Annotated in this window: 229 protein-coding genes, 3 tRNA genes, 4 rRNA genes and 1 riboswitch (2 of these 237 only partly in view); of the genes, 83 read left to right on the forward strand and 153 right to left on the reverse strand. The window is 55.0% G+C overall.

Going from position 1 to position 226,529, the window contains the following annotated elements:
• On the reverse strand, window positions 1-1,671 hold the 5' portion of the coding sequence (gene csrD / locus WH298_RS07525; RefSeq protein ID WP_180822585.1) for an RNase E specificity factor CsrD. Its footprint begins 276 nt before the window's first position; 1,671 of the gene's 1,947 nt are visible here — the first part of the coding sequence; the start codon lies at window positions 1,669-1,671; its stop codon lies beyond the left edge, outside the window.
• Between the two features lie 324 nt (window positions 1,672-1,995).
• On the opposite strand from csrD, the gene msrP reads away from it, so the two are divergent.
• The 14 genes from msrP (at window position 1,996) to WH298_RS07595 (ending at window position 15,169) form a co-directional block, all read left to right on the forward strand.
• The gene (msrP, locus tag WH298_RS07530) at window positions 1,996-3,000 is read left to right on the forward strand and encodes a protein-methionine-sulfoxide reductase catalytic subunit MsrP (RefSeq protein ID WP_007891974.1); all 1,005 of its coding nucleotides are present in this window, start codon (window positions 1,996-1,998) and stop codon (window positions 2,998-3,000) included.
• Window positions 3,001-3,603 carry a protein-methionine-sulfoxide reductase heme-binding subunit MsrQ gene (gene msrQ / locus WH298_RS07535; RefSeq protein WP_180822586.1) on the forward strand — a complete coding sequence of 201 codons (603 nt, stop codon included), beginning with the start codon at window positions 3,001-3,003 and terminating at the stop codon, window positions 3,601-3,603.
• Window positions 3,604-3,835: 232 nt separating this feature from the next.
• Window positions 3,836-4,288: a type II 3-dehydroquinate dehydratase gene (aroQ, locus tag WH298_RS07540; RefSeq protein WP_180822587.1), complete on the forward strand. Its 453-nt coding sequence runs from the start codon at window positions 3,836-3,838 to the stop codon at window positions 4,286-4,288.
• Between the two features lie 21 nt (window positions 4,289-4,309).
• Complete coding sequence (gene accB, locus WH298_RS07545) at window positions 4,310-4,777, forward strand: acetyl-CoA carboxylase biotin carboxyl carrier protein (RefSeq protein ID WP_007891968.1); 468 nt, start codon at window positions 4,310-4,312, stop codon at window positions 4,775-4,777.
• Between the two features lie 11 nt (window positions 4,778-4,788).
• Entirely contained in the window at window positions 4,789-6,138 is a 1,350-nt protein-coding gene (gene accC, locus WH298_RS07550) for an acetyl-CoA carboxylase biotin carboxylase subunit (protein ID WP_007891966.1), read from the forward strand.
• Window positions 6,139-6,210: 72 nt separating this feature from the next.
• Window positions 6,211-6,453 (forward strand): YhdT family protein, encoded by a 243-nt coding sequence (locus WH298_RS07555; RefSeq protein ID WP_007891964.1) that lies wholly within the window; start codon window positions 6,211-6,213, stop codon window positions 6,451-6,453.
• Window positions 6,443-7,888, forward strand: coding sequence for a sodium/pantothenate symporter (gene panF, locus WH298_RS07560; protein ID WP_180822588.1), 1,446 nt, complete (start codon window positions 6,443-6,445; stop codon window positions 7,886-7,888). Before WH298_RS07555 ends, panF begins: the two co-directional genes overlap by 11 nt.
• 11 nt (window positions 7,889-7,899) lie before the next feature.
• On the forward strand, window positions 7,900-8,781 hold the full coding sequence (prmA, locus tag WH298_RS07565; RefSeq protein WP_180822589.1) for a 50S ribosomal protein L11 methyltransferase: 882 nt from the start codon (window positions 7,900-7,902) through the stop codon (window positions 8,779-8,781).
• A 404-nt stretch (window positions 8,782-9,185) separates the two neighbouring features.
• Complete coding sequence (gene dusB / locus WH298_RS07570) at window positions 9,186-10,151, forward strand: tRNA dihydrouridine synthase DusB (RefSeq protein ID WP_007891958.1); 966 nt, start codon at window positions 9,186-9,188, stop codon at window positions 10,149-10,151.
• A gap of 24 nt (window positions 10,152-10,175) precedes the next feature.
• Entirely contained in the window at window positions 10,176-10,472 is a 297-nt protein-coding gene (gene fis, locus WH298_RS07575) for a DNA-binding transcriptional regulator Fis (protein WP_007891954.1), read from the forward strand.
• A 540-nt stretch (window positions 10,473-11,012) separates the two neighbouring features.
• Entirely contained in the window at window positions 11,013-12,038 is a 1,026-nt protein-coding gene (locus WH298_RS07580; RefSeq protein ID WP_007891952.1) for an amino acid ABC transporter substrate-binding protein, read from the forward strand.
• Window positions 12,039-12,104: 66 nt separating this feature from the next.
• Window positions 12,105-13,283: an amino acid ABC transporter permease gene (locus WH298_RS07585; RefSeq protein WP_180822590.1), complete on the forward strand. Its 1,179-nt coding sequence runs from the start codon at window positions 12,105-12,107 to the stop codon at window positions 13,281-13,283.
• 15 nt (window positions 13,284-13,298) lie between these two features.
• Window positions 13,299-14,399, forward strand: coding sequence for an amino acid ABC transporter permease (locus WH298_RS07590; RefSeq protein WP_180822591.1), 1,101 nt, complete (start codon window positions 13,299-13,301; stop codon window positions 14,397-14,399).
• Window positions 14,400-14,407: 8 nt separating this feature from the next.
• Entirely contained in the window at window positions 14,408-15,169 is a 762-nt protein-coding gene (locus WH298_RS07595) for an amino acid ABC transporter ATP-binding protein (protein WP_007891947.1), read from the forward strand.
• 158 nt (window positions 15,170-15,327) lie between these two features.
• Here WH298_RS07595 and rrf (WH298_RS07600) read toward each other — a convergent pair.
• The 7 genes from rrf (WH298_RS07600) to WH298_RS07630 all read right to left on the reverse strand — a co-directional run bounded on the left by rrf (WH298_RS07600) (window position 15,328) and on the right by WH298_RS07630 (window position 20,806).
• Window positions 15,328-15,443, reverse strand: a 5S ribosomal RNA gene (gene rrf, locus WH298_RS07600).
• Window positions 15,444-15,476: 33 nt separating this feature from the next.
• Window positions 15,477-15,552, reverse strand: a tRNA-Thr gene (locus WH298_RS07605).
• Between the two features lie 14 nt (window positions 15,553-15,566).
• A 5S ribosomal RNA gene (rrf, locus tag WH298_RS07610) occupies window positions 15,567-15,682 on the reverse strand.
• 100 nt (window positions 15,683-15,782) lie between these two features.
• Window positions 15,783-18,689: ribosomal RNA gene (locus WH298_RS07615) — 23S ribosomal RNA — on the reverse strand.
• Window positions 18,690-18,890: 201 nt separating this feature from the next.
• Window positions 18,891-18,966: transfer RNA gene (locus tag WH298_RS07620), tRNA-Ala, on the reverse strand.
• 148 nt (window positions 18,967-19,114) lie between these two features.
• Window positions 19,115-19,191 (reverse strand) — tRNA-Ile (locus tag WH298_RS07625).
• A gap of 73 nt (window positions 19,192-19,264) precedes the next feature.
• Window positions 19,265-20,806 (reverse strand): 16S ribosomal RNA (locus WH298_RS07630).
• The 16S, 23S and 5S rRNA genes sit together here with 3 tRNA genes alongside, the layout of an rRNA operon.
• A 492-nt stretch (window positions 20,807-21,298) precedes the next feature.
• On the opposite strand from WH298_RS07630, the gene WH298_RS07635 reads away from it, so the two are divergent.
• Window positions 21,299-21,853 (forward strand): gamma carbonic anhydrase family protein, encoded by a 555-nt coding sequence (locus tag WH298_RS07635; RefSeq protein ID WP_007891703.1) that lies wholly within the window; start codon window positions 21,299-21,301, stop codon window positions 21,851-21,853.
• A gap of 9 nt (window positions 21,854-21,862) precedes the next feature.
• Here WH298_RS07635 and aroE read toward each other — a convergent pair whose 3' ends face one another.
• From aroE to dprA, 5 genes are read right to left on the reverse strand one after another with little or no spacing between them, the layout of a single operon-like run.
• Entirely contained in the window at window positions 21,863-22,684 is an 822-nt protein-coding gene (gene aroE, locus WH298_RS07640) for a shikimate dehydrogenase (protein WP_049850728.1), read from the reverse strand.
• A 3-nt stretch (window positions 22,685-22,687) separates the two neighbouring features.
• Window positions 22,688-23,263, reverse strand: coding sequence for an L-threonylcarbamoyladenylate synthase type 1 TsaC (gene tsaC, locus WH298_RS07645; RefSeq protein WP_007891701.1), 576 nt, complete (start codon window positions 23,261-23,263; stop codon window positions 22,688-22,690).
• Window positions 23,260-23,814 carry a DNA topoisomerase family protein gene (locus WH298_RS07650; protein WP_072093385.1) on the reverse strand — a complete coding sequence of 185 codons (555 nt, stop codon included), beginning with the start codon at window positions 23,812-23,814 and terminating at the stop codon, window positions 23,260-23,262. Before WH298_RS07650 ends, tsaC begins: the two co-directional genes overlap by 4 nt.
• 27 nt (window positions 23,815-23,841) lie before the next feature.
• A complete protein-coding gene (gene smg / locus WH298_RS07655; RefSeq protein ID WP_007891699.1) occupies window positions 23,842-24,315 on the reverse strand; it encodes a DUF494 family protein Smg in 474 nt (157 codons plus the stop codon).
• Entirely contained in the window at window positions 24,287-25,411 is a 1,125-nt protein-coding gene (gene dprA, locus WH298_RS07660) for a DNA-protecting protein DprA (protein WP_180822592.1), read from the reverse strand. The genes smg and dprA overlap by 29 nt, the downstream gene beginning before the upstream one ends.
• A 115-nt stretch (window positions 25,412-25,526) precedes the next feature.
• Here dprA and def point away from each other — a divergent pair, with 115 nt between their 5' ends.
• The 5 genes from def to mscL all read left to right on the forward strand — a co-directional run bounded on the left by def (window position 25,527) and on the right by mscL (window position 30,269).
• Window positions 25,527-26,039, forward strand: coding sequence for a peptide deformylase (gene def, locus WH298_RS07665; protein ID WP_049850732.1), 513 nt, complete (start codon window positions 25,527-25,529; stop codon window positions 26,037-26,039).
• Between the two features lie 21 nt (window positions 26,040-26,060).
• On the forward strand, window positions 26,061-27,005 hold the full coding sequence (gene fmt, locus WH298_RS07670; protein ID WP_180822593.1) for a methionyl-tRNA formyltransferase: 945 nt from the start codon (window positions 26,061-26,063) through the stop codon (window positions 27,003-27,005).
• A 45-nt stretch (window positions 27,006-27,050) separates the two neighbouring features.
• Window positions 27,051-28,337, forward strand: a complete 1,287-nt coding sequence (gene rsmB / locus WH298_RS07675) for a 16S rRNA (cytosine(967)-C(5))-methyltransferase RsmB (RefSeq protein WP_180822594.1) — start codon at window positions 27,051-27,053, stop codon at window positions 28,335-28,337.
• Window positions 28,338-28,368: 31 nt separating this feature from the next.
• The gene (gene trkA / locus WH298_RS07680) at window positions 28,369-29,745 is read left to right on the forward strand and encodes a Trk system potassium transporter TrkA (RefSeq protein WP_007891694.1); all 1,377 of its coding nucleotides are present in this window, start codon (window positions 28,369-28,371) and stop codon (window positions 29,743-29,745) included.
• A 110-nt stretch (window positions 29,746-29,855) separates the two neighbouring features.
• Window positions 29,856-30,269: a large-conductance mechanosensitive channel protein MscL gene (gene mscL / locus WH298_RS07685; protein ID WP_007891693.1), complete on the forward strand. Its 414-nt coding sequence runs from the start codon at window positions 29,856-29,858 to the stop codon at window positions 30,267-30,269.
• Here the strand turns inward: mscL and WH298_RS07690 are convergent.
• The 42 genes from WH298_RS07690 to fkpA all read right to left on the reverse strand — a co-directional run bounded on the left by WH298_RS07690 (window position 30,254) and on the right by fkpA (window position 53,710).
• Window positions 30,254-30,505: an alternative ribosome-rescue factor A gene (locus tag WH298_RS07690; protein WP_180822595.1), complete on the reverse strand. Its 252-nt coding sequence runs from the start codon at window positions 30,503-30,505 to the stop codon at window positions 30,254-30,256. The genes mscL and WH298_RS07690 overlap by 16 nt on opposite strands.
• 50 nt (window positions 30,506-30,555) lie before the next feature.
• Window positions 30,556-30,993, reverse strand: a complete 438-nt coding sequence (gene zntR / locus WH298_RS07695; protein WP_007891691.1) for a Zn(2+)-responsive transcriptional regulator — start codon at window positions 30,991-30,993, stop codon at window positions 30,556-30,558.
• A 1-nt stretch (window position 30,994) separates the two neighbouring features.
• A complete protein-coding gene (locus tag WH298_RS07700) occupies window positions 30,995-31,366 on the reverse strand; it encodes a DnaJ family domain-containing protein (protein WP_180822596.1) in 372 nt (123 codons plus the stop codon).
• A gap of 113 nt (window positions 31,367-31,479) precedes the next feature.
• Entirely contained in the window at window positions 31,480-31,866 is a 387-nt protein-coding gene (gene rplQ / locus WH298_RS07705) for a 50S ribosomal protein L17 (protein WP_007891689.1), read from the reverse strand.
• A gap of 40 nt (window positions 31,867-31,906) precedes the next feature.
• Window positions 31,907-32,896, reverse strand: coding sequence for a DNA-directed RNA polymerase subunit alpha (locus tag WH298_RS07710; protein ID WP_007891688.1), 990 nt, complete (start codon window positions 32,894-32,896; stop codon window positions 31,907-31,909).
• Window positions 32,897-32,921: 25 nt separating this feature from the next.
• The gene (gene rpsD, locus WH298_RS07715; protein WP_007891687.1) at window positions 32,922-33,542 is read right to left on the reverse strand and encodes a 30S ribosomal protein S4; all 621 of its coding nucleotides are present in this window, start codon (window positions 33,540-33,542) and stop codon (window positions 32,922-32,924) included.
• Window positions 33,543-33,573: 31 nt separating this feature from the next.
• Window positions 33,574-33,963 (reverse strand): 30S ribosomal protein S11, encoded by a 390-nt coding sequence (gene rpsK / locus WH298_RS07720; RefSeq protein ID WP_004160563.1) that lies wholly within the window; start codon window positions 33,961-33,963, stop codon window positions 33,574-33,576.
• A gap of 16 nt (window positions 33,964-33,979) precedes the next feature.
• Window positions 33,980-34,336, reverse strand: coding sequence for a 30S ribosomal protein S13 (gene rpsM, locus WH298_RS07725; protein WP_034830736.1), 357 nt, complete (start codon window positions 34,334-34,336; stop codon window positions 33,980-33,982).
• Between the two features lie 146 nt (window positions 34,337-34,482).
• A complete protein-coding gene (gene rpmJ / locus WH298_RS07730; RefSeq protein WP_004160566.1) occupies window positions 34,483-34,599 on the reverse strand; it encodes a 50S ribosomal protein L36 in 117 nt (38 codons plus the stop codon).
• A 32-nt stretch (window positions 34,600-34,631) separates the two neighbouring features.
• Window positions 34,632-35,963, reverse strand: a complete 1,332-nt coding sequence (gene secY / locus WH298_RS07735; RefSeq protein ID WP_007891686.1) for a preprotein translocase subunit SecY — start codon at window positions 35,961-35,963, stop codon at window positions 34,632-34,634.
• A 7-nt stretch (window positions 35,964-35,970) separates the two neighbouring features.
• Window positions 35,971-36,405, reverse strand: coding sequence for a 50S ribosomal protein L15 (gene rplO, locus WH298_RS07740; protein ID WP_007891684.1), 435 nt, complete (start codon window positions 36,403-36,405; stop codon window positions 35,971-35,973).
• Window positions 36,406-36,408: 3 nt separating this feature from the next.
• Entirely contained in the window at window positions 36,409-36,588 is a 180-nt protein-coding gene (gene rpmD, locus WH298_RS07745) for a 50S ribosomal protein L30 (protein ID WP_007891681.1), read from the reverse strand.
• A gap of 5 nt (window positions 36,589-36,593) precedes the next feature.
• Entirely contained in the window at window positions 36,594-37,094 is a 501-nt protein-coding gene (rpsE, locus tag WH298_RS07750) for a 30S ribosomal protein S5 (RefSeq protein ID WP_007891679.1), read from the reverse strand.
• A 14-nt stretch (window positions 37,095-37,108) separates the two neighbouring features.
• Window positions 37,109-37,462 carry a 50S ribosomal protein L18 gene (gene rplR, locus WH298_RS07755; RefSeq protein ID WP_007891678.1) on the reverse strand — a complete coding sequence of 118 codons (354 nt, stop codon included), beginning with the start codon at window positions 37,460-37,462 and terminating at the stop codon, window positions 37,109-37,111.
• A 9-nt stretch (window positions 37,463-37,471) separates the two neighbouring features.
• A complete protein-coding gene (rplF, locus tag WH298_RS07760; protein WP_007891676.1) occupies window positions 37,472-38,005 on the reverse strand; it encodes a 50S ribosomal protein L6 in 534 nt (177 codons plus the stop codon).
• Window positions 38,006-38,017: 12 nt separating this feature from the next.
• Entirely contained in the window at window positions 38,018-38,410 is a 393-nt protein-coding gene (rpsH, locus tag WH298_RS07765) for a 30S ribosomal protein S8 (RefSeq protein ID WP_007891668.1), read from the reverse strand.
• 32 nt (window positions 38,411-38,442) lie between these two features.
• Entirely contained in the window at window positions 38,443-38,748 is a 306-nt protein-coding gene (gene rpsN, locus WH298_RS07770; protein ID WP_007891666.1) for a 30S ribosomal protein S14, read from the reverse strand.
• A gap of 14 nt (window positions 38,749-38,762) precedes the next feature.
• Window positions 38,763-39,302, reverse strand: coding sequence for a 50S ribosomal protein L5 (gene rplE, locus WH298_RS07775; RefSeq protein ID WP_007891665.1), 540 nt, complete (start codon window positions 39,300-39,302; stop codon window positions 38,763-38,765).
• Window positions 39,303-39,316: 14 nt separating this feature from the next.
• Window positions 39,317-39,631, reverse strand: a complete 315-nt coding sequence (gene rplX / locus WH298_RS07780) for a 50S ribosomal protein L24 (protein ID WP_007891664.1) — start codon at window positions 39,629-39,631, stop codon at window positions 39,317-39,319.
• A gap of 10 nt (window positions 39,632-39,641) precedes the next feature.
• Window positions 39,642-40,013: a 50S ribosomal protein L14 gene (rplN, locus tag WH298_RS07785; protein ID WP_006120590.1), complete on the reverse strand. Its 372-nt coding sequence runs from the start codon at window positions 40,011-40,013 to the stop codon at window positions 39,642-39,644.
• Window positions 40,014-40,182: 169 nt separating this feature from the next.
• Entirely contained in the window at window positions 40,183-40,437 is a 255-nt protein-coding gene (gene rpsQ / locus WH298_RS07790) for a 30S ribosomal protein S17 (protein WP_007891663.1), read from the reverse strand.
• On the reverse strand, window positions 40,437-40,625 hold the full coding sequence (rpmC, locus tag WH298_RS07795) for a 50S ribosomal protein L29 (protein WP_007891662.1): 189 nt from the start codon (window positions 40,623-40,625) through the stop codon (window positions 40,437-40,439). The genes rpsQ and rpmC overlap by 1 nt, the downstream gene beginning before the upstream one ends.
• The gene (rplP, locus tag WH298_RS07800; protein ID WP_002438716.1) at window positions 40,625-41,035 is read right to left on the reverse strand and encodes a 50S ribosomal protein L16; all 411 of its coding nucleotides are present in this window, start codon (window positions 41,033-41,035) and stop codon (window positions 40,625-40,627) included. Before rplP ends, rpmC begins: the two co-directional genes overlap by 1 nt.
• Window positions 41,036-41,047: 12 nt before the next feature.
• Window positions 41,048-41,746, reverse strand: coding sequence for a 30S ribosomal protein S3 (gene rpsC / locus WH298_RS07805; protein WP_007891660.1), 699 nt, complete (start codon window positions 41,744-41,746; stop codon window positions 41,048-41,050).
• 17 nt (window positions 41,747-41,763) lie between these two features.
• Window positions 41,764-42,096, reverse strand: coding sequence for a 50S ribosomal protein L22 (gene rplV, locus WH298_RS07810; protein ID WP_007891659.1), 333 nt, complete (start codon window positions 42,094-42,096; stop codon window positions 41,764-41,766).
• Window positions 42,097-42,109: 13 nt separating this feature from the next.
• Window positions 42,110-42,388 carry a 30S ribosomal protein S19 gene (gene rpsS / locus WH298_RS07815; protein ID WP_001138115.1) on the reverse strand — a complete coding sequence of 93 codons (279 nt, stop codon included), beginning with the start codon at window positions 42,386-42,388 and terminating at the stop codon, window positions 42,110-42,112.
• 16 nt (window positions 42,389-42,404) lie between these two features.
• A complete protein-coding gene (gene rplB, locus WH298_RS07820; RefSeq protein WP_007891654.1) occupies window positions 42,405-43,226 on the reverse strand; it encodes a 50S ribosomal protein L2 in 822 nt (273 codons plus the stop codon).
• 17 nt (window positions 43,227-43,243) lie between these two features.
• On the reverse strand, window positions 43,244-43,546 hold the full coding sequence (rplW, locus tag WH298_RS07825) for a 50S ribosomal protein L23 (RefSeq protein ID WP_007891652.1): 303 nt from the start codon (window positions 43,544-43,546) through the stop codon (window positions 43,244-43,246).
• Window positions 43,543-44,148, reverse strand: coding sequence for a 50S ribosomal protein L4 (rplD, locus tag WH298_RS07830; RefSeq protein WP_007891650.1), 606 nt, complete (start codon window positions 44,146-44,148; stop codon window positions 43,543-43,545). Before rplD ends, rplW begins: the two co-directional genes overlap by 4 nt.
• Before the next feature lie 10 nt (window positions 44,149-44,158).
• A complete protein-coding gene (rplC, locus tag WH298_RS07835; protein ID WP_008104741.1) occupies window positions 44,159-44,785 on the reverse strand; it encodes a 50S ribosomal protein L3 in 627 nt (208 codons plus the stop codon).
• Between the two features lie 32 nt (window positions 44,786-44,817).
• On the reverse strand, window positions 44,818-45,129 hold the full coding sequence (gene rpsJ, locus WH298_RS07840; protein ID WP_006120582.1) for a 30S ribosomal protein S10: 312 nt from the start codon (window positions 45,127-45,129) through the stop codon (window positions 44,818-44,820).
• 322 nt (window positions 45,130-45,451) lie between these two features.
• Complete coding sequence (gene bfr / locus WH298_RS07845) at window positions 45,452-45,934, reverse strand: bacterioferritin (protein WP_007891646.1); 483 nt, start codon at window positions 45,932-45,934, stop codon at window positions 45,452-45,454.
• Window positions 45,935-46,037: 103 nt separating this feature from the next.
• Complete coding sequence (gene bfd, locus WH298_RS07850; RefSeq protein ID WP_007891645.1) at window positions 46,038-46,232, reverse strand: bacterioferritin-associated ferredoxin; 195 nt, start codon at window positions 46,230-46,232, stop codon at window positions 46,038-46,040.
• Window positions 46,233-46,410: 178 nt separating this feature from the next.
• Window positions 46,411-47,595 carry an elongation factor Tu gene (gene tuf / locus WH298_RS07855; RefSeq protein ID WP_180822597.1) on the reverse strand — a complete coding sequence of 395 codons (1,185 nt, stop codon included), beginning with the start codon at window positions 47,593-47,595 and terminating at the stop codon, window positions 46,411-46,413.
• Between the two features lie 69 nt (window positions 47,596-47,664).
• Window positions 47,665-49,779 (reverse strand): elongation factor G, encoded by a 2,115-nt coding sequence (gene fusA, locus WH298_RS07860; protein ID WP_064739692.1) that lies wholly within the window; start codon window positions 49,777-49,779, stop codon window positions 47,665-47,667.
• Window positions 49,780-49,872: 93 nt separating this feature from the next.
• The gene (gene rpsG / locus WH298_RS07865) at window positions 49,873-50,343 is read right to left on the reverse strand and encodes a 30S ribosomal protein S7 (protein ID WP_007886246.1); all 471 of its coding nucleotides are present in this window, start codon (window positions 50,341-50,343) and stop codon (window positions 49,873-49,875) included.
• A gap of 96 nt (window positions 50,344-50,439) precedes the next feature.
• The gene (gene rpsL, locus WH298_RS07870; RefSeq protein ID WP_006120575.1) at window positions 50,440-50,814 is read right to left on the reverse strand and encodes a 30S ribosomal protein S12; all 375 of its coding nucleotides are present in this window, start codon (window positions 50,812-50,814) and stop codon (window positions 50,440-50,442) included.
• Between the two features lie 126 nt (window positions 50,815-50,940).
• On the reverse strand, window positions 50,941-51,228 hold the full coding sequence (gene tusB, locus WH298_RS07875; RefSeq protein WP_180822598.1) for a sulfurtransferase complex subunit TusB: 288 nt from the start codon (window positions 51,226-51,228) through the stop codon (window positions 50,941-50,943).
• A 9-nt stretch (window positions 51,229-51,237) separates the two neighbouring features.
• Window positions 51,238-51,597, reverse strand: a complete 360-nt coding sequence (gene tusC / locus WH298_RS07880; RefSeq protein WP_007886242.1) for a sulfurtransferase complex subunit TusC — start codon at window positions 51,595-51,597, stop codon at window positions 51,238-51,240.
• Window positions 51,597-51,983: a sulfurtransferase complex subunit TusD gene (tusD, locus tag WH298_RS07885; protein ID WP_180822599.1), complete on the reverse strand. Its 387-nt coding sequence runs from the start codon at window positions 51,981-51,983 to the stop codon at window positions 51,597-51,599. The genes tusC and tusD overlap by 1 nt, the downstream gene beginning before the upstream one ends.
• The gene (locus WH298_RS07890) at window positions 51,983-52,705 is read right to left on the reverse strand and encodes a helix-turn-helix transcriptional regulator (protein ID WP_007886240.1); all 723 of its coding nucleotides are present in this window, start codon (window positions 52,703-52,705) and stop codon (window positions 51,983-51,985) included. The genes tusD and WH298_RS07890 overlap by 1 nt, the downstream gene beginning before the upstream one ends.
• 174 nt (window positions 52,706-52,879) lie before the next feature.
• Window positions 52,880-53,710 (reverse strand): FKBP-type peptidyl-prolyl cis-trans isomerase, encoded by an 831-nt coding sequence (fkpA, locus tag WH298_RS07895; protein ID WP_007886239.1) that lies wholly within the window; start codon window positions 53,708-53,710, stop codon window positions 52,880-52,882.
• Between the two features lie 280 nt (window positions 53,711-53,990).
• On the opposite strand from fkpA, the gene WH298_RS07900 reads away from it, so the two are divergent.
• On the forward strand, window positions 53,991-54,209 hold the full coding sequence (locus WH298_RS07900) for a protein SlyX (RefSeq protein ID WP_180822600.1): 219 nt from the start codon (window positions 53,991-53,993) through the stop codon (window positions 54,207-54,209).
• Window positions 54,210-54,253: 44 nt separating this feature from the next.
• Here the strand turns inward: WH298_RS07900 and slyD are convergent, their stop codons facing one another.
• From slyD to kefG, 4 genes are all read right to left on the reverse strand, one after another.
• A complete protein-coding gene (gene slyD / locus WH298_RS07905; protein ID WP_049851962.1) occupies window positions 54,254-54,808 on the reverse strand; it encodes a peptidylprolyl isomerase in 555 nt (184 codons plus the stop codon).
• A gap of 193 nt (window positions 54,809-55,001) precedes the next feature.
• Window positions 55,002-55,196, reverse strand: a complete 195-nt coding sequence (locus WH298_RS07910; RefSeq protein ID WP_007892203.1) for a YheV family putative zinc ribbon protein — start codon at window positions 55,194-55,196, stop codon at window positions 55,002-55,004.
• Window positions 55,197-55,241: 45 nt separating this feature from the next.
• Window positions 55,242-57,044, reverse strand: coding sequence for a glutathione-regulated potassium-efflux system protein KefB (gene kefB, locus WH298_RS07915; protein WP_007892204.1), 1,803 nt, complete (start codon window positions 57,042-57,044; stop codon window positions 55,242-55,244).
• Window positions 57,044-57,595: a glutathione-regulated potassium-efflux system ancillary protein KefG gene (kefG, locus tag WH298_RS07920; RefSeq protein ID WP_007892205.1), complete on the reverse strand. Its 552-nt coding sequence runs from the start codon at window positions 57,593-57,595 to the stop codon at window positions 57,044-57,046. Before kefG ends, kefB begins: the two co-directional genes overlap by 1 nt.
• A gap of 115 nt (window positions 57,596-57,710) precedes the next feature.
• Here kefG and WH298_RS07925 point away from each other — a divergent pair, with 115 nt between their 5' ends.
• Window positions 57,711-59,615: an ABC transporter ATP-binding protein gene (locus WH298_RS07925; RefSeq protein ID WP_180822601.1), complete on the forward strand. Its 1,905-nt coding sequence runs from the start codon at window positions 57,711-57,713 to the stop codon at window positions 59,613-59,615.
• Window positions 59,616-59,765: 150 nt separating this feature from the next.
• Here the strand turns inward: WH298_RS07925 and tauD are convergent, their stop codons facing one another.
• Genes tauD through tauA form a run of 4 tightly spaced genes read right to left on the reverse strand, consistent with a single transcriptional unit; the run spans window position 59,766 to window position 63,185 of the window.
• Window positions 59,766-60,605: a taurine dioxygenase gene (gene tauD / locus WH298_RS07930; RefSeq protein WP_049851960.1), complete on the reverse strand. Its 840-nt coding sequence runs from the start codon at window positions 60,603-60,605 to the stop codon at window positions 59,766-59,768.
• Window positions 60,602-61,429: a taurine ABC transporter permease TauC gene (gene tauC / locus WH298_RS07935; protein WP_180822602.1), complete on the reverse strand. Its 828-nt coding sequence runs from the start codon at window positions 61,427-61,429 to the stop codon at window positions 60,602-60,604. Before tauC ends, tauD begins: the two co-directional genes overlap by 4 nt.
• The gene (gene tauB / locus WH298_RS07940) at window positions 61,426-62,193 is read right to left on the reverse strand and encodes a taurine ABC transporter ATP-binding subunit (RefSeq protein WP_180822603.1); all 768 of its coding nucleotides are present in this window, start codon (window positions 62,191-62,193) and stop codon (window positions 61,426-61,428) included. Before tauB ends, tauC begins: the two co-directional genes overlap by 4 nt.
• A gap of 11 nt (window positions 62,194-62,204) precedes the next feature.
• Window positions 62,205-63,185 (reverse strand): taurine ABC transporter substrate-binding protein, encoded by a 981-nt coding sequence (gene tauA, locus WH298_RS07945; RefSeq protein ID WP_422616026.1) that lies wholly within the window; start codon window positions 63,183-63,185, stop codon window positions 62,205-62,207.
• A gap of 234 nt (window positions 63,186-63,419) precedes the next feature.
• Between tauA and WH298_RS07950 the strand changes: the two genes are divergently transcribed.
• On the forward strand, window positions 63,420-64,400 hold the full coding sequence (locus WH298_RS07950) for a LacI family DNA-binding transcriptional regulator (protein ID WP_180822605.1): 981 nt from the start codon (window positions 63,420-63,422) through the stop codon (window positions 64,398-64,400).
• A 1-nt stretch (window position 64,401) separates the two neighbouring features.
• Here the strand turns inward: WH298_RS07950 and WH298_RS07955 are convergent, their stop codons facing one another.
• The gene (locus WH298_RS07955) at window positions 64,402-65,004 is read right to left on the reverse strand and encodes a LysE family translocator (RefSeq protein WP_049851956.1); all 603 of its coding nucleotides are present in this window, start codon (window positions 65,002-65,004) and stop codon (window positions 64,402-64,404) included.
• Window positions 65,005-65,064: 60 nt separating this feature from the next.
• Between WH298_RS07955 and WH298_RS07960 the strand changes: the two genes are divergently transcribed.
• The 3 genes from WH298_RS07960 to WH298_RS07970 all read left to right on the forward strand — a co-directional run bounded on the left by WH298_RS07960 (window position 65,065) and on the right by WH298_RS07970 (window position 67,233).
• A complete protein-coding gene (locus WH298_RS07960; protein ID WP_180822606.1) occupies window positions 65,065-66,081 on the forward strand; it encodes a hydrolase in 1,017 nt (338 codons plus the stop codon).
• Window positions 66,082-66,083: 2 nt separating this feature from the next.
• Window positions 66,084-66,302 carry a YheU family protein gene (locus tag WH298_RS07965; RefSeq protein WP_007892223.1) on the forward strand — a complete coding sequence of 73 codons (219 nt, stop codon included), beginning with the start codon at window positions 66,084-66,086 and terminating at the stop codon, window positions 66,300-66,302.
• Between the two features lie 61 nt (window positions 66,303-66,363).
• Window positions 66,364-67,233: a phosphoribulokinase gene (locus WH298_RS07970; protein ID WP_008101816.1), complete on the forward strand. Its 870-nt coding sequence runs from the start codon at window positions 66,364-66,366 to the stop codon at window positions 67,231-67,233.
• 97 nt (window positions 67,234-67,330) lie between these two features.
• On the opposite strand, the gene WH298_RS07975 is transcribed toward WH298_RS07970, so the two are convergent.
• Window positions 67,331-67,735 carry an OsmC family protein gene (locus WH298_RS07975; protein ID WP_049851954.1) on the reverse strand — a complete coding sequence of 135 codons (405 nt, stop codon included), beginning with the start codon at window positions 67,733-67,735 and terminating at the stop codon, window positions 67,331-67,333.
• Between the two features lie 304 nt (window positions 67,736-68,039).
• Between WH298_RS07975 and crp the strand changes: the two genes are divergently transcribed.
• Together crp and WH298_RS07985 are read left to right on the forward strand one after the other, a co-directional pair.
• On the forward strand, window positions 68,040-68,672 hold the full coding sequence (crp, locus tag WH298_RS07980; RefSeq protein WP_003852956.1) for a cAMP-activated global transcriptional regulator CRP: 633 nt from the start codon (window positions 68,040-68,042) through the stop codon (window positions 68,670-68,672).
• Between the two features lie 58 nt (window positions 68,673-68,730).
• Window positions 68,731-70,809 (forward strand): YccS/YhfK family putative transporter, encoded by a 2,079-nt coding sequence (locus tag WH298_RS07985; RefSeq protein WP_180822607.1) that lies wholly within the window; start codon window positions 68,731-68,733, stop codon window positions 70,807-70,809.
• Here the strand turns inward: WH298_RS07985 and argD are convergent.
• From argD to ppiA, 5 genes are all read right to left on the reverse strand, one after another.
• The gene (argD, locus tag WH298_RS07990; RefSeq protein ID WP_180822608.1) at window positions 70,806-72,026 is read right to left on the reverse strand and encodes a bifunctional acetylornithine/succinyldiaminopimelate transaminase; all 1,221 of its coding nucleotides are present in this window, start codon (window positions 72,024-72,026) and stop codon (window positions 70,806-70,808) included. The two genes, WH298_RS07985 and argD, sit on opposite strands and share 4 nt — an antisense overlap.
• Before the next feature lie 87 nt (window positions 72,027-72,113).
• Window positions 72,114-72,689 (reverse strand): aminodeoxychorismate synthase component II, encoded by a 576-nt coding sequence (locus tag WH298_RS07995; RefSeq protein ID WP_049851951.1) that lies wholly within the window; start codon window positions 72,687-72,689, stop codon window positions 72,114-72,116.
• 41 nt (window positions 72,690-72,730) lie between these two features.
• The gene (locus WH298_RS08000) at window positions 72,731-73,324 is read right to left on the reverse strand and encodes a putative adenosine monophosphate-protein transferase Fic (protein ID WP_180822609.1); all 594 of its coding nucleotides are present in this window, start codon (window positions 73,322-73,324) and stop codon (window positions 72,731-72,733) included.
• Complete coding sequence (locus tag WH298_RS08005; RefSeq protein ID WP_007892241.1) at window positions 73,314-73,484, reverse strand: YhfG family protein; 171 nt, start codon at window positions 73,482-73,484, stop codon at window positions 73,314-73,316. The genes WH298_RS08000 and WH298_RS08005 overlap by 11 nt, the downstream gene beginning before the upstream one ends.
• A 98-nt stretch (window positions 73,485-73,582) precedes the next feature.
• Window positions 73,583-74,155, reverse strand: coding sequence for a peptidylprolyl isomerase A (ppiA, locus tag WH298_RS08010; protein WP_007892242.1), 573 nt, complete (start codon window positions 74,153-74,155; stop codon window positions 73,583-73,585).
• A 263-nt stretch (window positions 74,156-74,418) separates the two neighbouring features.
• Between ppiA and tsgA the strand changes: the two genes are divergently transcribed.
• Entirely contained in the window at window positions 74,419-75,597 is a 1,179-nt protein-coding gene (tsgA, locus tag WH298_RS08015) for an MFS transporter TsgA (protein ID WP_007892246.1), read from the forward strand.
• Window positions 75,598-75,630: 33 nt separating this feature from the next.
• Here tsgA and WH298_RS08020 read toward each other — a convergent pair whose 3' ends face one another.
• Window positions 75,631-76,914 carry a cytosine deaminase gene (locus tag WH298_RS08020; protein ID WP_180822610.1) on the reverse strand — a complete coding sequence of 428 codons (1,284 nt, stop codon included), beginning with the start codon at window positions 76,912-76,914 and terminating at the stop codon, window positions 75,631-75,633.
• Between the two features lie 287 nt (window positions 76,915-77,201).
• Between WH298_RS08020 and nirB the strand changes: the two genes are divergently transcribed.
• The 5 genes from nirB (at window position 77,202) to WH298_RS08045 (ending at window position 82,830) form a co-directional block, all read left to right on the forward strand.
• Window positions 77,202-79,742 carry a nitrite reductase large subunit NirB gene (nirB, locus tag WH298_RS08025; protein ID WP_180822611.1) on the forward strand — a complete coding sequence of 847 codons (2,541 nt, stop codon included), beginning with the start codon at window positions 77,202-77,204 and terminating at the stop codon, window positions 79,740-79,742.
• Window positions 79,739-80,065: a nitrite reductase small subunit NirD gene (gene nirD / locus WH298_RS08030; RefSeq protein WP_007892253.1), complete on the forward strand. Its 327-nt coding sequence runs from the start codon at window positions 79,739-79,741 to the stop codon at window positions 80,063-80,065. Before nirB ends, nirD begins: the two co-directional genes overlap by 4 nt.
• Before the next feature lie 30 nt (window positions 80,066-80,095).
• Complete coding sequence (nirC, locus tag WH298_RS08035) at window positions 80,096-80,899, forward strand: nitrite transporter NirC (protein WP_007892254.1); 804 nt, start codon at window positions 80,096-80,098, stop codon at window positions 80,897-80,899.
• A 44-nt stretch (window positions 80,900-80,943) separates the two neighbouring features.
• Entirely contained in the window at window positions 80,944-82,308 is a 1,365-nt protein-coding gene (cysG, locus tag WH298_RS08040; protein ID WP_049851945.1) for a siroheme synthase CysG, read from the forward strand.
• 75 nt (window positions 82,309-82,383) lie between these two features.
• Window positions 82,384-82,830, forward strand: coding sequence for a hypothetical protein (locus WH298_RS08045; protein WP_007892259.1), 447 nt, complete (start codon window positions 82,384-82,386; stop codon window positions 82,828-82,830).
• Window positions 82,831-82,879: 49 nt separating this feature from the next.
• Here the strand turns inward: WH298_RS08045 and trpS are convergent, their stop codons facing one another.
• From trpS to pilM, 12 genes are all read right to left on the reverse strand, one after another.
• Window positions 82,880-83,884 carry a tryptophan--tRNA ligase gene (trpS, locus tag WH298_RS08050; RefSeq protein ID WP_007892261.1) on the reverse strand — a complete coding sequence of 335 codons (1,005 nt, stop codon included), beginning with the start codon at window positions 83,882-83,884 and terminating at the stop codon, window positions 82,880-82,882.
• 15 nt (window positions 83,885-83,899) lie between these two features.
• A complete protein-coding gene (locus tag WH298_RS08055; protein WP_007892264.1) occupies window positions 83,900-84,577 on the reverse strand; it encodes a phosphoglycolate phosphatase in 678 nt (225 codons plus the stop codon).
• The gene (gene rpe, locus WH298_RS08060; RefSeq protein WP_007892266.1) at window positions 84,561-85,244 is read right to left on the reverse strand and encodes a ribulose-phosphate 3-epimerase; all 684 of its coding nucleotides are present in this window, start codon (window positions 85,242-85,244) and stop codon (window positions 84,561-84,563) included. Before rpe ends, WH298_RS08055 begins: the two co-directional genes overlap by 17 nt.
• 65 nt (window positions 85,245-85,309) lie before the next feature.
• Window positions 85,310-86,122 (reverse strand): adenine-specific DNA-methyltransferase, encoded by an 813-nt coding sequence (gene dam, locus WH298_RS08065; protein WP_007892268.1) that lies wholly within the window; start codon window positions 86,120-86,122, stop codon window positions 85,310-85,312.
• 96 nt (window positions 86,123-86,218) lie between these two features.
• Window positions 86,219-87,259 carry an SPOR domain-containing protein gene (locus tag WH298_RS08070; RefSeq protein WP_049851941.1) on the reverse strand — a complete coding sequence of 347 codons (1,041 nt, stop codon included), beginning with the start codon at window positions 87,257-87,259 and terminating at the stop codon, window positions 86,219-86,221.
• 64 nt (window positions 87,260-87,323) lie between these two features.
• Window positions 87,324-88,412 carry a 3-dehydroquinate synthase gene (gene aroB / locus WH298_RS08075; protein WP_049851940.1) on the reverse strand — a complete coding sequence of 363 codons (1,089 nt, stop codon included), beginning with the start codon at window positions 88,410-88,412 and terminating at the stop codon, window positions 87,324-87,326.
• A gap of 39 nt (window positions 88,413-88,451) precedes the next feature.
• Window positions 88,452-88,973 carry a shikimate kinase AroK gene (gene aroK / locus WH298_RS08080; protein ID WP_008107887.1) on the reverse strand — a complete coding sequence of 174 codons (522 nt, stop codon included), beginning with the start codon at window positions 88,971-88,973 and terminating at the stop codon, window positions 88,452-88,454.
• A gap of 481 nt (window positions 88,974-89,454) precedes the next feature.
• Window positions 89,455-90,714, reverse strand: coding sequence for a DNA uptake porin HofQ (gene hofQ / locus WH298_RS08085; RefSeq protein ID WP_072093422.1), 1,260 nt, complete (start codon window positions 90,712-90,714; stop codon window positions 89,455-89,457).
• Window positions 90,656-91,036 (reverse strand): HofP DNA utilization family protein, encoded by a 381-nt coding sequence (locus WH298_RS08090; RefSeq protein ID WP_180822612.1) that lies wholly within the window; start codon window positions 91,034-91,036, stop codon window positions 90,656-90,658. The genes hofQ and WH298_RS08090 overlap by 59 nt, the downstream gene beginning before the upstream one ends.
• Window positions 91,026-91,520, reverse strand: coding sequence for a HofO family protein (locus WH298_RS08095; RefSeq protein ID WP_180822613.1), 495 nt, complete (start codon window positions 91,518-91,520; stop codon window positions 91,026-91,028). The genes WH298_RS08090 and WH298_RS08095 overlap by 11 nt, the downstream gene beginning before the upstream one ends.
• Window positions 91,513-92,055 carry a PilN domain-containing protein gene (locus WH298_RS08100; protein ID WP_180822614.1) on the reverse strand — a complete coding sequence of 181 codons (543 nt, stop codon included), beginning with the start codon at window positions 92,053-92,055 and terminating at the stop codon, window positions 91,513-91,515. Before WH298_RS08100 ends, WH298_RS08095 begins: the two co-directional genes overlap by 8 nt.
• Window positions 92,055-92,864, reverse strand: coding sequence for a pilus assembly protein PilM (gene pilM, locus WH298_RS08105; RefSeq protein WP_007892287.1), 810 nt, complete (start codon window positions 92,862-92,864; stop codon window positions 92,055-92,057). Before pilM ends, WH298_RS08100 begins: the two co-directional genes overlap by 1 nt.
• Before the next feature lie 248 nt (window positions 92,865-93,112).
• Here pilM and mrcA point away from each other — a divergent pair, with 248 nt between their 5' ends.
• Window positions 93,113-95,659: a peptidoglycan glycosyltransferase/peptidoglycan DD-transpeptidase MrcA gene (mrcA, locus tag WH298_RS08110; RefSeq protein WP_180822615.1), complete on the forward strand. Its 2,547-nt coding sequence runs from the start codon at window positions 93,113-93,115 to the stop codon at window positions 95,657-95,659.
• A 53-nt stretch (window positions 95,660-95,712) separates the two neighbouring features.
• On the opposite strand, the gene nudE is transcribed toward mrcA, so the two are convergent.
• Window positions 95,713-96,279 carry an ADP compounds hydrolase NudE gene (gene nudE / locus WH298_RS08115; protein ID WP_007892292.1) on the reverse strand — a complete coding sequence of 189 codons (567 nt, stop codon included), beginning with the start codon at window positions 96,277-96,279 and terminating at the stop codon, window positions 95,713-95,715.
• 397 nt (window positions 96,280-96,676) lie between these two features.
• Between nudE and WH298_RS08120 the strand changes: the two genes are divergently transcribed.
• The 5 genes from WH298_RS08120 to pckA all read left to right on the forward strand — a co-directional run bounded on the left by WH298_RS08120 (window position 96,677) and on the right by pckA (window position 102,748).
• Window positions 96,677-98,818, forward strand: a complete 2,142-nt coding sequence (locus WH298_RS08120; protein WP_007892294.1) for an intracellular growth attenuator family protein — start codon at window positions 96,677-96,679, stop codon at window positions 98,816-98,818.
• A gap of 53 nt (window positions 98,819-98,871) precedes the next feature.
• Window positions 98,872-99,540 carry a GMP/IMP nucleotidase gene (yrfG, locus tag WH298_RS08125; protein ID WP_180822616.1) on the forward strand — a complete coding sequence of 223 codons (669 nt, stop codon included), beginning with the start codon at window positions 98,872-98,874 and terminating at the stop codon, window positions 99,538-99,540.
• Between the two features lie 13 nt (window positions 99,541-99,553).
• Window positions 99,554-99,955 (forward strand): ribosome-associated heat shock protein Hsp15, encoded by a 402-nt coding sequence (hslR, locus tag WH298_RS08130; RefSeq protein ID WP_007892299.1) that lies wholly within the window; start codon window positions 99,554-99,556, stop codon window positions 99,953-99,955.
• Window positions 99,956-99,979: 24 nt separating this feature from the next.
• A complete protein-coding gene (hslO, locus tag WH298_RS08135) occupies window positions 99,980-100,852 on the forward strand; it encodes an Hsp33 family molecular chaperone HslO (RefSeq protein ID WP_007892300.1) in 873 nt (290 codons plus the stop codon).
• 276 nt (window positions 100,853-101,128) lie between these two features.
• Window positions 101,129-102,748, forward strand: coding sequence for a phosphoenolpyruvate carboxykinase (ATP) (gene pckA / locus WH298_RS08140; protein ID WP_180822617.1), 1,620 nt, complete (start codon window positions 101,129-101,131; stop codon window positions 102,746-102,748).
• Between the two features lie 106 nt (window positions 102,749-102,854).
• Here pckA and envZ read toward each other — a convergent pair whose 3' ends face one another.
• On the reverse strand, window positions 102,855-104,219 hold the full coding sequence (gene envZ, locus WH298_RS08145) for a two-component system sensor histidine kinase EnvZ (protein WP_007892307.1): 1,365 nt from the start codon (window positions 104,217-104,219) through the stop codon (window positions 102,855-102,857).
• The gene (gene ompR / locus WH298_RS08150; RefSeq protein WP_001157751.1) at window positions 104,216-104,935 is read right to left on the reverse strand and encodes an osmolarity response regulator transcription factor OmpR; all 720 of its coding nucleotides are present in this window, start codon (window positions 104,933-104,935) and stop codon (window positions 104,216-104,218) included. The genes envZ and ompR overlap by 4 nt, the downstream gene beginning before the upstream one ends.
• Before the next feature lie 512 nt (window positions 104,936-105,447).
• Between ompR and yjbE the strand changes: the two genes are divergently transcribed.
• Complete coding sequence (yjbE, locus tag WH298_RS08155) at window positions 105,448-105,690, forward strand: exopolysaccharide production protein YjbE (RefSeq protein ID WP_007892310.1); 243 nt, start codon at window positions 105,448-105,450, stop codon at window positions 105,688-105,690.
• Window positions 105,691-105,814: 124 nt separating this feature from the next.
• Here the strand turns inward: yjbE and greB are convergent, their stop codons facing one another.
• Window positions 105,815-106,303: a transcription elongation factor GreB gene (gene greB, locus WH298_RS08160; protein ID WP_007892311.1), complete on the reverse strand. Its 489-nt coding sequence runs from the start codon at window positions 106,301-106,303 to the stop codon at window positions 105,815-105,817.
• Window positions 106,304-106,506: 203 nt separating this feature from the next.
• Here greB and WH298_RS08165 point away from each other — a divergent pair, with 203 nt between their 5' ends.
• Together WH298_RS08165 and WH298_RS08170 are read left to right on the forward strand one after the other, a co-directional pair.
• The gene (locus WH298_RS08165) at window positions 106,507-108,834 is read left to right on the forward strand and encodes a Tex family protein (protein WP_422616038.1); all 2,328 of its coding nucleotides are present in this window, start codon (window positions 106,507-106,509) and stop codon (window positions 108,832-108,834) included.
• 128 nt (window positions 108,835-108,962) lie between these two features.
• Window positions 108,963-110,690, forward strand: coding sequence for an alpha-amylase family glycosyl hydrolase (locus WH298_RS08170; protein ID WP_180822618.1), 1,728 nt, complete (start codon window positions 108,963-108,965; stop codon window positions 110,688-110,690).
• Here WH298_RS08170 and bioH read toward each other — a convergent pair.
• The gene (gene bioH / locus WH298_RS08175) at window positions 110,629-111,402 is read right to left on the reverse strand and encodes a pimeloyl-ACP methyl ester esterase BioH (RefSeq protein WP_180822619.1); all 774 of its coding nucleotides are present in this window, start codon (window positions 111,400-111,402) and stop codon (window positions 110,629-110,631) included. The two genes, WH298_RS08170 and bioH, sit on opposite strands and share 62 nt — an antisense overlap.
• A gap of 35 nt (window positions 111,403-111,437) precedes the next feature.
• Between bioH and gntX the strand changes: the two genes are divergently transcribed.
• Both gntX and nfuA read left to right on the forward strand, forming a co-directional pair.
• Window positions 111,438-112,115: a DNA utilization protein GntX gene (gene gntX, locus WH298_RS08180; protein WP_180822620.1), complete on the forward strand. Its 678-nt coding sequence runs from the start codon at window positions 111,438-111,440 to the stop codon at window positions 112,113-112,115.
• Window positions 112,116-112,173: 58 nt separating this feature from the next.
• Window positions 112,174-112,749 (forward strand): Fe-S biogenesis protein NfuA, encoded by a 576-nt coding sequence (gene nfuA / locus WH298_RS08185; RefSeq protein ID WP_007892316.1) that lies wholly within the window; start codon window positions 112,174-112,176, stop codon window positions 112,747-112,749.
• Window positions 112,750-112,790: 41 nt separating this feature from the next.
• Here nfuA and malQ read toward each other — a convergent pair whose 3' ends face one another.
• Window positions 112,791-114,845: a 4-alpha-glucanotransferase gene (gene malQ / locus WH298_RS08190; RefSeq protein WP_180822621.1), complete on the reverse strand. Its 2,055-nt coding sequence runs from the start codon at window positions 114,843-114,845 to the stop codon at window positions 112,791-112,793.
• A gap of 133 nt (window positions 114,846-114,978) precedes the next feature.
• On the reverse strand, window positions 114,979-117,384 hold the full coding sequence (malP, locus tag WH298_RS08195; RefSeq protein WP_180822622.1) for a maltodextrin phosphorylase: 2,406 nt from the start codon (window positions 117,382-117,384) through the stop codon (window positions 114,979-114,981).
• 378 nt (window positions 117,385-117,762) lie between these two features.
• On the opposite strand from malP, the gene WH298_RS08200 reads away from it, so the two are divergent.
• Window positions 117,763-118,746, forward strand: coding sequence for an IS110 family RNA-guided transposase (locus WH298_RS08200; protein WP_180822623.1), 984 nt, complete (start codon window positions 117,763-117,765; stop codon window positions 118,744-118,746).
• A gap of 23 nt (window positions 118,747-118,769) precedes the next feature.
• Here WH298_RS08200 and WH298_RS08205 read toward each other — a convergent pair whose 3' ends face one another.
• Genes WH298_RS08205 through glpE form a run of 3 tightly spaced genes read right to left on the reverse strand, consistent with a single transcriptional unit; the run spans window position 118,770 to window position 120,753 of the window.
• Window positions 118,770-119,528: a DeoR/GlpR family transcriptional regulator gene (locus WH298_RS08205; protein WP_007892319.1), complete on the reverse strand. Its 759-nt coding sequence runs from the start codon at window positions 119,526-119,528 to the stop codon at window positions 118,770-118,772.
• Window positions 119,529-119,569: 41 nt separating this feature from the next.
• Window positions 119,570-120,394 carry a rhomboid family intramembrane serine protease GlpG gene (gene glpG, locus WH298_RS08210; RefSeq protein WP_180823707.1) on the reverse strand — a complete coding sequence of 275 codons (825 nt, stop codon included), beginning with the start codon at window positions 120,392-120,394 and terminating at the stop codon, window positions 119,570-119,572.
• A 32-nt stretch (window positions 120,395-120,426) separates the two neighbouring features.
• Window positions 120,427-120,753, reverse strand: coding sequence for a thiosulfate sulfurtransferase GlpE (gene glpE, locus WH298_RS08215; protein ID WP_007892321.1), 327 nt, complete (start codon window positions 120,751-120,753; stop codon window positions 120,427-120,429).
• Between the two features lie 228 nt (window positions 120,754-120,981).
• Here glpE and glpD point away from each other — a divergent pair, with 228 nt between their 5' ends.
• Complete coding sequence (glpD, locus tag WH298_RS08220) at window positions 120,982-122,490, forward strand: glycerol-3-phosphate dehydrogenase (protein ID WP_180822624.1); 1,509 nt, start codon at window positions 120,982-120,984, stop codon at window positions 122,488-122,490.
• Between the two features lie 129 nt (window positions 122,491-122,619).
• Here glpD and iolE read toward each other — a convergent pair whose 3' ends face one another.
• From iolE to iolD, 3 genes are all read right to left on the reverse strand, one after another.
• Window positions 122,620-123,516, reverse strand: coding sequence for a myo-inosose-2 dehydratase (iolE, locus tag WH298_RS08225; RefSeq protein WP_180822625.1), 897 nt, complete (start codon window positions 123,514-123,516; stop codon window positions 122,620-122,622).
• Window positions 123,517-123,578: 62 nt separating this feature from the next.
• Window positions 123,579-124,592, reverse strand: a complete 1,014-nt coding sequence (gene iolG, locus WH298_RS08230) for a bifunctional inositol 2-dehydrogenase/D-chiro-inositol 1-dehydrogenase (RefSeq protein ID WP_007892325.1) — start codon at window positions 124,590-124,592, stop codon at window positions 123,579-123,581.
• Window positions 124,593-124,724: 132 nt separating this feature from the next.
• Window positions 124,725-126,659: a 3D-(3,5/4)-trihydroxycyclohexane-1,2-dione acylhydrolase (decyclizing) gene (iolD, locus tag WH298_RS08235; RefSeq protein WP_049851925.1), complete on the reverse strand. Its 1,935-nt coding sequence runs from the start codon at window positions 126,657-126,659 to the stop codon at window positions 124,725-124,727.
• A gap of 549 nt (window positions 126,660-127,208) precedes the next feature.
• Here iolD and WH298_RS08240 point away from each other — a divergent pair.
• Window positions 127,209-129,122: a bifunctional 5-dehydro-2-deoxygluconokinase/5-dehydro-2-deoxyphosphogluconate aldolase gene (locus WH298_RS08240; protein ID WP_180822626.1), complete on the forward strand. Its 1,914-nt coding sequence runs from the start codon at window positions 127,209-127,211 to the stop codon at window positions 129,120-129,122.
• A gap of 380 nt (window positions 129,123-129,502) precedes the next feature.
• Window positions 129,503-130,348 (forward strand): MurR/RpiR family transcriptional regulator, encoded by an 846-nt coding sequence (locus WH298_RS08245; RefSeq protein ID WP_007892332.1) that lies wholly within the window; start codon window positions 129,503-129,505, stop codon window positions 130,346-130,348.
• A gap of 80 nt (window positions 130,349-130,428) precedes the next feature.
• Here WH298_RS08245 and iolB read toward each other — a convergent pair whose 3' ends face one another.
• Together iolB and WH298_RS08255 are read right to left on the reverse strand one after the other, a co-directional pair.
• Window positions 130,429-131,247: a 5-deoxy-glucuronate isomerase gene (gene iolB, locus WH298_RS08250; protein ID WP_007892333.1), complete on the reverse strand. Its 819-nt coding sequence runs from the start codon at window positions 131,245-131,247 to the stop codon at window positions 130,429-130,431.
• Between the two features lie 24 nt (window positions 131,248-131,271).
• Window positions 131,272-132,777, reverse strand: coding sequence for a CoA-acylating methylmalonate-semialdehyde dehydrogenase (locus WH298_RS08255; RefSeq protein ID WP_049851924.1), 1,506 nt, complete (start codon window positions 132,775-132,777; stop codon window positions 131,272-131,274).
• A gap of 423 nt (window positions 132,778-133,200) precedes the next feature.
• Between WH298_RS08255 and WH298_RS08260 the strand changes: the two genes are divergently transcribed.
• Complete coding sequence (locus WH298_RS08260) at window positions 133,201-134,016, forward strand: TIM barrel protein (protein ID WP_180822627.1); 816 nt, start codon at window positions 133,201-133,203, stop codon at window positions 134,014-134,016.
• A 214-nt stretch (window positions 134,017-134,230) separates the two neighbouring features.
• Here WH298_RS08260 and WH298_RS08265 read toward each other — a convergent pair whose 3' ends face one another.
• Window positions 134,231-135,454: an MFS transporter gene (locus tag WH298_RS08265; RefSeq protein WP_180822628.1), complete on the reverse strand. Its 1,224-nt coding sequence runs from the start codon at window positions 135,452-135,454 to the stop codon at window positions 134,231-134,233.
• Window positions 135,455-135,683: 229 nt separating this feature from the next.
• Here WH298_RS08265 and WH298_RS08270 point away from each other — a divergent pair, with 229 nt between their 5' ends.
• The 4 genes from WH298_RS08270 (at window position 135,684) to WH298_RS08285 (ending at window position 140,252) form a co-directional block, all read left to right on the forward strand.
• A complete protein-coding gene (locus WH298_RS08270) occupies window positions 135,684-136,397 on the forward strand; it encodes an ABC transporter ATP-binding protein (protein WP_180822629.1) in 714 nt (237 codons plus the stop codon).
• Window positions 136,375-137,361 (forward strand): ABC transporter substrate-binding protein, encoded by a 987-nt coding sequence (locus WH298_RS08275; protein ID WP_180822630.1) that lies wholly within the window; start codon window positions 136,375-136,377, stop codon window positions 137,359-137,361. Before WH298_RS08270 ends, WH298_RS08275 begins: the two co-directional genes overlap by 23 nt.
• A gap of 2 nt (window positions 137,362-137,363) precedes the next feature.
• The gene (locus tag WH298_RS08280; RefSeq protein ID WP_180822631.1) at window positions 137,364-139,013 is read left to right on the forward strand and encodes an ABC transporter permease; all 1,650 of its coding nucleotides are present in this window, start codon (window positions 137,364-137,366) and stop codon (window positions 139,011-139,013) included.
• Window positions 139,014-139,205: 192 nt separating this feature from the next.
• Window positions 139,206-140,252 carry an AI-2E family transporter gene (locus WH298_RS08285; RefSeq protein WP_049851918.1) on the forward strand — a complete coding sequence of 349 codons (1,047 nt, stop codon included), beginning with the start codon at window positions 139,206-139,208 and terminating at the stop codon, window positions 140,250-140,252.
• A gap of 91 nt (window positions 140,253-140,343) precedes the next feature.
• Here the strand turns inward: WH298_RS08285 and WH298_RS08290 are convergent, their stop codons facing one another.
• Together WH298_RS08290 and WH298_RS08295 are read right to left on the reverse strand one after the other, a co-directional pair.
• Complete coding sequence (locus tag WH298_RS08290) at window positions 140,344-141,294, reverse strand: ABC transporter substrate-binding protein (protein WP_180822632.1); 951 nt, start codon at window positions 141,292-141,294, stop codon at window positions 140,344-140,346.
• Window positions 141,295-141,305: 11 nt separating this feature from the next.
• A complete protein-coding gene (locus WH298_RS08295; protein ID WP_180822633.1) occupies window positions 141,306-142,070 on the reverse strand; it encodes a class II aldolase/adducin family protein in 765 nt (254 codons plus the stop codon).
• A 239-nt stretch (window positions 142,071-142,309) separates the two neighbouring features.
• On the opposite strand from WH298_RS08295, the gene WH298_RS08300 reads away from it, so the two are divergent.
• Both WH298_RS08300 and WH298_RS08305 read left to right on the forward strand, forming a co-directional pair.
• Entirely contained in the window at window positions 142,310-143,914 is a 1,605-nt protein-coding gene (locus tag WH298_RS08300) for an EAL domain-containing protein (RefSeq protein ID WP_180822634.1), read from the forward strand.
• Window positions 143,889-144,848, forward strand: coding sequence for a D-2-hydroxyacid dehydrogenase family protein (locus WH298_RS08305; protein WP_049851914.1), 960 nt, complete (start codon window positions 143,889-143,891; stop codon window positions 144,846-144,848). The genes WH298_RS08300 and WH298_RS08305 overlap by 26 nt, the downstream gene beginning before the upstream one ends.
• Here WH298_RS08305 and WH298_RS08310 read toward each other — a convergent pair.
• The 3 genes from WH298_RS08310 to WH298_RS08320 form a co-directional block, all read right to left on the reverse strand.
• A complete protein-coding gene (locus WH298_RS08310) occupies window positions 144,837-145,319 on the reverse strand; it encodes a hypothetical protein (protein WP_007889861.1) in 483 nt (160 codons plus the stop codon). The two genes, WH298_RS08305 and WH298_RS08310, sit on opposite strands and share 12 nt — an antisense overlap.
• Before the next feature lie 111 nt (window positions 145,320-145,430).
• Entirely contained in the window at window positions 145,431-145,901 is a 471-nt protein-coding gene (locus WH298_RS08315; protein WP_049851912.1) for a hypothetical protein, read from the reverse strand.
• Complete coding sequence (locus tag WH298_RS08320; protein WP_180822635.1) at window positions 145,894-146,694, reverse strand: hypothetical protein; 801 nt, start codon at window positions 146,692-146,694, stop codon at window positions 145,894-145,896. The genes WH298_RS08315 and WH298_RS08320 overlap by 8 nt, the downstream gene beginning before the upstream one ends.
• A gap of 357 nt (window positions 146,695-147,051) precedes the next feature.
• Between WH298_RS08320 and proP the strand changes: the two genes are divergently transcribed.
• From proP to WH298_RS08335, 3 genes are all read left to right on the forward strand, one after another.
• Window positions 147,052-148,557, forward strand: coding sequence for a glycine betaine/L-proline transporter ProP (proP, locus tag WH298_RS08325; protein ID WP_049851910.1), 1,506 nt, complete (start codon window positions 147,052-147,054; stop codon window positions 148,555-148,557).
• 116 nt (window positions 148,558-148,673) lie between these two features.
• Window positions 148,674-149,651, forward strand: a complete 978-nt coding sequence (gene hemB / locus WH298_RS08330) for a porphobilinogen synthase (protein WP_180822636.1) — start codon at window positions 148,674-148,676, stop codon at window positions 149,649-149,651.
• Window positions 149,652-149,759: 108 nt separating this feature from the next.
• On the forward strand, window positions 149,760-150,734 hold the full coding sequence (locus tag WH298_RS08335; RefSeq protein ID WP_007889869.1) for a sensor domain-containing diguanylate cyclase: 975 nt from the start codon (window positions 149,760-149,762) through the stop codon (window positions 150,732-150,734).
• A gap of 48 nt (window positions 150,735-150,782) precedes the next feature.
• Here WH298_RS08335 and WH298_RS08340 read toward each other — a convergent pair whose 3' ends face one another.
• Window positions 150,783-151,805 carry an alpha/beta fold hydrolase gene (locus WH298_RS08340; protein ID WP_180822637.1) on the reverse strand — a complete coding sequence of 341 codons (1,023 nt, stop codon included), beginning with the start codon at window positions 151,803-151,805 and terminating at the stop codon, window positions 150,783-150,785.
• 316 nt (window positions 151,806-152,121) lie between these two features.
• On the opposite strand from WH298_RS08340, the gene WH298_RS08345 reads away from it, so the two are divergent.
• The gene (locus WH298_RS08345) at window positions 152,122-152,613 is read left to right on the forward strand and encodes a helix-turn-helix domain-containing protein (RefSeq protein WP_049851908.1); all 492 of its coding nucleotides are present in this window, start codon (window positions 152,122-152,124) and stop codon (window positions 152,611-152,613) included.
• A gap of 123 nt (window positions 152,614-152,736) precedes the next feature.
• Here WH298_RS08345 and yfaU read toward each other — a convergent pair whose 3' ends face one another.
• The 6 genes from yfaU to WH298_RS08375 all read right to left on the reverse strand — a co-directional run bounded on the left by yfaU (window position 152,737) and on the right by WH298_RS08375 (window position 158,732).
• Window positions 152,737-153,537, reverse strand: coding sequence for a 2-keto-3-deoxy-L-rhamnonate aldolase (gene yfaU / locus WH298_RS08350; RefSeq protein ID WP_180822638.1), 801 nt, complete (start codon window positions 153,535-153,537; stop codon window positions 152,737-152,739).
• A 13-nt stretch (window positions 153,538-153,550) separates the two neighbouring features.
• Window positions 153,551-154,837, reverse strand: coding sequence for an MFS transporter (locus WH298_RS08355; protein ID WP_007889876.1), 1,287 nt, complete (start codon window positions 154,835-154,837; stop codon window positions 153,551-153,553).
• A gap of 49 nt (window positions 154,838-154,886) precedes the next feature.
• Entirely contained in the window at window positions 154,887-156,089 is a 1,203-nt protein-coding gene (gene rhmD, locus WH298_RS08360; protein ID WP_180822639.1) for an L-rhamnonate dehydratase, read from the reverse strand.
• 13 nt (window positions 156,090-156,102) lie between these two features.
• Window positions 156,103-156,885, reverse strand: a complete 783-nt coding sequence (locus WH298_RS08365; protein WP_007889878.1) for an IclR family transcriptional regulator — start codon at window positions 156,883-156,885, stop codon at window positions 156,103-156,105.
• Window positions 156,886-157,063: 178 nt separating this feature from the next.
• Entirely contained in the window at window positions 157,064-157,567 is a 504-nt protein-coding gene (locus tag WH298_RS08370; RefSeq protein WP_180822640.1) for a DUF1640 domain-containing protein, read from the reverse strand.
• Window positions 157,568-157,730: 163 nt separating this feature from the next.
• Window positions 157,731-158,732 (reverse strand): GlxA family transcriptional regulator, encoded by a 1,002-nt coding sequence (locus tag WH298_RS08375; RefSeq protein ID WP_007889880.1) that lies wholly within the window; start codon window positions 158,730-158,732, stop codon window positions 157,731-157,733.
• Between the two features lie 100 nt (window positions 158,733-158,832).
• Between WH298_RS08375 and WH298_RS08380 the strand changes: the two genes are divergently transcribed.
• Entirely contained in the window at window positions 158,833-159,528 is a 696-nt protein-coding gene (locus tag WH298_RS08380) for a cysteine hydrolase family protein (RefSeq protein WP_007889883.1), read from the forward strand.
• Here the strand turns inward: WH298_RS08380 and WH298_RS08385 are convergent, their stop codons facing one another.
• On the reverse strand, window positions 159,529-159,876 hold the full coding sequence (locus WH298_RS08385; RefSeq protein WP_007889885.1) for a hypothetical protein: 348 nt from the start codon (window positions 159,874-159,876) through the stop codon (window positions 159,529-159,531). It abuts the gene before it with no gap.
• A 74-nt stretch (window positions 159,877-159,950) separates the two neighbouring features.
• On the reverse strand, window positions 159,951-161,135 hold the full coding sequence (locus tag WH298_RS08390) for an aminoacetone oxidase family FAD-binding enzyme (RefSeq protein WP_180822641.1): 1,185 nt from the start codon (window positions 161,133-161,135) through the stop codon (window positions 159,951-159,953).
• 241 nt (window positions 161,136-161,376) lie between these two features.
• Here WH298_RS08390 and pitA point away from each other — a divergent pair, with 241 nt between their 5' ends.
• Window positions 161,377-162,876, forward strand: coding sequence for an inorganic phosphate transporter PitA (gene pitA, locus WH298_RS08395; RefSeq protein WP_152929126.1), 1,500 nt, complete (start codon window positions 161,377-161,379; stop codon window positions 162,874-162,876).
• A 167-nt stretch (window positions 162,877-163,043) separates the two neighbouring features.
• Here the strand turns inward: pitA and uspB are convergent, their stop codons facing one another.
• Window positions 163,044-163,379 carry a universal stress protein UspB gene (gene uspB / locus WH298_RS08400; RefSeq protein ID WP_007889890.1) on the reverse strand — a complete coding sequence of 112 codons (336 nt, stop codon included), beginning with the start codon at window positions 163,377-163,379 and terminating at the stop codon, window positions 163,044-163,046.
• A 417-nt stretch (window positions 163,380-163,796) separates the two neighbouring features.
• Here uspB and uspA point away from each other — a divergent pair, with 417 nt between their 5' ends.
• On the forward strand, window positions 163,797-164,234 hold the full coding sequence (gene uspA, locus WH298_RS08405; protein WP_007889892.1) for a universal stress protein UspA: 438 nt from the start codon (window positions 163,797-163,799) through the stop codon (window positions 164,232-164,234).
• Window positions 164,235-164,313: 79 nt separating this feature from the next.
• Here the strand turns inward: uspA and rsmJ are convergent, their stop codons facing one another.
• The 4 genes from rsmJ to WH298_RS08425 all read right to left on the reverse strand — a co-directional run bounded on the left by rsmJ (window position 164,314) and on the right by WH298_RS08425 (window position 168,722).
• Entirely contained in the window at window positions 164,314-165,063 is a 750-nt protein-coding gene (gene rsmJ, locus WH298_RS08410; RefSeq protein WP_180822642.1) for a 16S rRNA (guanine(1516)-N(2))-methyltransferase RsmJ, read from the reverse strand.
• An 8-nt stretch (window positions 165,064-165,071) separates the two neighbouring features.
• On the reverse strand, window positions 165,072-167,114 hold the full coding sequence (gene prlC, locus WH298_RS08415; protein WP_180822643.1) for an oligopeptidase A: 2,043 nt from the start codon (window positions 167,112-167,114) through the stop codon (window positions 165,072-165,074).
• Between the two features lie 140 nt (window positions 167,115-167,254).
• Window positions 167,255-168,145: a hypothetical protein gene (locus WH298_RS08420; RefSeq protein WP_180822644.1), complete on the reverse strand. Its 891-nt coding sequence runs from the start codon at window positions 168,143-168,145 to the stop codon at window positions 167,255-167,257.
• A gap of 127 nt (window positions 168,146-168,272) precedes the next feature.
• Window positions 168,273-168,722, reverse strand: coding sequence for a hypothetical protein (locus tag WH298_RS08425; protein ID WP_007889901.1), 450 nt, complete (start codon window positions 168,720-168,722; stop codon window positions 168,273-168,275).
• 330 nt (window positions 168,723-169,052) lie between these two features.
• Between WH298_RS08425 and WH298_RS08430 the strand changes: the two genes are divergently transcribed.
• Together WH298_RS08430 and WH298_RS08435 are read left to right on the forward strand one after the other, a co-directional pair.
• Window positions 169,053-169,895 carry a 23S rRNA (adenine(2030)-N(6))-methyltransferase RlmJ gene (locus WH298_RS08430; RefSeq protein WP_007889903.1) on the forward strand — a complete coding sequence of 281 codons (843 nt, stop codon included), beginning with the start codon at window positions 169,053-169,055 and terminating at the stop codon, window positions 169,893-169,895.
• A gap of 39 nt (window positions 169,896-169,934) precedes the next feature.
• Window positions 169,935-170,747, forward strand: a complete 813-nt coding sequence (locus WH298_RS08435; RefSeq protein ID WP_180822645.1) for a CPBP family intramembrane glutamic endopeptidase — start codon at window positions 169,935-169,937, stop codon at window positions 170,745-170,747.
• On the opposite strand, the gene rnz is transcribed toward WH298_RS08435, so the two are convergent.
• A complete protein-coding gene (rnz, locus tag WH298_RS08440; protein ID WP_049851896.1) occupies window positions 170,744-171,655 on the reverse strand; it encodes a ribonuclease Z in 912 nt (303 codons plus the stop codon). The two genes, WH298_RS08435 and rnz, sit on opposite strands and share 4 nt — an antisense overlap.
• 248 nt (window positions 171,656-171,903) lie before the next feature.
• Here rnz and gorA point away from each other — a divergent pair, with 248 nt between their 5' ends.
• The gene (gene gorA / locus WH298_RS08445; RefSeq protein WP_180822646.1) at window positions 171,904-173,256 is read left to right on the forward strand and encodes a glutathione-disulfide reductase; all 1,353 of its coding nucleotides are present in this window, start codon (window positions 171,904-171,906) and stop codon (window positions 173,254-173,256) included.
• A 72-nt stretch (window positions 173,257-173,328) separates the two neighbouring features.
• Here the strand turns inward: gorA and dinD are convergent, their stop codons facing one another.
• Window positions 173,329-174,186 carry a DNA damage-inducible protein D gene (gene dinD / locus WH298_RS08450; RefSeq protein ID WP_180822647.1) on the reverse strand — a complete coding sequence of 286 codons (858 nt, stop codon included), beginning with the start codon at window positions 174,184-174,186 and terminating at the stop codon, window positions 173,329-173,331.
• A gap of 375 nt (window positions 174,187-174,561) precedes the next feature.
• On the opposite strand from dinD, the gene WH298_RS08455 reads away from it, so the two are divergent.
• On the forward strand, window positions 174,562-175,494 hold the full coding sequence (locus WH298_RS08455; RefSeq protein WP_007889919.1) for a nucleoside recognition domain-containing protein: 933 nt from the start codon (window positions 174,562-174,564) through the stop codon (window positions 175,492-175,494).
• A 260-nt stretch (window positions 175,495-175,754) separates the two neighbouring features.
• On the forward strand, window positions 175,755-176,534 hold the full coding sequence (locus WH298_RS08460; RefSeq protein WP_007889920.1) for an L-threonylcarbamoyladenylate synthase: 780 nt from the start codon (window positions 175,755-175,757) through the stop codon (window positions 176,532-176,534).
• A gap of 42 nt (window positions 176,535-176,576) precedes the next feature.
• Here the strand turns inward: WH298_RS08460 and WH298_RS08465 are convergent, their stop codons facing one another.
• Both WH298_RS08465 and WH298_RS08470 read right to left on the reverse strand, forming a co-directional pair.
• Complete coding sequence (locus WH298_RS08465; protein WP_007889921.1) at window positions 176,577-177,593, reverse strand: zinc-dependent alcohol dehydrogenase family protein; 1,017 nt, start codon at window positions 177,591-177,593, stop codon at window positions 176,577-176,579.
• Between the two features lie 162 nt (window positions 177,594-177,755).
• Window positions 177,756-178,577, reverse strand: coding sequence for an SDR family oxidoreductase (locus tag WH298_RS08470; protein ID WP_180822648.1), 822 nt, complete (start codon window positions 178,575-178,577; stop codon window positions 177,756-177,758).
• 95 nt (window positions 178,578-178,672) lie between these two features.
• Here WH298_RS08470 and WH298_RS08475 point away from each other — a divergent pair, with 95 nt between their 5' ends.
• Window positions 178,673-179,575, forward strand: coding sequence for a LysR family transcriptional regulator (locus WH298_RS08475; protein WP_049851891.1), 903 nt, complete (start codon window positions 178,673-178,675; stop codon window positions 179,573-179,575).
• A 1-nt stretch (window position 179,576) separates the two neighbouring features.
• On the opposite strand, the gene WH298_RS08480 is transcribed toward WH298_RS08475, so the two are convergent.
• Entirely contained in the window at window positions 179,577-180,218 is a 642-nt protein-coding gene (locus tag WH298_RS08480) for a hydrolase (protein WP_007889925.1), read from the reverse strand.
• A gap of 253 nt (window positions 180,219-180,471) precedes the next feature.
• Here WH298_RS08480 and WH298_RS08485 point away from each other — a divergent pair, with 253 nt between their 5' ends.
• On the forward strand, window positions 180,472-181,389 hold the full coding sequence (locus WH298_RS08485) for a bestrophin family protein (RefSeq protein ID WP_180822649.1): 918 nt from the start codon (window positions 180,472-180,474) through the stop codon (window positions 181,387-181,389).
• On the opposite strand, the gene WH298_RS08490 is transcribed toward WH298_RS08485, so the two are convergent.
• From WH298_RS08490 to WH298_RS08505, 4 genes are all read right to left on the reverse strand, one after another.
• Window positions 181,390-182,286: an alpha/beta hydrolase gene (locus WH298_RS08490; RefSeq protein WP_180822650.1), complete on the reverse strand. Its 897-nt coding sequence runs from the start codon at window positions 182,284-182,286 to the stop codon at window positions 181,390-181,392.
• 191 nt (window positions 182,287-182,477) lie between these two features.
• Window positions 182,478-182,825: a hypothetical protein gene (locus WH298_RS08495; protein WP_049851888.1), complete on the reverse strand. Its 348-nt coding sequence runs from the start codon at window positions 182,823-182,825 to the stop codon at window positions 182,478-182,480.
• A gap of 26 nt (window positions 182,826-182,851) precedes the next feature.
• The gene (locus tag WH298_RS08500; protein ID WP_007889933.1) at window positions 182,852-184,201 is read right to left on the reverse strand and encodes a cation:proton antiporter; all 1,350 of its coding nucleotides are present in this window, start codon (window positions 184,199-184,201) and stop codon (window positions 182,852-182,854) included.
• A gap of 54 nt (window positions 184,202-184,255) precedes the next feature.
• Window positions 184,256-185,461: an MFS transporter gene (locus tag WH298_RS08505; RefSeq protein ID WP_180822651.1), complete on the reverse strand. Its 1,206-nt coding sequence runs from the start codon at window positions 185,459-185,461 to the stop codon at window positions 184,256-184,258.
• 92 nt (window positions 185,462-185,553) lie between these two features.
• Between WH298_RS08505 and WH298_RS08510 the strand changes: the two genes are divergently transcribed.
• Window positions 185,554-186,486 (forward strand): LysR family transcriptional regulator, encoded by a 933-nt coding sequence (locus WH298_RS08510; protein WP_007889936.1) that lies wholly within the window; start codon window positions 185,554-185,556, stop codon window positions 186,484-186,486.
• 113 nt (window positions 186,487-186,599) lie between these two features.
• Here WH298_RS08510 and WH298_RS08515 read toward each other — a convergent pair whose 3' ends face one another.
• From WH298_RS08515 to WH298_RS08560, 10 genes are all read right to left on the reverse strand, one after another.
• Window positions 186,600-187,109, reverse strand: a complete 510-nt coding sequence (locus WH298_RS08515; protein WP_007889937.1) for a TIGR00645 family protein — start codon at window positions 187,107-187,109, stop codon at window positions 186,600-186,602.
• A gap of 54 nt (window positions 187,110-187,163) precedes the next feature.
• Window positions 187,164-189,836: a two-component system sensor histidine kinase KdpD gene (kdpD, locus tag WH298_RS08520; protein ID WP_007889938.1), complete on the reverse strand. Its 2,673-nt coding sequence runs from the start codon at window positions 189,834-189,836 to the stop codon at window positions 187,164-187,166.
• A gap of 89 nt (window positions 189,837-189,925) precedes the next feature.
• Window positions 189,926-190,498, reverse strand: a complete 573-nt coding sequence (kdpC, locus tag WH298_RS08525) for a potassium-transporting ATPase subunit KdpC (RefSeq protein ID WP_180822652.1) — start codon at window positions 190,496-190,498, stop codon at window positions 189,926-189,928.
• Between the two features lie 11 nt (window positions 190,499-190,509).
• Window positions 190,510-192,558 carry a potassium-transporting ATPase subunit KdpB gene (gene kdpB, locus WH298_RS08530; RefSeq protein WP_049851884.1) on the reverse strand — a complete coding sequence of 683 codons (2,049 nt, stop codon included), beginning with the start codon at window positions 192,556-192,558 and terminating at the stop codon, window positions 190,510-190,512.
• Window positions 192,559-192,565: 7 nt separating this feature from the next.
• Window positions 192,566-194,245 carry a potassium-transporting ATPase subunit KdpA gene (gene kdpA / locus WH298_RS08535; protein WP_180822653.1) on the reverse strand — a complete coding sequence of 560 codons (1,680 nt, stop codon included), beginning with the start codon at window positions 194,243-194,245 and terminating at the stop codon, window positions 192,566-192,568.
• On the reverse strand, window positions 194,245-194,334 hold the full coding sequence (kdpF, locus tag WH298_RS08540) for a K(+)-transporting ATPase subunit F (RefSeq protein ID WP_180822654.1): 90 nt from the start codon (window positions 194,332-194,334) through the stop codon (window positions 194,245-194,247). Before kdpF ends, kdpA begins: the two co-directional genes overlap by 1 nt.
• 108 nt (window positions 194,335-194,442) lie before the next feature.
• On the reverse strand, window positions 194,443-195,606 hold the full coding sequence (locus tag WH298_RS08545) for an HD-GYP domain-containing protein (RefSeq protein ID WP_049851882.1): 1,164 nt from the start codon (window positions 195,604-195,606) through the stop codon (window positions 194,443-194,445).
• Between the two features lie 134 nt (window positions 195,607-195,740).
• Window positions 195,741-196,073 carry a HigA family addiction module antitoxin gene (locus tag WH298_RS08550; RefSeq protein WP_007889952.1) on the reverse strand — a complete coding sequence of 111 codons (333 nt, stop codon included), beginning with the start codon at window positions 196,071-196,073 and terminating at the stop codon, window positions 195,741-195,743.
• Between the two features lie 43 nt (window positions 196,074-196,116).
• Window positions 196,117-196,425 carry a type II toxin-antitoxin system RelE/ParE family toxin gene (locus tag WH298_RS08555; RefSeq protein WP_071531057.1) on the reverse strand — a complete coding sequence of 103 codons (309 nt, stop codon included), beginning with the start codon at window positions 196,423-196,425 and terminating at the stop codon, window positions 196,117-196,119.
• A 123-nt stretch (window positions 196,426-196,548) separates the two neighbouring features.
• Complete coding sequence (locus WH298_RS08560) at window positions 196,549-197,940, reverse strand: MFS transporter (protein ID WP_180822655.1); 1,392 nt, start codon at window positions 197,938-197,940, stop codon at window positions 196,549-196,551.
• Between the two features lie 423 nt (window positions 197,941-198,363).
• Here WH298_RS08560 and WH298_RS08565 point away from each other — a divergent pair, with 423 nt between their 5' ends.
• Entirely contained in the window at window positions 198,364-199,278 is a 915-nt protein-coding gene (locus WH298_RS08565) for a sugar ABC transporter substrate-binding protein (RefSeq protein ID WP_007889954.1), read from the forward strand.
• Between the two features lie 77 nt (window positions 199,279-199,355).
• On the opposite strand, the gene WH298_RS08570 is transcribed toward WH298_RS08565, so the two are convergent.
• Window positions 199,356-199,853: a GNAT family N-acetyltransferase gene (locus WH298_RS08570; RefSeq protein ID WP_180822656.1), complete on the reverse strand. Its 498-nt coding sequence runs from the start codon at window positions 199,851-199,853 to the stop codon at window positions 199,356-199,358.
• 64 nt (window positions 199,854-199,917) lie between these two features.
• Here WH298_RS08570 and WH298_RS08575 point away from each other — a divergent pair, with 64 nt between their 5' ends.
• Complete coding sequence (locus WH298_RS08575) at window positions 199,918-201,750, forward strand: ABC transporter ATP-binding protein (protein ID WP_007889957.1); 1,833 nt, start codon at window positions 199,918-199,920, stop codon at window positions 201,748-201,750.
• Here the strand turns inward: WH298_RS08575 and WH298_RS08580 are convergent.
• A complete protein-coding gene (locus WH298_RS08580; protein ID WP_180822657.1) occupies window positions 201,747-202,871 on the reverse strand; it encodes a GNAT family N-acetyltransferase in 1,125 nt (374 codons plus the stop codon). The genes WH298_RS08575 and WH298_RS08580 overlap by 4 nt on opposite strands.
• A gap of 226 nt (window positions 202,872-203,097) precedes the next feature.
• On the opposite strand from WH298_RS08580, the gene WH298_RS08585 reads away from it, so the two are divergent.
• The gene (locus WH298_RS08585; protein WP_180822658.1) at window positions 203,098-204,039 is read left to right on the forward strand and encodes a glutathione S-transferase family protein; all 942 of its coding nucleotides are present in this window, start codon (window positions 203,098-203,100) and stop codon (window positions 204,037-204,039) included.
• A gap of 11 nt (window positions 204,040-204,050) precedes the next feature.
• On the forward strand, window positions 204,051-204,656 hold the full coding sequence (locus tag WH298_RS08590; RefSeq protein WP_180822659.1) for an alpha/beta hydrolase: 606 nt from the start codon (window positions 204,051-204,053) through the stop codon (window positions 204,654-204,656).
• Here WH298_RS08590 and WH298_RS08595 read toward each other — a convergent pair.
• The 5 genes from WH298_RS08595 to WH298_RS08615 form a co-directional block, all read right to left on the reverse strand.
• Window positions 204,653-205,450 (reverse strand): sugar phosphate isomerase/epimerase family protein, encoded by a 798-nt coding sequence (locus tag WH298_RS08595; protein WP_180822660.1) that lies wholly within the window; start codon window positions 205,448-205,450, stop codon window positions 204,653-204,655. The genes WH298_RS08590 and WH298_RS08595 overlap by 4 nt on opposite strands.
• Window positions 205,451-205,556: 106 nt before the next feature.
• Complete coding sequence (gene crcB, locus WH298_RS08600; RefSeq protein ID WP_007889962.1) at window positions 205,557-205,934, reverse strand: fluoride efflux transporter CrcB; 378 nt, start codon at window positions 205,932-205,934, stop codon at window positions 205,557-205,559.
• 90 nt (window positions 205,935-206,024) lie between these two features.
• A riboswitch (Fluoride riboswitch) is annotated at window positions 206,025-206,100 on the reverse strand.
• A gap of 42 nt (window positions 206,101-206,142) precedes the next feature.
• Window positions 206,143-206,484, reverse strand: coding sequence for a hypothetical protein (locus WH298_RS08605; RefSeq protein WP_007889963.1), 342 nt, complete (start codon window positions 206,482-206,484; stop codon window positions 206,143-206,145).
• 9 nt (window positions 206,485-206,493) lie between these two features.
• Entirely contained in the window at window positions 206,494-206,721 is a 228-nt protein-coding gene (locus WH298_RS08610; protein WP_007889964.1) for a type II toxin-antitoxin system Phd/YefM family antitoxin, read from the reverse strand.
• 168 nt (window positions 206,722-206,889) lie between these two features.
• Complete coding sequence (locus tag WH298_RS08615; RefSeq protein ID WP_180822661.1) at window positions 206,890-207,918, reverse strand: zinc-binding alcohol dehydrogenase family protein; 1,029 nt, start codon at window positions 207,916-207,918, stop codon at window positions 206,890-206,892.
• A 135-nt stretch (window positions 207,919-208,053) separates the two neighbouring features.
• On the opposite strand from WH298_RS08615, the gene WH298_RS08620 reads away from it, so the two are divergent.
• Together WH298_RS08620 and WH298_RS08625 are read left to right on the forward strand one after the other, a co-directional pair.
• Entirely contained in the window at window positions 208,054-208,956 is a 903-nt protein-coding gene (locus WH298_RS08620; RefSeq protein ID WP_049851989.1) for a GntR family transcriptional regulator, read from the forward strand.
• Between the two features lie 174 nt (window positions 208,957-209,130).
• Window positions 209,131-210,483, forward strand: a complete 1,353-nt coding sequence (locus tag WH298_RS08625) for an MFS transporter (protein WP_049851988.1) — start codon at window positions 209,131-209,133, stop codon at window positions 210,481-210,483.
• Between the two features lie 105 nt (window positions 210,484-210,588).
• Here the strand turns inward: WH298_RS08625 and WH298_RS08630 are convergent, their stop codons facing one another.
• Window positions 210,589-211,497, reverse strand: a complete 909-nt coding sequence (locus WH298_RS08630; protein WP_007893746.1) for a LysR family transcriptional regulator — start codon at window positions 211,495-211,497, stop codon at window positions 210,589-210,591.
• A 2-nt stretch (window positions 211,498-211,499) separates the two neighbouring features.
• Window positions 211,500-212,555, reverse strand: a complete 1,056-nt coding sequence (locus WH298_RS08635; protein WP_180822662.1) for a dipeptidase — start codon at window positions 212,553-212,555, stop codon at window positions 211,500-211,502.
• Between the two features lie 198 nt (window positions 212,556-212,753).
• Here WH298_RS08635 and WH298_RS08640 point away from each other — a divergent pair, with 198 nt between their 5' ends.
• From WH298_RS08640 to WH298_RS08665, 6 genes are all read left to right on the forward strand, one after another.
• Window positions 212,754-214,349, forward strand: a complete 1,596-nt coding sequence (locus tag WH298_RS08640; RefSeq protein WP_180822663.1) for an ABC transporter substrate-binding protein — start codon at window positions 212,754-212,756, stop codon at window positions 214,347-214,349.
• Window positions 214,349-215,359 (forward strand): ABC transporter permease, encoded by a 1,011-nt coding sequence (locus WH298_RS08645; protein WP_180822664.1) that lies wholly within the window; start codon window positions 214,349-214,351, stop codon window positions 215,357-215,359. The genes WH298_RS08640 and WH298_RS08645 overlap by 1 nt, the downstream gene beginning before the upstream one ends.
• Window positions 215,356-216,255 (forward strand): ABC transporter permease, encoded by a 900-nt coding sequence (locus WH298_RS08650; RefSeq protein WP_007893731.1) that lies wholly within the window; start codon window positions 215,356-215,358, stop codon window positions 216,253-216,255. Before WH298_RS08645 ends, WH298_RS08650 begins: the two co-directional genes overlap by 4 nt.
• A complete protein-coding gene (locus WH298_RS08655) occupies window positions 216,256-217,083 on the forward strand; it encodes an ABC transporter ATP-binding protein (protein ID WP_180822665.1) in 828 nt (275 codons plus the stop codon).
• Window positions 217,084-217,219: 136 nt separating this feature from the next.
• The gene (locus tag WH298_RS08660) at window positions 217,220-217,960 is read left to right on the forward strand and encodes an ABC transporter ATP-binding protein (RefSeq protein WP_049851984.1); all 741 of its coding nucleotides are present in this window, start codon (window positions 217,220-217,222) and stop codon (window positions 217,958-217,960) included.
• A complete protein-coding gene (locus tag WH298_RS08665; protein ID WP_180822666.1) occupies window positions 217,957-219,468 on the forward strand; it encodes a serine hydrolase domain-containing protein in 1,512 nt (503 codons plus the stop codon). The genes WH298_RS08660 and WH298_RS08665 overlap by 4 nt, the downstream gene beginning before the upstream one ends.
• 68 nt (window positions 219,469-219,536) lie before the next feature.
• Here the strand turns inward: WH298_RS08665 and WH298_RS08670 are convergent, their stop codons facing one another.
• From WH298_RS08670 to WH298_RS08700, 7 genes are all read right to left on the reverse strand, one after another.
• Complete coding sequence (locus WH298_RS08670) at window positions 219,537-220,373, reverse strand: fumarylacetoacetate hydrolase family protein (protein WP_180822667.1); 837 nt, start codon at window positions 220,371-220,373, stop codon at window positions 219,537-219,539.
• A 163-nt stretch (window positions 220,374-220,536) separates the two neighbouring features.
• Window positions 220,537-221,358 carry a M55 family metallopeptidase gene (locus WH298_RS08675; protein WP_180822668.1) on the reverse strand — a complete coding sequence of 274 codons (822 nt, stop codon included), beginning with the start codon at window positions 221,356-221,358 and terminating at the stop codon, window positions 220,537-220,539.
• 103 nt (window positions 221,359-221,461) lie between these two features.
• Window positions 221,462-222,520: a DmpA family aminopeptidase gene (locus tag WH298_RS08680; RefSeq protein ID WP_180822669.1), complete on the reverse strand. Its 1,059-nt coding sequence runs from the start codon at window positions 222,518-222,520 to the stop codon at window positions 221,462-221,464.
• Between the two features lie 2 nt (window positions 222,521-222,522).
• On the reverse strand, window positions 222,523-223,407 hold the full coding sequence (locus tag WH298_RS08685) for an ABC transporter permease subunit (protein ID WP_007891891.1): 885 nt from the start codon (window positions 223,405-223,407) through the stop codon (window positions 222,523-222,525).
• Window positions 223,407-224,336, reverse strand: a complete 930-nt coding sequence (locus tag WH298_RS08690; RefSeq protein ID WP_007891892.1) for an ABC transporter permease — start codon at window positions 224,334-224,336, stop codon at window positions 223,407-223,409. The genes WH298_RS08685 and WH298_RS08690 overlap by 1 nt, the downstream gene beginning before the upstream one ends.
• A 275-nt stretch (window positions 224,337-224,611) precedes the next feature.
• Window positions 224,612-226,153, reverse strand: coding sequence for a glutathione ABC transporter substrate-binding protein (locus WH298_RS08695; RefSeq protein WP_180822670.1), 1,542 nt, complete (start codon window positions 226,151-226,153; stop codon window positions 224,612-224,614).
• A 21-nt stretch (window positions 226,154-226,174) separates the two neighbouring features.
• Window positions 226,175-226,529: the 3' portion of an ABC transporter ATP-binding protein gene (locus tag WH298_RS08700; protein ID WP_180822671.1), read on the reverse strand. 1,508 nt of this gene lie beyond the right edge of the window; the window shows 355 of its 1,863 coding nt (coding positions 1,509-1,863); the start codon falls outside the window, past its right edge; the stop codon is at window positions 226,175-226,177.

A 226,529-nucleotide genomic window follows, 5' to 3' on the forward strand; every position in this document is an offset into this window, starting at 1 on the left:
GCTGCTCACCACTGTCAAACCCGCCTGATCCACCGCAATGCGGCAGCCAAATGTGGTTAATATATGGAAAACCGGCTCTAAACGGTTGAGGTGTTGACAAACGTCAGCCTCAGCAAGTTCAAATAAAAAACGTTTTCTTTGCGATTTGCTGCACTGCAGCAGCAGTTTCTGCAGCCAACGCTGGAAGGGCCGCTGCAGCAGGGAATCAATATTCACCGGTAGTGCCAGCGTTTCATCTGGCCACACTTCAGACAGCGCGGCGATACGTGTAACAAGCTGGCGATCCCAGCTATCCGTCATGCCAAGCTGTAACACTAAGGGCATGAATTCCGCCGAAACCACTTCTTTATCGCCATCGAACACCCGCGCCAGCACTTCACGATGATGGACTTTCCCATCCAGCAGCACCGCCGGTTTTTGGTACAAACGCGGGCCACCGCGGTTCAGGGTATTCTCGAGCAATGTACGCCAGCGCACGCTGCCACGTCCCATATCGAGCGTATTACCTTCGCCAACCGACCAGCTATTGCCGCCCTGCAAAGCTGCGCGGCGCGTTGCCATCTCGACATTTTCCATCACCTGCGACACGCTTTGTCCGCTGCGCCACGCGCTGATGCCGATGTGAATCAGGTCATCGCGATCGACCATGCGCATTGGCGGCAGCGAATCGACGGCATTAATCAACTGATCGGCTATGCTGTTGGCTTCTTTTAAGGTGCGGTGCGGTAGCAGTACAGCGAAATCACTGCGGAAATAACGCGCCAGCAAAGCACCCGGATAGCGCAGCACAAAGGTCGATAACATATTAATCAGGTCAAACAGATACTCTTCCACCAGCGTCGGACCGAGCGTTTCGTGCAGCGTGTCGAGATCGGGTAGACGCACCATCATGACTACGCCGTGCGTACCGACATCCTCCTGATCCTCCAGCAACGTCGCGAGCTGGTTATCGAAGAACAAGCGATTATTCAGACCGGTGCGTGAATCCTGTGCGGCAAAGGCACGAATTAAGGTATCGATGCGTAAACGCTGCTCACCCGCTTCGCGTAAATCTCCCAGCAGCGTATCGATTGCGCGGCTGGCTTTTGGCGGCCACTCAGCAGCATTGTCGCTGCGCGGTATGCGTTCACCCGCCAAAATACGATCGGCACGCGCTTCTAACTGTTCCATATTCTGCCAGCGGCGATTAAGCCAGCGATGGGTCATCACCAGCAGCGCAGACATGATGGCCACGACGGTGAGCAGCACGATCAGCGTATAAGCCCCCGTAAAGGAACGAAACCAGGTTTTAGCGGGATCGAGCACCACTACGCGCAGCTCAAGCCCTGGCGAGTGCGTCAGCGGCAAATCGAACTGAACAAAGCGATTGGGCTCATCTTCTAACATTGGATTTTCGTGGCGGGCTAAACTGAACACTACCGTATCGCCGTTGATCAATTGCATTTGTTCGGCGTTGACCACGGGCATCATGCGCGTCAGCCACTGCGTCATCTCCTGCGGCGATTGTGTAGCAAGCGCTTTATCCACTTCGGTTGCCAGCGTTTGCATCCGTGTTTCCACCCGCTGCTGCGACAGCCAGATAAAACTAAAAACGCAGCCAACCAGCATTAATAACATTGCCAGTAAGCTTAAAAAGGTAATAAACGCAGAAAATTTAGTTGTTAATCGCATCCCTGTGCCTGCATCACTGCGGTTATGAACGGTGTTAATCCGTCGACGCCAGTTTTAGCATTGGCGCAAACCTGAGCAAAATAGCACATATCATGGTGTGATTCAGCGCCAGACTGACATCAAAATCGCACCCTGCAAAACTTAATAAGCGCTACGGCGCGAGTATAGCGTCAAACGATGATCGCCCGACTTTGACGTGGGCTTTTTCGTCCTATTCTCAAAAGGAGGATTTGGCCAGGAAATTTCACATTTTTTCCGCCAGGTTCGCGCCCGACGCTGAAGTTGCGCATGCTAACGCTAATTTACTATTTACAGGAGCACGTCATGAACCTGAAGCACTTGCTGACAGAAGCCGACGTCACGCCAGAAAGCGTCTTTAATATGCGCCGCCGCCAGGTGTTGAAAGCGTTAGGATTAGGCGCAGCCGCAGCCAGCTTGCCGGGAACGGCGCAGGCCGATGTACTGAGCTGGTTTAAAGGCAATAACCGCCCGCCCGCGCCTGCAGGTAGAGAGTTAGATTTTACTAAACCGGCCGAATGGCAGGCGGATTTGCCGCTTACGCCCTTTGATAAGGTTTCCGGCTACAACAACTTCTATGAATTTGGTCTGGATAAAGCCGATCCTGCTGCCAACGCCGGAACGCTGAAAACCGATCCATGGCAGTTGCGCATTGAGGGTGAAGTCGCCAAACCAATGACGCTGGATATGGATGACATCTTCAAGCGTTTTGCGATGGAACAGCGCATTTATCGCATGCGCTGCGTCGAAGCCTGGTCGATGGTCATTCCATGGGTTGGTTTTGAACTGAACAAGCTACTGAAGCTGGTGGAACCCACCAGCAATGCGCGCTATGTCGCATTCGAAACGCTGTACGCGCCAGACCAAATGCCGGGTCAGAAAGATCGCTTTATCGGCGGTGGGCTGGATTATCCCTACGTTGAAGGTTTGCGCCTTGATGAAGCGATGCATCCGCTGACGCTGCTGAGTACCGGCGTGTATGGCAAAGCGCTGCCCCCCCAAAATGGCGCACCCATTCGCCTGACGGTGCCGTGGAAATACGGCTTTAAAGGCATTAAATCGATTGTGAAAATCACCCTGACGCACGATCGCCCGCCAACCACCTGGAGCCAGATCGCCGCCAATGAGTACGGCTTCTACGCCAACGTGAACCCACATGTGAATCATCCGCGTTGGTCGCAGGCCACCGAACGTTTCATCGGTGCGGGCGGCATTCTTAAGGTGGATCGCCAACCTACGCTGCTGTTTAACGGCTACGCCAAAGAAGTGGCTTCACTGTATCGTGGCCTGGATTTACGGGAGAACTATTGAGTGCGCCTCTCTTTACGCCACATCACCGGCCTAAAAGTCGTGCTGCATCTGGCGGCTTTCCTGCCGTTCGTCTATCTCTTTATGGCGGCGAGCCAGGGCTGGCTCAGCGCCGATCCGGCGAAAGATATCCAGCATTTTACCGGCAGAATGGCGCTAAAGTTGCTATTAGCCACGCTGCTGGTCACTCCGCTGACCCGCTATCTTAAACAGCCGCTGCTGATTCGTACCCGCCGCCTGCTCGGCGTATGGTGTTTCGCCTGGGCGAGCTTGCATCTCACCAGCTACTACCTGCTGGAGCTAGGTTACGATCATCTCGGTTTACTGGGCAGTGAGATCATTTCGCGTCCTTATCTGTTACTGGGAATGATCAGCTGGATCACTCTTTGCGCCCTCGCCATCACCTCATTCCAGCGTATGCAGCGCAAACTGGGCCGTGGCTGGCAAACGCTGCACAATGGCATCTATCTTGTGGCGATCCTCGCGCCAATTCACTATTTATGGTCAGTGAAAGTGCTGTCACCGCAGCCCGTGATCTACGCCGTACTGGCGATTGGGCTGTTAGCGTGCCGTTACAATAAGTTGCGTAAACTTCTGCAGAGATAATCCCCGCAAGGTTGTGTTCCTCCCGCGAGATCTGTTAAAACGTGTGGCCTTCGGGCCACATCCGATCAACTTCGCAGATAAGACCAGTATTTTGCTGCGAATGGCGACGAAACGGATATAATGCCCGGCTTTATTGCAAGCCACGTCTTCTTTTTCATCCGCAAGGGTGACAAATGCAAGACGTCGCGGTATTTTACGCGATGCCTTACTGATTGCAGGAGATAGCAGCAAGATGGCGCACAAATTTCACATACTGCTTTTGAACGGTCCCAATCTGAATTTACTGGGAACGCGCGAGCCTGATAAATATGGTCACACCACGCTGGCACAAATTGTCGGCGATCTGACGCAACAGGCCGATCAGCACCATGTGAAATTGAGTCATTTGCAATCGAACGCAGAGTTTCAGTTGATTGACCGTATTCACGAAGCCCGCGGCAATGTGGATTACATCATCATCAATCCTGCTGCGTTCACGCATACCAGCGTTGCACTGCGTGATGCCCTGTTGGCGGTTAGCATTCCTTTTATAGAGGTGCATCTCTCAAATGTGCATGCACGCGAGCCGTTCCGACATCACTCCTATCTTTCCGATGTATCTGCCGGCGTCATCTGTGGACTTGGCACTGATGGATACTCTTGGGCTTTACAAACGGCAGTAAAACGCCTGTCACATTCCAATTAAACAGAGTACGGAACCACACTCATGGATATTCGTAAAATTAAGAAACTGATCGAACTGGTTGAAGAGTCTGGCATCTCCGAGCTGGAAATCTCCGAGGGCGAAGAGTCCGTTCGTATCAGCCGTTCACCTGCAAATGCCGGCTACCCGATGATGCAGCAGGCGTACGCTGCACCAATGATGCAGCAGCCTGCGCTGGCGACCGCCGTTGCTCCTGCGGCACCGGTTGCAGCAGAAGCCGCTAAACCAGAAATCAGTGGCCACATCGTGCGTTCACCGATGGTTGGCACCTTCTATCGCACCCCAAGCCCGGACGCGAAAGCCTTCATTGAAGTCGGCCAGAAAGTGAACGCCGGCGACACGCTGTGCATCGTTGAAGCGATGAAAATGATGAACCAGATCGAAGCCGACAAATCCGGCGTTGTGAAGGCAATCCTGGTCGAAAGCGGCCAACCGGTTGAATTTGACGAGCCGCTGGTCATCATCGAATAACGAGGCGAAGCATGCTGGATAAAATTGTCATTGCTAACCGTGGTGAGATCGCGCTGCGCATTCTGCGTGCCTGTAAAGAGCTGGGTATCAAGACTGTTGCTGTGCACTCCACCGCGGACCGTGACCTGAAGCACGTGCTGCTGGCGGACGAAACTGTCTGCATCGGCCCGCCACCTTCGGTCAAAAGCTATCTGAACATCCCGGCACTGATTTCCGCCGCCGAAATTACCGGCGCGGTTGCCATCCACCCGGGTTACGGCTTCCTCTCTGAGAACGCCGATTTCGCCGAGCAGGTTGAGCGCTCAGGCTTTATCTTCATCGGCCCGAAAGCCGACACCATTCGCCTGATGGGCGACAAAGTGTCAGCTATCACCGCCATGAAGAAAGCCGGCGTGCCAACCGTACCAGGCTCTGACGGCTCGCTGACCGACGACATGGAAAAAAACCGTGCCTTCGCCAAGCGCATCGGTTATCCGGTGATCATTAAAGCCTCCGGCGGCGGCGGCGGTCGCGGTATGCGCGTCGTGCGCAGCGACAAGGATCTTGAGCAATCCATCAACATGACGAAAGCGGAAGCCAAAGCGGCTTTCAACAACGACATGGTGTACATGGAGAAATACCTCGAGAACCCACGCCACATCGAGATTCAGGTACTGGCCGATGGCCAGGGTAATGCCATCTATCTGGCCGAACGTGACTGCTCTATGCAGCGACGTCACCAGAAAGTTGTCGAAGAAGCACCAGCGCCAGGCATCACGCCGGAACTGCGTCGCTACATCGGCGAGCGCTGCTCCAAAGCCTGTATCGACATTGGCTATCGCGGTGCGGGTACCTTCGAGTTCCTGTACGAAAACGGTGAGTTCTACTTCATCGAGATGAACACCCGTATTCAGGTTGAGCATCCGGTAACCGAGATGATCACCGGCGTGGATCTGATCAAAGAGCAGTTGCGCATCGCTGCTGGTCAGCCGCTGTCAATTAAACAGGAAGACGTGATTATTCGCGGCCATGCGGTGGAATGCCGTATCAACGCCGAAGATCCTAACACCTTCCTGCCAAGCCCGGGCAAGATCACCCGTTTTCACGCGCCAGGCGGTTTTGGCGTGCGTTGGGAATCGCATATCTATGCCGGTTACAGCGTGCCACCGTACTACGATTCCATGATTGGTAAGCTGATTACCTATGGTGAAAATCGTGACGTGGCAATCTCGCGCATGAAGAATGCGCTGGCGGAACTGATCATCGATGGCATCAAGACCAACATTGAGCTGCAGATGAAAATCATGTCCGACGAAAACTTCCAGCAAGGTGGGACTAACATCCACTATCTGGAGAAGAAACTCGGCCTGCAAGAGAAGTAATTGCAGCGCAGAGCAAAACAGAGGCCGGTTAACTCCGGCCTTTTTCATTTTTGTTGCCTTTGAGGTTACATAATGGATTGGCGTTTTTTGCAAGCAAACAAAGAGGCGCGTTGGTCATTTTATCTGACGCTGGCCTACCTCGCCGTATGGGGGCTTTCTGCCTGGCTGGGCGGCAATGAGATCGGCTTGTTTGGCTTACCACGCTGGTTTGAGCTTTCTTGTGTGTTCGCGCCGCTGCTGTTTATTGTGTTGTGCTGGCTGATGGTGCGCGTGCTATTCCGCGACATGTCGCTGGAGGATAACGATGGACTCTGAAATCATTCTTCCGCTATTAGCCTACCTGGTGCTGATTGCCGCGTTGTCGGTGTTTGCCATGCGCAAACAGCGTCAGGGCAACTTCCTCAGTGAATACTTCCTTGGGAGCCGTTCGATGGGCGGCTTTGTGCTGGCCATGACCATCACCACTACCTATATCAGCGCCAGCTCGTTTATTGGCGGCCCTGGTGCGGCCTATAAATATGGCCTTGGATGGGTGCTGCTGGCGATGATTCAGGTACCGGCCGTCTGGCTCTCCCTTGGCGTGTTAGGGAAGAAATTCGCGATTCTGGCGCGCCGCTACAATGCCGTCACGCTTAACGATATGTTGTATGGACGCTATGGCAGCACGCTGCTGATCTGGCTCTCCAGCATTAGTCTGTTAGTTGCCTTTATCGGTGCTATGACCGTGCAGTTCATCGGCGGCGCGCGCCTGCTTGAGACGGCGGCGGGCATTCCTTACGATACCGGCCTGCTGATTTTCGGCGGCACCATCGCGCTCTACACCGCTTTCGGCGGCTTCCGCGCCAGCGTGTTGAACGACGCCATGCAAGGCCTGGTGATGCTGATCGGCACTTTCTTACTGCTGTTCGCGGTGATCCACCATGCCGGCGGATTGGCGTCTGCGGTGAGCAAATTGCACACTATCGATCCGCAGCTGACGTCACCGGAAGGTGTTGGTAATGTCATCAACCCCACCTTCCTGAGCTCCTTTGCGGTGCTGGTGTGTTTTGGCGTGATTGGCCTGCCGCATACCGCCGTGCGCTGTATTTCGTATAAAGACAGCAAAGCCATGCATCGCGGTATCGTGCTCGGCACTATCGTCGTGGTGATTCTGATGTTCGGCATGCATCTGGCCGGCGCGCTGGGACGGGTCATCCTGCCGGATCTGACCATTCCCGATCGTGTGATTCCCACGTTGATGATCACGGTATTACCGCCGATGGCGGCGGGCGTATTTCTTGCGGCACCCATGGCGGCCATTATGTCGACCATTAACGCGCAGCTGCTGCAATCCTCCGCTACGCTGATCAAAGATCTCTATCTGCGTATCGCGCCGCAGCACAGTGAAAATGAGGCGCGCTTGCGCATGCTGTCGGGCACCATCACCTTCGTGCTCGGCGTGTTGCTGCTGCTAGCCGCGTGGAATCCACCCGACATGATTATCTGGTTAAACCTGCTGGCCTTTGGTGGTCTGGAAGCCGTATTCCTGTGGCCGCTGGTGCTGGGTTTATACTGGGAACGTGCCAATTCTACCGGCGCAATCAGCGGCATGCTGGTCGGCGCCGGATGCTATACGCTGCTGGCCAGCCTGAATATTGAATGGTGGGGATTCCACCCGATCGTTCCGTCATTGACCTTAAGCCTGCTGGCCTTCCTGGTAGGCAATCTGTTTGGTCGCACGCCTGCAACGCAGGCTGCGATACTGGAATAAAGAGAAACGCGATGCCTTGGATTCAAATCAAAATTAATAGCACCGGCGCCAATGCCGAGACCCTAAGCGATGCGCTGATGGATGTGGGTGCCGTGTCGGTGACTTTCCAGGATACCCACGACAATCCGGTTTATGAGCCGCTGCCCGGTGAAACGCTTTTATGGGGCGATACCGATGTGATCGGCCTGTTTGACGCCGAAACCGAGATGCGCGACGTGGTAGCAGAGCTCAGCCAGCATCCTCTGCTGGGATCGGCTTTTCGCCATAAGATCGAACAGATCGAGGATAAAGATTGGGAGCGCGAATGGATGGATAACTTCCATCCGATGCGTTTCGGCGAGCGTCTATGGATCTGCCCAAGCTGGCGCGACGTGCCTGATCCAGATGCCGTCAATGTGATGCTGGATCCAGGCCTCGCGTTCGGTACGGGCACCCATCCCACCACATCGCTGTGCTTAACCTGGCTCGACGGGCTGGATCTGCAGGGTAAAACGGTGATCGACTTTGGCTGTGGATCCGGCATTCTCGCCATCGCCGCACTGAAACTGGGTGCCGCACAAGCCATCGGTATTGATATCGATCCCCAGGCGATTCAGGCTAGCCGTGATAACGCCGAACGTAATGGCGTGTCCGAGCGCTTAGCGCTGTATCTGCCGCACCAGCAGCCGGAAAACCTGCAGGCAGATGTGGTGGTCGCCAACATTCTTGCAGGCCCGCTGCGCGAACTGGCGCCACTGATTAGCGTGCTGCCTAAAGCCGGTGGCCATCTTGGGCTATCGGGCGTGTTAGCGAGCCAGGCGGAAGGTGTGTGTGAAGCCTACGTAGATCGTTTCGACTTAGATCCGGTAGTTGAGAAAGAAGAGTGGTGCCGTATCACGGGCGTGCTTCGCTAACTCACCGACCGGCCAGCGGTGGTTGGCCGGTTCGGCGCTTTCAGGTAATAACCGAAAGGCATAATTTTCGTTCGCGATTATTGCTTGATAAAGTTAATCAGGACTTTTAGTTTAAGCTCAATTAGTACATTTAATAATCATATTGCCGTCATTTCTCTGGCTAATTACCAGATGTGGCGGTTTTTATGTTGTGATTTAGCTCATGTTTTGAGAAAAATTTTTGTACACAATTTCATCATATTTTTTTAATTAACTGAATTATAAAGAATATTATCCATCACCCACACCTTTGAGCCATTTCCCGTGTTGTTTAACGGCGAGTTGTTCAAAGTTTGGCCTTTCATCTTCTTTAAAAAATGCGTAATATACGCCGCCTTGCGAACAGTTAGGGTCACTTCTTTTTCATGCGCATTGGACATCATCAGCTACGTAATCGACTCATTGCTGCGCCTATGGCCGGAGTATCCGATAAGCCATTTCGCACCCTGTGTTATGAGAACGGCGCCGGTATGACTGTCTCCGAGATGCTGTCATCTAACCCGGAAGTTTGGGCCAGTGACAAATCCCGTTTGCGTATGGTGCATAGTGACGAGCCTGGTATTCGTGCCGTGCAAATTGCCGGTTGCGATCCTGATGAGATGGCTGCTGCCGCTCGCATTAATGTGGCGTCTGGCGCGCAGGTTATCGATATCAACATGGGCTGCCCGGCCAAAAAAGTGAATCGTAAGATGGCAGGTTCTGCGCTGCTGCAACATCCGCAACTGGTGGAGTCGATTCTCACCGCGGTCGTTAACGCAGTTGATGTACCGGTTACGCTGAAGATTCGCACCGGCTGGGACAAAGAAAATCGTAATTGTGTAGAGATTGCCCAATTGGCTGAACGCTGTGGCATTCAGGCTCTCACCATTCATGGCCGCACGCGCGCCTGTTTGTTTGAGGGGTTTGCTGAATACGATAGCATTCGGACAGTTAAGCAGAGTGTTTCCATTCCGATTATCGCGAATGGCGACATTACTGACCCGCATAAAGCCAGAGCGGTGCTCGACTATACCGGAGCCGATGCTCTTATGGTTGGCCGTGCCGCTCAGGGAAGACCGTGGATCTTCCGGGAAATCCAGCATTATCTGGACACAGGGGAGCTGCTGGCACCGAAGCCGCTGGCTGAAGTGAAGCAAATGCTGATTGGACATATACGGGAGCTGCACGACTTTTACGGTCAGCGCAAAGGATACCGTATTGCCCGAAAACACGTTTCCTGGTATTTGCAGGAAAGTGCTCCTGATGACCAGTTTCGGCGCACATTCAACGCCATAGAGGATGCCAGCGAACAGCTGGAGGCGTTGGAGGCATACTTCGAAAATCTTGCGTAAACGAAATAAAGAGCTGAAAGAACTATGTTCGAACAACGCGTAAATTCTGACGTACTCACCGTTTCTACCGTTAACTCTCAGGATCAGGTGACTCAAAAGCCACTGCGTGATTCGGTTAAACAGTCACTGAAGAACTATTTTGCTCAACTGAACGGTCAGGACGTTAGTGACCTGTATGAGCTGGTATTGGCAGAAGTCGAGCAGCCTCTGTTGGACATGGTGATGCAGTACACCCGTGGCAACCAGACCCGTGCAGCTCTGATGATGGGTATCAACCGCGGTACCCTGCGTAAGAAGCTGAAAAAATACGGCATGAACTAATTCGTTCGTTGCTGCGATAACGCCAGCCCTGCGGCTGGCGTTTTTGTTTTTATGCTTTTAGTTCCGTAGCGGTAGCAACGCATGAAACAATTGTCGCGATAATGGTAACGATAGTTGCAATTGCATCAGTGATATTTAGCCCTTCTTAGCACCTTATTCTCTTTCTTCAGTTACTCAGATATTAATCCATCCACCCGACCTCAAGCCGCTATCTCTGTGATCATCAACCGCTTCAGCCGTAAGCGTGCAAAGTCATACATCCACTCATGAGCGTTAGCTCACACTGCTTCCATATAGTGAAACTTTTTGCACTATTTGTGATCGTGTCGTCTCGTCATGCTGCCTTTTGGTGCGCCATATTAGCCAGAATCTTCTGAGTGCTTCAGTTTATTAAAAGATCTTTCCAGAGAATTCAGGATTCTGCAAACCTGGCATCAGGTTTGCAGAGTTGTGGATGGCTAACCACCACAGACATAAAAAAGTGCACATTAAAGTGCGCGCAAACATAACAACACACGATATCGCCACACAGGATGCTTTATGAAAAAGATGATGCTTTCCACTCTGGTCGCTGCAGCCTCGCTGTTAGCTGTTGCTCAACAAGCGCACGCCGGCACCACATTGGATGCCATTAAGAAGAAAGGTTTTGTACAGTGCGGCATCAGCGATGGCCTGCCAGGCTTCTCTTATGCTGACTCCAACGGCAAATTCACGGGTATCGACGTGGATGTGTGCCGCGCTGCCGCTGCTGCTGTATTTGGCGACGCAACCAAAGTGAAATACACCCCGCTCACCGCTAAAGAGCGCTTCACCGCGTTGCAGTCGGGCGAAGTGGACATCTTGTCACGCAACACCACCTGGACGTCGTCGCGCGATGGCGGCATGGGCTTCCTGTTTGCTGGCGTGAACTATTACGACGGCATCGGCTTCCTGACTCACCAGAAAGCCGGTTTAAAAAGCGCTAAAGAGCTGGATGGCGCCACCGTATGTATTCAGGCCGGTACCGATACCGAGCTGAACGTGGCTGACTACTTTAAGACCCATAAAATGCAGTACACGCCAGTGACCTTTGACCGTTCTGACGAATCCGCCAAGGCACTCGACAGCGGTCGTTGTGACACCCTCGCTTCCGACCAATCACAGCTGTATGCGCTGCGCATTAAGCTTGGCAAACCAGATGAGTTCATCGTGCTGCCGGAAGTGATCTCCAAAGAGCCGCTGGGCCCGGTAGTACGCCGCGGTGATGATGATTGGTTCACCATCGTCAAATGGTCACTGTACGCCATGCTGAATGCGGAAGAGATGGGTATCAGCTCTAAAAATGTCGATGACATGGTGGCGAAACCAACTACACCGGATATGGCACATCTGCTGGGCGCGGAAGGTGACTTCGGTAAAGACCTGAAGCTCGATAACAAGTGGGCTTACAACATCATCAAACAAGTGGGTAACTATCAGGAAGTGTTCGACCGTAACGTCGGTAAAGATAGCGCGCTGAAAATCAAACGCGGCCAGAATGCGCTCTGGAACCAGGGCGGCATCCAGTACGCTCCACCAGTGCGTTAATTTCGTCCTGCCAGTCGGGCACCGCATCCTGCGGTGCCCACGCGTAATCTTCACTGAGGTTTTAACATGTCGCAACGCCCAACCGTAAAGAGGGATTTTTCGTTCGGTAATCCTACGGTTCGCGCCTGGCTTTACCAGATCGTCGCGATTGTTGCCGTGCTTGCTGTGGTGGGATATTTAATCCATAACACCGTAATCAACCTGGCCAATCGTGGCATCACGTCCGGATTCGGGTTTCTGGATCGCAGTGCCGGCTTCGGCATTGTCCAGCACCTGATCGATTACACCGAAGGCGATACTTACGCGCGCGTGTTTATGGTGGGGTTAACCAACACCCTGCTGGTTTCTGCGCTCTGTATTGTGTTTGCCTCAATTCTTGGCTTTGCTATCGGTCTGGCGCGTTTGTCAGAAAACTGGCTGCTGCGTAAGCTCTCAACCATTTATATTGAGACCTTCCGTAATATCCCGCCGCTGCTGCAAATCTTCTTTTGGTACTTTGCGGTGCTGCGTAACCTGCCCGGGCCGCGTCAGGCGCTGAACGCCTTTGATCTGGCGTTTGTCAGTAATCGTGGCTTATATATCCCTTGGCCGGAATATGCGCCGGGTACCTGGCCCTTTGTGATTGCACTGGCTATTGCGGTGCTCGGTTGCGTGGCGTTATTTCGTTATAACCGCAAGCATCAGCTAAAAACTGGCCAGCTGCGCCGCACCTGGCCCGCTGCGGTAGGGCTGGTAATTTTGCTGCCGCTGATTGCCCATACCTTGTTTGGTGCTGCTATGCACTGGGATGTGCCGGAGCTGCGTGGATTTAACTTCCGCGGTGGTTTCGTGATGATTCCTGAGCTCGCTGCCTTAACGCTAGCGCTGTCGGTCTATACCTCATCGTTTATCGCTGAAGTGATTCGCTCGGGTATTCAATCAGTACCGCATGGTCAAAGTGAGGCTGCACGTTCGCTCGGTTTACCTAATCCAGTGACGATGCGTCAGGTGATTATTCCGCAGGCGATGCGTGTGATTATTCCGCCACTCACCAGTCAGTATCTCAATATCGTGAAAAACTCCTCCCTGGCGGCAGCTATCGGTTATCCAGACATGGTCTCGCTGTTTGCCGGCACCGTGCTGAATCAAACCGGCCAGGCGATAGAAACCATCGCGATCACCATGGCGGTCTACCTGATTATCAGTCTGATCATTTCACTGCTGATGAACCTCTACAATCGCAAAATTGCGCTGGTTGAGCGTTAAGAGAACGGGATCATTATGTCTGTTACCACACACGAAACACCGCCGATCCCAACCAATCCACTCAGTAAGGCTTGGCTATGGGCACGGAAAAATCTGTTCTCCAGCTGGCTGAACACACTCCTGACGTTGTTCAGCATCTGGCTGATTTGGAACGTGATCCCACCGGCATTGAACTGGCTGGTTTTTCAAGCCAACTGGATTGGCGACACGCGCGCAGACTGCACTAAAGAAGGCGCTTGTTGGGTGTTCATCCATGCGCGCTTTGGCCAGTTTATGTATGGGCTCTATCCGCATGAGTTGCGCTGGCGCATCAATCTTTCGCTAATCATCGGTTTACTCTCCATTATCCCGATGTTTATCAAAGCAATGCCACGCCGTGGCCGTTATATCGCCTGCTGGGCTGTGGTATATCCGATCGTAGTTTGGTTCCTGATGTACGGCGGATACTTCGGTTTAGAGCGTGTTGAAACTCGCCAATGGGGCGGTCTGACGTTAACGCTGATTATCGCTTCAGTGGGGATTGCCGGCGCACTGCCGCTGGGCATTCTGCTGGCGTTAGGACGCCGTTCAGAGATGCCGGTGGTGCGTACGCTATCGGTCATCTTCATTGAGTTCTGGCGCGGCGTGCCGCTGATTACCGTGCTGTTTATGTCGTCAGTCATGCTGCCGCTGTTTATGGCAGAAGGTACCACCATCGACAAGTTGGTACGGGCGCTGGTCGGCGTAATCCTATTCCAGTCGGCTTATGTCGCGGAAGTGGTGCGCGGCGGTTTGCAGGCACTGCCGAAAGGTCAATACGAAGCAGCCGAGTCGCTGTCATTGGGATATTGGAAAACACAGGCGCTAGTGATTTTACCGCAGGCGCTCAAGCTCACCATTCCCGGCCTGGTGAACACCATTATTGCGCTGTTTAAAGATACCAGCCTGGTGATCATCATCGGCTTATTCGATCTCTTCAGTAGCGTGCAGCAAGCCACCGTTGACCCAACATGGTTGGGTATGTCGACAGAAGGCTATGTTTTTGCTGCCATGGTTTACTGGATTTTCTGTTTTAGCATGTCGCGCTATAGCCAGTATCTGGAGAAGCGTTTTCACACTGGGCGTGCATCGCACTGAGGTTTAACATGACACAAACTATGACTAATGCGGCTGATGCCATGATGATTACACTCGAAAACGTGAATAAATGGTATGGCCAATTCCACGTACTGAAAGACATCAATTTAAAGGTGAAACCACGCGAGCGTATCGTACTGTGCGGCCCATCGGGTTCCGGTAAATCCACTACTATTCGCTGCATCAACCATCTGGAAGAGCATCAGCAAGGGCGCATCGTGGTTGATGGCATTCATCTTAATCACGATGTGCGCAATATTGAGCGTGTTCGTACTGAAGTAGGCATGGTATTCCAGCATTTCAATCTTTTCCCGCATCTTACCGTACTGCAAAACTGTACGCTGGCGCCGATTTGGGTGCGTAAAATGCCGAAGAAAGAAGCGGAAGAGTTAGCTATGCATTACTTGCAGCGAGTGCGGATTGCTGAACATGCGCATAAGTTTCCTGGCCAACTTTCTGGTGGCCAGCAGCAGCGCGTGGCGATCGCCCGTTCACTCTGTATGAAGCCGAAAATTATGCTGTTTGATGAGCCGACATCAGCGCTCGACCCAGAGATGGTAAAGGAAGTGCTCGATACGATGATTGGCCTGGCAGAAGATGGCATGACCATGCTGTGCGTAACCCATGAAATGGGTTTTGCGCGCACCGTGGCGGATCGCGTGATCTTTATGGACCGCGGTGAAATAGTCGAAGAGGCGCCGCCGCAGGAGTTCTTCGCTAATCCGAGATCAGAACGTACGCGAGCCTTCCTTTCGCAAGTTATTCACTAATATTCAGTCAGTTATGTTGAAAATGGCCTCTGCTTTACCGCAGAGGCTTTTTTATATCTCTAATTTGAAACGCGCAAAGGGCTTCTTTTGGATGGCAGCTTAAGGGTTTACGCATACAAAAAAGCCCTGAACTTTCGTTCAGGGCTTCTGTGTTTGATGCCTGGCAGTTCCCTACTCTCGCATGGGGAGACCCCACACTACCATCGGCGCTACGGCGTTTCACTTCTGAGTTCGGCATGGGGTCAGGTGGGACCACCGCGCTAAAGCCGCCAGGCAAATTCTTTTAAACCGAACTCATGCCTATAACTGGTGCTGATACCCAGAGTCGAACTGGGGACCTCACCCTTACCAAGGGTGCGCTCTACCAACTGAGCCATATCAGCACGCTAAATTTGATGCCTGGCAGTTCCCTACTCTCGCATGGGGAGACCCCACACTACCATCGGCGCTACGGCGTTTCACTTCTGAGTTCGGCATGGGGTCAGGTGGGACCACCGCGCTAAAGCCGCCAGGCAAATTCTGTTTCGTTCGCGTAGCCCTCAAAGGCGCCGCAAACCAGTCCGTGAACAAGCTGAAAATCCGGTCTCTCAGACCAAAACGCCTCTGGCGTTGTAAGGTTAAGCCTCACGGGTCATTAGTACCGGTTAGCTCAACGCATCGCTGCGCTTACACACCCGGCCTATCAACGTCGTAGTCTTCAACGTCCCTTCAGGACTCTCAAGGAGTCAGGGAGAACTCATCTCGGGGCAAGTTTCGTGCTTAGATGCTTTCAGCACTTATCTTTTCCGCACTTAGCTACCGGGCAGTGCCATTGGCATGACAACCCGAACACCAGTGGTGCGTTCACTCCGGTCCTCTCGTACTAGGAGCAACCCCCCTCAATTCTCCAGCGCCCACGGCAGATAGGGACCGAACTGTCTCACGACGTTCTAAACCCAGCTCGCGTACCACTTTAAACGGCGAACAGCCGTACCCTTGGGACCTACTTCAGCCCCAGGATGTGATGAGCCGACATCGAGGTGCCAAACACCGCCGTCGATATGAACTCTTGGGCGGTATCAGCCTGTTATCCCCGGAGTACCTTTTATCCGTTGAGCGATGGCCCTTCCATTCAGAACCACCGGATCACTATGACCTGCTTTCGCACCTGCTCGAGCCGTCACTCTCGCAGTCAAGCTGGCTTATGCCATTGCACTAACCTCCTGATGTCCGACCAGGATTAGCCAACCTTCGTGCTCCTCCGTTACTCTTTGGGAGGAGACCGCCCCAGTCAAACTACCCACCAGACACTGTCCGCAGCCCGGATCACGGGCCTACGTTAGAACATCAAACATTAAAGGGTGGTATTTCAAGGTTGGCTCCACGCAGACTGGCGTCCACGCTTCAAAGCCTCCCACCTATCCTACACATCAAGGCTCAATGTTCAGTGTCAAGCTATAGTAAAGGTTCACGGGGTCTTTCCGTCTTGCCGCGGGTACACTGCATCTTCACAGCGATTTCAATTTCACTGAGTCTCGGGTGGAGACAGCCTGGCCATCATTACGCCATTCGTGCAGGTCGGAACTTACCCGACAAGGAATTTCGCTACCTTAGGACCGTTATAGTTACGGCCGCCGTTTACCGGGGCTTCGATCAAGAGCTTCTCCTTGCGGATAACCCCATCAATTAACCTTCCGGCACCGGGCAGGCGTCACACCGTATACGTCCACTTTCGTGTTTGCACAGTGCTGTGTTTTTAATAAACAGTTGCAGCCAGCTGGTATCTTCGACTGGCTTCGGCTCGGGGAGCAAGTCCCTCTACCTACGCGCCAGCGTGCCTTCTCCCGAAGTTACGGCACCATTTTGCCTAGTTCCTTCACCCGAGTTCTCTCAAGCGCCTTGGTATTCTCTACCTGACCACCTGTGTCGGTTTGGGGTACGATTTCGTGTTACCTGGAGCTTAGAGGCTTTTCCTGGAAGCAGGGCATCAGTTACTTCACCACCGTGGTGGCTCGTCGTCACGCCTCAGCCTTAAGACACCCCGGATTTACCAAAGGTGTCAGCCTACACGCTTAAACCGGGACAACCGTCGCCCGGATAACCTAGCCTTCTCCGTCCCCCCTTCGCAGTAACACCAAGTGCAGGAATATTAACCTGCTTCCCATCGACTACGCTTTTCAGCCTCGCCTTAGGGGTCGACTCACCCTGCTCCGATTAACGTTGAACAGGAACCCTTGGTCTTCCGGCGAGCGGGCTTTTCACCCGCTTTATCGTTACTTATGTCAGCATTCGCACTTCTGATACCTCCAGCATGCCTCACAGCACACCTTCGACGGCTTACAGAACGCTCCCCTACCCAACAACGCATACGCGTCGCTGCCGCAGCTTCGGTGCATGGTTTAGCCCCGTTACATCTTCCGCGCAGGCCGACTCGACCAGTGAGCTATTACGCTTTCTTTAAATGATGGCTGCTTCTAAGCCAACATCCTGGCTGTCTGTGCCTTCCCACATCGTTTCCCACTTAACCATGACTTTGGGACCTTAGCTGGCGGTCTGGGTTGTTTCCCTCTTCACGACGGACGTTAGCACCCGCCGTGTGTCTCCCGTGATAACATTCTCCGGTATTCGCAGTTTGCATCGGGTTGGTAAGCCGGGATGGCCCCCTAGCCGAAACAGTGCTCTACCCCCGGAGATGAGTTCACGAGGCGCTACCTAAATAGCTTTCGGGGAGAACCAGCTATCTCCCGGTTTGATTGGCCTTTCACCCCCAGCCACAAGTCATCCGCTAATTTTTCAACATTAGTCGGTTCGGTCCTCCAGTTAGTGTTACCCAACCTTCAACCTGCCCATGGCTAGATCACCGGGTTTCGGGTCTATACCCTGCAACTTAACGCCCAGTTAAGACTCGGTTTCCCTGCGGCTCCCCTATACGGTTAACCTTGCTACAGAATATAAGTCGCTGACCCATTATACAAAAGGTACGCAGTCACCCCATAAATGAGGCTCCCACTGCTTGTACGTACACGGTTTCAGGTTCTGTTTCACTCCCCTCGCCGGGGTTCTTTTCGCCTTTCCCTCACGGTACTGGTTCACTATCGGTCAGTCAGGAGTATTTAGCCTTGGAGGATGGTCCCCCCATATTCAGCCAGGATACCACGTGTCCCGCCCTACTCTTCGAACTCACAATCTGTGCACTTTCGTGTACGGGACTATCACCCGGTATCGTGCGACTTTCCAGACGCTTCCACTAACGCACAAACTGATTCAGGTTCTGGGCTGTTCCCCGTTCGCTCGCCGCTACTGGGGGAATCTCGGTTGATTTCTTTTCCTCTGGGTACTTAGATGTTTCAGTTCCCCAGGTTCGCCTCGCAACACTATGTATTCATGTTGCGATGATGCACTGAGTGCACCGGGTTTCCCCATTCGGACATCGTCGGCTGTAGCGGTTCATATCACCTTACCGACGCTTTACGCAGATTAGCACGTCCTTCATCGCCTCTGACTGCCAGGGCATCCACCGTGTACGCTTAGTCGCTTAACCTCACAACCCACAGGCGTTTTGCAACGCTCGGGACTGTAAGCATTTGAGAGACTCGAACGCATCGTGATTTCATTCTTATTACGGAGAATGAAAACGACGCGTCGTTTCAATTTTCAGCTTGTTCCGGATTGTTAAAGAGCATAATACTTCGCAGCACACCGTTTCCGGTACGCTCTGAAGTATTGTTTTGAGTCACTGTAATGGTGGAGCTAAGCGGGATCGAACCGCTGACCTCCTGCGTGCAAGGCAGGCGCTCTCCCAGCTGAGCTATAGCCCCATACAGTTACTGCAGAGACCACTACTACCACTCACCAGGAGTCACATTCATCAAATGAGAAATGTTAATTTCTTCTCATGCAAGGCATGCGTAAGGGAAGTTTACTTTCGTAAACGACCGCGCGCATAACGCAGCATGAGGAGAAATTTGGTAGGCCTGAGTGGACTTGAACCACCGACCTCACCCTTATCAGGGGTGCGCTCTAACCACCTGAGCTACAAGCCTGTAGAGGTTTTTTCTGCTCGTTACTTTCTATCAGACAATCTGTGTGAGCACTTCGCGGGAAGGTATCTTCAGGTAAGGAGGTGATCCAACCGCAGGTTCCCCTACGGTTACCTTGTTACGACTTCACCCCAGTCATGAATCACAAAGTGGTAAGCGCCCTCCCGAAGGTTAAGCTACCTACTTCTTTTGCAACCCACTCCCATGGTGTGACGGGCGGTGTGTACAAGGCCCGGGAACGTATTCACCGTAGCATTCTGATCTACGATTACTAGCGATTCCGACTTCACGGAGTCGAGTTGCAGACTCCGATCCGGACTACGACGCACTTTATGAGGTCCGCTTGCTCTCGCGAGGTCGCTTCTCTTTGTATGCGCCATTGTAGCACGTGTGTAGCCCTACTCGTAAGTGCCATGATGACTTGACTTCATCCCCGCCTTCTTCAAGTTTATCACTGGCAGTCTTCTTTGAGTTCCCGGCCGAACCGCTGGCAACAAAGGATAAGGGTTGCGCTCGTTGCGGGACTTAACCCAACATTTCACAACACGAGCTGACGACAGCCATGCAGCACCTGTCTCAGCGTTCCCGAAGGCACCAAAGCATCTCTGCTAAGTTCGCTGGATGTCAAGAGTAGGTAAGGTTCTTCGCGTTGCATCGAATTAAACCACATGCTCCACCGCTTGTGCGGGCCCCCGTCAATTCATTTGAGTTTTAACCTTGCGGCCGTACTCCCCAGGCGGTCGACTTAACGCGTTAGCTCCGGAAGCCACTCCTCAAGGGAACAACCTCCAAGTCGACATCGTTTACGGCGTGGACTACCAGGGTATCTAATCCTGTTTGCTCCCCACGCTTTCGCACCTGAGCGTCAGTCTTCGTCCAGGGGGCCGCCTTCGCCACCGGTATTCCTCCAGATCTCTACGCATTTCACCGCTACACCTGGAATTCTACCCCCCTCTACGAGACTCTAGCCTGCCAGTTTCGAATGCAGTTCCCAGGTTAAGCCCGGGGATTTCACATCCGACTTGACAGACCGCCTGCGTGCGCTTTACGCCCAGTAATTCCGATTAACGCTTGCACCCTCCGTAGTACCGCGGCTGCTGGCACGGCGTTAACCGGTGCTTCTTCTGCGGGTAACGTCAATCGGTGAGGTTATTAACCTCACCGCCTTCCTCCCCGCTGAAAGTACTTTACAACCCGAAGGCCTTCTTCATACACGCGGCATGGCTGCATCAGGCTTGCGCCCATTGTGCAATATTCCCCACTGCTGCCTCCCGTAGGAGTCTGGACCGTGTCTCAGTTCCAGTGTGGCTGGTCATCCTCTCAGACCAGCTAGGGATCGTCGCCTAGGTGAGCCATTACCCCACCTACTAGCTAATCCCATCTGGGCACATCCGATGGTGTGAGGCCCGAAGGTCCCCCACTTTGGTCTTGCGACGTTATGCGGTATTAGCTACCGTTTCCAGTAGTTATCCCCCTCCATCGGGCAGTTTCCCAGACATTACTCACCCGTCCGCCACTCGTCACCCAAGGAGCAAGCTCCTCTGTGCTACCGTCCGACTTGCATGTGTTAGGCCTGCCGCCAGCGTTCAATCTGAGCCATGATCAAACTCTTCAATTTAAGTTTGATTTGCTTAAACAAGTTAAGCGATGCTCATCTGTAAAACGTCATAATGAATTTCATTATGTGTTCACTCGTGAGACTTGATATTTTTTTGCGTCCGGAGACGCTGATATCAATCCTGCGAGTGCCCACACAGATTGTCTGATAAATTGTTAAAGAGCGTTGCGAACAGCGGGTTAACCGCCTGTCGCGAGGTGGCGTATATTACGCTTTCCTCCTTCAGAGTCAAACACTTTTTTTCAGCGCTTTCATCCGGCGGGATGAATTTCTTCACTCCCTGCTGAGCCGCCTGCGTTGCCGCTTTGCCGTCTCAGTGGTGGCGCATTATAGGGATCCGAATTTTTTGCACAACCCCTTTTTTCGATCTTTTTAATCGACTGGCGAGTTTTCATTCTTTTCGCTGCGATCGCGAGCGATCTGTTCAAAAATCATCTTGTTTATCCGGCTTTTAAACCGCAGGCTTGGGTAAAAATGTAAAAGGAGAAGATCATGTCTATAGCCCTACGACCTTATAAGAACCATTTTCCGCAAACCGGCGATCGCGTCATGATCGATAGCAGCAGCGTGGTGGTCGGTGAAGTACAACTTGCTGATGACGTCAGCATTTGGCCGCTGGTAGCGATTCGCGGTGACGTGAATAAAGTGATGATTGGTAAAAGAAGTAATATCCAGGACGGCAGCGTACTGCACGTCACGCATAAATCCACCAGCAATCCGGAAGGTTTCCCACTCATCATTGGCGAAGACGTGACGGTGGGTCATAAAGCCATGCTACACGGCTGTACCATTGGCGATCGTGTGCTGGTTGGTATGGGATCGATTCTGCTGGACGGCGTAATTATTGAAGATGACGTGATGATTGGCGCTGGCAGTTTGGTGCCGCCGGGCAAACGTCTGGAGAGTGGCTATCTCTATTTAGGCAGCCCGGTTAAACAAGTACGACCGCTAAGTGAAGCTGAAATCGCCGGGCTGCTCTATTCATCCAACAATTATGTTGGTTGGAAGAATGAATATCTCGATCAAGAAAGCAAAGCTCCTTCCTGATCGTCAAACTCACTCCTGCTGCATTGCCTGCTTTAGTTTAGTAATCACTGGCGTGATCTCTGGCATCACGCCATGCCACAGTTGGAAAGCATGAGCGGCTTGCCCCACCAGCATGCCAACACCATCTGCCAGCTGCTGCGCACCCTGCTGCTGGCACCACAGCAGAAATGGCGTTAAACCTTGTTGATAAAACATGTCATAGCAACGCGTTTGCTGGTTAATAAGAGAGGCGGTTAGTGCAGGCACCTTGCCATCGACACCACTCGAAGTGGCATTAATGATCAGATCAAACTCCTGATCCTCTAATTGCCCGAAGCCACTAGCTTGAATATCTCCGCTCTGGTGGAAAATTTCTGCCAGCATTGCTGCTCGTTCAACGGTGCGATTGACCACAACCAGTGAACATCCAAAAGAAAGAAGCGGCAGGATCACACCTCGCGCTGCTCCGCCGGCACCCACCAGCAGCACACGATCGCCGGGATGGATCAGCTGCAGTCGCTCCAGATCGCTGAGTAAACCAATGCCATCCGTGTTATCGCCGAAGATCTTACCCTGCGCATCTTTCTTTAAGGTATTAACAGCGCCGGAGAGTGCCGCTCGCTCGCTGAGCTCATCAGCAAACTCCCACGCTTGCTGCTTAAAAGGCAACGTTACGTTGGCGCCTTTACCACCCTTAGCAAAAAAATCCGCTATTGCCTGAGGAAACCCTTCTAATGGCGCACACTCTCTACCATATTGATGCTCAATACCGGTTTGCTCAGCAAACAGAGAATGAATAAAAGGTGATTTGCTATGCGCGATGGGATTACCAAAAACAGCAAAGTTTTCCATACATTAACCCTGACGAATAAGTTCACCGCTAATAACGTCGCGGATTTCAGAAGGATTCAGGCGTCCACCGGTTTCAGCGTGTAACACTGGAAACTGAGCACCAAATTGCTGAACAACTTCTTCCGCATTGCGGCAAGGCGGTTCACCAGAAAGATTGGCGCTGGTCGAAACCAGGGGTTTTCCAAAACCACGGCATAGCGCCTGCACTTCAGGGTGATCGCTAACGCGAATTGCTAAAGAATCAAAACGTCCAGTGAGCCAGCGCGGTGTGTGTGGCGAAGCTGGAACCACATAGGTCACCGGGCCAGGCCAGCTGGCAAACATGCGCTCGCGCTGTAGTACAGTCAGCTCACGATCAGCGATATAAGGTTCAAGCTGCGCGTAATCGGCTGCAATAAGAATAAGACCTTTGTCGACTGGACGCTGCTTGAGCGCAAGAAGCGCCATTACGGCATTTTCGCTATCAGGATCGCAACCCAAGCCGAATACGGCTTCTGTTGGGTAGGCGATAACTTCCTGCTGCTGGAGTTGCTCAATACAAAAATCGAGGCTTCCTGCTGAATACTGACTTGGTTTCATGATAACTCTTCGTCCTGAACAATAGGCTTACCGCAGCGTTTGCTGGCGCAGAAGCGCTTCATGCCCTGTGCGGTTTTCTTCTCTATTAATAAAGGGAACTGACAATGTGGGCAAACACCTTCAACCGGCGTTGCATTGATTGCAAACTGACACTCTGGATAGCGGTCGCAAGAGTGGAAGGTTTTGCCATAACGCGAGCGCCGTTGTACGAGTTTGCCGTTCTGACATTGCGGACAGCTGATAGCTGTTTCGTCAGGTTTGTCGATGGTTTCTGTGTAATCACACTCTGGATAATGGCTACACCCCACGAACATGCCAAATCGTCCCTGGCGTAGAACTTTATCTGCTCCACATTTTGGGCATGCGTGGCCTTCCAGTACTTTTACGACGTGGCCATCGCCCTGACTCTTCAGCGGGCGGATATAGTCACAGGTTGGATAGTTGATACATCCAAGAAAGGGACCGTGTTTGCCGGAGCGTATAACTAATTCTGCCCCGCAAGCGGGGCAGGGATCGTGTTTAGGCACGGAGAATAGTGCTGGTTTACTCATATTACCGGTTGCATCAAGCGCAGATTATTAATGCAGCATACCTTCATTGACGTCGAATAGCAGTTCTTCCATTTGCTGATAGGCATTTTCACATCCTGGAATGTTAAACAACACCATCAACACCACCCATTTGAGATCTTCAAGATCGAATTCCAGGGTATCAAGGGCCATTACGCGTTCAATAACCATCTCGCGTGTTTCCATATTCAGCACCTGGACCTGTTCCAGGAACAAAATAAAACCGCGACATTCGGCATCTAAACGCTGGTTTTCCTCTTCCGTGTAGATTCGCATGGAGAGCGGATCGTTTGCCATGAGTACAGGCGCAACCAAGCCTTCCTGGTAATCCGCTAACCGTTCAAGCCAATTCAACGCATTGTAGATATCTTCACGATGGAAACCGGCATCGGTTAAATCATCTGTCAATTTATCCTGATCAACGCGCATTTCGGCTTCGTTGTGGATATACGTCTCAAACAAGTACATAAGTACGTCGAACATGGCATGCCCTCCTCAATCGGACATAGCCGCCGGGTACAGCTGCGATCCATCCTGCTAACTCCAGCTCCAGCAAGTGAGCTGCGATAACTGGCACAGGTTGGCCGGCACGTTCAGCGACGACGTCAACAGGTGTAACCTCATCACCTACGTTAGCCAACACAGTTGCAAATGGCAATGGAACATCGTCACTGTCTTGTGAATATATTGTTTCTGAAGTGCTATCAGGCAGCCATTGCAACGTTGAATGTAAATCTTCAAGAATATTGTTGGGATGCGCCACCAGCAGCGCCCCTTGCTGAATAAGCCAGTGCGTTCCTTCACTACCAGGATTACCTAAAGCACCGGGTAAGGCATAAACGTTGCGATTTTGTTCCAAAGCATAGCGTGCAGTAACTAGCGAACCGCTTTTGAGCGTGGCTTCTATCACCAACACACCCAAGCTTAAACCACTGATGATACGATTACGTCGAGGAAAGTTAACCGGATGCGGGGCCATATCAAGTGGGAACTCAGAGACCAGCGCACCACCTCTGTTCATGATTTCGCGCGCCAGGGTTTGATGGTTTTTCGGGTAGATATATTGCAGGCCACTGCCTAACACTGCCACGGTTTTGCCCTGTACTTCTAACGCGGCGCGATGTGCCACACCATCTATTCCGCGCGCTAAACCACTGGTAATAGTTAAACCACTTAGCGCCAATTGCTGCGTAAACCAGCTTCCCCATTGTTTGCCGTAATGGGTGCAATGGCGGCTGCCCACCACGCCCAGTTGGGGTGTTTGCAGAGCATCCAAACTTCCGGCGACATACAGTAATGACGGACGTCGGCTAATTTCGGCTAACGCCGTAGGATAATGTTCCTCTATACATGCCACTAAATGGTGCTGTTCATGCGCCAGCCATGCATGCGTTCTCTCTAATTGGCGTGGGCATAGCTCCCTGAACTGCTGTCGCTGTATTTCGCTCAATCCGTGATCTAGCAAAAGGTCATCATCAATATGAGCGTTATCCTGCAGTGTTACCGCTAAATGTCTGACAAGCCGACTGCTTAATCCTTTCACGTTTGCCAACCTGAGCATCCATTCAATTCTCTCCATGCCGCACTCCTTGTCAGCCGCGCTATCATGCGGTGCAATGCTGTCAATCGGGCATCAGAAAGTCTACAATATGCGGCAATAATCTTTTCTTTAACGCATACAGATCTGGATATTTATGTCAGTTTTGCAGGTATTACATTTCCCTGATGATCGCCTCCGCAAAATCGCTGCGCCGGTGGCAACCGTAAACGCAGACGTTCAGCGTATTGTCGACGACATGTTCGAAACCATGTACGCCGAAGAAGGTATTGGCTTAGCGGCGACTCAGGTCGATATTCATCAACGCATCATTGTCATTGATGTTTCAGAAAATCGTGACGAGCGTTTAGTACTGATCAATCCGGAATTGCTGGAAAAAAGTGGTGAAACCGGTATTGAAGAAGGCTGCCTTTCCATTCCTGAACAACGTGCTTTTGTGCCGCGTGCAGAATGGGTCAAAGTGCGTGCTCTGGATCGCGATGGCAACAGCTTTGAGCTGGAAACTGACGGTCTGCTGGCGATTTGTATCCAGCATGAAATCGATCATCTCGATGGCAAACTTTTCATTGATTATCTGTCGCCACTTAAACGTCAGCGTATTAAACAGAAACTGGAAAAATTGGCCCGCCTTAACGCACGCGAAGATTAAGCGCTAATAGAAGGTTAAACTGTGTCTGCACCGCTCAAAATTATCTTTGCCGGTACACCTGACTTTGCAGCGCGTCATCTTGACGCGCTGCTTGCTTCTCAGCACCAGGTAGTTGGCGTCTTTACTCAGCCCGATCGTCCCGCTGGACGCGGTAATAAACTTACGCCAAGCCCGGTAAAAGTCCTGGCGCAGGTACATGATATTCCCGTGTTTCAGCCGAAATCCCTGAAGCCTGAAGAGAACCAGCATCTGGTTGCCGAATTGCAGGCCGATATTATGGTGGTCGTAGCTTATGGCTTGATCCTGCCGAAAGCCGTGTTGGCGATGCCGCGTCTGGGTTGTATTAATGTGCATGGTTCGCTGTTGCCTCGCTGGCGCGGCGCGGCGCCGATTCAACGCGCGCTCTGGGCTGGCGATAGCGAAACTGGCGTGACCATCATGCAAATGGATGTTGGTCTTGATACCGGTGACATGCTGCATAAGCTTTCATGCCCAATTACGCCTGAAGACACCAGCGCGTCTCTGTATGAAAAACTGGCGCAACTTGGTCCCCAAGGCATGTTGCTAACGCTGGAACTGCTGGCAAGTGGTCATGCCAAGCCAGAAGTTCAGGATGAAGCATTGGTCTCTTATGCCGAGAAACTGAGTAAAGAAGAAGCGCGTCTCGATTGGTCGCTTTCTGCTGTGCAGTTGGAGCGTTGTATCCGCGCCTTTAATCCATGGCCAATGAGCTATTTCATGGTAGATGAGCAACCGGTTAAAGTCTGGCAGGCAAGCGTTTTACCGCACCAAAATAAGCATCCCGGTGAAATCGTGCATGTTGATAAACAAGGCATTCAGATCGCTACAGCCGATGGCGTACTAAATCTGGAGTCACTGCAACCTGCTGGTAAAAAAGCCATGTCTGCGCAGGACCTGCTCAATTCGCGTCGCGAATGGTTCGCTCCTGGAACCGTTCTGGCCTGATCCTCCAAGCCCGGTTTAACCGGGCTTTTTGTTTGATAAAAGAAAATGAAAAAAAACAACAATTTGCGAAGCCTGGCTGCGCAACTCATTGAACGTGTTGTGGATAAGGGCGAATCACTGAGCGCCATTCTGCCTGCTGCACAAAAAGCGTTATCGGATAAAGATGGCGCACTGCTGCAAGAGTTGTGCTTTGGCGTGATGCGCACGTTGCCACAGCTGGAAGCCTTGATTGGCAAATTGATGGAACGTACGTTAACGGGTAAGCAGCGAGTGCTGCATTATCTGTTGATGGTTGGGCTTTATCAGCTGCTCTACACCCGCGTGCCAGCACATGCCGCACTGGCGGAAACTGTCGCAGGTGCCGAGGTACTGAAACGCGCAAATTTGAAAGGTCTATTAAACGGTGTGCTTCGCCAGTTCCTGCGCCAACAAGAAGCGCTTTTAGCGGAAGTTGATCAAGGTACGCAACGTTACTGGCATCCCGGTTGGTTACTCAAACGTCTGCAAGCTGCATGGCCAGAACAGTGGCAGCACATTGTAGAAGCCAATAATCAGCGCCCGCCGATGTGGCTGCGCGTCAATCGCCAGCATCATAGCCGGGATGCATGGTTAGCATTATTGCAGGCAGCAGACAAACAGGCTTTCCCGGGCGATGCACCCGATGCTTTGCGTTTGGACTCCCCCGCTCCCGTGAGCCATCTGCCTGGTTTCGAACATGGTTGGGTAACGGTTCAGGATCTCTCCGCACAGCGCTGCGCGTTACTGCTTGAACCGCAGAATGGCGAATCCATTCTCGATCTTTGCGCAGCACCCGGCGGTAAAACCACGCATATCCTTGAAATTGCCCCACAGGCCAAGGTATTAGCCGTCGATATTGACCAGCAACGCCTGCTTCGCGTACACGAAAATCTACAACGCCTGGATATGCAGGCTGAAGTACGTCAGGGTGATGGTCGTACACCGGCAGAATGGTGTGGCGAAATGCAATTTGATCGTATCCTGCTAGATGCTCCCTGCTCAGCGACTGGAGTGATTCGCCGCCATCCAGACATCAAGTGGCTGCGTCGCGATCGTGATATTGCCGAGCTGGCTATTTTGCAGCGTGAAATTCTTGAGGCTATTTGGCCGCGTCTGAAGTCTGGCGGGACAATGATTTATGCAACCTGCTCAATTCTCCCTGAAGAGAATCATCAACAAATCAGTACCTTTTTGGCGGCGCACAGTGATGCAGTGGCGGAGACATTACCGCAGGGACAGGCCAATGGCTGGCAGGTTTTCCCGACCGTCGATGGCGGTGACGGCTTCTTCTACGCTAAGCTGATGAAAAAATAGTGCAGCGCAATCTGACAAGAGCATCTAAGCCATGAAAATCATTATCCTCGGCGCCGGTCAGGTCGGCGGAACCCTGGCAGAGAATCTGGTGGGGGAAAATAACGATATTACGGTCGTCGATAGCGATGCCACCCGTTTACGCGTGCTGCAGGACAAATTTGATCTGCGCGTTGTGCATGGCCATGGATCACATCCACGCATCTTGCGTGAAGCCGGTGCTGAAGACGCCGATATGTTGGTGGCGGTGACCAACTCCGACGAAACCAATATGGTAGCGTGTCAGATTGCCTATTCACTTTTCAATACGCCAAACCGCATCGCCCGTATCCGCGCCGCCGAGTATTTACGCGATGCGGAGAAGCTGTTTGTGCCGGAAGCCGTACCGATTGACCATTTGATATCACCGGAACAGTTGGTGATAGACAATATTTATCGGCTGATCCAATATCCAGGTGCTCTTCAGGTGGTGAATTTTGCCGAAGGAAAAGTGAGCCTCGCGGTGGTTAAAGCCTATTATGGCGGCCCACTGGTAGGCAATCCGTTATCGATTATGCGCGAACATATGCCACACATCGATACGCGTGTAGCCGCGATTTTTCGTCAGGATCGTCCCATTCGCCCGCAGGGTTCCACAATTGTCGAAGCCGGTGATGAAGTCTTCTTTATTGCAGCAAGTCAGCATATTCGCGCGGTAATGAGCGAGATGCAACGCCTGGAAAAACCGTATAAACGCATCATGCTGGTTGGCGGCGGCAATATTGGCTTTGGCCTGGCGCAGCGTCTGGAAAAACAGTACAGCGTGAAGTTGATTGAACGTAATCAACAGCGCGCGGCCGAACTCGCTGAACGCCTGCACGACACCATTGTGTTTTACGGTGACGCTTCAGATCAGGAGTTGCTAGCAGAAGAGCACGTGGATCAAGTCGATCTCTTTATCGCAGTAACTAACGACGATGAAGCCAACATTATGTCGGCCATGCTGGCTAAAAAGATGGGGGCCAAAAAGGTGATGGTGCTGATCCAGCGCCGTGCCTATGTCGATCTTGTACAAGGCAGCGTGATCGACATTGCTATCTCACCACAACAGGCCACGATATCGGCCCTGCTGAGCCACGTACGTAAAGCTGATATTGTTGGCGTTTCATCGTTACGCCGCGGTATCGCAGAAGCCATCGAAGCTATAGCACATGGCGATGAAACAACTTCGCGCGTTGTTGGCCGTTTGATCGAAGATATTAAGCTACCCCCAGGAACCATTATCGGTGCCGTTGTACGCGGTGACGAAGTGATCATCGCGAATGACAATGTTCGCGTCGAACAGGGCGATCACGTAATTATGTTCCTGACAGATAAGAAGTTTGTCCCGGATGTCGAACGCCTGTTCCAGCCTAGTCCTTTCTTCCTGTAATTGCTGCGGGCGATAGCCCGCCGTGAAAGTTTTGCTTAATCCATTGTTATAATGGCAATTGCACAAAGGTTTGTTAGACTTTAGCCATTGGCCAAGGCAAGGAGATAACAATGAGTTTATTCAAAGAGTTTCGTGATTTTGCAATGCGTGGGAACGTGGTTGACCTGGCAGTCGGTGTCATCATCGGTGCTGCTTTTGGTAAGATTGTTTCTTCACTGGTCGCGAATATCATCATGCCACCACTTGGCTTGTTGATTGGCGGCGTTGATTTCAAGCAGTTTAAATGGATACTTAAACCAGCAGAAGGTGATATTCCTGCAGTGGTGATGGAGTACGGTAATTTTATTCAGACTGTTTTCGATTTCGTTATTGTTGCTTTCGCTATCTTCCTGGCAATTAAAGTAATGAATAAGCTGTACCAGAAAAAAGAAGTCGAAAAAGCAGCACCTAAACCAACGAATGAAGAGTTACTGCTGACTGAAATTCGTGACCTTTTAAAACAACAAAATCACGATAAATTATGATGAAAAAGCCGCCCGAATAAGGCGGCTTTTTTAACTTTAGAGCTGAAGGCCAGTGATAAACTTTTCTGCTTATCACTGGCCTCCCAGTTACGTCCTTTCGCATGTTTTTCTCTACGCTGATAGCTACCCTTACCTTTCTGATTCTTCTCAATACGCTGTCGAAACAGTGGATCATGCAGTAAGGCTTCGAGTGCATTATCGTTTATTTTACCTTTTTGATGCTGATAGCGGCTCATCTTGTCCTCCAGTTAGTTACGGCGCAACTATAGTCCTTACAGTGCAAAATTCAATCTTTGCTACAACAAATTTCAGGATGCGGCTCTTCACCTTTTTCTAGCGCCTCGAGAATTGAGCAGCAAGTGCTGCTATGTATATCACCGCAGCAGGTTTCGGCGAGACGATGCAATGAATGCTGGATGGTCTGTAGCTCAGCGATCATACCATTAACTTCATCCAGGCGTTTTGCCACGATCGCCTTTGATTCCTGACAGGTATGATGCTCAGGATCGATGCGGATCGACAATAGTCCGCGGATAGAATCTAAGCTGAAGCCCAATTGCCGTCCGTAACGAATAAAACGTAAGCGTTGTAAATCATCTTCGCTATAAAGACGAAAACCGCCCTCAGTACGTACCTCATGATTCATCATCTGCTGTTTTTCATAAAAGCGGATGGTATCAGGCGTAACATCCGCCATCTTTGCGAGCTTGCCTATCTTGTACATACTATTTTTCCTGCTGCAAACGCTGATGAATGACGTCGCTGTAATCGCCACGTAAAAAGTCGGTGCTAATTCCAGCCTGTTGCAGTTTTAACTGCAGCAACGCTAAACGTTTCGAGAACTCGCGCGCTTTTTCATCATTTGGATCTAACTCTTGCAACAAATCATTGAGTGCTAATGCTTCGCGGCGCATCTCCAGTTCTGGGGGCAAATAGCCGGCGTTTTTTAACAGACGATAAGCAGTGCGCAGTTCGACCGGTACTCCGCTATCGTCTTCGATGTGTAAAGGTGCACCTTCACCAGGTAGGTTACTCAGTTCACCTTTTTCTTGAGCCTCACGGATATGCTGCTCAACAAGTTGATCAATTAGCCACATCAAGGAGCTCCTGACAAATGTATCTGCCATCAGCATAGCGAAAGGGGAGGAAATGGGAAGGAATTACGGACAATAAAAAACCCGCCGAAGCGGGTTTTCTACGATACTACAAATTACTCTGCAGTAACTTCTGCTTGAGCTTCTGGACGATCAACCAGCTCGATGTAAGCCATCGGAGCGTTGTCACCAGCACGGAAGCCACACTTCAAAATGCGAGTGTAACCACCGGCACGGCTCGCGAAACGCGGGCCCAGCTCGTTAAACAGTTTTGCCACGATCTCGTTGTCACGAGTGCGGGCGAATGCCAGACGACGATTAGCTACGCTGTCGGTCTTGGCAAGAGTAATCAGCGGCTCAACTACGCGGCGCAGCTCTTTGGCTTTCGGCAGAGTCGTCTTAATGATCTCATGACGAACCAGAGAACCAGCCATGTTGCGGAACATAGCCTGACGATGGCTGCTGTTGCGGTTCAGTTGACGACCACTCTTACGATGGCGCATGACCTTATCCTTCTCAGTGAAACCTTAACCTGTGATCGGGTTATTCATCAGCAATGCTTGCTGGTGGCCAGTTTTCCAGGCGCATGCCCAGAGACAAACCACGTGAAGCAAGCACATCTTTAATCTCGGTAAGAGATTTTTTACCCAGGTTAGGCGTTTTAAGCAGCTCAACCTCGGTACGCTGTACCAGATCACCGATGTAGTGGATAGCTTCTGCCTTAAGGCAGTTAGCAGAGCGGACAGTCAATTCCAGATCGTCAACAGGGCGCAGCAGGATCGGATCGAATTCTGGTTTCTCTTCTTTCACTTCCGGCTGACGTACATCACGTAAGTCAACGAAAGCTTCCAGTTGTTCTGCCAGGATGGTTGCCGCACGACGAATCGCCTCTTCAGGATCGATTGTGCCGTTGGTTTCCATTTCGATGACCAGCTTGTCCAGGTCGGTACGCTGTTCTACACGCGCTGCTTCAACATTGTAGGCGATACGGTCTACAGGGCTGTAGCAAGCGTCAACCAACAGACGGCCGATTGGGCGCTCATCTTCTTCCGAATGAATTCGGGCAGAAGCCGGCACATAACCACGACCACGTTGAACTTTGATACGCATGCTAATAGATGCGTTTTCATCGGTCAGGTGGCAGATCACATGCTGCGGCTTGACGATTTCAACATCACCGTCGTGGGTGATGTCGGCTGCAGTCACAGGGCCAATGCCAGATTTATTCAGAGTAAGGATGACTTCATCTTTACCTTGAACTCTTACCGCCAACCCTTTCAGGTTAAGCAGGATTTCCAGGATATCTTCCTGTACGCCCTCTTTGGTGGAGTACTCATGAAGCACACCATCAATCTCAACCTCGGTCACCGCGCAACCCGGCATGGAAGAAAGCAGAATACGGCGCAGTGCGTTACCAAGAGTATGGCCAAAGCCACGCTCTAACGGCTCAAGGGTCACCTTGGCGTGCGTCGAACTCACTTGCTCGATATCTACCAGGCGCGGTTTTAGAAACTCTGTCACAGAACCCTGCATTGTGTCCTCTCTTTGGTACTAAGCTTTACTTGGAGTAAAGCTCGACGATCAGGTGTTCGTTAATGTCCGCAGACAGATCGGTACGCTCAGGAATACGCTTGAACACACCTTCCATCTTAGTAGCATCAACTTCCAGCCAGGTTGGCTTTTCACGCTGCTCAGCCAGCTCCAGAGCGGCCTTCACGCGAGATTGCTGTTTGGCTTTCTCACGGATGCTTACGACATCATTCGGAGATACCTGATAAGAAGCGATGTTAACAACGCGACCGTTCACCAGGATAGATTTATGGCTAACCAACTGGCGTGCTTCTGCACGAGTTGCACCAAAGCCCATACGGTAAACAACGTTATCCAGACGACCTTCCAGCAGAGCCAGCAGGTTTTCACCTGTGTTGCCTTTCAGACGTGCTGCTTCTTTATAGTAGTTACGGAACTGACGCTCCAGCACGCCGTACATACGACGAACTTTCTGCTTTTCACGCAACTGGCCGCCGTAGTCAGACAGACGCGGTTTGCGCGCACCATGCTGACCAGGTGGTTGTTCAATTTTGCACTTGGTATCGATCGCGCGAACGCCAGACTTAAGGAATAAGTCGGTACCCTCACGACGGCTCAGCTTGAGCTTAGGACCCAAATATCTTGCCATTTTCTTTCTCCAACTAACCTAAAAACGGGCGTTAAACGCGACGTTTTTTCGGCGGACGACAACCGTTGTGAGGGATTGGAGTCACATCAGTAATATTAGTGATGCGGAAACCAGCAGCGTTCAGAGCACGAATTGTTGATTCGCGACCTGGACCTGGACCCTTAACCATAACTTCCAGATTCTTAATACCGTAATCTTTCACTGCTTCTGCACAGCGCTCTGCAGCTACCTGAGCAGCAAACGGAGTAGATTTACGTGAACCGCGGAAACCGGAACCACCGGCGGTTGCCCAACCCAGTGCGTTACCCTGACGATCAGTAATGGTAACGATGGTGTTGTTAAAAGATGCATGGACATGAGCCACGCCATCTGAGACTTGTTTTCTTACACGCTTACGTGCACGAACTGGTGCCTTTGCCATTATTTACTCACCCCGATTATTTCTTGATCGGTTTACGCGGACCCTTACGGGTACGTGCATTGGTCTTAGTACGCTGACCGCGAACTGGCAGACCACGACGATGGCGTAAACCACGATAGCAACCAAGGTCCATCAGACGCTTGATGCTCAGGGTGATTTCACGGCGCAGATCACCTTCAACAACGAATTTACCAACTGCTTCACGCAGCTGTTCAATTTGTTCTTCAGACAGCTCTCTGATCTTAACATTTTCAGCAATACCCGTTGAAGCGCAGATGGCTTTAGAACGAGTTTTACCGATACCGAAAATCGAAGTTAATGCGATAACGGTATGTTTTTGATCAGGAATGTTAATGCCTGCTATACGGGCCACTATGCACTCCTATAATTAAACAAATGCGTCCCATGCTGAAAAGCCCGTTTTCAGGATACTCAAATGGTAACGCATCGACATACAAAAGATTGGCTGGCTAATCTAGCCAGCTCAACCCGACTTTGCAAGAAAAATATGTGACAATATCAGCCTTGGCGCTGTTTATGCTTTGGCTCGGCGCTGCAGATCACACGCACGACACCGTCGCGACGAATGATTTTGCAGTTACGACATAATTTCTTGACGGAAGCACGAACTTTCATTTTTACTCTCCGTAACTTCTCAAGCACCCAAATTAACGGCCGTAGCCCTTCAGGTTTGCTTTCTTCAATGCAGACTCGTACTGACTCGACATCATCAGAGTTTGCACTTGAGCCATAAAGTCCATGATGACGACCACTACGATGAGCAGCGATGTACCGCCAAAGTAGAATGGAACTTTCATAGCATCACGCATGAACTCCGGGATCAGGCAGATAAAAGTAATATACAGTGCGCCGATTAAGGTCAGACGTGTCATTACTTTATCGATGTACTTCGCCGTTTGCTCTCCCGGACGAATTCCCGGTACGAATGCACCAGACTTCTTCAGGTTATCTGCTGTTTCACGTGGGTTGAATACCAACGCCGTGTAGAAGAAACAGAAGAAGATGATTGCAGTCGCATAGAGTAGCACATAAAGCGGCTGTCCTGGTTGCAAATACAGCGAAATTGTTGTCAGCCAGTTCCAACCGGTTCCGCCCCCGAACCATGATGCTATGGTCGCTGGGAACAGAATAATGCTGGAAGCAAAAATAGCTGGGATTACGCCCGCCATGTTCACTTTCAACGGTAAATGTGTGCTCTGTGCAGCATATACACGACGACCTTGCTGACGTTTGGCGTAGTTGACCACGATGCGGCGCTGGCCACGCTCAACGAAAATAACAAAGAACGTCACTGCAAATACTAGAACTGCAACCAACAGCAACAGAAGGAAGTGCAGGTCACCTTGCCGCGCTTGCTCAATGGTATGGCCAATGGCCGGCGGGAGACCCGCAACGATACCAGCGAAGATAATGATCGAGATACCGTTACCGATACCTCGTTCAGTAATCTGTTCGCCCAGCCACATCAGGAACATTGTCCCGGTAACCAGACTTACAACAGCGGTAAAGTAGAATGCAAAGCCTGGATTCATAACCAGTCCCTGCATTCCAGGCATATTCGGTAAACCGGTAGCTATACCGATCGACTGGAATACAGCCAGAACCAGTGTGCCGTAGCGAGTGTACTGGCTAATCTTACGACGACCAGCTTCACCCTCTTTCTTAATCTCAGCTAACGCTGGATGAACCACCGTCAGCAGCTGGATAATAATAGATGCCGAAATGTACGGCATAATTCCCAGCGCGAAGATTGAGGCACGACTGAGAGCACCACCAGAGAACATGTTAAACATTTCAATGATGGTGCCACGCTGTTGCTCAAGCAGTTTGGCAAGTACAGTGGCATCGATACCGGGGATTGGAATAAAAGAGCCAATGCGGAAGACAATGAGTGCACCGATTACAAACAACAGTCTGCGCTTCAGTTCACCAAAGCCACCTTTGGCACTTTGAAAATCTAATCCCGGTTGCTTTGCCATCTGCTACTTATTCCTCGATTTTACCGCCAGCAGCTTCGATTGCAGCACGAGCACCTTTGGTGACACGCAGACCGCGAACCGTTACCGGTGCAGAAACTTCACCAGAAAGAATCACTTTCGCGAATTCAATCTGAACACCGATAATATTGGCCGCTTTCAGCGTATTCAGGTCAACAATACCGCCTTCAACTTTCGCCAGATCAGACAGACGAACTTCTGTAGTGATCATTGCTTTGCGAGAGGTGAAACCGAATTTCGGCAGACGACGATACAGAGGCATCTGACCACCCTCGAAACCGCGACGTACGCCACCGCCAGAACGAGAGTTCTGACCTTTGTGACCACGACCACCAGTTTTACCGAGGCCAGAACCGATACCACGACCCAGACGCTTAGAAGCGTGTTTAGACCCTTCGGCCGGAGACAGAGTGTTTAAACGCATCTCTTACTCCTCCACTTTCAGCATGTAGGAAATCGCGTTAATCATACCGCGTACTGCTGGCGTATCTTCACGCTCAACGGTGTGATTGATGCGACGCAGACCCAAGCCAACCAGAGTCGCTTTATGCTTAGGCAAGCGGCCGATTGAACTACGAGTTTGTGTAATTTTAATTGTCTTAGCCATCGTGATTACCCCAGAATTTCTTCAACGGATTTACCACGCTTGGCAGCGACCATTTCCGGAGAATTCATATTGCCCAGGCCATCGATAGTTGCACGAACCACGTTAATCGGGTTAGTAGAACCATACGCTTTAGCCAGAACGTTATGTACTCCAGCGACTTCTAAAACGGCGCGCATTGCACCGCCGGCAATGATACCGGTACCTTCAGAAGCCGGCTGCATGAACACACGAGAACCTGTGTGCGCACCTTTAACAGGGTGCTGCAGGGTGCCGTGAGTCAGCGCGACGTTAATCATATTGCGACGGGCTTTCTCCATCGCTTTCTGGATCGCTGCTGGAACTTCACGCGCTTTACCGTAACCAAAACCAACGCGGCCATTACCATCACCCACTACAGTCAGTGCGGTGAAGGAGAAAATACGACCACCTTTTACAGTTTTAGATACACGGTTTACCGCGATCAGTTTTTCCTGCAGTTCGCCAGCTTGTTTCTCGATGTTTGACATCTTAGACCTCTACCTTAGAACTGAAGGCCAGCTTCACGGGCAGCATCTGCCAGTGCCTGGACACGACCATGATATTGGAACCCGGAACGGTCGAAAGAGACATTTTTGATGCCTTTCTCAACAGCGCGCTCAGCCAGAGCTTTACCTACAGCTGCAGCGGCGTCTTTGTTACCGGTATACTTCAGTTGTTCGGCAATAGCTTTTTCTACAGTAGAAGCAGCAACCAGAACTTCGGAACCGTTCGGGGCGATCACCTGTGCGTAGATATGACGCGGGGTACGATGTACCACCAGGCGAGTAGCACCCAGCTCTTTGAGCTTGCGACGTGCACGGGTCGCACGACGGATACGAGCAGATTTCTTATCCATAGTGTTACCTTACTTCTTCTTAGCCTCTTTGGTACGCACGACTTCGTCGGCGTAACGAACACCCTTGCCTTTATAAGGCTCAGGACGACGGTAGGCGCGCAGATCAGCTGCAACCTGACCAATCAGCTGTTTATCAGCGCCTTTCAGCACGATCTCAGTCTGAGTTGGACATTCAGCAGTGATGCCGGCCGGCAGTGCATGGTCAACAGGGTGAGAGAAGCCCAGGGCCAAGCTCACAGAGTTGCCTTTAACAGCTGCACGATAACCAACACCAACCAGTTGCAGCTTCTTGGTGAAGCCTTCGGTAACACCGATAACCATGCCGTTCAGCAGCGCACGAGCAGTACCTGCTTGTGCCCAACCATCCGCATAACCTTCGCGCGGGGCGAAAGTCAGGGCGTTGTCTGCATGCTTAACTTCTACAGCACTGTTGATAGTACGAGTCAGCTCGCCGTTTTTGCCTTTAATCGAAACTTCCTGACCGTTGAGTTTTACCTCTACGCCCGCAGGAACAACGACAGGTGCTTTTGCAACACGAGACATTTTATCCTCCGATTACGCTACGTAGCAGATAATTTCGCCACCAAGACCAGCTTGGCGCGCTGCACGATCAGTCATGACACCTTTAGAGGTAGAGATTACAGCGATGCCCAGACCAGCCATTACTTTTGGCAGCTCATCTTTTTTCTTATAGATGCGCAGACCTGGACGGCTAACACGCTGAATGCTCTCTACCACAGCCTTGCCCTGGAAATACTTAAGTGTTACTTCCAGTTCAGACTTGATGTCGCCTTCGATTTTAAAATCTTCAATATAGCCTTCTTCCTTCAGCACGTTGGCAATTGCCACTTTCAGCTTGGAGGAAGGCATAGAGACCGCAACTTTGTTCGCGGCCTGACCGTTACGGATACGGGTCAGCATATCCGCGATCGGATCTTGCATGCTCATCTGTGTTACTCCCGTGATTCAAATGGTGACAATTACCAGCTAGCCTTTTTAAGACCCGGGATTTCACCGCGCATTGCGGCTTCACGGACCTTGATACGGCTCAACCCAAACTTCCGCAGGAAACCGTGCGGACGACCTGTCTGACGGCAGCGGTTACGCTGACGTGAAGGGCTGGAATCACGCGGCAGACTCTGCAGCTTGAGAACGGCATCCCAACGGTCTTCGTCGGAAGCGTTCACATCAGAAATGATCGCTTTCAGTTCAACACGTTTAGCGAAGAACTTGTCTGCTAATTTCACACGCTTAACTTCGCGTGCTTTCATAGATTGCTTAGCCATTAAGTAACCCTGCCTTACTTGCGGAACGGGAATTCAAAGGCAGCCAGCAGAGCACGGCCTTCATCATCAGATTTCGCAGTAGTGGTAATGGTGATATCCAAACCACGAACGCGATCGACTTTGTCATAATCGATTTCTGGGAAGATGATCTGCTCACGAACGCCCATGCTGTAGTTACCACGACCGTCGAAAGACTTCGCAGATAAACCACGGAAGTCACGGATACGAGGTACAGCAATAGTGATCAGACGCTCAAAGAACTCCCACATGCGCTCGCCGCGCAGAGTTACTTTACAGCCGATCGGATAGCCCTGACGGATTTTGAAGCCTGCAACTGATTTGCGTGCTTTGGTGATCAGCGGTTTTTGACCGGAGATTGCTGCCAGGTCAGCTGCTGCGTTATCCAGCAGTTTCTTGTCAGCGATCGCTTCACCAACACCCATGTTCAGGGTGATCTTCTCGACCCGAGGGACTTGCATGACAGAATTGTAGCCGAACTCTGTCATGAGTTTCTGGACTACTTCGTCTTTGTAGTAATCATGCAGTTTCGCCATCGTACTACTCCAAATTACTTGATAGTTTCGCTATTAGACTTGAAGAAACGGACTTTTTTGCCGTCTTCGAATCTAAAGCCTACACGGTCAGCCTTGCCGGTTGCCGCATTGAAGAGTGCAACGTTGGAAGCCTGAATAGCTGCTTCTTTTTCAACGATGCCACCTGGTTGGTTCAGGGCCGGGACCGGCTTCTGATGTTTCTTAACCAGGTTGATACCTTCAACGATGACCTTACCAGAAGTCAGGACATTCTTTACTTTACCGCGTTTACCTTTGTCTTTGCCGGTAAGCACGATAACTTCGTCGTTACGACGGATTTTCGCTGCCATTGCTCGCTCCTTAGAGTACTTCTGGTGCCAGAGAGATAATTTTCATGAACTTTTCAGTACGAAGTTCACGAGTTACCGGCCCAAAAATACGCGTACCGATAGGTTGCTCGCTGTTATTGTTTAAAATAACGCATGCATTACCATCGAAGCGAATGACAGAACCGTCCGGGCGACGAACACCCTTCCTGGTGCGCACCACTACCGCTTTCAGGACATCACCTTTTTTCACCTTGCCACGAGGAATTGCTTCCTTGATGGTCACTTTGATGATATCGCCGACGCCTGCGTAGCGACGGTGCGAGCCACCCAGAACCTTGATACACATTACGCGACGTGCACCGGAGTTGTCGGCGACGTTCAGCATAGTCTGTTCTTGGATCATTTTAGTGCTCCGCTAATGTCAACTACTACTTCGGGACCCAAACCTCAGGTCGTTAAAAAGCCCCATAATTGAGGGCGCGGCATTATAACACCGGTTCTCGCACATGGGTAGAAAAAATGAACGGCTCAGACGAGCCGTTCATTTTATTTTTTAGAGGAAGCGGATTCTATTACAGAACCGCTTTCTCTACAACGCGAACCAACGTCCAAGACTTAGTCTTAGACAGCGGACGAGTTTCGCGGATTTCAACCACGTCACCAATACCGCATTCGTTGTTCTCGTCATGGATGTGCAGCTTAGTCGTACGCTTGATGAATTTACCGTAGATCGGGTGTTTCACGACACGTTCGATAGCAACAACTGCAGATTTCTGCATTTTGTCACTAATAACACGACCCTGCAGAGTACGGATTTTATCGGTCATTACGCCGCCTTCTCAGTCAGTAAAGTCTTAACACGTGCAACATTACGGCGCACTTCTTTCAGCAGATGGGTTTGCTGAAGTTGGCCGGATGCTGCTTGCATGCGCAGGTTAAACTGCTCACGCAGCAGGTTAAGTAGCTCAGTGTTCAGCTCTTCAACGCTTTTTTCACGCAGCTCATTTGCTTTCATTACATCACCGTCTTAGTAACAAAGGTGGTTTTGATAGGCAGTTTTGCTGCTGCCAGCTTGAAGGCTTCACGGGCCAGCTCTTCCGGAACGCCGTCCATTTCATACAGGACTTTACCCGGTTGAATGAGGGCAACCCAATACTCCACGTTACCCTTACCTTTACCCATACGCACTTCCAGCGGCTTCTCGGTAATTGGTTTGTCCGGGAATACACGGATCCAAATTTTACCTTGACGCTTAACTGCACGGGTCATAGCACGACGTGCTGCTTCGATCTGACGAGCAGTCAGACGACCACGGCCAACAGCTTTCAGACCGAAAGTACCGAAGCTGACATCCGTACCTTGCGCCAGACCACGGTTGCGGCCTTTGTGCACTTTACGGAATTTCGTACGCTTTGGTTGTAACATCAGCGACTCTCCTTACTTACGGCCTTTACGCTGCTGCTTTTTAGGTTGAGCAGCCGGTTCCGGTTGTTCAACAGCAGCCATACCACCCAGGATCTCGCCTTTGAAGATCCATACCTTAACGCCGATTACACCATAAGTGGTGTGCGCTTCAGAGGTGTTGTAGTCAATGTCTGCACGCAGTGTGTGCAACGGTACGCGACCTTCACGGTACCATTCGGTACGTGCGATCTCGGCTCCGCCCAAACGGCCGCTGACTTCAACTTTAATACCCTTCGCGCCCAGACGCATTGCGTTCTGTACAGCACGCTTCATAGCACGACGGAACATCACACGACGCTCCAGCTGTGAAGTGATGCTATCAGCAACCAATTTAGCGTCCAGTTCCGGCTTACGGACTTCGGCGATGTTGATCTGTGCAGGAACGCCAGCGATTTTCGCGACGACCGTACGCAGTTTTTCTACGTCTTCACCTTTCTTACCGATAACGATACCCGGGCGAGCAGTGTGAATAGTCACACGGATGCTCTTAGCCGGACGCTCGATAACGATACGAGATACAGACGCTTTAGACAGTTCCTTAGTCAGGAACTGACGGACTTTAAAATCGCTGTCCAGGTTGTCAGCGAATTCTTTGGTGTTCGCAAACCAGGTAGAGTTCCATGGTTTTACAATACCCAGGCGAATACCATTAGGATGTACTTTCTGACCCATTGCTAGTCTCCAGAGTCTCAGCGATCGGACACAACCACAGTAATGTGGCTGGTGCGCTTCAGGATGCGATCTGCACGACCTTTCGCACGCGGCATAATGCGCTTCATGCTTGGGCCTTCGTCTACGAAGATTTTCGCGACTTTCAGATCGTCGATATCAGCGCCATCGTTGTGTTCGGCGTTCGCAATGGCAGATTCCAGGACTTTCTTAACCAACACAGCAGCTTTCTTGTTGGTGTAGGTCAGAATATCCAGAGCCTGCGACACTTTCTTACCGCGAATCAGGTCTGCCACCAGGCGAACCTTCTGAGCAGAAGAACGAGCATGGCGATGTTGAGCAATAGTTTCCATCTCTTCCTCCTACTTATTTCTTCTTGGCTTTCTTATCTGCAGCATGGCCGCGATAAGTACGTGTCGGTGCAAATTCACCCAGTTTGTGGCCGACCATTTCGTCGGAAACAAAGACAGGAACGTGCTGACGACCATTATGGACAGCGATGGTCAAACCGATCATGTTAGGGAAGATCGTTGAACGACGGGACCAAGTGCGCAGGGGCTTCTTGTCACCGCTTTCCACCGCTTTCTCTACCTTCTTCAGCAAGTGCAGGTCAATAAAAGGACCTTTCTTGAGAGAACGTGGCATGGCTTATCCTCTAAAATTATTTGCTACGGCGACGTACGATAAATTTATCAGTACGCTTGTTGCTACGGGTCTTCTTACCTTTGGTCTGAACGCCCCACGGAGTTACCGGGTGCTTACCAAAGTTACGACCTTCACCACCACCGTGCGGGTGATCGACTGGGTTCATCGCAGTACCGCGAACGGTAGGACGAACACCACGCCAACGGGTTGCACCAGCTTTACCCAGCACGCGCAGCATGTGCTCAGAGTTGCCGACTTCGCCGAGAGTTGCACGACATTCGGATTCAACTTTGCGCATTTCGCCTGAACGCAGACGCAGGGTTACGTAGGAACCTTCACGCGCAACGATCTGCACGTAAGTACCAGCTGAGCGAGCAATCTGACCGCCTTTGCCTGGTTTCATTTCTACGTTATGAACGGTAGAACCCACCGGGATGTTACGCATCGGCAGAGTGTTACCTGCTTTAATCGCAGCATCAACGCCAGATTGAATCTGGTCGCCGGCTTTCAGGCCTTTAGGGGCCAGGATGTAACGGCGTTCGCCATCTTTGTACAGAACCAGTGCGATGTTCGCAGAACGGTTCGGATCGTACTCAAGACGCTCAACAACTGCTGGGATACCATCTTTGTTGCGTTTGAAGTCAACAATACGGTAAGCCTGCTTGTGACCACCACCGATATGACGGGTAGTGATACGACCATTGTTGTTACGACCACCGGATTTGCTGTTTTTTTCTACCAGCGGGGCAAATGGTTTGCCCTTGTGCAGCTCTGGGTTCACCACTTTAACTACGTGACGACGACCCGGAGATGTCGGTTTACATTTAACAACTGCCATTGTCTTTCTCCTCCGACTTACTCAGCGCCGCCGACGAAGTCCAGATTCTGGCCTTCCTTCAGGGTGACGTAAGCTTTTTTCCAGTCGCTACGACGACCGATACGCTGTCCGTGACGCTTAACTTTCCCTTTAACTACCAGGGTGTTTACGTCTTTAACTTCTACTTCGAACAGTTTCTCAACAGCAGCAACGATCTCTGCTTTGGTCGCGTCTTTAGCAACTTTGAGAACGATGGTATTGGTTTTTTCCATCGCAGTAGATGCTTTTTCTGATACGTGCGGTGCACGCACTACTTTCAGCAGACGTTCTTCACGGATCATGCCAGCATCTCCTCAACTTGCTTAACTGCTTCCGCAGTCATAACGACTTTGTCGAAGGCGATCAGGCTAACTGGGTCGATACCCGCTGCATCACGCACGTCAACCTTGTACAGGTTACGCGCAGCCAGGAACAGATTCTCATCCAGTTCACCGGTGATGATCAGCACATCTTGCAGCGCCATGTCTTTCAGTTTCTGTACCAGCAGCTTAGTTTTAGGCGCTTCTACAGAGAACGTCTCGACAACGATCAGACGGTCCTGACGTACCAGTTCGGACAGAATGCTTTTCAGCGCGCCGCGGTACATCTTTTTGTTAACTTTTTGACTGTGGTCCTGTGGACGCGCAGCGAAGGTCACGCCACCTGAACGCCAGATCGGGCTCTTAACAGAACCTGAACGCGCACGGCCGGTACCTTTCTGGCGCCAAGGCTTTTTGCCTGAACCAGTTACTTCAGCACGAGTTTTCTGCGCACGAGTACCCTGACGAGCACCAGCGGCATAAGCAACAACAACCTGGTGAACCAGCGCTTCGTTGAAATCACGACCGAAGGTAGTTTCGGAAACAGTCAGCGCGCTCTGCGCGTCTTTCAGTACTAATTCCATTGCTATCCCCTTACGCCTTCACAGCTGGTTTAACAATCAGATCGCACCCAGTTGCACCCGGGACGCCACCTTTGACCAGCAGCAGGTTGCGCTCAGCGTCAACACGTACTACTTCCAGGCTCTGAACGGTTACACGCTCATTACCCAGCTGACCAGCCATTTTCTTGCCTTTGAACACTTTGCCCGGAGTCTGGTTCTGACCGATAGAACCCGGAACGCGGTGTGACAAGGAGTTACCGTGTGTAGCGTCCTGGGTACGGAAGTTCCAGCGCTTAACGGTACCTGCGAAACCTTTACCTTTAGAGGTACCGGTAACGTCTACTTTTTTAACGTCAGCGAAAATTTCAACACTGATGCTCTGGCCAACAGAGAAATCTTCACCTTCGGTGCGGAATTCCCACAGACCACGGCCAGCGTCAACGCCAGCTTTAGCAAAATGACCTGCTTCAGGCTTGCTCACACGGCTTGCTTTTTTAGCACCGGTGGTAACCTGGATAGCTTGGTAACCATCGTTGTCCAGGCCTTTGACCTGAGTAACGCGGTTTGCTTCAACTTCGATAACGGTTACTGGGATTGAAACGCCATCTTCAGTGAAGATGCGGGTCATACCCACTTTTTTACCGACTAAACCAATCATTGTATCAACCTCTCAATCGCTCGATGACCTGATTAACCCAGGCTGATCTGCACGTCAACACCGGCAGCCAGGTCCAGACGCATCAGAGCATCAACGGTTTTTTCAGTTGGCTCAACGATGTCTACCAGACGCTTGTGAGTGCGGATTTCGTACTGATCACGCGCGTCTTTGTTAACGTGCGGAGAGATCAGAACGGTAAAACGCTCTTTGCGGGTTGGCAGCGGGATCGGACCACGTACCTGCGCACCAGTGCGCTTGGCAGTCTCAACGATTTCCGCGGTTGATTGATCGATCAGGCGATGATCAAACGCTTTAAGACGGATACGGATTCTTTGGTTCGACATGAGACCAAGGCTCCAAACATTTTATAAACGAAAAGAATTACTACCCGCATCCATTACGATTGATGGAGGAGTGTAATCGTTCAGCATATAACTCCACATTTGGGAGTATTGTTAGGCGATACATCAACTGCTATCCCCTGCGATTCTGCTCGAATCGCGCCGCACCAATATCGGCAGGCCCGCGCATTATACTTAGATCTGTTTAGGAAGCAACCCGTGTTGTGTTTTTAACCACATCAATCTGGCTTTTGACCTAAAAAAGCCCGCGACAATCCATTTTGATTGTGGCGGGCTTGCACGAGATTGCATGTTGGTCATAAGGCTAATGTTCGTTCTGCTCTTTTAGTTGAGACTGAAGATAATTTTGCAGACCGAGCTTTTGCACCAGGTCGAGTTCAGTTTCCAACCAATCTATGTGCCCCTCCTCTTCCGCAAGAATCTCAATCATCATGTCTCTGCTGACGTAATCATGCACCCTGTCGGCATAGGCTATCGCTTCGCGTAAATCCTTTGCGCCTTCCAGTTCTAATGCAAGGTCAGACTGCAGCATTTCCGGTACGTCTTCACCAATACGTAATCGACCGAGGTCTTGCAGATTAGGAATCCCTTCGAGAAAAAGAATGCGTTCAATGTACTTATCCGCATGCTTCATCTCATCGATCGACTCATGATATTCAACGTCATTGAGTCGAGTCAGTCCCCAATTTTTGAACATACGCGCATGAAGGAAGTACTGATTAATTGCAACCAGTTCATTCCCCAGCAATTTATTGAGATGACTTATGATTTTACCATCGCCCTTCATTTTGCTTCCTCCGCTTCCAACTAAATAGAGCGTAGATGCGGATGAAAGGAAGTCAAAAAAACGCGACAGTTATTGTGGTTATTGCAGGCGTACAATTAGGCGGTCATGCAATTTCTTTGTAGAGAGGCACCTGCTGTAATTCATCTTCCATAATTTCTCGTGCAAAGCGCACACATTTCCCGCACTGCTTGCCAATGGGAACCAGCTGGCGCAGCTGCTGAATTGATTTAGGTTGATAGCGGCGAACCACTTCGCGGAGGGTTTTATCACTCACGGCATTACACAAGCAGACGTACATTTACTGCGGACCTCCGTACAATTTATGATCAAATTGTAAATGAGAATGGTTTTTATTTCAAACGCAGCTTTTATGTGGGATTAATCGAAACGGCAGGATTCAGACATAAAAAAAGAGCACCGAAGTGCTCTCTTTTGTGCTGCGGAGGCTACCTTGGCAGCCTCCGACATTAACGCAATTAAGCGATAATTGTAGCAACAACACCCGCACCAACAGTACGGCCGCCTTCACGGATAGCGAAGCGCAAGCCTTCATCCATCGCGATTGGGTGGATCAGCTCAACGGTCATCTGAACGTTGTCGCCTGGCATTACCATCTCAACGCCTTCTGGCAGCTCAACGTTGCCGGTCACGTCAGTGGTACGGAAGTAGAACTGTGGACGGTAGCCTTTGAAGAACGGAGTATGACGGCCGCCTTCATCTTTAGACAGAACGTACACTTCTGAAGTGAACTTGGTATGCGGCTTGATTGAAGCCGGCTTAGCCAGAACCTGACCACGCTGGATATCTTCACGCTTAATACCACGCAGCAGAACGCCACAGTTCTCGCCAGCCTGACCCTGGTCCAGCAGTTTGCGGAACATTTCAACGCCGGTACAGGTAGACTTAACAGTCGCCTTGATACCCACGATTTCAACTTCGTCGCCCACTTTAACGATACCGCGCTCAACACGACCGGTAACAACAGTACCACGGCCTGAGATTGAGAATACGTCTTCGATTGGCAGCAGGAACGGCAGGTCGATTGCACGTACTGGCTCTGGGATGTAGGTATCCAGATGCTCAGCCAGTTCAATGATCTTAGCTTCCCACTCAGCTTCGCCTTCCAGCGCTTTCAGAGCAGAACCGCGTACGATTGGAGTGTCGTCGCCCGGGAAGTCATATGCTGACAGCAGGTCACGTACTTCCATCTCAACCAGTTCCAGCAGCTCTTCATCATCAACCATGTCGCACTTGTTCAGGAACACGATGATGTAAGGAACGCCAACCTGACGACCCAGCAGGATGTGCTCACGGGTCTGAGGCATTGGGCCGTCAGTCGCAGCAACAACCAGGATCGCGCCGTCCATCTGCGCAGCACCGGTGATCATGTTTTTCACATAGTCGGCGTGCCCTGGGCAGTCAACGTGCGCATAGTGGCGAGTCGGGGTTTCATATTCAACGTGAGAAGTGTTGATGGTGATACCACGCGCTTTCTCTTCTGGCGCCTTATCGATCTCGTCGAACTTGCTTGCTTTACCACCGTAGGTTTTAGCCAGAACGGTAGTGATTGCTGCAGTCAGGGTGGTTTTACCGTGGTCGACGTGACCGATGGTGCCCACGTTTACGTGCAGTTTGTTACGCTGAAATTGCTCTTTCGCCATGGCGATAATTCCTTACGTTGTGCCTTCATGAGTCATGAAGGCATCAGTTCACAATTTTTAAACCGTAGCTTATTTGCTACGAGCTTCAATAACGGCCTGAGCGACGTTGTTCGGCGCATCATCGTACTTCAGGAACTCCATGGAGTAAGAAGCACGGCCTTTGGTCAGAGAACGCAGCTGAGTTGCATATCCGAACATTTCAGACAGTGGAACTTCAGCATGGATCTGAACGCCAGTAGCGTTAGATTCCTGTCCTTTGAGCATACCACGACGACGGCTAAGGTCACCGATAACGTCACCGGTGTTCTCTTCCGGAGTCTCTACTTCAACCTTCATGATTGGCTCAAGCAGCACAGGTTGTGCTTTCTTAAAGCCATCTTTAAAGGCCAAAGAAGCAGCCAGTTTAAATGCCAGCTCAGAGGAGTCGACATCATGGTATGAACCGAAGTGCAGACGAACACCCAGATCTACTACCGGATAACCGGCCAGAGGACCTGACTTCAGCTGCTCCTGCAGGCCTTTATCAACCGCAGGGATGTATTCAGTTGGAATCACACCGCCCTTGATATCGTTGACAAATTCGTAGCCTTTCGGGTTAACGCCCGGCTCCAGTGGGTACATGTCGATAACAACATGACCGTACTGACCACGACCACCAGACTGCTTGGCGTGTTTACCTTCGATATCGGTAACTTTCGCGCGAATTGCTTCACGGTAAGCAACCTGAGGTTTACCGACGTTCGCTTCAACGTTGAATTCACGCTTCATGCGGTCAACGATGATGTCGAGGTGCAGCTCACCCATACCAGCGATGATGGTCTGGTTGGTTTCTTCATCAGTCCAAACACGGAATGATGGATCTTCTTTCGCCAGACGACCCAGAGCCAGACCCATTTTTTCCTGGTCAGCTTTGGTTTTCGGCTCAACGGCGATAGAGATTACCGGCTCAGGGAATTCCATACGCTCAAGAATGATGACGTTGTCTGGGTCACACAGGGTGTCACCAGTAGTCACGTCTTTCAAACCGATCGCTGCGGCGATATCGCCCGCACGAACTTCTTTGATCTCTTCACGTTTGTTAGCGTGCATCTGAACGATACGGCCCAGACGCTCACGGTTTGACTTAACCGGGTTGAACACGGTGTCACCAGTGTTAACAACACCAGAGTAAACGCGGAAGAAGGTCAAGTTACCAACAAACGGGTCGGTAGCAATTTTGAACGCCAGTGCAGCAAACGGCTCTTTGTCATCGGAATGACGCTCAGCCGGGGTGTCTTTACCGTCGTCCAGCATACCGTTAATCGCGGTAACGTCAGTCGGTGCTGGCAGGTATTCAACTACCGCATCCAGCATCGCCTGAACACCTTTGTTCTTAAATGCAGAACCACAGGTAACCAGGATGATTTCGTTTTTCAGAACGCGCTTACGCAGAGAAGTTTTGATCTCTTCTTCTGTCAGCTCTTCACCGCCGAAGAATTTCTCCATCAGCTCGTCAGAACCTTCAGCTGCGGCTTCAACCAGATTCGCACGCCACTCTTCAGCCAGTTCCTGCATATCAGCTGGAATATCTTCGTAAACGAAGGTAACGCCCTGATCGGCATCGTTCCAGTTGATCGCTTTCATTTTCACCAGGTCGACAACACCGGTGAAGCCTTCTTCTGCGCCGATAGCCAGCTGAAGTGGAACTGGGTTTGCACCCAAGCGCGCTTTCATCTGGTCAACAACTTTCAGGAAGTTAGCACCCATGCGGTCCATTTTGTTAACGAACGCGATGCGTGGAACTTTATATTTGTTAGCCTGGCGCCATACGGTTTCAGACTGTGGCTGAACACCACCAACTGCACAGTAAACCATTACTGCGCCATCAAGCACACGCATAGAACGCTCAACTTCGATGGTGAAGTCAACGTGTCCCGGGGTGTCGATGATGTTTACGTGGTGTGGTTCAAACTGCTTAGCCATACCAGACCAGAAACAGGTAGTTGCAGCAGACGTGATGGTAATACCACGTTCCTGCTCCTGCTCCATCCAGTCCATGGTTGCTGCGCCGTCATGTACTTCACCGATTTTGTGGTTTACACCGGTGTAGAACAGAACACGTTCGGTAGTTGTAGTCTTACCGGCGTCGATGTGGGCACTGATACCAATGTTACGGTAGCGCTCAATGGGTGTTTTACGAGCCATTTGATTCCTCTGATTCTTAGACGTTCTAAGTTAAAAAAGCCCAGCAGGTGAGTCACTGGGACGCCCGCTGGGTTAATAACAACTACGTTGCTGTTACCAGCGGTAGTGTGCGAACGCCTTGTTGGCTTCAGCCATGCGGTGAACGTCTTCACGTTTCTTAACTGCAGTACCTTTGTTTTCTGCAGCATCAGAAAGTTCGTTCGCCAGGCGGAGAGCCATAGATTTATCACCGCGTTTACGAGCAGCTTCTACGATCCAACGCATTGCCAGGGCATTACGACGAACCGGACGGACTTCAACTGGAACCTGGTAGGTAGAACCACCAACGCGACGTGACTTAACTTCGACAGTCGGACGTACGTTTTCGAGAGCAACCTCGAACGCTTCCAGGCCATCTTTACCAGCGCGTTGAGCCAGGGTATCAAGCGCGGTATAGACGATAGATTCAGCAGTAGATTTTTTACCATCTACCATCAGGATATTTACAAATTTAGCCAGCAGCTCTGATCCGAACTTAGGATCCGGCAGAATTTTACGCTGACCAATGACGCGACGACGTGGCATGGAAATACTCCGTTGTTAATTCAGGATTGTCCAAAACTCTACGAGTTTAGTTTGACATTTAAGTTAAAACGTTTGGCCTTACTTAACGGAGAACCATTAAGCCTTTGGCTTCTTCACGCCGTACTTGGAGCGTGACTGCTTACGGTCTTTAACACCTGAGCAGTCCAGCGCGCCACGAACGGTGTGGTAACGCACACCTGGCAAGTCTTTAACACGACCGCCACGAATCAGGATCACTGAGTGCTCCTGCAGGTTATGACCTTCACCGCCGATGTAGGAGGTAACTTCAAAACCGTTAGTCAAACGCACACGGCAAACTTTACGCAGTGCTGAGTTTGGTTTTTTAGGGGTAGTGGTGTACACACGAGTACATACACCACGTTTCTGCGGGCAAGCTTCCAGCGCAGGCACGTTGCTCTTTGCAACTTTGCGTACGCGTGGTTTGCGAACCAGCTGGTTAACTGTTGCCATTAAATAGCTCCTGGGATTTAGCTTTTTGCTTCGTAAACACGTAATAAATCGCCTCGTATTACTACGAGGAGGCAGAATTTTAGGGCTGTGTCAAAAGGGTGTCAAGAAATAACCAGGTTTTCGCTCTTACCAGGCCACTTGTTGTTGATGCTTCGCCGTCAACGCAACGAAACCAGTATAGTCCAAACGTGCTACTTTGGTTGAAATTTGCTCAATCAGGCCGCGCGCCGCCACATCTTCTTCTGATACCCAAAGCGTGGCCGGCGATGCGCTCAGCTTAACTAACATCTGGCTGCCGGCCAGTGCCGCGGTCACGCCATCCTGTAATAAAAGCAGGTCGTCGCCTTCCTGTAATAGCAGCAGCAGGCTATCAATGTCGCATTGCCAGGGAGATTGCAGCAGGGTGTAGAGCATGATCGGTTCTCAGAATCGTATAATACGATGGTAGCTGGCTAGCTTCTCACGAAGCGACGAGGCATCAAGCACTTCTGCTGCCATCACGCGTTCGGCAGTCAGACTTTGCCCGCGCGCTAACAGGGAATCAGCACAAACAAAGCACTGATCGATGTCGTAGAGTGCCAGCACGCCGAAGGTGGCGATATAGTTGCGCGCCAGGATCTTCTCGGGCTGTTGGTCACGATTAAGTTGCAGCACGCCATCACCAATAAAGAACAGACCGATATCTTCGCTTAACGCACCGGTCGCGAGAACCGCATCCAGCCCTTCCCTGCCCGCGCTGCTGCCGTGGGGAGCCTGAGTAAACAGAAAAGCTACGCGATTCATCAGAATTGCACCAGACGATCGCAGCTGAGCGCGGCTTCCGCCAGTGCGCCCAAGCCGCTAAGTTCAAAACCCGGCTGCAAATTGCTACCCGCCAGTTGTAGACGCGTCGCTTCATGTGCATCCGTTACGCCACGCCGTAACGCAGCGGCCACGCAGATGTTCAGTGCGGTGCCGCTCTCATCGCGCAGCCGCTGCCATTCACGCACCATATCGACTTCATCACTGGCCGGCGCGCTCAGTTGGTTAGCATTCAACACGCCTTCGCGATAAAAGAATACGCTTTCAAGCTGATGCCCCGCCTGCACTAGCGCACGGGCAAACAGCAGCGCGCTGCTGGCATGTTGGGTGCCATATGCCGGTCCGGTGACCAGCAAGCTGTAGCGCATTAGCGATCCTGCCCCTGAAAATCGCCGCTTTTAAACTGGCGAATGTAGAGGTAAACCGTGTGCTTAGAGATATTGAGACGATCGGCCACCTGGTTGATAGCGTCTTTAATATCGAAAATACCTTTCTCGTACATATTGAGGACGATCTGACGATTCTTGGCATTATTAGAAACGTTACGGTCAGCGCTCACTTCTTCTATTGCGAACTCTAACGTCTGCATCACCAGATCTTCCACCGAGCTGGCAAAGTTAACGTTAGAGTCAACCTGCTGCATTTCCGGCGGCATAAAGGTCGACATAATCTGCGAGAACGGCACGTCGAGGTTCATGTTGATGCACAGCAAGCCAATGACGCGCTGCTGGCGATTACGAATCGCGATAGTGACAGATTTCATCAGCACGCCACTTTTCGCGCGCGTGAAGTAGGCCCTGGAAACATTGCTATCGGCGCCATGCATATCGTGCAGCATGCGCAGTGCCAAATCGGTAATCGGTGAACCCACTTTACGTCCGGTATGTTCGCCGTTAGCGATACGCACCGCGGAACATTTCAAATCTTCCAGCGAGTGCAGCACGATTTCGCAGTGCGAGCCAATAAGCATCGCCAGACCGTCAACGACAGCTTCGTAGGATTTGAGAATATCGTAATCAGCTTGTTCGAACGGACGTTGCTCCAGTAAATCGAAGTCAGTCAGTTCACCGGGATTGAATGGATTAGACATCGAAGACATTACCCTAAATGGCTGGAGCCTGTCTCGACAGCATTGGGGCAGACTCATATTGTGATAATTGTGCAGGCGCTAGTCTGGCAAATGTCATGGTCTTTAGCCAGACCTTTACTCTGTTCTCAGAAATAAAAACGCCGCCCGGAGGCGGCGTAATACAGTAAGTGCAAATTACTGCGCTTTCTGATCGGCAGCGACTGGTGCCTGCGCTTTCTCATCGGCTTTAGGCGCGGGTTTGATGTCGAGCAGTTCAACATCGAACACCAGCGTAGAGTTAGCTGGAATACCCGGAACGCCATTTTTGCCGTAAGCCAGGTTTGGTGGAATAACCAGCTTAATCTTACCGCCTTTCTTCACGTGCTTCAGACCTTCGGTCCAGCCAGGAATCACACCGTCAAGACGGAATGACAGCGGCTCGCCACGGGTATAAGAGTTATCGAACTCAGTACCGTCGATCAGCGTACCTTTGTAGTTTACTACCACAGTGTCGCTGTCTTTAGGCGCGCTACCGGTACCTTCTTTCTCTACCTGATACAGCAGACCCGATTCGGTTTTCTTCACGCCTTTTTCTTTAGCGAATTTGTCGGCGTAAGCTGAACCCTTATCGGAGTTCTCTTTCGCGTCTTTTTCCATCTTCGCCTGAGCGGCGCCTTTTACGCGGCCTTCAAAGGCCTGCAGAGTTTGCTCAATCTCTTGATCGGACAGTTTGCTCTTACCGCCAAATGCGTCCTGAACACCTGCGATCAACTGATCTTTATCCAGTTTGATGCCCAGCTTCTCTTGTTCCTTCAGAGAGTTGTCCATGTAGCGACCAAGGGACGCACCAAGCGCATAAGCTGATTGCTGGTCTTCGTTTTTGAAAGCAGCATTCTTCGGTGCTTGCGGCGCGGCCTGAGCAGCGTCTGCTGGAGCAGCGGTAGTTTCTGCTGCCATTGCCAGCGGTGCATTCAGCGCGAAGGCCATGGTGGTAGCTAACAATGTGACTTTAAACAGTGAATTCATCCTTTCTCCAAAACCGAAGCCTCTCACCTCGGGAATCATTGCGGACTGAGGCCCACACTATAACTTTACGTGGCAGCGGCGAACACTCCCACAATGTAATTACCCGGTCAACCTCCGACCTTTTTTGCTTCAGGAAGTTTCATCAGAGATATAGGCGTTATGCGCCATTTCAATGTAGCGTGCCGCGTAAAGGTAAAATATCAGGTGATTCTGAAGCGAAAGGCCGTAGAATCACGCCCGAAACAGATTAACGCGCCGCACCGGAAGATGAGGAAAGATCATGCAGCAAACAGAATGGGAACAACGCCTTGAGACGCTGGAGAGCAAGCTGGCTTTTCAGGAATACACCATCGATCAGCTCAATCAAACGGTGGTTCAGCATGAGCTGGAGATGATCAGACTGCGTGAGCAGGTCCGTCTGTTAGTGGATAAAGTGAAAGATAGTGCGCCGTCGATGATCGCCTCGCAATCAGAAGAAACACCCCCGCCGCATTATTAAAAAGAAAGGCCACCCGAAGGTGGCCTTGCCAGACATCACACCGCTTAGTGGCTGCAGCCGCAACCGCCAGTGCCACAGCCGCCCTGGCCGTGATCGTGACCATGGTCGTGGTCATGATCGTGATGATGACCATCCGCGCCATGCACATGACCGTGCGCCAGCTCTTCTTCGGTCGCTGCGCGAATCGCGACAACTTCCACGTTGAAGTTCAGGTTCTGACCCGCCAGCATGTGGTTACCATCAACCACGACGTGCTCATCTTCAACTTCGGTGATTTCTACCGGTACTGGACCCTGATCGGTTTCTGCCAGGAAGCGCATGCCAACCTGCAGTTCGTCAACGCCCATAAACACGTCTTTTGGTACGCGCTGTACCAGGTTGTCATCGTACTGACCATAAGCGTCATTTGCCGGAATATGCACGTCAAACTTATCGCCTACATCATGATTTTCCAGCGCTTTTTCCAGACCAGAAATCAGGGAACCATGACCGTGCAGATAGTCCAACGGTGCACTCACCGGTGACTCGTCAACCAACACACCGTCTTCGGTACGAACCTGATACGCCAGGCTCACCACCAGGTCTTTTGCTACTTTCATGATATCTCCTAACCGTTGAGAACTAAGATCCCGTCCCATTGGTCAATTTTGCGAGCAATAACCAACCAGAAAGGTTCAAGACTGAGGATGCCAACAAATGTGTTGCTGCATACTGCTCAGCGTTAATGGCGCCGATTGTAGCGGAATTCAATCCCGCTGTAAGTTCAAGCTTAAAAAAAGCTGAGCCATTGCGCTACTCAGGATGAAAAATGCCGATCACTTGCTCATTGCTGCGCACCTGATCGCGCACTTGCTTATCCGCTTCGCGCATTTGATGGCCGCACTCGACGCATTCCACCACATCAACATTGTTTTCACGCCACAACGCTAACGTGTCTTTCTCCTGGCAGTGCGGGCAAACCGCACCGGCAATAAATTGTTTACGCATACTGTTTCCTGCCGTCGTTAATGAACGGATATCTTAAGTGTAGCCCTACTCGTCATCCCAGCCGTCAATCTGGCGTTTTTCGTGCTGCATCTCGCGCTGGAAGATATCCTCCAGCTCACGGCGCGCCTCACGCACACGCGAAGCCTGCGCGTTGTCATCATGGCTCGGCACCAGTTCGCGCAGCATGCGCATATCCAGACGGCGGAAGTGTTGCTGCGCACGCTGCGCCTGGTGCGGATGCATCCCCAGCGTAATGAGCGCCTTGCGGCCCAACTCCAGCGCACTGGAGAAGGTCTCACGTGAGAATAGCGTAACGCCTGCCTGCAACAGTTCGTGTGCTTCAACACGGCCTCGGGCACGCGCCAGGATTTCCAGCTGCGGGAAGTGCTGCTGACACAGATGTACGATGGTCATCGAATCTTCCGGGTCATTACAGGTGATCACGATGGATTGCGCATTCTCCGCACCCGCCGCTCGCAGCAGCTCCAGTTCGGTGGCATCACCATAGTAAACCTTGTAGCCATATTTACGCATCAGGCTCACCGCAGAGATATCGCGCTCCAGCACCGTAATGCGCTTGTTGTTCGCCATCAGCAAACGACCGACCACCTGACCAAAACGACCAAAGCCCACCACAATTACCTGCGGCCGATCGTCCTCAACAAAATGCTTCTCGGCATTCTCATCGGGCTCATTAAAGCGACGCGCCAGTAAACGGTCGATACCGTTCATCAGCAGCGGCGTGGTCATCATCGACAGTGTTACCGTCACCAGCAACAGCGGCATTTGGTCACCGCTAAACATTTTCGCCGATGACGCCGCAGAGAACAGCACAAAGGCAAATTCCCCGCCCTGGCTTAACACCCCGGCAAACTGCTGGCGCTCTGAACTGCGCAGGCCGTAAATACGACCCAGCACATACAGCACCAGCGTTTTCACCGTGACCAGAATCACCACGCCCAGCAAAATTTCAACAATGTGGGTGTAAAGTACGCCGAGATTCAGCGCCATACCCACCGAGATAAAGAACAGCCCAAGCAGCAACCCTTTAAACGGTTCGATGGCCACTTCCAGCTCGTGGCGATACTCACTTTCCGCCAGCAGAATACCGGCGATAAAGGTACCCAGCGCCATCGACAGGCCCAGCGCGTCCATAAACAGTGCCGAACCCAGCACCAGCAGCAGCGACGCCGCAGTAAACACCTCACGCACGCCAGATGCGGCGATAAAGCGCAGAATGGGACGCAGCAGATAGCGCCCACCCACCAGCATCCCGGCAAACGCCAGCACTTTCATGCCAATTTTCAACCAGTCAACGTGACCGCTGTCGCCGCCCGCCAGCAGTGGCACCAGCGCCAACGCGGGAATCACCGCTAAATCCTGGAATAACAGCACCGAGAAGCCGAGCTGGCCAGATTCACTGCGGTTCATGCCTTTATCACGCATCAGCTGCAGCGCCATCGCCGTCGACGACATCGCCAGGCCAATCCCGCCAATCACCGCTGCCTGCCAGCTAAAGTCGGTTAGCCACAGTAATCCGCCCAGAATCGCCGCGGAAATCAGCACCTGGGCCGCGCCCACACCAAATATTGAACGGCGCAGCGACCAGAGTTTCGACGGGTTAAGTTCCAGGCCGATGATAAACATCAGGAACACCACGCCAAGTTCAGAGAAGTGCAGAATCTCCTCAACGTCGCTGATGAAACCCAAACCCCACGGGCCAATCGCAATACCCGCCAGCAAGTAGCCCAGCACCGCGCCAATGCCCAGGCGCGCCGCAATCGGCACAATTAGCACCGCCGCGACCAGATAAATGACGCCGGCCGTCAGTAACGTTTCCCCCTCCATCACACCCCTCCTTGCGGCAGCGGTGAAGCCAGCCAGTCGCCGTACGCCCGCGCAAAATTGCGCATCACTTCCGGCGTCTGCCGACGCGCCCAGTGAATCACCATCGGCGTCATCCAGTGCATGCGGCACATCTGCGCCGTTAGCTCAAACGGCCGCATGATGTCACTCATCGGATAGCGATTCAGGCCGCTATGGTGATAAGCCGCTTCCGGCTCACCGGTGGTCACCACGCTGCGCCAGTATTTGCCTTCCAGCGCATTACCATCAGGACCGCTGGCAAAACCGCGCGACAGCACGCGATCCAGCCACTCTTTCAGGAGCGCCGGGCAACTGTAGGTATAAAGCGGATGTTGGAATACGATGATTTGGTGCTCGCGCAGCAGCTGCTGCTCATAGTGAATATCAATAAAAAAATCCGGATAGTGGGCGTATAAATCGTGCACCGTGACGTGGTCAAGTTCCATAGCCGACTGCAGCAAAACCCGATTAGCAATCGAATCCTGTGATTCCGGATGGGCGTAAAGCAGCAATATTTTAGGTGGCTGCGACATCGTTCCCCTCCAAAGCGTCGTCACGGCACAGGAATTCCGCTACCATGCTCGACGCAACAAATCATTCTCGAATTATGTTGCCGATAAATTAACATATTCTGACGATACGACGCTTATGATTGTCTTTTCAGCATTACAAATTCGCCGCGGCACCAACGTGCTGCTGGATAACGCAACGGCTACCATTAACCCCGGCCAGAAAGTTGGCTTAGTGGGTAAAAACGGCTGCGGTAAATCGACGCTGCTGTCATTGCTGAAGGGCGAAATCAGCAGCGATGCAGGCAATGCCACTTTCCCCAGTAACTGGGCGCTGGCATGGGTCAATCAGGAAACCCCGGCGCTGAGTAAACCCGCGCTGGAGTATGTTATCGACGGCGACCGCGAATATCGTCAGCTTGAATCTGAATTAGCCGACGCCAATGCGCGCAACGATGGCAACGCCATCGCGCTGCTGCACGGCAGGCTGGATGCGATTCAGGCGTGGAGCATACCCGCTCGCGCCTCCAGTTTGTTGCACGGTTTGGGCTTTAGCCAGGAACAATTAATGCGGCCGGTAAGTGATTTTTCCGGTGGCTGGCGCATGCGCCTCAACCTTGCCCAGGCGCTGGTGTGCCGTTCCGATCTATTGCTGCTGGATGAACCCACCAACCACCTCGATCTTGACGCGGTAATCTGGCTGGAGCGCTGGCTGAAAAGCTACGAAGGCACGCTGGTGCTGATTTCGCACGACCGCGACTTCCTCGATCCGGTGGTCGATAAGATCATCCACATCGAACAACAGACGATGTTCGAATACACCGGCAACTACAGCTCGTTCGAACGTCAGCGCGGCGCCAAGCTGGCGCAGCAGCAAGCGCTGTTCCAGAGCCAGCAAGAAAAAGTCGCACATCTGCAGAAGTATATCGATCGCTTCCGCGCTCAGGCGACCAAAGCTAAGCAGGCGCAGAGCCGCATTAAAATGCTGGAGCGCATGGAGCTGATTGCGCCCGCACACGTCGATAATCCGTTCAGCTTTAGCTTCCGCGCGCCGGAAAGCTTGCCCAATCCGTTGCTGAAAATGGAAAGGGTTACTGCGGGTTATGGCGAACGCATCATTCTCGACGCCATCAAACTCAATCTGGTGCCGGGTTCGCGCATCGGTTTGCTCGGCCGTAACGGCGCGGGTAAATCTACGCTGATTAAACTGTTAGCCGGTGAGCTTGAAGCGCTGGATGGCAAAGTCGGCCTGGCGAAAGGCATTAAACTCGGTTACTTCGCTCAGCATCAGCTGGAGTACCTGCGCGCTGATGAATCGCCACTGCAGCATTTGTCACGCATTGCGCCAAAAGTGCTCGAACAGCAGCTGCGCGACTATCTGGGTGGCTTCGGCTTCCAGGGCGATAAAGTTAGCGAAATCACTGAACGTTTTTCCGGTGGTGAGAAAGCGCGGCTGGTGCTGGCCCTGATTGTCTGGCAGCGCCCCAACCTGCTGCTGCTTGATGAACCGACTAACCATCTCGATCTCGATATGCGTCAGGCGCTGACCGAAGCGTTGATAGATTTCGAAGGCGCGCTGGTGGTGGTCTCGCACGATCGCCATTTATTGCGCGCCACCACCGACGATCTCTATCTGGTGCATGACGGCAAGGTCGATGTGTTTGAGGGCGATCTGGAGGATTACCAGCAGTGGCTGAGCGATCTACAGAAGCAGCAAGCCCAACAGGATGCCGCGCCGAAGCAGGATAACGGCAACAGCGCGCAGTCGCGCAAAGATCAGAAGCGCCGCGACGCCGAACTGCGTGCGCAAACCCAGCCGCTGCGTAAAGAGATCGAGAAGCTTGAGAAGCAGATGGCGAAGTGGCAGAGCCAGTTGAGCGATGCTGAAGCGCAATTGGCCGACAGCGCGATTTACGATCAGAGCCGCAAAGCCGATTTGAATGTGGCATTGCAGCGTCAGGCGGAGAGTAAGGCCGCGCTGGAAGAGGTCGAAATGGCGTGGCTGGATGCGCAGGAACAGCTGGAGCAGATGCTGGCGGGTTGAGTGTGCGCGCTGTCCCCCATCCCGGCCTTCCCCCGCAAGCGAGGGAAGGAGACGCTGCCACATGCACCTTCAACACTGACATGTGGCAGCATCTTCCTCCCCCATTTATGGGGGAGGACCGTGGAGGGGGAATGCGAGCACTATTCCAAATCAAACCGGCTTATCCCCCAACACCGTCGCGCGATGCATCACCCGCCGCGCCGGATAATAATCTGCATTCGCATAGTGCTGCGTTACGCGGTTATCCCAGATCGCCACATCATTCTCCTGCCAGCGCCAGCGCACCTGAAACTCCGGCTTCGCGGTGTGCCAGAACAGGAAGTTAAGAATCGCATCGCTCTCTTTCTCGCTCAGTCCCAGCAAGCGCGTGGTAAAACCTTCGTTCACAAACAACGCCTTGCGTCCACTGACCGGATGCGTACGAATCACCGGATGCTGCACCGGCGGATTCTTCGCAACCGCCTGCTGCCAGCGCTGATGCTCTTCCTCAGTTTTGCGGTATTTGTACTCCTGGAACGACTTCTTAAAGTCGTGCTCCGCCTGCAGCCCGTTCAACAGCTGTTTAAACGGCGCGGACAGCGCCTCATACGCCGCAATTCCGCTTGACCACAAAGTATCACCGCCGCTTGCTGGCAGCAGCTTCGAAGCCAGAATGGCAATCGCCGGCGGTGTTTCAATAAAGGTGACGTCGGTGTGCCAGTTGTCGTTGTCCGGCGGATTGTCCTGATGCGTATCCAGCACGATGATCTCCTCCACACCTTCCGCATGCGGATAGACCGGGTGAATATGCAGATCGCCAAAGCGAATCGCCAGTGCACGCTGCTGCTCCGGGGTAATCACCTGATTACGCAGGAAAAGCACCTGATGGCGCAGCAGGCCATGATAGAGCTGTTCAAACTGTGCATCGCTCAGCGGACGGCTGAGATCGACATCGCTGACCTGCGCCCCGATATTCGGGCCCAGAGCGGTAAAAGTAAGACGTTCGTTCATTGCTGTTCTCCATTCCAGGGCGTCAGTCGGCGCTGCAAGGCGCGCAGACCCAGTTCTAAGCTAAAGGCAATCAGGGCAATGACGGCGATCCCGGCCAGCACGACGTCGGTGGCAAGAAACTCACCGGCCGACTGCACCATAAAGCCCAGTCCACGCGTAGCGGCAATCAGTTCCGCTGCCACCAGCGTTGACCAACCGACACCCAGACCAATACGCAAGCCGGTGAGAATTTCCGGCAGCGCGCCAGGCAAAATCACAAAGCGCAGTAGCTGCCAGCGCGAGGCGCCTAACGCCTGCGCGGCACGAATCCGCACCTGCTGCGCATTCTTCACGCCAGCCAGCGTCGATAAGGTCACCGGTGCGAAAATCGCCAGATAAATCAGTAAAATTTTTGAGGTTTCGCCGATGCCAAACCAAATCACCATCAACGGTAAATAGGCCAGCGGTGGCACCGGGCGGTAGAGTTCAATGAGGGGATCAAGCAGGCCGCGAATCGCCGGGCTTAAGCCCATCGCAATGCCAACCGGAATGCCAATCAGCGCAGCAAAGAATAGCGCGACCAGCATACGCGCCAGGCTGGCAGCTAAGTGCTGCCATAAAGTGGCATCCATAAAGCCTTGCGGGCTGGCGATCAAGATCAGCTTTTGCAGTACCACCTGCGGCGGCGGTAAAAACAGCGGCGCAATTAAGCCTAGCGCCGTGATACTCCACCACAACAGCAGCAGTAAGCCAACGCTCAGCAAGCTGAGTGAGAACTGGCGGGAGAACGGCCAGCGCAGTCCACGACGACGCGTTTGGGTTTTCTCATCAATTACCGCACTCATATAAATGCCTCACGCTGGGAAAAGACCTGATTCAGAACATATTCACGCCGTTCGATAAACTCCGGATCGGATTTTATACTGCGGCACGGTTCTCCGGCGGCATAGCGCTGACCAAAATCGAGCTTTAGGCGTTCGACTACGCGGCCCGGCCCCGGCGATAGCAGCACCAGTTCGCTGGCGAGGAACACCGCCTCTTCAATGTCATGGGTGATCAGCAGAATCTGTTTGCCGGTATCACGCCACAGCGTCAACAGCAGGGTTTGCATCTGTTCACGGGTAAACGCATCCAGCGCGCCAAACGGCTCATCTAACAGCAGCAACTGAGGATCAGCCGCCAGCGCACGCGCTATGCCCACGCGCTGACGTTGACCCCCAGAGAGCTGCCAGATAAAACGCTGCTCTGCACCTTCCAGTCCTACTTTGCGGATTAAACGACGTGCAATGGTATGGCGTTCCGCTTTCGCCATGCCCGCCAGTTGCAAACCGAACGCAACGTTATCAATCACGTTGCGCCACGGCAGCAATCCTTCATGTTGAAATACTACGCCGCGCTCAGCGCCCGGCCCTTGCACCGCTTTGCCATCCAGCGTGATGCTGCCGGATTCCAGCGGCAGAAAGCCGGCGATTAAGTTCAGCAGCGTGGTTTTGCCACAGCCGGATGGCCCCAACACCACCAGCAGATCGCGGCTGCCCAGCTGCAAGTTAATGTCCTGCAGCGCGGGTTGACCGGCGTAACGCGCATTGAGGTTGGTGATGTTGAGCATACGGCCTCCGGTTATTTCGCTAAGGGTGCAACGAATCGCGTGGTGACGAAGCTGCTGTAATCGTTGTCCGCTTCCGGCACTTTGCCCTGCTCTTTCAGGAAGTTTGCGGTATCAACAATTGCTTTGTTCACCGGCTTGCCGAGCTGCTCGACCTGCTGTTGCGCCGTCAGGTAAGTGTTGCCTTTCACCAACACTGGCACATCCGCTTCCGGCACACCGCTCAGGCGCGCCAGCTTGCTCAGATTGTCTGACTGCTTCAGCCATTGATCAGGATTGGCGATATAAGCCTGCTGCGCTTCTACGGCGCTGCGGGCAAACGCGGTGACAATTTCCGGATGCTGCTGCGCGAAGTCTTTACGCACTACCCATACATCCAGCGTCGGCGCCCCCCATTTACCCACCTGCGAGGAGTCGGTCAGCACGTTGCCGTCTTTCTCCAGCTCATTCACTGCCGGAGACCACACGTAGGCGCCGTCAATATCGCCACGCTTCCAGGCAGCAATAATCGCCGGTGGCTGCAGGTTAACTAGCGTCACCTGGGAAGGTTTGATGCCCCAATGCTTCAGCGCCGCGAGGAAACTGTAATGGGTGGTAGAGATGAACGGCACGGCGATACGCTTGCCGATCAGGTCTTTAGGGTCCTTGATGTTTTTCTTCACCACCAGCGCTTCAGAGTTGCCCAGCTGTGAGGCGAGCAGGAAAGCTTCAATCGGCAGCTTTTGCGTGGCGGCCACGGCCAGCGGACTGGAACCGATATTACCGATCTGGACGTCGCCCGACGCCAGTGCACGCAGCACGCTGGCACCGCTATCGAATTTACGCCAGTCCACGGTGGCACCGCTCTCTTTGGCGAAAGTGTTATCCGCCTGCGCCACTTTGGCCGGTTCAGCCGAGGTTTGATACGCCACGGTCACGTTGACCGCCTGCGCCTGGAACGCCATCAGGGCCAGAGCCGCTGCGACCGCCGTTATTGTTTTTTTCACTGCCATCATCGTTCACCCCAATGTGTTTTTGTGGTGGCAGTTTCTCCAGCAGCAGTAATTTCATAAAGGAATTAAAAATTATCCCTAATGACGATCCGTTCTTAGATCAACATTGGGCAAGGCTATGCAAAAAGTGCAAATGGAAAGAACCGGTAAATCGGTAAATATGTCACGCGCTCACAATAGGACTGTGATATTGATAGACTTCTCATTTTTCACCCCTCTACTAACGGTCCCAAATCCATGTCGATTGAGAAAGTCGCGCATTTAGCTGGCGTGTCAAAAGCCACAGTTTCACGGGTTTTGAATCACAATCCGGGCGTGCGTCCGGATACGCGTGCCAAAGTGCTGGCGGCGATCGACATCTGCGACTATCAACCCAATTTGCTGGCGCGTCAGTTACGTACTGCTCAAAGCCATATGCTGCTGGTGCTGATTCCTGACATCACCAATCCGTTCTGCTCGCGCGTGGTTCAGGGCATTGAGGCAGAAGCTGAAGCGCAGGGTTATCACATTCTGCTGTGTAACTCAGGATCACAGCTGCGGCGCGAAGCGGCCTATATTGCGCTGCTCACCGGTAAAGTCGTGGATGGCGTGATCACCATGGATGCCGCCGGCTGTTTGCAGGGATTGAAGGAGCTGATTGGCGACGCGCCCTGGGTGCAATGCGCCGAATACGATCCGTCAATCGAGGCCTCCAGCGTGGCGATTGATAATAAAGAAGCGGCGTTTGAAACCGTGCGTTATCTGGCGGGCAAAGGCCGTCGCCGCATTGCGCTGGTCAACTGTGATATGCGCTACCTCTATTCACATCAGCGCGAAGAGGGTTATCGCGATGCGCTGGAACAGCTGGAACTAAACTGGGGCAGCGTAGCGTACGCCGAGAATATTACCTGCGAGGCCGGCAGCGCGGCGTTGCGCGAACTGCTGGCGCAATCAGAACCGCCCGATGCGGTGTTTGCGGTATCGGATGTATTGGCAGTGGGCGTAATACACGCAGCGCTGGAAGCGGGTTTGCGCGTGCCGGAAGATTTAGCGGTAGTAGGATTTGATGGCATTAACTTTACCAGCAGCCTGAATCCACCGCTGACAACCATTGAGCAGCCGATGAATCGCATGGGCGCGCGTAGCGTACAACTGCTGCTGCAGCGCATTCGTCAGCCAAACTCAGCGATGGTGCATGAAGTATTGCCCTGGAAGCGCGTCGAGCGCGCTTCCAGTTAACTCAGTGCCAGATCAGCAACACGCAGGCTGCAGTAAGCAAGCCCATCGCCAGATTGAAGATTTTCCATGCGCGTGGGCTGCGCAGCAAACGTCCAATCATTGAGCCAAAGCCCATCCAGATCACGCCGGAAACCACGTTCACCATCAACATGCCGAGACTAATCGCCACCACCGAATGAAGATATTCCGTGCCCGCCAGGCTGAAGCTGGCCACAGCACCGAGCGCCATTAGCCAGGCTTTCGGGTTGATCAGCTGCAGCAAACCGCCTTGCCAGAATGGCATCTGCTTCACCGTGACATCGTCGGTTTCCAGCTTTTCATACGCGGCGGTAGCGATTTTCCACGCCAGCCACAGCAGATAGAGGCTACCGGCAATCTTCAGGATCAGATGTAGTGAGGGATAAAGCAGGATAAGACTGCCGATACCAAATGCCACCATCAGCAACATGACTTGCATACCAATCATGATACCAATGAGCAGCGGAATGGTGCGCAGGAAGCCAAAATTAGCACCAGAGGCGGTAAGTAACATATTATTGGGCCCGGGCGTGATGGCTGCGACCCAAAGAAAACCTAACATTGATAAAAAAAGACTCAGTTCCATGTATATTCGGGTGCTCCTCACCCAGTAAAGCGAACAACCCATCGAAGCTATCAGCGACTTATGCATCAGACAAGCCTTTACCCAAGCTATTTTGATCGCCCCAGCGGCGAGCGCTTTAAACCACTGCGCGGATTCACTAACGCGCACCTGCAAACGCTGCTGCCGCGCATTCTGCGCCGCCGGGTCAGCTTACGTCCGCACTGGCAGCGTCTTGACTTGCCGGACGGCGATTTTGTTGATTTAGCGTGGAGCGAAGATCCGGCGCAGGCGCGTCACAAGCCGCGCATGGTGATGTTTCATGGCCTGGAAGGCAGCTTTCGCAGCCCCTACGCGCACGGCTTGATGCAGGCGTGTCAGGCACGTGGCTGGCTGGCGGTAGTGATGCACTTCCGCGGCTGCAGCGGCGAACCGAACCGCCTGGAGCGCATCTATCACTCCGGTGAGACCGAAGATGCCACCTTTTTCCTGCACTGGCTGCAGCGTGAATGGGGCACGGTGCCGACTGCTGCGGTGGGTGTTTCGCTCGGCGGCAACATGCTGGCCTGCCTGCTGGGATTGCAAGGTAACGATGCGCCCATTGATGCCGCCATCGCCATCTCAGCACCGCTGGCGCTCGAGCCGTGCAGCACCAAACTGGATGTCGGCTTCTCGCGTTTCTATCAGCACTATTTGCTGACGCGGCTGAAGAAGAACGCCACGCGTAAATTACACGCCTGGCCCGGCACGTTGCCGGTCGATCTCAGCCAACTGCGCGCTTTTCGCCGCTTACGCGAATTTGATGATGCGATAACCGCACGTGCGCACGGTTTTATTGACGCGAACGACTATTATCAACGTGCTAGCGCCATGCCGCTGCTGACCGGCGTGCGCAAACCGTTATTGATCATCCATGCGCAAGACGATCCTTTTATGACCGATGCCGTGATCCCGCGCCCCGAACAGCTGTCAGCCTCCACGCAGTATCAGCTGACGCAGCACGGTGGCCACGTTGGCTTCGTCGGCGGCAGCTTGCTTAAACCAAAAATGTGGCTGGAACAGCGCGTACCCGATTGGCTCTCAACGTATCTGGATGTGTAATTGTGATTATTCCCTGGCAAGAACTCGAAGCGGACACGCTGGAAAATCTGATTGAAACCTTTGTGTTACGCGAAGGCACCGATTACGGCGAGCAGGAGCGCAGTTTGCTGCAAAAAGTTGCCGATGTGCGGCGTCAGCTGGAGCGCGGCGACGTCGTGTTAGTGTGGTCAGAACTGCATGAATCCATCAATATCATGCCGAAGGGTGAATTCCGCGGCTGATGCACCCAAGCGCAATTCGTGGTAACAATGCTCATCGCCGGACCTCACAGGGAGCTCTGTTATGTCAGCCAGGCATCCAATTATTGCCGTCACCGGTTCCAGCGGTGCCGGAACCACCACCACCAGCCTCGCCTTCCGCAAGATTTTCCAGCAGCTTAATCTGCATGCGGCGGAATTAGAGGGCGACAGTTTCCATCGCTTCACGCGTCCGGAAATGGACATGGCGATCCGCAAAGCGCGCGATCTCGGCCGCCACATCAGCTATTTCGGCCCGGAAGCCAACGACTTTGGCTTACTGGAGCAAACGTTCAAGCATTATGGCCAAACCGGCCTGGGCGAATCGCGGAAATATCTGCACACCTACGATGAAGCCGTGCCGTGGAATCAGGTGCCCGGCACCTTCACGCCGTGGCAACCGCTGCCGGAAAACACCGATGTGCTGTTCTATGAAGGCTTACACGGCGGCGTGGTCACACAGCAGCAGAATGTGGCGGAGCATGTTGATCTGCTGGTGGGCGTGGTGCCGATTGTTAACCTTGAGTGGATTCAGAAGCTGGTGCGCGACACCGGCGAGCGCGGCCATTCACGTGAGGCGGTGATGGATTCGGTGGTGCGTTCGATGGAGGATTACATCAACTTCATCACGCCACAGTTTTCACGCACGCACATCAACTTTCAGCGCGTGCCAACCGTTGACACCTCAAACCCGTTTGCCGCACGTGAAATTCCATCACTCGATGAAAGCTTCGTAGTGATTCACTTCCGCGGGCTGGAAGGTATCGCCTTCCCCTATTTGCTGGCGATGATTCAGGGATCGTTTATTTCCCACATTAATACGCTGGTGGTGCCGGGCGGCAAAATGGGATTGGCGATGGAACTGATAATGCTACCGCTGGTTCAGCGACTAATTGAAGGAAAACGGATTGAGTGAGGGTTACTCGCCGGTATGGAACCGGTCGCCATGAATGGCGACTCTACAAAAAACGCGATGATTTCGTAGGGTGCGCATTGATGCGCACCTGGAAGCATTAAAGCTCGATCACTTCATAGCTGTGGGTGATTTCCACGCCCTTGCCCAGCATAATCGCCACAGAACAGTATTTTTCCGCAGAGAGATCAACCGCGCGCGCTACGGCTTTATCGCTCAACGCTTTGCCGCTGACGATAAAATGCAGGTTGATATGGGTAAAAATGCGTGGAGCTTCTTCGCGGCGTTCTGACGTCAGTTTGACTTCGCAATCGGCGACATCGCTGCGCCCTTTTTGCAGAATCGACACCACATCAATGGCGCTACAACCACCGGCGGCCATGAGCACCATCTCCATAGGACTTGGCGCTTTATCACCGGAATTACCGTCCATTAATACCTGATGACCGGATGAGGATTCTCCGAGAAAGGTAAGACCTTCCACCCATTTCACTCGTGCCTGCATGATTCTTTCTCCTGAAGCGGCGGTTTTGCCGCCAGATTACGCTTTCACCTGATAAACAGCAATCCAGACTATTCCCCCGTTTGCTGAAGCGAGACAACACAAGACAGCTCGCAAAAGCTGTGCTACAAACAGTGCTGAAAATATTTTCGTCGTTACAGACGAAGGCGGGAAGAATCAAAAGCGTAGCTTAAGAATGACCCGGAATAATTTTTCCATTACTGGAAACGCTCGACGATTAAACCGCCTGACAGGGAAAAAATGCCCCCTGTATTTTGGGCACGATTACAACAGAGGATAATAGCGAATGGTTCTCGGCAAACCGCAAACAGACCCTACACTCGAATGGTTCCTGTCCCATTGCCATATTCACAAATATCCATCCAAAAGCACGCTCATCCATCAGGGTGAGAAAGCGGAAACGCTGTACTACATCGTTAAAGGTTCCGTAGCGGTACTGATTAAAGATGAAGAAGGCAAAGAGATGATTCTCTCCTACCTCAATCAGGGAGATTTCATCGGCGAACTCGGTCTTTTCGAAGAAGGCCAGGAACGTAGTGCCTGGGTGCGTGCGAAGTCTGCCTGCGAAGTGGCTGAAATTTCCTACAAAAAATTCCGTCAGCTGATTCAGGTAAACCCGGATATTTTAATGCGACTTTCGTCGCAAATGGCGCGTCGTCTGCAAGTGACATCGGAGAAAGTGGGCAACCTCGCTTTCCTTGATGTGACAGGACGTATTGCGCAAACGCTGCTTAATCTGGCTAAACAGCCAGATGCGATGACTCACCCAGACGGCATGCAAATCAAAATCACCCGTCAGGAGATTGGTCAGATCGTGGGCTGCTCACGCGAAACTGTGGGCCGTATCCTGAAAATGCTGGAAGATCAGAATCTGATCTCCGCACACGGTAAAACCATCGTCGTTTACGGCACCCGCTAATTTCTTCTCACCCACGGCGTGATGGCAACATCGCGCCGTTTCTATTTGCGATGAGCTGATGTGGCGCCGAATCATCTATCATCCTGAAGTCAACTATGCGCTGCGGCAAACGCTGGTGCTGTGCCTGCCTGTGGCTCTCGGTTGGCTGTTTGGCGATCTGCAAAAAGGTCTGCTGTTCTCGTTAGTGCCTGCCTGCTGCAATATGGCGGGTCTGGATACGCCGCATAAACGCTTCTTCAAACGCCTGATTGTCGGTGGTTCGCTGTTTGCCACCGGCAGTTTCCTGATGCAAATTTTGACCGCTTACCAGATTCCGCTGCCGCTGATCCTGCTGGCGCTGCCGCTGCTGATCGGCGTAACCGGCGAAATCGGCCCGCTGCATGCACGCCTGCTGCCCGCCACTTTAATCGCCGCCATCTTTACGCTCAGCCTGGTTAGGCGCATGCCGATATGGGTGCCGCCGCTGCTCTATATTGGCGGCACGCTGTGGTACGGCTTATTCAACTGGTTCTGGTTCTGGCTGTGGAAAGAGCAGCCGATGCGCGAATCACTCAGCCTGCTGTTCCGCGAACTGGCCGATTATTGCGATGCCAAGTACACCTTATTGACGCAGCTAACCGATCCGGAAAAAGCGCTGCCACCGCTGCTGGCACGTCAGCAAAAGGCGGTCGATCTCATTACCACCTGCTACCAGCAAATGCATATGCTGTCGGCCAGCCGCGATAACAGCCACAAGCGCCTGACGCGCGCCTTCCAGGTGGCGCTGGATTTACAGGAACACATCTCGGTCAGCCTGCATCAGCCTGAAGAGGTGCAGAAGCTGGTGGAGGAGAGTCACGCTGAAGCGGTGATCCGCTGGAACGCCAAAATTATCTCCGCACGGTTACGCGTGCTGGCCGATGCCATTCTCTATCATCAGCTGCCGGATCGCTTTCATATGGAGAAACAGCTCGGCGCGCTAGAGAAAATTGCCCGCCAGCATCCGGATAATCCGGTCGGCAATTTCTGCCTCTACCACTTCAGCCGCATCGCCCGCGTATTGCGCACGCAGAAACCGCTCTACACGCGCGACCTGATGGCCGATCGTCAACGTCGTTTGCCGCTGTTGCCAGCACTGCGCAGTTATCTGTCGTTCAAATCCACCGCCTTACGCACTGCGGCCCGCTTCGCCGTGATGCTGATGTTTGGCAGCTCGCTGGCACTGTTCTTTAATATCCCTAAACCGTACTGGATATTGATGACGATTATGTTCGTCAGCCAGAACGGCTATAGCGCCACGCGCGTGCGTATTCAGCACCGTGCGCTGGGCACCTTTGCCGGTTTATTGATTGCCGCGGCCTCGCTGCAGCTGGCGGTGCCAGAATCAATCACCTTGCTGTTTATGCTGGGCATCACGCTGGCGAGCTATCTGATCACGCGGAAATATTATGGCTGGTCGATGATTGGCTTCACCGTCACTGCGGTGTATTCGCTGCAGCTGCTGTCGCTCAACGGCGCGCAGTTCTTGTTGCCGCGCATGATGGATACCTTGATGGGCTGCCTGATTGCTTTCGCCGGCATGATTTGGCTGTGGCCGCAGTGGCAAAGCGGACTGCTGCGCAAGAATGCGCACGATGCGCTGGAAGCATATCAGGAAGCGCTGCAGCTACTGCTTGGCCCGGAGCAGTCGCCCGAGAAGCTGGCGTATCAGCGTATCAAGGTTAACCAGGCACACAACGCGCTGTTCAACTCATTGAACCAGGCGTCGAGCGAGCCGGGCTTTAACCTGAAATATCTGCAAGATATGCGCATGTGGGTGACGCACAGCCAGTTTATCGTTGAGCACATTAACGCCATGACGATTCTGGCGCGCGAGCACACCATGTTGACGGCGAAGCTGGCGGAACGTTATCTGCAATCTTGTGAAATTGCGCTGCAGCGTTGCCAGCAGCGGCTGGCGTATGACGGGCCGGGCAACGACAGCAATATTCTGGAAGCGCCGGAGAATCTTAACGAAGGGCCGGTTACGATTGTCGAACAGCATGTGAAGCGGATTTTGCAGCACCTTAACGTCATGCACACCATCTCTTCACTGGCGTGGAGCCAGCGACCGCATCATGGCCGCTGGCTCAAGGTGTTACGTCCGAAAGCAGATTAAGCGGCCAGCACCTTTTCAATCGCCGTCGCGAAACGCGTCATGCCTTCGGCAATATCGGTTGGCTCAATCACCAGCGACGGCACAAAACGAATCACATCGGTGCCGGCGGTGAGAATCATCAGCCCTTCCTCTGCAGAAGCATTGAGGATGTCGCGTGCTTTGCTGGCGAATTGCGGCTTCAGCGCGGCACCTATCAGCAGGCCTTTGCCGCGAATCTCGCTGAAAATATCGAATTTGCTGTCGATGGCTTGCAGCGCTTCAACAAATTGCTGACGGCGCGCTTCCACACCCTCCAGTACTTCCGGTGTGTTGATGATATCCAGCGCGGTTTCAGCAATCGCACAGGCCAGCGGATTGCCGCCGTAGGTGGTGCCATGTACGCCCGGCGCCATCACCGATGCAATGTCGTTGGTGGTTAACATCGCGCTCACCGGGAATCCGCCGCCCAGCGCTTTTGCGCTGGTGAGAATATCGGGCTTGATGCCGTAATGCTCGTAGCTAAACAGTTTGCCACTGCGGCCCATGCCGCTCTGCACTTCATCCAGCACCAGCAGCGCGTTATGTTCATCGCACAATGCGCGTAAACCCTGCATAAACGCCTGCGTAGCGGGCACCACGCCGCCTTCGCCCTGAATCGGCTCCACCACGATGGCGCAGGTGTGATCGTCAATCACCGCCTTTACTGCGTCGAGATCGTTGAAGGGCACATGCACGATATCCGCCGGTTTTGGCCCAAAGCCATCGGAATATTTCGGCTGCCCGCCAACCGAGACCGTGAACAGCGTGCGACCGTGGAAGGCGTTATGGAAGGCGATGATTTTGCTCTTAAACGGGCTGTGTTTTTTACAGGCGTAATAACGTGCCAGCTTGAAGGCTGCTTCGTTGGCTTCTGCGCCGGAGTTACCAAAAAACACGCGGTCGGCAAAAGTGGCAGCAATAAGTTTGCTGGCCAGACGCAGCGCCGGTTCGTTAGTGAACACATTGCTGGTATGCCACAGTGTTTCGCCCTGGGTTTTCAGCGTCTCCACCAGCGCCGGATGACAATGGCCCAATGCAGTTACCGCGATACCGCCTGAGAAATCGATATACTCTTTGCCCTGCTGATCCCACACTCGGCTGCCTTTGCCCTTAACCGGCACAAACTGCGCAGGTGCATAAACAGGCAAAATAACGTTATCGAACGTTTCCCGGGTTACCGCTAGTTTTTCCGCTGCCATTGATGACCTCATCGGGTTATATGTTGAGCTAATGTGAAAATATAATCACAAAATATGCATAAAAAATCATACGAAGGCAAACATAAGTTACGCGCTGAGGAAATTAGCCAGCAGTTGGTGGCCTTGTTCACTGAGGATGCTTTCCGGATGGAACTGCACGCCTTCCAGCGGCAAGGTGCGATGGCGGAAGCCCATAATCTCATCCGGCTCGCCGTCGCGCAGGCTCCACGCGGTGATTTCAAACTCAGCGGGCAGCGTATCACGCGCCACAATCAGCGAATGATAGCGCGTTACGGTAAGCGGGTTATTCAGGTTGCGGAACACACCTTGATTGCTGTGTTGTATGCGCGAGGTTTTACCGTGCATCACCTGCCGCGCACGTACCACCTGCGCACCGTACGCTTGGGCGATCGCCTGATGCCCAAGGCAAACGCCGAGAATCGGTACGCGCCCGGCAAAGTGGCGAATGGCGGCAAGCGAGATGCCGGATTGATCTGGCGTGCACGGGCCTGGCGAAATCACCAGATGCGTTAGCGGCAACGCTTCAATCTCTTGCAGCGTAATGGCATCGTTGCGCACCACGCGCACATCCGCGCCGAGTTCGCAGAAGTATTGGTAAAGATTCCAGGTGAAGGAGTCGTAGTTATCGATTAGCAGCAGCATAGCGCCCTCCGGCCAGTAAAAGCGGCGCTATTCTACCCATTTTAGCTGACCGGGCTCACCACTTTCGCAAACTGGGCAGTAAGCGGATCCAGATCGCCCGCGACGCCAGCCGAGATCGCGGCGCGCCACTCCTCGCGTTCGAGTGTTTCCCACGACAGCTGATAACCGGCGTGCAACGCCAGCTGCTCGAAGAAGATGCGCTGCGCGCGTCCGTTGCCAGCGCGGAATGGATGCAGGACGAAAATCTCACAGTAGTAATGAGCGATGCGCGCCCTGAACGTTTCCGCTGGCAGGTCGGCTAAACCGCGCTCCTCTTCCAGCGCCTGCATCAGCGTATTGCCCTCTTTCTCGATGTATTCGCAGTGGCAATAGGGCGTTTCATCACGCCAGATATCGATAGTGCGCAGCTCTCCCGCCCAGCTGTAGAGATCCTGAAACAGCGTGCGATGAATATGGCACAACCGCGGCAAGCCGATGCTGCGCGGCCCCAGTTCTAACGTCGCCAGACGCGCGCTGCTGAAGGCCAGTTCGGCTTTACGCAGCTGCACTTCGTCGTGAATGTCGAGGCGATTCTTCAGCACGCTGTCGTTATGCCACAGGTAGGGATCGCGCACCGCTAAGCTGTTATCCGCCATATTGTCTCCTCAGCGACGCCAGTCGTTCTTCGGCGTGTTCTGCATCGATTAAAGGTTCACTCGACGTGTAACCGGCCAGGCGACAGCTGGCTTGATAGCTCGCAGCACGGCGCTGCTGCCACAACGTGGCTTTCTGTTTCTCGGTGAGTTTGCTGGTCATAGCGCCTCCGGCAAGCAATGAGCCCTAAGTATAAGCAGCAATTTTTTGCTTTGCCGGAGATGAAATGACGCGCCAGGGGAATATGGCGCGTTACGCGATTAAGGCAGGACTTTGGCGGAGAGGATAACAATCGGTTTTGACGGCACATTTTGGTACGGGCCCACATCTTTGGTCGGCACCTGAGCTATCTTATCGACCACATCCTGGCCTTTCACAACTTTACCAAACACCGCATAACCAAAATCACGCTGACCGTGATCGAGGAACGCGTTATCTGCCACGTTGAGGAAGAATTGGCTGGTGGCGCTATCTTTATCTGCGGTACGCGCCATTGAAATGGTGCCGCGCAGATTACGCAAGCCGTTGTCGGCTTCGTTTTTGATTGGCGCAACAGTTTGCTTCTGCTGCATATCCGTCGTGAATCCGCCGCCCTGAATCATAAAGCCAGGAATAACGCGGTGGAAAATGGTGTTGTTGTAGAAACCATTGTTGACGTAATCGACGAAGTTTTTCACCGAAACCGGGGCTTTCTGGTTGTTCAGTTCGAGTTCAATATTGCCCGCAGACGTGGTGAGCAGCACATGAGTATCCCCTTTGGCTGCCAGAGCGGCAGAAGATACAGAAGAGAGCGCTAACAGGGCAACAGCCGCTGTTAAAGTACGTTTAAGCATGAAAGATTCCTTACCATGGAGAGCTAGCTCAAAAACGAGATTGATTGTAAAGAGCATGTGATCCAAGAGCCAGCGTTTTACCGATATTTACGTGGATGTTGCGATTGTCATACTTTTGCCGCCACGCAATCATTTGCGTGATTAAAATCACACTCTTAATGAAATAGTTCCCGCTTGTTTCACTCGTTGTTTATTAAGATCACAGTTGCACTTACAATTCATGACACTTTTTTGCCAATCTCGGCGCTTCACAGGTTCAGAACATGACAAACCGTAATCGGCTCGGCCTTACCTGGATTAGCTATTTCTCCTATGCGCTCACCGGCGCACTAGTGATCGTAACCGGTATGGTGCTGGACAATATCGCGCAGTACTTCCAACGCCCTATCTCAGAAATGAGCAACACCTTTACTTTCCTTAATGCGGGCATTTTGGTGTCGGTGTTTCTGAACGCCTGGCTGATGGTGATTGTGCCGCTGAAGCGTCAGTTGATTTTTGGCTTCGTGCTGATGATCCTCGCCGTCGCTGGCCTGATGACCAGCCACGATCTCACCGTCTTCTCGCTGTGCATGTTCGTGCTCGGCGTGGTCAGCGGAATTACCATGTCGATCGGCACCTTCCTGATCACCCATCTGTACGACGGTCGTCAACGCGGCGCACGTCTGCTGTTCACCGATTCATTCTTCAGCATGGCGGGCACCATTTTCCCGATTATCGCCGGTATCCTGCTGGCGCGTGCGCTGCCATGGTATTGGGTCTATGCCTGCATCGGCGTGATTTATGTCGCGATCTTTGTGCTTACGCTGTTCATTGAGTTCCCGGTATTGAAAAGCGAGGCTGCTAAGCCAGGCGTGGAGAAAGAGAAGTGGGGCATCGGCGTACTGTTCCTGTCGATTGCGGCGCTGTGCTACATCCTTGGCCAGCTCGGCTTCATCTCCTGGGTACCGGAATACGCCACCAAATCAATGGGCATGGATATTGCCGCTGCCGGTCAACTGGTAGGTAATTTCTGGACCGCGTATATGGTCGGCATGTGGGTGTTTAGCTTCGTGCTGCGCTTCTTCGATCTGCAACGCATTCTGATGGTGCTGGCAGCACTGGCAACGGGTTTGATGTATTGGTTCGTCACGTCCAAAGATGCTGGCATGCTGCACTGGATCATCATGACGCTGGGCTTCAGCTCTAGCGCCATTTACACCACCATCATCACGCTGGGCTCGCTGCAAACCAAGGTCTCTTCCCCGAAGCTGGTGAACTTCATCCTGACCTGCGGCACCGTCGGCACCATGCTGACGTTCGTGGTGACCGGCCCAATCGTGGCAACCGGTGGCGCACATGCGGCGCTCTCTACCGCCAACGGTTTGTACGCCGTGGTGTTTGTAATGTGTGTTCTGCTGGGCTTTGTCACCAAACATCGCCAGCATGGCCACGTTACTCACTAAGTTTGACGGGCGGACTTCGGTCCGCCCTGCTCTTCACCGCTTAAACGTTACCGCTTCTTTTTCCGCTAAATAGATTTCACTGCTGGCTGGCTGCGTCGCTGCCACTAATACCCCTTTGCGCAGCGAATAACGCACCGGCACCTGACGCCGCACGGCATCAAATCCGCTCTCCGCCGGCAGAATAATCAAACTGGCCTCGTGGCCCGGCTGAATACCGTAATTCGCCAGCTGCAGGGTTTTGGCGCTGTTCGCTGTAATCAGCTGTAATCCGTTATCGATCTGCTCGTAGCCCATCAACTGACAGACGTGCAGTCCCATATGCAACACCTGCAGCATGCTGGCGGTGCCAAGCGGATACCAGGGATCGAACACGTCATCGTGCCCGAAACAGACGTTGATATTGGCCTCCAGCAGCTCTTTCACCCGCGTGATGCCGCGACGTTTGGGATAGCTATCAAAGCGCCCTTGCAGATGGATATTCACCAGCGGATTGGCGACGAAATTGATATTGGAAAGCTTGAGCAGGCGAAACAGCCGCGACGTGTAAGCATTGTTGTATGAGTGCATCGCCGTGGTGTGGCTGGCGGTGACGCGTTCGCCGTTGCCATCGCGATGCGCCAGCGCCGCCACCGTTTCGACAAAGCGCGACTGCTCATCATCAATCTCATCACAATGCACATCCACCAGCCGATCGTAGCGATTGGCCAGCGCAAACGTCTTATGCAGCGACTCGACGCCATATTCGCGGGTAAATTCGTAATGCGGAATCGCGCCAACCACATCCGCGCCCATGCGCAGCGCCTCTTCCAGCAAGGCTTCACCGTTGGGATAAGAGAGAATGCCCTCCTGCGGAAATGCCACAATCTGGATATCGATCCACGGTGCCATTTCCGCTTTCACTTCCAGCATCGCTTTTAACGCGGTAAGCGTGGGATCGGAGACATCAACATGTGTGCGCACGTGCTGAATACCGTTGGCGATTTGCCACTTCAGCGTTTGCTGCGCGCGCTGTTTAACATCCTCATGGCTGAGCAACGCTTTACGCTCCGCCCAGCGTTCAATGCCTTCAAACAGCGTGCCGGATTGGTTCCATGCAGGCTCACCGGCGGTTTGCGTGGTGTCGAGGTGTATGTGCGGCTCGATAAACGGTGCGCTCGCCAGTCCTCCCTCAGCATCCAACGCGTCAGCCTGTACAGCCGTTTGTGGCGGCTGCGGGCGAAGGTGCGCAATTTTGCCGTTGTCGATTTCGATTTGCCACAAGCCTTGCTGACCCGCTAAGCGCAGGTTGTTAATCCACTTCAGTGACGGGTTTGCCATGCCGTTCTCCGCTAAAACACAAAATCTTAAGCTAGCATGAAAACCAATGTCACCGCGGGCACATTCCGTAGCGGCGCGATTTATTGCGCGATAAATCGCGCCGCTACGGAATGTGCGGCGAAGAAAATGATTGGGTAATTATCAACCAAATAAGCCACTTAACTTATTTGTTCAAAATCAGTTACATACCTCTAAATAGGTATATAAGAGCGCGCTTGATGTATATCAATAAGCGCCTAAAGCGGCGCGTTAAGGTAGCCGCAGATACCGCAATTTTTGAGGCAAGCATGAGCAAGCACAGTGTCGTTATTATTGGCAACGGCATGGTCGGCCACCGCTTTATAGAAGAACTTATCGACAAAGATGTTTCGAATCAGTTTTCGATAACCGTTTTCTGTGAAGAACCCCGGGTCGCCTATGATCGCGTCCACCTTTCCGCCTATTTCTCCCATCACACCGCTGAAGAACTTTCACTGGTTCGCGAAGGTTATTACCAGAAGCATCAGGTGAATGTATTGCTTGGCGAACGCGCCATCACCATTAACCGCGACGAAAAACTGATTCACTCTAATACCGGTCGCGCGGTGCATTATGACACGCTGATTTTCGCCACCGGATCCTACCCATGGATTCCCCCCATCAAAGGTGCGGAAGGCAGCGATTGCTTTGTCTATCGCACCATTGAAGATCTGAACGCCATTGAAGCCTGTTCCCGTCGCAGCAAACGCGGCGCGGTGATTGGCGGCGGCTTGCTGGGGCTCGAAGCTGCAGGCGCGCTGAAAAACCTCGGCATTGAAACCCACGTGATTGAGTTCGCACCCGTGCTGATGGCGGAGCAGCTCGATCCGCAAGGCGGCGAGCAGCTGCGACGCAAAATCGAGCAGATGGGCGTACGCGTCCACACCGGCAAAAACACCCAGCAAATCGTCCATCATGCCAAAGGCGGTAAAACGCTAGAGTTTGCCGACGGCAGCGCGCTGGATGTTGATTTCATCGTCTTCTCTACCGGCATTCGTCCACAGGACAAACTGGCTAAGCAGTGCGGTCTGACGCTAGGTCAGCGCGGCGGCATCGACATTAACGATCATTGCCAAACCAGCGATGCGGCCATCTACGCTATCGGCGAATGCGCCGCCTGGCAGAACCGTATTTATGGCTTAGTTGCGCCGGGCTATAAAATGGCACAGGTCGCCAGCGATAGGCTGATGGGCCGCAATAATGCCTTTGCCGGTGCAGACATGAGCGCCAAGCTGAAACTGCTGGGCGTGGATGTCGGGGGCATTGGTGATGCGCATGGCCGCACGCCGGGCGCGCGCAGCTACCTGTGGCTCGACGAACAGAAAAATATCTATAAGCGGCTGATTGTCAGCGAAGATAACCGCACATTGCTGGGCGCGGTGCTGGTGGGTGACACCAGCGATTACGGCAATCTGCTGCAGCTGGCGCTGAATAACATCACGTTACCCGAAAATCCCGAATTGCTGATCCTGCCTGCAGGCAGCGGCGAGAAACCGGCAATGGGCGTTGATTCGCTGCCGGATAGCGCACAGATCTGCTCCTGCTTCGACGTGAGTAAAGGCGATATCGTCAAGGCCGTGCAGGGCGGTTGCCACACCGTAGCGGCGCTGAAAGCCGAAACCCGCGCCGGAACCGGTTGCGGCGGCTGCATTCCCTTGATTACGCAGGTACTGAACGGTGAACTGAGCCGTCAGGGCATCGAAATCAACAATCATCTGTGTGAGCACTTCCCTTACTCGCGTCAGGAGCTGTATCACCTGATTCGCGTAGAAGAGATCAAATCGTTTGACGCGCTGCTGGCCAAATATGGTCAGGGCTACGGCTGCGAAGTGTGTAAGCCCACCGTGGGTTCGCTGCTGGCCTCGTGCTGGAACGAGTACGTACTGAAGCCACAGCTGGCACCGCTGCAGGACAGCAACGATCTGTTCCTCGGCAATATTCAGAAAGATGGCACTTACTCGGTGATCCCGCGCTCAGCCGGAGGTGAAATTACCCCGGAAGGGTTGATGGCGATTGGCGCCGTGGCGCGCCAGTACAATCTTTACACCAAAATCACCGGCTCGCAGCGTATTGGCCTGTTTGGCGCGCAGCGTGACGATCTGCCTGCCATCTGGACACTGCTGATTGAGGCCGGTTTTGAAACCGGACAGGCGTATGCCAAAGCGCTGCGCATGGCGAAAACCTGCGTCGGCAGCGTCTGGTGCCGCTTTGGCGTTGGCGACAGCCTTGGCTTCGGCATCGAGCTGGAGAATCGCTACAAAGGCATTCGTACCCCGCACAAGATGAAGTTTGGCGTCTCCGGCTGCACCCGTGAATGCGCGGAAGCTCAGGGCAAAGACGTAGGCATTATCGCCACCGAAAAAGGCTGGAACCTGTATGTGTGCGGCAATGGCGGCATGAAACCTCGTCACGCCGATCTGCTGGCTGCCGATCTCGATCGCGACACGCTGCTGCACTATCTGGATCGCTTCATGATGTTCTACATCCGCACCGGCGACCGCCTGCAGCGAACTTCGCTATGGCTGGAAAGCATGGATGGCGGTATCGACTATCTGCGCAGCGTCATTGTTGACGACAAGCTTGGCCTCAATGCGCAGCTTGAAAGCGAGCTGACTCGCCTGCGCGGCGAAGTTGAGTGCGAATGGACCGCGACGGTGCAACATCCGCAGCAGCACAATCACTTCAACACCTTTATCAACAGCGATCAGCGCGATCCGCTGGTGCAGCATATTAACCAACGCGATCAGCATCGCCCGGCGCGTCCCGACGAGCGCATTGCGATCACCCTGATTGAGGAGATCGACGCATGAGCCAGTGGCATCCGGTGTGTGAACTCAACCAAATTCTCCCGGCGACCGGCGTTTGCGCCCTCGTCAAAGGCCAGCAGATTGCCATTTTCCGACCGCGCGATGATGAGCAGCTCTACGCATTAAGCAATATTGATCCTTTCGCCCAGGCCAGCGTGTTATCACGCGGTTTGATTGCTGAGCACCAGCAAGCGCTGTGGGTGGCAAGCCCACTGAAAAAGCAGCGCTTCCGCCTGAGTGATGGCTTTTGTCTGGAAGACGAAGCGCGTTCCGTGGCGAGCTATCCGGTGCGCGTCAGCGCAGGCAAGGTTGAGATATGTGCCTGACCGCATTCCTTCACTTTATGAGACGTCACTATGTTTACTGACACCCTGAATAAATGCGCCGCCAATGCGGCGCGCATTGTGCGTACTGCACAGCACAGTCCGCTGGCTTTTTGGATCGGTTCAGCAATGGCCGGCGCCTATGTGGGCCTGGCAATTATCCTGATCTTCACGCTCGGTAATCTGGTCGATGCGGCTTATCGTCCACTGCTGATGGGAGCGACCTTTGGGATTGCGCTGACGCTGGTGATCATCGCCGGTTCCGAGCTGTTCACCGGTCATACTATGTTCCTCACCATTGGCGTGAAAGCCGGCACCATCAAACAAGGTCAGATGTGGTGCGTGTTGCCGCAAACCTGGTTAGGAAATTTGGTCGGCTCGGTGCTGGTGGCACTGATTTATTACTATGCCGCGGGTCCGCTGCTGCCAAATGCTGGCTCGCTGATCCACAGCGCAGCGCTGGCGAAAACCACGCAGCCGGCCATGGCACTGTTCTTTAAAGGCGCACTGTGTAACTGGCTGGTGTGCCTGGCGATCTGGATGGCGGTGCGTACGGAAGGGACGGCGAAGTTTATCGCCATCTGGTGGTGTTTACTGGCGTTTATCGCTTCCGGCTATGAGCACTCGATTGCCAACATGACGGTCTTTGCGCTGTCGTGGTTTGGTCAGCATAATGCAGACCTCACAATGAGCGGTATCGGCCACAATTTGCTGTGGGTGACGCTGGGCAATATGTTCTCTGGCATGGTGCTGATGGGCCTTGGCTACTGGTATGCCACGCCGCAGGCGCAACGCCCGCAGCCCGAAGCGCAAGCCGCGCCGCTCAAAGCGGTATAACACTTTTTTAGCCCGCCCCGTGCGGGCTTTTTTCAGGATGAGCTATGGACTACTTTCCGCTGTTTTGCCGCCTGCAGGGCAAACGTTGTTTATTGGTTGGCGGTGGTGATGTGGCTGAGCGCAAAGCGCGTTTGCTGCTGGATGCCGGTGCCGATCTGCACGTGGGCGCGCTGGATTTCTCCCCTGCCTTCCAGCAGTGGGCACAACAGGGAAAGTTGACTTTACTACCCGGCGCGTTTGATGAGCGCTGGCTCGACGGCTGCTGGCTGGTGATTGCCGCCACCGACGATGACGCGGTCAATCAGCAGGTTGGCGATGTGGCTGAGCAGCGTCGCATCTTCTGTAATCTGGTGGATGCACCACAGGAAGCCAGCGCCATTATGCCATCGATAATTGACCGCTCACCGCTGATGATTGCGGTGTCATCCGGCGGTCGTGCGCCGGTGCTGGCGCGTTTACTGCGGGAAAAACTCGAAGCGATGCTGCCACAGCATCTCGGTGAGCTGGCTGCACTAGCCGGTTCGTTGCGCAGCCGTGTGAAGCGCACCTTCGCCAGCATGGCGCAGCGCCGCGCGTTCTGGGAACGTTTTTTTGTCAGCGATCGCCTGGCACAAACCCTGGCAAATAATGATCGGCCGCGCGCGGAGCATATCGTCGAGACCTTATTCGATGCGCCGCTGTCGCAGCAAGGCGAAGTGGTGCTGGTGGGCGCCGGGCCGGGCGATGCCGGATTGCTGACGTTGAAAGGCCTGCAGCATATTCAGCAGGCCGATGTAGTGGTGTATGACCGCTTAGTCTCCGAGCCGATTCTCAATCTGGTGCGCCGCGATGCTGAGCGTATCTTCGTCGGCAAACAGGCGGGCCATCACTGCGTGCCGCAAGCGCAGATCAATCAGGTTTTGCTTGAGCAGGCGCAGAGCGGCAAGCGCGTGGTGCGACTGAAAGGCGGCGATCCCTTTATCTTTGGTCGCGGCGGCGAAGAGCTTGAACTGTTGGCGCAGCACCATATTCCGTTTAGCGTGGTGCCGGGCATTACTGCCGCATCGGGCTGTGCTGCCTACAGCGGCATTCCGCTTACGCATCGCGACCACGCGCAAAGCGTGCGTTTCGTGACCGGCCATTTGCAGCAGCACGGGGAAATCGAATGGCGCAAGCTGGCCGCCGAGCAGCAAACGCTGGTGTTCTATATGGGACTGGCGCAGGCGCCTGAGATCCAGCAGCAGCTGTTGCAGCACGGCATGGATGCGACCATGCCAGTCGCGATTGTGCAGAATGGCACCACGCCGCAGCAGCGGGTCGAAACCGCAACCCTGGCTGAGCTGGCGACGTTAGCGCAGCAGTTTGTCAGTCCAGCTCTGATTATTGTTGGTCGCGTTGTGGAACTGCGCTCACAGTTACGCTGGTTCTGAAGCGGCAAAAAACTGTACAGCGCTGCGCTTTGTCGCCAGACTAATAGCCATCTTTCTCATTGATAAGGAGTTTCCATGCGCGTTGCTTCACTGGTTTGCGCGTTGCTATTGCCGCTAAGCGCGGTTGCCGCTGCTGCACCCGTTACCTGGTCGAACGTCGTCGGCGAATGGCAGGTGGTGGCGGTAACACCTAAGAAGGAGATGGGTCAGATCTACATTAAGAATGACCCGCAGTTTATGGGTGCGCGCGTGGCGTTTAAGCCGAATGCGATCAACTGGACGCGCGGTACCGCCGAACGCAGCATCAATCCTTCGGTCGATAACTGCGCAACTAAACCGCGTCTCACTGCCGCCAATGGCGCGGGGCAAGATCGTGATTTCACTTTCCGCTACGGTTTCAACGTGAGCTGTGGCAATAAGTCGTGGGGACCAGCACCGGGTGCCGTGCTGAGCGTGCTGGCTGACGGCAATGCCCGTCTGTTCTGGGATGGCGCCGAACTGGCGTTACATCGCATCAAATAAAAACGGCGGGTCATGATGACCCGCCGTTCTGCTCTATGCTGCAAGCCGTTTATGGCTGTGCGACAAAACCTACCGCTTCGTACACTTTCTTTAGCGTTTCCTGCGCATGCGCTCGGGCTTTCGCTGCGCCATCGCGCATCACCTGATTGAGCAGCTCTTCATCGTTGCGGAAACGATGATAACGCTCCTGCAAATCGGTCAGCATGCCTGAAACTGCATCCGCAACCGCGCCTTTCAGATGGCCATACATTTTGCCTTCAAACTCCTGCTCCAGCTCGGCAATGGTTTTGCCTGTGACGCCAGCGAGAATGTCCAGCAGGTTAGAAACACCGGCTTTCTCTTTGATGTCGTAGCGCACCACGGGCGGCTCGGCAGAGTCAGTCACTGCGCGTTTGATCTTCTTCACCACCGCTTTGGTGTCTTCCAGCAGACCAATCACGTTGTTACGGTTGTCGTCTGACTTGGACATCTTTTTGGTTGGCTCAAGCAGCGACATCACACGCGCGCCCGATTTCGGAATGAACGGCTCAGGCACTTTGAACACGTCGCCATACAGCGCATTGAAGCGCTGTGCGATATCGCGGCTCAGTTCCAGATGCTGCTTCTGATCTTCGCCCACCGGCACCTGATTGGTTTGATACAACAGGATGTCTGCCGCCATCAGCACCGGATAATCAAACAGGCCGGCAGTGATGTTTTCCGAGTAACGCGCTGATTTATCTTTGAATTGCGTCATGCGGCTCAGCTCGCCGAAATAGGCGTAGCAGTTCAGCACCCAGCTCAGCTGCGCATGCTCTGGCACATGCGACTGAACAAAGATGGTACTTTTGGCCGGGTCGATGCCGCAGGCAAGGTACAGCGCTAAGGTATCCAGCGTGGCTTTACGCAGCGCAACCGGATCCTGACGTACGGTGATGGCGTGCAGATCGACGATGCAGTAAATGCAGTGGAAATCATCCTGCATCTGCACCCACTGACGCAGCGCACCCATATAGTTGCCAATGGTCAGTTCACCGGAAGGCTGGGCGCCGCTGAAAACGATGGGTTTGCTCATGTTATGTCCTGATAATCACAGCCCGATAGCGGGCAAAAGTTCGTCAAAAGAGTCGAGAGTTAAATCGGGTTGGCTTGTCGCAATCGGCTCGCCGTAGTTGTAGCCAAATGTCATGCCTATATTCGGCACGCCTGCTGCCTGGGCCGCGAGAATATCATTGCGCGAATCGCCGACAAACAGCAATTGTCCGGGAAGCACGCCAAAATGGCCAAGCACGAGGAAAATGGCCGCCGGGTGGGGTTTTTTCACCACCACATCATCGCCGCCGATAATCTGCGTAAAGTAATCAGCAATACCGAGTGACTTAAGCAGCGGCGCAACAAACGGCGTCGGTTTGTTGGTGACGATCGCCAGCGGCAGGCCTTGCGCCTGCAGCGCTGCCAACGTCTCTTTCACCTGCGGGAACAGCGTGCTGCCCGCTTCCACCGTTTGGGCGTAATATTTATCGAACAGTGCACGCGCATCACGTTGCTCTTCGGCATGCGGTTCGCGTCCCAGCGCCCACGTCAGCGCGCGGGTCATCATCACGTCGGCACCGTTACCAATCCAGGTGGAGGCTAATGCCAAACCCGGCGGCGGCAATTGCAGATCGGCCAGCGCATGATCGATGGCCTGCGCCAAACCCGGCGCGCTATCGACCAGCGTACCGTCAAGATCGAACGCCAGCGCGCGGATATCAGTGAAATGAGCCATTAACTTTCTCCAGTTCGCCACGCATCTCGTCGATCACTTTCTTGTAATCCGGATGACCAAAGATCGCAGAACCCGCGACAAACATGTCGGCACCGGCAGCAGCAATCTGGCCGATGTTGTCGATTTTCACGCCACCATCCACTTCCAGACGAATGTTATAGCCGCTTTGATCGATCAGGCGACGCGCTTCGCGCAGTTTGTCGAGCGTACCGGGAATGAAGGATTGACCACCAAAACCAGGGTTCACCGACATCAGCAGAATGATATCCAGCTTATCCATTACGTAGTCGAGGTAGTCGAGCGGTGTCGCAGGGTTGAATACCAGACCCGCTTTGCAACCGTGCTCTTTGATCAGCTGCAGCGTGCGATCAACATGCTCGCTGGCTTCCGGGTGAAAAGTAATAAAGGTAGCGCCCGCTTTAGCGAATTCCGGGATCAATGCATCCACTGGTTTTACCATCAGATGCACATCAATAGGTGCAGTGATGCCGTAATCGCGCAGCGCTTTCAGCACCATCGGCCCCATGGTCAGATTAGGAACGTAGTGGTTATCCATCACATCGAAATGGACCACATCACCACCTGCCGCCAGCGCTTTGGCTGTGTCTTCGCCCAGACGAGCGAAATCAGCAGCAAGAATTGAAGGGGCCAGTAAAAATTGTTTCATCCGAATCTCCCAATTTTGTGCGCCAGCCGGAGCTGGCGTAATGCGTTGGTCGCGGACGAAACAGACTAGCGGAAAAGCGCCAGCAGTTCGTCGACCTGAGTGCGACCACTTATGCTTCGGCTGATGGAACGCCGGGCTTTAACTACGTGTAAATCCGCATTCTGATACCACTCGCGCGTGAGCACCGTATCGTGGTTAGAAATCAATACCGGGATGCGATTTTGCTGCGCCAGCTTATTGGCCAGTTCTGCCAGATGCTGCTGCTCGCGCAGGCTAAAACTGTTGGTGTGATACGCGGTAAAATTCGCCGTTGCCGAGAGCGGCGCATACGGCGGATCGCAATAAACCACTGAGCCTTCAGCGGCGTTGTTCAGAGTAACATCGTAAGATTCACAGACAAAGGTCGCTTTTTGCGCCCGTTCGGCAAACCACAGCAGCTCCGCTTCCGGGAAATAGGGCTTACGATAGCGACCAAAAGGGACGTTAAACTCCCCGCGCAGATTGTAGCGGCACAGCCCGTTATAACCATGGCGATTGAGATACAGGAACAGCACCGCGCGCTGATATTCATCTTTGCTGGCATTGAATGCGATACGCTGCGCGTAGTAGGTTTCCGCCGTGTTACCTTCGGCGTTGAAAAGCTGGCGCGCGTCTTCAATGAACGCTGCAGTACGCGTTTTGACGATGTTGTAGAGATTGATGAGATCACCGTTGATGTCCGCCAGGTGATAGCGGTCATAATCGGTATTGAGGAATACTGAACCGGCGCCGACAAAGGGTTCGATTAGACAATCACCTTGTGGCAAATGACGACGGATGTCATCAAGGAGCGGGTATTTCCCTCCGGCCCATTTCAGGAAAGCGCGATTTTTTTTCATGCTGTCGTGGTTATTACATCTTAATTATTGGCTGTGGTGAAACCGACAGCAGCTCTGCGCTTTAAACGGGGCCACATCTGCGCAGCCCCACATCAATTACTGACTTTCTTTCTTCACCTGACTGAGCGGTTTCACCCATGGATTCGCCGCACGCACTTCTGCTGGCAGCGATGCCACCGCGCGTTTCGCATCGGCTGGCGTGGCGTAAGCACCACTCACCAACACATACCATGGCTGGCCGTTGCGCGTGGTTTTATACACGTGATAACCGCTCAGGTTCTGTTTTCTCGCCCAGGCGTTCAGGCTCTCTTCTTTCGACGCACCGCTCAACTGCAGCGTGTAGTTGCCGCCCGATGGCAACGATTTGCTGGCGCTGCTGCTCGCAGGCGCCGCATTACGCGCTGGCGTAGTGTGCGTGTTGTTCTCTTTCACCGGCGTCGATTTAGTCGCTGCCGGAGCTTTGTGCGTGGTGGTGCTGGCAGCGTGCGTCTCGCGTGCACCGTTGCTGGCATTACGCGGTGGGGTTTCCGCACGCATCGCTGGCGGCGTCATCGCCTTACCGTTGCCACTGACCGTTGCCGGTGCGGTTGGCAGCGAACTGTTACCCTGTGCGCCTTGTGCCGCAGCATCCACAGAACCCTGCTGATTGTTCAGCGCGGTGTTGAGATCGCCCGGCAGCGTGACACGCTGTTGGTTCGCTGGAGTATCAACGGTTTCGGCCTGAGTGGGCGTTGAGGATACCGGTGGCATCGAGATGGACTGGGCGTCGTTGCCCGCAGGTGCAGCCGCTCCCGCTGTAGTTTGCGCAGCGCCGCCATCAGCAGAAGGTGTGGCATTTTGCTGGCCGCTCATGGACGTCGAACCTGAAAGGTCGATGTTCTTTTCGCTGCCACCGGCTGAAGGTGCCGCGCCATTATTTGCGGTATTAGTTGCTGGTTTCTTCTCATCTGGACCGGTTAACGCCGAACCAATTCCCAGCACCACCAACAGCAGAACTAAAATACCAATACCCATCATCATATGCTGACGAGAAACCGGTACTTTCACTTTCGGCGCAGAAGACGATTTGCGTGACCGCGTCGGACGGCGGTCACTGGCGTCAGGTTTTAACTCGTCTTCCGGTTTGAACTCATCCATTTAGCCTCCTCCGTAAAACGACGCGCTTCCCACACGCCGCATCACCACTCATCACTTCTAATAATCAGGGTTTCTGGCAATCATTGATTGCTGCCAGCACCATATCATGAGCCACACCTGCACGCACTTCAGAGCGGCCAATAGCGAGAGGCAGCACCAGACGCAACTCGCCGGCCAGCACTTTTTTATCGCGCATCATGTGAGGCAGATAATCTTCCGCCGCCATGCTCGCCGGGCCATGCACCGGTAAACCGGCGCGCAATAGCAGCGCGATAATGCGATCGGTTTCAGCTGAAGTGAACTGCCCCAAACGCTCGGCGGTACGCGCGGCCATCACCATGCCAGCCGACACCGCTTCGCCGTGCAACCAGTTGCCGTAACCCATATGCGCTTCAATCGCATGACCAAAAGTATGGCCCAGATTAAGCAGTGCACGCACACCGGTTTCGCGCTCATCAGCCGCGACCACTTCGGCTTTAAGCTCGCAGCAGCGACGAATGCAGTAAGCCATGGCTTTTTCATCCAGTGCCAGCAGAGCATCAAGATTCTGCTCCAGCCACAGGAAAAATTCGCCATCAAGAATAATGCCGTATTTGATCACTTCCGCCAGACCCGACGCGAGTTCGCGCGGCGGCAGAGTGGCCAGGCAATGGGTATCCACAACCACAGACGCGGGCTGGTAAAACGCCCCAATCATGTTTTTGCCAAGAGGATGGTTTACCGCGGTTTTGCCACCCACGGAGGAGTCAACCTGAGACAGCAACGTGGTCGGCACCTGAATAAAGCGCACGCCGCGCTGATAGCTGGCCGCAGCAAATCCGGTCAGATCACCAATCACTCCACCGCCCAGTGCAATCAGCGTGGTATCACGACCGTGCGGCTTTTTCAGCAGCGCGGTGAACACCTCGTCCATTACAGCCAACGTTTTGTACTGCTCACCATCAGGCAAAATGACCTGATCTACCTTCACTCCAGCCTTGCTGAGTAGCGCTGCCAGGGGTTCCAGATAGATCGGCGCCAGTGTCTGGTTTGTTACCAGCATGGCATTGTCGCCTGCTTTGAGCGGCCAAAAAGAAGCCGGATCGTTAAACAGTCCGGCAGCGATGGTGATGGGGTAACTGCGATCCCCGAGTGAGACAGTGATCTTCTCCATGATGACCGATACCTATTACTGAGCCCTCAGGGCGCTGGATTAGTTCTTTTCCAGCATGTTGATGATCTGATTGGCCACCACTTTTGCACTCTGATCGTCAGTGCGAATAGTGACATCAGCGATCTCTTCATAAAGCGGATTACGTTCACCTGCTAGCGCTTCCAGTACTTCGCGCGGCGGTGATTCAACCTGCAACAGCGGACGCTTTTTATCACGCTGGGTACGAGCAAGCTGCTTTTCGATGGTGGTTTCTAGGTATACGACCACACCACGGGCGGAGAGACGATTACGGGTCTCGCGGGATTTGACGGAGCCACCACCGGTCGCCAGGACAATGCCCTGCTTCTCGGTCAGCTCATTAATGATCTTTTCTTCACGATCGCGGAAGCCTTCTTCGCCTTCCACATCAAATACCCAGCCTACATCCGCTCCGGTGCGTCGCTCAATTTCCTGATCGGAATCGAAAAATTCCATATTGAGTTGCTGAGCCAACTGACGACCAATAGTGCTTTTGCCGGCACCCATCGGCCCAACCAGAAAGATATTGCGTTTCTCTGCCATTTTATCGGTATTACTAAGAATTCGTTGATGATACCCCGCGTTCAGCATAGCTGGCGGGACAGGAACTGAGACCTCATGAGCGTTAACAAGAGTCAGACGGAAAATTATCTCAACACTCATGGCCGTTTGGCAACCGAATAAATTGCCCCCGGCGACCTCTTAACAGGACCGGTCTGTGGTTCGCGAGACGGTAACGCACCTCCGCTAATCCGCTATATTTCGTGCTACAGGCACGCTGGCCGGGGTCATCCACCGTAATCGCTTACCGATGTAAGCACAGTGAATTCACTCATTTAACGTCCTACTGGAGCTCGAATTATTTTGGAGATATTTCTTTTGACGTCAGTATCGCTTGTGACCGACGTCATTCGGAAGGTTATTCTGCCGCGTTCCGTTACACCGTTTTGAAAATCGCTAAACCTTGTAAGCTAATTCCAGCCCTGCGTCAACGCAGTTGGCCTCACAGAACGAATTTTCCGCTTTATCCGGCAGTAAGCGCTGCTTCCCTGACCAGTCTTGGGGTAATAAAGATAACCAGCTCCTTTTTTTTCTGCTCGTCGGTCTGCTGACGGAACAAATTCCCCAGCAGCGGCAATTCACCCAGCCAGGGAACGCGTTTTTCGCTCTGCGTACGCTGCTGCTGGAAAATGCCGCCGAGCGCTAAGGTTTCGCCATCTCGAAGCGTTACCTGGGTTTCAATCTCCTGCTTATCAATACTCAGTACCTGATTATCGCCAATGTTGACGCTCCTTCCCGGCAGGTTCTGGCTCAATCTGAGTTTTAGCTGGATGCGTCCATTACCTAATACCACGGGCGTGACCTCCATACCCAGCACCGCTTCTTTAAATTCAATCGCCGTCGCCCCGCTATTACCCGACTTCACCTCATAGGGGATTTCCGTTCCCTGCTTGATAGTGGCGGTCTGTTGATGCGCGGTAAACAGGCGCGGGCTGGCGATAATTTCGATTTGGTTCTCCTGCTCCAATGCGCTTAATTCGAGGTTCAACAATTCGCCACTCACCTGGCCCAGCGTCACGCCGGCACGAAACGCCGGATTGCCCACCGCCAGGGGAATATCCAGCAGTGGATTACGCAGCGCCTGGGTCACGACTTCTGCTGGTGAAGTGCCCCAGTTAACGCCCAGCTCGCGCAGATGCTCTTCATTGATGGTGACGATGTGTGCAGCCAGCTCAACCTGCTCCAGCGGTAAATCTAATGCTTTTAACCAGCGCTCAGTGTCACGCAGCGCCTCGGTCGTATCGCGCAACAGCAGACTGTTGGTGCGACTGTCCACCGTCACGCTGCCACGTGGCGTCATCAAGGATCGCTCGGCTTGTAAGCTACGATAAATATCGCTGGCGCTGGCGTAATGCAGCGTCACGGTTCGTTGTTCCAGAGGCGTTTGCTGTTTTTCCTCCTCACGCTCTGCCTGCGCTTGTTGCGCCTGCAACTGTTGCCAGCTTTCTGGGTAGACCAACAGCACGCCCTCTTCCTGTACCACGGTAAGTTTTGCCAGCTGTGTCACCAGGGCGAGCGCGCGCTCCCAACCCACATTATCTAAGCGCAGCGAGAGGCGGCCCTCAACACCCGGTGCAATCAGCAGGTTGGTCTGCTGATAATCCGCCAGCGCCTGTAAAATGCGTTCAACCGGTGCATCATCAAACGTCAGGCTCAGGCGATCGTCACTGGCGCGCAGCGGGGCGCTCAGAGACAGCAGTATCAGTAACGTCATCCATTTCATAAAAACCTCCTTTTATTACCCATGTGATTTGCTGGGGCGAACAACTTTGTGTCGCGTTCAGCACCAGCGTGCGTGCCGTAAGCTGCACGACTTGCCAGGGCGGCAGCGGAAAGGGTGTTTGCTCGGTCAGCCGATGACTTTTTCCCTGCGGAGAAACCAGCCACGCCACATAGTGCGGCGCTGCACCAATGATGCCCTGCAAACGCCAGCCTTGCGGCGCGGCAACCTGTGCCTGGCAAAGCGTTTCTGTCAGCGGCTGGAAAGGATCGCGCGCTAGCGCAAGGGAGCTGCAGAGCAGCAACAGCAGCGCGCTACTCCGCATCGTCACTCTCCAGCCAAAGTTGCGTGTTCAGTACGCCCTGCTCGGCTTGCAGCTGAAAACGCTGTGGCACGGCTAAGCGGGTCGTGGCGAGCTCGCTAAACAGCGGCAGAAACTGTGGCCAGATGAGCCGCAGCTGTAGCTGTTGCGGCTGGCTATCCGGATGCCAGGCTTCCAGCTGGCTACCCCGTGCAGCAACAATTGTCTCCAGCGTTTGCTGCGCCGCCATATCCGGCGCAGGTTGCTGCAGCGTGGCGATCTCATCCTGCAACAGCTCAATGTCTGGAAAGAGTGCCAGCTGTTGCAAACGCTGTTGCTGTTGTTGCCTCATTTTTCCCAGCTGTTGCTGTTGCGCTTCATGCATCTGCTGCTGCGGACGAAGCACCACCCACCACATCAGCGCGAACAGCAGCAGCGATAGCAGCAGTAATGCTACGATGCGTAGCGGTAGCGTTAACATCAGCCAGCGTTGCAGCAGATCATTCATCGGCCAACTCCTGTATGCGCGCATGCAGGGCGAAGCGATAATCGCCGCCGGACTGGCGCTGCACACCGCCCTGCTTCACGCTGCTGAACAACGGCTGCGTTATCAATTGATGGCGAAAATCACTCACTGCCGCCATGCTCTGCGCCTGCCCCTCCAGCACCAACTGCCCTTGCCGCCGCTCAAGGCGATGTAGCCATAAGGTTTCAGGCATTAGTTCCGGCAATTGCTGCCAGAAATGCTGCCAGCGGTGGTGCTGATCTTGCCGCTGTTGCTGGGCGCGCTGCGCCTGAAGAAGTGACTCACGCAACTGCAGCAGCGATTGCTGCTGCTCAAGCTGCTGTTGCAGTGTGGTGAGGATGAAGGTGATATCCATCAGGGCTTCCGCCTGTAGCTGCCGTGCGATTGCGCCACGCCACCACAGCGCTGAAAGGATCAGCAAGGTGCACACCAACGTCAGTGCCAGCAGCGTGATGCTCTGCTGGCGCCGCCGCTGCCATTGCTGGATGCGCCAGGGCAGCAAGTTGACCGCCAGCATCAGGCATCCTCCGGGCGCAGTGCCAACCCAAGCGCGATAGCAAACTCACCCTCCTGCTCGGGCAAAGGCGGTTGCAGATAGTGCAGCAGCGTAAACGGCTTGCAGCGTTTAACCTGCTCCTCAGGCAAAACCTGGGGTGACGTGCAGAGCACGCTCTCCATCTGTGGAAAGGTGTCACGCAGTTGCGCGAGAGTGAGGGGTTCGGTGGCTGCGCCTGAGGTGGTGCTTTCACCTGCCAGCGTCCATAGCCAGTGATCGCTAAGCGGATGAATCAACAGCTGGTTGTGGCGTAAAGGCATACGCATGCCGATTTGCGTCAGCGCCAGACTACTCAGCTCAAATACGTCAGGTCTCAGACCCGCCTGTTTGAGCGGTGTCAGCCATTGGGCGATCACCTCGCGCCGCGCCGCAGTGACGCAAAGCTGCGAAGCCTTACCCGGCGATCGATAATCCAGCGATAGCGAAGCCGGCTCAACCGGGAAAAGACGCTGTGCGGAAGCCGCCACATAACGCCCTAATGCTGGTTCACGCAACGAGGTTTCCGGCAAGGGTAAGGTTCGTTGCAACACCAGCTGTGGCGGCAGACCAACGCGCAGCGAATAACGTTTCGGCAGATGGCGCTGCCAGCGTCCTAACATATCCAGTAACGCAGGCGTGGTTTGCAGCACACCGTTTCTTAACGTATCTTGCGGCAGCGTTTGTTGCCACCAGTGTCGCAACTGCCAACCATGACGACGGCGTTCAATGCCAAGGGCACAGATCTGCCCATTTTGGATGTCCAGTCCGATTTGCCAGCGCTCAAAAGCCATGCGCGCGATCTCCTTATCATTACCATTGAAGGGACTTAGGCCAATACTCGAAAGAATTGGCGTTGCAGGAAGTCGGCAAGTGCATGAATCTCCAGCCGCTTACATGAGTTAGTGACTAGGGGGATTACACCTGGCCAACGCACCGGCAACTTCAAGTCTGACGGGTATATCAAAGCGTCAGGCTTGTCTTTATACTACCGCGCGGTTGCTTATAAACTGCTCAAACGACAACAGATGGGAATTCTCAGGTGAAGTTCGTAAAGTATTTATTGATCCTTGCAGTGTGTTGCATTTTGCTGGGAGCCGGCACGGTTTATGGTTTGTACAAATACATAGAGCCGCAGCTGCCCGATGTGAACACATTGAAAGATGTGCGCCTGCAAACGCCTATGCAGGTTTACAGCGCGGATGGCGATCTAATCGCCCAATACGGTGAGAAGCGCCGTGTGCCGCTGACCCTAAAGCAGATGCCGCCTGAGTTAATCAAAGCGTTTATTGCCACCGAAGACAGCCGTTTCTACGAGCATCACGGTGTCGATCCGGTGGGGATTTTCCGTGCTGCCAGCATTGCACTGATGTCAGGTCACGCATCGCAGGGTGCCAGTACCATCACCCAGCAGCTGGCGCGTAACTTCTTCCTCAGTCCAGAGCGCACCTTAATGCGTAAAATTAAGGAAGCGTTCCTGGCGATCCGCATTGAGCAGCTGCTAAGCAAAGATGAAATTCTTGAGCTGTACCTCAACAAGATTTATCTCGGCTATCGCGCGTACGGTGTGGGCGCTGCGGCGCAGGTCTACTTTGGAAAATCCATTGATCAGCTGTCGCTGAGCGAAATGGCGGTGATTGCCGGGTTGCCAAAAGCGCCTTCCACCTTCAACCCGCTCTATTCTCATACGCGTGCACTGTCGCGTCGTAATGTGGTGCTGGCACGTATGCTGGATCAAAACTACATCACGCAGCAGCAATATAACGAAGCGCGTAATGCACCGTTGACGGCCAGCTATCACGGCCCGGAAATCGCCTTCTCCGCACCTTATTTGAGTGAAATGGTGCGACAGGAGATGGTGAAGCGTTACGGCGATAAAGCGTATGAAGATGGCTATAAGGTTTACACCACCGTGACCCGCCACCTGCAGGAAGCCGCACAGCAGGCGGTGCGTAACAATGTGATGGCCTACGATATGCGTCACGGCTATCGCGGTCCGACTAACGTGCTGTGGAAAGTGGGTGAAGCTAGCTGGGATCAAACCCGCATCCAGAGCGCGCTGAAAAACTTGCCGACTTATGGCCCGTTGAATGCCGCAGTGATCACCAGTGCCAGCGCCGATCAGGCCACGGCTATGCTGAAAGATGGCAGTAGCGTCTCACTGAGCATGGCGGGCGTGCGCTGGGCGCGCCCTTACAAATCTGACACGCTGCAAGGCCCAACGCCGCGTAGCGTGACGCAGGTGCTGCAAGCCGGTCAGCAGATTTGGGTGCGTAAAGTGAATGATGATTGGTGGCTCGGCCAGGTTCCCTTGGTGAACTCCGCGCTGGTGTCGCTCAATCCAGAAGATGGTGCCGTACGCGCCCTGGTCGGCGGTTTCGACTTCAACCAGAGCATGTTTAACCGCGCTACCCAGGCGCTACGCCAGGTCGGCTCCAATATCAAACCGTTCCTGTACACCGCGGCGATGGATCGCGGTTTAACGCTGGCATCGATTCTCAATGACGTGCCGATTTCGCGCTGGGATGCGGGTGCAGGCGCCGACTGGCGTCCGAAGAACTCGCCACCTACCTATGCCGGTCCTATCCGTTTACGTCAGGGCTTGGGCGAATCGAAAAACGTGGTGATGGTGCGTGCGATGCGTGCAATGGGCGTAGATTACGCGGCGGAATACCTGCAGCGTTTCGGCTTCCCGGCGCAGAACATCGTGCATACCGAATCGTTAGCGTTAGGCGCGGCTTCGTTCACGCCAATGCAGGTGGTGCGCGGTTACGCGGTGATGGCAAACGGCGGCTTCCTGGTCGATCCGTACTTCATCACCAGGATTGAGAACGAACAAGGCGGCGTGATCTTTGAAGAGAAACCGAAAATTGCCTGCCCGCAGTGCAACTTGCCGGTGATCTATGGCGATACCAAAAAGTCGGTGGCGCTGAACGAAGAGAGCATTGAGAATGTCGCCACTTCCGAGCAATCGCAGAACCAAACTGTGCCGCAACCGGAGCTGGAGCAAGTCCCCGCGCAGCCGCAGCCGGGTGGCGATCAGCAATATGCACCGCACGTGATCAACACGCCACTGTCATTCCTGATCAAGAGCGCGCTAAACACCAACATCTTCGGCGAACCCGGCTGGATGGGAACCGGTTGGCGTGCAGGTCGTGACTTAAAACGTAACGATATCGGCGGTAAAACCGGTACCACCAACAGCTCGAAAGATGCGTGGTTCTCCGGTTACGGTCCGGGCGTAGTGACCTCAGTGTGGATTGGCTTCGATGATTCACGTGCGCTCGGTCGTTCAACGATGTCAGGCGCGATTCCGGACCAAATCTCCGGTTACGAAGGCGGTGCCAAGAGTGCTCAGCCAGCGTGGGATGATTATATGAAATCCGCGCTGGAAGGCGTGCCGGTTCAGCCGCTGACACCGCCAGATGGCGTAGTCACCGTTAATATCGATCGCGGTACCGGTAAACTGGCCAACGGCGGCAACTCGCGTCAGGAGTACTTCATCAACGGCACGCAGCCAACGGAATATTCGGTGCATGATGTAGGAACCACCATCATGGACAATGGCCAAAGCCACGAACTGTTCTGATCAAAAAAGCCGGCAACTCTGCCGGCTTTCTTTTTTTAAGCGATGCTCAAAGATTAGTAGCTTAAACGTCCCTGCTTCACCAACCATTCGCGCACCATAAACAGGGCGCTGACGTTACGCGCTTCGCGGAAATCAGGTTCCTCCAGCAGCGCCAACAGGTTATTTAACGGCCAGCGATGAACAATCAGCGGCTCCGGCTCATCACCTTCCAGCTTCTCTTCGTACAAACCTTCCGCGACCACAATGTTCATCTTGCTGGAGAAGTAAGAGGGCGCCATGGTCAGCTTGCCGAGCGCTTCCAGTTTAGTGGCACCAAATCCCGCCTCCTCTTTCAGCTCGCGGTCGGCGGCTTCAAAGGCACTTTCACCGGGATCGATCAGCCCTTTCGGGAAACCGAGTTCATAGCTTTCCAGACCCACGGCGTACTCCTGTATCAGGATCACGTCATCGCCGATAATCGGCACAATCATCACCGCTTCCCGATCGGAAGGCTTCATGCGTTCATAGACGCGACGCGCGCCATTGCTGAAAGCGAGATCGACCGCTTCTATGGTGAACAAACGGGAGCGGGCAACCGCTTCCACATTGAGGATGTCAGGTTTTTTCATTGGGGTTTTCATATCAGCCTCAAACTTAGCACAACCCTGTGAAACGTGATGACGCCAGCATACCGAAGCCCGAACTATTGTGCGAGACGCGGTGTAGGTAAACTATGGTGACATACATTCACTCACTGCCGCTAACAACTTCTTGTTATCTATGCAGTTAAAAATTCACAATAAGTCAACGATGTTGTGCACAATTCAGATAATGCCGATATTTAATTGAGTTTTATCTGGTTAACATCCCGTTAAGGAATAATCTACCAAACTATAATTAAATGATTTTGCGCGTTATTTTATCTGACTTTTCCCTTGTCAGAATCACTTCTGCTCGCCAAAATTGACTTGTATTGATGGATTCACCGGGAGTACATCGTTAACGTGAAGGCAGTTTTTTGGCTGGATTGAGCAAAGCATGAGCACTTACATTGTCATTCTGGCAGTCATGCTCGCCTGTTCGTTACTCGCAGGTATCGGCTATTGGTACGCTATGCGGCATCGTCCGCCGTTGGCGAAACCTCTGCCGTTTATCAGTCCGCCTCATCGCAAGCTTACTGACGAAGAACGTGATGCCGTTGAAAAGTACATTGCGTTGCTGGCCAAACAGCAGCAACACAGCAGTACCCGTTCTGCAAAGAAGTCACGCGAACCCGAAGCGCTGACGCTCACCGCGCAAAGCAGTAACGTTTATCCTGTCACTCGTTCCATCACCCGCTATGGCCTCTCCACCGACGATCCGCAGAAATGGCGCTACTATCTCGACGAAGTCGAGGTGCATCTGCCGCCGCTGTGGGAGCAGTACATCGCCGATGAAAACTATGTTGAGTTGATCCGTACGCAAACGCTGCCGCTGGTGATTTCGCTCAACGGTCATTCACTGGTGAGCTACGCCGTTGAACAACCGGCGCTGCCGCCGCTGGTACGACCGATGTCAACCAACGCCTCTATTCGTAAAGAAGAGAGCGAGAACGTTGAACTGCTGCAGGTGCGCAAAGAGACCTCGGAAGAGTATCAACTGTCACGCGCCGACGGCACGCGTGAAGCGGTCGCCATCTGTTTCGCTTTCCTCTTGTTCTTCCTTAGCCTGGTGCTGCCCGGCAGCCTGATGGTATGGATTGCCCTGCTCGGCTGCCTGATGATCGCCGTCAGCCTATGGTTCCTCTACCGCTTCCCGGGTGCGAATGGTTTGCGTGACGTCCACTGCCTGCGCGGTGCGCCCAAGCGCTGGGGATTGTTCGGCGAATCAAATCAGGAGCAGAGCAACATCTCGCTTGGCATTATTGATCTGATCTACCCTGCACACTGGCAGCCTTATGTGGCGCATGATCTAGGCCAGATCACCGATGTTGAGATGTACCTCAATCGTCAGGTGGTGCGTCAGGGCCGCTTCCTGTCGCTGCAGGACGAAGTGCGTAACTTCCCGGTGCAGCGCTGGCGTAAAAACCTGGTGCTGGCGTGTGGTTCGCTACTGGTGCTGGTGATGCTGTTCACCTGGATTCCGCTCAGCATGCCGATCAAACTCAGCCTCGCGTGGGTAAAAGGCACCGAGAGCATCGAAGTGAACAGCGTTGATAAGCTGAATGCGCTGCCACTGCACATCGGCGACAGCCTGAAAGTGGGCGGCACCGGTATGTGTTCGGTGCCAGGCAACTACCAAAGCAATCGCAGTTACGCCTACATGCCGTTTGACTGCTCAGCCATTTACTGGAACAACGCCGCGCCGCTGCCACAGCCGCAATCGGATATCATCGATAAAGCTTCCGCGTTGCTCGACACCACCACGCGCCAGCTGCATCCGGAAACCAACACCGATCCGAAGCTCAACCCGCAGCTGGCCTCGGCGATTCAAAAATCCGGCATGATTCTGCTGGATGACTTCTCCGATCTGGTGCTGAAAACCCAGGAGCTGTGCAGCCAGCAGCAGGATTGTGTGCGCCTGAAAAATGCGCTGGTAAATCTGGGCAACGCCAAAGATTGGGATTCACTGATCCACCGCGCAGATTCCGGCAAGCTGAATGGCATGAATGTGCTGCTGCGCCCGGTTAGCGCTGAAGCGCTGGAAAATCTGGTCAACACTGCTACTTCTACCTTCTTCGCGCGCGAGACCCGTCGCGCGGCAGAAAACCTCAATAGTCCGCCGCCGGGTGGTTTCCTGATCATTAGTGATGAAGGTCGCCAGATGGTGACGCAGCCGCAGCCGTCAGTTTCACTGTTTGATCTTGATGCCCCTTCGCAATGGCGTGAGCTACAGCGCATGTCTGAAATGCTGCTGCATACGCCGTTCGCCGCCAGCGGCATCATCACCAGTATTACCACTGATGCTAACGGTACCCGTCATATCGCGCTGCATAACGAGCCAGATGCGATGGCGCAATGGCGCTATCTAGGCACCGCGTTGCTGATGCTGGTACTGATTGCCAGCGCGGTGATCAACGGCTTGCTGGCGCTGCGTCGTATTCACCGTAATCGTCTGCGTATGGCGGAAATTCAGCAATATTACGACAAGTGCTTCAACCACAATCTGAACACTATGCAGAGCGTGCGCTCGCTGTTCTGAGCCCTTCCCTTCTGTGCTACCCTGTCGCCCACTTTTTTGCGGCGAGAAAGAAAATGCAGGTTACGCTTAACTGGTCAGAGATTGATACCGTGCTGCTGGATATGGACGGCACGCTGCTCGACCTCGCCTTTGATCGCCACTTCTGGCTGGAACACGTTCCCGAAACCTTAAGCCGTGAACGCGCGATCACCCTGGGTGAAGCCCATCAGCTGATTGAGCAGAAGTATCAGGCCGTGATGCATACGCTAAACTGGTATTGTCTCGATTACTGGTCGCAGGAACTGGCGCTGGATATTCGCGCCATGACGTGGGAAAAGCGCCATCGCGCCGCAATGCGTGAAGATACGCTGCCGTTATTGCAGGCGCTACGCGCCGCAGGCAAACGCACCATTCTGCTGACCAATGCGCATCCTTATAATCTGGATGTCAAACTGGAGCAGACCGGATTAGCTGCCCACCTTGATTTATTACTTTCCACCCATACCTTTGGGTATCCGAAAGAGGATCCGCGTCTCTGGCAGGCTGTTCAGCAGCACACTGCGTTTGAGAGTTCGCGCACGCTATTCATTGATGACAGCGAAGCGATTTTGGATGCGGCGACAAGCTGGGGCATTCGCTGGTGTTTAGGCGTCAGCAATCCGGATTCCGGTCGGCCCGATCAATCTTTCCAGCGTCATCCGGCGGTACGAGATTATCGTCAACTGTGTGAGACGCTGCGTTAAAGCAGGAGCCGCAATGAAAGAGAAAATCAGCGAAGGGGTCCGCCTCGACAAATGGCTGTGGGCCGCGCGCTTCTATAAAACCCGTGCGCTGGCTCGCGAGATGGTGGAAGGCGGCAAAGTGCATTACAACGGTCAGCGCAGCAAGCCCAGTAAACTGGTGGAGCTGAACGCCGAGCTGACGCTGCGTCAGGGCAATGATGAGCGCACCGTGGTGATCACCGCGGTCACCGATCAGCGTCGTCCCGCCACCGAAGCGCAAGCGCTGTATGCCGAAACCGACGCCAGTATCGAAAAGCGAGAGAAAACCGCGCTGGCGCGCAAGATGAATGCGTTAACCATGCCGCACCCCGATCGTCGCCCGGATAAGAAAGAGCGCCGCGATCTGATGAAATTTAAATTGTCGGGCGATAAATAACGCGCCCCCAACGAGAGAAACACTATGTCTGCAAACGATCAACTGCACCGCTACCTGTTCGAAAATGTCGCCGTGCGCGGTGAGCTGGTTAACGTGACGGAAACCTGGCGTGAAATTGTCAAAAATCACGACTACGTTGAGCCGGTAAAAACCTTGCTGGGCGAGCTGCTGGTGGCCACCAGTCTGCTGACGGCAACGCTGAAGTTTGATGGTGATATCACCGTACAGTTGCAGGGCGATGGTCCGCTGACGCTGGCGGTGATCAACGGTAACAACCGCCAGGAGCTGCGTGGCGTGGCGCGCGTCAAAGAAGATGCCGAGATCGCACCGGGCAGCAGCCTGAAAGAGATGGTCGGTAACGGCTATCTGGTGATCACCATCTCGCCAGAGAAAGGCGAGCGTTATCAAGGCGTGGTGGGCCTGGAAGCGGATACGCTGGCGGGTTGCCTGGAAGATTACTTCATGCGCTCTGAGCAGCTGCCAACGCGCCTGTTTATCCGTACCAGCGAGAAAGGCGCGGCGGGCATTCTGCTGCAGGTGCTGCCAGCGCAAGAGCCGAGCCCGGATGATTTCAATCATCTCGCCACGTTGACCGAAACCGTGAAGAGCGAAGAGCTGATCGAACTGCCCGCCACCGACGTGCTGTGGCGTCTGTATCATCAGGAAGAAGCCACGGTGTTTGATCCGTCGCCGGTTAGCTTCAAATGCACCTGCTCACGCGAGCGTTGCGGCGAAGTCCTGAGTACGCTGCCGATTGAAGAAGTGGATGAAATCCTCGCAGAGGATGGCAAAATCGATATGCATTGCGACTACTGCAATTCGCACTATGTGTACGATGCGGTGGATATTGCCGCCATTCGTAACGCGCCAACCAACAACAGCGATCAAGTGCATTAATTTCCTGCCGGGCGGTTCAGCCGCCCGCATTTCCCTCTGAACGTATCCCTATCATTTATCACGGTTATTAGCTAAATAACGCTGACTTTAATTACATAAGTGGCAGATTTCTCTACTTGTCACGTTCCAGCTCGCATTTCTGACTATCTTCTCTTTTCCGCTGTGCTCATAAGAGTACACTGCGCGCGATCTGCCCTGTGTGGCTATGCACGGCAGGCAGCAGAATCCCCCCATAAAAAATACGCAGTAACAGATACCGATTAAAGGAGCAGTCACATGCGCGTTAACGGCCTGACATCGCAAGACCTCGCCTCTATGGGCATCAGCGGCACCACCGAAGTGGTGTACAACCCTGACTTCGACACGCTATTTCAGGAAGAGACCCGCCCAGAGCTGGAAGGTTATGCGCGAGGCACTCTGACGCAGAGCGGCGCCATTGCCGTGGATACCGGCATCTTTACGGGTCGCTCGCCCAAAGATAAATATATCGTTCGCGATGACACCACACGCGACACGCTGTGGTGGAACGATGTTGGCAACGGCAAAAATGATAACCAGCCGCTGTCGCAGGAAACCTGGCAGGCGTTGAAAGATCGCTGCACCCAGCAGCTTTCCGGCAAACGTCTGTTTGTGGTTGATGCGTTCTGCGGTGCCAATCCCGATACGCGCCTGAGCGTGCGCTTCGTGATGGAAGTGGCCTGGCAGGCGCACTTCGTCAAAAACATGTTTATCCGTCCGAGCGAGAGCGAGCTAGCTGACTTCAAGCCAGATTTCGTGGTGATGAACGCCGCGCAGTGCACCAATCCGGACTGGCAGGCGCAGGGTCTGCACTCTGAGAACTTCGTCGCCTTCAACCTCACTGAGCGCATGCAGTTGATTGGCGGCACCTGGTACGGCGGCGAGATGAAGAAAGGCCTGTTCGCCATCATGAACTACCTGCTGCCGCTGAAAGGCATTGCGTCGATGCACTGCTCGGCTAACGTCGGCAAAGCGGGCGATGTGGCGGTGTTCTTCGGCCTCTCCGGCACCGGCAAAACCACCTTATCTACCGACCCAGATCGCCAGCTGATCGGTGATGACGAACACGGCTGGGATGATGATGGCGTGTTCAACTTTGAAGGCGGCTGCTACGCCAAAACCATTAATCTGTCTGAGCAGGCGGAGCCGGAAATCTACCGCGCTATCCGCCGCGATGCACTGCTGGAAAACGTGGTGGTGCGCGCCGATGGCAGCGTGGATTACGCCGACGGCAGCAAAACTGAGAACACCCGCGTCTCCTATCCGATTGAGCATATCGAAAACATCGTGCAGCCGGTTTCCAGGGCGGGCCATGCGAAGCGGGTGATTTTCCTCACCGCCGATGCTTTTGGTGTGCTGCCGCCGGTTTCGCGCTTAACGCCGGAACAGACACAGTATCACTTCCTGTCGGGCTTTACCGCCAAGCTGGCCGGCACCGAGCGCGGCGTAACCCAGCCGACGCCAACCTTCTCCGCCTGTTTTGGCGCGGCGTTCCTGACGCTGCATCCCACGCAATATTCCGACGTGCTGGTGAAGCGCATGGAAGCAGCGGGTGCGCAGGCCTATCTGGTCAATACCGGCTGGAACGGCAGCGGCAAGCGCATCTCACTGAAAGACACGCGCGCTATCATCAACGCGATTCTGGCCGGTGAACTGGATAACGTGGAAACCGAACAGCTGCCGGTGTTTAACCTGCAGATGCCAAAGCATTTACCGCAGGTGAATAGCGCAATTCTCGATCCGCGCCGCAGCTGGCCAACAGAAGCGGCCTGGCAGCAAGCCGCGCAGGATCTGGCGCAGCGCTTTATCACTAACTTTGAGAAGTACACCGATAACGACGCCGGTAAGGCGCTGGTGCAAGCCGGTCCGCAGCTGTGATGTGATGTGGTTGAGGCCATAAAAAAGCCGCTATCCTGCGAGGGATAGCGGCTTTGTTGTTTCTGCATCGACGGGTTTTGTAAGGTGATTTGTGCCCACATGGCCATCACGCGCTGTGGTTAATGCTCACCACTGCGCTGCTACTGCTGCCTTCGGGGATCGGCAGCCACGCGCGAATACGCAATCCGCCGCGATCGCTCTCACCAATCTCCAGTGAACCTTCATGGGCATCGATAATACGCTGCACAATCGCCAGGCCCAGGCCGGTTCCGCTGGTGCTGCGAGCGCTGTCGCCACGCACAAACGGCTGGAACAGGTGTTGCAGTTGATCCGGTTTGATGCCAGGACCATCATCTTCCACCTGGAACCACGCGCGGTTCAGCTCTTTGCCGCTGCTAACCTTAATCCAACCGTTGCCGTAACGCGCCGCATTGACCACCAGATTCGCCAGCGCGCGCTTAATCGATAACGGGTTGATATCCAGCATCACATCTTCGGACATTACCGCGTTCTCAATCTCGCGCTCGTAGCCGCTTTCAGCCGCCACAACTTCGCCCAGCACGCTGTTCAGGTCGGCACGTTCGGTCTGCATCTCCTGTCCGGTGCGCAGATAATCGATGAACTGCTCGATAATGGCGTTGCACTCTTCGATATCTTTGTTGATCGACTCCGCCAGATAACCATCCTGCTCACCCATCATTTCGGTGGCAAGGCGGATACGCGTCAGCGGCGTACGCAAGTCGTGGCTGACACCGGCCATCAACAAGGTACGATCGTCGGCCAGCTGCTTCACCCCGGCCGCCATTTGGTTAAAGGCGCGCGTCACTGAACGCACTTCAGACGCACCGTATTCGCGCAGCGGCGGCGGAATGATGCCTTTACCCACCTGCAATGCCGCATGTTCCAAATCCACCAAGGGTCGATTTTGGATGCGGATAAACAGCCAGGCGCCGCCTATCGCCAGCAGCATAATCGCCAGCGTGTAGCGGAACAGCGGTGAGAAGTCGCCCTGATGGATTTCGGTGAGCGGTACGCGCACCCAGATATCCGGCGACAGCCAGGTTTTCAGCCACACCACCGGCGAGTTTTTATTCACCTCGACCCGGACATCGGTAGGGCCGCCCAGCTGTTGGCCCATCTGTTCACTGAGGAATTCGTAATGCTGCGCCCAGCGCAAACCGCTCTCTTCCGCCGCCGCGTTGGTATACAACGAGATGCCCAGCTCACGATAAATTTCGCGTCGGAAGGCCGGCGGCACTTCCAACTGTGTTCCATCTTCCAGCTGCAGCCGGTCAGTCATCAACATACGCACTTCGTACGCGAGGACCTTATTGAACTGCTGCAAACTGGGAAGAATGGCGAAATTGAGCACCACCAAATAGGTCGTTACCAAGCTGACGAACAGCAAGGTAACGATCAATAACAAGGTGCGGGCAAACGAACTGCGGGGTGAGAAGCGCAATCGCCTCATGCTTTGCTGCCGTCCGGAACGAATACGTAGCCAAGGCCCCAAACGGTCTGGATATAGCGCGGATGCGCCGGATCTTCTTCCACCATGCGACGCAGACGGGAAATCTGCACGTCGATGGACCGTTCCATGGCGCTGTATTCACGACCACGCGCCAGGTTCATCAGCTTATCGCGCGACAGCGGCTCACGCGGATGGCTCACCAGCGCTTTTAACACGGCAAACTCACCGCTGGTCAGCGGCATCGGCTCATCTTCACGGAACATTTCGCGGGTGCCGAGGTTCAGCTTAAATTTACCGAAGGCGATAACCGCTTCTTCCTGCGAAGGCGCGCCCGGCAGTTCATTGGCCTGACGACGCAGCACGGCACGAATTCGCGCCAGCAGCTCACGCGGGTTGAACGGTTTTGGAATGTAGTCATCCGCGCCGATCTCCAGACCGACGATACGATCCACTTCTTCACCCTTGGCGGTGACCATAATGATCGGCATCGGGTTACTTTGACTGCGCAGACGACGGCAGATAGACAAACCATCTTCGCCCGGCAACATCAAGTCGAGCACCATCAAATGGAAAGATTCGCGGGTTAACAGTCGATCCATTTGCTCGGCGTTGGCAACGCTACGCACCTGAAAGCCCTGCTCGGTGAGATAGCGCTCCAGCAACGCACGCAGACGCATATCGTCATCGACGACCAGAATTTTGTAGTTCTCTTGCATGTTCAACTCCCAAAGGCGCCATTGCCTGAGCCAATATTGTTAAAAAAAGAGGCCTCAGTGTGACAGTCATTTATGGTTTATATTCTAGCCGAAATTGTTACAAAGCATATTAAACAGCAGCTTATATTTATTTTTAGCCCCGAAATGCGCTTCGCTTCGCGTTTTTTATCTGTGCTTTCAAGCCGCTTAGCGCTTATCTGAAAATTTGGCGCATATTCTTTCTGTTACTGGAACATTACATATTAAATCGCGGCCAGGAAGGCGCTCAGCGCGATTTGGCTTAAGGTAACGGTGCAGAATATGCCAGTACCAGCTGAAGGGCAGCATAAAATATTGTGCTTTCGCCATCAGCCGCGTATCTGCTCTCGGAACAATTCCACGCCAGGAAAAAACAAGGCCAGCATTAAATAAAGGCCGATAAATCAGGCAATAAACACGTCTTTCTTATCGCAGCGCGATCTTCGACACTGCATGCGTACCTGCTGTTATTGAGTTCATGTGGAGAGAGAAAGATGAAAAAAACCGTAATTCTGCTGGGCGCACTGGTACTGACCAGCATCACTCAGGTTCAGGCGGCCACCAGCGCGGGCGAAGCGGCTGGCGCACAGGCTTCTACCACGGCGAAAGGAAACTCTGACGCTATCGGTATTGGCGCGGTTGGCGCGTTGCTGGGTGTTGCACTGGCGACCATGAGCGGCGGCGACAAAGGTGGTAACAGTACCTCAACCACCACCGCGACCACGCCAGGCAAATAATTCATACTATTGATGCGCGGCAAGGCTGCGGCGCTTTCCCCTCTTTTACTGTCAGCCCATTTCGCCACCGGAGAATAAGTTGCGCCCCGGCCTCGTTATCCAGGCCATTATTCTCCGACTCTTTTTAGGGCGTCTCTTTTACATAGTCGATGCTGTTCACAAACCAGATTTTCTGGCCTTCCGGCGTGTTCACCACCACTTCGTCATCCACTTCTTTCTTGATCAGCGCGCGCGCCATCGGCGAATCAATCGAAATGTACTCTTTCATCGTCTCGCCATAGATTTCATCCGGGCCGACAATGCGAAACCGCTTCACGTCACCCTGCTCGTTCTCCACCTGCACCCACGCGCCAAAAAACACTTTGCCTTCCTGCTGCGGTGCGTAATCGACAATTTTCAGGTCGGCGAGGCATTTACGCAGATAGCGTACGCGGCGATCGATCTGGCGCAGCAGACGTTTGTTGTAGGTGTAATCGGCGTTTTCCGAACGATCGCCGAGGCTGGCCGCCCAGGAGACAATTTTGGTCACTTCGGGACGCTTTTCGTTCCACAAATGGTCGTGTTCGGCGCGCAGCTTGTTATAGCCTTCGCGGGTAATCAGTTGGGTTTTCATGACATCAACTCGTGGTAACGGCGTTTCTTCGCAGCAAAGAGGCTAACAATAAGCGACCGATTCGCCATCAGCAAGAAGCAGACTTTAAAGCGCGCGCTGCATTCAGAAAAAGACGGATTCACTGGCCCCCGGCTGGCAATTTTCGCCCTCAGCCCGTATAACTGTCCCCTATTTCTAACCCTGTGTAAGCATTGTTAATGATGATGAAAGATTCGCTGAGCCAGATTATCGCAAGTGAGCTAAAGGCACGCGCCGACCAGGTTGATGCCGCCGTGCGCTTACTTGATGAAGGGAACACCGTGCCGTTTATCGCACGTTATCGTAAGGAAGTGACCGGAGGCCTGGACGACACCCAGCTGCGTTTACTGGAGAGCCGTTTAGGTTACCTGCGCGAGCTGGATGATCGTCGCCAGTCGATTCTTAAATCTATCGACGAACAGGGCAAACTTACCCCTGAACTCGCTACCGCCATCAACAGCACGCTGAACAAAACCGAGCTGGAAGACCTTTACCTGCCGTATAAACAGAAGCGTCGTACGCGCGGACAGATCGCGATTGAAGCCGGTCTTGAGCCGCTGGCCGAGACGCTGTGGCAGGATGCGTCGCAGGATCCCGAGCAGCTGGCCGCGGGCTACGTTGACGCCGACAAAGGCGTTGCCGACGTACGCGCCGCGCTGGATGGCGCACGCTACATTCTGATGGAGCGCTTTGCAGAAGACGCCTCGCTGCTGGCGAAAGTGCGTGAGTATCTGTGGAAGAACGCACATGTGGTTTCTCGCGTGGTGGAAGGCAAAGAGGAAGAAGGCGCGAAATTCCGCGACTACTTCGATCATCACGAAGCGCTGAGCGGCGTGCCATCGCACCGCGCGCTGGCGATGTTCCGCGGCCGTAACGAAGGCGTGCTGCAGCTGTCGCTGAATGCCGATCCCCAGTTTGAAGAAGCCCCGCGTGAAAGCTATGGCGAAACGCTGATCGCCGAACACCTCAATCTGCGCCTGAATAACGCCCCGGCGGACAGCTGGCGCAAGGCGGTGGTGAGCTGGACCTGGCGCATCAAAGTGCTGCTGCACCTCGAAACCGAATTGATGGGCACCATTCGTGAACGCGCCGAAGATGAAGCCATCAACGTGTTTGCCCGCAACCTGCACGATTTGCTGATGGCCGCACCGGCGGGAATGCGCGCCACTATGGGTCTCGATCCCGGTTTGCGTACCGGTGTAAAAGTCGCGGTGGTGGATGCCACCGGCAAACTGGTCGCCACCGACACAATTTATCCGCACACCGGTCAGGCAGCGAAAGCGGCCGCGGCCGTCGCGGCACTGTGCACCAAACATCAGGTTGAACTGGTGGCGATTGGTAACGGCACCGCTTCGCGCGAGACCGAACGCTTTTTCCTCGACGTGCAGAAGCAGTTCCCCCACGTTAACGCGCAGAAAGTGATTGTGAGTGAAGCGGGCGCATCGGTTTACTCTGCGTCGGAATTGGCGGCGCTGGAGTTCCCGGATCTCGACGTCTCGATTCGTGGTGCAGTTTCCATCGCGCGCCGCCTGCAGGATCCGCTTGCCGAACTGGTGAAAATCGATCCGAAATCTATCGGCGTGGGCCAATATCAGCATGATGTCAGCCAAAGCCAGCTGGCGAAGAAACTGGATGCGGTGGTAGAAGACTGCGTAAACGCCGTGGGTGTTGATCTCAACACCGCATCGGTAGCGCTGTTAACCCGTGTAGCCGGTTTAACCCGCATGATGGCGCAGAATATTGTCAGCTGGCGCGATGAGAATGGACGTTTCCAGAATCGTCAGCAGCTACTGAAAGTCAGTCGTCTGGGACCGAAAGCCTTTGAGCAGTGCGCCGGCTTCCTGCGTATTAACCACGGCGATAACCCGCTGGATGCCTCAACCGTGCACCCGGAAGCTTACCCGCTGGTCGAGCGCATTCTGGCCGCCACCGAGCAGGCGCTGAATGAGTTGATGGGCAATCCGGGCAGCCTGCGCGATCTCAACGCACGTGAATTCACCGATGAGCGCTTCGGCTTGCCAACGGTGACGGACATCATCAAAGAGCTGGAAAAACCGGGTCGCGATCCGCGCCCTGAGTTTAAAACCGCGCAGTTTGCTGAAGGTGTGGAAACGCTCAACGATCTGTTGCCGGGCATGGTGCTGGAAGGCGCGGTGACCAACGTCACCAACTTCGGCGCGTTCGTTGATATCGGCGTGCATCAGGACGGTTTAGTGCACATCTCTTCCCTTTCCGACAAGTTCGTCGAGGATCCCCATCAGGTGGTGAAAGCCGGCGATATCGTCAAAGTGAAGGTGATGGAAGTGGATATGCAGCGTAAACGTATTGCGCTCACCATGCGTCTGGATGAGCAGCCAGGTGAAAGCAATGCGCGCGGGAACAACCGCAGCGCGGGCAAAGAAGCAGCGCGTCCGGCGGCCAATAACAAAGGCCGTGGCAAACCGGCCAGCGCTTCCGCCGGCAACAGCGCGATGGGCGATGCGCTTGCCGCAGCCTTCGGTAAAAAACGTTAAGATCCTGCCCTAAAAACGCGCGGAGATAACGCTATCTCCGCGCGTATAAGCCTTGATAAATCTCCTCGCCCAACTACGCTAAAAATTCTGTGTGAAAAAATGACGCTTCCGCGTGGCCCAGCGATCCAATGGATATTATCAACGCCTTAATCGATGAGATTTATCACGGCAGCTTTCCTGCCGCAGCGCGTGAACGCCTGCTTTCGCACATTCGAGCCGCGCGCGATACGGTTAAACTGCCGCGCAAGGCGCACTGGGATGAGAAAGATGTGGTGCTGATCAGCTACGCCGATCAGTTTCGCGAACCGGAACAACCCACCCTCGCCAGCTTTTCACGCTTTTATCAGCAACATCTGCAATCCACTTTCAGCCTGGTGCATCTGCTGCCGTTCTTTCCTTATTCATCCGATGATGGCTTCTCGGTTATCGACTATCACCAGGTCAATCCGATCTGCGGCGAGTGGCAACATATCAGCGCGCTACATACTGAAACCCGCCTGATGTTCGATTTTGTCTGCAATCATATGTCGGCGCACAGCGCGTGGTTTCGCCATTTTTTGGCGCAGGATCCCGGCTGGGATGATTTCTTTATCAGCATGCCGCCCGCCACCGATCTCAGCGCGGTCACGCGCCCACGCACTTCACCCTTATTAACACCGTTTGAGATGGCCAACGGCGAGACACGCTACATCTGGACCACCTTCAGCGCCGACCAAATCGACCTCAACTTCGCCAACCCGGAAGTGTTGATTCGCATGGTCGACGTGCTGCTGGATTACCTGATCAAAGGCGCGGATTATGTGCGGCTCGACGCCGTGGGCTACATGTGGAAAACGCCTAGCACCCATTGCATTCATCTGCCGAAAACGCATCAGCTGGTGAAACTGTTTCGCGCCATCGCCAATGAAGCGGCGCCCGGCACGGTGATCGTCACCGAAACCAATGTGCCGCACAAAGACAACATCAGCTATTTCGGCAACGGCAAAGATGAAGCGCAGATGGTGTACCAGTTTTCACTGCCGCCGCTGGTGCTGCACGCCATACACTCCGGTTCGGCGCGTGCGCTGCGTCAATGGGCCAGCACGCTGGATTTAGGCGGCGGCACCACCACCTTCTTTAACTTTCTCGCCTCGCACGACGGCATTGGGCTGAATCCGGCGCGCGGTATTTTGTCGGAAGTGGAGATTGTGGCGCTGGTACGCGATTTAGCGCTGGAGGGCGCGCTGGTCTCCTACAAGAACAATGCCGACGGCACCACTAGCCCTTACGAAATTAACGTCACCTATTTCGATGCGCTGAATCAGCAGAACGACGACGATGACACGCGTTTGCGTCGCTTCCTGCTGGCACATGCAATTCTGCTGTCGTTTCCCGGCGTGCCCGCCATCTACATTCAAAGCATTCTCGGCTCACGCAACGATAACGAAGGCGTGCGTGCCGCTGGCCACAACCGCGCCATCAACCGTGAGAAGTACAGCCTGCGCGAGATGGAGGCGTGGATTAGCGGCGGCAATCCGCTGCGACAGCAGGTGTATGAACGTCTCAGCGCGCTGATTCAGCTGCGCACGCGCCAGTCCGCGTTTCATCCGGACAATCCGATGACGCTGCTGGAGAGCGAGAATACCTTGCTGGTATTGCGTCGCCATAAACCGGATAGCGAAGGCTTAGTGTGCGTGTTTAATCTCAGCAACCATGATGTAACCACACAGCTGCCGCTGGCGCGCCAGGTGCAGGATCTCATTAGCGGGGAGAAGCTGGATGGCAGCCAGCCAATAACGCTAGCTGCGTGGCAGTTTATGTGGCTGCGCGGACAAAATTCAGCACCTGCTGACAGAAAGCATCCGGATGGGAAATAAATGGCGCATGCGCCGCTTTCTCCATCACCACCGATGAAGAAGATGGCCAGCGCGTATCCAGCTCCTGTGCGATACCACGCGGCACCAGCCCATCAAGATAACCATAAATGCGCAGAAACGGCAGAGTGAGGTCGTCGAGCGAAGCCCGCAGATCGTCCTGACGCAGAATCTCCAGTCCGCCTTCTAATACCTCGACCGATGGCATCGGCTGCGACAACACCACCTCTTTCAGCTGACGTGCATCTTGTCGCGCATGCTCGGTGCCCATGGTTTGCAGCGCCAGAAAACGCTCCACAGTGCGTTGGAAATCTGTGCTCAGCTGTTGCTGGAAACTCTGTAGCGTCTCAGGCTTGATGCCCGGCCACGCATCACGTGCGGTAAAGCACGGCGATGATGCCACGGAGATCAGTGCTGTAACACGATCGGGCTGGGTTAAGGCCAATTGGCTGGCGACTAATCCGCCCAGCGACCAGCCGAGCAGCACCGCGCGCGGCGGTAACTGCGGTAACAGTTGCTGCGCCATTTCCGCTAAGGTCAGCGGGCCAAAACCCTGGCTGCGACCAAAGCCCGGCAGATCCACCAGGTGCAGGCGAAAATGCGAGCTGAGTCGAGGAACAATGTTTTGCCACACTTCGGCGTTCAAACCCCAGCCGTGCAGCAGCACAAGATCGCAATCGCCCGTGCCTGTGGTGTGCCAGTAAAGCGAACTCATCGGTTACACTCCCGAAAAGTGAAAAGGAGGTCGCTATGCTACCAATCCCGGCACTGTGTTGGCTATGCTGCCTGCCGCTGCAGATTGCCGGCCACGGTTTGTGCAGTCGCTGCGTGCAACAAATTCCACGGCTGCCGGCGCTATGCCCATGCTGCGGTTTACCGGCCAGTGGCGCCCAACCCTGCGGGCGCTGCATCCGCCATCCGCCGCCGTGGCAAAGTCTAACCTGCGTCAGTGATTATCTGCCGCCGCTGAGTGATTGGGTGCAGCAGCTGAAGTTTTCTCGCATTACCGCACTCAGGGTGATGCTGGCGCGGCTGATTTTGTTAAAATTATTAACAATGCGTCGTGATTACCGGCTGCCGCGTGTAGATTTGGTGCTGAGCGTGCCGCTGCATCGTCGGCGCGCCTGGCAACGCGGCTATAATCAGGCGGCGCTGCTGGCAAAACCGCTGGCACGCTGGCTGGGCTGCGAATATCGCGAAGGGGTAAAACGCGTGCGGCACGGCGCGGTGCAGCATTCATTAAGCGCTAGCGCACGTAAAAAGAACCTGCGCGGTGCCTTTCGCCTTGAAATACCGGTGCGCGGGCGCCATATCCTGCTTATCGACGATGTTGTGACTACCGGAAGTACCGTGGCGGAAATTAGCCGCATCCTGCTGGCGCAAGGCGCGGCCAGCGTACACATTGGTTGCCTGTGCCGTACCTTGTAGAGCGTCGGTGTTGGGCGTATTATAACCAAGTAATTTAGTCAACTATTGAGCAATCGCCATGATCGTTATTACTGATGCTGCGCAAGAGCACTTCTCAAAATTGCTGTCCAAACAAGAAGATGGCACTCAGATTCGCGTATTCGTCATTAATCCGGGTACGCCAACCGCAGAATGCGGTGTTTCTTACTGCCCACCTGATGCAGTAGAAGCTTCCGATACCGAATTTAAGTTCGAAAAACTGTCAGCCTTTGTTGATGAGCTGAGCGCACCGTACCTTGATGACGCGGAAATCGACTTTGTAACCGACAACCTCGGTTCGCAGCTGACGCTGAAAGCGCCAAACGCCAAAATGCGTAAGGTCTCTGACGATGCGCCAATGGTTGAGCGCGTGGAATATCTGCTGCAAGCGCAGATTAACCCGCAGCTGGCTGGCCACGGCGGTCGCGTATCGCTGATGGAAATCACCGATGACGGCATCGCCATTCTGCAATTTGGCGGCGGCTGTAACGGTTGTTCGATGATCGACGTCACCCTGAAAGATGGTATCGAGAAAGAGCTGCTGGCAGCCTTCCCTGAGCTGAAAGGCGTGCGTGATTTAACCGAGCACCAGCGCGGTGAGCACTCGTACTACTGATTCAGCACGCGGCAGCAACCCGATGCTGCCGCGCGTTTTAACTACGCTTTCCGCCCTTCATTTACTGCTTTTAATACCTTCTGCACCTCAGGCGTGAACATCGTTTCCAGCGTGACATTCAACTTGCGACGCCAGTTAGGATATTCATTGACCGTGCCCGGTACATTGACCGGCGAAGAGATACCGAGCCAATCTTCCGGCTGTAGCCCAAGTAGTGCGCTATGGGTGCGCGCCAAATAACGGTGAAACGCCAACGTCAGCGCAGGAGATAAAGCCATGCCATCAGCTCGTTTGCCGCTACGTGCAGGCAGCGCACCGGCCTGATGCAGTGCATCCAGCAGCGCTTGTTTTTGTTTCACCCGCTGTTGCTGGAGAGATTGCAGCACGCCGTCGCGAGCATAGATGCCCAGCTTGTCACCCAGCGTTAAATCATCCGCATGCCAGAATCCGCTCAACGTCGGTAAATCATGCGTGCTGGCACTGGCAATCGACTGGCGCGGATACGCGTGCGGCTGGCGATAGCTGCCGTCGTCATGCTGCTCGAAGAACAGCACTTTCCACGAGAAAATGCCGCTGTTGCGCAGCAGGCTGACGATCTCTTGCGGTACCGTACCGAGATCTTCGCCGATCACCATGCAGCGATGGCGCTGACTCTCCAGCGCGAGGATCGCCAGCAGATCATTCACCGGATACGCCACGTAAGCCCCTTTATCGGCACTTTCGCCGTAGGGAATCCACCATAAACGCAGCAGCGCCATCACGTGATCGATGCGCAGTGCGCCGCAGTCGCGCATGTTGGCGCGCAGCAGATCGATAAACGGCTGATAACCGCGCGCACGCATCACATGCGGATCGAGCGGCGGTAACGCCCAGTTTTGTCCCTGCGGACCGAGACGATCCGGCGGTGCGCCGACTGATGCGCCAAGCTTATAGAGTTCCGGATCTTGCCAGGTTTCGGCACTGCCCTGCGCCACGCCGACCGCCAAATCGCGGTATAACCCTACCGCCATGCCCAGCTGCTGACTGTATTGCCAGCAGGCCGCAAACTGCTGCTGCGCCAGATACTGCAACCAGCTCCAGAACTGAATCTCCTCTTCGTGTGCAGCACACCATTGCTGCACTTCCGGCAACAAGGCGTTACGCCAGCCTTCCGGCCAGTTTGCCCAACCCCACTCATCGGGATGTTGCTGGCTGCGCTCGGCGAGAATGCCGTCAAAGGCGGCCTGATAACGCAGATGCTCGGCACCGTCGGCGATAAATTGCTGGAATTCGACGTCGGCTGCCGCGCGTGGCTGATAGTTTTGCCAGGCAAAACGCAGCGCGGCTAATTTCAGTTCAGCCACCGCGCTGTAATCGACAAACTCGCTGGCGCGCACTTGCTGCAGAGCCTTGCGCGTTTTAGCGCTTTTCCACCAGCGCTGGCCGTCCTGACTGTGCTGGAAATCCGCCACCTGATTGATGTCGAGATACAGCACATTGAGCCAGCGACGCGACGTGGGGCTATAAGGGCTGGCATGTTCTGGCAGCGCCGGATAGAGCGCATGCAGCGGATTAAGGCCAACAAAATCGCCGCCATGTTTAGCAATCTGTTCCAGCATCAGCCTCAAATCACCGAAATCGCCAATGCCCCAGTTACTTTCTGAACGCAGCGTGTAGAGCTGCACTAATGCACCCCAGCGTTTTTCGCCCTGTTCCAGCGGCGCTGGCAGATAGCAGCGGCGCGGGGCAATGATGATGCGCGTTTGCCACTGCTGGCGACCTTTGCGCAGGGTCAGCTGATGATAGCCCTGCGGCAGACGCGGCGGCAGCGTGAGCGATTCGCCGGCCTGCACCTCGCCGCTGAAGCTTTTGCCCTGTTCGCTGTGCAACTGCCAGGAAAAGCTGCCGCTGCCTTGCGGCGTCAGTTGGCGTTTGGCGCGGGCGGCAAACACCTGCACCGGCGGTAGCGGTGGAGCCTTGCCGACTGGGGTTTCCATCACCGCCAGCAATGCGCGTTTGGTGGCATCGCTGATCGTTTCCGGCTCGCCATGGGCATTGATAAAGCGCAGCGCGATGCCGGCATCCTGTGCCGCCTGATCCAACTTATTGAGCGTCATCCTTTCTCCTGATCATGAAATTTGCACTTACCGTAGCGGCGCGATTTATCGCGCGTTTTGATGGCAGCACCGCGCCCCTCCAGGCGTTGCGCAATAAATTGCGCCGCTACACAGCGCTGACGGATGTAATACATCAACGCGCCGCCTGCCAAATCAACTGCTGATAATCACGAATCGATCGGTCAGAGCTAAAACGGCCAGTGTGCGCGGTATTCAGGATTGCCGCGCGCGTCCAGGCTTCCGGGTTTTTCCACAGCGCTTCCACCTGCTGCTGGGCCGCGATGTAGGCATCGAAATCGGCCAGCACCAGCCAGGGATCGCCACTCTTCGTCAGGCTGTGCAGCATCAGATCAAACGCGTGCTTATCTCCCTCGCTGAACTTGCCCTTCTCCAGCTCCTTCAGCAAACCATCGAGGTAAGGATGGTGCTTACGCAGCTTTTTCGGGCTGTAACCGACCGCCTTCAGCGCTTTAACCTCGTCCACGCTATTGCCGAAGATAAAGATATTCTTCTCGCCCACCGCTTGCGCAATCTCCACGTTGGCGCCGTCCAGCGTGCCAATGGTCAGCGCACCGTTTAGCGCCAGTTTCATGTTGCCGGTACCGGAGGCTTCATAACCGGCGGTTGAGATCTGCTCAGAGAGATCGGCGGCCGGGATCATTAATTCGGCGGCGGTAATGCGGTAATCCGGAATAAACACCACTTTCAGGCGATCGCCGACCCGCGGATCGTTGTTAATCACCTCCGCCACTTTGTTAATCGCATAGATGATGTTTTTGGCAAGGTAGTAGCCGGGCGCGGCTTTGGCGCCAAACAGAAATACACGCGGCACGAAGTCGGGATTATCCGGATTATCGCGCAGCTGACGATAGCAGTGCAGCATATGCAGCAAGCTCAAATGCTGACGTTTGTACTCGTGCAGACGCTTGATCTGCACGTCAAACAGCGCATCCGGATTGATATCAATACCGGTCAAGCGTTTAACGTAAAGCGTCAGCCGCTGCTTATTTTGCTGTTTGATGGCGCGAAACTGTTGGCGGAACGTTTTCTTGCGCGCGAACGGCGCCAGCCATGCCAGCGCATCGAGATCGTTAGCCCATTCCACCTGCAAACTGTCATCAATCAGCGTCGACAGCAGCGGGTTACACTGCTTTAACCACCGGCGCGGCGTAATGCCGTTGGTGACGTTATGGAATTTGTTCGGCCACAGCTGGTGATATTCCGGAAACAGATCTTTCACCACCAGCTCGGAGTGCAGCGCCGCCACGCCGTTCACCGCGAAGCAGCTCACCACGCACAGATTCGCCATCCGCACCTGGCCTTCAGCCACCACTGCCAGCTTGTGCCACATCGCCTTATCGCCCGGCCACTGCTGTTTCACCCGCTTTTTAAACCGGCGATTAATTTCGCGGATGATCAGCCAGTGGCGTGGCAGCAAATCGCGCACCAGCCGTTCGTCCCAGCGCTCCAGCGCTTCCGGCATCAGCGTGTGATTGGTGTAGGCAAAGGTGCGGCTGGTGATGTGCCACGCGTCGTCCCAACTCAACTGATGTTCATCCAGCAGCACGCGCAGCATTTCCGGAATGGCGATGGTGGGATGCGTGTCATTGAGCTGAATCACTTCGAAATCAGGCAAGCTGCGAATGGCGCGCCCGGCGAGATGATGACGGCGCAGAATATCGCCCACCGCGCAGGCGCACTGGAAATATTGCTGCATCAGGCGCAGGCGCTTACCTTCCGCATGATTATCATTGGGATAGAGCACCTTAGTCAGCTTGTCGGCCTCGATGCCTTGCTGCTCGGCCTGCAGGAATTGGCCGTTGTTAAACGCGGTGAGATCGAACGGCTGCGCGCTGCTGGCTTTCCACAATCGCAGCGGCAGCGTGATGCCATTGCGATAACCCACCACCGGTAAATCCCAGGCTTCTCCTTTCAGCAGGATGTTGGGACGCCACTGAAGGCTGCCATCGTGATTCTCTTTTACCTTGCCGCCGATGCCGACCTGTACATCCAGCGCCGCGTTGTGACGGAACCATGGATAGCGATCGCGCTGCCAGTCGTCCGGCGCTTCCTGCTGCTGCCCGTCGGCAAACGTCTGACGAAACAGCCCATATTGATAGTTGAGGCCGTGGCCCATCGCAGCCTGACCGACGGTTGCCATCGAATCCATATAGCAGGCGGCTAAGCGCCCCAACCCGCCGTTGCCGAGTGCCGGATCCACTTCCTCCTCCAGCAGTTCGCTCAGCTCAACCTGATGTTCCGCCAGCGCGGCTTGCACGTCGTTGTACCAGCCAAGGTTAAGCAAGTTATTGCCGGTCAGGCGACCAATCAAAAACTCCATCGACAGATAATTGACGTGGCGCTGCCCTTGCTTCGGCGGTGCCGGTGGCTGGGCCGCCAGCATTTCGGCCAGCACGCTGCTCAGCGCTTGCCACCATTGATGCGGTGTCATTTGCTGGGCGGAAGTGAGTCCAAGGTGCTGCCATTGGCGGGTGAGAGCGGCGTCGAAACGTGTTTTATTGAATTTTTGCTGCGACATATCAATCCCTTCGTGTCCGTTAACGGTAAAGCCGGGGCGAGCGCAAGAGGTGAATGGATAAGTAAAGCTGCGGGCGCAGAAAAAAGCGACAGGGAAATGCGCGTGTGGTGAAAAATATCGAGGCTGATGGTTGTAGCGGCGCGATTTATCGCGCAATAAAGTGCGCCGCTTGTATCTTGAATGTGTTGCTGGTTAGCTACCAGCAACATGAAACGGAGGCAGCTTTTTGCGCCGCTTAAGACCCGATCTTGCTTCGTAGCTTTAAGCCCTCCGTTTCTCCTTTCACGCCAGCAACTACTCTGAACGGTAACCAGAAGCTCTGACTTCGTATGTACAAGGCTAGATGGCGTGATGGTTTAAGTGAAAGGGAGATATCCGATGTTCTGTCTTGGTATTGATGTCAGCAAAAACAAACTCGACCTCTGCCTGTTCCCCGGCAACGGCAAAAAGAAAACGAAATCCATCAAAAATCAGGTCGGCGTAGAACGTGACATCTGCGACTGGCTCCAGAAGCAGAAGTGCCCGCCAGAGCAGGTGATGGTGGTGATGGAAGCGACCAGCGTCTATCACGAAAACGTCGCTTACGGGCTGCACGGGAACACGCCCGTGACGGTCTGTATCGGCAATCCGCAACGGGTCAGGGAGTTTGCCCGCGGAATGGGTATCCGGACCAAAAATGACGCGGTCGACGCCGGGGTGCTGGCCCGTTACGGCGAGCTGAAACAGCCCGATGCCTGGGTTCCGCCGCCACCGGAAGTCCGCAAGCTGAAAGACCTGCTGCGTCTGCGTGACGCCATCGTTGAAGATGTGCAGCGCGCGACGAACAGGCTCGAGAAGGCGAACTCAACCCAGACGGCGGGCGAGGTGACCGACTCGCTTGAAAGAACAAAAAAATCGCATGAAAAGGAGCTGAAGCGAATAAACGCGCTGATTGACGACCACATGGATAAGAATGATGGTCTGAAAGATGATCTTAAGCTGCTGGAGTCGATAAAAGGTATCGGCGGCGTAGTGGGAACGACCATGCTGTCGGTGCTGCGTACGTGCCAGTTCCGCAATGCGGGTCAGGTAGCGGCGTGGCTGGGCGTGGTGCCGGTCGAGAAGACGTCAGGCAGTTCGGTGAGAGGGCTGGCCCGGATGTCGAAAACCGGTCCCGCCGACGTGAGAGCGAAGCTGTATATGGCCGCGATAGTAGCGGCAAGGTGGAATCGCCCCGTAAGAGCGCTGTATGAAAGGCTGATGGCGAAGGGCAAGCCAGCCAAAGTGGCGCTGGGAGCGGTGATGCGCAAACTGGTCCATCTCTGCTTCGGTGTGCTTAAAACACGAGAGCCGTGGAACGAAAACTACGTAGCTACCGCTTGACGTTCAAGACGGTAGCTACAGCCTTAACAGAGTTCCAGATGAACTTCGTGCTGTTCAATCACTTTCAGCACGCTGGCCGGCGGGCTTTGATCGGTATACATGTAATCAATCAGGCTCATATTGCCGAGGTTAACCATCGCATTACGGCCGAACTTCGAGTGATCCACCACCAGCATCACGCAGCGCGAGTTTTCGATAATCGCGCGTTTGGTGCGCACTTCGTGATAGTCAAACTCCAGCAGCGAACCGTCCATATCGATGCCGCTGATACCGAGAATGCCGTAATCAAGCCGGAACTGCGAGATGAAGTCCAGCGTCGCTTCGCCCATGATGCCGCCATCGCGCGTGCGTACTTCACCACCGGCGATGATCACGCGAAAATCCGGTTTCGCCATCAACAGAATCGCCACGTTGAGGTTGTTGGTGACCACGCGCAGATTGTTGTGATTAAGCAGCGCGTGCGCCACCGCTTCCGGCGTGGTGCCGATATCGATAAACAGCGTGGCGCCATCCGGAATCTGGCTCGCCACACGCTCGGCGATGCGCGCTTTCTCCGCTGACCACATCATCTTACGATCCTGCCAGGCGGTGTTCTCGGAACTGGACGGCAACGCCGCCCCGCCGTGATGGCGCATAATTTTATTCTGATCGGCCAGGTCGTTGAGATCGCGCCGAATGGTTTGCGGGCTGACCTCAAAGTGCTCTACCAGCTCTTCGGTACTGACATATCCCTGACGCCGGACCAGATCGATAATGGCGTCATGACGTTGCGTCTGCTTCACATCTCTCTCCTCGGCTCGAAGCCGCTGTTTTATTCGCGCTGCTAACGACGCGCGATGTTGCGCGTATCAACAAATGCCATCGCTAAACCGACCAGCAAGCCGGTAACGTGCGCCGCGTTGGCAATCGCCAGGCCAAACGCGCCGTAAAAACCAATCACCAACCACACCACCGCGAAGCCAATCAGGCCACGCTCCAGATAAATGCCACTTTCGGGATCGCGCTCACCGCGTAACCAGCAATATCCCATCAGCGCGTACACCACGCCCGACAAACCACCAAACAGCACGCCGCTAAACTTCGCCTGCATCCAGCCGGTGAGCAGCGCCGAGATCAACATAATCACAAACAGTTTGCCGGTGCCGAGACGTTTCTCGACCGCACCGCCGAGGTACCACCACCACATCAGGTTAAACAGGATATGCAGCAGCGAGAAGTGCAGCAGCGCATGACTGAACCAGCGCCACACCTGGAAATATTGCGACGCATCCGCCGGCCACGCCAGCCAGTCCAGCGCCACGTCATCGCCGACGATCTGCATCGCGATAAACACCGCGATACAGGCAATCATGATGCTCATGGTGAGCGGACCGGCGCGCTGGCGAATGTTCGCCCAAATGTGGGTGCGCTCATAGCGCAGGCCGCTGGCGGTATTACCGCTATGCCAGCTGGCAGCCTGATAACGCGGATGGTTGGGATCGCGCACGAACTGCGCGAGTTCGTTTTCGACCATCTCCAGCTTACTTTCATCATCCAACATAATGACAAAGTGGCTTTCGCGCTCAATACGTAACTTCACGCCGCGCGTCGCCATGTAGTCGACAAACGCCTGCGCCATGCGCGGATTATTAAACTGGGTGATGCGCATCATGCGGTGCTCTCCTTCCTTATGCGATGGGCTTAGGCGTCGCCGGTGGCAACCTGCGCCGGGAATGCCGCGCGCCAGGCGTCAAAGCCGCCGTCAATGCTATAGGCCGCGTTAAATCCCTGTCCAAGCAGGAACTGCGCCGCGCCTTTACTGCTGTTGCCGTGATAGCACATCACCAGTACCGGTAAATCCTGATTGGCCTTGGCGATGAAGTCCGCCAGGTTATCGTTGGTCAGATGCTGCGCGCCTGCGGCGTGGCCCATCATGAAACTTTGCGGATCGCGGATATCCACCAGCTGCGCACCTTGTGCCAGATGCTCTTGCGCCTGCAGGACATTAATACATTCGAAGGTTTCCATGGTGTCTCTCATTACTTCGTCACAATTAGCGCCTAGTTTACCCTGAGAATCTGTCGCGATAACCTGACAAGTCCTGTGGTTATGTGATTTTTTTCCTGTCGGAATGTTAGCTATATCACGCAAAAATGTTTTTATTCAGTTAACCGCTGGCGTCGATGTTGGTTTCCGATTATTATTACGCTCGAAAACGAACATTTTAGAACTATTCCGAACATCGGAGGAGATGACGTGGAAACCAAAGACCTGATCGTGATCGGCGGCGGCATTAACGGAGCCGGCATTGCAGTGGACGCTGCAGGACGCGGACTGTCGGTGCTGATGCTGGAGGCGCGGGATTTGGCCTGTGCAACCTCCTCCAACAGCTCGAAGCTGATTCACGGTGGCCTGCGCTACCTTGAACACTATGAATTCCGCCTGGTTGGCGAAGCTTTAGCCGAGCGAGAAGTGCTACTGAAAATGGCACCGCATATCGCTTTCCCGATGCGCTTCCGTCTGCCGCACCGCCCGCACCTGCGTCCGGCGTGGATGATCCGCATGGGCCTGTTTATGTACGATCGCCTCGGCAAACGTACCACGCTGCCGGGCAGTAAAAGCCTGCGTTTTGGCGCGGATTCGGCCCTCAAGCCGGAAATCACGCGCGGTTTCGAATATTCCGACTGCTGGGTTGATGATGCACGCATGGTCGTGCTCAACGCGCAGGAAGTGGAAAAACAGGGCGGCGAAGTGCGCACCCGTACTCGCGTGACCCGCGCCTGGCGTGAAGCCGGTTTGTGGATGGTGGAAGCCGAAGATATTGATAGCGGCAAAACCTATACCTGGCGCGCCAAAGGTCTGGTCAACGCGGCTGGTCCATGGGTAAAAGAGTTCTTCGACGACGGCCTGAAGCTGAAATCGCCGTACGGCATTCGTCTGATCAAAGGCAGCCACATCGTGGTGCCGCGCGTCCATCGCGAAAAGCAGGCGTATATCCTGCAGAACGAAGATAACCGTATCGTATTTGTCATTCCGTGGATGGATGAGTTCTCCATCATCGGCACCACCGACGTGGAGTACAAAGGCGATCCGAAAGACGTGAAGATTGATGACAACGAAATCAGCTACCTGCTGAAGGTGTTCAACGGACACTTCAAACAGCAGCTGAGCAAAGATGACATCGTTTGGACTTACTCGGGCGTGCGCCCGCTGTGCGATGACGAATCGGATTCGCCGCAGGCCATCACCCGCGATTACACGCTGGATGTGCATGATGACAACGGCCAGGCACCGCTGCTGTCGGTGTTTGGCGGCAAGCTGACCACCTATCGTAAGCTGGCGGAACACGCGCTGGAAAAACTGACCAAGTACTACCCGAATATCGGCCCAGCCTGGACCAAAAGCGCGGTATTGCCGGGGGGTGATTTCTCCGGTACGCGTGAAGATTACGCTGCGGGCCTGCGTCGTCGCTATCCGTTTATCAGCGAAGGTATGGCGCGCCACTTTGCCCGTACCTACGGCAGCCTTACCGAAGTGCTGCTGGAAGGCGCGAAGAGCATTGATGATTTGGGTGAGAACTTCGGTCACGAGTTCTACGAAGCCGAGCTGCGCTACCTGGTGAAAAACGAATGGGTGCGCGAGCTGGATGATGCGATTTGGCGTCGTACCAAACAAGGTATGTGGCTGAGCGAAGCTGAACAGGCGCGCATTCGTGAGTGGCTGGCGGTCAACGCACAGAAACCGGCGCTGTCGTTAGCCTCGTAATCCGAGCCAAATAAAAGGCCGTTATTCCAAATTGGATAACGGCCTTTTTTATGGAAAAACGCGCGATGAATCGCGCCGCTACGAATGTGTGCACATACTGTAGCGGCGCACTTTATTGCGTCGTTAAGCTTACAGCCCCGCATTCTCACGGATGTACTTACGCGCTTTCACCGCATATTCGAACGGATTGGCCAGCGCCGGATCCTGCTCCGCTTCCACCACCATCCAGCCTTTATAGCCGTAATCGTCGAGAATTTTGAACACCGGTTTGAAATCGATCACGCCATCGCCAGGCACGGTGAAGGTGCCCCTCTTCACGCCATCCAGGAACGACAACGATTTTTCGCGCACTTCCGCTACCACGCTGTCGCGCACGTCTTTCAGATGCACGTGGAAAATACGCGGCAGATATTTAGTCAGCACGTCCAGCATCGCCTGCTGTGACCCTTCGGAGTAATAGATGTGGCCGGTGTCATACAGCAGGCCGACATTGTCATTGGTCGATTCCATAAAGCGATCAATCTCGGCGGGCGTCTGGATGCCGGTGCCCATGTGATGGTGCAGCGTTAAACGCATGCCCTTTTTCGCGGCGATCTCGGCCAGCTCGTTGTAGCCTTCCGCCGTCAAGCGCCACTCTTCATCACTGAAGATCGGCTTCTGCTCCAGCACCGCCAGCGTGGTGCCCTGAATACTTTTGCTCTGCTCAGAGCAGCCAATCACGCGCGCGCCCATGGCATGCAGGAAGTTCATGTGATTGGTGAATTCGTCGATGGTTTTCGCTTTGTCGCCGTTGGCGAAGAAGGTGCTGAACCACGCGTTGCAGATCTGAATACCACGGATATCCAGCATCGGCTTGAGAATCGCCGGGTCGCGCGGGTATTTGCTGCCCACTTCACTGCCGGTAAAGCCGGCCAGTGCCATCTCACTGACGGTTTGCTGGAAGGTGTTTTCGCTGCCCAGCTCCGGCATGTCATCGTTGGTCCAGCCGATTGGCGCAATCGCCAGTTTTACGTTGTCTTGGTTCATCTTCAGTTCCCTGATTCACAGAGGCGGCCGCTGAGCCGCCGAGGAGTTAGCGCACAGCTCAGTTATTTGGCGTAGAAATCCGGACGCGGCGGCATAGTTACCGGCTCAATCGCACCGCTGTTCTGCGCTTTCTGGCAGGCATCGGCGGCCACGGAGGCAGCAAAGCCATCCCAGGCCGAAGGACCGGTCAACTCGCCGCTTTTTACGTCATTAATGAACGCCTGCAGCTCAACGTCGTAGGCATCAATGAAACGGTCTTTCCAATCGGTCAACAGCGGAACGCCGAGACGCGCGTTTTTGCGCGTTTGAATAGCAGAAGGTTCAGGCAGTTTCGCGATGCCCTCTTCACCCACCACTTCACACTGGATGTCGTAGCCGTACGCGCAGTTAACGAAAATCTCCACATCAATACGGATGCCTTTCTGCGTTTCGAACAGCACGATTTGCGGATCTTTCAGTTTGGCATGAGACTTCGACGTGGTACGCGGGAACACCACCTGCACGGTTTTATAATCGTCTTCCGTCAGCCAGCGCAGCACGTCCAGCTCGTGAATCAGGGTGTTGGTGATCGCCATATCGGTGGTGTAATTCTCGCCGACGCTCTGGTTGCGGTGCGCGCAGTGCAGCATCAGCGGTTCGCCGATTTCACCGTCGGTAATCACTTTTTTCAGCGCGCGATAGCCGGAATCATACGGGCGCATAAAGCCCACCTGCACCAGACGTTTGCCGTGTTTGATCTCGGCATCGACGATGCGACGGCAGCCTTCGGCGCTCAGTGCCAGCGGCTTTTCACAGAACACCGGTTTGCCCGCTGCGATGGCCGCCAGCGTGAACTCTTCGTGGGTCGGATCCCAGGATGTCACCAGCACGGCATCGACTTCTGGCGAGTTGATCACCTGATGGCCATCCTGATACACCTCGGCGTCGATATTCAGGCGTTGCAGCGCGGCACGCGCCCCTTCCACGTTGATATCAGAAACTGCCACCACTTTCGCACCCTGCAAGACGTTATTGCAGCGGCGAATGTGTTCCTGACCAATTGCACCGGTACCAATTACACCGAGTTTGAGCGTCATAATTACACCTGTAGAGTCGGATAAATATCCCTTCATACTTGAGGATGCAGGTACGTTGCCGCCTTCCTGCATCTCGAATTATGTTGGGAATAGGGTTAAACAAAGCCGGAGAAGCCCGGCCTAAAAGAGGATTTAGTACTTACGCGCCTGTTCGATATGCACGTTAAGGTTGTCAGCCACTTCCTGCGTGCGGGTCGAAGTTGAGGTCTGCGCCACACCGACGTGCCACCAGCTGAAGTATTTGTGCACCATGGTTTTTGGCAGCACTTTGATATCGAACAGCGTCGAAACGGTCTGCTGCTGCGCGTCAATCAGCGCGGCTTCCAGCTGCTCCAGCGTGGTAATGCGGTAAGTTTTGCAACCGTAGCCGCCCGCAATCGCTGCGAAGTCCACCGGCACAAAGCCACCATCCAGCTTGCCGCCTTCCGGATTACGGAAGCGGAACTCGGTGGTGAAACTGTCCATGCCGTGTTCCATCTGCAGGTTGTTGATACAACCGTTAGTCATGTTATCCAGCAGCACCACGTTGATTTTGGCCCCTTCCTGAATCGAGGTAACCAGCTCGGAGTGCAGCATCATGAACGAACCGTCGCCGACCATGACGTAGACTTCACGCTGCGGCTGCGCCAGCTTCACGCCCAGCGCGGCATTCACTTCATAGCCCATACAGGAGTAGCCGTACTCAACGTGGTACGAGTTGTAATCTTTGGTGCGCCACACGCGCTGCAGGTCGCCCGGCAGGCTGCCCGCTGCCGCGACAATCACCGCATCCTTTGGGAGCTGCTCGTTTAAGGTGCCCAGCACGCTGCTCTGCGTCAGCACCGATTGTGTCAGGCGCTCAAATTCGGCGAATAGCGCTTCACGATCGGCGTGGTCGGCGATTTCTGGAATGAAGTCGTCGGTGTTATAGGTCGCGGCGTACACGCGCTGCGTCTCTTTCAGCAGCTTGCTTTGCGACAGCTCAATCTGGCCGCCCCACTGATTTTCGAAACCTTTCAAGCCGCTTTCCAGCGCCGTCAGGCCTTCACGCGCATCCGCCAGCAGCTGCACCGCATCCAGCTTGTAGCTATCGAAGTTGCTGACGTTAAGGTTCAGATAGCTGACGTCCGGGTTCTGGAAAATCCATTTCGACGCGGTGGTGAAATCGGTGTAGCGCGTACCAATGCCAATCACCAGATCGGCCTCTTTCGCCAGCAGGTTGGCCGCCAGACAGCCGGTTTCGCCCACGCCGCCGACGTTCAGCGGGTGGTCGGAAACGATGGTGCCTTTACCGGCCTGGGTTTCAGCAAACGGAATGTTGAAGCGCTCGGCAAACTTCAGCAGCGCATCACCGGCGTCGGAATATTTCAGACCGCCGCCGACAATGATCAACGGTTTGTGTTTACGCGCAATCAGCGCCAGCGCATCGTCTAACTGCGCAGCGGTTGGCAGGCGACGATCCAGACGATGCACACGTTTCTGGAAAAAGTACTCCGGGAAGTCCCAGGCTTCAGCCTGCACATCCTGCGGCAACGCGATGGTTACTGCACCGGTTTCTGCCGGATCGGTCAGTACGCGCAGGGCATTAATGCAGGCGGTCATCAGCTGCTCTGGGCGGCTAACGCGGTCCCAGTATTTGCTCACCGCACGGAACGCGTCGTTGGTGCTGATGCTGAGATCGTGACTCTGTTCGATCTGCTGCAATACCGGATCCGGCTGGCGCGTAGCGAACACATCGCCCGGCAGTAGCAATAAAGGAATGCGGTTAGCGGTTGCGGTCGCAGCGGCCGTGATCATGTTGGCCGCGCCAGGTCCAACAGAGGAGGTACAGGCAATGATCTGACGACGCAGCGACTGTTTGGCAAAACCAATAGCAGCATGCGCCATGCCCTGCTCGTTACGGCCCTGATGCACTACCAGATCGCCGCTGTCCTGCTCCAGCGCCTGTCCCAATCCCAGCACGTTACCGTGACCGAAAATGGCAAAAATGCCCTTCACGAATTTGGTTTCCACGCCGTCAACGTTCAGGTACTGATTATCAAGGAATTTTACCAGCGCCTGTGCTGTGGTGAGTCTGATTGTGCCCATATGCTTCTTCCTTTACATGCTGGTACCTGCGGTGAGGTACATCGCGGTTCGGGTAAAAACTGCCGTTCACGGCGCCCGCGGATTAAGTGAAACGTGAGGCGATTATAAACAAATATTTTTTTCATTAAATACGATTACAGAAGAAACATTTCATTTTGCGATGGAGATCAAATTCAGCGATGAAACGTGCGCTGCATGAGCGCCGAAAGGCGGGAAAGTGGAACAATAAAAGGTCATTTGCCGGTCATAACGAAATTTCATTTCACTTCAGTAGCTTCCTTGATTCATCGCCACTTTCCTGAGACCTGGCTCACAAGCCTGACTATCACTGAAACGCCCGGTTTATGCGATGCCACATTGCGCCCTGGCCAGAGTTTTACCTGGCTCACAAAATCGTGATGGATGTTTCATTTCATATTGAAATTGGAATTTTTATTCCTCATACTGCGACCAAAGCCAATCAGGCACCATGAAAACCCGGAAGCAAAGCGCTCGATGTTGGGCGGCAGCGCCCGCAGTGTCTGCTTATCACAGAAGGAAACAACAGGTATGAGTACACAACAGAAGCGGCTTGATGTGATTTGTATCGGACGCATCGCCGTCGACCTTTATGGTCAGCAAATTGGATCACGTCTGGAAGATATGACCAGCTTCAATAAGTATCTGGGCGGTTCTTCCGGTAACGTGGCTTACGGCACAGCCATTCAGGGCCTGAAATCTGCCATGCTGGCACGCGTTGGTGACGAACATAATGGCCGCTTTTTGCGTGAAGAACTGCAACGTGCAGGCTGCAATACCGAAGGGTTGATCACCGATAAACATCGCCTCACCGGCCTGGTGATCCTCGGTATCAAAGATGAAGAGACTTTCCCGCTGATTTTCTACCGCGACAACTGCGCGGATATGGGCCTGGTGCCGGAAGATATCAACGAAGCGTTCATTACCTCTTCACGGGCGGTGGCGGTCACCGGCACGCATCTTTCGCATCCGCAAACCCGCGCGGCAGTGTTGAAAGCGCTGGATATCGCCAAACGTAACGGGCTACGCACCGCGCTGGATATCGATTATCGCCCGGTGCTGTGGGGTCTGACTTCACTCGGCGACGGCGAAACGCGTTTCATTGAATCGGGCGAAGTGACGCAACAGCTGCAGGAAGTGCTGCACTATTTCGATTTGGTGGTCGGGACGGAAGAAGAGTTCCATATCGCCGGCGGCAGCACCGATACGCTAACTGCGCTGAAAAATGTGCGTAAAGCGGGCCAGGCCACGCTGGTGTGCAAACGCGGTCCGATGGGTTGCGTGGTATTTGAAGGTGATATCCCGGATAGCTGGGAACAGACCAAATTGCAGAGCGGCGTGCGCGTTGAAGTCCTGAACGTATTGGGCGCGGGCGACGCCTTTATGTCTGGCCTGCTGCGCGGCTGGCTGAATGACGAAAGCTGGGAGCAGGCGTGCCGTTACGCGAACGCCTGTGGCGCACTGGTGGTTTCCCGCCACGGCTGTGCACCGGCGATGCCAACCAAAGAAGAGCTGGATGATTTCCTCAATCGCGATAAAGAGGTGCAACGCCCGGATCTGGATGCGCGTCTGAACCATCTGCATCGCGTCACCACGCGTAAACAGCAGTGGCCAGAGCTGAATGTGTTTGCCTTCGACCACCGTAAGCAGCTGGCCGATATGGCGCGCGAAGCGGGCGTTAGCGAAGAGCGCATTCCGCAACTGAAATTGCTGCTGCTGCGCGCGGCAGAAGAAGCGGCGAATGAAGCCGGTTTGAATGAGAAGAGCGGCATCCTCGCGGATACCACTTACGGCCAAAAAGCCCTCAACGCGATTACCGGTAAAAACTGGTGGATTGGTCGTCCGATTGAGCTGCCCAGCTCACGCCCACTGCGCCTTGAGCACGGCAACATTGGCTCGCAGCTGGTCGACTGGCCTGCCGAGCACGTGGTGAAATGCCTGGTGTTTTACCATCCGCACGACAGCGCTGAACTGCGTAAAGAGCAGGATGATCTGGTTCTTGATGTGTGGAATGGCTGTAACAAAAGTGGACATGAACTGCTGCTGGAGCTGATTCTGCCGGAGAGCAATCCGGACCGTAATGAATCCTACTATTACGAGATGCTGAGCCATTTCTACAGCCTCGGTATTCAGCCAGACTGGTGGAAACTGCCGCCGCTGTCAGCGGAGAGCTGGCAGGCCATTAGCGGATTGATCGAACAGAACGATCCGCACTGCCGCGGCATTCTGCTATTGGGTCTGGATGCGCCAGAAGAGACGCTGAAAGCCGGTTTCGCGGCAGCAGCACAAGCGCCGTGGGTGAAAGGTTTTGCCGTTGGCCGCACCATCTTCGGCCAGCCGTCACGTCAGTGGCTGCAGGGCGAACTGGACGACAAGGCGTTAATCGAAACCGTGAAAGGTAATTATCTGCGCCTGATCGGCTACTGGCGTGCGGTGCGCGGTTGAGTTGTTGAATGAGCCTGAGAGAAGCGGCAGATGGCCGCTTTTTTTTTGGCACTGTGCGCGCTGGCCCTCATCCTAACCTTCTCCCGCAAGCGGGAGAAGGAACTGTCCTCTGCGACCTGATGCCCTCACCCCGACCCTCTCCCACGGGAGAGGGCGACGCTGCCACATGTGAGTGATAGATAAAACGTTCACTCGATCGGTTCCCTCGCCCGCTAGCGGGAGAGGGTTAGGGTGAGGGAAAAGCATGCACATTCTGTGAGGCATTTCATAAACCGATGAAATAACCGTCACGAAGTTGTCAAACGAATGAAATTTTCCATCCATCTGGTACTATAGCGCTCATTATCCAGCCATATTTTCTTTTTTAGCGGGCCGAAGTAATGACCAATAATCCAACACAACTTACCCTGTTACAGGACGATATCCGTCGTCGCTATGAGACGCTGAGTAAACGCCTGAAGCAGGTGGCTCGTTATATTCTTGATAACAGCAACAGCATTGCGTTCGATACCGTTGCCTCCATCGCGCAACATGCCGATGTGCCGCCTTCAACGCTGATCCGCTTTGCCAACGCCTTTGGCTTTAGCGGCTTCAACGAAATGAAACAGGTTTTCCGTCAGCACCTGATGGAAGAGACGGTTAACTACACCGAGCGCGCACGTCTGTTCCGTCAAACCGCCACCGACGACAGCGCCACCTCACCCGAGAGCCCGGCCGAGATCCTCAACGTCTTCACCATGGTGAACAGCCAGGCGCTGCAACAGCTGGCGATGCAGGTGAATCCGGACCAGCTCAACCGTGCGGTGAAAATGCTCGATGAAGCCGAGAACATCTACATTATCGGCCTACGCCGTTCGTTCAGCGTGGCCTCCTATCTGGTCTATGCGCTGCGCCATCTGGAGCGCCGGGCATTCCTGATTGACGGCCTTGGCGGCATGTTCACCGAGCAGCTCAGTATGGTAAATCCCAAAGACGTGGTGATTGCCATCAGCTATTCGCCTTACGCACGTGAAGCGGTGGAGTTGGTTGAATTGGGTGCTAAGCGTGGCGCGCATCTGATCGCCATCACCGATAGCCAGGTGAGCCCGCTGGCCGCCTTCAGCGATGTGTGCTTTGTGGTACGTGAAGCGCAGGTGGATGGCTTCCGTTCGCAGGTGGCGTCGCTGTGCCTGGCACAGACGCTCGCCGTGTCGCTGGCGCTGAATAACAATGTTATTAGCGAATAAATACCTCGTAGAGTCGCCATTGATGGCGACCAGCCAGCAAAAAGGGCAGCCACATGGCTGCCCTTTTGCATTAGTGCGGCTTACTTGCTGCGCGGATACTTATCGCTGTTCACCCAAGCGTGATCCTGCTCCCAGGTAAATTTCCACAAGCGTTTTGGACCCGCCATCACGTTCAGATAGTAGTTATCGTAACCGGCAATGGTGGCCACCGGATGATAACCACGCGGCACCGTCACCACATCGCGATTGTACGGCGCCATGCACTCGTCGAGCGAACGATCGTCGGTATAAACGCGCTGCATGGCGAAGCCTGGCTCAGGATCGAAACGGTGATAGTACGTCTCTTCCAGATAGGTTTCGTCAGGGCTGTTTTTCTGGTCGTGCTTGTGGCTTGGATATGAACTGGTCGCGCCTTCGTCGGTATACACTTCCACCACCAGCAGGCTGTCGGCCTCTTTGTCATCCGGCAGAATGTTGTGCACCAGACGCTGGTTGCGGCCTTTGCCACGCTGCTCAACGCCAACATCTTCCGGCGCAATCAGGCGCGCCGGCAGGTTGCCGCTGCTCGGCGCATTACACACTGCCAGCTCCAGATCGCTATCCGCATACACTTCAACGTCATCGTTATGCGGCACATACACCGAGTAAGGCGGAGTGCGTTCAAACGGCGAGAGACGCTTACCGAGATTCGGGAACTCGGCGTGGCGGGTTTTCACCGACGCAAAGCCCGCCACCAGCACCAGACACAACTCTTTGTCGCCGCTGCTCAGTTTCAGGCTCTGCCCTTTTTTCAGCAGATAGGCATCAAAGCCAACATATTCCCAGCCCGCGCTCTCAGGCGTGACGTGCTGAATACGACCGTTGCTGTCGGGTTTTTGCGCTTTCGAAATCAGAGACATCCTGTTCCTCCTTGTTGAGCGAAATTAGCCCAGCGTCGGCATGCTGAACTCAGATACGGTTTGCTGACCGCTCGGCCAACGCACGGTAGCGGTTTTCATGCGGGTGTAGAAACGCACGCCGTCTGGACCGTGCACGTTCAACGCACCAAACACCGAACGCTTCCAACCGCCGAAGCTGTGGAACGCCATTGGCACCGGAACCGGTACGTTCACGCCAACCATGCCAGCTTCGACGTTCTGCACGAATTCACGCGCGGTGTGGCCGTTGCTGGTGAAGATGGCGCTGCCGTTACCGAATTCGTGGCTGTTAACCAGTTGCAGTGCGCTGTCGAAATCAGTGGAACGCATGATGCTCAGCACCGGTCCGAAGATCTCTTCGCGCCAGATGGTCATCTCTGACGTCACGTTGTCGAACAGCGTGCCGCCCACGTAGTAACCTTCGGCATGGCCGGCCACCTGGATGCCGCGACCATCAACCACCAGCTTCGCGCCTTCCTGCTCGCCTTTGTCGATGTAGCCCAGCACTTTCTTCTGGTGCGCAGCAGACACCACCGGTCCCATTTCATTTTCTTCGGCACCTTTCTGAATACCAGGACCGACGCGCAGCGCTTTGATCAGCGGCGTTAAACGGGCAATCAGTTTGTCGGCCGTGTCGTCGCCGACCGCAACCACCACCGGCAGCGCCATGCAGCGTTCACCGGCAGAACCAAACGCGCCGCCCATAATTGCGTTCACGGTGGCATCGAGGTCGGCATCTGGCATCACGATAGCGTGGTTTTTCGCCGCGCCGAATGCCTGCACACGTTTGCCGTGGGCGCTGGCGGTTTTGTAGATGTGCTCAGCCACACCGGAAGAACCGACGAAGCTGACTGCCGCGATGCGCGGATCTTTGTACAACTGCTCGGCATCTTCATTAGACGAATGCACCACGTTGAATACGCCATCTGGCAGGCCCGCTTCTTTCAGCAGTTCGGCCATGCGCACCGAGGCTGACGGATCCAGCGCCGGTGGCTTGAGGATAAAGGTGTTGCCGCACGCCAGCGCGATCGGGAACATCCACAGTGGCACCATCGCCGGGAAGTTGAATGGCGTGATGCCCGCCACCACGCCGACCGGCTGCATCAGCGAGTAGCTATCTACGCCGGTGCCCACGCTTGGTGAGTTTTCACCTTTAATCAGATGCGGAATACCGCAAGCAAATTCAATCACTTCAATACCGCGCGTCAGTTCACCCAGCGCATCCGACCACACTTTACCGTGCTCAGAAACAATCAGCGCTGCCAGCTCTTCGCGATGCTTTTCCATCAGGGCTTTAAAGTTGAACATCACACGGGCACGACGTAACGGAGCGGTTTTCGACCATTCCGGGAACGCAGCGTGAGCGACTTCAATCGCCTTCTCCACTTCAGCAGAGGTACTCTGCGTCAGTTCGCGCACAACTTTGCCAGTCGCGGGATCGTACACGGGAATGGTTTCATTGCTGGCGCTGTGGGTAATTTTGCCGCCGATAAAGTTTCCTACGATAGTCATGTCGTTGCCTCTTAGATGTGAAGTTCCCTGCAGACAGCCGGTTCAAACCGCAACGCTGCGTGTGCAGGCAATACTTAAAGCGTGCTATGAAGCTATAGCAATGAAATAAATTTTTCAAATACTTCTTTTTGGAAAATTTCCTTTTAGCGGCATGGATCGCATTTTTTCCCTGTACGCTGACAGCCAGGTAAAAATCAGCCTGTAGCGCTTCCCTGCGGGCGATAAGCCCTTACCAAATCACACCGTCGCTAAGCCGTTGTGAGCAGAGAAATTGTGTCTGAAATCCTGCATCCACATGTAACGCGAAACGAAATATGAAATTTTTGCGAGGCAGATCCAATATCTGACATTTCATAATTCAACAATTATGAAATAAATGTTCTCTTTGCAGCACCTTATCCGTACCCTTTACAGGAGCCGCAAATGGCCATCGATCCAACCCGTTTCTGTATTAACCGTAAAATCGCGCCTCAGCTGTCGCTGGAAGCCTTCTTTCAGCTGGTGCAACGCTTAGGATTAAGCAAGGTTGAACTGCGTAATGATATGCCGAGCGGCAAGGTAACCGATGATCTCAGCGTAGCCGAGCTGCGGGCGCTGACGGATAAGTATCATATTGAGATCGTGACGATTAACGCGCTTTACCCGTTCAATCGTGCCGATGACACACTGCTGGCCAAAGCCGATGCGCTGCTTGAAGAAGCGCACGCCATTGGTGCGCAGGCGCTGGTGATGTGTCCGCTCAATGAAGGCGTTGAGGTTACGCCCGAGCAGACGCTGGAAGCGCTGCAGGTCCTCGCACCGCGCTTTGAGAAGTATGGCATTCAGGGATTGGTGGAACCGCTGGGTTTCCCAGTGAGTTCACTGCGCTCGGCGGTGCAGACGCAAAAGCTGATTCAGCAGGCAAACGTCCCGTTCAACGTGCTGCTCGATACCTTCCATCATCACCTGTATGAGAACGCCGAAAACGAGTTCCCGCAGGAGATTGATATTAATTACATTGGCCTGGTGCATCTTTCCGGCGTGGAAGACACCCGCCCAACGGCGCAGTTGACCGATGAAGAACGCATCATGCTCAGTGACCACGACGTACTTAACAGCGTGGCGCAGGTGAAACGTCTGGAGATACTCGGCTACAAAGGGATCTACGCGTTTGAGCCGTTTTCGTCGGAACTGGAGACGTGGAACACCGCAGAGATTGAGCGCCAGATTCGCCACAGCATCGAATTGCTGCAAGCCTGAAAGAACCCTTATCTGTGTCTTTTAGACACTTTTGCTAGTGTTAGGCCTCGGTCGGAGGCCCTTTTTTTCATACCCGTCATATTTTAAGCCATAGCTGCGTTGGCTACGCGTGCTCACCCCAGTCACTTACGGGCGTAAGCTCCTGGGGATTCTCACGCTTGCCGCCTTGCTCTGACGTAAACTATTTAGGGTATGCCTGAGTTATATAGAAAATTTACGCACTCTCTTTAATCTCTGCTGCGGCGGTTTCCGGCATTCTTTTGATCATGCGCAGCGTGCAGAACAGCGCTAAACACACCAGCAGCGCGGTGAGGAAATAGACCAGCGACACGCCGGCATAACTCATGATGAAACCGGCGATTGGCCCGGTGATGCCGAGGGATAAATCCATAAACGCGGTATAGGTGGCGAGCGCGCTGCCCTGATTCTGCTGTGGCACCACTTTCACCGCCACCACGCCAATCGCCGGGAACACCAGCGAGAAACCCGCGCCGGTGAGGAAGGCGCCCATCTTCGCCATCCACGGATCGAACGAACCGGCCACCAGAAACAGGCCAATCGCCTCCACCGCAAAGCAGATACTCGCCACGCGCAACCCGCCCAGCTTATTAATGGCATTGGGAAACAGCAGGCGCGTGCCAACGAACGCGGCGCTGAACATGGTCAGCGCGAAGGCGGCACCATCCCAACCTTTATCCTGATAGAACAGCGTGATAAAGGTGGCGATGACACCAAAACCGGCAGAACCCATCGCCAGAATCAGGCCAAAACCGTACACCTTGCTCAGCACGTCCCGGAACGGCAGCGGCTTGGCTTTGCTGCCTTTTACCGGCGCACGCGGCAGCGCCAGCGCAATCGCCAGCAGACAAATGGCGATGATAATGCTGGAGAGCAGCAGCAAACCGCCGCTGCGGAAAATCACCACGCCGAGCGGCGCGCCGATCGCCATCGCGCCATAAGTGACAATGCCGTTCCACGAAATCACCCGACCGATATGCAGCGAACCGACGCGCGCCACGCCCCACAGCGAAGTGCCGGTGCCGGAGAAGCTCTGCCCTACGCCCAGAATTACGCGGCCCAGACACAGCAACACCAGACTCAGCACGCCCTGCCCTTCACTCAGCGCTGATAGCAGAATACAGATGCCGCTCAGCAAGCAGCCCACCAGCCCCAGCACCACCACTTTTTTCGGTCCCCACAGATCGGCGAAGCGCCCTGCGTGCGGACGACTCAGCAGCGTGGCGATGTATTGCAGGCTGATCACTAATCCGGCCCAGAAAGCGTTGTAACCCAGCCCGTCATGGACAAAACCCGGCAGCACCGCCAGCGGCAAGCCGATGGTGAGATAGCTGGCAAAGTTGAACTTCACGATGGACAGGATCAGTAAATTGAGGCGGAAACGGCCATTTTCAGGTGCGGTGGCGGGCAGGTCAGGCATGAGTGATTGCGCTCGTGGGTGACGGAATTTTTATAACAGAAGGATAACTATACGTCATTTGGCGTACAGCGCATCAGTGAAATGCCCAGTTTTACGGTCATCATTTCGTCATATCGCGCTCGTAGACTCGCCCCCTATCAAATCCCAAAGAGGATAACAATCTGATGACGCTCCTGATTTCACCTCAGGCGCGCGTGCGTATCGCCTACTCTCTTGCCGGAGGTGGCCGATGATGCATGCGGCGCTGCCTATTGAACTGAAAAATCTCAGATGGTCGGTGGGTAACCTGACTATTCTGCACGATCTCTCCCTGACGATTCCCGCCGGCGAAATCCTGGCGCTACTTGGCCCGAGCGGCTGTGGCAAAAGCACGCTGCTGAAACTGCTGGCAGGCTTACTGCAACCGACAGAAGGCGAGCTGTGGATCGGTGAACGCTGCGTGGCGTCGGCGCGCCACTGTGACGCGCCAGAGAAGCGTAACCTTGGCATGGTGTTCCAGGATTACGCGCTGTGGCCGCATATGTCGGTGGCACAGAACGTCGCCTTCCCGCTGCGCATGCGCGGCATAAAAAAAGCCGCCGCACATCAACAGGCCGATGCCGCCCTGGCGCAGGTTGGCCTTGCTGATTTTGGCGATCGTAAACCGGCGCTGCTCTCCGGCGGCCAGCAGCAGCGCGTGGCGCTGGCGCGCGCGTTGGTCGCGAAACCGGCGATTCTGCTGTTCGACGAACCCCTTTCCAACCTTGACCGCGACCTGCGTGAAACGCTGGTTCACACCATGGCCGATCTGCTGCGCACGGCGGGCATCACCGCCGTTTACGTTACGCACGATCGCGAGGAAGCCAACACCCTCGCGGACCGTATCATTCACCTGGCGCAGGGCCAGATTGTTTCCGTTACTCACCTCTCAGGGGACCGCAATGCCATCTCTCAAGTCAGTTAAACGAGCCATTAGCCAGAAAGGAGCCATCAGCGCGATGATTTTGACTTCCGCCATGATGATGAACGATGCCCAGGCGTTAACGGTGTATACCGCCGGTCCGGGATCGCTGTCAAAAAGCCTCGCCGCCGGGTTTGAAAAGCAAACCGGCATCAAAGTGAATATCTTCCAGGCTACCACCGGTAAAGTGATGGCGCGCCTGGAAGCCGAGCAGGCCAATCCGCAGGCCGATGTGCTGATCTCAGCCTCGTGGGATACCGCCGAAGATCTGCAACAGCGCGGTTGGCTGCTGCCGTTCCACAGCGCCAACGCGGCGAACGTACCGGCTCAGTTCAAAACCGCCCACTACGTGGCGCAGGGCATCTCCGCGCTGGGCATCGTGTGGAATACGCAAAGCAACACGCCAGAGCCGAAAACCTGGCAGGATCTCACCGCACCCGCCTTCAAAGACAAGGTCACCACGCCGGATCCGGCGCTGTCAGGTGCGTCACTCGATCTGCTGATTGGCCTGCAAAATAGCGAAGGCGAAAAAGCCTGGCAGCTGTTTGACCAGTTGAAAGCTAACGGCATGGTCATGAGCGGTCCGAATGCGCAGGCGGTAACGCCGGTGCTGCAAGGCGCCAAGGCGGCGGTGTTTGGCGCGGTCGATTACGTCGCCTATAACAACATTGCGCAGGGCGAGAGCGTGAAGGTGATCTTCCCGGAGAACGGCACCGTGGTGGCACCGCGTCCGATGATGATTCTGAAAAGCAGCCAGCACGCCGCAGATGCCAAAGCCTTCGTTGATTACGTGCTGTCGGATGAGGGCCAGCAACAGGTGGCGAAAGCCTGGCTAATGCCAGCGCGTACCGATATCAAAGCCCAGCGTCCGCTGATTACCGAGATTAAGCTATTACCGACCCAGCAGGACGGCAGCAGCGAGCGCTCGGCAGTCCTGAAGCGCTTCGGCGCGCTGTTCGGGCAATAACAATGTCCCGTGCCTTGAACGGATTGATGCTGCTAGCGCTACTGCTGCTGGTGGCGCTCCCGCTGCTGTTTATCGTGCTGCAGGCGCTGTTTCCACACTTCAGTGAAGGCAGCTGGCATGGCGCCCTGAGTACCTTACCGGCGCTGCTGGACGATCCGCAGCTGCTCTCCATGTGGCTGGGCACGCTGAAAATTGGCGGCGGCGTGGCGCTGTGCAGTTTACTGCTGGGCTTACCGCTCGGCGCACTGCGCGGCCTGTTCCGCCTGCCGGGCGCGGCGCTGTGGGATCTGCTGTTCCTGATCCCCTTCCTCACGCCGCCCTATATTGTGGCGCTGTCATGGACGCTGGCGCTGCAACGCAACGGCTACATTGAACAACTTACCGGTATTCATTTCGCCAGCCTGCTGTTTAGCAGCAGCGGTATGATTCTGGTGATGACCCTGAACATCTTCCCGGTGGTCTATTTCGCGGTGTCACGTTCGCTGCTGGCGAGCGGACAGCGCCTCGCCTGGGTGGCGCGCGTGCACGGCGCATCGGCGTGGCGCAGCTTCTGGCATATCACGCTGCCGCTGACGTTACCGGCGCTGGCGGGCGGCGTGCTGCTGGCGTTCACCCTGGCGATTGAGGAGTACGGCGTGCCCGCCGCGCTCGGCGCGCAGGCGAAGCTGACGCTGATGACCGTTGGCATTGAAACCAAACTCGCCGATTGGCCTATCGATCTGCCCGGCGCGGCGTCATTGTCGCTGATGCTGAGTGTGGTAGCGCTCGCGGCGTGGTTGCTGCAGCGCAAACTGACCGGCAGCAGCGATGTGACGGCGGTGAGCGGCAAACCGGTGAATCAGGAACTGGCGCATGCCGGTCGCTGGCAGATATTGCTGCTGCTGCCGTTTGTGCTCACGCTGCTGCTGGCGGTGGTGCTGCCGCTGGGTGCTATGACGATGAGCGGCCTGCTAAATACTCTCTCCGGCGGATTACGGCTCAATAACCTGACGCTGCGCCACTTTAGCGCACTGTTTAGCCAACAAGGCGATGCGCTGGCCGCCTTCTCCACCAGCATCGGACTGGCGCTCGGCGCGGCGTTGCTGACCGGCGCGCTCGGGTTTCTCATCGCCTGGCGCGTATCGGAAGGTAAAACCCGCATGCTGGCGATGATGGATGGACTGGCGTTGCTGCCTGCCGCGATGCCCGGTGTGGTGGTTGGCGTGGGGTTGATTCTGCTGTGGAATCGCGGTTTCTGGCCAGTTTCGCCCTATAACACGATGTTTATTCTGCTGTTATCGTACAGCTGTTTGCTGCTGCCGTGGCCGGTGCGCTATGTCAGCAGCGCATTGCGCCAGCTGGCCCCGACGCTGGAACCGGCCGCGCGCGTGCATGGCGCCTCACGCCTGCAGGCGCTGCGCCTGATTGTGCTGCCGCTGGTGGCACCCAGCCTGCTGGCGGCAATGATGATGGTGTTCGCGGTGGCCTCACGCGAGCTGGTGACCTCGCTGCTGCTGGCACCGGCCGGTACACAAACCGTGGCGATCTTTATCTGGCGCCAGTTCGAGCAGGGCTCTGTGGGGCAAGGCATGGCGATGGCGACCTTAACGCTGCTCGCCAGTTTGAGTTTGATGTTAGCGGCCACCGCATTGCTGAGGCGTCAGGGAAAATGAATAGCTGCAGATACCGTAGCGGCGCGATTTATCGCGCACATCAATGCAGGCACCACGCCCAACTAAGTAATGCGCAATAAATTGCGCCGCTACGAATGTTACGAAATGGATGCTTTCTCTTTATCTTAAAATACAGAGAGTTAATTTTAATCAGCTACACTTGCCTGAGCAAAATATGTCTCAGGAGAGAGAATGAATAACCTGCTACAGGAAAAAATTGGCCAGAACATCCTGGTAAAACTGGCGATGCTGGTGATTATTCTGGCGGGCATTCGCGCCGCCTCGGACATCCTGGTGCCCTTCTTATTAGCCAGCTTCCTGGCGATTGTGTTGAATCCGCTGGTGACGATGTTGATGCGCCGCGGCGTCAAGCGCAGCCTGGCGATTACGCTGGTGATCACAGTGATTTTCATTGTGTTACTGCTGCTGGTCGCGGTGCTCGCCAGCTCGGCGAGTGATTTCAGCGATACCTATCCGCAAATTCGTACCATGCTGGAACAGAAGCTCGCTGTGGTTCAGCACTTCGCCGGACGTTTTCACATCAACATCTCTACCGATGCGCTGGCGGCACGCCTCGATCCCAACGTCGTAATGAATATGGCCACCACCATATTAACGCAGCTATCAGGCGCGATGACCAACGTGCTGCTGCTGATTCTGACGGTGGTGTTTATGCTGTTTGAAGTGCGCCATCTGCCCTACAAAATGCGTAACGCGATGGTCAATCCGCAGATCCGTATTGCCGGTTTACACCGCGCGCTAAAAGGGGTGACGCACTACCTGGCCCTGAAAACCCTGGTGAGCTTGATTACCGGCGTGGCCGTTTGGCTGTCGCTGCTGCTGCTCGGCGTGAAGTTTGCGCTGTTCTGGGGCGTGGTGGCGTTCATCCTCAACTTTATCCCTAACATCGGGCCGATCATCGCCGGCATTCCACCGTTTATTCAGGCGCTGGTGCTGAACAACATTTATGACGCCATGCTGGTGGCCGCGCTGTTCAGTGCAATTCATATGGTGTTTGGCAATATGCTCGAGCCGCGACTGATGGGGCGCGGGCTGGGACTCTCAACGTTGGTGGTGTTTCTGTCGTTGATTTTCTGGGGTTGGCTGCTGGGCCCGGTTGGCATGTTGCTGTCGGTGCCGCTCACCAGCGTGACCAAGATTTTGATGGAGACCACGCCGGGCGGTAGCCGGTTAGCGATTATGCTGGGTAATGGGCGGCCGGGTAAACGGGCGCGATAACGCCTTTTTACAACACATCGCGCAATAAATTGCGCCGCTACAAATGGTTGCACAGGTTCCGTAGCGGCGCGATTTATCGCGCGGTTTTCGATCAGTGCGTTTGGAACACGCTGTTATCAGTAATCGCCTGGACATCGACTTTGTTTGGTAAGATTTTCAACTCGCTGAACAGATCCGATACCTTCTGCACTTTCGCTACATCATCCGCCGTTACGCCGCGCACGCCGTGTGAAATTCGCGCGGTAATCTGCTGCGCATCCGCCGGTTGCAGCCGCGTTAGCTGCGCATACACCGCGTTATACTGCTGCGGATGGGCCAGCGCCCATGCGCGCGCTTTGGCCAAACGATGCGTAAAATCGGCAATCGCCGCCCGCTTGCCAGGATCGTCAAGCGAGCTTTGCGTCGCGGTAACAAACGACAGCGCGGTGGTGAGCCCTTTGCCGTCACGCAACAGGCGCGCACCGTGCTGCTCAGCAATGCCCAGATAAGGATCGAAGGTCGCCCACGCAGCAATCTGCCCAGAATTGAACGCTGCGCTGGCGTCGGTTGGCAACACAAAGCGCACCGGCACCGTATCGCGCGGCACCTGTGCCTCTTCCAGCGCTTCATACAACAAGTGCTGCGAGATACTACCGCGCGCCGATGACACCACCACCTGCTTGCCCGCCAGATCCTTCACGCTGTGGATCGGCGAATCGGCGGGGACGATCAAGCCATTCGAACCACCATCGCCGACATTGGTGGCGATGATTTTGAGCGGCACGCCGCCCGATGCGGCCATCAATACCGGCAAATCTCCGGCATAGGAGGTATCAACCGCGCCGGCACGCTGCGCTTCAAACAGCGGTGCAGCGCCCTGGAAGTTCGCCCAGCGATATTGATAGGGCGCATCTTTCATCACATCCGCCGCTTCGATCAGCGAGCGCAGATTGCGCGCCTGATCGCCCAGCACCAGCGTGACCTTACTCAAATCAGGCGCGGCCTGGCTGCCAAACGCCGCGCACAGCAATAGCGTAGCAACCACCGGTTTCATCCATTTCATCAGGTCAGCTCTCAGAGTGCGTTGCGGTTGAGCTGGCGGATGTAAGCATCCCAGTGCAGCTGATATTTGTGATTACGGATGCTGTTATCAAACGCCTGGGCGGCTTTCTCGGCGACCGCATCCGGCAGGATGATCAGCTGCGCGCCGCCAGATTGCGCCGCCAACTGGGCCTGGCAGGCACGCTCAAGATAATAGAGGTTGTAGAACGCCTCTTCGATACTGCCGCCGCTGGTCAGCAAACCGTGATTACGCAGAATCAGCGCATTGCGATCGCCGAGATCGGCGACGATGCGCTGCTGCTCATCAAGATCCAGCGCGATGCCTTCATAATCATGATAACCAAGGCGATTATGAAAACGGGTGCTGTGCTGCGAAATCATCAGCAGGCCATTTTTCTGCGCCGAAACGCCAATGCCTGCGGCCGTGTGCGTATGCAGCACCGCATGCGCATCGGGACGCGCGCGATGAATCGCGCTGTGAATCACAAATCCAGCAAGGTTAATTCCCAGCCCGGTTGGGTCGTCAATAATGTTGCCGTCGATGTCGATCTTCACCAGCGTTTCCGCCTGAATTTCATCGAAGGTTTGGCCAAAAGCATTGATGAGAAAGTGCGGCTTATCGCCCGGCACGCGCAGGGAAAAATGGGTGTAGATATGATCGGTCCAGCGCAGTTTCGCCGCCAGATGATAGGCCTGAGCCAGCTTCACGCGCGCCTGCCATTCGCCTTCGCTGATACGCTGCCGTAATGACGCGACATCCAGTGTTTCAGTGCTCATTTCCGTTCCTCATTTCAGGTCAATATGCTTGCCTAACATCGTGGCATAGCGATTTTGCCGCTGGGAAATGCCAATAACGGCAAAACATTGTCATTAAACGCAAAGTGAGGTTGATAATTGACCTATATCAGATCGGTTAATTCTTAAATCGCTAACATGCAGCGCCCGATGAAAGTGGTATGCTGCTGACGCCGCTGTTTGCCTGCTTTCAACTGCTTTAACCGACCGAGGAATGCCTGGTGCCTCCGCAAAAACGAAATCGCGATTTTGGCTGGCTATTAATTATCTGCGCCGGATTATTACCGCTGGTGCTCGGCATCCTTTGTACCGCCATCGAAGCACGCCATACCGTCAGCCAGCAGCAGATTTCCACCGCCAATGCGTTGCTCACCCAGGCCGAAAAGATGAGCGACACTGCGTGGGATATGATTACCGAATTGCGCCAGTATCATTACCAATCCTGTGCGCAGATTGAGGACAAATTGCAGCGCGCCGGCACCCTCAATCCCTATTTTCGCTCGATTGGCATGCTGAAAGGCGATGATATCAGCTGCTCTTCCGCCTTCGGCCTGGCGCCCGGCACGCTGACCGAAATGATGATGCAGCCGCCGCCGATTACCGGCAAAGCCTGGTGGAGCATCTCGGTGCGCGGCACGGTGGGCGTGCCCAATCGTCCGGCGGTAGTCTTTGTTCGTCAGCTGCCGGATACCACCGGTTTTTGGGCGGTGATTGATGGCCAATATCTGCTGGACTTTATGCACGCGATTGGCGAATCGCGCGATTATCAAATGAGCCTGCAGTTTAGCGGCGGCACGGTGATCAGCAGCGGACCAAACGACAACACGCCTGAGCTGTATCTGCAAAGCGAGACCTTCCAGACCGAATCCAGCCGCTATCCAATTAGCGTTACTGTTACGGCGCCCGCCTCCGAATTGCTCAAAGCCTGGCGTCAGGCGCTGTTCATCTTCCTGCCTATGGCGGCAATTTTCTCGATTCTGCTGATGATCCTCACCGCTAACTGGCTGCGTCGCCGCATCTCCTGGCACGATGAGATTGCCCGCGCCATCCGTGCCCGCCAGTTTTCAGTGCACTATCAACCGGTTTACAGCAATAAGTTACAGGCCTGTTCCGGTGCAGAAGCTCTGCTGCGCTGGCAACTGCCGAACGGTGAGATGATTCGCCCTGATATCTTTATCAGCGCTGCCGAAACTGAAGGAATGATTGTGCCGTTGACGCAGCATTTGCTGGAGCTGATGGCCGAAGATATTCAGAGCTGGCAGGTAAAACCTGGTTTTCATATCGGGCTGAACCTGGCAGCGGAACACCTGCAGCATGCTGATTTTGTGGCAGATATCGAGCTATTTGCGGCGCGCATTAAAGATAAACAGATGTCTATTACGCTAGAGCTGACCGAACGTAGCCTGATTGAAGATGGCGAAATGGTGGCCGAGAAACTGCGCCATTTGCGCGCGCAGGGCATGAAAGTGGCGATCGATGATTTCGGTACCGGCCACTGTTCCTTAACGTATCTGATGAAGTTCCCGCTGGATTACCTGAAGATCGATCGCGGCTTTATCAACGCCATCGAAGGTCTCGAGATTGAGACGCCGGTGCTGGATGCCATTATTAATCTGTGCCACAAGCTGGAGCTGGATGTGCTCGGTGAAGGCGTCGAAACCGCGACACAATTTGAGTACTTACGCCGGCGTGGTGTGATATTTATTCAGGGCTTCTATTATGCCCGTCCATTGGATAATGACCGGCTACGTGCCTGGCTCAATGAGCATGGGCACCAGCCGATTCTCGTTGAGGAACATCATGAACCTGAACTGCATCATTCTTGATGATTATCAGAACGTCGCCCTAACGCTTGCCGATTGGGCGTCTCTCGAACCGCTGGTTCACACCACTTCCCTCACTGAACATTACGCCGACCAGGATGAACTGGTTAAGAAAATCGCCCATGCTGACATTTTGGTGGTGATGCGTGAGCGCACGCCGCTCAGCGCCGAGCTCATTGGCCGCCTACCTGATCTGAAAATGGTGGTCACCTCCGGCATGCGCAACGCTTCAATTGATTTGGATGCCTGCGCCGAACGCTATATCGCGGTATGCGGCACCGCCAGTAGCAGCGCTGCGCCGATGGAGCTCAGCTGGGGATTGCTGCTTGGACTGGCGCGTCACATCGTGCCGGAGAACCAGGCGCTGCGCAGCAACGGGCCATGGCAGCACACCTTAGGGATGAGCCTGCATGGCAAAACGCTGGGCTTACTCGGCTTGGGTAAAATTGGCGGCGAAATGGCCAAAGTGGCGCAGGCGTTTGGCATGCAGGTATGCGCATGGAGCCAAAATTTAACCGCGCAACGCGCGGCAGAGTGCGGCGTGGAACGCATGCCGTCGCTGACTGCACTGCTGAATACAAGTGATGTGGTGTCGATCCATCTGGTGCTCAGCGATCGTACGCGCCATTTGCTGGACGAAGCTGCGCTGGCGCAGATGAAGCCGGACGCGCTGCTGATTAACACCTCACGCGCGGGTATTGTCGATCAAGCCGCGATGATCGCCGCACTGCAATCCGGACAGTTGGCCGGTGCGGGATTAGATGTGTTTGAACAGGAGCCGCTGCCCGCGGATCATCCATTGCGCCAGCTACCTAACGTGCTGGCCACGCCGCATCTCGGCTATGTTGCCGACAGTAACTATCACAGCTACTTTACTCAGGCGGTGGAGGATATTCAGGGATGGTTAACGGGTGCGCCGCTGCGCTCACTGCTCTGAGCGGCCCGCGCGACGTTTTTCGGCAATGCGTAGTGCCACTTCAAGGCTGTCTTCCGCCAGTGCGCTGGCCGGCAGATCGCGCTGCGCGTTAAGACGTTGGTTGATGCGTTCCAGCGTGGGCGTTAATTGCCCTACCAGCTGTTGATATTCATCAAGCTGCGTGATGGGTTGGTTGCGTGCGATGCTGGTTTGCGTCAGCCGTTGTAGCTGGCGCACGCTTTCCAGCGCCTGACTGGAGAGTAATCCCGCCTGGCGCCAGCTTTTCAGGCGCAGCAACAGCTCATCCGGTTGTTGCGCCAGTAATGCTAGCTGCGCATCCGCACGCTCACCACAGTTTATCCATTCGATCGAGGCAGCAGGAACGGCAGCCGTACGCGGTGCCGCAGGCACAAGATTGATAAGATTCCTTTCTACACTGTCAATCATTGACAGCCAGGGATTCTCAAAAAGCTGGGCGTTTTTCCTCGACATGAACACTCCACCAAAGCAAGGCGGCAGAGTATTACTGAATGTTTTAGAGCTGGCAAGCAGTGGTTACCGCCTCGCTTAATGGTAAGTTTTTCTTATTTATTTGCGCAACAATCAGGTATGGCAATAAAGCCGCGGCATACCAGCATAATTGATTATTTGGTCACCATTCGGCAGTTGATACATCTGATAAAAATCATTATTTGCTTCACGGGCCGAGGTGAAAAGGATGATGGGTGCGAGGGCCGCAGGTAAGGTATCGTCGCCCATGACCTGGACTTTTTGCGTATAGACCCGCATGAAATCCCCCTGGCGATGCCATGTGCCGCTGGAGATGCGGTGCAGCCGATAGTGGCTATCGCTTGAAGTTACCGTGCCAAGCAGCATGGCACTGCCGCTGCCATCGGCTTTATAACGATTACGTGAAGTCGCCTCAATCGTTCCTGCTGGCTTTCCTTCATTATCAATGCGGTAAGGAAACTCACACCATTCTGGCACCGGCTCAGCGGGACGAATGAGCAATACCAGCGCCCACGGCAAGATAAAGGCGACAAAAATAGCGCTGCCCAGCAAAGATTTACGCATCCGGTAACTCCTGGAAAAAAACCATCCACGACATGCATTCGTTATTCTTTTGCGACATTGGTTTAGCGCAGAGGAAGGCGCTGGTAAATACGCGGGTGCGCGAGCGGTTGATATACAACAACTGCGGGACGGAGCCATCGGGCAAATGAGGTTTTAAGGCACGGAACCGGGTGAGTGCATCTTTCACCACGTACGAATCTGCGGAGAGGCTTTCGGTAATAAACACCTGCGTCTGCTGCTCCTGCCCATAAGATTTGTAGCGCGTACCTTCATGGTCGGTTGGCACAAACTCCTGGCGTGCCATCAATGCCAGGCCTGCATTGAGCAGCAGCGCCGCCGCCAGCACGCCGCGCAGTCGCCAGGATTTTTTCTTTACTAGCGGCGGTTTCGTCAACGGTTCGGGCGACGCCACTGGCGTTGTTTCTGCGGCCGGAAGAGAAGGCGCATCGTCATCGACAGGCACAACATCCACCTGCTCCGCCAGCACGCAGCCGATTAACGGCACATGATGAATCAACGGACCCGGAGCATCTGCCAGCTGCGCCAGACGATTGATCTCAGTGATGGCAACGGTAAGCCGCTCGGCAAAGGGAGCATCCGAGGTTTCACGCTGGAACAGCACATGCAGCGCCTGATTGCGCACCAGCTTCCCCTGCGCGTTAACCACACGATGCAACATGGCGCTTTGCAAAGGCGTCAGCGCCACGCGCTGGGCGGGAGAATTCAGCGGATATAACACCTGTTGTTTGGCATCAAAACACAGACTTTTGGCAAACAAAACAAAGCGCGCCATGCGGATCCTGATTTCCAAAAAGCAATTGGCGCAAGTATAAGTAGTTTCAGCGTTTGGCGCACGCTTACCGCAAATTACTACGAGATTTAGCTGGATTTTTTGACGCGTTTAAACACGCTATAAGCCACAGCATTAGCTAAAAAATAGACAGTTAATGGCGGAAACATGACAAATATCACACAAAATCGGTATACTCTGTCGCGGTTGGCAATCATTACCCCCCTAATAATTGCCAGGCAGGCCAGGGAAAATCGTTATTTCACGGCTATGCTTTAATTTTCTCAACGCCGCGGACTGTTAGCATTCTTTGAGTCCGCAGCGTTGAGGATTTTTCGAATTCCAATACAGGGTAACTGCATGAAACTACGTAGGAAGCGTGTAAAACCTATCGGGATTGATGATGTCACAATTATCGACGACTCCCGTTTACGTAAAGCCATTACCGCGGCTTCGCTGGGCAACGCGATGGAGTGGTTTGATTTTGGTGTTTATGGCTTTGTAGCGTATGCGCTGGGTAAAGTGTTTTTCCCGGACGTAACGCCAGGTATTCAGATGATTGCCGCACTGGCAACTTTCTCGGTGCCATTCCTGATCCGTCCGCTGGGCGGCCTGTTCTTCGGTATGCTGGGCGACAAATACGGTCGTCAAAAAATCCTCTCCATTACCATTGTCATCATGTCGATCAGTACCTTCTGTATCGGCCTGATACCCTCTTATGCCTCGATTGGCATCTGGGCACCGGTGCTGCTGCTGTTGGCGAAAATGGCGCAGGGCTTCTCGGTCGGCGGTGAATACACCGGCGCCTCAATCTTCGTCGCCGAATACTCGCCAGACCGTAAGCGCGGCTTTATGGGCAGCTGGCTTGATTTCGGCTCCATTGCCGGCTTCGTGCTGGGTGCGGGCGTCGTGGTCCTGATTTCCACCATCATTGGTGAAGAGAAGTTCCTCGAATGGGGCTGGCGTCTGCCGTTCTTCCTCGCGCTGCCGCTGGGTATTATCGGTCTGTATCTGCGTCATGCGCTGGAAGAGACCCCGGCGTTCCAGCAGCACGTTGAGAAGCTGGAACAGGGTGACCGCGAAGGTCTGCGCGATGGACCGAAAGTCTCGTTCAAAGAGATTGCGACTAAACACTGGAAAAGCCTGCTGGCCTGTATCGGTCTGGTGATCGCCACCAACGTGACCTACTACATGTTGCTAACCTACATGCCGAGCTACCTGTCGCATAACCTGCACTACTCGGAAGATCACGGTGTGCTGATTATTATCGCCATCATGATGGGTATGCTGTTTGTACAGCCGGTAATGGGGATGCTGAGTGACCGCTTTGGTCGTCGTCCGTTTGTTATCATCGGCAGCATCGCATTGTTCATCTTCGCGATTCCGGCCTTCATGTTGATCAATAGCGGCGTGCTGGGCCTGATTTTTGCTGGTCTGCTGCTGATGGCGGTGATCCTCAACGCCTTTACCGGTGTGATGGCTTCGTCGCTGCCTGCGATGTTCCCGACGCACATCCGCTACAGTGCGCTGGCGAGTGCGTTCAACATTTCGGTATTGGTTGCCGGTTTAACGCCAACGCTGACTGCCTATCTGGTTGAAGCCACCAACAATCTGTATATGCCGGCTTACTACCTGATGGTGGTGGCAGTGATTGGCTTAATCACCGGTATCTACATGAAAGAGACCGCCAACAAGCCGCTGCGCGGCGCAACACCGGCGGCCTCGGACATGGAAGAGGCGCGTGAAATCCTGCAGGAGCATCACGACAACATTGAGCAGAAAATCGAAGATATTGATGGTGAGATCGCCAAGCTTGAGGCGAAACGTAAAAACCTGGTGCAGCAGCACCCGGACATCAACGAGTAATCTTCCCCACTCCCGCCGCCCGGCGGGAGTTTTCGTTTCCGCACACAATCCTTCATCCGCAGCCGTGAAAAGGGGTAAACTATTGCCACTTTTTTAACCTGCAAAAGTTGTCGAGCATGTCTGAATTTAATCTTATCCAGCGCCCAAGAAGGCTGCGTAAAAGCGCGTCAATGCGCGAAATGTTCCAGGAATCCAACCTGAGCCTGAACGATCTGGCGCTGCCGATCTTCGTCGAAGAGGGCGTAGATGACTACGTGCCGATTAACGCCATGCCGGGCGTGAGGCGTATTCCTGAGAAACGACTGGCGTATGAGATCGAACGGATTGCCAAAGCAGGCATCCGTTCCGTGATGACCTTCGGCATTTCGCACCACACCGACGCCACCGGCAGCGATGCCTGGAATGAAAATGGCCTGGTGGCGCGTATGTCGCGTATTTGCAAAGACACCGTGCCGGAAATGATCGTGATGTCCGATACCTGCTTCTGCGAATACACCAGCCACGGCCATTGCGGCGTACTGTGCGATCACGGCGTCGATAACGACCAAACGCTGATCAACCTCGGTAAGCAAGCGGTGGTGGCGGCGCAGGCCGGTGCGGACTTTATCGCACCTTCTGCCGCGATGGATGGTCAGGTAAAAGCGATCCGTCAGGCGCTGGACGCTGCCGGCTTCACCGATACCGCTATCATGTCGTACTCCACCAAGTTCGCTTCTTCCTTCTACGGTCCGTTCCGTGAAGCGGCAGGTACCGCGCTGAAAGGCGATCGTAAGACTTATCAGATGAATCCCATGAACCGCCGCGAAGCGATTCGTGAGTCGCTGATTGATGAAGCGGAAGGCGCTGATTCCCTGATGGTCAAACCGGCCGGAGCCTACCTCGATATCCTGCGTGACATCCGCGAGCGCACCACGCTGCCGCTGGCTGCGTACCAGGTTAGCGGTGAATACGCAATGATTAAATTCGCCGCGCAGGCCGGTGCCATCGACGAACGCAATGTGGTTCTGGAAAGCCTCGGTGCGATTAAACGTGCCGGCGCCGATCTCATTTTCAGCTATTTTGCCCTTGATCTCGCCGAGCAAAAAATGCTCTGATCCTCGTTACGCTTGGCAGTGGTTATCGCAGCCGCTGCCCGGCGCTTTCTGCCTGTGTGGCAAAAACACCAGTGTTGTCGTAATTCCATAATTAATAAGAGTAACGCGATGAAAGCACCTGCACTGCCTGCGGACGAGTCACATCGTCTGGCCCAGTTACGTGCGCTCAACATTCTGCATACGCCGGCAGAAGAGCGTTTCGACCGTTTAACCCGCCTTGCCCGTCGTCTGTTTGGCGTGCCGGTGGCGCTCGTGAGCTTAATGGAAGAGGACCATCAGTGGTTCAAATCCATCGCTGGACCGAGTGCTGCCACCGCGCCGCGCAATACCTCCTTCTGCGGCCATGCCATTCTGCAAGACGATGTGATGGTGGTGGAAAATCCCTTAGAAGATGAGCGTTTCTGCGACAACCCGCTGGTGAAAGATAACGACAATCCGATACGTTTTTACGCCGGTTGTCCGCTGCGCACGCCCGCTGGCGCTAAAGTCGGCACGCTGTGTCTGATTGACCATCATGTGCGCGAGTTTGACGCTGACGATATCCATACCCTGCGCGATCTGGCTGCCATGGCGGAAGCGGAATTGGTCGCATTTCAGACCGCCACCTCCGATGAGCTGACGCAAATCACCAACCGCCGCGGCTTTATGACGCTCGGCCAGCTGGCGCTGAATGAGTGCCAGGTGAAGCAGTTACCTGCCAGCCTGACCTTCCTCGATCTCGATCGCTTTAAAGCCATCAATGATACGCTCGGCCACCGCGAAGGCGACCGCGCGCTCATGGATTTTGCTGATGCCATGAAGGTGAGCTTCCGCCATGCGGATATCTTTGCCCGCCTGGGCGGTGATGAGTTTGTGGTGCTGTTTAACGGCTTGCAGCAAGCCGATGCCGAAGGCGTGCTGGCGCGCTTTGATCGGTTCCTGCAGCAGCAAACCCAGGATTTGGATCGCCGCTACGTTCTGCACTTCTCATCGGGAATTGTTGAGTTTGATCCCGACCATCCGCAATCGCTGGAGCAGCTGCTGGAAGGCAGCGATGAGCGTATGTACGCCGCTAAAAACGGCAAAAAGCAGCAGAGCGTATAACAAGCGGGTCGCCAACCGTGGCGACCTCATCATCATCGCGTTTGGCCGCTATTTACGCGTCAGCGCCTCAATCAATTGCTGATTAAATTTCTGCGGCTCTTCCATTTGCGGCGCATGTCCCATGCCCGGGAATTCGATTAAACGGGCACCGGGAATCATCTGCGCCACCTGCTTACCCAGAACATTGTAATGCCCCAGCTTCGCTTTCACTTCCGGTGGCGCAATATCACTGCCAATCGCCGTGGTATCGGCGGTGCCAATCATCAGGGTAGTTGGGACGCGTAAATCTTTAAACTCGTAATAGACCGGCTGAGTGAAAATCATGTCGTAGATTAATGCCGAGTTCCACGCCACTTTCTTGTGCCCCGGCCCGCCGTTCAAACCAGCCAGCATATCGACCCATTTGTCATATTCTGGCTTCCACTGGCCGCTGTAATAGGTCTGTTGCTCGTACTTCTTGATGCCCGCCGCATCCAGTTTGAGTTCACGCTGATACCACTGATCGACCGAGCGCCACGGTGCGCCTTTGGCTTTCCAGTCCTCTAAACCAATAGGGTTCACCAGCACCAGCTGCTGCGTTTGCTTGGGATACATCAGCGCGTAGCGCGTTGCCAGCATACCGCCGGTTGAGTGCCCAATGATGATGGCGTTTTCGACGCCGAGCTGCTGCAACAGTTGATGGGTGTTCTGCGCCAGCTGCTGGAAGGTGTATTGATAGTTGGCCGGTTTGGTTGAACTGCAGAAGCCAATCTGATCCGGCGCAATCACACGATAGCCTTTCTGGCTCAGCGCTTTGATGGTGTCGTCCCAGGTGGCGCCGCAGAAGTTTTTGCCGTGCATCAGTACTACGGTGGCTCCATTGGCCTGCTGCTCAGGCTTTACGTCCATATAGCCCATGCTCAGCGTTTGCTGCTGCGAAGAGAAGGAAAAGTGCTGCAGTGGATAGGGATAGCGGAAGCCTTCCAGCTGTTCGCCATACACATTGGCGGCGAACGCAGGTGCAGTACTGGCTATCGCCACCGTGGCCAGAATAACGGCAAGTGACTGTTTTGTCTTAAAACGAAAACCCATATTGCCCTTCCTTAACGGAGAAAACCTTCAGTCTGACACGTTAATCCGTTTTACGTATTGATGGCGTGTGCCGCAGAGGGATGTAAATTTTACATTTAGCCCATCAACACTATGAAAAATTTGAGTTAATAATAACGTCCGTTATTACGATAAATATTCAACATCAGAACAACACGCAAACGGTTTTGCGCACGGAAAACAAGACCAGTCTTGATGACAAATAATAAATAAGCCAAATAATCAGAAAACTTTACATTAATTGCAGATTGGAAAGATTAATTAAATTACACTCTCTAAGTGTTTATGGAGGACTACAATGACACAGCAAAAATATAATGAAGGGGTGATTGATTCGGTGACCGAATGGATTATGTCTAATTTGGATCAACGTTTAAGCATTGATGATATCGCATTAAAATCGGGCTATTCAAAATGGTATTTGCAGAAACTTTTTGCCCGCTATCACAATGAAACCCTGGCACGCTACATTCGTAAAAAGAAACTGATTCACTGCATCAATGATTTGAAAAACAGCAACGCGCCGATAATTAGCCTGGCCGTAAAATACCACTTTGAAAGTCAGCAATCTTTCACGCGATCGTTTAAACACGTACTCGGCTGCACGCCGCTCTTCTGTCGCAAAAGGCAACTCGATAAGGAAACCCAACAAGCACTGCACGAAAGTAATGATCCCTGCGTACTTTGTCGACAGGCCGGATTTGATGTTACAGAACGCACGCGAGAAATTGTTGCTCCTAAAGTACGCACTAATGAATTTTTACCACGTATCAGCTGCGTGATGCGCTAACGAATCCATCACGCTTTTATTAACGCCTTTGCACTCATTTCTGACGCTAATAGACTTATTCATGTCAAATTTAAAGGCTATATCAACGCTGAAAAACGGATGGCGCACCATCCGTTTTTTCATTTAATAGCTCGCTTTATTCAGCGCGATTGCGCTATTTTTAAAATGCGCTAAACGATTATCCAGCGCGGCGGTATAAAGCATGGTATCTACCCCGACGGCGACAAAATTTGCCCCCCAATCGAGAGCACGTTCCGCCATGGCCAGATTAACCGCCAGAAAACCAGCGGCTTTTCCCGCACTGCGGATGCGTTTAATACTGTGTTCAATGATCTTCTGCACCTCGGGATGATCGGCATTATCGGGAAAACCTAATGAAGCTGACAGATCCGCTGGGCCAATAAATATCCCGTCAACACCCTCAACCTCTAGCAGCGCATCCAGATTCTCAATGGCGGTTTTGCTTTCGGCCTGTATCAGTAAACAGAGTTCGTCATTGGCACGCGCCATGTAATTTTCCACCCGTCCCCACCGCGCCGCACGCGCTACCCCAGCTCCTACCCCGCGCGTGCCATAAGGTGGATAGCGTGTCGCCCGTACCAGCGCCTGTGCCTGCTCGGCAGTATCAATCATCGGCACCAGCAAAGTACGTGCACCGATATCCAGCACCTGCTTAATCAACGCCGTCTGGAACTCTATCGGACGAATCACCGGCTGGCTGCGATAAGGCGCAATAGCCTGCAGCTGATGATAGAGATCCTGCACGGTATTCGGTGCATGTTCGCCATCAATCAATAACCAGTCGTAGCCGCTGGTGGCGGCAATCTCGGCCAGATACGACGATGTGCTGCTGAGCCATAAACCAATCTGCGTTTCACCGTTGGCCAGGCCGGCTTTAAAGGCATTTTTTAATGGATCCTGCATACCCGCTCCTTCTTTAATGCGACGCCTGCTGAGATTGTGGCAATTGACGCTCCACTTTCAGGCTGAGAATAATCAGTGAACCGATGGCAGCGATCAGCGCCAGCGCCAGTAACCCGGCGCTGCTGCTGTTAAACTGCGCCTCGGCATTGACGCGAATCAGCGGGGCGAGGAAGCCACCGACGGCACCAAACAGATTGACGAAGCCGATGCCCGCCGCCAGCGCGGTGCCGGACAGCAGCTGGGTTGGCATGGTCCAGAACACCGGCTGCACGGCAATAAAGCCTACCGCCGCCACGCTAAGTGCGAGGATGGCCAGCAGCGGCGACACCAATCCGGATAGCCCAATCCCCAGCGCCGCCGCTAGCAATGTAAACGCCGCCACCCGACGCCGTTCGCCGCTGCGATCGGAATAACGCGGAATCAACCAGGTGCCAAACAGCGCGGCAACCCACGGAATCGCCGCCACCAGCGAAGCGAGAAATCCGACTTTGGTGCCGATCAGCGCCGCCACCTGCGAAGGCAGGAAGAAGATCAGGCCATATACCGCAATCTGAATGGTCATGTAGATAATGGCGAGCTGCCAGACGCGACCGTTACGCAGCGCATCACGCAGTTGTGCGGTGGGCTTTTGCTGCTCCTCGCTCTCCAGCTGGCGCTGCAACGCTTGTTTCTCATCAGCGCTGAGAAAACGCGCGGTTGCCGGCGTGTCGTCGATGTAGCTGAAGGTGAAAAACCCGGCGGCTACCGCTAATAATCCCTCAATAATGAACATCCAGAACCAACCCGGATGTCCCAGCACGCCATGCATTTCCAGCAGCGCACCCGAAAGCGGCGAGCCTAACGTCAACGCCAGCGGTGCGCCCATGTAGAACAAACCCATTACGCTGGCGCGCTGCTGCTGCGGGAACCACAGCGATGTCAGATAGATCATGCCAGGAAAGAATCCCGCCTCAGCGGCACCGAGCAGTGTGCGTACCAGCAGAAATTTGGCCTCGGTGTCGGCAAATGCCATCGCCGCCGAAAGAAATCCCCACAGCAGCGTGGTGCCGCCAATCCAGCTGCGTGCGCCAAAACGTCGCATCAGCAAATTGGCCGGCACGCCGAGCAATGCGTACACCACAAAGAAAATCCCGGCACCGAGCGCGTAAGCCTCGTTACTTAAGCCGGTATCGAGTTGATACGCCTCTTTGGCAAAGCCGATGTTGGCGCGGTCAAGAAACGCCAGCACGTAGAGCATCAACATGAAAGGAATGAGGCGGGCACGGTTTTTCTTCACCGCGCTGTGCACCAGATTATCCATTGGGAAAGCCCTCACAAAGGGCTGCGACCATCAGCCGCAGCCCACGCGGTTAATGGTGATAAGGACGTTTCAGACCTTCGCGATTCAGCTCTACGCCAAAGCCCGGTTTATCCAGTACCGATTTGTGTATGCGGCCATTGACTGGCACCGGCTCATTGATGAGCAGCGGATCAAACTGCGGGCGTAGCGTGCTGCAATCCGGGCTGGTCATCAGGAATTCACTGAATGGCGTATTGGTGAAAGTGATTACCGCATGATGCGAGTAAACCGAAGAGCCGTGCGGCACCACCAATTGACCGCGTGATTTTGCCAGCGCGGCCACTTCAACCAACGTAGTCAGGCCGCCGCACCAACCGACATCGGGTTGCAAAATATCGATGCCGGTTTCTGCCAGCGTGCGGAAGGATTGCAGCGTGCCGTGATGCTCGCCGCTGGTGATTAACATGCCCTGCGGCGCCTGCTTTTTCAGCTGGGCGTAGCCTTCAAATTGTTGTGGCGGCAAACACTCTTCCAGCCACTTGACGTTATAAGGCGCGCAGGCGTGTGCCAGTTTGGTGGCAAAATTCACGTCCTGGCTCATCCAGCAATCCAGCATCAGCCAGAAATCTGCGCCACAGGTTTCACGATAGTGGGCAATGCGCGCCACCTCTTTACGGATGCCTTCGTCACCATCGTGCGGTCCCCACTGCACCGCCATCTTGCCGCCGATAAACCCCATTTTTTGCGCCAGGTCCGGACGAGCGCCGGTAGCATAGAACTGCAGTTCATCACGCACCGCGCCGCCCAACAGCTTGTATACCGGCAGATCGGTAACTTTGCCGAACAGATCCCACAGCGCCAAATCGACGCACGAAATAGTATTCATCACCACGCCACCGGAACCGGCGTAGTACATGGTGGCATTCATCATCTGGTCGTGAATCAGTTTGATATCGCTAACGCAGCGCCCTTCGATGAAGCGATTCAGATGCTTTTCAACGATAAAGCAGCCCATTTCACCGCCGGTGGTGATGGCAAACCCGATTTGCCCGTTATCGGCTTCGACTTCAACAATCAGCGTACCTAGCACGTTGATGCCGAAGGATTGTCGCGACTGCTCATACTGTTTGTATTTGCTCATCGGCGTGGCGACATGGTCATCAATCCAGTGATTAGCACCCTGATCGTGGTAATCGCCGCCAGCTGCCGCTTTATCGGCCGTTGCGCCACCGGCAAAGTAGGCGCGGACAGTTTTAATTTTTGGTAGGGACATGAGCTTCTCCGGGTTACGAGGCGTGTTTTTCCGCCGGGCTACGCCAGCCCAGCAGACGGGAAATATCGCGGGCGCAGGCTATCGCCAGGCCGGCAAGGTAATCGCGCTTATCGTCATCAATTTCCAGCCGGGTACCCACCAGCGAAATGGCGGCGACTAACTGCTCGCGAGCATTAAAAATTGGGGCAGCCACACAGCGCACATCGGGATAATCCTCACCGTTATCAAAGCTCCAGCCCTGACGGCGAATGCGCGCCAGCTCAGTACGCAAGGCATCGGCGCTACGCAGCGACGTGGGCGTTACCGCCACAAAGCGCATGTCGTTGATGATGCGTTCCTGCTCTTCGGGGCGTTGCCAGGCAAGCAAACACTTACCAATGCCGGAGCGATACAGCGACAGGCTTTTACCTTCGTGCGAGCGCACGCTGATAGTGGCAGCCGATTCGAGTTTGAGGATGTAACAGGCATGACCGCCATCAAGGATGCCGAGATGACACAACAGGTTGGTTTGCTGCATTAACCGCGTAAGACGCGGGCGCGCGATATCGCGGATGTCCATGTGCTGCAGTGCGTGACCGGCGAACTCCACCAGTCGCGTCCACAGGCAGTAGTTGTTATTGCGATCGATGGTGATCAGACGCTGTTTTTTCAGTTCGGCGAACAGCAGATAGGCACTGCTTTTAGGCAGCGCGAGCGTTTCTATAATCTCAGCGGCGCTGCACGGTCCGTGCTGCGCAATAAAGTCGAGAATAGCAATCGCGCGCGTCAGTGCGGGGACAGGTGTGACTTCCAACATGCTGGACTCCAGTCTGATTATCTGGAGGGCAGTGTTGTGGTTTTAGTTGGGTATAAGTGTGCGCCGTATCAAATTCCCTTAGGGAGAGCGCTTCATACAGCAGCGTGTGTGCGGGAATGTGAATCGTGCCGCGCTGAAAGTACAGCCGACTGTACTCAACACCCCAGCGCGCAAGAATTTACGAGAAGATATATTTAACAGCCGCAATCACCATGGTGGTGGCCATCACCATCAGTAAGCGTTTAATCCAGCGCATGTCAGTTTTTAATGCAGAGACGTCTGCTTTCAGTTGTTTGACATCAGCTTTAAGTTCGCCAATATCTTTTTCCACCGCGTCGAGGCGCGTTTCAACTGCGAACAGGCGCGTGTTCAGTTCCTGTATCGCGCCACTTAGTCGAGAATCCAGTTCTTTAATCGCACCGCTCAGCCGATCATCTAGCTCTTTAATTGCTGCACTCAGCCGAACGTCCAGTTCTTTAATTGCTCCACTCACCCGAAGATCCAGCTCTTTAATGCTCCTCGTCGTTTCCTCTCCAGCCTTCATCAAATCCGCACGTGACAGCGCATTGTCCTGCTGCATTTCAGTAAAGATTTCTACCATCGCTTCGGCTTGTTGATCGCTGACACCAGCCAGCTGCAACGCTTTAAAAGCTTTGTGAGTATTCATCATCGCGAGTGTCATCCGTGAAGCTCCTGAGTTGATGTGACGCGTCTGTCAAACATCATGCCCAGCGAGCAATTATTGCACCATGTGACTGTTTGCATTTTGCGCTACACGGCGAAAAATATCAATTAGTACAACAAGTAACGTGCAATTGGATGCGAGAGCGCTCGCAAAATGTGCGTTAGGATCTGCCGCGAAAGGTTTTACGATATTGCAGTGGGGAGGTGTTCAGCTGCTTCTTAAAATGACGGCGCAGCATCAGCGGCGATGAGAATCCGGCTTTTTCAGCAATCAACTCCACCGGTTGATCGGTTTTCTCCAGAAAACGCTGCGCCAGTGCCAGGCGTTGATTCACTAACCAATCGCTAAAACAGCTGCCGGTGGTTTGGTTAAAGCGGCGGGTGAAGCTGCGGCGGCTCATCAGCGCTTTCTCAGCCAGCTGCTCCAGCGTGAGCGCCTGCTGCAGGTTTTCTGTCGCCCAGCTCAGCGCCGACATAAAGCGATCGTTGCCTGCCGAATGATAAACCGGCTGCTCAATGTACTGCGCCTGTCCGCCCTGTCGATGCGGCGGCACCACCAGCATACGCGCGACGCTATTGGCCACATCAACACCACACTGCTCGCGCACCAGATGCAGACAGCAATCAATACTCGCGGCGGTACCTGCCGACGTGACAATCTGCCCTTCGTCGATGTACAGCACGTCGCGATCAATCGCCACATCCTGATACAGGCGTTCAAAATCCGCCATCCAACGCCAATGTGTGGTTGCACGGCGCTGGTTCAGTAAGCCGGCGGCGCCGAGTACAAACGCACCGAGACACAAACCCACGACTTTCGCTCCGCGCTGCGCCGCCTGCTGAAGCGCCTGCAGCAGCTCAGCGGGTGGCGGCACCGAGGGATCGCTCCAGCTTGGCACCACCACCATATCGGCATCGGCCAGCTGTGCTAATCCATGCTCAGCAATGATCGAAAAACCGCTGTTGGTTTTTAATGGGCCGGGATGCGTAGCGCAAATCATTAACTGATAGCACAGGGTGCCGTCGTCCTGAGCCGCCTTTTCAAATACCGCGCAGGGCACTGAAAGGTGGAACGGGATGATGTCGTCGAACACCACGACACCGACTTTGATGGGCGAAGCCTTACCTGGCGTTTTTGGCGCAAACTGAACGTTATTTGTCATCCGTTGTACTCCTTCACTCACGGCGAAATCGCCATACTGCACCCCATCGGAAGCCGTGCTGGCCTCCTCTCTACGCTAAACCATCAAAGGATTATTACGTATGAAAAATATTTTTGCTTCAGGAACTCTGGCACTGGCCATGGCAATTTCAGGCAATGCTTTCGCCGCTGAGACTAAGCCTGAGAAAGCGCCGACTATTCGTACCATGAGCGGTGCTACTGCTACTACTTCACTCAATGCGAAGCAAACTGCTGTGATCGTCATTGATATTCAAAACGAATATTTCCCTGGCGGTAAAATGCCGATCCCGGATGGCATGCAAGCGCTGAAAAATAGCAAACGCATCGTCGAGTTCGCTCACAAAAACAAGATGCCGGTCTTCTTCGTCCAGCATTTAGGTGATGCCGATGGTCCGCTGTTTGCCAAAGGCAGCCGTTTTGCTGAGTTCCATAAGGATTTGCAGCCAGCCAAGGGTGATCGCGTAATCAGCAAAGCCACGCCAAGCTCATTTGTCGGCACCGACCTGCAGAAGCAGCTGGACTCACTGGGCATTAAACAGCTGATCATTACCGGTCTGATGACGCACATGTGTGTGTCATCCACCGCGCGTGATGCGGTGCCGCTCGGCTACTCCGTCATTATTCCGGAAGATGCGACAGCAACACGTGATCTGGCAACCTGGGACAACAAGGTGGTGGATCATAAAGTCTTGCAGCAAGCGGCGCTGACCGGCGTCGCAGATGTGTTCGCTGAAATTAAAACCACCGATGCTGTGCTGGCGATGCCCGTTAAATAATTACTGAACCGGCTGGCCGGGTAACAGTTTGTCAGACATCAAACGGCGGCAGGAGAGACTCTCCTGCCGCGCTTGTTGCTGTTGCTCCGGTGACAAATCCTGCCAAATGCTTTGCAGATGATCTGCAAGCCCTGGCTTGAAATGAATCTTCTGCAGCGCGTAATCGGAATTGCTGCCTTCAATGATGTGCTGCATATCCTGTGATGTATTGCCGCGCCCATCATGAGTGAGGGTACAGAACGTGGCGATGTAGTAGGCTTTATCCTCGTCGCTGTAGTGCGGCATCAGCCACCAGACAACGGCGCTCAGCACAATCAGCAACGGCAGAAGAAATTTGATTTTTAACATGAAGGGCGTCACCCGCTGAAGAGTAAAGCGCGCGATAGTAGCAGATTGCGCGTGTGCGGCCTATTCAGCACGCACTACAGCGCCTGCGCGCAGGCCCAGGCTGAGCTCCACGCCCACTGGAAGTTATAGCCACCCAGCCAGCCGGTGACATCCACCACTTCACCAATAAAGAACAGCCCCGGCACATCGCGTGCTTCCATGGTTTTCGACGACAGCTGCGTGGTCTCCACGCCGCCCAGCGTCACCTCAGCGGTACGATAACCTTCGGTGCCGTTCGGCTGCACACGCCAATGATGCAATGTGTTAACCAGCTCGCTCTGCTGCTTGCTATTCAGCTGCTTCAGCGTGACGTCGGGAATCTGTTTCAGCTCCTGCAGCACTTCCACCAGCCGTTTCGGCAGGATCTTCGCCAGGCTGTTTTTCAGGCTGAGATTAGGATGAGCCTCGCGCTGCACATTAATGAAATCATCCAGCGAGGTGGCAGGCGACAAATCAATGGTGACGAATTCACCAGGCTGCCAATAGCTGGAGATTTGCAACACGGCCGGGCCAGACAGGCCGCGATGGGTGAACAGCATCGCTTCTTTAAATAAGGTGCCGTCCTGCGCGGTGATGGTGGTAGGCAACGCCACGCCCGACAGCGTATTGAGCTGTTCAAGTAGCGGTTTATGCAGCGTGAAAGGCACCAATGCCGCGCGCGTGGGGAACACTTTCAGGCCGAACTGCTCGGCCACTTTGTAGCCGAACGGCGTCGCACCCAGGCCCGGCATCGAGAGTCCACCGCTGGCGATGACCAATTTTTCCGCCTGCACCGCTGTGCCGTTAAGCTGCAAGGTGTAACCGCTGTCGTCACGATCCACGCTCATCACTTCGCTGCGCAAACGCACGGTAACCTGGCCAGCCTCACACTCTTTTAATAACAGATCGACAATCTGCTGCGCCGAGTCATCGCAGAATAACTGTCCCAGCGTTTTCTCGTGATACGCAATGCCATGGCGATTCACCAGGTCGATGAAATCCCACTGGTTGTAACGCGCCAGCGCCGATTTACAGAAATGTGGGTTGTGCGACAGATACGCAGCAGGCTCGGTGAACATGTTGGTGAAGTTGCAGCGGCCGCCACCCGACATCAAAATTTTGCGTCCGGCTTTTTTGCCGTTATCCAGCAGCAGCACGCGACGACCCAATTGCCCTGCCTGCGCCGCACAGAACATGCCGGCTGCGCCTGCACCAATAATGATAACGTCAAACTTTTCCACTGCTTTATCCGCCTTGCCCGAAAGGCGCTGATTGTAGGGATTTGCGGCTTTTAGCGCTAGCGTCAAAAAATTGCCGTAAATATGTCATAATGTAACTCACTAATTTTTAGCTGTTTTCAGCTAAATCTATACGCTGCATTACAATTTTAAGACAAGAAAGAGCTATATTTTTCTTTCATATCGCGCACGTTGTCGCAGATAATGCGCCGCGTTCATGTCCTCCCAAAATGGCGTAACGTTTATGCTACATCTGTTTGCTGGTCTCGACCTCAGTACCAGCCTGTTACTGATTCTTGCTCTGCTGTTTGTATTGTTTTATGAAGCAATCAACGGTTTTCACGACACTGCTAACGCGGTCGCGACTGTCATTTATACCCGTGCGATGCGGGCGCAACTGGCAGTTGTCATGGCGGGTGTTTTCAACTTTCTGGGTGTTTTGCTTGGTGGATTGAGCGTGGCGTATGCCATCGTTCACATGCTTCCGACCGATTTACTGTTGAATGTCGGTTCGGCCCACGGCCTCGCAATGGTCTTCTCCATGCTGCTGGCCGCGATTATCTGGAACCTTGGCACCTGGTATTTAGGTTTGCCGGCGTCCAGTTCTCATACTTTGATTGGCGCCATCATCGGTATTGGTCTCACCAACGCCCTGATGACCGGCACCTCGGTGGTTGACGCGCTCAACTTGCCGAAAGTCATCAATATCTTCATGTCCCTGATTCTTTCGCCGATTGTTGGTCTGGTGATAGCAGGCGGGCTGATCTTTATCCTGCGTCGCTACTGGAGCGGAACCACTAAGCGTTCACGCATCCACATGACGCCTGCCGATCGTGAAAAGATTGATGGCAAGAAAAAGCCGCCGTTCTGGACGCGCATCGCCCTGATCGTTTCGGCGATTGGCGTGAGCTATTCACACGGCGCAAACGATGGTCAGAAAGGCATTGGCCTGATTATGCTGGTGCTGATCGGCGTCGCGCCAGCCGGGTTTGTGGTTAACCTGAATGCGTCGGGTTATGACATCACCCGCACACGCGATGCTGTTAACCATCTGGAACAGTATTATCAGCAGCATAACGAGTCGCTGGCGCATATGGTGCAGCTTGCACCGCCGGTGGTACCTACGCCGGAAGAGTCAGTCGGCGGCCCGCAGGAGTTCCATTGCGATAGCAGCCGTGCGCTGCAAGCCATCGATCGTGCGCAGCTGCTGCTGAACAACCTGCAGAGCTATGACCAGCTGTCGGTTGATCAACGCGGACAGATGCGTCGTCTGCTGCTGTGTGTCTCCGATACCGTGGATAAAGTGGCTAAGCTGCCGGAAACCAGTGCGGAAGATAAGCGCTTCCTCAACAAGCTGAAAAGCGATTTGCTGGGCACCGTTGAGTACGCACCGATCTGGATTATTGTTGCTGTGGCGCTGGCGCTGGGCATCGGTACCATGATTGGCTGGCGTCGCGTTGCCACCACTATCGGTGAGAAAATCGGTAAGAAAGGCATGACCTATGCGCAGGGTATGTCGGCGCAGGTGACGGCTGCGGTATCGATTGGCGTCGCCAGTTATACCGGTATGCCGGTTTCCACGACGCACATTCTGTCATCGTCGGTAGCCGGTACTATGCTGGTGGATGGCGGTGGATTGCAGAGCCGCACCATCAAAAATATCGCCATGGCGTGGGTATTCACCCTGCCGGTGTGTATTTTGCTGTCGGGTTCGCTTTACTGGATCGCGTTGAAATTAATTTAATAGATACCCTAAATAATTCGAATTGCAGGAAGGCAGCAAGTGGGTGAGTCCCCAGGAGCTTACTGAAGTAAGTGACTGGGGAGAACACACGCAGCTAACGCAGCTGCAAGTCGAAGTATGACGGGTATGAGGGCGACAGCGATGTCGCCCTTTTTTATTGCCGTTATTTATTGCCAGATTGCCATCGCAATCAGGCTGACCACCACCAAAAAACAGAGCCCGCTGGTCAGCACGAACTGACCGCGCACGCGCTCACAGCGGCGAATGAATTCGTCGTCATGATGATCGTGATAGCGCTTATCCCAGATATAGCGCACCAGCCGTACCTGCTTGCTCGGCTGCCCGTGCGAGGTGAAGAACCCCGCGCCATCCACGTATTGATATAACAGCGGATCGCAACCGCGCAAAACGGCCAATAGTGAGCGCAAAGAAGAGAAGTAGCGCGCCATATTCACCAGACAAACCACACACAGAGCCCAAAAAAGCGCGATAGTGCTGATCATGTTCCCCTCCCGGCTGGAGCCGCAACGACGTCGAACGCAGCGGGGAATTGCTGTAGACGCCGCACGGGAAATAAACCAGCCACTGAATGATTCCGATTGCATTGTTGTTATGCGAACCTGAGTGCGCGACTCATACGGCAGTGGCACTTATTTTCAGTGTAGGAGATCTGTTCAATTTTTTTCCAGCGATGATTTTCGTTCGGGGCGAGTGAAAAAGCCGATAACGCTTGATCTTCCTCACAAGCGGACTTTCGCTTGCAGCATTTGTTAACAACTCTGGCTATACTCAGGGCATAACAAAAACCGCCTGCAAGGCTGAAATAGTGGTTGGTGGCGCTTCATCGCCGTCTCGCGCAAAGGAACCGCCTACCGTGAAAGCAGGAAGATTGCCCCGAATCTTGAGAAAGGAGTTTTATCATGGCTTATAAACACATCCTGATTGCAGTAGACCTTTCCCCCGAAAGCCAGTTGCTGGTTGATAAAGCCGTTTCGCTGGCCCGCCCTTACGACGCGAAAATCTCGCTGATCCACGTTGATGTGAACTATTCAGACCTCTACACCGGGCTGATTGACGTTAATCTGGGTGACATGCAGAAGCGTATTTCTGAAGAGACGCACACCGCGCTGAAAGAGCTTTCGATCAATGCCGGCTATCCGATCAGTGAAACCCTGAGTGGCAGCGGCGATCTCGGCCAGGTGCTGGTGGATGCGATTAAGAAATATGACGTGGATTTGGTGGTATGTGGCCACCATCAGGACTTCTGGAGCAAGCTGATGTCCTCAGCACGCCAGTTGATTAATACCGTGCATATCGACATGTTAATCGTGCCGCTGCGCGATGAAGATGAAGAATAATTGATCAGGTCAGCGTGAATGCTGACCTGACAATTCGTAGGGTCGGCATGAATGCCGACCTTTTTCATGCCCGCACGACCTACGCCAGCGGCGGATAAATATCAAAACGATGGCTTTTAGTCACCACCGCATCTTGTGTCACCACGCCCGCTAGCGGCGGCGCGTAGTCCGGACGCTTCACCACGATACGCTTCTTCGCCAGTCGGCGCGCCGGTTCCAGCAGCGCATCGGCATCTTGATCGGGCCCCACCAGCGACTGAAACACGCGCATCTCTTTCTTTACCATCGCGCTTTTCTGCCGATGCGGATACATCGGATCGAGATACACCACATCCGGTGCGGGAGTGATCTCGCTCAGTGCCTGTTGGCTAACGACATGCAGTAGCGTAAGGCGATCGCGCAGCCAGCCGCCAATCTCTGCATCCTCGTAGCCACGACGCAAACCATCCTCCAGCAACGCCGCCACCACCGGATGCCGCTCTAGCATACGCACACGACAACCGAGCGCCGCCAGCACAAAGGCATCGCGCCCTAATCCGGCCGTCGCATCAATCACCTCAGGCAGATAACCACTTTTGATGCCGACTGCTTTCGCCACTGCTTCGCCGCGACCGCCACCAAACTTACGCCGATGCGCCATCGCACCCGACACGAAATCCACAAAGATGCCGCCCAGTTTCGGCTCATCCAGCTTACGCAGTTCAAGGTGCTCCGGCGTTAACACCAGCGCCATGGTCGCCTGAACGTCCTGCTGCAGGCCCCAGCGCTCAGCCAAATGTAATAAGGCGCCGTCTCCGGCGCCTGATTCATCGATTAAACCAATTTTCACAAGCCGGCTTATCCCTGAATTCCGTAGTGTTCCAGCATCGCATCGAGCTGTGGTTCACGGCCACGGAAGCGTTTGAACAGCTCCATTGGCTCTTCAGAACCGCCACGCGTCAGGATGTTGTCGAGGAACGACTGACCAGTCTGACGGTTGAAAATGCCCTCTTCTTCGAAGCGCGAATAGGCATCGGCAGCCAGCACATCGGCCCACAGATAGCTGTAGTAACCCGCCGCATAACCGCCGGCGAACACGTGGCTGAAGGCGTGCGGGAAGCGGCCCCACTCCGGGCTTGGCACCACGGCAACCTGCTTCTTCACTTCTCGCAGGGTTTCGAGGATTTGCGCGCCTTTCGCCGGATCGAACTCGGTATGCAAACGGAAATCGAACAGGCCGAACTCCAGCTGACGCAGGATAAACAGCGCCGCCTGATAGTTTTTCGCCGCCAGCATTTTATCCAGCAGCTCCTTCGGCAGCGGTTCGCCGGTTTCATAGTGGCCGGAGATAAACGCCAGCGCTTCCGGCTCCCAGCACCAATTCTCCATAAACTGGCTCGGCAGCTCCACGGCATCCCACGGCACACCGCTGATACCGGATACGCCCGGCGTTTCGATGCGCGTCAGCATGTGATGCAGACCGTGACCAAATTCGTGGAACAGCGTGATCACTTCATCATGCGTGAACAGCGCCGGTTTGCCCTGCAGCGGACGGTTGAAGTTACAGGTAAGATACGCCACCGGCTTCTGCAGGCTGCCATCGGCTTTACGCATCTGCCCCACACAATCGTCCATCCACGCACCGCCGCGCTTGTGTTCGCGCGCATACAGGTCGAGATAGAAGCTGCCGCGCAGTTCGCCGCTTTCGTCGAACAGGTCGAAGAAGCGTACGTCCGGATGGTAAACATCCACGTCTTTGCGCTCTTTGGCAGTAATGCCGTAGATGCGTTTTACCACCTCAAACAGGCCACTTACCGCGCGCGCTTCCGGGAAGTACGGGCGCAGCTGCTCATCGCTGATGGTGTAGAGATGCTGTTTCTGCTTTTCGCCGTAGTAGGTCAAATCCCACGGATTCATCTCGTCGACGCCGAACTCTTTTTTGGCGAAGGCGCGCAGCTGAGCCAGCTCTTTTTCGCCCTGCGGACGCGCACGTTTCGCCAGATCGGTGAGGAACTCAATAACCTGCGCCGGATTTTCCGCCATTTTAGTGGCCAGCGATTTGTCAGCGTAGGAGTCGAAGCCCAGCAGCTGAGCCAGTTCGTGGCGCAGCGCCAGCTCTTCCGCCATCACCGGACCATTGTCCCATTTGCCGGCATTCGGGCCCTGCTCGGACGCACGCGTTGAATAGGCGCGATACAGCTCTTCACGCAGCGCGGCGTTATCGCAATAGGTCATGACCGGCAGATAGCTTGGGATATCCAGCGTCAGCAGCCAGCCCTGTTGCTCTTTGGCTTCGGCCTGCGCTTTGGCTGCGGCCAGCGCGCTCTCCGGCATGCCCGCCAGATCGGCTTCATCGGTCACCAGCTTGCTCCAGCCCATGGTGGCATCAAGCACGTTGTTGCTATACGTCGAGCCCAGCTCAGACAGACGCGCAGCGATTTCGCCATAGCGCTTCTGTTTCGCTTTATCGAGGCCGATACCGGACAACTCGAAATCACGCAGGCTGTTATCCACCGCTTTCTGCTGCGCAGTATCGAGGCCCGCGTAGCTATCGCCCTCTTTCAGGTTGCGATATGCCTGATACAAACCTTCGTGCTGGCCAACCCAGGTGCTGTACTCGGAGAGCAGCGGCAGCGTTTGCTCGTAAGCTTCACGCAGTTCCGGGCTATTTTTCACTGAATTGAGGTGGCTGACCGGCGAGAACAGGCGACCTAAGCGATCGTCCACTTCAGCCAGCGGCTGAACCAGATTATCCCATGTGTAGGGCGCGCCTTGCGCCACTACGCGTTCCACCGCTGCGCGGCAGTCGTTCAGCGCTTCGGTAACCGCTGGAACCACATGTTCAGGTTTGATGGCAGAAAACGGCGGAAGCGAAAAAGGCGTGAGTAACGGATTGGTCATAAGCGCAGTCCTTTCATGATGAAGTTGCGCGCGAACTCTCGCGCGACACAATTTTACTAACATGCGGCTTGATGGCATGAAAATCAATGCCACTAAGGATGGACTAGCGAAGAAAAGCCCGCCAGAAGGCAGGCTGAAGATTATTTAATCGCGAGCTGATAATGGATGACATCGTAGGGCGCCACCCACGGCGGCAATGGTTCACGCTCAAAGATATCTTTGGCCAGCGCCCAGCCTTCCACTTCGCCCCCTTTACCGGTGAGCGACATGCCGTCATGCATCAGCGGCGGCAGATGATTATCAAAGGGCACGTTGTCATCCGCAAAATTGTTAATCACTTTGCCGCTCAAGGTGCTGACTTTTACGTTAAGTTCTACCGGCTGGTCAGGAATGAGCTTCGATTGCACCGATTTCACCGCAAACCAGTGCATACCGTTTTCTGCCCGCAGCGCCTTGCGCTTCTCTAGCTGCTGATTCAGCTGCGCATAGCCTTTGGCAATTAGCGCACCCATCCCTTTATTGATCGACGCCTGCATCGTGGCATAACGCTGCGCCATCTCTTTACTGCTTAGCGCCGAGGTGCCGGTTTTCAACTGCGTGGTTACGCCAGCGATCAACTGATCCATGCTGATGTCGAGACCGACATCTTTTACCATTTGCAGCTGCGCGACGGCATTGCTGGCGATGGATTGGCCCAGCGTATAGCCATCACGTTCGGCATCACTTTGCGGTGCCGCGATCGTGCTGGCGTCACTCCTGGTCTGCCTGGCCGCCAATTGCTTTTCCAGCTCGCTGATGCGGGCGCGCAATTGCTTCACTTCTTTCTGATCGGCTGCATGGACGACAGGCCTGTCGACCGGTTTTGCTACCGGCGGTAACTGCGGTTTTGGCTTTTGGACTGGTACAGGAGGCAGCGTGCGTGCGGCATCGCCAAAGGCGTGCAGCATCTCCTCTTCAGAAGCCGCGCAAGCCAGCGCCGGGGATAATAGTGCGGTGATGAAAAGGACAACGGGCAGATGACGCTGTGTCATCACAATCTCCTGGGGCAGCCTTAAGAACACAAAAGGCTTCATCTCTATTGATAAAATAGAGATGAAGCCCATCCTGCGCGCGAAATATCGCGCTGCTACTTCGCGGGTATGATTAAGAACGCGCGTGTTAACCGGCCTGGCGAATAATCAGCTGTGACAGACGAGTCTTAATACGGAAACACAACTCACGAATCTGGAACTGATAACGTGGCATCACTAAATCGTTAATATCCGCGCCAATTGAATCTTTAATTTGCAGATATTTATTGGTCTGGGCGCCGATTTTCTGGAATTCGGCTTGATAGCTGTCATACGAGGCCTGGCTATAAAGGCGCATCGCGTCGAGCTCTTTGCGGCACTGCTGAATGTTGCTGGCACGGTCATCACTAAATGAGGCGCTTGCTGGCTGAGCCGGTGCGGAAGCCACAAAAGGAGTACCTTGCTGCTCTGGCGCATTTTGCGCAGCAGGCTGCTCGTCCGCAGTTGGCGGTGTGACCAAACTATGAACGGGTTGTTGTTTCGCGCAGCCCGTCAGTACCAACAGGCTTGCCACCGCGATACCAGTCATTTTTTTCATTATTTTCACCAGGAGTTGTTAGAGATGCTTGAAGCAAAAAATTATACGGCCTTAACCGGAAAGTTTCCTGCCAGACTCTCTGGCATTTGGCTTATGACCGCTTGGTTTAGCGCAAACTAACTTACTTAATCTATGGATGAAATTCGAGTAAGGAATTTTCCTTAGGAATATTCGCTGATAACCAGGCAAGTCGCAACCCGCTATAGCGACGCTTTGTCGCAAAACTTAAGCGTCTCGCAAAACGTCAGCAATTTTTACCCAGCACGGCTATAATCGCGCCACACACGATGTATTGACTCCCTTTGATCCAACCGCGGACCCCTCTCTTTTATGCTGAGTTATCGCCACAGTTTTCATGCCGGCAACCATGCCGACGTGCTGAAACACACCGTTGAAAGCCTGATCCTCACCGCCCTGATGGAGAAGGAGAAACCTTTCCTCTATCTGGATACCCATGCCGGTGCCGGACGTTACCTGCTGAGCGGTGAGCACGCCGAGCGTACCGGTGAATATCTGGAAGGCATCGGCCGTATCTGGCAGCAGCCGGATGTGCCTGAGCTGCTGAAGCCGTATCTTTCGGCGGTGCGTAATCTCAACCCACACGGCACCTTAAAGTATTATCCCGGTTCACCGTTGATTGCCCGCTTCCTGCTGCGTGAAGAGGACAAGATGGAGCTGACCGAGCTGCACTCCAGCGATTATCCGTTGCTGCGCACCGAGTTCAGCAAAGATTCGCGCGCGCGCGTGGCGCGTGGCGATGGCTACCAGCAGCTGAAAGCCAAGCTGCCGCCGCTGAGCCGTCGCGGTCTGATTCTGATCGATCCGCCATATGAGATGAAAAGCGATTATCAGGATGTGGTGAAAGGCATTCAGGAAGGCCACAAGCGCTTCGCCACCGGCGTGTTCGCGCTGTGGTATCCGGTGGTAATGCGTCAGCAGATCAAGCACATGGTTAAAGATCTGCAGGCCACTAATATCCGCAACATTCTGCAGATTGAGCTGGCGGTACGTCCGGACAGCGATCAGCGCGGCATGACCGCCTCCGGCATGATCGTCATTAATCCGCCGTGGAAGCTCAAAGCGCAGATGGAAGAGCTGCTGCCGTGGCTACATCAGAAGCTGGTGCCAGCCGGCACCGGTCACTTCAGCGTCACGCAGATCGTGCCAGAGTAAGTTCGCTCACGGCGCTGCCAGCCAAATAGGATAATTATCATGTGGATCATTCTGGCTGGCGCGCTCGCTGTGCTGTCGCCCGCCAAACGTTTTTCGGTACTGCTGCTCACGCTGGCCACGATTCTCGGCCTGTTTCAGGATGTGCTGGATTGGCCGGCGATGCTGCTGCTCGGTGCAATAGCCATTATCGCGTGGGTTCGCGTCGAAAACAGCGCGCGCTGGATTCAGCTGGTCAGTGAAGCCGCGCTGGTCGCTATCGCCATTGGCCTGTTTATGCATTTCTTCCCAGGCTTCAAAAATCCGCGCCAGGTTGAAGATGTGCAGGCCGGGCCGCTCAGCCTGCCGTTCAGCTTCTCCTACAACTTCGATAAAGCGCTGATTCCGTTTGTGTTGCTCATCTGCTTGCCGCAGCTGTTTCGCACCAAGGCCGCTCCGCCGCGTTACAAAATTTTGTGGCTGGCGCTGCTGGCTGCGATTCCGCTGCTGCTCTACGTGGCGGTGCAGTTAGGTGGTTTGGCCGTTGAGCCGCACTGGCCGGAGTGGCTGGGCAGTTTTATGCTGGCGAACCTGTTCTTCGTTTCACTGGCGGAAGAAGCGTTCTTTCGCGGCTATCTGCAGCAGCGCCTGCGCCAGCACATCGGCGCCGGGGCGGCACTGCTGCTGACGTCGCTGCTGTTTGGTTTAGCGCATTTTCCCGGCGGGCCGCTGCTGATGATCTTCGCCACGCTGGCCGGGCTGATTTACGGTCTGGCGTGGCACTGGAGTGGACGCCTGTGGGTTGCCACCGGCATGCATTTCATTTTCAACATGACGCACCTGCTGTTCTTCACCTATCCGGCGCTACAGCACTAAACCTCGAACACCGCGAAATCATGTGCCAGCTCGGTCGCAGCAAACACCGACTGGCACTCCGCCAGCAGTTTTTCCCGATCCTTCGATAAATAGCGCGAGCTGAAATGCGTGGCGATCAAGCGCTTAGCGCCTGATTGTTTGGCCACTTCGGCTGCCTGAATCGTGGTTGAGTGACCGCGCCCGTTGGCTTTCTCCTGCAGCGCCGCTTCCAGCGTGGTTTCGTGCACCATCACATCGGCATTGGCGGCCAGCTGCAGCGCAACATCGGTGGGCGCGGTGTCGCCAAATATCGCCAGCACTTTGCCTTTGGTGGCAGGCCCAAGATACTCCGCGCCGTTGATCTCCCGACCATCCTCCAGCTGGATGCGCTTGCCTGCTTTTAAATCCTGATACCACGGACCGCGCGGTACGCCTTCTGCTTTCAAACGCGGCGCATCAAGGAAGCCCGGCTTGTCGTGCTGCTCAATGCGATAGCCAAAGCACTCAATCACATGATTCATCGGCCAGGCGGTAACACGAAACTCGCCATCATCCAGCACCAAACCGGCTTCGATTTCGACAATTTCCAGCGGATAGGAGGTGTAAGAGCCGCTTAAACTGAGCGCCGTCTCGATAAACTGGCGAATACCTGCTGGACCGTAAATGGTCATCGGTTCGGGGATGCCCGCCATCGAACGGCTGGTGAGCAATCCTGGCAGCCCGAAGATGTGGTCGCCATGCAGATGGGTGATGAAGATTTTTTCCAGCTTGCCCGGCTTGAGCGCCGAGCGCATGTATTGATGCTGCGTCGCTTCGCCGCAGTCGAACAGCCAGGTTTCACCGCGTTTCGACAGCGTCAGCGCAATCGCGGTGACATTACGTTGCAGGCTGGGCGCACCGCCGCCGGTGCCGAGAAAAGTCAGTTGCATATTCATTTCCTTTTGACGAGTAGCACCCGTCATAATTCATGTTGCAGGAAGGCGGCAAATTCTTTAGACCCAGGAGCATAGTTCACTATGTGACTGGGGTTAAAGGATGCAGCCAACGCGCCTGCGGCTTGAAGTATGGCGGGTTTCGGGATTCAACCCTATTACATTTATAGGTGCAATCTTTGCGCGCCTCACGCCTCAAGCGTTAAACTCTATGCCAATTTTCTTCCAACAGATGGACATAACGGATGACCAGACATTTTGACTACCTCGCCATCGGCGGCGGCAGCGGCGGTATCGCCTCGATTAACCGCGCTGCGATGCACGGCCAGAAATGCGCGCTGATTGAAGCCAAAGAGCTGGGCGGCACCTGCGTCAACGTCGGCTGCGTACCGAAAAAGGTGATGTGGCACGCGGCGCAAATCGCTGAAGCGATTCATCTTTATGGACCGGATTATGGCTTCGATACCACGGTAAACCGCTTTGACTGGTCAATTCTGGTGAAAAATCGTAGCGCCTACATCGATCGCATTCACAGCTCGTATGACAACGTGCTGGGCAAAAATAAGGTGGAAGTGATCAAAGGCTTCGCGCGCTTTATCGATGCCAATACCGTGGAAGTCAACGGTAAAACACTCACCGCCGACCACATCCTGATCGCCACCGGCGGTCGTCCAAGCCACCCAGACGTACCGGGCGCGGAGTACGGTATCGACTCAGACGGCTTCTTCGAGCTGGATGCGTTGCCAAAGCGCGTGGCGGTGGTGGGTGCAGGTTACATCGCGGTAGAACTGGCCGGCGTGGTTAATGCGCTGGGCGCAGAAACGCACCTGTTCGTGCGTAAGCATGCGCCGCTGCGCAGCTTCGATCCGCTGATCGTCGATACGCTGGTAGAAGTGATGCAGGCGGAAGGGCCAACGCTGCACACCGAATCGATTCCGAAAGCCGTGATTAAAAACGCTGACGGCAGCCTGACGCTGCAGCTGGAGAGCGGCCACGAGCAAACCGTGGATTGCCTGGTGTGGGCGATTGGCCGTGAACCGGCGACCGATAACCTCAATCTGGCGGCAACCGGCGTTAAGCTGAATGAAAAAGGCTATATCAGCGTCGATAAATTCCAGAACACCAATGTGCAAGGCATTTATGCGGTAGGTGATAACACCGGCGCGGTTGAGCTCACGCCAGTCGCGGTAGCGGCCGGTCGTCGTCTCTCCGAGCGTCTGTTTAACAACAAGCCGGACGAGCATCTGGATTTCAGCAACGTGCCCACCGTGGTGTTCAGCCATCCGCCGATTGGCACCGTTGGCCTGAGCGAACCGCAGGCGCGCGAGCAGTACGGCGACGATCAGGTGAAAGTGTACACCTCCTCCTTCACCGCGATGTACACCGCGGTAACGCAACATCGCCAGCCGTGTCGCATGAAGCTGGTGTGCGTCGGTCCGGAAGAGAAGATTGTCGGCATCCACGGTATCGGCAACGGTATGGATGAAATGCTGCAAGGCTTCGCGGTGGCGCTAAAAATGGGCGCAACCAAAAAAGACTTCGATAACACCGTGGCGATCCACCCCACCGCGGCCGAAGAATTTGTGACGATGCGTTAATATCGGTTTGATTAATAAACCGCTAATCTCGTAAATAACATCAGGATGCTTATGCATCCTGATGTTGATTTATTAAAGTTCATCGCTATCTTTTTCCAGTTTCGCTGGTTTAACAAGTGACTTCTTTTCTGCTGAAGCCAATCTCCGCTCAACTTTTTTTACATCTTCAGCAGCCGATAAACTTTCAGGTCTAATTCCTCGACTGAGTAATGTTTCTCTTACCGCCTGGTTATTATTAACGTGCTCGCCGGATATCTGCAGCTCACTTTGCATTTGTAGCGTACGAGCATTATGAATAGTAATTTCTGTGGCGAAATCTTTGGCTTTTAGAATTATGGTTGGCGCGAAATCAGCTAATGGGCGACTTTCTGGCACAGCCCACTGTGCTTTCATAACCTGAGTAGTACGATTAAACAGGGCAAAATCACCTTTACTGCGAATAAGTGCGAAGTTCTGGCTTCCACCCGTTTGTTCGTAGATTACGTTTGAAAGCTCTTTTTCGGTTCCGCTCAGTTTTTTCCTTGCCTGCACCCGCTCAGTTTCTAGCAGCCTTAATTCGATAAGCTCCGCTTTACGCGTCTGCATGGCAAAGTAAGTCTGCGCAAAGGCAATCTCCTGCTTTCTGGGATCGCCGTTTTGAGCAATCAGATAACATGCATACCGCGTAAGCATGACATCATCAATTTTGCGCTGCCCACCTTTGCCAAGTTCGATCATTTTCCCGACGTCGGCAAAATGATCCAACACCTCATGCCCTGAAATCTCGCAAGCCGTTTTGGCTTTCAAAACCACACTTTGAAAGTTGTCCCATTTGCCATATCCCAGCAGAAGTTGCACATCTCGCGCTAACCAGAACTCCACACCACTATCAGTTTGTTGAGAACAGCGTTGAAAAGCATCGGTCAGCATCTGAATATGTTTGTTTTCCATCATTCCCCCTAAAATGCGTGTCCACACATCACTCGGGGATCAAACTGCCCAGCCTTCCTCTACATCGATAGCAGGTCCGTCTTATTTTTCGTTATCGCTTATTGGAACTTAACCGCAATCAGTCATGGAAAATAGTTCGGTATACTTCATTTCCTGAAATACAAAACCCATTTTCTTCACTACTCAACAGTCCACGTAACGGATAAGATTTATTTCTTTGCGGATGCTGAGTTATTCGGCCGCCATTAATGACAAAACAACAACGCGTTACCGCGATGTTGTAGGGTGCGCATTAATGCGCACCGCAAACTTAATGGCATTGCCGGTTTATATTTTTTTCGGGGAGAACGGTGTGAAAACAGGTCGTAATCGGGCATGAATATTATCGATATCATCATGTCCGCAGGCAAAGCCTCGGTGGACGTGGCGCTTTACACCTTAATTCCAATTATGGTGGTGATGTTATTCATCATGAAATATCTGGAAGTCAAAGGTCTGTTGGACTTCGTCGTCCGTCATGCCACGCCGTTATTAAAACCCTTCGGTATTACCGGGCTGGCTTTTTTTGCCATGATTCAGCTTAATTTCGTCAGCTTTGCGGCACCGCTGGCGGCGCTAGCGATTATGGAAAAGCGCGGTACCTCCGATCGTCATATGGCGGCCACCCTGGCGATGCTGTTTGCCATGGGGCAGGCCAGCACCTTTTATCCGCTGATTCCGGCGGGATTACACTGGAGCAGCGCGCTATTTATCTCGGTCTGCGGCGGAGTCGTAGCGGCGGCGACCACCTATCACTTCTTTGGTCGCAAACTTTCGGACGCAGCCCTGCTGAACGAAGATGACGCCGTGACCAGCAACGAAAGCAAAATGGGGCTGATTGGCATTATTAACAGCGCCGGTTCCGATGCGATTCGTCTGGCGCTCGGGTCGCTGCCGATGCTGATAATTTCGTTATCGGTGGTTGGCGTTTTAAAAGAAGCTGGCGGCATAGATATGCTGACGCGCCTGATATCGCCGCTGCTCGACAAGCTGCACATTTCCGAGGTCTACATTCTTCCGGCGCTAACCAAATGTCTGGCGGGCGGCACCGCTTATTACGGCGTGGTGGCAGGATTGGTGGAGAAAGGCTTGTACAGCGCGCACAACATCAACGCCTCGGCGGGATTACTGATTCAAACCTTCGATCTGCCCGGCATCGGTATTTATCTTGGCCTGTCGAGCCGCTTTCCGCGCCTGTTCCGCTTCGCCGTGCCCGGCATTCTGCTCGGCATCGCGCTGCGTGCAGTGGCGCACGCCATCCTATTCTGATTATTTCTGGCGCTGAATAATATTTTCAGCGCCCTTTTATCAATAACACTACAATTCACAGGCGTTATTTATTATTACCCCTATTTAATTCATCGTTATTTTCAGCAGTTGCACCGCCATTAATTTTAGTACTATTATCGCAAGAGATACTTCGATACTGTAATTAACCCTGATTAAATAACGGGTTAATTAATAAAGCCCTTGTTTTCATCGCAGGTAATATTCCTGCTCACTCTCTTTTACATCGATAGGGTAACTCCATGAGCGGTAAGCAGATAAGCTGGAACGGCGGTTTACAACCTGAGGCCATTGATATTCTCGCCAAAGATGGCGGCATGATTGTGAGTCCCACCAAAGTGGGTTACATCATCATGACATCCGACAAAGCCGGGCTGGAACGTAAGTTCGAAGCTAAACAGCGCAAGCGCAACAAACCGGGCGTAGTGCTGTGTGGCTCGCTGGAACAGCTGCGTTCGCTGGCGCAACTGACGCCAGAAATCGACCAGCTTTATCAGCGCCATTGGGATGAAGATATTCTGCTGGGCTGTATTTTGCCGTGGCGCGACGATGCGCTGGCGCGTATTCCCGCTGATGGCTCAAAAGAGTTGATGATGGATGGCCGTCAAACCAGCTGCTTCGTGATTAAATTTGGCAAGCCAGGCGAAAATATTGCAAAAGCATTGTGGGAGCAGCACGGTAAATTCTCCTTTGCCAGTTCGGCAAATCCGTCCGGCCAGGGTAATCGCGGTTTGGTCGAGGGTATTGGCGAGCGCATTGAAGCCCGCGCCGATTTAATTATCGAAGCCAATGCTTACGTGAAGTCCATCCAGCCTAACGACACCAATAAAGTGCGCTATGAACAGGGTGTGATGGTGTCGATGGTAGATAGCGAAGGTCGTCTGATTCCACAGCAAAACGGCGAACGTAAAATCACGCCGTGCCCGGTGCTGATCCGTAAAGGGTTAGATGTGGATAAAATTATGGCGCTGCTATCTGACATCTTCCCTTCATGGGATTATCGCCACGGCGACTACTACTGACTTTTATAGGTCTGTTTCCGCTATGGAAACAGACTCTGCGTTTTACCACTCCACCGTAATCTTGCCAAAATGCCCCGCGCTCTGCTGATGCTTAAACGCCGCTGGCAGATCGCTCAGTGCACCATAGCTATCGCTAATCACTGGCCGAGCATCGGTTTGCTCCAGCGCGCGCACGAACTCCTGTTGTTGACGACGATGGCCGACAATCAGCCCCTGAATTCGCGCCTGTTTCGCCATCAATAATGATGTGGGGATCACGCCTTCGCGACCGGTGAGCACGCCGATTAACGCAATATGTCCGCCAACGCGCACCGCCTCAATCGACTGCGCCATGGTGCCGGGACCGCCGAGCTCAATCACCACATCTGCGCCTTGCCCATCGGTCAGTTGCTGTACCGCTTTGCCCCACTCCGGTGTGGTGCGATAGTTGATGCCGGCATCGGCACCCAGCTCACGCGCGCGCGCCAGTTTTTCGTCAGAAGACGAGGTTACAATCACGCGTGCGCCCATTGATTTGGCGATCTGCAACGCCGTGATCGACACACCCCCGGTACCCAGCGTAACGATGGTGTCACCCGCTTTAATCTGTGCATCACCCACCAGCGCACGCCAGGCGGTGAGGCCTGATGTAGTAATGGTCGCCGCCTCCGCATGGCGCCAGCCGCGCGGTGCCAGCGTAAAATGTTGCGCCGGACGCACCACCACGTCGGCAGCAAAGCCGTGCGCACCATCGCCCGGTGTTTGTGCGAAATTACCCACCTGGCTAAACGGCAAGCCGTCCTGCCACTGCGGGAAGAAGCACGACACCACATGGTCGCCCGGCTTAAATTCGCTGACGCCTGCCCCCACTTCCTCCACCACGCCCGCGCCGTCCGCCATCATAATGCGGCCATCGGCGGTGGGGATCGATCCATCCGCCACCAGCAGATCGTGGAAATTGAGTGACGTCGCGTGGATCGCCACACGGATCTCACCTGCGCCAGGTTTACCGGGATCGGGGAGATCCGCCAGTTGCAGATTCTCTAATCCACCGGGATTCTTCAGGATCATCGCTTGCATGTTGGAACGTCTCCTTGGCTCATAAGCTTGCTTGCGGATGGGTCGCCATCAATGGCGCCCCTACTCTGACCGTTGTAGGGTGCGCATTCATGCGCACCAGGCAAAATGCACAATGGCTGAGTTTGGCAGCTATCTGCGGATTGCGCCTAACATCCTATGCGGTTACCCATCCGCGCCAAAGGCCACATCACGCTGCGCACGCAGTTCCGCCAGCCGGCTCTCCAGCGCCGCTTCGATATGCTGATACGCGGTGCTACCGAGCGCCAGGCGCAGCGGCATGCTGGCCTGATCGAGCGTGGCGATCATCGCCACCACACATTTCCCGGCATCGCCCGCGATAGTGAAATCACCCGAGAGAATCGCCTGGCGCAGCTGGCCTGAAGCGTTATCGCGATAAACATCCAGCGCCGTTGCCACATCCAGGCCGGCAGCGAAATGCGTTGCGGTTGGGCCGGGTTCGACCAGTAAGAAGTCGATGCCGAAGCTGGCAACTTCCTGACGCACCGCCTCGACAAATCCTTCAATGCCCCATTTGCTGGCGTGATACAGACTGAAGTTGGGATATGCCACCTGCCCGCCTTCTGAAGAGATCTGCGCAATACGCCCACCGCCCTGCTGGCGCAGAAAAGGAATCACCGCGCGAATCAGCTGGATGGAGCCGGTAAGATTGGTGGCGATCTGGCGATCGATCTGCGCATCGCTCAACTCTTCGGCCGCACCAAACAGGCCGTAAGCGGCATTGCTTACTACGACATCAATGCGATCGACGGCGGCAAAAGCGCGGGCTATGATCGGCGCGATGCTGGCGGTTTGTGCCAGATCCAGCGCCATCACCTGCAGCCGTTCGCCGTAGCTTTGCTGCAGATCGACCATTGCCTGCTCACGGCGTACACATGCCAGCACGCGATCGCCGCGCGCCAGTAAACGTTCACTCATCAAACGCCCCAGCCCGCTGCTGGCGCCGGTAATTAACCAGGTTTTCATCTTGTGCTCCTCTTCTTGAAAACCTGATGGTAGAACGCTTTACTGGTGGTGATAATCCACCTAATTACGCATGACCCGGTGAGGAAAAACCACCAATGAGACGTCCTTCATGGCACGAGTTGCAGGCCATTAAAACGCTCGGTGAAGCGCGCAGCTTTCGCCGCGCCGCCGAACTGCTCGGCTTGAAGCGCTCCTCGCTCAGCCATCTGGTGAAAACGCTGGAGCACAATCTTGGCGTGCAGCTGTTTCAGCGCACCACGCGCAGCGTATCGCTCACCGATGCCGGGCAACAGCTGCTGGATCGGCTCTCGCCGCTGCTGAATCAGATGGATGATGTGCTGCACGACATCTCCGCTAGCCGCCATCAGCATTACGGCACCTTGCGCATCAGCGCTAGCGATGCCTCGATTGGTTTGCTGTTGCAGCACGTAGTGGCGGACTTTAGCGCGCGCTATCCCGATATCCAGCTCGATTTCGCTGCGCAAGGCGCGTTGGTGGATATCACTGCCGCGGGTTTTGATGCCGGCATTCGGCTGATTGAGGATGTGCCGCAGGATATGGTGGCGGTGCCGATCGGCGGTGCGCTGACCTTTGTCACCGTGGCAGCGCCGGCATATCTGGCGCGACGTGCTGCGATTGTTCATCCGCGCGATCTGCTGCAACAGCAGTGTATTCGCCAGCGCTTGCCGAGTGGTAAACGTTATCAATGGGAATATGCACAGGCCGCTGAAACGCACCAGATTGATGTTCCCGGCACCCTTACGCTGGACAGCAACGCGCTGATGGCCCAGGCGGCGCTCGCCGGTTTAGGCATTGCTTATGTGCCGTCGCTGTATGTGGAGCAGGAATTGCGCAGCGGCCAGCTGGTGGAGTTGCTGGCCGATTGGCGGGTGCAATCGGCGGGGATTGCGCTGTGGTTCCCGCCCAACCGACATCAGTCGATGGCGCTGCGGCTGTTTATTGATGCGCTGAAAGTCAGCCTGCCGCGCCCATCGTGATTCAGGCGGTGCGCTGCGGGGCTTTGTGCACCATGGTGTAGGCGTAATCGACGCCCATGCCGTAAGCACCGCTGTGTTCACGCACCAGATCCATCACCGCATCATAGGTCTCTTTGCGTGACCAGTCGCGCTGGTACTCGAGCAGCACTTGCTGCCAGGTGACCGGCACCGCGCCTGCCTGCACCATACGCTGAATCGAGCGTTCATGCGCATCAACGCTGGTACCGCCCGAGGTATCGGTCACCACATACACTTCATAACCCTCTTTCAATGCCATCAAGGCAGGGAACGTTAGGCACACTTCAGTCCACAGCGCGGAGATAATCAACTTCTTACGGCCCGTTTTCTCCACCGCTTCAACGAATTTCGCGTCTTCCCATGAGTTCATCGAGGTACGTTCGATCGGCTTCGCTTCCGGGTGTACCGCCAGCAGTTCAGGCCAGATGTAGCCGCTGAAGCTTTCGGTTTCTACCGAGGTGTAAATCACCGGCACATCGAAAATTTTGCCGGTTTTCGCCAGGGCGACGGTGTTATTTTTGAGCTGCTGGCGATCGATGTTCGCCACACCAAAAGACATCTGCGGCTGGTGGTCGATGAAAATCAGCGTGGAGTTCTGTGGGTCGAGCAGATCGAATTTAGACATGATGTGTTCCTCTAAAGTGGTTTTAAATTTGTGTGTTGTGCTGCTGGAATGAACTTTAGAGAAGGTGAACAGGAAGAGATAACGCAAAGAATTTTACAACTTGTTCAAAGCGTTTATAGAAGATTGATTTACCAATAAAAAAACAGCTAATCGCTATGCCATTGGCCTTAAAAATGCTGAGAATGGGCGTTGTTCAAGCGCACTGAGCGGCGTAACCTGTTGCCACAAAATCAAAAAAATACACCATCGCAAAATGATCGTACGTCCTCATCAACACTGGTTTATGCGCTTGTTTGACTGGCACGGCTCGGTGCTCAGCAACATCGTGTTCCGCCTGTCGCTCAACCTGTTAATGTCGCTGATCGCCATCTTTGGCTATCCGTGGTACTCCACCTTCGGCATTCACCTCACCACCGCACCCTTTAGCCTGGTAGGCGTGTCGATCGCTATCTTCCTCGGCTTTCGCAACAACGCCAGCTATGCGCGTTTTCTCGAAGCGCGTAATTTGTGGGGCAGCCTGCACATCACCCAGCGATCGCTGCTGCGGCAAATCAAAAGCATTCGCGGCATCAGCGAAGAGCAGATACGGGAATTTACCGGCTTGCAGCTGGCGTTTTGCTGGTGTCTGAAGCACCGGCTGCGTAAAACGGAGGTGCAGACGGATTTGCAGCGCTTGCTGCCCGCCCGCTGGCACAGCGCGGTGCTCCATCATCCGCTGCCGACCTCACAGATTTTATTGTGCCTCAGCGAATGGCTGGCGCAGCGCCGTGATGAAGGGTTGGTGTCGGATATCGTCTGGCAGAGCATTGATGAGAATCTTAATCAGCTGTCGACCATTCTGGGCGGTTGCGATCGCATCGCCAGCACGCCCATTCCGTTTGCCTACAGCCTGATTCTGCATCGCACCGTTTATCTATTCTGTACGCTGCTGCCGTTCGCGCTAGTGGCGGATTTACATCTGATGACGCCGCTGGTGTCGATGTTTATCTCCTACACCTTTTTGTCGCTCGAGGCGCTAGCGGAAGAGCTGGAACATCCGTTTGGCACCGCGCCGAACCATCTGCCGCTGGATGCGCTGTGCGTCAACATCGAACGCAATTTGAAAGCGATGAATGGCGACATGCCGCTGCCCGAACCGTTACGGCCGGATGCGCATTTTAATCTGACGTGATTAACCCAGATTATCCAGCCAGCGCACATAAGCCTGATCCCACAGCGCGGCAGGCGTGCCCGCTTTGCCGAGACCAAAACCGTGGCCGCCGCTGCTAAGCTCAATCAACTCAACCGGCACGCGCATGCGGCGACAGGTATCGCGCATGATTTCGGTATTGTGGGGATTTGAGGTGCGATCGTCTTCGGCCTGCGCGAGGAAGGTGGGCGGATATTGCCGCGTGACGTAGTTTTGCACCGACCAGTTGGCTTCCTGGGTTGGCGTGGCGTTATGGCCCACCAGCATCAGGTGCGTGTTGGTGTGCTGATACGGCGCTTCGAGGGTGATCACCGGATAGATCAGGCCAACGCTATCCACATTCGGTCTAACCTGATCCAGCGGGTCCTGCGCCGGATAAGATGCGAAATCCGGTCGCGCGGCAGCCATGCCGAGCAGATGTCCACCAGCCGAAAATCCCAGCACATGCACCTTGCGCTCCATGGAGCGCACCAGACGAATCGCCCGTTGCGCATCCTGCAGCGGCGCCAGATTGCCCGCCTGCCACTTCTCACCCGGCAAACGGTAACTGAGCACATAAACGGTGTAGCCGTTTGCATTGAGCCAGCGCGCGACCGGCCAGGCTTCGCGCCCCATACCGATAAAACGATAGCCGCCGCCCGCAGCGACAATCACCGCTTCGCCGTTGGGATTTTCCGGGCGAAAACGCTGAATGGCGGGAGAAACGATGTTGGTCCAGGAGCCGTATTTGTTAACTTTAAGCAAACCCGAAGGGCCGCCGCCGCCAGGCGGATCGTCGGGCCACAGCGGAATGACGTCGTCGCGAGCAAATAACTTGCCCGTGGTCATCGAGAGAGCGGTTGCTCCGGTTGCCAACAAAAAGTGACGACGTGTAATCATCTTGCCCAGTGCCAGTATGCAAAAAATGCCAGCTTTAACAGCTGAATCTCATTATGTGACGCATGTCTGATTTCGACGTTGGCGATTATGTACGTAAATCGTACAAAAAAGCCATAAAAAAACGCGCCTAAAAAGGCGCGAGTTCTTTCAAATACCCTAAATAATTCGAGCGGCAGAAAGTATGACGGGTATTAGTCTTGTTGCTGGAACTGGGTCATCACCGTTTGTTCACATTGCTGCTGATCTTTACGCAGTTTGCCGCGCTCATCTTCGCCCAGCTCCAGCCACGCGCTAATCACTTCCTGCGCGATCTCTTCATTGAATTCTGGCTGCTGCATCGCCGATGAAGACTGGCTAGCCGCCAGTTGGGACTTCAGCTTCTCGGTGTAGCCATCCAAATCGCTGGTGCTCTTTTCACTGCTCACCAGGTGGCACAGCTGGCTGGCATAGACATTCTCTTCCTGATTATTGTCACCCTCGGCAGCAAACACACCGGCCGAAAGAGACAGCCCAACGAGGGCGAGTAATAACGCTTTCATAACAGGCTCCAATAATTTCCAATAAATCAGTTTTCGTTGCGCTCTGCGCGTGCGGCCTGACGGGCGGCACGCCAGTTTAACAACGGCGTTACCGTGATGCCGTGCAGCACAATACTGCACACCACTAACGTCAACGCCATATCCACCATCTGCTCCGCCTCGGGTCCACGCATGCCGTGCACCCATGCATAGGCAATATAATTGATACTGCCGATGCCGCGAATACCCAACCAGCCAATCAGCAGCCGTCGCATTAACGGAATATCGCAACGCCACGTAGTGATCCACACCGCCAACGGACGCACCACCACAAACAGCAATAGCGCCAGGCCGATGCCGGTAAGATTCCAGTGCTGCGCCAGCGTAATGCCGAGCACCACCATCATGCCTGCGGCGAGCAAGCGCTCGATAGTATCACCAAAGGAGAGCGCATCGCCGATCACCAAACCGACCGATTTCACCATGCCGCTACTGCCTTGCGCCATACGTTGACCGGTATTCACCCGCGCTTCTGCCGGTAAGAAACGCTCCTCTTCTGACATCTCATCCTGCGGATAGTGCTTCACTACGCGTAATTCCGCACGACGCAAACCGACGCCGGCGGCGAAAGTCGCGAGGAAGCCGGAAGCATCAACCGACTGCGCAGCGGCGTAGCTGAGCGCAATCAGCGCAAGAGCAAACAGATCGTTCGGCGCCACATCCTGATTAGCGGTGCGTAGATGCGTCGCCAGTTGGCCAATCAGCCAGCCCAGCGCAAAACCTATCCCCAACCCGCCGCCGATCGCCCACAGCGCGTCTTTGGCGAACCATTCGCCGAATGAAGCCATGTTCAGCGCGCCCGGCTGCAGCATCAACATGGCCAGCATCAGCAGCGGCAGCGCCGAGCCGTCGTTCATGCCGGCTTCGCTGGAGAGCGCCACGCGCAGCGCATCGTCATCGCGCGCATCATTGACGGAAATCAGGCTGGCGAGCACCGGATCGGTCGGCGCCACAATGGCACCAAATGCCAGCGACAGCGCCCAGTCAAAGCCGGTAATCCAGTGCACCAGCACCGTCATACTGCCTACCGTCAGCAGCATCGCCGGAAACGCCAGCCGCACGCCGATGCGCCACGCATGCGCATTGAGCGGCAAACGCAGCTTGAGCCCGGTGATAAACAGCGAGGCGGCCATGGTAATTTCAGTGATGTGCGCAGCGAGATTGGCGTGACCGATAATATCGACTTGCAGCAGATTGAGCATCCACGGGCCACAGAGGATACCCGCGAACAGATAGAGACCAAATGAGGTCACTGGCCCGCGGTGAATCCAGCCGGAAGCCAGTGACATAAGAAGTAGCAGACCGCCGGTGGCGGCGGTCCAGGCCAGGAAATTCATAACGCTCCGTTTTTAAATAATATTCTTCCTTTAAGCCTGGCACATGTTACGCGGTTAGTTTTTCAGATGACGGCTTGCCAGGCGAATCATCAAGGCAAGCGCAGCGGCTAGCATCGAGAGCGCGACCACACCGGTCCAGCCCCAATGCGCCAGCGCCAGGCTACCCAGCGCCGCACCGGTTGCCATGCCGATAAAGACCACGGTAAACATCAAGGCGTTAAGACGACTGCGCGCTTCCGGTGCCAGGCTGTAAACCAGCGTCTGATGCGCTACCAGCGTGGCCTGCACACCCAAATCAAAACCGATGGTGCTGAGGATAATCAGACCAAGCTGCGCCGGCATCGGCAACAGCGGCAGCAGGAACATCAATGCGAACGACACCATCACCAATGTGGCACCGTACTGCGTGACACGTGCGGGACCGATACGATCCGCCACGCTACCGGCTAACGGTGCCGCTAACGCCCCTGCCGCACCGGCCAGGCCGAACGCACCGGCAACGGCGCTATCCAGATGGAATTTGTCGCTTAGCATTAACGCCAGCGTTGACCAGAAGGCGCTAAAGCCAACCGATAACAGGCCCTGCGCCAACGCCGCGCGCCGCAAAGTTTGATGGTGCTGCCACAGATGAGCCAGCGACAGCAGCAGACGCGGATAGCTCACCGAAGTGCCTGGCGTAAACCGCGGCAACACGCGCCACAGCGCACCGCTAATCAGCAACACCGCTACCGCCGCTATCAGGTACATGGTGCGCCAGCCGAAATACTCCGCCACCACGCCGCTCACCACGCGAGACAGCAAAATCCCCACCAGCAAGCCCGTCATCACCGTGCCGACGATTTTGCCGCGACTGCGCTCCGGCGCTAACGCCGCCGAAGCCGGTACGATGTCCTGCGCCACGGTGGCGGTTAAGCCGGTAACAAAACTGGCGATCAGCAACGCGTTCAACCCACCCGAAAAGCCACACAGCAGCAGCGCGGCAACCAGCAGCAAGCCTTTGATCAGGATGATGGTGCGTCGATCGTGGCGGTCGCCGAGCGGAGCCAGCAGCAGAATGCCAAGCGCGTAGCCGGCTTGCGTCAGCATCGGCACCATGCCCACGCTACCAATCCCGACGTTGAACTGTTTGCTGATGATATCCAGCATCGGCTGGCTGTAGTAAATCGATGCAACGCTGAGTCCAGCACCGGCGGCGAGCGTAAACACCAGCGGCGCGGGCAGTTTCTCAGCGGGCATGGCTGAAGATGAGATGGCTGACATAATGGATTCCCCCGTGAAAGTGCGCTTATTAAAGCGCGTTGCCGCCATACGCGGTAGACTGCTCAAACACAGAACTGTTATGCGTGGTACGTATGAACACGGTTTCCAGCGTTGATCGCATCGAACTGATGCAGACCTTTATCCGCATCGTCGAGAGTGGATCGCTTTCGGCAGCAGCAAGCCAGCTCGGCACCACGCAGCCCACTATCAGCCGTCGGCTGCAGGCACTTGAGCAGCGGCTCGGTCTCAAACTGATTATGCGCACCACGCATGCGCTGAAGCTCACCGATGATGGCGAGCGCTGCTATGCGCAGGCGCGTCAGCTGGTGGCGACCTGGCATGCGCTGGAAGATGATCTGACCGGAGCCAGCGACGATCCGATTGGCACCCTGCGCGTGCGCGCACCGCACGCCTTTGGTCAGGATCAGCTGATTGAGCCGCTGATTGATTATCTGCACCGCTACCCGCGCTTAACGGTAGAGTGGATGCTGAATGACCGCACGCCGGACTTTATCAGCGAAAACATCGATTGCGCGATCCAGGTCGGTGCGCCGAGCGACTCATCCATCGTGGCGATATTGCTGGCTGAAGTGCCGCGCTTTGTGGTGGCCGCGCCATCGCTGCTGGCGGCCTATCCGCCGGTGACCGAAGTAACGCAGCTCAACAACCTGCCGTGGCTGGCGTTGACCAGTTTTTATCGTAACGAAATCGCCTTACAGCGTATCAGCGACGGCCAGCCGGTGAATCTGGCGATTGCGCCACGTCTCGCCAGCGACAGTTTGTACGCGGTGCGCAAAGCCGCCGTGGCGGGGATGGGCGCAGCAGTGGTGTCATCCTGGGTGGTGCAGGAAGATTTGGCTAAAGGGGATCTGATTCAGTTAATGCCGGAGTGGCAAGCGCCGCCGCTGCCGGTGTGGCTGACTTATCCGTGGGCCAGCTATTATCCGGCACGACTACGGCAGTTTTTCGAAATGATTCGTGAAGTAATGCCTAAGCTGGCGGGCGCGCAGCCAGCGACGCGGTAGCGGTTTTTCCCTTACCCCAGCCCTCTCCCGCAAGCGGGCGAGGGGGCGGACCGTGCATCAATCGGTTCCCTCTCCCACCTGTGGGAGAGGGTTAGGGAACAGCGCACACCACCCTACATCTTCGCAGCGTTCTTATCCGCCTTCGACATATTATCCAGCCAGCCCATCACAAACGCCGACAGCACAAATGTCAGGTGGATAATCACGTACCACATCAGCTTTTCGTTTTCGACGTTGCGGGCGTCCATAAAGATGCGCAGCAGGTGAATTGACGAAATCGCCACAATCGAGGCCGCGACTTTGTTTTTCAACGAGCCGGAGTCCATTTTACCGAGCCAGCTCAGCTTCTCTCTGTGCTCATCAATATCCAGCTTGGAGACAAAGTTCTCGTAGCCCGAGAGCATCACCATCACCAGCAAGCCGCCGACCAGCGTCATATCCACCAGCGACAGCAGCAGCAGAATCAGATCGTTTTCGGCAATGCTGAAAACGTGCGGCAACAGGTGAAAAATCTCCTGAAAGAATTTGATAGTCAGCGCCAGCAGGCCCAACGAAAGTCCCATGTAAACCGGAGCCAGCAGCCAGCGCGATGAATACATCAGGTTTTCGATAAAACGTTCCATAAGTTCCCATTAATCAACAGACAAGTGGGCGAGTATAACCGAACTTATGTGAAGTTATTTCAGCCCTTCTTCAGAAATTTCTGGCGCTGCCGGCAGCGGCAGGGACAAACGAAACACCGCGCCGCCTTCCGGTCGATTCTCCGCCCAGATGCGTCCACGGTGAGATTCAATAATGGTTTTGCCAATCGCCAATCCCAGTCCCACGCCCGGCACCGCCGACTCTTTATCGCCGCGCGCGAACTTATCAAAAATGCGCGTCAGGTTCTCCGGCGCAATACCCGGCCCGCTGTCCCACACCGCAATCTCCAGCCGATCGCGCTCGCACCAGGCGCGAATACCGTGCTGCGCGGCGTTGCCCGCGTATTTCAGGCTATTTTCGACAAGATTGGTAAACACCCGCTCCAGCATGGCGCTGTCGCCTTTAATCAGCACCATCTCTGGCAAATCGAGCGTAAATTCGTGCCCTTTCAACGACGGCCCCATACTGCTCAGCGCCCCGCCGATCACCTCATCCAGCGCCACCCACTCTTCGCGCAGATTGAGTCCACCGGATTGAATGCGCGCCATATCCAGCATGTTGCTCACCAGGCGGATGGTGCTCAGCGTCTGCTCACGAATCTGATTGGCCTGGCCGACAAACTTTGACTCTTCGCTGGCCAGATCGAGCATTAGCATCTCCGCCTGACCAAACAGCACCGTCAGTGGCGTACGCAGATCGTGTGACAGCGCTGACAGCAGCGCATTACGCAGCTGCTCGCGCTCGGCGGCAAGGCGCGATGCCGCTTCACTGTGCGACAGCGCCATGCGTTCCAGCGCGTTGGCGATCAGCACGGTGAAGGTTTCCAGCAGGCGCTGCTGCTCGGGGATCATCAGCTGGCGCAGGTTTTCCGGTTCAACCACCAGCAAACCGCGACAGTGATGGCCGCTTTTCAGCGGCAGAATCTGGTACGGCACCGCCGGTAAGGTATCGGTGCCGGCGCCCGCTGGCTGGCCTTTGCTGTAGCTCCATTTGGCGATGGCGAGATCCGGCGGCGTGCCCATTGCGCTATCGCCAATGGTTTGCAGCTCGCCCTGCTCATCGGGCAGCAGCAGCAAACTGCGCGCCTGTAGGGTGACATCAATAATGCGCTGGCTGGTGGTGGCGATATCCTGCGGCGTGAGGTCGCTGCCGAGGGCTTTCGCCATCTCATACAGATGGCGCGCACGCTGTTCGCGATAGCGCGCCACTTTGGCCTGGTAGCGCACGCCCGCCGTCAGATTCCCGACAATCACCCCCACCGCCAGCATCACCGCAAAGGTCACCAGATACTGCAAATCCGACACCGCCACGGTGCCGGTCGGCGCGACGAAAAACAGGTCGAAGGCAATGATGTTGATCACCGTGGCGAACACCGACGGCCAGCGACCATAGCGCAGCGCCACCAACACCACCGCCAGCAGATAAATCATCACGCTGTTAGCCGGATCAAACGCCACCAGCAGCCAGCGGCCCACCGTCGTGACCAAAATACACAGCAGCAGCGCCATCAAACAGCCGCGCAGATAGAGCCGCCATTTTTCGCTGCTACCGCGCTGGCCGCTGAGCGGATGCGGCGCGTCACGCACCGGTTCATCCAGCGCGACCACCAGTAAATCAACATCCGGGCCGAGTTCGCCCAGGCGCTGAGCAAAACTGTCGCGCCGCCAGCGCCGCTGTGGCTGCCGTCCAATGACGATTTTGCCGAGATTGTGTTCGCGCGCATACCGCAACACCGCACGCGCTTCATCAGGATCGGAGAGCGTGGCGGTTTCCGCGCCGAGCTCCTGCGCCAGCTGCAGCGTGCGCAGAATGGCACGACGCCGTGCTTCCGGCAGGCGATTCAGGCGCGGCGTTTCCACATACACCGCGTGCCATGCGCTGCCGAGCCGTGCCGCCAATCGCGCGGCGGTGCGGACCAGCTTTTCGCTGCCGGTATCATCACCAATACACAGCAGAATGGCATCGCGCGTGTGCCACACTTTGTCGCGGCCCTGCTGGTCGCGCCAGGCGCGCATCTGGTCATCCACGCGATCGGCGGTACGACGCAGCGCCAGCTCGCGTAGCGCGAACAGATTGCCTTTGCGGAAGAAGTTTTCGATGGCGCGTTCGGCGCGATCGCCGACGTAGACTTTGCCCTCTTTCAGCCGCTGACGCAGATCGTCCGGCGGCAGATCCACCAGCACCACTTCGTCGGCGCTATCGAAGAAGGGATCGGGCACGGTTTCACGTACCTGGATGCCGGTGACGCCGCCGACCACATCATTCAGGCTTTCCAGATGCTGCACGTTAACGGTAGTGATGACGTCAATGCCCGCCTCGAGCAACTCCTCAATATCCTGCCAGCGTTTCGGATGGCGCGAACCCTGCACGTTGGTGTGCGCCAGCTCATCCATCAGAATCACCGCCGGATGGCGCGCCAGTGCGGCATCAAGATCGAATTCAGCATGGCGCGAACGCCCGGAGGTACGACGTGGCAATACCGCCAGCCCGTTAATCAGCGCGGCGGTCTCTTCACGGCCGTGGGTTTCCACCACGCCGGCTAACACGTCGAGCCCCTGCGCGCGCAGACGCTGCGCCTCCTGCAGCATGGCGAAGGTTTTTCCCACGCCCGCGCAGGCGCCGAAGTAGATTTTCAGTTTACCGCGATGGCTGTCGCTGTGATTGAGCAGCAGCGCATCGGGATCGGGGCGGGAAATGTCGTCGTTCATCGATCGTCCATTGTAAAAACCGCGCGATAAATCGCGCCGCTACGATGACGTGCACATACCGTAGCGGCGCAATTCATTGCGCAATCGGTTTAACCTTGCAAATCATCCAGCGCCAGATTCAGGCGCAGCACGTTTACCGTCTCTTCGCCAATAAACGGCAACAGCGGGCGCTCGGTGTGGCGGGCAATCAATGCTTCCACATCCTTCAACGCCATGTTGCGCGCGGCGGCAATGCGCGGCGCTTGCCACAAGGCGGCTTCGGGCGAAATATCCGGATCCAGGCCGCTCGCCGACGCGGTCACTAACTCTACCGGCACCGCTTTGGGCGCCTGCGGATTGGCCGCACGCAGCGCGGCGACGCGCTCCGCCACCGCTTTATCCAGCGCCGGATTGCTGCCCGCCAGATTACTGCCGCTCGAGGCCAGCGCATTATAAGGCGCATCACCGGTGGCGGAAGGACGCCCCCAAAAGTGGCCCGGCTGAGTAAACACCTGACCCATCTGCTCGGAGCCGTGCACCGCTCCATCCTGCTCAATCAGCGAACCGTTGGCCTGCGACGGAAACCACCACTGGGCCAGACCGGTGGTCAGCAGCGGATAGACCGCGCCGGTGAGCAACGTAAGCACCATTAACAATACAATAGCCGGACGTAACTGACTCATTTCTCTTCTCCTCAAGCCAGACCAAGCAGCGTCAGCAGCAGGTCGATAGCTTTAATCCCGATAAACGGCACCACTAAACCGCCCGCGCCATAAATCCACAGGTTGCGACGCAGCAGCGCCGCGGCGCTCAACGGACGATAACTCACGCCTTTCAGCGCCAGCGGAATCAGGAACACAATCACCAGCGCGTTGAAAATCACCGCCGACAGAATCGCCGAATTGGGCGAATGCAGCCCCATTACGTTCAGCATGTTGAGCTGTGGATAGGTGGCGGCAAACGCGGCCGGAATAATGGCGAAATACTTCGCCACGTCGTTGGCGATACTGAAGGTGGTGAGGGAACCGCGCGTCATCAGCATCTGTTTACCGATGTGCACCACTTCCAGCAGCTTGGTCGGGTTGGAGTCGAGGTCGACCATGTTGCCGGCCTCTTTCGCTGCCTGGGTTCCCGAGTTCATCGCCACCGCCACGTCGGCCTGCGCCAGCGCCGGGGCGTCGTTGGTGCCGTCGCCGGTCATCGCCACTAAGCGTCCTTCGGCCTGATACTGGCGAATCAGCGCCAGCTTGGCTTCCGGCGTGGCTTCCGACAGGAAATCATCGACGCCCGCTTCCGCCGCAATCGCCGCCGCAGTTAGTGGATTATCACCGGTAATCATCACCGTTTTGATGCCCATCTTGCGCAGCTCGGCAAAGCGCTCTTTGATGCCGCCTTTAACGATATCTTTCAGCGCCACCACGCCCAGCACCTGCGCGCCTTCGGCTACCACCAGCGGTGTGCCGCCAGCACGCGCCACTTCTTCAACCGCAGCGTTCACTTCCGTTGGGAAGCGGCCATGATTGGCTTCAATGTGGCGACGCACCGCATCGACCGCGCCTTTGCGGATCAGCCGATCCTGCACGTTCACACCGCTCATGCGCGTTTGCGCCGAGAATGGAATAAAGCTGGCACCCATGCTGCTCAGGTCGCGTTCGCGCAGGTTAAATTTCTGCTTCGCCAATACCACGATGCTGCGTCCTTCCGGCGTCTCATCGGCCAGCGATGCCAGCTGCGCCGCATCGGCCAACTGCTGCTCGCTGACGCCCGGCGCGGGCAAGAACTGCGTCGCCTGACGGTTACCGAGCGTGATGGTGCCGGTTTTATCCAGCATCAGCACATCGACGTCACCCGCCGCTTCCACCGCACGGCCGCTGGTGGCGATAACGTTGGCGCCGAGCATACGGCTCATCCCCGCCACACCGATGGCCGACAGCAGGCCGCCGATGGTGGTCGGAATCAAACACACCAGCAGCGCCACCAGCACCGTGATGCTCACTGGCGTGCCGCCATAAGCGGAGAACGGCCACAGCGTAACGGTTGCCAGCAGGAACACGATCGTCAGCGACACCAGCAGAATGGTCAGCGCCACTTCGTTCGGCGTTTTACGGCGTTTGGCGCCTTCCACCATCGCAATCATGCGGTCGAGGAAGGTTTCACCCGGATTGACGCTGCACTGCACCACCAGCCAGTCAGAGAGAATGCGCGTACCGCCGGTTACCGATGAGAAATCCCCGCCCGATTCACGGATCACCGGTGCGGATTCACCGGTAATCGCGCTCTCATCCACCGATGCGCCGCCCTCCAGCACTTCGCCGTCGCAGGGGATGATGTCGCCGGCTTCCACCAGCACCACATCGCCCTTGCGCAGCGTATCGGCGGCCACGTTATGCCACGCTGCGCCGTAGCGCGCTTCCGCCAGTTTTTTCGCATCGCTGGTTTTGCTGATGCCTTTCAGGCTGTTGGCCTGCGCCTTACTGCGCCCTTCCGCCAGCGCTTCGGCGAAGTTGGCAAACAGCACGGTAAACCACAGCCAGATGGCGACGCTGGCGGTAAAGCCCGCGCTGCCGCTGAGCGAGCCGGTTGCCATGCCGACCGCCAATACCGAGGTCAGCACGCTGCCGATCCACACCAAAAACATCACCGGATTGCGGAACTGCACGCGTGGATCGAGTTTTTTCAGCGCATCCAGCATGGCAACGCGAGTGAGCGCCGCATCAAACAGCGCCAGTTGTTGACGACTCATGATTCCGTTATCCCTGAATTAATTGCAGATGTTCCGCGACCGGGCCAAGTGCCAGCGCGGGGATGAACGTCAATGCGCCCACCAGCAAGACGGTGCCAATCAGCAGCGCGATAAACAGCGGGCCGTGCGTTGGCAGCGTGCCGTTGCCCACCGGCTGAATTTTCTTCGCCGCCAGCGAACCGGCAATCGCCAGCACCGGAATGATGATGCCGAAACGCCCCACCAACATGCAGAAGCCCAGCAGCAGGTTCCAGAACGGCGTGTTGGCGCTGAGTCCCGCAAAGGCGCTGCCGTTGTTGTTGGCCGCCGATGACACCGCGTACAGCACTTCGCTAAAGCCATGAATACCCGGATTGGCCATGCCCGCGCGTCCGGCGTCGGTCATCATTGCCAGCGCGCTCCCGAGCAGCACCAGCGTTGGCGTCACCAGAATCGCCAGCGCGGTCATCTTCATCTCCCACACGTCGATCTTTTTGCCCATGTATTCCGGCGTGCGACCGATCATCAACCCGGCGATAAACACACCGAGCAGCACGAACAGCAGCATGCCGTACAGGCCCGCGCCGACGCCGCCAAACACCACTTCGCCTAGCTGCATCAACCACATCGGCACCATGCCGCCAAGCGCCGTAAAGGAGTCATGCATCGCGTTGACCGCTCCGCACGACGCGGCGGTGGTGATCACCGCGAACAGGCTGGAGTTGAGAATGCCGAAGCGCGTCTCCTTGCCTTCCATGTTGATGGCGCTGTCCGCGCCAAGCGCGAGAAAGTGCGGATTACCGCGCAGTTCGGCCCACATCACGGTGATCACCGCGAGCACGAACATGATGGTCATCGCCCACAGCAGCATGTGGCCCTGACGACGATCGCCAAGATGCTGACCAAAGGTGAAACAGAGCGCCGCTGGAATCAGGAAGATGCTCAGCATCTGCACGAAGTTAGTCAGCGCCGTCGGGTTTTCGAACGGATGTGCTGAGTTAACGTTGAAGAAACCGCCGCCGTTGGTGCCAAGCATTTTGATCGCTTCCTGCGACGCCACCGGACCGAGCGGCAGCGTCTGCCGCGCCCCTTCCAGCGTGGTGAGCGCATGGTAAGGTTCGAAGGTTTGAATGCTGCCCTGGCTGACGAAGAACAGCGCCATCGCTAAGCTGATCGGCAGCAGCACGTAAACGGTGATGCGCGTCAGGTCGCGCCAGGCGTTGCCGAGCGTCGCCAGCGAACGGTTAGCGAAACCACGAATCAGCGCAAACGCCACCGCGATACCGGTCGCCGCCGACAGGAAGTTCTGCACCGTCAGGCCCGCCATCTGACTGAAATAGCTCAGCGTGCTTTCGCCCGCGTAGGATTGCCAGTTGGTGTTAGTGACAAAGCTGATGGCGGTATTCAGCGCCAAATCCCAACTCAGATTGGGCAGATGCTGCGGGTTAAGCGGCAGCGCCGCCTGCGACATCAACATCAGCAATAACACAGCAAAACCGAGTGCGTTAAACAGCAGAATCGCCAGCAGATAGTGCGGCCAGCGCATGGCGGCGCCATCCGAACCGGCCAGCCGCCACAGCGCGCGTTCGGTGCGCGGCAGCAGCGGCTTGTCGGCGACAAAGTGCGCGAGGAGACGTCCCAGCGGTTGTGCCAGCACCATCAGCACCAGCAGGAACACCGCAATCAGCAAGAATGCATTCGCAGCCATCAGAACGCCTCCGCATTAAGCAGGGCATAAATCAGGTAGCCCAGAAGAACAAATACCAGCACGATGCCGGTTATCACGCCCACGCTCACAGCAACCTCCAGAGGATTTGGTAGTGCTGTAAGCATGCGCGGCGCGGCATAAAGAAGAGGTAAAAAGGCGGGAATCAGGCGTAAATAAAGTATAAAAATGGTGCGAAATTAAGCGGTTTCCAGTGCCCAGATGCGATTCAAATCGATGTTCTGCCACAAACCGCTGTCTTCCGCGCCGGTGATGCTGTCGGTGCAGAAGCTGTCGCCGAGATCGAGCTCCTCCGGTTTAACCTCGCGCTGGGCGTGCAAAGACCAGAACACGTGCACTTTGGGCTTCAGCAGCGATTTCTCTCCGGCCTGCACCACCAGCGCTACGCGCCCGGAAGCCAGACGTACCAGCGATCCCACCGGATAAATGCCGATAGTGCGTACAAAAGCGTGCAGCAGCGTGTTGTCGAAGTGACCGCGCCAGCTCAGCATGTTGTGCATTGCCTCAGCAGGCGTCCAGCCTTTGCGATACGGCCGATTCGACGTCACGGCATCGTAGACGTCACACACCGACGCCATACGCGCATACAGCGAGATTTCGTCCCCTTTCAGGCCATGTGGATAGCCATTGCCGTCATACTTTTCATGATGATGCAGCGCAATATCCAGCAGATCTTCGCCGGCATCGGCTTCCATCAGCATCTGCGCGCCAACAATTGGGTGCTGCCGCATCACGGTGAACTCTTCATCGCTCAGCTTGCCGGGCTTGTTGAGAATCTCCAGCGGTACCGCCGCTTTACCGACATCGTGCAGCAAGCCGCCCATACCAACGCGACGCAGCTGGTGCTCATCAAGGCCCATTTTTTTGCCGAGCGAAATCATCAAGCCGCACACCGCCATCGAGTGCAGGTAAGTGTAATCGTCGTGATTTTTCAGCCGCGCCACGCTGAGAAGCGCCGTCGGTTCGCGGGTGATCGAACCGGCAATTTGATCGACCAGATCAAGGGTGTAATCGAGGTCGAGGCCTTGCCCCATGCGCGCCTCGTTAAACATCGCCAGCACCTGCGGTTTACCCTGATTGAAGATGCTTTGCGCCTGATCCATCTCCTGAAAAAAAGGCGTTTGCGGAATATCTTTTTTTGGCGCCGGCGCCACCGGCGCCTGAACAGATTTGTCGAGATCGATCCACAGTTGCAGGATCCCTTCATTGCGGATCATCGCGATCTGGCGTTTATCAGTGATCAGCATTTGGTTGCGAATGCGCTTATCTTTGACCCACCAAACCTCCAGTTTGTGGATAAACATTCCCTGCCGCAGTTCGTCAACGTTAATCAGCTTTATCACGATATCGCTCCTTAATATCAGTGGGTGGTAAGGAGATATCGGCAGCTGAGCAAAAAATCTTCAGAGTGGATTTGTGCGATCGGGGAGGATTGTGAGGGAGGTGCGCATCGATGCGCACCCTACGGGAACAATGTTTACGCCACCGCGGCAGCGCGCTGCGCTAAAAAGACATTCAACGGCGTTACGCGGCTCAATTCTTCCTGAGTTCTGGCATCGTTTTCCACTTCCCATAGATCCAGATGGCGCTGCAAATTCAGCCACAAGTCGACAGAGGTATCGAAAACAGCTGCCAGACGATACGCCATTTCGGTGGTCAGTTTTCGGTTGTTATTGACTAACGCGCTGACGGTATTGCGGTGCACATTCAGCATTTCTGCCAGGTCATTCACCTTGAGGTTAAGCGGCTCAAGAAATTCGTACTGCAGAACATCGCCAACGCTGGTCGGTTTACGCATCGCCTGTTTCATGGTTGTTTCTCTTTAACTGTTAGTACTTTGCCACAAGTGGCTGCTAGCGGTGTTTACGGTAAGTATGTGGGTCAAGATAAAGATCTCTTGCCTCGCCATTCGTCCATTGAAAAATGAGTCGATACTGCTCATTGATCCGAATTGAGTAGTAACCGAGCAGCGGAGGTTTCAATGCCTCAAAGCGATTACCCGGTGGTGATCGCAAATCATGATGCGATGTTGCCGCATGGATGATGTCGAGTTTGCGCGCCAGTGCAGACTCTATAATGACCGGAATATGCTTATGCGGCGTTGCATAAACAAAAAATAAATGCAGCCAATCATCCCTGAAACTGTGAATTGAACCCTTCATTTGCCGCCGTACCAAGGTGTAAACATGGCAGGCAATTTATTGCACTTATGCACTGTGCTAAAGTGCAATATATAACATCATAGCGAATTTCAGATCGAGATTCCAAAAAATAATCAGAAGTCATTAAACCGCTTTAACGCCGCTCTCTTTCGCCCGGTTTTGATAAGCGTCTGCGGAATTATGCTCCTCGCCAACACGCTCTATCGGCCCCATCACCAGCAGGAACAACAGTGCGGCGACCACGCAGTGCGCACCGACGAACACCAACCCGATGCTGTAGCTGCCGGTTAAGCCGACGATGATGCCGAACAGCAGCGGCGTGATGAAACCAGCCATATTGCCGATGCCGTTAAATATCGATCCCGCCAGACCAACCGCCTCTTTTGGCGCGGTATCGCTGACAATTGTCCAGGTGCCCGCGCCCGCCGCCACGCCTTTGCCAAAGAAGGCGAATGACATGATGGCGATAATACCGACGTTGCTGGGAATGACCGCCGCCAGAATCAGCGACGCCGCCATCAACATGCCGACGATATACGGCGTTTTGCGCGCCCACGACAGGCTCCAGCCGTTCGCCAGCAGTTTGTCAGAGATATAGCCACCGCTGATGCCGCCGAGGAAGCCGAAGAGTGCCGGCGCGATGGTGGCGAAGCCGGCATCCAGAATGTTCATGCCGCGCGCCTGCACCAGATAGATCGGGAACCAGGTAATAAAGAAGTAGCTCAGCGCAATGGTGCAATATTGTCCGATATAGGCGCACCACAGCATGCGGTTGCTCAGCAGCTTTTTAAACATCGCTTTGCTCAGTGGCGGGCGGGCTTTTAAGGTGTGCGCCTCATCAATATCAACCAGCGCGCCACCCTGCTCGATATAGCGCAGCTCGGCATCTGAAACCTGCGGATGGTGGCGCGGGCTGCGCATAAAGCCCATCCAGACAAATACCGCCAGCACACCAATGCCGCCCAGCACGAAGAACGGCCATTCCCAGCCAAAGCGTGATACCAGCCAGCCGGAGAGCGGCGAGAAGATAGCCACAGCAAAATATTGCGCCGAGGCGAAGAGTGAAGAGGCGCGGCCCCTTTCGGCGCTCGGGAACCACATGATTACCGCGCGCGCATTGGCGGGAAAACTCGGCGCTTCAATCAAACCCAACGCGAAACGCAGCGCAAACATCAGCGTCAGCGCCATGGTCATGCCGCTGGAGAACTCGCCGACAAAGCCCATCAGTAGCGTGGCGATCGACCACAGCGCCAGCGTCACGCCATAGACCTTTTTGGTGCCGAAGCGATCGAGAAACAGGCCGCCGGGGATCTGGCCGATCACGTAAGCCCAGCTAAACGCTGAGAGGATCAGGCCAAGCTGGATCGCCGAAAGTCCAAACTCCTCTTTGATCGCCGATCCGGAGATCGACAGGATCGAACGGTCGGCGTATGCCACCACGGAAAGAAACAGGATCAAACATAAGATCCCGACGCGTACGTGGCTGTTCTGCCTGAGATTATTGGCTTGTTGCATAGGCTGAATTCCTCAATTGAAGCGCGCGATGTCTTGCCGGAATACCGCTTTATTTCCCATATTCAGCAACTATAGAGAGCCGGTTCAGCCGCGGTCATTGTGCGAATGGAGGAATCGCGCGGGCAAAATGGCGTCGGATTTGGCATCTGCCACAAAGTGAGGTGCGGCGCCGCACAGAACCTTAAAAAACAGCGTGCTGTTGCACGGGAATGTGCGCTAACGCCAGGAAAATAGTTCGCATCGAAACTATGAGCGCGCAAAGAGATGGCGCACCCGAGATCAAAGTGTGCGCTTAGCAGCAAAATCCATCCATGCCGATTGTCAGCCTTCGGGCGGACTCGTAGTCTGAAAATGATTTCATTGAGCCATTTTCATCATCAATGGAACATTTATTCTAATAACAAGCTTACTCTGGAGTCTGCGATGAAAACCCTCAAGGCAATAGTGTTACTCGGCCTGCTCACTACTTCAGCCTCGGCACTGGCGGAAAAAATTGGCGTATCAATGGCCTACTTCGATCAGAACTTCCTGACGATTATTCGCCAGTCGATCGATAAAGAAGCCAAAGCGCGCGGACTCGACATTCAGTTTGAAGATGCACGCGGTGACGTTGGCCGCCAAACCGATCAGGTGCAGAGTTTTATCGGTTCAGGTGTGGACGCCATCATCGTCGATCCGGTTGATTCCGCCAGCACGCCGCAGCTGACCAAGCTGGCGCAGCAGGCCAAAATTCCACTGGTGTACGTTAACCGCACGCCGGGTGATAAATCGCTGCCGCCAGGCGTGGTGTTTGTCGGTTCCGACGAGCGTGAATCCGGCACCTTGCAGATGGAAGCGCTGGCAAAAATGGCCAATTACCAAGGCAACGTGGCGATCATGATCGGTAACCTGTCTGATGCCGGTGCGCTGCAACGTACCAAAGACGTTGAGCAGGTGGTGGCGAAATATCCCGGCATGAAAGTGGTGCAGAAGCAGCCCGCCAACTATGCGCGTAATGAAGGCATGGATCTGATGAACAACTGGCTGGGCAACGATGAAGCGATTGATATTGTGGCGGCCAATAACGATGAGATGGCGATTGGCGCGGCAATGGCGCTCGCCAAAGGCAACAAGAAAGTGCTGGTTGGCGGCATCGATGCCACGCCAGATGGCCTGAAAGCGCTGTCGCAGGACAAAATTCAGGTCACGGTGTTCCAGGATGCGGTCGGCCAGGGCAAAGCGTCGGTGGATGTGGCGCAGAAGCTGATTAAAGGCGAGAAAGTCGATTCACACGTGTGGATCCCATTTGAGCTGGTGACCAAAGAGAATATGCAGAAGTACGTGGATAAGAGTCAGTAACAGGTCAAATTCGCGCGATAAATCGCGCCGCTACAAAAATGTGCACAACCCGTAGCGGCGCAATTTATTGCGCAAAATTAATCAGTTTTTAGTTTAGCCATCTGCACAATATCGTGATATTCACCATCGCGCAGGCAGGCTTTGCGCTTCACGCCTTCGCGCTCGAAGCCCAATTTTTGATACAGGCCAAGCGCACGTTCGTTGTCGTGGAACACTTCCAGCTCGATGCGCATAATCCCCAGCCAGTTGTAAGCGTAATCCATGGCGTTACGAATCAGCTTTTCACCAATGCCGCGTCCGCCAAAGGCTGGATCGACGCCGATACCAAAACTGATGCTGTGGCGGGTACGCGGGCGCTGTTCCACAAATAGCGTCAGCTCGCCGACCATCGCGCCATCAATCTCCGCCACAAAGCCGATATACCCCAGCTCATCCATCTTCTCGAACTTCTTCTGCCATGTGGCCACGCTGGGACACGGCAGCTGCGTGGTCCAGCGATACACCTCAGGATGGCTGTAAAGGCGTTGGTAGGCGGCGGCATCGCCCGGTTCGCGACCGCGAATGAGTAAATCCATGTCGGTAATCCCTTTTCACTTGCACTAAGCTGTTAACTCTCACCAATTCGGGAAGAGTGACTCTATGTTGTATCGTCGTTTTGAACGTTTTATCAATATTTTCCAGGATGCGCCAACCGATTCCCCGCCCTCCAGCGTCTGGCCATTTTACTTTTACTATCTGCGTCAGGTATGGCCGAGCTTTGTCGCCCTGCTGATTGTTGGCTTAGCGCAGGCGCTGATTGAAGTGGCGCTGTTTAGCTATCTCAGCCGCATCATTGACCTCGTCAATCACTCCACGCCCGCCACGCTGTTCAGCGATAACTGGCCGACACTGCTGTGGATGGGAGTGGTGGCACTGATTCTGCGGCCGCTGGTGATTGCCGCGCACGACATGCTGGTGCACCAAAGCATTAACCCGAGCATGACCAGCATGATCCGCTGGCAGCATCACAACTACGTGCTGCGCCAAAGCCTGAACTTCTTCCAGAACGATTTTGCCGGGCGCATCGCCCAGCGCATCATGCAAACCGGTAACTCGCTGCGGGATTCCGCGGTACAGCTGGTGGATGCGATCTGGCACGTGGTGATTTATGCGGTGACCTCGCTGGTGCTGTTCGCCGAAGCCGACTGGCGCCTGATGATTCCGCTGGTGATCTGGATAGTCGCCTACAGCGTGTCGCTGAGCTTTTTCGTGCCGCGCGTCAAGCAGCGTTCGGTGGTGTCATCGGAAGCACGCTCCAAATTGATGGGCACCATCGTCGATGGCTACACCAATATCGCCACCATCAAACTGTTCTCGCATAACGATCTGGAGAAGCGTTACGCGCGCGAGGCGATTCAGGAGCAAACCGACAAAACTCAGCATGCCAGCCGCATGGTGACCACCATGGATATCACGCTCTCAACGCTGAATGGCCTGCTGATTGTCAGCACCTCGGCGCTGGCGTTGTGGCTGTGGAGCCAGTCGCTAATCAGCGTTGGTGCGATTGCGCTGGCGACCGGTTTGGTGATCCGTCTGGTGAACATGTCCGGCTGGATCATGTGGGTAGTCAACGGCATCTTCGAAAATATCGGCATGGTGCAGGATGGCCTGAATACCATTGCCCAGCCGCTGAGCGTGCAGGATGAACCGCACGCCAAAAAGATGCAGGTGACGCGCGGCCAGATCCGCTTTGAGGATGTACGTTTCGATTACGGTGGCAGCCGCCAGGTGATTAACCGCCTCAATCTCAACATCAAGCCGGGCGAGAAGATCGGTTTGATTGGGCCATCCGGCGCCGGCAAATCCACCATGGTGAATCTGCTGCTGCGGCTGTATGACATCAACAGCGGACGCATTGTGATTGACGATCAGAACATCGCCGAAGTGACGCAAGAGAGCCTGCGCGGGCAAATCGGCATGATCACCCAGGATACCTCGCTGCTGCACCGCTCGATTCGCGACAACCTGCTGTATGGTCGTCCGGATGCGACGGAAGCGGAGCTGCAGGCGGCGATTATCCGCGCACGCGCCGACGAGTTCATTCCGCTGCTCTCCGATCCGCAAGGCCGTACCGGGCTGGATGCGCACGTTGGCGAGCGCGGCGTGAAACTGTCGGGCGGCCAGCGTCAGCGTATCGCTATCGCCCGCGTATTGCTGAAAGATGCGCCGATTCTGATCATGGATGAAGCCACCTCCGCGCTCGACTCCGAGGTAGAAGCGGCGATTCAGGAGAGTCTGGAAACGCTGATGCAGGGCAAAACGGTGATTGCCATCGCGCACCGTCTCTCTACCATCGCCAAAATGGATCGCCTGGTGGTGCTGGAGAAAGGTGAGATTGTCGAGATGGGCAATCACCGCGAACTGCTGGCACAAGGCGGCTTGTACGCGCGCCTGTGGCAGCATCAAACCGGTGGTTTTGTCGGCGCGGATTAATCGCCGCGTCGATACGGCAGGGCGTCGCGCGCCTCAAGCGCCCAGGCGTGCACGCCCTGCCGTTCCTGTAGCAGAAAATCAGCCACCGCATCCCGCAAACCCGGATGACACAGATAGTGCCAGGAATGGGTGATCTGCGGTTCAAAGCCGCGTACCAGCTTGTGCTCGCCCTGCGCACCGGCATCAAAACGCTGCAAACCTTCCGCAATGGCGAAATCCATGCCCTGATAAAAACAGGTTTCAAAATGCAGCCTATCAAACTCCGCCAGGCAGCCCCAGTAGCGACCATACAGCGTATTGCCATCCACTAAACAGAAGGCCATCGCCGCCGGTTGGCCTTGCAGCGTCGAAATCACCACGCGAATCGAACGCGGCATCCGTTCTGCCAGCAAGCTAAAAAACTGACGCGTCAGATAGGGTCGCTGACCGCGCACCGCATAAGTGTTGGCGTAACAGGTGTAGATGAAATCCCACTGATCTTCGCGCAGCTCATCGCCGCGATACCAGGTGAAGTCGAAACCGCTGCTCATCACCTGCTCACGCTCTTTGCGCAGCTGTTTGCGTTTGCGCGACATCAGCGTGTCGAGGAAATCCTGAAAATCACGATAGCCTTTGTTGTGCCAGTGATACTGCAAGCCAAGGCGCTCCAGCCAGTCCGGCTGTTGCTGCATCAACGCGTTGGCGAACGGCGTGGTGAAGTTGATATGTGCACCGCTGAGGCCATGTTCAAACAGGTGATCCGGCAGCGCGCCGAGCAGTTGCAGCACCGCGTTTTCATCGCCCAGCAGACGTCCGCCGGTCACCGGGCTGAACGGAATCGCGCCCAGCCATTTCGGATAATAAGCAATGCCAGCGCGTTGACAGGCTTCCGCCCACGCATGGTCAAACACATATTCACCGCGCGAATGGCGTTTGCGATAGCCCGGCAGCGCCGCGCGCAGCGTGCCGTTCTCGCGCCACAGCAGATGCTCGGGCTGCCAGCCGTTTTCCGGCCGCACGCTGCCGCTCTGCTCTAATGTCAGAAGAAAGGCGTGGCGTAAAAAAGGTTGATCGTCAGGTAACAGCGCATCCCATTCGACAGCGGAGATCTCCGCCAGCGACGACAGATGAAGCAAAGACATTCACGGCTCCCGGCCAGATGAAAGCGAAAGTCTAGTTCAACAGGTTTTCCCGCGCGGGAAAAGGTGCAGCGCACTGAATGCGTAGTCGCGGGGCTATCTGGCAAAAGTACGTGCTTCACACCGTTCAACTGATTCCAAAATGGAAATAATAAAAGCCATTTTGCCCGGATTATCATGCATTCAGCAGGACTGTATGCTCTCTTCATCAATGTAGAGGAGCAAGATTATGCTGGTAAACGGTAAGTGGAGTGCAGAGTGGCATCCGGTGCAAGCCACCGACAAACAGGGCGGATTTGTGCGTCAGACTTCCAGTTTTCGTCACTGGATTACCGCAGATGGCTCCAGCGAATTTGCGGCCGAGCCGGATCGTTATCATCTTTATGTGGCGCTGATTTGTCCGTGGGCTTCACGTACGCTGCTAGCGCGCAGCCTGAAGGGGCTGAATGACGTGATTAGCGTGTCGGTGGTTGAACCGCAGCTCGGCGCACAAGGCTGGCACTTCGGCGATTACCCCGGCGCGGATCGCGACTGGCTTAACAACGCTGAATATCTTCACGAGCTTTACACCCGCGCCGATGCCGATTTTACCGGGCGCGCCACCGTGCCGGTGCTGTGGGATAAGAAAACGCAAACCATCGTTAATAACGAATCAGCGGATATCCTGCGCATGTTGAACAGCGGCTTTGGCGCGCTGGCGGACGATCGCATCGATCTTTATCCCGAGGATCTGCGTGCAGAGATCGACGCGCTGAATGAATCGATCTATCCGCGCCTGAATAACGGCGTTTATCGCACCGGCTTCGCCACCACGCAAGTGAGCTATCAGCAGGCGTTTAACGACGTGTTCAGCCAGCTGGATGAGCTGGAGCTGCGTTTGCAGGATGGCCGCACTTTCCTGCTTGGCGAGCGCTTAACCGAAGCGGATATTCGCCTGTTCGTCACGCTGGTGCGCTTTGACGCCGCCTATCACGGCCTGTTTAAATGCAACCTGCGCCGCCTGCGCGACTATCCGCTGCTCGATCGTTATCTGAAGAGTATGCTGTCGGTCTCTGGTGTGCGTCAGACGGTGAATATCGACCATATCAAGCAGGGCTATTATTCGATTAAAGCGCTGAATCCCAACGGCATTGTGCCGGCTGGCCCGGATCTGGCGGCCTACGGTTTATAAGGAGCAGTGCGATGGCAAAAGCGTTAGTGATTTTTTTACACGGTGTCGGCAGTAACGGCGACGATCTGGCGGTACTCGGTGAGCATTGGGCGCGTCTGCTGCCGGATGTGGCATTTGCCTCGCCAAATGCGCCCTTTCCGTTTGAACATGCGATGGGTTATCAGTGGTTTAGCCTGACCGGCATCACGCCGGAAAACCGTCCGGCGCGGGTGCGCGAAGCACGCGCCGCCTTTGATGACACGCTGCAGCAGCTGATGGCGCAACACGACATGGCAGACGCGTGGGACAAACTCATTTTAGTCGGCTTTTCGCAAGGTTCGATCATGGCATTGGATGCGCTGGCCTCTGGCCGTTATCCGCTGGCGGGCGTGGTGGCATTTTCCGGTCGTCTGGCGTTTGAAGGCGCTTTAACGCCGCAGCCGTATACGCCCGCACTGCTGATTCACGGCAAAGCCGATGATGTGATTCCGTTTAGCGAAAGCGAATCGGCGTTGCAGCGTTTGCAACAGGCGGGCGTGACGGTGGAAGCGCGTTATGAAGCCGCGACCGGCCACACCATTTCATCGCAGGGCGCGATGGATGCAGCCGGTTTTATCGCCCAATGTTTGCAGGATTAAGGCCAGTAACGGTTTAATGCCTGCCACGCCTTGTGCGCAGCCACATCTGCTGGCTGCGCTTTCAGCTCATCATTGAATACTTCAATGCCGACCGGACCGCTATAGCCGGCACTTTTCAGCTTATCGACAAAGCGTTCCACTTCGATGATGCCATCGCCCGGCAACAGGCGCTGATGACGCGCATACTCGCTGAGCGGCTGCTTCTCCTGCGGCGGCATCTCTGCCATGTCGCACAGCTGCACTTCATAGATGCGATCGGCGGGAATGCCATCCAGCTGTGACGCATCGCCGCCCAACGCGCAGATGTGGAACAGATCGACCACCAGCCCAATATTCGGCTGATCCAGCCGCTGCAGCCGTTCCCACGCCAGCGGCAGCGTGTTATCTACGCTGCACCATGCCATCGGCTCATACATGATGCGCATATTGAAGCGCGCCGCTTCCGACGCCAGCCAACGCAAATCTTCATCAATTCGCGCCGCCACGCAATCTTCGCGCGTGCTGGCGGGTGCCTGAATGGTGTCGCAGCCGATAGTTTGGGCAATCCGGATAAACTGGCGCAGCTCTTCGCGTTTTTGCTGACGTTCGCGATCCGGCGCGCCGGTGAAATCACGCAGCACCTGCACATTGGTGAAACCCAGCTGCAACTGCTTTGCGAGCTGCGGCGTACTGGCCTGCACATCTTCGCGCCAGATCTCAACCTGGTCGAAACCGGCGGCGCGTGCGGCGCGCAGCTTCTCCTCAGGTTCACCGTTTAACAACACCAGGTTAAGGAATTTGGGGTTACGGCTCATTCATTCGCTCCTTAATCGTCCGGATAATCGGTGACAAATTCTGTCCGTCACGCGGACAGAACGGCGTTCAGTATCTACCTCTTAGTGGTTATTTCAAGCGTGGCGGTTATCCCAGCAGATTTACCACGGCAAAACCGGCGAAGGTCATCAGCAGAGAACCGATAACATGCACCATGACACTCGACATCGCCCAAAGGTATTTTCCTGATTGTAGCAGTCCGACAATTTCCGCCGAAAAGGTTGAAAACGTGGTTAAACCGCCACACAAACCGGTGACAATCAGTAATTTCCAGAAAGGGTCGATGTGGGGATTACGGACAAAAAACGCCAGCGCGGCGCCAATGATAAAACCGCCCACCAGGTTCACCATCAGGGTGCCGGGCGGCAGATTGGGGAACAGCGCATTGAAACGCAATGAGATCAACCAGCGCAGCGAACAGCCCACCGCACCGCCAACGACAACCGCGAGTAACGACTTCAACATAGTGTGTAGCTCCTGAAAAGAATTACGCGCAGGGCCGCGGCAGGACAGAATAACACCTGACACACCGCCGTCTCCCGCGCAGGGATACGAGTGTTGTCAGGCGTCATCAGCCGTCTGTGACCAGAACGGCGGTTGGGGAAGGTGGCACGCCATCACCTTAGGCGGGAGATAATACGCTGGCTGGGATGGGGTGACAATATGATGCCAGTTAATGCACAAGCAAGCGTTTGAAAAGCAACTGCTGAATACTTTGGCGTTGTGATAACAGCACGTGGGCAAAAACGGTTTGTTTTTCAACTGAGAATAAAATTCGATAGCTTTCACTGCTATTGAATTCTCTATAACGCGTGACGCCAAGATCGGCTAATTCTGAACACACCGCACAACTTAAAGGAAATTGGCTCACTCGTGCTTCGAACTCATCAAGAACGCGCGCGATAATTGCGTTGTAATCATTCCCCAGGCGACGATGGAAGGCGACGATCTCTTGCAGACTCAATCGGACCGTGGATAGGTAGATGATAGTGAATGACTCTTCCTTGTGCTGCATACTTTGTCCTTAGAGATCCTCTAACAACTGTTGTCGTGTCATTCCTTTGCCAGCTGCTTTGTCCTCTTCCGACAATGCAAGCAGCTTGAGTAACGCCAAGGTTTCATCTCGCTGCTGGCGCGCTTCCCATGACTCAATAACGTAAGCAGGGTTGCCGTTTTGTGTCACAAGAATTGGCTCCGAGAGATCGAGAGCAGCGGCGTTTTTTTTGATGTAGCTTATAGTTTCGATTTTCATAGACTCCTCCGAATCAGTCCAAATTTAGACTTTTTATGGATGTTACGCAATGAGTCTTTGGTTTGTTGCCGTGCACCGACTTGATGTTAAGTTGCATGCCCTATGAAAACCAAACGACTTAATCGCAGGGTCGCCATTTATGGCGACCGAACATGCTGGAGGAAGAGATTAACGCTCGAAGTGAATCACGCCCTTAATCAGTTCGCGATTATTGATAACTTCAGATTCAAAGGTCTCCGCCAGCGTAGAGAAATCATAGTGACGATTCAGCATCATGTCGGCACGAAGCTGACCGTTCGCCATCAGTTCGCCGACTTTAGCGAAATCTTCCAGCGTGGCGTTGCGGCTGCCCATCAAGGTGGTTTCCTTTTTATGGAACTCGATGTCGGGAATCACCAAATCCCCTTTATGCAGGCCAACAAACACGATGGTGCCGCCGTGACGAATCAGTTTTACCGCACCGTTCATTGCCGCCGGGCTGCCGGTAGCATCGATCACTTTGGCGGCTAAGCGTCCGCCAAACTCCGTTTTCAGCTGCGTTTCAAAATCCTCTTCTAACGGATTCACTGTCGCCAAACCCAGCTTCTGCGTCACGTGTGCACGCCGCTGCTCGCTGGTATCCGCCACCACCACATTAGCGCCAGCCGCTGCGGCGATTGCCGCCACGCCGAGCCCAATCGGCCCTGCGCCGACCACCAGCACCTGCTCATCCGCCGCCACCGCTGCACGGCGTACCGCATGGGCGCTGATGGCAAAGGGTTCAATCAGCGCCGCGGCTTCCGGATCAACCTCATCCACCGCCAGCAAATTGCTGGCAGGCACGCTAAGGAATTCGCAAAATCCGCCATCCTGATGCACGCCAATCACCGAGATTTTTTCACAGCAGTTGGTTTTGCCGCTCAGACAGGCATCGCACTGCTGGCAGGCCACATAGGGAATCAGCGCCACGCGCTGGCCCAGCCGGAAACCGCTGACCGCGCTGCCGAGTTCCACCACTTCGCCGCACAGCTCATGCCCCAGCACGCGTGGATAGCTGAAGAACGGCTGATTGCCGGCCCAGGCATGAATATCGGTGCCGCAAATCCCGGCGGCGATCGGTTTAATCAGAACATCATGGGCGGCGGGCGTCGGTTTCGCGCGCTGCTGCCACACCATCTGGCGCGGCTCGGCGACTACCAGCGTTTTCATTGTTGTCATTGGCTTCTCCTGTGCTGTTGTCGCAGTTATGGCGAAAATCGCCGACGACGACTTTTTGCGTTAGGGGAAGTGTGAAGCCAGGCGCTTTTTTTGGGCTTTGTATGGTTTTTAATAGATAAAAAACCGGAGACACGCATGAGCCGCAGCCAGAACCTTCGCCAAAACGTCATTAACCAAATGCTGGAGGGCATCGCCAAACGGCACATCCGTTCGCCGCTGCCACCGCAGGCGGCGCTGGCCGAAATGTTCAACATCAGCCGCACCACGGTGCGCCACACGCTGCAGCATCTGCATGAGCGCGGCGTGCTGGAGAAGGTGGATGAAACCTACGTGATTGTGCGCGATCCCAGCGATGAAGACGGTTTTAACGCCCTGACGCCGCCGATCGATCAGCAGGCGCTACAGTTCGAACAGACCTTTTTCAATCTGATTAATCAGCGCCAACTGATGCCGGGCGACACCTTTAGCGAGCTGCAGCTGGCGCAGCAGGTGAAAGTCAGTCCGATTGTGGTGCGCGAATTTCTGCTGCGTTTTATGCGCTATGACCTGCTGGAGCCGGTCAAACGCGGCCAGTGGCGCATGAAAAAGTTTGATCAGACTTATGCCGAAAACCTGTTTGAACTGCGCGAAATGCTGGAAACCCACGCGCTGACCCGCTTCCTCAATCTCCCTTCGCAGGATGAGCGCTGGATGCAGGCGCGTGACCTGCTCGATCGCCACCGTTCGATGCGCGACACCATCGCCAGCAATTACCGCCACTTCGCCGCGCTGGATAAAGAGATGCACACGCTGATTCTCTCGGCCGCCAACAATCCGTTTTTTAATCAATCGCTGGAGATCATTTCAGTGATTTTTCACTCGCATTATCAGTGGGATGAAACCGATCTTAAGCAGCGCAATATTGTGGCACTTGAGGAGCATATGGCGATTCTCACCGCGCTGATTAGCCGCCAGGATGTGGAAGCGCTGTGTGCCCTGCACAACCATCTCGGCACCGCCAAAACCTCGATGATCCGATCGATCCGCCAGTACAATTAAAAACCGATTAAAAACCACAAAGCATTAGCTCCCGCACGAATCTGAAACAACTCCGCAACATCCCGATCTGAATGCTTCTAGTCTCGAAGTCAATCCGTTGGGGCAGCACCGTTTCGCTGCCACAGGATCCCATACAAACGCATAACGATAAGTACCCAGATCCGGGAGGTCGCAATGGAAAATACTTCGGCTCGTGGCCGCGAAAACGCGCCACAACCCGCTGCAGACGGGCAAGATTTTATCCCGGCACGTAGTGACGTGGTGCGCTCGCCGCGCCTCAAAAAGATTCAAATTACCGCCATGTTGCTGCTGCTGTTTGCCGCCATGATTAACTATCTTGACCGCAGTTCACTCTCCGTCGCCAACATGACGATTCGCGGCGAGCTGGGTTTATCCGCGACCGAAATTGGTTTACTGCTCTCGGCGTTCTCACTGGCTTACGGCTTAGCGCAGCTCCCCTGCGGCGCGCTGCTGGATCGCAAAGGGCCGCGCATCATGCTGGCGATTGGCATGTTCTTCTGGTCGCTGTTCCAGGCGGCTGCCGGTTTAGTGCATAACTTCACCCAGTTTATTTTGGTGCGTATCGGGTTGGGTATCGGTGAAGCGCCGATGAATCCGTGCGGCGTGAAGGTGATTAACGATTGGTTCAACATCAAAGATCGCGGCATGCCGATGGGCATGTTTAATGCTGCCTCGATGATTGGTTTATCCATCGCGCCACCGATTCTGGCGGCAATGATGATGGTAATGGGCTGGCGCGGCATGTTTATCACCATCGGCGTGCTGGGCATGTTCCTCGCTGTTGGCTGGTATCTGATGTATCGCGACCGCGATAACAACACACTGAGCGGTGAAGAGATTCACTATCTGCAGGCGGGTAGCGTGGCATCACGCAAGGAGCCGCTGAGTTTTGCCGAGTGGCGCGGGCTGTTCAAGCAGCGCACCATGTGGGGCATGATGATTGGCTTCAGCGGCATCAACTACACCGCATGGCTGTATATCGCCTGGCTGCCGGGCTACCTGCAATCGACTTACAACCTGGATCTGAAAAGCACCGGTTTACTGGCGGCGATTCCGTTCCTGTTCGGCGCGGCGGGCATGCTGCTGAACGGTTATGTGGTCGATGCGCTGGTACGTCGTGGTCATGATGCGGTGAAGGTGCGTAAAATTTCCATCGTCAGCGGCATGTTGCTGTCCGCCGCGTTTACCGCGTTTGTGACTCGCGCCACCGACACCACCAGCGCGGTGACGCTAATTGGTATGGCGCTGTTCTGCATCCACTTTGCCGGGACGTCCTGCTGGGGTTTGATTCACGCCAACGTTACGGCGCGCATGACGGCGTCAGTCGGCAGCATCCAGAACTTCGCCAGCTTTGTCTTCGCCTCGTTCGCGCCGGTGATTACTGGCTGGGTGCTGGATACCACCAAGTCATTTAGCCTGGCATTGATGATTTGCGCCGCCGTCACGGTGGTGGGTGCGCTGGCCTATTTGCTGCTGGTGCGTAAACCGATTACGGATGGGATTTGATTCAGCAAAGCGCCGCACATGCCGTAGCGGCGCGATTTATCGCGCATGTCGATGACCGCAAAGTGCCCATTCGGGCAATGCGCAATAAATTGCGCCGCTACAGATTCAGCGCGTGAAAAACTGCGATTCACACTGGCGCGCGATCTCCCACAGCTTGTTACGAATCACCTGTTTCAGCTGCAGCGTCGATTGCGACTGCGGCTGATCGCGGCGACTGATTAACATCACCTCAAACGGCAGCGGCTGCGCCACCGGCAGCAGCTTGAGCTGGTTGGCATAACGGCAGGCGGTAAACAGATCGACAATCCCCACGCCGCCGCCCGCCAGCACCATATCGGCAATCACCGAATAGGTTTTGATCGACAGCGATACCGCAGGATTCAGCCCCTTATCACGCAGCGCGCGGTGCAGCACCCGGCCGAGCGGATCCTGATTCTGCATCATCAGCAGATTATTGGCGCACAGCCACTCCAGCGTTACCGGCTCATGATGCGTGTGATCGCGCGGCAGCAACGCTACCATCGAAGACTGAAACAGCGGCTCTGCCAGTAAATCGGCTTCAACCTGCTGGCCGAACACTAGCGCGAAATCGAGCTGATTCTCCATGATCATGCGGCATAAGGTGCTGAAGTGCTCGGTAACCAACTCGACGCTGACCGACGCCGCCTGCTGCCGCCAGTTCACCAGCGCCGGCGCCAGTACCATCTGACCAAACGCGTGCGCAGCCCCGACGCGCACCGTTTGTCCTTCGCCGCGCCGCAGCTGTTCGGTTAGTTGGGTAATTGCCTGTAAACGTTGGTAGATATCTTCCACTTCCGGCAGTAAGCGCCGCCCTTCTGCGGTGACGATCATGCCCTGCGCGCGCCGTTCAAACAGCGCAAAACCGAGCTGCTGCTCGGCGTGATTCAGCACCCGGCTGACATTCGGCTGCGACACATTAAGCAGGCGAGCCGCCGCACTGATGCTGCCGGTCTGCACTATTGCCTGAAACACTTCAATATGCCGCAGCCGCATGATTATTCGCCCCAGGTGGCTTCAAGTACGCGCAGCCAGTTGCCGTGGCAAATCTTCTCCAGCAGCGCGCGCGAATAGCCGCGCGCCGCCAGCGCCTGCACCAGCAGCGGGAATCCGGCTACGTCTTTCAGGTCGCCCGGCATGGTTGCGCCATCAAGGTCCGAACCAAATCCGACGCCATCTTCCCCCACTTTTTCCAGCAGATACTCAACATGACGCACGATGGCATCAACGCCGGTTGGCGCATGGCGATCGCCATCTTCACGCAGGAATGGCACTGCAAAGTTAACCCCGACAAAGCCGTTGGTTTCGGCAATCGCTGCCAGCTGACGATCGGTGAGATTACGCGACTGCGCGCTTAGCACATGCGCGTTGGAGTGGCTCGCCACCAGCGGTGCATCGCTGATCTCTGCGGTGTGCCAGAAGCCTTTCTCATCCATATGCGACAGATCGACCATGATGCGGCGGCGATTACAGTCGCGCACCAGCTGCTTGCCCGCTGCCGTCAGACCGTTGCCGACATCCGGCGACGAGGGATAGAGGAACGGCACGCCGTCGCCGAACTGATTCGGACGACTCCACAGCGGCCCCAGCGTACGTAACCCGCTGGCGTACAAGATATCCAGCAGCTCACCGTTGCTATCCAGCGCTTCCGCGCCTTCCACGTGCATCACCACCGCTAACACCTTGTTTTCCATGCAGTGGCGGATATCGCGCACGCTGCGGCAAATCTTCACCTGCCCGTTCGATGCCTGCTCAATACGCAGCAGCAGCGCCAGCATGGAAAAAGTGGCGTCACGCGCTGAATTGATAATTTCCTGAGGAAAATCTGCGAGGTCTGGCGCACTTCTTGCAATCAGAGGATGGGACGGCACCCAGGTGGCGAAAATGCCACCTAACATATTTCCCTGACGGATACGCGGGAAGTCCATTTGGCCGCTTTTGCTGCCAGTGAAAAAGACATTAACCGCGTCCGGCTGATGGTGCTGCCACAGCTTATTCAGCACATCGTTATGGCCGTCAAAGACCGGAATATCGAGGGTAATCGAGTCAGACATGTTGGTCAGTTCCCTGTTCGTGGCAAAGCGCGGTACTGCCTGCTGGCGGAGCAAATTGCACCAAAAAAGGGCGAGCATCGACGCGTGAAACAAAAGGCTTAGAGCCGGTATTAATCCTCCCGCACAGGAGGAAAGTCAAGACAAAAAACAATCAAATAACAATTTTTTATTTTAATTATCAATTAGTTGGGAGTTTACATGGTTACCAGAAGACGTTTTCTTGCAGGATGCACTGCTGTACCTGTTGTTTCCTACCTCAGCCTGAATTCCACCTTTGCCGCCACGCCACCCAGCATGCTGGTCATCGCGATGCAGCTCGATAACATCACCAGCCTCGATCCGCATGAAAGCTTCGAAGCCACCGGCGGCCAGATCTGCGGCAACCTGTATCAACGTTTAGTCACGCCCGATCCGCAACAAGCCGACAAAGTGATTGGTCAGTTGGCGCAAAGCTGGGACGTCAGCAGCGATAACGGCACTTATACCTTCCATCTCGATCCGGCAGCGACGTTCGCCGATGGTTCGCCGCTCACCGCGGAAGATGTGGCGTTCTCGATTGAACGTATCGTCAAGCTGGATAAGAGCCCGGCGTTCATTATCAACCAGTTCGGCTTTACCAAAGACAACGTGACGCAGCTGATCACCGCCAAAGATGCACACACCGTGGAGATGAAACTCGGTGCGCCAGCGGCAGAAACCTTCCTGCTGTATTGCCTGTCCGCCACCGTCGGCAGCATCGTGTCGAAGAAAGCCTGCCTGGCGAATCAGCAGAACAACGATTTTGGCAACGGCTGGCTGAAGCAGCACAGCGCCGGATCCGGGGCTTTCACCCTGCGCACCTGGAATGCCAGCGAAACGGTGATTCTGGAACTCAGCCCGCAATATGCCGCGCAGAGCAAAATCAAACGCGTGATCCTCAAACATATCGCTGACCCGGCGGCGCAGGCGCTGATGCTGAAAAAAGGCGATGTCGATGCGGCGTATGACCTCACCACCGAACAGTTGCTGCAGGTGAAAAACGACAGCAGCGTGGCGCTGGTGAATCAATCGCTGTCGGCCATCATGCTGATGTCGTGCAACACCAATAATCAGTACCTGAAAAAGCCGCAGGTGTGGCAGGCGCTGAAGTGGGCACTGGATTACGACAGCATTCAGAAAAACATTCTGTCGATGAGTTTTGTCACCCATCAGAGTTTCCTGCCGAGCGGTTTCCCGGCGGCGCTGGACGATACGCCATTCCATAAAGATCTGGCAAAAGCCAAAGCGCTGCTGGCCGAAGCCGGTTATCCGGACGGCTTCGAAATCACCCTCGATCACTACTCGATGCAGCCGTATCCGGACATTGCGCAGGCAATTCAAACCCAGCTGGGCGCGATTGGCATCAAAGTGTCATTGATTGCCGCCGAAAACCGTCAGGTGCTGACCAAAATGCGTGCACGTCAGCATCAGCTGGCGTTGACCGTGTGGGGCGCCGATTACTTTGATCCCAACTCCAACACCGAAGCCTTCTGCGTCAACACCGATAACAGCGATAACGCGCGTGCGCGTACCCTGGCATGGCGCTGCAGCTGGTCAGATGAAGCGTTCAACAAACTGACCGAGCAGGCGCTGCACGAGCCCGATCCGGCTAAACGTATTGCCCTCTACCAGCAAATTCAGCAACTGGGGCGTGAAAAAAGTCCGTTCATTTTCATGATGCAGAAGACCAAAAATGTGGCCACCAGCAAAGCGCTGGCTGATGTACACATGACCGTGCTGGAGCAGTGGCCGTATGCGCAGGTGAAAAAAGCCTGATGCCGTTACTGAAGAGAATCGTCAGCACCCTGGGAAGCCTGGTGCTGACGCTGTTTGGCCTGTCGGTTTTGACCTTTTTCATCGGCCGCGTCATGCCCACCGATCCGGTGCTGGCGGCGGTCGGCGATAACGCACCGCAATCGGTCGTGGAGCGCGTACGGGTGGAAATGGGGCTGGATCAGCCCCTTTACGTGCAGTTTGGTCACTACCTCAATCAACTGCTGCATGGCGATCTCGGTAAATCGATCCTCACCTCCAATCCGGTGAGCACCGATATCGCGCGCTTCTTCCCTGCCACCATGGAGCTGGCAACGGCCGCCATCATCATCGCGGCGTTGATTGGCATTCCGCTCGGCGTGTGGGCGGCGGTACGCCAGAGTTCGTGGGTCGACCAAACCATTCGCGTGATCTGTCTTGCCGGCCATTCGCTGCCGGTGTTCGTGCTGGCGCTGCTGAGCCTGCTGGTGTTCTACGCGGTGCTCGGCATTGCGCCCGGCCCCGGACGGCAGGACATCATCTGGCAGGATATGGTGCCGCAGGTTACCGGTTTCCTCACCATCGACTCGCTGCTGGCGGGTGAAGTTGACGCCTTCTGGGATGCGCTGGCGCACATGGCGCAGCCGGTGCTGATCCTGGCCTATTTCAGCATGGCCTACATCACGCGTATGACGCGCACCTTTATGCTCAACGCGTTGAGCGGCGAGTTCGTGATCACCGCGCGCGCCAAAGGGTTGTCGTCACGCCGGGTCATCTGGCGCCATGCGTTTCCCACCGTGGCGGTGCAGCTGGTGACGGTGCTGGCGCTGACCTACGCCGGCTTGCTCGAGGGCGCGGTGGTGACGGAAAACGTCTTCGCCTGGCCTGGCCTCGGCCAATATCTCACCACCTCGCTGATGAACGCCGACATGAATCCGGTGGTTGGCGCGACGTTGCTGGTCGGCACCGTGTATGTGCTGCTCAACCAGCTGGCTGACCTTCTCTATCGACTTTGGGACCCGCGCGTAAAATGATCTTCTTCTCTCGTGACTGGCTGCTCGACGACACGCCAGCCAACCGTCGCCAGGCGGTGTGGGGCCGGCGTTATCGCCTGTGGCTAAGCCTGCGCAGCAATCCCCTGGCGATGGCCGGCCTGCTGGTGATTAGCGTGATGCTGTTTCTGGCGCTGTTTGCACCGTGGCTGACGTCGTTCGATCCCGGCGCGCAGCATCTGGAAAACCGCCTCGCTGCGCCTTCTGCCGCGCACTGGCTCGGCACCGATGAGCTGGGGCGCGATGTCTGGACGCGTATTATCTACGGCGGCCGCACTACTCTCGGCATGGTAATCGCTGTGGTGCTGCTCACCGCGCCGCTCGGCCTGCTGATCGGCTGCATCGCCGGTTACGCCGGCGGCTTCATCGATAAAGCACTGATGCGCATTACCGATATTTTCCTCGCCTTCCCGCGTTTGATTTTGGCGCTGGCCTTTGTTGCCGCACTGAAACCGGGCGTGGAGAGTGCGATTTTAGCGATTGCCCTCACCTCGTGGCCGCCGTATGCGCGCCTGGCGCGCGCCGAAACCCTGCAGTTCCGCCACAGCGACTTTATCGCTGCCAGCCGTCTGACTGGCGCCTCGCCGCTGCGCATCATTCTGCGCCATATCATGCCGCTGTGCGTGCCGAGCCTGATTGTACGCATCACGCTGGATATGAGTTCCATCATCATTACTGCCGCCAGCCTGGGCTTTCTCGGCATGGGCGCGCAGCCGCCCTCACCGGAATGGGGCACGATGATCGCCACTGCGCGTCGCTTCCTGTTCAGCGAATGGTGGGTGCCCTTAATGCCCTGCATCGCGATTTTCCTGACGTCGCTGGCATTCAACTTTCTCGGCGACGGTCTGCGCGACGTGCTGGATCCTAAGGAGCGCTAAATGTTGGTGGAAATTGAAAATCTGCGCATCGCCTTCCGTTCACGCACCGAGACCTTTGAAGCGGTGCGCGGCGTGAGTTTTAGCGTGGGCCGCGAGAAGTTCGCCATCGTTGGCGAAAGTGGCTCTGGCAAATCGTTGACCGCGCGCAGCCTGATGCAGTTGCTGCCGGGCAATGCCGAGGTCAGCGCCGACGTACTGCGCTTTGATGGCATCGATCTGCGCGGTGCCAGCGAAAAAGTGCTGCGTAAAATTCGCGGCAAGCGCGTCGGTTTTATCCTGCAGGACCCGAAATATTCGCTCAATCCGGTGATGACCATTGGCCAGCAGATTGCCGAAGCCTGGCGCGAGCACAAAGGCGGCAGCCATAAAGCAGCGATGCAGGCAGCGATTGCGCTGCTGGAACAGGTGAAGATTCGCGATCCGGCCGCCGTGGCGAAACGCTATCCGCATGAAGTGTCTGGCGGCATGGGGCAGCGCGTGATGATTGCCATGATGCTGGCGCCCGATCCGGAACTGCTGATCGCCGATGAACCCACCAGCGCGCTGGATGCCACGGTGCAAGCCGAGATCCTCAAGTTGATTGACGAGCTGGTGTCAGCGCGCGGCATGGGGCTGATCCTGATTAGCCACGATCTGCCGCTGGTGTCGCACTTCTGCGATCGCGTGGCGGTGATGTACGCCGGTCGCATCGTCGAGCTGTTGGATGCCGGGCAACTGCAGCAGGCGCAACATCCGTATACGCGCGGTTTGCTGGCCTGCTTGCCCTCGCTGCGCCATCCGCGTGAGCGTTTACCCGTATTGCAGCGCGATGCCGCATGGCGGGACTAGAACATTTAAAGCCGCACATATCCGTAGCGGCGCGATTTATCGCGCATTTTGATGGCGACACCGTGCCCCATCCCGACATTGCGCAATAAATTGCGCCGCTACGAAATGGTGTATGTAAAACGAATACAGGCATCCCATGATTCAAATCGATAACCTGCGCATCAACTTCGGTGCGCACACGGCGGTGAAAGACGTCAGCTTTGCAGTTGGCAATGGCGAAAGCTTTGGCCTGGTCGGTGAAAGCGGCTCGGGCAAATCCACTATTCTGCGCGCCCTCGCCGGGCTGAATGCTGACTGGCAAGGCAGCATGCTGTTTGGCGGCATGCAGCTCAGCGCCAAACGCAGCCGCGCCTTCTATCGCCAGGTGCAGATGGTGTTTCAGGACCCGTTTGGTTCGCTGCATCCGCGTCAAACCATCGATCGTATCCTGCACGAACCGCTGCTGGTGCATCAGCTCGATCGCGCCGAACAGCGCATCAGCCAGGCATTAAGCGAAGTCGGTTTACCGGCGGCAGTACGTTTTCGCTATCCGCATCAGCTGTCGGGTGGCCAGCGTCAGCGCGTAGCGATTGCCCGCGCACTGATCGCCGAACCGGAAGTGCTGCTGCTGGATGAGCCGACTTCAGCGCTGGATGTGTCGGTGCAGGCCGAAATCCTCAATTTACTCAGCGATCTACGCAGCGAGCGCAAACTCACCTACATTATGGTGACGCATAACCTCGCGGTGGTAACGCACCTGTGTCAGCGCATTGGCGTGATGCAGAATGGTGAGATGGTGGAGCAGCTGAGCGCCGACGATTTGCGTGCGCGGCGCATCCAGCATCCGCATACCGCCCAACTTTTCGATCTCAGCATGACGCTGGAGGAACCGGCATGACCGCTAACTGGCAACACGCCGCGCAGGTCGCACAACAGATCACTGAAAGCTGGCAACAGCCTGGCGCACCGGGCGGCGCAATCGTGCTGTTTGATGCGCAGCAGATTCACTCAACCCACTGCGCCGGCTTGGCCGATTTGGCGCAGCAAACGCCGTTTAGCGCCGACAGCGTGGTGCGTTTCGCCTCCATCACCAAACATATCTTTGCCGCTTTAGTGACGGGACCCGGCCGCCGCTATCTGCAGCTTGATGACACGCTGGCGCAGCATCTGCCGCAGCTCAGCGGCGCCAACGGGCAGATTACCGTTGGTCAGGCGCTGGATATGAGCAGCGGCTTGCCGGACGTGCGCGAAACCTTATCGCTGCTGGGATTGTCGGTGTACAACGCGACGAGCGCCGCCGACCTATTGGATTTTATCGCGCGTGAAGGCGAGCTCAACTATGCGCCCGGCAGCGAAATCTCATACACCAACACCGGCTATCGGCTGGTGGAAGAAGCGTTAAAAGCCAAAGGCGTGGGCTTCAACGATCTGCTGCAGCAGTACCTCTGCGATCCGCTGGATATCAACCTGATTGCGCCGGAAAGCTGGTTTGATGTCGTGCCAGGTTTAGTGCCGGGTTACTGGCAAAACGGCGCACGCTGGCAGCTTGCCAGCGCCGGTTTACATCTTTCTGCTTCGGGTAGCGTGACCGGCAGTCTGAACCATTTGACGCGCTGGCTGCAGAGCCTGCTGGCCGATAGCGGACCGGGCGCGGGCGTGCTGCAGCGCCTGACTGCGCCGCGCAATCTCAACGATGGCCGCACCAGCGGTTACGGTTTGGGCATCACCAGCTCGACGCTTGGCAGCCAGACGCTGTTTGGCCACGGCGGTTCGCATGCAGGCTATAAGAGCTATTTCCTGCTGCATCCGGAGTTAAAACTTGGCGTGGCGCTGGTCGCCAATCGCGAAGATGTCACCACCTCGGAAAGCGTGTTGCGCGTGATGGCGGCGCTGCTTAAGCGCGAATTGCCGGAGAAAGGACACGATTTAACGCCGGGGCTGTACGTGGCGGAAAACGCGGCCGACTGGCTGGAGATCAACGGCGTGACGGCCACCTGGCTCGGCGCCGGTGAAACGTTGTGGCGTGACGATGCGCATGGCGATGCGGTGTCGCTCTCCAGCACCTTCCCGCTGCAGTTACGCCATGATGGCGCGGCGATTGTGGGTGAAATCGGTCATGCCGCACGACGTTTTGTGCCGGTGCAGGCCGATCGGGCCAGCCTCGATAATCTGCAAGGCCGCTGGTTGGCGCCGCAGTGGCGCAGCGAGTTGGTGATTGAGGACGACAGCCTAATTATGGGCATCGGCCCGGCAGCCATTCGTGCCCGGTTGCAGTCGCTGGGCGGCGATCGCGTACTGGCCACCGCGCAGGATGGGCCGTGGGAGAAGCGTTTTGTGATTGCGCGTGAAGGCGATTCGCTGCGGTTAATGCTGAACCGCAGCCGCGTGGTGAAGTTTAGGCGTTAAACACCGCGCGATGAATCGCGCCGCTACGGTATGTGCACGTATTGGTAGCGGCGCAATTTATTGCGCATTCAGGCCACGCGGTGACGCAATCGTCCGATTTTCTCGATTTCCACTTCAATCTCATCGCCGGGGAACATAAATAGCGGTGGCGTGCGTTTTTTACCGACGCCGCCCGGAGAGCCGGTGATGATCACATCGCCCGGCGACAGCGGGCTGAACGCTGAAATGTACTCAATGATCTTCGCCACCGGATGCACCATGCTGGCGGTGGTATCGTTCTGCACTTCGCGCTGATTAAGCCAGGTTTTAATCGCCAGCTGCTGCGGATCGGGGATCTCGTCGGCAGTGGTCATCCACGGACCGAATCCACCGGTTTGCTGCCAGTTTTTACCGGCGGTGAACCAGGTAAACTGCATATCGCGTACCGTGGCGTCCATAAAGCAGCTGTAGCCAGCAACGTGTTGCAGCGCATCGGCGGCCTTCACCTGATAGGCGGGTTTACCGATGATCACCGCCAATTCGCCTTCGTAATCAAACTCTTGCGTGGTGGCCGGTTTCAGCAGCGGCTGTTCGTGCGCCGCCAGCGAATCTGCGAAACGTACAAACAGCGTTGGCGCTTCAATCGTCTCGGCAAACTCTTTGCGTTTATCGGCGTAGTTCATGCCAACGCAGAACACTTTGCCAGGATTTTCCACCACCGGCAGGAAGCGAATAGCGCTAAACGGATGATCAACTGGCTGTGAAAGGTAGGCATCGAGATCGCTCAACGCGCCGCGTTGCAGCAAAGTTTTCAGATCCGGACAGTCAGCGCCGAGGCGCGAACCGATATCAATCACGCCCTCTTGCTGCACAATACCGTAACTTTTTCTTTGCTGGTCAATAAGATAAAAACTGCAGAGCTGCATGACTGCCTCGTTGTTATATATAAATTGCGCGCAGGTTAGCAAAATTCAGCAGGAAATGCGGACCGACCTGCTGATGCAATAATCAAAATCGCGCAATAAATTGCGCCGCTACGGTACGTGCACATATATGTAGCGGCGCAATTTATTGCGCAAATTATTTCAATTAAGACTGCGTGCTCGCCAGATAGGAGAAGGCGCTCAGCAGGCTAATCAGCGTATTCATATCATCCGCGCGATAGCCGACGGTAACCGCGTCGATGCGCGTCACGCCGGGAATCAGGCTGAACAGATCCGCCAGCACCGGTTTGCTGGCCTGCAGCTGCATATCATAAGGCGCGCTCAGGCGCGTGGTGCTGACCTGCCGTTTACGCTGCACGGCGGCGGTCGCCGCTGCGCGAATGGCGTTTTGCGCCGCCTGCGGACTGATAGATTCCGCGCAAGTGTGCGAAATCGCGCGTTTCACGCAGACGTAATCCACCGATGGATAGTGTTCAGCCATCCAGCCTTTAAGCTGATCGTCACCGCTCACCAGCCACAGCGGCGTGCCCTGTTCAGCCGCCGCTGCCGCATAAATGTCGCTTTCGCCCATCACCTTGCCGTTGATGTGAATACGCCAGAACGCGCGGCCGTTAATGGTGTGCGCCAGCACGCCAGGCTCGCCCGCCGCGCTGTGATAGCCAATAAAGAACAGGCCATCAAACGGCTGCTGCTCGATGCCTTCCACCATTGATAAACCGCGCGGTTTGCCCTGCACCATGCGCGCACGTGGATCGATATTTTCCGCACGCAGGTTGGTCATCTGCGCGTGGCTGTCAGCCACCACCACTTCGGTGGCACCACCGGCAAATGCGCCATCGATAGCGGCGTTGACTTCCTGTTCCATCAATCCACGCGCCAGTTGGTATTCCGCGTGGCCGGGTGAACACTGTTCCGGGCGCATCACGCCCGCAATGCCTTCGATATCGGCTGAGATGAATATTTTCATGAGGTTATCTTGGGTTCCGTGCGATTTTTAACACGGTCGCCATGAATGGCGACCCTACGAAGCGATATGTCTGCACCGGTCATGTGTTTTGTAGGGGCGGCATTTATGCCGACCGGGACGACAGCGCCAATCGATCCAAAACGTCGCTTAACGATGGGCGATGATGGCCGCGGAAACCGGTGACGGCTTCGGCGCTCAGCAAGGCATCCAGCACCGCGTGTTCGGTGGCATCAGCAGCGGCGGCGAGCAGCGGTTCCAGCGCCGATTCTTCCGGCGGCTGCGGCTGCGGCTGGGTGGAGAACGCCACAGCAATATCGCCCGAACCGTGGCCCCAATAGCTGCCCAAACGTCCTAAACCGGCACCGGCGCGTTTGGCGACGCGCTTGAGTTGCCGTGCATCAAGCGGCGCATTGGTCGCCATAATAATGATGATGGAGCCGGCATCACGCTGTGGCGCCAGTTCCGGCAGCAGCGGCGCAATCATCTCGCCGAGGCGCACGCCGTCCAACGTCAGTGCGGTTAAAGCACCAAAGTTGGCCAGCACGAATACGCCAAGCGTGGCATTGAGCGACGGAATCAGGCGCGATGCCGTGCCAATGCCACCTTTTAAACTGAAGCAGCTCATACCGCGCCCGGCACCGACGCTGCCGCGCGCAAAATCGGCGGTGGCGTTATCCAGTGCCTGTTGCGCCATGGCTTCCGTGATTGCCAGCGCCTGAATATCGTTGAGCCAGCCATCGTTGCACTCCAGCGCCAGCGGATTGACCGTCGGCAAGCTGCGGCCCAACTCGTGGTTGCGGCTGATGGCATCGCGCACCAGCGTGGTAAATAGCGTGCCCACCGCCAGCGTGTTGCTGAGCAAAATCGGCGTCTGCAGCACGCCCAACTCTTCAACCTGCACCAGGCCAACCGGCTTTGCGAAACCGTTGAACACCGCAGCCGCACAGGGCAGCGGCTGAGTAAACAGATTGTCGCCCGGCGGCACAATCGCGGTGACGCCGGTTTGCCGCTCGCCATCGGCCAGCGTGTAATGTCCGACGCGCACGCCCGGCACATCGCTTAGGCGATTGTTGGCACCACTAACGGTGCGCGGTTGTCCCAGCTGACGCTCGCTGCGCCAGCGTTGCAGCAGCAGGTCGCGCTGCAGTTGTTGAAAGTCCATGCTTAGCTCTTTAATTTGGGATCGAGCGTGTCGCGCAGCGCGTCACCCAGCAGGTTAAACGCCAGCACGGTAATAAATATCGCCAGCCCCGGAAACACGCTGACGTGCCACAAGCCGGCCATCATCATGCTGCGGCTCATCGCCAGAATATTGCCCCACTCCGGCACATCGGGTTCCGGGCCAAGGCCGATAAAACTCAGCCCGGCAGCAGTGAGAATACTGGTGCCGATACGCATGGTGAAATAGACAATCACGTTAGAGAGCGTGCCCGGCAGAATATGGCGCAGCAGAATCACGCGATCCGGCGCACCGGCACAGCGCACCGCTTCGACGTACGCCGCCTGCTTCAGCGACAAGGTGGAAGCACGCACGATACGCGCAAATACCGGCACGCTGAAGATCGCCACCGCGATGATGACGTTATTCAGCCCCGGGCCGAGAATCGCTACCACCGCAATCGCCAGCAGCATGCCAGGAAAGGCAAACAGCACATCGGAGCCGCGCATGATCAGCATATCGATCCAGCGGCCATAGTAGCCCGCCAGCAGCCCCAGCAGCACGCCAACCACCATGCCGAGCGTGACCGACAGCACGCCGACGTACAGCGAGATGCGCGCGCCAAAGATGATGCGGCTGAAGAGATCGCGGCCCAGTTCGTCGGTGCCCATCCAGTGCGTGCTGGACGGCGGCGAGGACAGCGCCATCCAGTCCGGCGCCATCGGGTCCCAGGGCGCGAGCCACGGCGCGAAAATAGCCACCAGCACCAGCAGCAGTACAAAACCACCAGAGACCAGCGCCAGCGGATTACGCACCAGCGCGTGCAGGAAATCACGCCACGGCGAACGGATCGCCTCCTGCGCGTGGGCAGGCAGAGATTGCAGACTCATTACGGCTCCTGTCGCAGGCGAATCGCTGGGTTGACCACGGCATACAGCAGATCGACCAGCAGGTTAATCACAATAAATTCAAACACGAACAGCATCACTAACGCCTGGATCACCGGCTGATCCTGCGCCTTGATCGACTCGATCAACAGCCAACCTAATCCCGGCCAGTTGAAGACGCTTTCGACCACGATCGATCCGCCGAGCAGAAAACCAAACTGCAAGCCGAGCATGGTGATCACCGGGATCAATGCGTTACGCATCACATGTTTCCACGTCACCAGCCGATTGCGCAGCCCTTTGGCTTTGGCGGTGCGCACGTAATCTTCCTGCGCCACTTCGAGAAACGCCGAGCGGGTGAAGCGCGCCATCACCGCCGCCACCGACGAACCGAGCGTGATAGCCGGTAATACGATGTCGCTGGGTTGATTGAAGCCGCTGACCGAAAACAGGCCAAACGGCATGGCGACGAACTGGATCAGCAACAGACCCAGCCAGAAGGTCGGCATCGAGATGCCGCCGACGGCGACGCTCATCAAGGTCCAGTCCTGCCATTTACCGCGTTTCAGGGCGGCAAAGACGCCGAGGAACAGGCCGAGAATGACCGACCAGGCAAACCCCGCCAGCGCCAGCCACATCGTCGGCATAAAGCCTTGTTTGATGACGTCCAGCACCGGCTGTTGGGTGCGGTAAGTGACGCCAAGATCGCCGCGCAGCAGGCCGCCGATCCAGTTGATATATTGCTGCGGCAGCGGATCGTTGAGCCCGAGATGTTGACGCGCGGCTTCCACCGCAGCCAAAGGCGCATCCGGCCCAGCGTAGATGCGCGCCGGATCGCCAGGCAGCAGCTTGATGAAGCCGAAGACCAGCAGCGAGACCACCAGCAGAACGGGGATCATCTCCAGCAGTCGGCGAATGATGTATGCGAACATGCGGTTCCTTTATATTTGGCATGGTGCTGGGTGTAACAGATTGTGCTGGCTGTCCCAGATCGTGCTGGCTGCCCCCCATCCCGGCCTTCCCCCGCTTGCGGGGGAAGGAGATGCTGCCACATGCAACTTCTGAGCTGGCATGTGGCAGCATCTTCCTCCCCCATTGCAGCTACAGCACTCACATGTGGCAGCATCTTCCTCCCCCATTTATGGGGGAGGACCGAGGAGGGGGACAGCAAGCACATTCGTAGGGGCAGCCCACACCCACCCAACCTTTACTTAAACGCCGCCTGATTAAACAGGAAGTTACCATCCGGCAGCATCGACACACCGCTCAGCGTGCTGCGCTTGCCAACCAGATTGTCTGGCGTGCCGAGGAAAGCCACCGGTGCCTCTTTCCACAACACTTTCTGCGCTTCAGCGTACGCCTCGCCACGTTTGGCCGGATCGGCGGTGGCTAAGCCACCGGCAATCGCTTTGTCGGCTTCGGCATTGCTGAAGTACGAAACGTTGTACGAGGTTGGCACCCAGGATTCGGTGGCATAAAGGGGACGCAGCGCCCAGTCGGCATCACCGGTTGAGGTCGACCAGCCGCCGTAATAGAGGTCAAATTCCGCCTCTTTCGGATCCTTCACGCCCCACAGTTTGGCGTTACGCGTACCGGAATCCATTGGCGTGACCGTGGCGCGAATGCCGACCGTTGCCAGCTGCGCTTTCAGCACCTGCGCGGCACGCACGCTGGCGGTGGCATTGGTGACCCACAGTTTCAGGTCGAGGCCGTTCGGGTAACCGGCGGCTTTCAACAGCGCTTTGGCTTCATCCGGTGCATAGCGATAGTTCGGCGCGCTCTGCTTCTGATAGAACTGCACGCCTGCAGGAATCGCCGAGCTGGCCGGTTTGCCCAAGCCGGCAAAGGCGACTTTTAGCCACAGATCGCGGTCGATGGCGTAGTTGATCGCCTGGCGTACACGTACATCGGCCAGCGGTTTGTGCTGGGTGTTGATCGCCATGTAGTAGAGGTAAATGCTCGGATCGCGCTGGATCGCCAGTTTGCTATCGCTCTGCACGGTGGCGATCAGATCCGACGGTAGCGGCCAGATCGCATCAACCTGGCCCGACTTCAGTGCCGCGACGCGCGTAGCATCTTCCGGACTTGGCGAGAAGATCACGTTATCCACCTTCGGCCAGCCCTTTTGCCAGTAGCCATCATACTTTGCCAGCGTCACCGCTTTACCCGGCTGCCAGGTGACGAATTTGAAGGGACCGGTCCCCACCGGATGCAGACGCAGCTGCGCTTCTTCTGGATATTGCTTGAGGATTGCCGGGCTCCACATCACTGCCGACGGATGCGCCAGCGTGTTGATGAAGGCACCAAACGATTGGTTAAGCTCGATTTTTACCTGATCCGGCGCCAGCACCGTCACCTTCTCAATCATCTTGTACAGACTGTTGCGCTTGAGGCCTTTTTTCTGGTCGGCGAGGCGATCGAGGTTGGCTTTTACCGCTTCGGCATCAAACGGCGTGCCGTCCTGGAAAGTGACGTCTTTACGCAGCGTCAGGGTAAATTCGGTGGCGCTGTCGTTGCTGGTGTAGCGGGTGGCCAGCCACGGCTGCAGCTTCATCTTTGCATCGAACTGGAACAGGCGTTCAAAGATGCCGCTCTGCACCGAGTAGCTGACGTTGTCTGAGGTATCGTGCGGATCGAGGCCGGTGATGTCGGCATACATCGAAATGCGCAGATCCTGTGCCTGAGCCGCGGCGGCCAGCGAGAGGGTCAATCCGAGCGCAAGCGCCGTACGGCGGAAAATCGGGTTCATGAAATCTCCTGGTATTGAGGGTTAGCGCGAAACAAAGTCAGCGACCCAGTGTTGCGGAGCAACCTGGCGATAACGCGGTTTAATGACCGTTTCTCCCACCTTGCGCAGCGGCGAAGGAATTTCGCTCTCTTCGAAAGTGCGGGGTTGACGGTTCTGGGGATCGGCTACCGGCACCGAGGCCAGCAGACGTTGGGTATAAGGATGTTGTGGCTGGTTAAATATCGACTGGCGCGGCCCGAGCTCGACAATCTGGCCGAGATACATCACCGCCACGCGGTTGGCGATGCGCTCTACCACCGCCATATCGTGCGAGATAAAGATCCACGCCACGCCGGTTTGCTGCTGCAGATCCATCATCAGATTGACCACCTGCGCC

It is taken from the genome of Pantoea nemavictus (genome assembly GCF_037479095.1).
GTDB classification, from domain to species: domain Bacteria; phylum Pseudomonadota; class Gammaproteobacteria; order Enterobacterales; family Enterobacteriaceae; genus Pantoea; species Pantoea nemavictus.

Excerpts from the sequence above, each read along its gene's own strand:
- trpS (WP_007892261.1), bottom strand. The coding sequence starts at position 83,884 with ATGAGCAAACCCATCGTTTTCAGCGGCGCCCAGCCTTCCGGTGAACTG.
- aroB (WP_049851940.1), bottom strand. The coding sequence starts at position 88,412 with ATGGAGAAGATCACTGTCTCACTCGGGGATCGCAGTTACCCCATCACC.
- WH298_RS08240 (WP_180822626.1), top strand. The coding sequence starts at position 127,209 with ATGAGTACACAACAGAAGCGGCTTGATGTGATTTGTATCGGACGCATC.
- WH298_RS08680 (WP_180822669.1), bottom strand. The coding sequence starts at position 222,520 with ATGGACTTTCAACAACTGCAGCGCGACCTGCTGCTGCAACGCTGGCGC.
- WH298_RS08260 (WP_180822627.1), top strand. The coding sequence starts at position 133,201 with ATGGCCATCGATCCAACCCGTTTCTGTATTAACCGTAAAATCGCGCCT.
- WH298_RS08370 (WP_180822640.1), bottom strand. The coding sequence starts at position 157,567 with ATGACACTCGCGATGATGAATACTCACAAAGCTTTTAAAGCGTTGCAG.
- WH298_RS08460 (WP_007889920.1), top strand. The coding sequence starts at position 175,755 with ATGAGCGGTAAGCAGATAAGCTGGAACGGCGGTTTACAACCTGAGGCC.
- rpsD (WP_007891687.1), bottom strand. The coding sequence starts at position 33,542 with ATGGCAAGATATTTGGGTCCTAAGCTCAAGCTGAGCCGTCGTGAGGGT.
- WH298_RS08055 (WP_007892264.1), bottom strand. The coding sequence starts at position 84,577 with ATGGCTCATTTCACTGATATCCGCGCGCTGGCGTTCGATCTTGACGGT.
- fis (WP_007891954.1), top strand. The coding sequence starts at position 10,176 with ATGTTCGAACAACGCGTAAATTCTGACGTACTCACCGTTTCTACCGTT.
- WH298_RS08380 (WP_007889883.1), top strand. The coding sequence starts at position 158,833 with ATGAAAAATATTTTTGCTTCAGGAACTCTGGCACTGGCCATGGCAATT.
- WH298_RS08255 (WP_049851924.1), bottom strand. The coding sequence starts at position 132,777 with ATGACTATCGTAGGAAACTTTATCGGCGGCAAAATTACCCACAGCGCC.
- WH298_RS08665 (WP_180822666.1), top strand. The coding sequence starts at position 217,957 with ATGACCGCTAACTGGCAACACGCCGCGCAGGTCGCACAACAGATCACT.
- malQ (WP_180822621.1), bottom strand. The coding sequence starts at position 114,845 with ATGACGCTCAATAAGTTGGATCAGGCGGCACAGGATGCCGGCATCGCG.
- WH298_RS08550 (WP_007889952.1), bottom strand. The coding sequence starts at position 196,073 with ATGAAACAGGCGATGCGTAAACCGACCAGCGTTGGCGATGTTCTGCAG.
- WH298_RS07650 (WP_072093385.1), bottom strand. The coding sequence starts at position 23,814 with ATGAGTAAACCAGCACTATTCTCCGTGCCTAAACACGATCCCTGCCCC.
- WH298_RS08310 (WP_007889861.1), bottom strand. The coding sequence starts at position 145,319 with ATGTCGAGGAAAAACGCCCAGCTTTTTGAGAATCCCTGGCTGTCAATG.
- WH298_RS07970 (WP_008101816.1), top strand. The coding sequence starts at position 66,364 with ATGTCAGCCAGGCATCCAATTATTGCCGTCACCGGTTCCAGCGGTGCC.
- WH298_RS08490 (WP_180822650.1), bottom strand. The coding sequence starts at position 182,286 with ATGATTACACGTCGTCACTTTTTGTTGGCAACCGGAGCAACCGCTCTC.
- nfuA (WP_007892316.1), top strand. The coding sequence starts at position 112,174 with ATGATCGTTATTACTGATGCTGCGCAAGAGCACTTCTCAAAATTGCTG.
- tusB (WP_180822598.1), bottom strand. The coding sequence starts at position 51,228 with ATGCTCTACACCCTGCTGCAATCTCCCTGGCAATGCGACATTGATAGC.
- rhmD (WP_180822639.1), bottom strand. The coding sequence starts at position 156,089 with ATGTCCCTACCAAAAATTAAAACTGTCCGCGCCTACTTTGCCGGTGGC.
- rplD (WP_007891650.1), bottom strand. The coding sequence starts at position 44,148 with ATGGAATTAGTACTGAAAGACGCGCAGAGCGCGCTGACTGTTTCCGAA.
- rpmC (WP_007891662.1), bottom strand. The coding sequence starts at position 40,625 with ATGAAAGCAAATGAGCTGCGTGAAAAAAGCGTTGAAGAGCTGAACACT.
- WH298_RS08305 (WP_049851914.1), top strand. The coding sequence starts at position 143,889 with ATGAACCTGAACTGCATCATTCTTGATGATTATCAGAACGTCGCCCTA.
- WH298_RS08695 (WP_180822670.1), bottom strand. The coding sequence starts at position 226,153 with ATGAACCCGATTTTCCGCCGTACGGCGCTTGCGCTCGGATTGACCCTC.
- tauA (WP_422616026.1), bottom strand. The coding sequence starts at position 63,185 with ATGATGGCAGTGAAAAAAACAATAACGGCGGTCGCAGCGGCTCTGGCC.
- WH298_RS08615 (WP_180822661.1), bottom strand. The coding sequence starts at position 207,918 with ATGACAACAATGAAAACGCTGGTAGTCGCCGAGCCGCGCCAGATGGTG.
- WH298_RS08070 (WP_049851941.1), bottom strand. The coding sequence starts at position 87,259 with ATGGATGAGTTCAAACCGGAAGACGAGTTAAAACCTGACGCCAGTGAC.
- rpsK (WP_004160563.1), bottom strand. The coding sequence starts at position 33,963 with ATGGCAAAGGCACCAGTTCGTGCACGTAAGCGTGTAAGAAAACAAGTC.
- WH298_RS08290 (WP_180822632.1), bottom strand. The coding sequence starts at position 141,294 with ATGAAATGGATGAAACCGGTGGTTGCTACGCTATTGCTGTGCGCGGCG.
- rplQ (WP_007891689.1), bottom strand. The coding sequence starts at position 31,866 with ATGCGCCATCGTAAGAGTGGTCGTCAACTGAACCGCAACAGCAGCCAT.
- WH298_RS08630 (WP_007893746.1), bottom strand. The coding sequence starts at position 211,497 with ATGCGGCTGCGGCATATTGAAGTGTTTCAGGCAATAGTGCAGACCGGC.
- WH298_RS08645 (WP_180822664.1), top strand. The coding sequence starts at position 214,349 with ATGCCGTTACTGAAGAGAATCGTCAGCACCCTGGGAAGCCTGGTGCTG.
- WH298_RS08430 (WP_007889903.1), top strand. The coding sequence starts at position 169,053 with ATGCTGAGTTATCGCCACAGTTTTCATGCCGGCAACCATGCCGACGTG.
- WH298_RS07635 (WP_007891703.1), top strand. The coding sequence starts at position 21,299 with ATGTCTATAGCCCTACGACCTTATAAGAACCATTTTCCGCAAACCGGC.
- WH298_RS08095 (WP_180822613.1), bottom strand. The coding sequence starts at position 91,520 with ATGAATGATCTGCTGCAACGCTGGCTGATGTTAACGCTACCGCTACGC.
- WH298_RS08020 (WP_180822610.1), bottom strand. The coding sequence starts at position 76,914 with ATGGCAAACCCGTCACTGAAGTGGATTAACAACCTGCGCTTAGCGGGT.
- hofQ (WP_072093422.1), bottom strand. The coding sequence starts at position 90,714 with ATGAAATGGATGACGTTACTGATACTGCTGTCTCTGAGCGCCCCGCTG.
- dusB (WP_007891958.1), top strand. The coding sequence starts at position 9,186 with ATGCGCATTGGACATCATCAGCTACGTAATCGACTCATTGCTGCGCCT.
- rpsS (WP_001138115.1), bottom strand. The coding sequence starts at position 42,388 with ATGCCACGTTCTCTCAAGAAAGGTCCTTTTATTGACCTGCACTTGCTG.
- WH298_RS08335 (WP_007889869.1), top strand. The coding sequence starts at position 149,760 with ATGAAAGCACCTGCACTGCCTGCGGACGAGTCACATCGTCTGGCCCAG.
- WH298_RS08295 (WP_180822633.1), bottom strand. The coding sequence starts at position 142,070 with ATGAGCACTGAAACACTGGATGTCGCGTCATTACGGCAGCGTATCAGC.
- nirC (WP_007892254.1), top strand. The coding sequence starts at position 80,096 with ATGTTTACTGACACCCTGAATAAATGCGCCGCCAATGCGGCGCGCATT.
- iolG (WP_007892325.1), bottom strand. The coding sequence starts at position 124,592 with ATGACGCTCAAACTCGGTGTAATTGGTACCGGTGCAATTGGTCAGGAA.
- rplW (WP_007891652.1), bottom strand. The coding sequence starts at position 43,546 with ATGATCCGTGAAGAACGTCTGCTGAAAGTAGTGCGTGCACCGCACGTA.
- hslR (WP_007892299.1), top strand. The coding sequence starts at position 99,554 with ATGAAAGAGAAAATCAGCGAAGGGGTCCGCCTCGACAAATGGCTGTGG.
- rplX (WP_007891664.1), bottom strand. The coding sequence starts at position 39,631 with ATGGCAGCGAAAATCCGTCGTAACGACGAAGTTATCGTGCTTACCGGC.
- rpsH (WP_007891668.1), bottom strand. The coding sequence starts at position 38,410 with ATGAGCATGCAAGATCCGATCGCGGATATGCTGACCCGTATCCGTAAC.
- WH298_RS07910 (WP_007892203.1), bottom strand. The coding sequence starts at position 55,196 with ATGCGTAAACAATTTATTGCCGGTGCGGTTTGCCCGCACTGCCAGGAG.
- aroE (WP_049850728.1), bottom strand. The coding sequence starts at position 22,684 with ATGGAAAACTTTGCTGTTTTTGGTAATCCCATCGCGCATAGCAAATCA.
- zntR (WP_007891691.1), bottom strand. The coding sequence starts at position 30,993 with ATGTACAAGATAGGCAAGCTCGCAAAGATGGCGGATGTTACGCCTGAT.
- WH298_RS08575 (WP_007889957.1), top strand. The coding sequence starts at position 199,918 with ATGTTGTATCGTCGTTTTGAACGTTTTATCAATATTTTCCAGGATGCG.
- bfr (WP_007891646.1), bottom strand. The coding sequence starts at position 45,934 with ATGAAGGGCGATGGTAAAATCATAAGTCATCTCAATAAATTGCTGGGG.
- aroQ (WP_180822587.1), top strand. The coding sequence starts at position 3,836 with ATGGCGCACAAATTTCACATACTGCTTTTGAACGGTCCCAATCTGAAT.
- tusC (WP_007886242.1), bottom strand. The coding sequence starts at position 51,597 with ATGAATCGCGTAGCTTTTCTGTTTACTCAGGCTCCCCACGGCAGCAGC.
- dinD (WP_180822647.1), bottom strand. The coding sequence starts at position 174,186 with ATGGAAAACAAACATATTCAGATGCTGACCGATGCTTTTCAACGCTGT.
- WH298_RS08245 (WP_007892332.1), top strand. The coding sequence starts at position 129,503 with ATGACCAATAATCCAACACAACTTACCCTGTTACAGGACGATATCCGT.
- ppiA (WP_007892242.1), bottom strand. The coding sequence starts at position 74,155 with ATGCTTAAACGTACTTTAACAGCGGCTGTTGCCCTGTTAGCGCTCTCT.
- iolD (WP_049851925.1), bottom strand. The coding sequence starts at position 126,659 with ATGGGCACAATCAGACTCACCACAGCACAGGCGCTGGTAAAATTCCTT.
- WH298_RS08565 (WP_007889954.1), top strand. The coding sequence starts at position 198,364 with ATGAAAACCCTCAAGGCAATAGTGTTACTCGGCCTGCTCACTACTTCA.
- slyD (WP_049851962.1), bottom strand. The coding sequence starts at position 54,808 with ATGAAAGTAGCAAAAGACCTGGTGGTGAGCCTGGCGTATCAGGTTCGT.
- rpsE (WP_007891679.1), bottom strand. The coding sequence starts at position 37,094 with ATGTCAAACATCGAGAAACAAGCTGGCGAACTGCAGGAAAAACTGATC.
- rplP (WP_002438716.1), bottom strand. The coding sequence starts at position 41,035 with ATGTTACAACCAAAGCGTACGAAATTCCGTAAAGTGCACAAAGGCCGC.
- WH298_RS08640 (WP_180822663.1), top strand. The coding sequence starts at position 212,754 with ATGGTTACCAGAAGACGTTTTCTTGCAGGATGCACTGCTGTACCTGTT.
- kdpC (WP_180822652.1), bottom strand. The coding sequence starts at position 190,498 with ATGAGTCAGTTACGTCCGGCTATTGTATTGTTAATGGTGCTTACGTTG.
- pitA (WP_152929126.1), top strand. The coding sequence starts at position 161,377 with ATGCTACATCTGTTTGCTGGTCTCGACCTCAGTACCAGCCTGTTACTG.
- WH298_RS08435 (WP_180822645.1), top strand. The coding sequence starts at position 169,935 with ATGTGGATCATTCTGGCTGGCGCGCTCGCTGTGCTGTCGCCCGCCAAA.
- rplO (WP_007891684.1), bottom strand. The coding sequence starts at position 36,405 with ATGCGTTTAAACACTCTGTCTCCGGCCGAAGGGTCTAAACACGCTTCT.
- ompR (WP_001157751.1), bottom strand. The coding sequence starts at position 104,935 with ATGCAAGAGAACTACAAAATTCTGGTCGTCGATGACGATATGCGTCTG.
- WH298_RS08285 (WP_049851918.1), top strand. The coding sequence starts at position 139,206 with ATGAATAACCTGCTACAGGAAAAAATTGGCCAGAACATCCTGGTAAAA.
- WH298_RS07925 (WP_180822601.1), top strand. The coding sequence starts at position 57,711 with ATGATTGTCTTTTCAGCATTACAAATTCGCCGCGGCACCAACGTGCTG.
- WH298_RS07595 (WP_007891947.1), top strand. The coding sequence starts at position 14,408 with ATGACACAAACTATGACTAATGCGGCTGATGCCATGATGATTACACTC.
- WH298_RS08590 (WP_180822659.1), top strand. The coding sequence starts at position 204,051 with ATGGCAAAAGCGTTAGTGATTTTTTTACACGGTGTCGGCAGTAACGGC.
- WH298_RS08650 (WP_007893731.1), top strand. The coding sequence starts at position 215,356 with ATGATCTTCTTCTCTCGTGACTGGCTGCTCGACGACACGCCAGCCAAC.
- WH298_RS07700 (WP_180822596.1), bottom strand. The coding sequence starts at position 31,366 with ATGTGGCTAATTGATCAACTTGTTGAGCAGCATATCCGTGAGGCTCAA.
- WH298_RS08120 (WP_007892294.1), top strand. The coding sequence starts at position 96,677 with ATGAGCACTTACATTGTCATTCTGGCAGTCATGCTCGCCTGTTCGTTA.
- mscL (WP_007891693.1), top strand. The coding sequence starts at position 29,856 with ATGAGTTTATTCAAAGAGTTTCGTGATTTTGCAATGCGTGGGAACGTG.
- WH298_RS08675 (WP_180822668.1), bottom strand. The coding sequence starts at position 221,358 with ATGAAAATATTCATCTCAGCCGATATCGAAGGCATTGCGGGCGTGATG.
- WH298_RS08480 (WP_007889925.1), bottom strand. The coding sequence starts at position 180,218 with ATGTCTAAATTCGATCTGCTCGACCCACAGAACTCCACGCTGATTTTC.
- WH298_RS07710 (WP_007891688.1), bottom strand. The coding sequence starts at position 32,896 with ATGCAGGGTTCTGTGACAGAGTTTCTAAAACCGCGCCTGGTAGATATC.
- nirD (WP_007892253.1), top strand. The coding sequence starts at position 79,739 with ATGAGCCAGTGGCATCCGGTGTGTGAACTCAACCAAATTCTCCCGGCG.
- rpmJ (WP_004160566.1), bottom strand. The coding sequence starts at position 34,599 with ATGAAAGTTCGTGCTTCCGTCAAGAAATTATGTCGTAACTGCAAAATC.
- WH298_RS08165 (WP_422616038.1), top strand. The coding sequence starts at position 106,507 with ATGAAAGATTCGCTGAGCCAGATTATCGCAAGTGAGCTAAAGGCACGC.
- crcB (WP_007889962.1), bottom strand. The coding sequence starts at position 205,934 with ATGTTGAAGTCGTTACTCGCGGTTGTCGTTGGCGGTGCGGTGGGCTGT.
- uspA (WP_007889892.1), top strand. The coding sequence starts at position 163,797 with ATGGCTTATAAACACATCCTGATTGCAGTAGACCTTTCCCCCGAAAGC.
- smg (WP_007891699.1), bottom strand. The coding sequence starts at position 24,315 with ATGTTCGACGTACTTATGTACTTGTTTGAGACGTATATCCACAACGAA.
- rplB (WP_007891654.1), bottom strand. The coding sequence starts at position 43,226 with ATGGCAGTTGTTAAATGTAAACCGACATCTCCGGGTCGTCGTCACGTA.
- WH298_RS08585 (WP_180822658.1), top strand. The coding sequence starts at position 203,098 with ATGCTGGTAAACGGTAAGTGGAGTGCAGAGTGGCATCCGGTGCAAGCC.
- pilM (WP_007892287.1), bottom strand. The coding sequence starts at position 92,864 with ATGGCTTTTGAGCGCTGGCAAATCGGACTGGACATCCAAAATGGGCAG.
- accC (WP_007891966.1), top strand. The coding sequence starts at position 4,789 with ATGCTGGATAAAATTGTCATTGCTAACCGTGGTGAGATCGCGCTGCGC.
- kdpD (WP_007889938.1), bottom strand. The coding sequence starts at position 189,836 with ATGAACGACGACATTTCCCGCCCCGATCCCGATGCGCTGCTGCTCAAT.
- greB (WP_007892311.1), bottom strand. The coding sequence starts at position 106,303 with ATGAAAACCCAACTGATTACCCGCGAAGGCTATAACAAGCTGCGCGCC.
- panF (WP_180822588.1), top strand. The coding sequence starts at position 6,443 with ATGGACTCTGAAATCATTCTTCCGCTATTAGCCTACCTGGTGCTGATT.
- WH298_RS08170 (WP_180822618.1), top strand. The coding sequence starts at position 108,963 with ATGGATATTATCAACGCCTTAATCGATGAGATTTATCACGGCAGCTTT.
- rplN (WP_006120590.1), bottom strand. The coding sequence starts at position 40,013 with ATGATCCAAGAACAGACTATGCTGAACGTCGCCGACAACTCCGGTGCA.
- WH298_RS08510 (WP_007889936.1), top strand. The coding sequence starts at position 185,554 with ATGAACACGGTTTCCAGCGTTGATCGCATCGAACTGATGCAGACCTTT.
- WH298_RS08625 (WP_049851988.1), top strand. The coding sequence starts at position 209,131 with ATGGAAAATACTTCGGCTCGTGGCCGCGAAAACGCGCCACAACCCGCT.
- rpsC (WP_007891660.1), bottom strand. The coding sequence starts at position 41,746 with ATGGGTCAGAAAGTACATCCTAATGGTATTCGCCTGGGTATTGTAAAA.
- WH298_RS08280 (WP_180822631.1), top strand. The coding sequence starts at position 137,364 with ATGTCCCGTGCCTTGAACGGATTGATGCTGCTAGCGCTACTGCTGCTG.
- WH298_RS08000 (WP_180822609.1), bottom strand. The coding sequence starts at position 73,324 with ATGGCGGATAACAGCTTAGCGGTGCGCGATCCCTACCTGTGGCATAAC.
- WH298_RS07900 (WP_180822600.1), top strand. The coding sequence starts at position 53,991 with ATGCAGCAAACAGAATGGGAACAACGCCTTGAGACGCTGGAGAGCAAG.
- bfd (WP_007891645.1), bottom strand. The coding sequence starts at position 46,232 with ATGTACGTCTGCTTGTGTAATGCCGTGAGTGATAAAACCCTCCGCGAA.
- msrP (WP_007891974.1), top strand. The coding sequence starts at position 1,996 with ATGAACCTGAAGCACTTGCTGACAGAAGCCGACGTCACGCCAGAAAGC.
- WH298_RS08500 (WP_007889933.1), bottom strand. The coding sequence starts at position 184,201 with ATGAATTTCCTGGCCTGGACCGCCGCCACCGGCGGTCTGCTACTTCTT.
- WH298_RS08090 (WP_180822612.1), bottom strand. The coding sequence starts at position 91,036 with ATGCGGAGTAGCGCGCTGCTGTTGCTGCTCTGCAGCTCCCTTGCGCTA.
- WH298_RS08635 (WP_180822662.1), bottom strand. The coding sequence starts at position 212,555 with ATGTCTGACTCGATTACCCTCGATATTCCGGTCTTTGACGGCCATAAC.
- WH298_RS08605 (WP_007889963.1), bottom strand. The coding sequence starts at position 206,484 with ATGCAGCACAAGGAAGAGTCATTCACTATCATCTACCTATCCACGGTC.
- gorA (WP_180822646.1), top strand. The coding sequence starts at position 171,904 with ATGACCAGACATTTTGACTACCTCGCCATCGGCGGCGGCAGCGGCGGT.
- rpsJ (WP_006120582.1), bottom strand. The coding sequence starts at position 45,129 with ATGTCGAACCAAAGAATCCGTATCCGTCTTAAAGCGTTTGATCATCGC.
- WH298_RS08515 (WP_007889937.1), bottom strand. The coding sequence starts at position 187,109 with ATGGAACGTTTTATCGAAAACCTGATGTATTCATCGCGCTGGCTGCTG.
- rpsQ (WP_007891663.1), bottom strand. The coding sequence starts at position 40,437 with ATGACCGATAAAATCCGTACTCTGCAGGGTCGTGTTATTAGTGACAAA.
- bioH (WP_180822619.1), bottom strand. The coding sequence starts at position 111,402 with ATGAGTTCGCTTTACTGGCACACCACAGGCACGGGCGATTGCGATCTT.
- WH298_RS08620 (WP_049851989.1), top strand. The coding sequence starts at position 208,054 with ATGAGCCGCAGCCAGAACCTTCGCCAAAACGTCATTAACCAAATGCTG.
- WH298_RS08465 (WP_007889921.1), bottom strand. The coding sequence starts at position 177,593 with ATGCAAGCGATGATCCTGAAGAATCCCGGTGGATTAGAGAATCTGCAA.
- WH298_RS08275 (WP_180822630.1), top strand. The coding sequence starts at position 136,375 with ATGCCATCTCTCAAGTCAGTTAAACGAGCCATTAGCCAGAAAGGAGCC.
- WH298_RS07995 (WP_049851951.1), bottom strand. The coding sequence starts at position 72,689 with ATGCTGCTGCTAATCGATAACTACGACTCCTTCACCTGGAATCTTTAC.
- WH298_RS08475 (WP_049851891.1), top strand. The coding sequence starts at position 178,673 with ATGAGACGTCCTTCATGGCACGAGTTGCAGGCCATTAAAACGCTCGGT.
- tauB (WP_180822603.1), bottom strand. The coding sequence starts at position 62,193 with ATGCTCAACATCACCAACCTCAATGCGCGTTACGCCGGTCAACCCGCG.
- fusA (WP_064739692.1), bottom strand. The coding sequence starts at position 49,779 with ATGGCTCGTAAAACACCCATTGAGCGCTACCGTAACATTGGTATCAGT.
- tsgA (WP_007892246.1), top strand. The coding sequence starts at position 74,419 with ATGACAAACCGTAATCGGCTCGGCCTTACCTGGATTAGCTATTTCTCC.
- WH298_RS07960 (WP_180822606.1), top strand. The coding sequence starts at position 65,065 with ATGCATCAGACAAGCCTTTACCCAAGCTATTTTGATCGCCCCAGCGGC.
- glpE (WP_007892321.1), bottom strand. The coding sequence starts at position 120,753 with ATGGAAACCTTCGAATGTATTAATGTCCTGCAGGCGCAAGAGCATCTG.
- WH298_RS07985 (WP_180822607.1), top strand. The coding sequence starts at position 68,731 with ATGTGGCGCCGAATCATCTATCATCCTGAAGTCAACTATGCGCTGCGG.
- cysG (WP_049851945.1), top strand. The coding sequence starts at position 80,944 with ATGGACTACTTTCCGCTGTTTTGCCGCCTGCAGGGCAAACGTTGTTTA.
- WH298_RS07690 (WP_180822595.1), bottom strand. The coding sequence starts at position 30,505 with ATGAGCCGCTATCAGCATCAAAAAGGTAAAATAAACGATAATGCACTC.
- yjbE (WP_007892310.1), top strand. The coding sequence starts at position 105,448 with ATGAAAAAAACCGTAATTCTGCTGGGCGCACTGGTACTGACCAGCATC.
- hemB (WP_180822636.1), top strand. The coding sequence starts at position 148,674 with ATGTCTGAATTTAATCTTATCCAGCGCCCAAGAAGGCTGCGTAAAAGC.
- WH298_RS08685 (WP_007891891.1), bottom strand. The coding sequence starts at position 223,407 with ATGAGTCTGCAATCTCTGCCTGCCCACGCGCAGGAGGCGATCCGTTCG.
- WH298_RS08265 (WP_180822628.1), bottom strand. The coding sequence starts at position 135,454 with ATGCCTGACCTGCCCGCCACCGCACCTGAAAATGGCCGTTTCCGCCTC.
- WH298_RS08610 (WP_007889964.1), bottom strand. The coding sequence starts at position 206,721 with ATGAAAATCGAAACTATAAGCTACATCAAAAAAAACGCCGCTGCTCTC.
- WH298_RS08100 (WP_180822614.1), bottom strand. The coding sequence starts at position 92,055 with ATGCTGGCGGTCAACTTGCTGCCCTGGCGCATCCAGCAATGGCAGCGG.
- tauC (WP_180822602.1), bottom strand. The coding sequence starts at position 61,429 with ATGAGTGCGGTAATTGATGAGAAAACCCAAACGCGTCGTCGTGGACTG.
- WH298_RS08355 (WP_007889876.1), bottom strand. The coding sequence starts at position 154,837 with ATGGATAATCTGGTGCACAGCGCGGTGAAGAAAAACCGTGCCCGCCTC.
- WH298_RS08375 (WP_007889880.1), bottom strand. The coding sequence starts at position 158,732 with ATGACAAATAACGTTCAGTTTGCGCCAAAAACGCCAGGTAAGGCTTCG.
- rpe (WP_007892266.1), bottom strand. The coding sequence starts at position 85,244 with ATGAAACAATTTTTACTGGCCCCTTCAATTCTTGCTGCTGATTTCGCT.
- glpG (WP_180823707.1), bottom strand. The coding sequence starts at position 120,394 with ATGCGCATCACCCAGTTTAATAATCCGCGCATGGCGCAGGCGTTTGTC.
- fkpA (WP_007886239.1), bottom strand. The coding sequence starts at position 53,710 with ATGAATTCACTGTTTAAAGTCACATTGTTAGCTACCACCATGGCCTTC.
- WH298_RS07590 (WP_180822591.1), top strand. The coding sequence starts at position 13,299 with ATGTCTGTTACCACACACGAAACACCGCCGATCCCAACCAATCCACTC.
- envZ (WP_007892307.1), bottom strand. The coding sequence starts at position 104,219 with ATGAGGCGATTGCGCTTCTCACCCCGCAGTTCGTTTGCCCGCACCTTG.
- WH298_RS08200 (WP_180822623.1), top strand. The coding sequence starts at position 117,763 with ATGTTCTGTCTTGGTATTGATGTCAGCAAAAACAAACTCGACCTCTGC.
- nirB (WP_180822611.1), top strand. The coding sequence starts at position 77,202 with ATGAGCAAGCACAGTGTCGTTATTATTGGCAACGGCATGGTCGGCCAC.
- WH298_RS08595 (WP_180822660.1), bottom strand. The coding sequence starts at position 205,450 with ATGAGCCGTAACCCCAAATTCCTTAACCTGGTGTTGTTAAACGGTGAA.
- WH298_RS07890 (WP_007886240.1), bottom strand. The coding sequence starts at position 52,705 with ATGTCTAATCCATTCAATCCCGGTGAACTGACTGACTTCGATTTACTG.
- WH298_RS08660 (WP_049851984.1), top strand. The coding sequence starts at position 217,220 with ATGATTCAAATCGATAACCTGCGCATCAACTTCGGTGCGCACACGGCG.
- iolE (WP_180822625.1), bottom strand. The coding sequence starts at position 123,516 with ATGAACCAAGACAACGTAAAACTGGCGATTGCGCCAATCGGCTGGACC.
- WH298_RS08655 (WP_180822665.1), top strand. The coding sequence starts at position 216,256 with ATGTTGGTGGAAATTGAAAATCTGCGCATCGCCTTCCGTTCACGCACC.
- WH298_RS08570 (WP_180822656.1), bottom strand. The coding sequence starts at position 199,853 with ATGGATTTACTCATTCGCGGTCGCGAACCGGGCGATGCCGCCGCCTAC.
- rnz (WP_049851896.1), bottom strand. The coding sequence starts at position 171,655 with ATGCAACTGACTTTTCTCGGCACCGGCGGCGGTGCGCCCAGCCTGCAA.
- WH298_RS08005 (WP_007892241.1), bottom strand. The coding sequence starts at position 73,484 with ATGACCAGCAAACTCACCGAGAAACAGAAAGCCACGTTGTGGCAGCAG.
- proP (WP_049851910.1), top strand. The coding sequence starts at position 147,052 with ATGAAACTACGTAGGAAGCGTGTAAAACCTATCGGGATTGATGATGTC.
- tuf (WP_180822597.1), bottom strand. The coding sequence starts at position 47,595 with ATGGCGAAAGAGCAATTTCAGCGTAACAAACTGCACGTAAACGTGGGC.
- yrfG (WP_180822616.1), top strand. The coding sequence starts at position 98,872 with ATGCAGGTTACGCTTAACTGGTCAGAGATTGATACCGTGCTGCTGGAT.
- yfaU (WP_180822638.1), bottom strand. The coding sequence starts at position 153,537 with ATGCAGGATCCATTAAAAAATGCCTTTAAAGCCGGCCTGGCCAACGGT.
- pckA (WP_180822617.1), top strand. The coding sequence starts at position 101,129 with ATGCGCGTTAACGGCCTGACATCGCAAGACCTCGCCTCTATGGGCATC.
- tauD (WP_049851960.1), bottom strand. The coding sequence starts at position 60,605 with ATGAACGAACGTCTTACTTTTACCGCTCTGGGCCCGAATATCGGGGCG.
- hslO (WP_007892300.1), top strand. The coding sequence starts at position 99,980 with ATGTCTGCAAACGATCAACTGCACCGCTACCTGTTCGAAAATGTCGCC.
- WH298_RS08555 (WP_071531057.1), bottom strand. The coding sequence starts at position 196,425 with ATGAAGGGTTCAATTCACAGTTTCAGGGATGATTGGCTGCATTTATTT.
- tusD (WP_180822599.1), bottom strand. The coding sequence starts at position 51,983 with ATGCGCTACAGCTTGCTGGTCACCGGACCGGCATATGGCACCCAACAT.
- WH298_RS07950 (WP_180822605.1), top strand. The coding sequence starts at position 63,420 with ATGTCGATTGAGAAAGTCGCGCATTTAGCTGGCGTGTCAAAAGCCACA.
- kefG (WP_007892205.1), bottom strand. The coding sequence starts at position 57,595 with ATGTCGCAGCCACCTAAAATATTGCTGCTTTACGCCCATCCGGAATCA.
- kdpB (WP_049851884.1), bottom strand. The coding sequence starts at position 192,558 with ATGAGTCGTCAACAACTGGCGCTGTTTGATGCGGCGCTCACTCGCGTT.
- WH298_RS08690 (WP_007891892.1), bottom strand. The coding sequence starts at position 224,336 with ATGTTCGCATACATCATTCGCCGACTGCTGGAGATGATCCCCGTTCTG.
- WH298_RS08365 (WP_007889878.1), bottom strand. The coding sequence starts at position 156,885 with ATGTTGGAAGTCACACCTGTCCCCGCACTGACGCGCGCGATTGCTATT.
- nudE (WP_007892292.1), bottom strand. The coding sequence starts at position 96,279 with ATGAAAACCCCAATGAAAAAACCTGACATCCTCAATGTGGAAGCGGTT.
- prmA (WP_180822589.1), top strand. The coding sequence starts at position 7,900 with ATGCCTTGGATTCAAATCAAAATTAATAGCACCGGCGCCAATGCCGAG.
- kdpA (WP_180822653.1), bottom strand. The coding sequence starts at position 194,245 with ATGGCTGCGAATGCATTCTTGCTGATTGCGGTGTTCCTGCTGGTGCTG.
- WH298_RS08045 (WP_007892259.1), top strand. The coding sequence starts at position 82,384 with ATGCGCGTTGCTTCACTGGTTTGCGCGTTGCTATTGCCGCTAAGCGCG.
- WH298_RS08425 (WP_007889901.1), bottom strand. The coding sequence starts at position 168,722 with ATGAAAAAAATGACTGGTATCGCGGTGGCAAGCCTGTTGGTACTGACG.
- def (WP_049850732.1), top strand. The coding sequence starts at position 25,527 with ATGTCAGTTTTGCAGGTATTACATTTCCCTGATGATCGCCTCCGCAAA.
- WH298_RS08560 (WP_180822655.1), bottom strand. The coding sequence starts at position 197,940 with ATGCAACAAGCCAATAATCTCAGGCAGAACAGCCACGTACGCGTCGGG.
- rplR (WP_007891678.1), bottom strand. The coding sequence starts at position 37,462 with ATGGATAAGAAATCTGCTCGTATCCGTCGTGCGACCCGTGCACGTCGC.
- rsmB (WP_180822594.1), top strand. The coding sequence starts at position 27,051 with ATGAAAAAAAACAACAATTTGCGAAGCCTGGCTGCGCAACTCATTGAA.
- WH298_RS08455 (WP_007889919.1), top strand. The coding sequence starts at position 174,562 with ATGAATATTATCGATATCATCATGTCCGCAGGCAAAGCCTCGGTGGAC.
- kefB (WP_007892204.1), bottom strand. The coding sequence starts at position 57,044 with ATGGAGGGGGAAACGTTACTGACGGCCGGCGTCATTTATCTGGTCGCG.
- WH298_RS08270 (WP_180822629.1), top strand. The coding sequence starts at position 135,684 with ATGATGCATGCGGCGCTGCCTATTGAACTGAAAAATCTCAGATGGTCG.
- secY (WP_007891686.1), bottom strand. The coding sequence starts at position 35,963 with ATGGCAAAGCAACCGGGATTAGATTTTCAAAGTGCCAAAGGTGGCTTT.
- rplE (WP_007891665.1), bottom strand. The coding sequence starts at position 39,302 with ATGGCGAAACTGCATGATTACTACAAAGACGAAGTAGTCCAGAAACTC.
- rplV (WP_007891659.1), bottom strand. The coding sequence starts at position 42,096 with ATGGAAACTATTGCTCAACATCGCCATGCTCGTTCTTCTGCTCAGAAG.
- trkA (WP_007891694.1), top strand. The coding sequence starts at position 28,369 with ATGAAAATCATTATCCTCGGCGCCGGTCAGGTCGGCGGAACCCTGGCA.
- rpmD (WP_007891681.1), bottom strand. The coding sequence starts at position 36,588 with ATGGCTAAGACAATTAAAATTACACAAACTCGTAGTTCAATCGGCCGC.
- uspB (WP_007889890.1), bottom strand. The coding sequence starts at position 163,379 with ATGATCAGCACTATCGCGCTTTTTTGGGCTCTGTGTGTGGTTTGTCTG.
- WH298_RS07955 (WP_049851956.1), bottom strand. The coding sequence starts at position 65,004 with ATGGAACTGAGTCTTTTTTTATCAATGTTAGGTTTTCTTTGGGTCGCA.
- rpsG (WP_007886246.1), bottom strand. The coding sequence starts at position 50,343 with ATGCCACGTCGTCGCGTCATTGGTCAGCGTAAAATTCTGCCGGATCCT.
- dprA (WP_180822592.1), bottom strand. The coding sequence starts at position 25,411 with ATGGAGAGAATTGAATGGATGCTCAGGTTGGCAAACGTGAAAGGATTA.
- WH298_RS07580 (WP_007891952.1), top strand. The coding sequence starts at position 11,013 with ATGAAAAAGATGATGCTTTCCACTCTGGTCGCTGCAGCCTCGCTGTTA.
- malP (WP_180822622.1), bottom strand. The coding sequence starts at position 117,384 with ATGTCGCAGCAAAAATTCAATAAAACACGTTTCGACGCCGCTCTCACC.
- WH298_RS08320 (WP_180822635.1), bottom strand. The coding sequence starts at position 146,694 with ATGGCGCGCTTTGTTTTGTTTGCCAAAAGTCTGTGTTTTGATGCCAAA.
- iolB (WP_007892333.1), bottom strand. The coding sequence starts at position 131,247 with ATGTCTCTGATTTCGAAAGCGCAAAAACCCGACAGCAACGGTCGTATT.
- WH298_RS08420 (WP_180822644.1), bottom strand. The coding sequence starts at position 168,145 with ATGACACAGCGTCATCTGCCCGTTGTCCTTTTCATCACCGCACTATTA.
- tsaC (WP_007891701.1), bottom strand. The coding sequence starts at position 23,263 with ATGAAACCAAGTCAGTATTCAGCAGGAAGCCTCGATTTTTGTATTGAG.
- aroK (WP_008107887.1), bottom strand. The coding sequence starts at position 88,973 with ATGGCAGAGAAACGCAATATCTTTCTGGTTGGGCCGATGGGTGCCGGC.
- WH298_RS08340 (WP_180822637.1), bottom strand. The coding sequence starts at position 151,805 with ATGGGTTTTCGTTTTAAGACAAAACAGTCACTTGCCGTTATTCTGGCC.
- WH298_RS08385 (WP_007889885.1), bottom strand. The coding sequence starts at position 159,876 with ATGTTAAAAATCAAATTTCTTCTGCCGTTGCTGATTGTGCTGAGCGCC.
- rpsN (WP_007891666.1), bottom strand. The coding sequence starts at position 38,748 with ATGGCTAAGCAATCTATGAAAGCACGCGAAGTTAAGCGTGTGAAATTA.
- WH298_RS08505 (WP_180822651.1), bottom strand. The coding sequence starts at position 185,461 with ATGTCAGCCATCTCATCTTCAGCCATGCCCGCTGAGAAACTGCCCGCG.
- crp (WP_003852956.1), top strand. The coding sequence starts at position 68,040 with ATGGTTCTCGGCAAACCGCAAACAGACCCTACACTCGAATGGTTCCTG.
- gntX (WP_180822620.1), top strand. The coding sequence starts at position 111,438 with ATGCTACCAATCCCGGCACTGTGTTGGCTATGCTGCCTGCCGCTGCAG.
- prlC (WP_180822643.1), bottom strand. The coding sequence starts at position 167,114 with ATGACCAATCCGTTACTCACGCCTTTTTCGCTTCCGCCGTTTTCTGCC.
- rpsL (WP_006120575.1), bottom strand. The coding sequence starts at position 50,814 with ATGGCAACAGTTAACCAGCTGGTTCGCAAACCACGCGTACGCAAAGTT.
- rplF (WP_007891676.1), bottom strand. The coding sequence starts at position 38,005 with ATGTCTCGTGTTGCAAAAGCACCTGTCGTTGTTCCTGCGGGCGTAGAG.
- WH298_RS08315 (WP_049851912.1), bottom strand. The coding sequence starts at position 145,901 with ATGCGTAAATCTTTGCTGGGCAGCGCTATTTTTGTCGCCTTTATCTTG.
- rplC (WP_008104741.1), bottom strand. The coding sequence starts at position 44,785 with ATGATTGGTTTAGTCGGTAAAAAAGTGGGTATGACCCGCATCTTCACT.
- WH298_RS08495 (WP_049851888.1), bottom strand. The coding sequence starts at position 182,825 with ATGAAAGCGTTATTACTCGCCCTCGTTGGGCTGTCTCTTTCGGCCGGT.
- dam (WP_007892268.1), bottom strand. The coding sequence starts at position 86,122 with ATGAAAAAAAATCGCGCTTTCCTGAAATGGGCCGGAGGGAAATACCCG.
- WH298_RS08580 (WP_180822657.1), bottom strand. The coding sequence starts at position 202,871 with ATGTCTTTGCTTCATCTGTCGTCGCTGGCGGAGATCTCCGCTGTCGAA.
- argD (WP_180822608.1), bottom strand. The coding sequence starts at position 72,026 with ATGGCAGCGGAAAAACTAGCGGTAACCCGGGAAACGTTCGATAACGTT.
- WH298_RS07555 (WP_007891964.1), top strand. The coding sequence starts at position 6,211 with ATGGATTGGCGTTTTTTGCAAGCAAACAAAGAGGCGCGTTGGTCATTT.
- WH298_RS08345 (WP_049851908.1), top strand. The coding sequence starts at position 152,122 with ATGACACAGCAAAAATATAATGAAGGGGTGATTGATTCGGTGACCGAA.
- accB (WP_007891968.1), top strand. The coding sequence starts at position 4,310 with ATGGATATTCGTAAAATTAAGAAACTGATCGAACTGGTTGAAGAGTCT.
- WH298_RS08485 (WP_180822649.1), top strand. The coding sequence starts at position 180,472 with ATGATCGTACGTCCTCATCAACACTGGTTTATGCGCTTGTTTGACTGG.
- WH298_RS08670 (WP_180822667.1), bottom strand. The coding sequence starts at position 220,373 with ATGCAGCTCTGCAGTTTTTATCTTATTGACCAGCAAAGAAAAAGTTAC.
- WH298_RS08470 (WP_180822648.1), bottom strand. The coding sequence starts at position 178,577 with ATGAAAACCTGGTTAATTACCGGCGCCAGCAGCGGGCTGGGGCGTTTG.
- WH298_RS07585 (WP_180822590.1), top strand. The coding sequence starts at position 12,105 with ATGTCGCAACGCCCAACCGTAAAGAGGGATTTTTCGTTCGGTAATCCT.
- WH298_RS07975 (WP_049851954.1), bottom strand. The coding sequence starts at position 67,735 with ATGCAGGCACGAGTGAAATGGGTGGAAGGTCTTACCTTTCTCGGAGAA.